At 52.7% G+C, this 230,686-nt stretch carries 214 protein-coding genes and 2 tRNA genes (2 of these 216 running past the window's edge); 90 read left to right on the forward strand and 126 right to left on the reverse strand.

Going from position 1 to position 230,686, the window contains the following annotated elements:
* Positions 1–380, forward strand: the 3' end of a protein-coding gene (locus tag O5O45_RS19320) for a multifunctional CCA addition/repair protein (protein ID WP_305900989.1). 889 nt of this gene lie to the left of the window's left edge; the window shows 380 of its 1,269 coding nt (coding positions 890–1,269); its start codon lies off the left edge, out of view; its stop codon occupies positions 378–380.
* A 156-nt stretch (positions 381–536) separates the two neighbouring features.
* The gene (locus O5O45_RS19325) at positions 537–1,715 is read left to right on the forward strand and encodes an acetyl-CoA C-acetyltransferase (protein ID WP_305900990.1); all 1,179 of its coding nucleotides are present in this window, start codon (positions 537–539) and stop codon (positions 1,713–1,715) included.
* A 245-nt stretch (positions 1,716–1,960) separates the two neighbouring features.
* Here the strand turns inward: O5O45_RS19325 and proX are convergent, their stop codons facing one another.
* From proX to proV, 3 genes are all read right to left on the reverse strand, one after another.
* Positions 1,961–2,965, reverse strand: coding sequence for a glycine betaine/L-proline ABC transporter substrate-binding protein ProX (proX, locus tag O5O45_RS19330; RefSeq protein WP_305900991.1), 1,005 nt, complete (start codon positions 2,963–2,965; stop codon positions 1,961–1,963).
* Positions 2,966–3,067: 102 nt separating this feature from the next.
* On the reverse strand, positions 3,068–4,177 hold the full coding sequence (gene proW / locus O5O45_RS19335; RefSeq protein ID WP_305900992.1) for a glycine betaine/L-proline ABC transporter permease ProW: 1,110 nt from the start codon (positions 4,175–4,177) through the stop codon (positions 3,068–3,070).
* Positions 4,178–4,203: 26 nt separating this feature from the next.
* The gene (proV, locus tag O5O45_RS19340; protein ID WP_305900993.1) at positions 4,204–5,415 is read right to left on the reverse strand and encodes a glycine betaine/L-proline ABC transporter ATP-binding protein ProV; all 1,212 of its coding nucleotides are present in this window, start codon (positions 5,413–5,415) and stop codon (positions 4,204–4,206) included.
* A 543-nt stretch (positions 5,416–5,958) separates the two neighbouring features.
* On the opposite strand from proV, the gene trmL reads away from it, so the two are divergent.
* Positions 5,959–6,423 (forward strand): tRNA (uridine(34)/cytosine(34)/5-carboxymethylaminomethyluridine(34)-2'-O)-methyltransferase TrmL, encoded by a 465-nt coding sequence (gene trmL, locus O5O45_RS19345; RefSeq protein WP_305900994.1) that lies wholly within the window; start codon positions 5,959–5,961, stop codon positions 6,421–6,423.
* Between the two features lie 78 nt (positions 6,424–6,501).
* Here the strand turns inward: trmL and O5O45_RS19350 are convergent, their stop codons facing one another.
* The 4 genes from O5O45_RS19350 to O5O45_RS19365 all read right to left on the reverse strand — a co-directional run bounded on the left by O5O45_RS19350 (position 6,502) and on the right by O5O45_RS19365 (position 8,486).
* Entirely contained in the window at positions 6,502–6,921 is a 420-nt protein-coding gene (locus tag O5O45_RS19350; protein ID WP_127973105.1) for an organic hydroperoxide resistance protein, read from the reverse strand.
* A 201-nt stretch (positions 6,922–7,122) separates the two neighbouring features.
* Positions 7,123–7,602, reverse strand: a complete 480-nt coding sequence (gene secB / locus O5O45_RS19355; RefSeq protein WP_011395294.1) for a protein-export chaperone SecB — start codon at positions 7,600–7,602, stop codon at positions 7,123–7,125.
* A gap of 130 nt (positions 7,603–7,732) precedes the next feature.
* On the reverse strand, positions 7,733–8,026 hold the full coding sequence (gene grxC / locus O5O45_RS19360; RefSeq protein WP_305900995.1) for a glutaredoxin 3: 294 nt from the start codon (positions 8,024–8,026) through the stop codon (positions 7,733–7,735).
* A gap of 43 nt (positions 8,027–8,069) precedes the next feature.
* Positions 8,070–8,486, reverse strand: coding sequence for a rhodanese-like domain-containing protein (locus O5O45_RS19365; protein ID WP_305900996.1), 417 nt, complete (start codon positions 8,484–8,486; stop codon positions 8,070–8,072).
* Between the two features lie 441 nt (positions 8,487–8,927).
* On the opposite strand from O5O45_RS19365, the gene gpmI reads away from it, so the two are divergent.
* From gpmI to O5O45_RS19385, 4 genes are all read left to right on the forward strand, one after another.
* Positions 8,928–10,472 (forward strand): 2,3-bisphosphoglycerate-independent phosphoglycerate mutase, encoded by a 1,545-nt coding sequence (gpmI, locus tag O5O45_RS19370; RefSeq protein WP_305900997.1) that lies wholly within the window; start codon positions 8,928–8,930, stop codon positions 10,470–10,472.
* Positions 10,473–10,712: 240 nt separating this feature from the next.
* Complete coding sequence (locus tag O5O45_RS19375; protein WP_305900998.1) at positions 10,713–11,831, forward strand: murein hydrolase activator EnvC family protein; 1,119 nt, start codon at positions 10,713–10,715, stop codon at positions 11,829–11,831.
* Positions 11,832–11,853: 22 nt separating this feature from the next.
* Positions 11,854–13,206 carry a S41 family peptidase gene (locus O5O45_RS19380; protein WP_305900999.1) on the forward strand — a complete coding sequence of 451 codons (1,353 nt, stop codon included), beginning with the start codon at positions 11,854–11,856 and terminating at the stop codon, positions 13,204–13,206.
* 5 nt (positions 13,207–13,211) lie between these two features.
* Complete coding sequence (locus O5O45_RS19385) at positions 13,212–14,120, forward strand: divergent polysaccharide deacetylase family protein (protein WP_305901000.1); 909 nt, start codon at positions 13,212–13,214, stop codon at positions 14,118–14,120.
* Between the two features lie 47 nt (positions 14,121–14,167).
* Here the strand turns inward: O5O45_RS19385 and O5O45_RS19390 are convergent, their stop codons facing one another.
* The 6 genes from O5O45_RS19390 to O5O45_RS19415 form a co-directional block, all read right to left on the reverse strand.
* Positions 14,168–14,659 carry a DUF2244 domain-containing protein gene (locus tag O5O45_RS19390; protein ID WP_305901001.1) on the reverse strand — a complete coding sequence of 164 codons (492 nt, stop codon included), beginning with the start codon at positions 14,657–14,659 and terminating at the stop codon, positions 14,168–14,170.
* A 155-nt stretch (positions 14,660–14,814) separates the two neighbouring features.
* On the reverse strand, positions 14,815–15,588 hold the full coding sequence (gene hisF / locus O5O45_RS19395; RefSeq protein ID WP_305901002.1) for an imidazole glycerol phosphate synthase subunit HisF: 774 nt from the start codon (positions 15,586–15,588) through the stop codon (positions 14,815–14,817).
* 62 nt (positions 15,589–15,650) lie between these two features.
* Positions 15,651–16,385 carry a 1-(5-phosphoribosyl)-5-[(5-phosphoribosylamino)methylideneamino]imidazole-4-carboxamide isomerase gene (hisA, locus tag O5O45_RS19400; RefSeq protein WP_305901003.1) on the reverse strand — a complete coding sequence of 245 codons (735 nt, stop codon included), beginning with the start codon at positions 16,383–16,385 and terminating at the stop codon, positions 15,651–15,653.
* Between the two features lie 55 nt (positions 16,386–16,440).
* Positions 16,441–17,085 (reverse strand): imidazole glycerol phosphate synthase subunit HisH, encoded by a 645-nt coding sequence (hisH, locus tag O5O45_RS19405; protein ID WP_305901004.1) that lies wholly within the window; start codon positions 17,083–17,085, stop codon positions 16,441–16,443.
* A 76-nt stretch (positions 17,086–17,161) separates the two neighbouring features.
* On the reverse strand, positions 17,162–17,755 hold the full coding sequence (gene hisB / locus O5O45_RS19410; RefSeq protein WP_011395282.1) for an imidazoleglycerol-phosphate dehydratase HisB: 594 nt from the start codon (positions 17,753–17,755) through the stop codon (positions 17,162–17,164).
* Between the two features lie 115 nt (positions 17,756–17,870).
* Positions 17,871–18,335, reverse strand: a complete 465-nt coding sequence (locus tag O5O45_RS19415; protein WP_305901005.1) for an SRPBCC family protein — start codon at positions 18,333–18,335, stop codon at positions 17,871–17,873.
* Positions 18,336–18,624: 289 nt separating this feature from the next.
* Here O5O45_RS19415 and mutY point away from each other — a divergent pair, with 289 nt between their 5' ends.
* The 3 genes from mutY to O5O45_RS19430 all read left to right on the forward strand — a co-directional run bounded on the left by mutY (position 18,625) and on the right by O5O45_RS19430 (position 20,271).
* Positions 18,625–19,794 (forward strand): A/G-specific adenine glycosylase, encoded by a 1,170-nt coding sequence (gene mutY, locus O5O45_RS19420; protein WP_305901006.1) that lies wholly within the window; start codon positions 18,625–18,627, stop codon positions 19,792–19,794.
* A 74-nt stretch (positions 19,795–19,868) separates the two neighbouring features.
* Complete coding sequence (locus tag O5O45_RS19425) at positions 19,869–20,138, forward strand: oxidative damage protection protein (RefSeq protein WP_305901007.1); 270 nt, start codon at positions 19,869–19,871, stop codon at positions 20,136–20,138.
* A 57-nt stretch (positions 20,139–20,195) separates the two neighbouring features.
* Positions 20,196–20,271, forward strand: a tRNA-Phe gene (locus O5O45_RS19430).
* 740 nt (positions 20,272–21,011) lie between these two features.
* Here O5O45_RS19430 and O5O45_RS19435 read toward each other — a convergent pair.
* The 5 genes from O5O45_RS19435 to O5O45_RS19455 all read right to left on the reverse strand — a co-directional run bounded on the left by O5O45_RS19435 (position 21,012) and on the right by O5O45_RS19455 (position 24,792).
* Positions 21,012–21,440, reverse strand: coding sequence for a hypothetical protein (locus O5O45_RS19435; protein WP_305901008.1), 429 nt, complete (start codon positions 21,438–21,440; stop codon positions 21,012–21,014).
* A gap of 91 nt (positions 21,441–21,531) precedes the next feature.
* Positions 21,532–21,987, reverse strand: coding sequence for a hypothetical protein (locus tag O5O45_RS19440; protein ID WP_305901009.1), 456 nt, complete (start codon positions 21,985–21,987; stop codon positions 21,532–21,534).
* A 52-nt stretch (positions 21,988–22,039) separates the two neighbouring features.
* Positions 22,040–22,915 carry a tetratricopeptide repeat protein gene (locus O5O45_RS19445; RefSeq protein ID WP_305901010.1) on the reverse strand — a complete coding sequence of 292 codons (876 nt, stop codon included), beginning with the start codon at positions 22,913–22,915 and terminating at the stop codon, positions 22,040–22,042.
* Positions 22,916–23,004: 89 nt separating this feature from the next.
* A complete protein-coding gene (locus tag O5O45_RS19450; RefSeq protein ID WP_305901011.1) occupies positions 23,005–23,421 on the reverse strand; it encodes a hypothetical protein in 417 nt (138 codons plus the stop codon).
* Positions 23,422–24,360: 939 nt separating this feature from the next.
* A complete protein-coding gene (locus O5O45_RS19455) occupies positions 24,361–24,792 on the reverse strand; it encodes a hypothetical protein (RefSeq protein WP_305901012.1) in 432 nt (143 codons plus the stop codon).
* Between the two features lie 318 nt (positions 24,793–25,110).
* On the opposite strand from O5O45_RS19455, the gene O5O45_RS32015 reads away from it, so the two are divergent.
* The gene (locus O5O45_RS32015; RefSeq protein ID WP_371747855.1) at positions 25,111–25,224 is read left to right on the forward strand and encodes a transposase; all 114 of its coding nucleotides are present in this window, start codon (positions 25,111–25,113) and stop codon (positions 25,222–25,224) included.
* Between the two features lie 246 nt (positions 25,225–25,470).
* On the opposite strand, the gene O5O45_RS19460 is transcribed toward O5O45_RS32015, so the two are convergent.
* The 6 genes from O5O45_RS19460 to tmpT form a co-directional block, all read right to left on the reverse strand.
* A complete protein-coding gene (locus tag O5O45_RS19460; RefSeq protein WP_305901013.1) occupies positions 25,471–25,809 on the reverse strand; it encodes a hypothetical protein in 339 nt (112 codons plus the stop codon).
* A gap of 497 nt (positions 25,810–26,306) precedes the next feature.
* Positions 26,307–26,540 carry a hypothetical protein gene (locus O5O45_RS19465; RefSeq protein WP_305901014.1) on the reverse strand — a complete coding sequence of 78 codons (234 nt, stop codon included), beginning with the start codon at positions 26,538–26,540 and terminating at the stop codon, positions 26,307–26,309.
* Between the two features lie 81 nt (positions 26,541–26,621).
* The gene (locus O5O45_RS19470; protein ID WP_305901015.1) at positions 26,622–27,095 is read right to left on the reverse strand and encodes a hypothetical protein; all 474 of its coding nucleotides are present in this window, start codon (positions 27,093–27,095) and stop codon (positions 26,622–26,624) included.
* Positions 27,096–27,271: 176 nt separating this feature from the next.
* Complete coding sequence (locus O5O45_RS19475) at positions 27,272–27,772, reverse strand: hypothetical protein (RefSeq protein ID WP_305901016.1); 501 nt, start codon at positions 27,770–27,772, stop codon at positions 27,272–27,274.
* 712 nt (positions 27,773–28,484) lie between these two features.
* Positions 28,485–29,012 carry a hypothetical protein gene (locus O5O45_RS19480; protein WP_305901017.1) on the reverse strand — a complete coding sequence of 176 codons (528 nt, stop codon included), beginning with the start codon at positions 29,010–29,012 and terminating at the stop codon, positions 28,485–28,487.
* A 315-nt stretch (positions 29,013–29,327) separates the two neighbouring features.
* Entirely contained in the window at positions 29,328–29,966 is a 639-nt protein-coding gene (tmpT, locus tag O5O45_RS19485; RefSeq protein ID WP_305901018.1) for a thiopurine S-methyltransferase, read from the reverse strand.
* A 121-nt stretch (positions 29,967–30,087) separates the two neighbouring features.
* On the opposite strand from tmpT, the gene O5O45_RS19490 reads away from it, so the two are divergent.
* The 5 genes from O5O45_RS19490 (at position 30,088) to O5O45_RS19510 (ending at position 36,628) form a co-directional block, all read left to right on the forward strand.
* Positions 30,088–30,543, forward strand: coding sequence for a helix-turn-helix domain-containing protein (locus tag O5O45_RS19490; protein WP_371747856.1), 456 nt, complete (start codon positions 30,088–30,090; stop codon positions 30,541–30,543).
* Positions 30,544–31,252: 709 nt separating this feature from the next.
* Complete coding sequence (locus O5O45_RS19495; RefSeq protein ID WP_305901019.1) at positions 31,253–33,541, forward strand: PEP/pyruvate-binding domain-containing protein; 2,289 nt, start codon at positions 31,253–31,255, stop codon at positions 33,539–33,541.
* Positions 33,498–34,901 carry an outer membrane protein assembly factor BamB family protein gene (locus O5O45_RS19500; protein ID WP_305901020.1) on the forward strand — a complete coding sequence of 468 codons (1,404 nt, stop codon included), beginning with the start codon at positions 33,498–33,500 and terminating at the stop codon, positions 34,899–34,901. Before O5O45_RS19495 ends, O5O45_RS19500 begins: the two co-directional genes overlap by 44 nt.
* A 122-nt stretch (positions 34,902–35,023) precedes the next feature.
* Entirely contained in the window at positions 35,024–35,626 is a 603-nt protein-coding gene (locus tag O5O45_RS19505; protein WP_305901021.1) for a hypothetical protein, read from the forward strand.
* 87 nt (positions 35,627–35,713) lie between these two features.
* Positions 35,714–36,628 carry a pirin family protein gene (locus O5O45_RS19510; protein WP_305901022.1) on the forward strand — a complete coding sequence of 305 codons (915 nt, stop codon included), beginning with the start codon at positions 35,714–35,716 and terminating at the stop codon, positions 36,626–36,628.
* Between the two features lie 22 nt (positions 36,629–36,650).
* Here O5O45_RS19510 and O5O45_RS19515 read toward each other — a convergent pair whose 3' ends face one another.
* Together O5O45_RS19515 and O5O45_RS19520 are read right to left on the reverse strand one after the other, a co-directional pair.
* A complete protein-coding gene (locus O5O45_RS19515; protein ID WP_305901023.1) occupies positions 36,651–37,334 on the reverse strand; it encodes a DUF4274 domain-containing protein in 684 nt (227 codons plus the stop codon).
* Between the two features lie 41 nt (positions 37,335–37,375).
* A complete protein-coding gene (locus O5O45_RS19520; RefSeq protein ID WP_305901024.1) occupies positions 37,376–38,110 on the reverse strand; it encodes a 4'-phosphopantetheinyl transferase family protein in 735 nt (244 codons plus the stop codon).
* Between the two features lie 284 nt (positions 38,111–38,394).
* Between O5O45_RS19520 and O5O45_RS19525 the strand changes: the two genes are divergently transcribed.
* The 11 genes from O5O45_RS19525 to O5O45_RS19575 all read left to right on the forward strand — a co-directional run bounded on the left by O5O45_RS19525 (position 38,395) and on the right by O5O45_RS19575 (position 49,498).
* Complete coding sequence (locus O5O45_RS19525; RefSeq protein WP_305901025.1) at positions 38,395–39,573, forward strand: hypothetical protein; 1,179 nt, start codon at positions 38,395–38,397, stop codon at positions 39,571–39,573.
* Complete coding sequence (locus tag O5O45_RS19530; protein WP_305901026.1) at positions 39,567–40,301, forward strand: hypothetical protein; 735 nt, start codon at positions 39,567–39,569, stop codon at positions 40,299–40,301. The genes O5O45_RS19525 and O5O45_RS19530 overlap by 7 nt, the downstream gene beginning before the upstream one ends.
* Before the next feature lie 266 nt (positions 40,302–40,567).
* The gene (locus tag O5O45_RS19535) at positions 40,568–41,056 is read left to right on the forward strand and encodes an acyl-CoA thioesterase (protein WP_305901027.1); all 489 of its coding nucleotides are present in this window, start codon (positions 40,568–40,570) and stop codon (positions 41,054–41,056) included.
* 436 nt (positions 41,057–41,492) lie between these two features.
* Entirely contained in the window at positions 41,493–42,479 is a 987-nt protein-coding gene (locus tag O5O45_RS19540) for a 3-oxoacyl-[acyl-carrier-protein] synthase III C-terminal domain-containing protein (RefSeq protein ID WP_305901028.1), read from the forward strand.
* Positions 42,476–43,456: an NAD-dependent epimerase/dehydratase family protein gene (locus tag O5O45_RS19545; protein ID WP_305901029.1), complete on the forward strand. Its 981-nt coding sequence runs from the start codon at positions 42,476–42,478 to the stop codon at positions 43,454–43,456. The genes O5O45_RS19540 and O5O45_RS19545 overlap by 4 nt, the downstream gene beginning before the upstream one ends.
* Positions 43,425–44,291, forward strand: a complete 867-nt coding sequence (locus O5O45_RS19550) for an MBL fold metallo-hydrolase (RefSeq protein WP_305901030.1) — start codon at positions 43,425–43,427, stop codon at positions 44,289–44,291. The genes O5O45_RS19545 and O5O45_RS19550 overlap by 32 nt, the downstream gene beginning before the upstream one ends.
* Positions 44,292–44,300: 9 nt before the next feature.
* The gene (locus O5O45_RS19555) at positions 44,301–45,551 is read left to right on the forward strand and encodes a F390 synthetase-related protein (protein WP_305901031.1); all 1,251 of its coding nucleotides are present in this window, start codon (positions 44,301–44,303) and stop codon (positions 45,549–45,551) included.
* Positions 45,539–46,693, forward strand: coding sequence for an ATP-grasp domain-containing protein (locus O5O45_RS19560; protein WP_305901032.1), 1,155 nt, complete (start codon positions 45,539–45,541; stop codon positions 46,691–46,693). The genes O5O45_RS19555 and O5O45_RS19560 overlap by 13 nt, the downstream gene beginning before the upstream one ends.
* Complete coding sequence (locus O5O45_RS19565; protein ID WP_305901033.1) at positions 46,687–47,766, forward strand: GNAT family N-acetyltransferase; 1,080 nt, start codon at positions 46,687–46,689, stop codon at positions 47,764–47,766. The genes O5O45_RS19560 and O5O45_RS19565 overlap by 7 nt, the downstream gene beginning before the upstream one ends.
* The gene (locus O5O45_RS19570) at positions 47,763–48,770 is read left to right on the forward strand and encodes a Rieske 2Fe-2S domain-containing protein (protein WP_305901034.1); all 1,008 of its coding nucleotides are present in this window, start codon (positions 47,763–47,765) and stop codon (positions 48,768–48,770) included. Before O5O45_RS19565 ends, O5O45_RS19570 begins: the two co-directional genes overlap by 4 nt.
* Positions 48,771–48,886: 116 nt before the next feature.
* Positions 48,887–49,498 carry a C80 family cysteine peptidase gene (locus tag O5O45_RS19575; protein ID WP_305901035.1) on the forward strand — a complete coding sequence of 204 codons (612 nt, stop codon included), beginning with the start codon at positions 48,887–48,889 and terminating at the stop codon, positions 49,496–49,498.
* 50 nt (positions 49,499–49,548) lie between these two features.
* On the opposite strand, the gene O5O45_RS19580 is transcribed toward O5O45_RS19575, so the two are convergent.
* The 6 genes from O5O45_RS19580 to O5O45_RS19605 all read right to left on the reverse strand — a co-directional run bounded on the left by O5O45_RS19580 (position 49,549) and on the right by O5O45_RS19605 (position 52,959).
* Positions 49,549–50,274: an SOS response-associated peptidase gene (locus O5O45_RS19580; protein ID WP_305901036.1), complete on the reverse strand. Its 726-nt coding sequence runs from the start codon at positions 50,272–50,274 to the stop codon at positions 49,549–49,551.
* Between the two features lie 38 nt (positions 50,275–50,312).
* A complete protein-coding gene (locus O5O45_RS19585; protein ID WP_305901037.1) occupies positions 50,313–50,576 on the reverse strand; it encodes a hypothetical protein in 264 nt (87 codons plus the stop codon).
* A gap of 60 nt (positions 50,577–50,636) precedes the next feature.
* On the reverse strand, positions 50,637–51,035 hold the full coding sequence (locus tag O5O45_RS19590; RefSeq protein WP_305901038.1) for a hypothetical protein: 399 nt from the start codon (positions 51,033–51,035) through the stop codon (positions 50,637–50,639).
* A 257-nt stretch (positions 51,036–51,292) separates the two neighbouring features.
* The gene (locus O5O45_RS19595; RefSeq protein ID WP_305901039.1) at positions 51,293–51,703 is read right to left on the reverse strand and encodes a hypothetical protein; all 411 of its coding nucleotides are present in this window, start codon (positions 51,701–51,703) and stop codon (positions 51,293–51,295) included.
* A 21-nt stretch (positions 51,704–51,724) separates the two neighbouring features.
* Complete coding sequence (locus O5O45_RS19600) at positions 51,725–52,018, reverse strand: hypothetical protein (RefSeq protein ID WP_305901040.1); 294 nt, start codon at positions 52,016–52,018, stop codon at positions 51,725–51,727.
* 44 nt (positions 52,019–52,062) lie between these two features.
* Positions 52,063–52,959, reverse strand: a complete 897-nt coding sequence (locus tag O5O45_RS19605) for a LysR substrate-binding domain-containing protein (RefSeq protein ID WP_305901041.1) — start codon at positions 52,957–52,959, stop codon at positions 52,063–52,065.
* A 161-nt stretch (positions 52,960–53,120) separates the two neighbouring features.
* On the opposite strand from O5O45_RS19605, the gene O5O45_RS19610 reads away from it, so the two are divergent.
* Both O5O45_RS19610 and O5O45_RS19615 read left to right on the forward strand, forming a co-directional pair.
* On the forward strand, positions 53,121–53,978 hold the full coding sequence (locus tag O5O45_RS19610; RefSeq protein ID WP_305901042.1) for a PhzF family phenazine biosynthesis protein: 858 nt from the start codon (positions 53,121–53,123) through the stop codon (positions 53,976–53,978).
* A 3-nt stretch (positions 53,979–53,981) separates the two neighbouring features.
* A complete protein-coding gene (locus O5O45_RS19615) occupies positions 53,982–54,614 on the forward strand; it encodes a LysE family translocator (protein WP_305901043.1) in 633 nt (210 codons plus the stop codon).
* 9 nt (positions 54,615–54,623) lie between these two features.
* On the opposite strand, the gene O5O45_RS19620 is transcribed toward O5O45_RS19615, so the two are convergent.
* Both O5O45_RS19620 and O5O45_RS19625 read right to left on the reverse strand, forming a co-directional pair.
* Positions 54,624–54,971 carry an antibiotic biosynthesis monooxygenase family protein gene (locus tag O5O45_RS19620; protein WP_305901044.1) on the reverse strand — a complete coding sequence of 116 codons (348 nt, stop codon included), beginning with the start codon at positions 54,969–54,971 and terminating at the stop codon, positions 54,624–54,626.
* Positions 54,971–55,321 (reverse strand): NIPSNAP family protein, encoded by a 351-nt coding sequence (locus O5O45_RS19625; protein ID WP_305901045.1) that lies wholly within the window; start codon positions 55,319–55,321, stop codon positions 54,971–54,973. The genes O5O45_RS19620 and O5O45_RS19625 overlap by 1 nt, the downstream gene beginning before the upstream one ends.
* Before the next feature lie 88 nt (positions 55,322–55,409).
* Here O5O45_RS19625 and O5O45_RS19630 point away from each other — a divergent pair, with 88 nt between their 5' ends.
* Positions 55,410–56,141 (forward strand): ArsR/SmtB family transcription factor, encoded by a 732-nt coding sequence (locus tag O5O45_RS19630; protein ID WP_305901046.1) that lies wholly within the window; start codon positions 55,410–55,412, stop codon positions 56,139–56,141.
* A gap of 74 nt (positions 56,142–56,215) precedes the next feature.
* Positions 56,216–56,452 (forward strand): hypothetical protein, encoded by a 237-nt coding sequence (locus O5O45_RS19635; RefSeq protein WP_305901047.1) that lies wholly within the window; start codon positions 56,216–56,218, stop codon positions 56,450–56,452.
* A gap of 126 nt (positions 56,453–56,578) precedes the next feature.
* On the opposite strand, the gene O5O45_RS19640 is transcribed toward O5O45_RS19635, so the two are convergent.
* The 10 genes from O5O45_RS19640 to O5O45_RS19685 all read right to left on the reverse strand — a co-directional run bounded on the left by O5O45_RS19640 (position 56,579) and on the right by O5O45_RS19685 (position 64,317).
* A complete protein-coding gene (locus O5O45_RS19640; protein WP_305901048.1) occupies positions 56,579–57,640 on the reverse strand; it encodes a matrixin family metalloprotease in 1,062 nt (353 codons plus the stop codon).
* 70 nt (positions 57,641–57,710) lie between these two features.
* Positions 57,711–58,580, reverse strand: a complete 870-nt coding sequence (locus O5O45_RS19645; protein WP_305901049.1) for a hypothetical protein — start codon at positions 58,578–58,580, stop codon at positions 57,711–57,713.
* Between the two features lie 147 nt (positions 58,581–58,727).
* Entirely contained in the window at positions 58,728–59,315 is a 588-nt protein-coding gene (locus O5O45_RS19650; protein ID WP_305901050.1) for a response regulator, read from the reverse strand.
* A gap of 678 nt (positions 59,316–59,993) precedes the next feature.
* A complete protein-coding gene (locus O5O45_RS19655; RefSeq protein ID WP_305901051.1) occupies positions 59,994–61,106 on the reverse strand; it encodes a hypothetical protein in 1,113 nt (370 codons plus the stop codon).
* 29 nt (positions 61,107–61,135) lie between these two features.
* A complete protein-coding gene (locus tag O5O45_RS19660; protein WP_305901052.1) occupies positions 61,136–61,441 on the reverse strand; it encodes a transcriptional regulator in 306 nt (101 codons plus the stop codon).
* Between the two features lie 119 nt (positions 61,442–61,560).
* Positions 61,561–62,028: an SPFH domain-containing protein gene (locus O5O45_RS19665; RefSeq protein ID WP_305901053.1), complete on the reverse strand. Its 468-nt coding sequence runs from the start codon at positions 62,026–62,028 to the stop codon at positions 61,561–61,563.
* A gap of 48 nt (positions 62,029–62,076) precedes the next feature.
* Entirely contained in the window at positions 62,077–62,907 is an 831-nt protein-coding gene (locus tag O5O45_RS19670; protein WP_305901054.1) for a hypothetical protein, read from the reverse strand.
* Between the two features lie 215 nt (positions 62,908–63,122).
* Positions 63,123–63,479: a hypothetical protein gene (locus O5O45_RS19675; RefSeq protein WP_305901055.1), complete on the reverse strand. Its 357-nt coding sequence runs from the start codon at positions 63,477–63,479 to the stop codon at positions 63,123–63,125.
* 18 nt (positions 63,480–63,497) lie between these two features.
* Positions 63,498–63,911, reverse strand: coding sequence for a DUF6559 family protein (locus O5O45_RS19680; RefSeq protein ID WP_305901056.1), 414 nt, complete (start codon positions 63,909–63,911; stop codon positions 63,498–63,500).
* Positions 63,892–64,317 (reverse strand): type II toxin-antitoxin system RatA family toxin, encoded by a 426-nt coding sequence (locus O5O45_RS19685; protein WP_305901057.1) that lies wholly within the window; start codon positions 64,315–64,317, stop codon positions 63,892–63,894. Before O5O45_RS19685 ends, O5O45_RS19680 begins: the two co-directional genes overlap by 20 nt.
* A gap of 284 nt (positions 64,318–64,601) precedes the next feature.
* Between O5O45_RS19685 and O5O45_RS19690 the strand changes: the two genes are divergently transcribed.
* Positions 64,602–65,507 carry an alpha/beta fold hydrolase gene (locus O5O45_RS19690; protein WP_305901058.1) on the forward strand — a complete coding sequence of 302 codons (906 nt, stop codon included), beginning with the start codon at positions 64,602–64,604 and terminating at the stop codon, positions 65,505–65,507.
* Positions 65,508–65,554: 47 nt separating this feature from the next.
* Here the strand turns inward: O5O45_RS19690 and pap are convergent, their stop codons facing one another.
* From pap to O5O45_RS19725, 7 genes are all read right to left on the reverse strand, one after another.
* Positions 65,555–67,054, reverse strand: a complete 1,500-nt coding sequence (pap, locus tag O5O45_RS19695) for a polyphosphate:AMP phosphotransferase (RefSeq protein WP_305901059.1) — start codon at positions 67,052–67,054, stop codon at positions 65,555–65,557.
* A gap of 106 nt (positions 67,055–67,160) precedes the next feature.
* Positions 67,161–68,060 (reverse strand): sterol desaturase family protein, encoded by a 900-nt coding sequence (locus tag O5O45_RS19700; protein ID WP_305901060.1) that lies wholly within the window; start codon positions 68,058–68,060, stop codon positions 67,161–67,163.
* A 169-nt stretch (positions 68,061–68,229) separates the two neighbouring features.
* A complete protein-coding gene (locus O5O45_RS19705) occupies positions 68,230–69,381 on the reverse strand; it encodes a VWA domain-containing protein (protein ID WP_305901061.1) in 1,152 nt (383 codons plus the stop codon).
* A complete protein-coding gene (locus O5O45_RS19710) occupies positions 69,378–71,816 on the reverse strand; it encodes a DUF5682 family protein (protein ID WP_305901062.1) in 2,439 nt (812 codons plus the stop codon). The genes O5O45_RS19705 and O5O45_RS19710 overlap by 4 nt, the downstream gene beginning before the upstream one ends.
* A gap of 105 nt (positions 71,817–71,921) precedes the next feature.
* Positions 71,922–73,007, reverse strand: coding sequence for an ATP-binding protein (locus O5O45_RS19715; protein ID WP_305901063.1), 1,086 nt, complete (start codon positions 73,005–73,007; stop codon positions 71,922–71,924).
* A complete protein-coding gene (locus O5O45_RS19720; RefSeq protein WP_305901064.1) occupies positions 73,004–74,509 on the reverse strand; it encodes a DUF5691 domain-containing protein in 1,506 nt (501 codons plus the stop codon). The genes O5O45_RS19715 and O5O45_RS19720 overlap by 4 nt, the downstream gene beginning before the upstream one ends.
* A 56-nt stretch (positions 74,510–74,565) precedes the next feature.
* On the reverse strand, positions 74,566–75,918 hold the full coding sequence (locus O5O45_RS19725) for an SWIM zinc finger family protein (RefSeq protein WP_305901065.1): 1,353 nt from the start codon (positions 75,916–75,918) through the stop codon (positions 74,566–74,568).
* Positions 75,919–76,115: 197 nt separating this feature from the next.
* Here O5O45_RS19725 and O5O45_RS19730 point away from each other — a divergent pair, with 197 nt between their 5' ends.
* Positions 76,116–77,132 carry an AraC family transcriptional regulator gene (locus tag O5O45_RS19730; RefSeq protein WP_305901066.1) on the forward strand — a complete coding sequence of 339 codons (1,017 nt, stop codon included), beginning with the start codon at positions 76,116–76,118 and terminating at the stop codon, positions 77,130–77,132.
* A 14-nt stretch (positions 77,133–77,146) separates the two neighbouring features.
* On the opposite strand, the gene O5O45_RS19735 is transcribed toward O5O45_RS19730, so the two are convergent.
* The gene (locus O5O45_RS19735; RefSeq protein WP_305901067.1) at positions 77,147–77,473 is read right to left on the reverse strand and encodes a DUF3301 domain-containing protein; all 327 of its coding nucleotides are present in this window, start codon (positions 77,471–77,473) and stop codon (positions 77,147–77,149) included.
* A 133-nt stretch (positions 77,474–77,606) separates the two neighbouring features.
* A complete protein-coding gene (locus O5O45_RS19740; RefSeq protein ID WP_305901068.1) occupies positions 77,607–78,050 on the reverse strand; it encodes a GNAT family N-acetyltransferase in 444 nt (147 codons plus the stop codon).
* Positions 78,051–78,434: 384 nt separating this feature from the next.
* Here O5O45_RS19740 and O5O45_RS19745 point away from each other — a divergent pair, with 384 nt between their 5' ends.
* From O5O45_RS19745 to O5O45_RS19790, 10 genes are all read left to right on the forward strand, one after another.
* Entirely contained in the window at positions 78,435–78,644 is a 210-nt protein-coding gene (locus tag O5O45_RS19745) for a cold-shock protein (protein ID WP_127973179.1), read from the forward strand.
* Positions 78,645–78,963: 319 nt separating this feature from the next.
* The gene (gene rnr / locus O5O45_RS19750; protein ID WP_305901069.1) at positions 78,964–81,378 is read left to right on the forward strand and encodes a ribonuclease R; all 2,415 of its coding nucleotides are present in this window, start codon (positions 78,964–78,966) and stop codon (positions 81,376–81,378) included.
* Between the two features lie 71 nt (positions 81,379–81,449).
* Positions 81,450–82,265 (forward strand): arylamine N-acetyltransferase family protein, encoded by an 816-nt coding sequence (locus O5O45_RS19755; RefSeq protein ID WP_305901070.1) that lies wholly within the window; start codon positions 81,450–81,452, stop codon positions 82,263–82,265.
* Between the two features lie 75 nt (positions 82,266–82,340).
* A complete protein-coding gene (locus O5O45_RS19760) occupies positions 82,341–83,258 on the forward strand; it encodes a DMT family transporter (protein WP_305901071.1) in 918 nt (305 codons plus the stop codon).
* A 20-nt stretch (positions 83,259–83,278) separates the two neighbouring features.
* A complete protein-coding gene (locus tag O5O45_RS19765) occupies positions 83,279–83,875 on the forward strand; it encodes a Crp/Fnr family transcriptional regulator (RefSeq protein ID WP_305901072.1) in 597 nt (198 codons plus the stop codon).
* Positions 83,876–84,031: 156 nt separating this feature from the next.
* Entirely contained in the window at positions 84,032–85,099 is a 1,068-nt protein-coding gene (ada, locus tag O5O45_RS19770; RefSeq protein ID WP_305901073.1) for a bifunctional DNA-binding transcriptional regulator/O6-methylguanine-DNA methyltransferase Ada, read from the forward strand.
* Positions 85,096–85,848 carry a 2OG-Fe(II) oxygenase gene (locus O5O45_RS19775; protein WP_305901074.1) on the forward strand — a complete coding sequence of 251 codons (753 nt, stop codon included), beginning with the start codon at positions 85,096–85,098 and terminating at the stop codon, positions 85,846–85,848. Before ada ends, O5O45_RS19775 begins: the two co-directional genes overlap by 4 nt.
* Before the next feature lie 61 nt (positions 85,849–85,909).
* Positions 85,910–86,377, forward strand: coding sequence for a hypothetical protein (locus O5O45_RS19780; RefSeq protein WP_305901075.1), 468 nt, complete (start codon positions 85,910–85,912; stop codon positions 86,375–86,377).
* 387 nt (positions 86,378–86,764) lie between these two features.
* The gene (locus O5O45_RS19785) at positions 86,765–90,202 is read left to right on the forward strand and encodes a hypothetical protein (RefSeq protein WP_305901076.1); all 3,438 of its coding nucleotides are present in this window, start codon (positions 86,765–86,767) and stop codon (positions 90,200–90,202) included.
* A 113-nt stretch (positions 90,203–90,315) separates the two neighbouring features.
* Positions 90,316–90,972 (forward strand): hypothetical protein, encoded by a 657-nt coding sequence (locus O5O45_RS19790; RefSeq protein ID WP_305901077.1) that lies wholly within the window; start codon positions 90,316–90,318, stop codon positions 90,970–90,972.
* A gap of 69 nt (positions 90,973–91,041) precedes the next feature.
* Here O5O45_RS19790 and O5O45_RS19795 read toward each other — a convergent pair whose 3' ends face one another.
* The gene (locus tag O5O45_RS19795) at positions 91,042–93,048 is read right to left on the reverse strand and encodes a calcineurin-like phosphoesterase C-terminal domain-containing protein (protein WP_305901078.1); all 2,007 of its coding nucleotides are present in this window, start codon (positions 93,046–93,048) and stop codon (positions 91,042–91,044) included.
* Between the two features lie 118 nt (positions 93,049–93,166).
* On the opposite strand from O5O45_RS19795, the gene O5O45_RS19800 reads away from it, so the two are divergent.
* Entirely contained in the window at positions 93,167–93,373 is a 207-nt protein-coding gene (locus O5O45_RS19800) for a hypothetical protein (protein WP_305901079.1), read from the forward strand.
* A 15-nt stretch (positions 93,374–93,388) separates the two neighbouring features.
* Here O5O45_RS19800 and O5O45_RS19805 read toward each other — a convergent pair whose 3' ends face one another.
* Complete coding sequence (locus tag O5O45_RS19805; protein ID WP_305901080.1) at positions 93,389–94,027, reverse strand: DUF3885 domain-containing protein; 639 nt, start codon at positions 94,025–94,027, stop codon at positions 93,389–93,391.
* A gap of 245 nt (positions 94,028–94,272) precedes the next feature.
* Here O5O45_RS19805 and O5O45_RS19810 point away from each other — a divergent pair, with 245 nt between their 5' ends.
* Entirely contained in the window at positions 94,273–95,616 is a 1,344-nt protein-coding gene (locus tag O5O45_RS19810; RefSeq protein ID WP_305901081.1) for a diguanylate cyclase, read from the forward strand.
* A 51-nt stretch (positions 95,617–95,667) separates the two neighbouring features.
* Here O5O45_RS19810 and O5O45_RS19815 read toward each other — a convergent pair whose 3' ends face one another.
* From O5O45_RS19815 to O5O45_RS19825, 3 genes are all read right to left on the reverse strand, one after another.
* Positions 95,668–97,545 (reverse strand): hypothetical protein, encoded by a 1,878-nt coding sequence (locus O5O45_RS19815; protein WP_305901082.1) that lies wholly within the window; start codon positions 97,543–97,545, stop codon positions 95,668–95,670.
* A gap of 148 nt (positions 97,546–97,693) precedes the next feature.
* Entirely contained in the window at positions 97,694–98,095 is a 402-nt protein-coding gene (locus O5O45_RS19820; protein WP_305901083.1) for a hypothetical protein, read from the reverse strand.
* A gap of 27 nt (positions 98,096–98,122) precedes the next feature.
* Positions 98,123–98,461 (reverse strand): GFA family protein, encoded by a 339-nt coding sequence (locus tag O5O45_RS19825; RefSeq protein ID WP_305901084.1) that lies wholly within the window; start codon positions 98,459–98,461, stop codon positions 98,123–98,125.
* A 208-nt stretch (positions 98,462–98,669) separates the two neighbouring features.
* Here O5O45_RS19825 and O5O45_RS19830 point away from each other — a divergent pair, with 208 nt between their 5' ends.
* The 3 genes from O5O45_RS19830 to trxA all read left to right on the forward strand — a co-directional run bounded on the left by O5O45_RS19830 (position 98,670) and on the right by trxA (position 101,748).
* Positions 98,670–99,560 carry a DMT family transporter gene (locus O5O45_RS19830; RefSeq protein WP_305901085.1) on the forward strand — a complete coding sequence of 297 codons (891 nt, stop codon included), beginning with the start codon at positions 98,670–98,672 and terminating at the stop codon, positions 99,558–99,560.
* 85 nt (positions 99,561–99,645) lie between these two features.
* The gene (locus O5O45_RS19835) at positions 99,646–101,289 is read left to right on the forward strand and encodes a methyl-accepting chemotaxis protein (RefSeq protein ID WP_305901086.1); all 1,644 of its coding nucleotides are present in this window, start codon (positions 99,646–99,648) and stop codon (positions 101,287–101,289) included.
* A gap of 132 nt (positions 101,290–101,421) precedes the next feature.
* Positions 101,422–101,748, forward strand: coding sequence for a thioredoxin (trxA, locus tag O5O45_RS19840; protein ID WP_216736977.1), 327 nt, complete (start codon positions 101,422–101,424; stop codon positions 101,746–101,748).
* 177 nt (positions 101,749–101,925) lie between these two features.
* Here the strand turns inward: trxA and O5O45_RS19845 are convergent, their stop codons facing one another.
* Together O5O45_RS19845 and O5O45_RS19850 are read right to left on the reverse strand one after the other, a co-directional pair.
* Positions 101,926–102,213, reverse strand: a complete 288-nt coding sequence (locus O5O45_RS19845; RefSeq protein ID WP_305901087.1) for a DUF2218 domain-containing protein — start codon at positions 102,211–102,213, stop codon at positions 101,926–101,928.
* A 126-nt stretch (positions 102,214–102,339) separates the two neighbouring features.
* Positions 102,340–104,385 carry a TonB-dependent receptor domain-containing protein gene (locus tag O5O45_RS19850; protein WP_305901088.1) on the reverse strand — a complete coding sequence of 682 codons (2,046 nt, stop codon included), beginning with the start codon at positions 104,383–104,385 and terminating at the stop codon, positions 102,340–102,342.
* Between the two features lie 196 nt (positions 104,386–104,581).
* On the opposite strand from O5O45_RS19850, the gene O5O45_RS19855 reads away from it, so the two are divergent.
* Together O5O45_RS19855 and O5O45_RS19860 are read left to right on the forward strand one after the other, a co-directional pair.
* On the forward strand, positions 104,582–105,568 hold the full coding sequence (locus tag O5O45_RS19855; protein ID WP_305901089.1) for an AraC family transcriptional regulator: 987 nt from the start codon (positions 104,582–104,584) through the stop codon (positions 105,566–105,568).
* Positions 105,569–105,678: 110 nt separating this feature from the next.
* The gene (locus O5O45_RS19860; RefSeq protein ID WP_305901090.1) at positions 105,679–106,689 is read left to right on the forward strand and encodes a CobW family GTP-binding protein; all 1,011 of its coding nucleotides are present in this window, start codon (positions 105,679–105,681) and stop codon (positions 106,687–106,689) included.
* Between the two features lie 59 nt (positions 106,690–106,748).
* On the opposite strand, the gene O5O45_RS19865 is transcribed toward O5O45_RS19860, so the two are convergent.
* On the reverse strand, positions 106,749–107,687 hold the full coding sequence (locus O5O45_RS19865) for a sialidase family protein (protein WP_305901091.1): 939 nt from the start codon (positions 107,685–107,687) through the stop codon (positions 106,749–106,751).
* A 26-nt stretch (positions 107,688–107,713) separates the two neighbouring features.
* Positions 107,714–108,007, reverse strand: coding sequence for a hypothetical protein (locus O5O45_RS19870; RefSeq protein ID WP_305901092.1), 294 nt, complete (start codon positions 108,005–108,007; stop codon positions 107,714–107,716).
* Positions 108,008–108,172: 165 nt separating this feature from the next.
* Here O5O45_RS19870 and O5O45_RS19875 point away from each other — a divergent pair, with 165 nt between their 5' ends.
* The gene (locus tag O5O45_RS19875) at positions 108,173–108,664 is read left to right on the forward strand and encodes a hypothetical protein (RefSeq protein WP_305901093.1); all 492 of its coding nucleotides are present in this window, start codon (positions 108,173–108,175) and stop codon (positions 108,662–108,664) included.
* Here the strand turns inward: O5O45_RS19875 and O5O45_RS19880 are convergent.
* Entirely contained in the window at positions 108,629–108,832 is a 204-nt protein-coding gene (locus O5O45_RS19880) for an RSP_7527 family protein (RefSeq protein WP_305901094.1), read from the reverse strand. The two genes, O5O45_RS19875 and O5O45_RS19880, sit on opposite strands and share 36 nt — an antisense overlap.
* Before the next feature lie 106 nt (positions 108,833–108,938).
* Between O5O45_RS19880 and O5O45_RS19885 the strand changes: the two genes are divergently transcribed.
* On the forward strand, positions 108,939–109,796 hold the full coding sequence (locus O5O45_RS19885; protein ID WP_305901095.1) for a LysR substrate-binding domain-containing protein: 858 nt from the start codon (positions 108,939–108,941) through the stop codon (positions 109,794–109,796).
* On the opposite strand, the gene O5O45_RS19890 is transcribed toward O5O45_RS19885, so the two are convergent.
* Entirely contained in the window at positions 109,756–110,745 is a 990-nt protein-coding gene (locus O5O45_RS19890) for a LysR family transcriptional regulator (protein WP_305901096.1), read from the reverse strand. The genes O5O45_RS19885 and O5O45_RS19890 overlap by 41 nt on opposite strands.
* Positions 110,746–110,881: 136 nt before the next feature.
* On the opposite strand from O5O45_RS19890, the gene O5O45_RS19895 reads away from it, so the two are divergent.
* The gene (locus O5O45_RS19895) at positions 110,882–111,496 is read left to right on the forward strand and encodes an FMN-dependent NADH-azoreductase (RefSeq protein WP_305901097.1); all 615 of its coding nucleotides are present in this window, start codon (positions 110,882–110,884) and stop codon (positions 111,494–111,496) included.
* A gap of 7 nt (positions 111,497–111,503) precedes the next feature.
* Here O5O45_RS19895 and O5O45_RS19900 read toward each other — a convergent pair whose 3' ends face one another.
* Together O5O45_RS19900 and O5O45_RS19905 are read right to left on the reverse strand one after the other, a co-directional pair.
* Positions 111,504–112,640 carry a glycerate kinase gene (locus O5O45_RS19900; RefSeq protein WP_305901098.1) on the reverse strand — a complete coding sequence of 379 codons (1,137 nt, stop codon included), beginning with the start codon at positions 112,638–112,640 and terminating at the stop codon, positions 111,504–111,506.
* 66 nt (positions 112,641–112,706) lie between these two features.
* Positions 112,707–113,264: a MarR family winged helix-turn-helix transcriptional regulator gene (locus tag O5O45_RS19905; RefSeq protein ID WP_305901099.1), complete on the reverse strand. Its 558-nt coding sequence runs from the start codon at positions 113,262–113,264 to the stop codon at positions 112,707–112,709.
* A gap of 198 nt (positions 113,265–113,462) precedes the next feature.
* Here O5O45_RS19905 and O5O45_RS19910 point away from each other — a divergent pair, with 198 nt between their 5' ends.
* Together O5O45_RS19910 and O5O45_RS19915 are read left to right on the forward strand one after the other, a co-directional pair.
* Positions 113,463–114,206 carry a hypothetical protein gene (locus O5O45_RS19910; RefSeq protein WP_305901100.1) on the forward strand — a complete coding sequence of 248 codons (744 nt, stop codon included), beginning with the start codon at positions 113,463–113,465 and terminating at the stop codon, positions 114,204–114,206.
* Positions 114,207–114,510: 304 nt separating this feature from the next.
* Positions 114,511–114,690 carry a hypothetical protein gene (locus O5O45_RS19915; protein WP_305901101.1) on the forward strand — a complete coding sequence of 60 codons (180 nt, stop codon included), beginning with the start codon at positions 114,511–114,513 and terminating at the stop codon, positions 114,688–114,690.
* A 15-nt stretch (positions 114,691–114,705) separates the two neighbouring features.
* Here the strand turns inward: O5O45_RS19915 and O5O45_RS19920 are convergent, their stop codons facing one another.
* From O5O45_RS19920 to O5O45_RS19950, 6 genes are all read right to left on the reverse strand, one after another.
* Positions 114,706–115,584, reverse strand: a complete 879-nt coding sequence (locus O5O45_RS19920; RefSeq protein WP_011395239.1) for a helix-turn-helix domain-containing protein — start codon at positions 115,582–115,584, stop codon at positions 114,706–114,708.
* 16 nt (positions 115,585–115,600) lie between these two features.
* A complete protein-coding gene (locus O5O45_RS32020; RefSeq protein WP_371747857.1) occupies positions 115,601–117,862 on the reverse strand; it encodes an L-iditol 2-dehydrogenase in 2,262 nt (753 codons plus the stop codon).
* Positions 117,855–118,961 carry an ABC transporter ATP-binding protein gene (locus O5O45_RS19935; protein ID WP_305901102.1) on the reverse strand — a complete coding sequence of 369 codons (1,107 nt, stop codon included), beginning with the start codon at positions 118,959–118,961 and terminating at the stop codon, positions 117,855–117,857. Before O5O45_RS19935 ends, O5O45_RS32020 begins: the two co-directional genes overlap by 8 nt.
* A gap of 18 nt (positions 118,962–118,979) precedes the next feature.
* Complete coding sequence (locus tag O5O45_RS19940; RefSeq protein WP_305901103.1) at positions 118,980–119,810, reverse strand: carbohydrate ABC transporter permease; 831 nt, start codon at positions 119,808–119,810, stop codon at positions 118,980–118,982.
* Positions 119,811–119,817: 7 nt separating this feature from the next.
* Entirely contained in the window at positions 119,818–120,678 is an 861-nt protein-coding gene (locus tag O5O45_RS19945; RefSeq protein WP_305901104.1) for a carbohydrate ABC transporter permease, read from the reverse strand.
* Positions 120,679–120,811: 133 nt separating this feature from the next.
* Positions 120,812–122,128 (reverse strand): ABC transporter substrate-binding protein, encoded by a 1,317-nt coding sequence (locus O5O45_RS19950; protein WP_305901105.1) that lies wholly within the window; start codon positions 122,126–122,128, stop codon positions 120,812–120,814.
* A gap of 362 nt (positions 122,129–122,490) precedes the next feature.
* Here O5O45_RS19950 and O5O45_RS19955 point away from each other — a divergent pair, with 362 nt between their 5' ends.
* The 4 genes from O5O45_RS19955 to pbpG all read left to right on the forward strand — a co-directional run bounded on the left by O5O45_RS19955 (position 122,491) and on the right by pbpG (position 131,275).
* Complete coding sequence (locus O5O45_RS19955; protein WP_305901106.1) at positions 122,491–123,021, forward strand: hypothetical protein; 531 nt, start codon at positions 122,491–122,493, stop codon at positions 123,019–123,021.
* The gene (locus O5O45_RS19960) at positions 123,014–126,412 is read left to right on the forward strand and encodes a hypothetical protein (RefSeq protein ID WP_305901107.1); all 3,399 of its coding nucleotides are present in this window, start codon (positions 123,014–123,016) and stop codon (positions 126,410–126,412) included. The genes O5O45_RS19955 and O5O45_RS19960 overlap by 8 nt, the downstream gene beginning before the upstream one ends.
* A gap of 102 nt (positions 126,413–126,514) precedes the next feature.
* Positions 126,515–129,817 (forward strand): hypothetical protein, encoded by a 3,303-nt coding sequence (locus O5O45_RS19965; RefSeq protein ID WP_305901108.1) that lies wholly within the window; start codon positions 126,515–126,517, stop codon positions 129,815–129,817.
* Positions 129,818–130,333: 516 nt separating this feature from the next.
* Complete coding sequence (gene pbpG / locus O5O45_RS19970) at positions 130,334–131,275, forward strand: D-alanyl-D-alanine endopeptidase (protein ID WP_305901109.1); 942 nt, start codon at positions 130,334–130,336, stop codon at positions 131,273–131,275.
* Between the two features lie 45 nt (positions 131,276–131,320).
* On the opposite strand, the gene O5O45_RS19975 is transcribed toward pbpG, so the two are convergent.
* Together O5O45_RS19975 and O5O45_RS19980 are read right to left on the reverse strand one after the other, a co-directional pair.
* On the reverse strand, positions 131,321–131,824 hold the full coding sequence (locus O5O45_RS19975) for a hypothetical protein (RefSeq protein WP_305901110.1): 504 nt from the start codon (positions 131,822–131,824) through the stop codon (positions 131,321–131,323).
* 103 nt (positions 131,825–131,927) lie between these two features.
* Complete coding sequence (locus O5O45_RS19980) at positions 131,928–132,716, reverse strand: PhzF family phenazine biosynthesis protein (protein WP_371747858.1); 789 nt, start codon at positions 132,714–132,716, stop codon at positions 131,928–131,930.
* Between the two features lie 179 nt (positions 132,717–132,895).
* Here O5O45_RS19980 and O5O45_RS19985 point away from each other — a divergent pair, with 179 nt between their 5' ends.
* A complete protein-coding gene (locus O5O45_RS19985) occupies positions 132,896–133,363 on the forward strand; it encodes a GNAT family N-acetyltransferase (protein WP_305901111.1) in 468 nt (155 codons plus the stop codon).
* Here the strand turns inward: O5O45_RS19985 and O5O45_RS19990 are convergent.
* The 6 genes from O5O45_RS19990 to O5O45_RS20010 all read right to left on the reverse strand — a co-directional run bounded on the left by O5O45_RS19990 (position 133,320) and on the right by O5O45_RS20010 (position 137,631).
* Entirely contained in the window at positions 133,320–134,315 is a 996-nt protein-coding gene (locus O5O45_RS19990; protein WP_305901112.1) for a hypothetical protein, read from the reverse strand. The two genes, O5O45_RS19985 and O5O45_RS19990, sit on opposite strands and share 44 nt — an antisense overlap.
* Before the next feature lie 128 nt (positions 134,316–134,443).
* Positions 134,444–135,139, reverse strand: a complete 696-nt coding sequence (locus tag O5O45_RS19995) for a PEP-CTERM sorting domain-containing protein (RefSeq protein WP_305901113.1) — start codon at positions 135,137–135,139, stop codon at positions 134,444–134,446.
* A gap of 12 nt (positions 135,140–135,151) precedes the next feature.
* A complete protein-coding gene (locus O5O45_RS32025) occupies positions 135,152–135,229 on the reverse strand; it encodes a PEP-CTERM sorting domain-containing protein (RefSeq protein ID WP_371748010.1) in 78 nt (25 codons plus the stop codon).
* A 116-nt stretch (positions 135,230–135,345) separates the two neighbouring features.
* Positions 135,346–136,056: a PEP-CTERM sorting domain-containing protein gene (locus O5O45_RS20000; RefSeq protein WP_305901114.1), complete on the reverse strand. Its 711-nt coding sequence runs from the start codon at positions 136,054–136,056 to the stop codon at positions 135,346–135,348.
* A gap of 93 nt (positions 136,057–136,149) precedes the next feature.
* Entirely contained in the window at positions 136,150–136,839 is a 690-nt protein-coding gene (locus tag O5O45_RS20005) for a hypothetical protein (RefSeq protein ID WP_305901115.1), read from the reverse strand.
* A gap of 318 nt (positions 136,840–137,157) precedes the next feature.
* Positions 137,158–137,631 (reverse strand): hypothetical protein, encoded by a 474-nt coding sequence (locus tag O5O45_RS20010; protein WP_305901116.1) that lies wholly within the window; start codon positions 137,629–137,631, stop codon positions 137,158–137,160.
* Positions 137,632–138,103: 472 nt separating this feature from the next.
* Between O5O45_RS20010 and O5O45_RS20015 the strand changes: the two genes are divergently transcribed.
* The gene (locus O5O45_RS20015) at positions 138,104–139,099 is read left to right on the forward strand and encodes a DUF4124 domain-containing protein (RefSeq protein ID WP_305901117.1); all 996 of its coding nucleotides are present in this window, start codon (positions 138,104–138,106) and stop codon (positions 139,097–139,099) included.
* Here the strand turns inward: O5O45_RS20015 and O5O45_RS20020 are convergent.
* The gene (locus O5O45_RS20020; RefSeq protein ID WP_305901118.1) at positions 139,096–140,013 is read right to left on the reverse strand and encodes a LysR family transcriptional regulator; all 918 of its coding nucleotides are present in this window, start codon (positions 140,011–140,013) and stop codon (positions 139,096–139,098) included. The genes O5O45_RS20015 and O5O45_RS20020 overlap by 4 nt on opposite strands.
* 165 nt (positions 140,014–140,178) lie before the next feature.
* On the opposite strand from O5O45_RS20020, the gene O5O45_RS20025 reads away from it, so the two are divergent.
* The gene (locus tag O5O45_RS20025; RefSeq protein ID WP_305901119.1) at positions 140,179–141,063 is read left to right on the forward strand and encodes an SDR family oxidoreductase; all 885 of its coding nucleotides are present in this window, start codon (positions 140,179–140,181) and stop codon (positions 141,061–141,063) included.
* Between the two features lie 8 nt (positions 141,064–141,071).
* On the opposite strand, the gene O5O45_RS20030 is transcribed toward O5O45_RS20025, so the two are convergent.
* Positions 141,072–141,950 (reverse strand): helix-turn-helix domain-containing protein, encoded by an 879-nt coding sequence (locus O5O45_RS20030; protein WP_305901120.1) that lies wholly within the window; start codon positions 141,948–141,950, stop codon positions 141,072–141,074.
* Between the two features lie 174 nt (positions 141,951–142,124).
* Between O5O45_RS20030 and O5O45_RS20035 the strand changes: the two genes are divergently transcribed.
* Together O5O45_RS20035 and O5O45_RS20040 are read left to right on the forward strand one after the other, a co-directional pair.
* The gene (locus O5O45_RS20035; protein WP_305901121.1) at positions 142,125–143,051 is read left to right on the forward strand and encodes a DMT family transporter; all 927 of its coding nucleotides are present in this window, start codon (positions 142,125–142,127) and stop codon (positions 143,049–143,051) included.
* Positions 143,052–143,193: 142 nt separating this feature from the next.
* Positions 143,194–144,006, forward strand: a complete 813-nt coding sequence (locus O5O45_RS20040) for a hypothetical protein (RefSeq protein WP_305901122.1) — start codon at positions 143,194–143,196, stop codon at positions 144,004–144,006.
* A gap of 127 nt (positions 144,007–144,133) precedes the next feature.
* On the opposite strand, the gene O5O45_RS20045 is transcribed toward O5O45_RS20040, so the two are convergent.
* Positions 144,134–144,484: a hypothetical protein gene (locus tag O5O45_RS20045; protein WP_305901123.1), complete on the reverse strand. Its 351-nt coding sequence runs from the start codon at positions 144,482–144,484 to the stop codon at positions 144,134–144,136.
* A gap of 236 nt (positions 144,485–144,720) precedes the next feature.
* On the opposite strand from O5O45_RS20045, the gene O5O45_RS20050 reads away from it, so the two are divergent.
* Positions 144,721–145,575 carry a hypothetical protein gene (locus O5O45_RS20050; protein ID WP_371747859.1) on the forward strand — a complete coding sequence of 285 codons (855 nt, stop codon included), beginning with the start codon at positions 144,721–144,723 and terminating at the stop codon, positions 145,573–145,575.
* 63 nt (positions 145,576–145,638) lie between these two features.
* On the opposite strand, the gene O5O45_RS20055 is transcribed toward O5O45_RS20050, so the two are convergent.
* The 4 genes from O5O45_RS20055 to pdhR form a co-directional block, all read right to left on the reverse strand.
* Positions 145,639–146,352: a tetratricopeptide repeat protein gene (locus O5O45_RS20055; RefSeq protein WP_305901124.1), complete on the reverse strand. Its 714-nt coding sequence runs from the start codon at positions 146,350–146,352 to the stop codon at positions 145,639–145,641.
* Between the two features lie 320 nt (positions 146,353–146,672).
* Complete coding sequence (gene aceF / locus O5O45_RS20060; protein ID WP_305901125.1) at positions 146,673–148,307, reverse strand: dihydrolipoyllysine-residue acetyltransferase; 1,635 nt, start codon at positions 148,305–148,307, stop codon at positions 146,673–146,675.
* 15 nt (positions 148,308–148,322) lie between these two features.
* Positions 148,323–150,977: a pyruvate dehydrogenase (acetyl-transferring), homodimeric type gene (aceE, locus tag O5O45_RS20065; protein ID WP_305901126.1), complete on the reverse strand. Its 2,655-nt coding sequence runs from the start codon at positions 150,975–150,977 to the stop codon at positions 148,323–148,325.
* A 151-nt stretch (positions 150,978–151,128) separates the two neighbouring features.
* Complete coding sequence (gene pdhR, locus O5O45_RS20070; protein ID WP_011395212.1) at positions 151,129–151,896, reverse strand: pyruvate dehydrogenase complex transcriptional repressor PdhR; 768 nt, start codon at positions 151,894–151,896, stop codon at positions 151,129–151,131.
* Between the two features lie 580 nt (positions 151,897–152,476).
* Between pdhR and O5O45_RS20075 the strand changes: the two genes are divergently transcribed.
* The 4 genes from O5O45_RS20075 to O5O45_RS20090 are packed head-to-tail and all read left to right on the forward strand — an operon-like array spanning position 152,477 to position 158,192.
* Positions 152,477–153,226 carry a (Fe-S)-binding protein gene (locus O5O45_RS20075; RefSeq protein ID WP_305901127.1) on the forward strand — a complete coding sequence of 250 codons (750 nt, stop codon included), beginning with the start codon at positions 152,477–152,479 and terminating at the stop codon, positions 153,224–153,226.
* Positions 153,223–154,692: a LutB/LldF family L-lactate oxidation iron-sulfur protein gene (locus O5O45_RS20080; RefSeq protein ID WP_305901128.1), complete on the forward strand. Its 1,470-nt coding sequence runs from the start codon at positions 153,223–153,225 to the stop codon at positions 154,690–154,692. Before O5O45_RS20075 ends, O5O45_RS20080 begins: the two co-directional genes overlap by 4 nt.
* Positions 154,685–155,359, forward strand: a complete 675-nt coding sequence (locus O5O45_RS20085) for a LutC/YkgG family protein (RefSeq protein WP_305901129.1) — start codon at positions 154,685–154,687, stop codon at positions 155,357–155,359. Before O5O45_RS20080 ends, O5O45_RS20085 begins: the two co-directional genes overlap by 8 nt.
* On the forward strand, positions 155,352–158,192 hold the full coding sequence (locus tag O5O45_RS20090; RefSeq protein WP_305901130.1) for an FAD-binding and (Fe-S)-binding domain-containing protein: 2,841 nt from the start codon (positions 155,352–155,354) through the stop codon (positions 158,190–158,192). The genes O5O45_RS20085 and O5O45_RS20090 overlap by 8 nt, the downstream gene beginning before the upstream one ends.
* A gap of 2 nt (positions 158,193–158,194) precedes the next feature.
* Here the strand turns inward: O5O45_RS20090 and O5O45_RS20095 are convergent, their stop codons facing one another.
* Positions 158,195–158,536: a PilZ domain-containing protein gene (locus O5O45_RS20095; protein ID WP_305901131.1), complete on the reverse strand. Its 342-nt coding sequence runs from the start codon at positions 158,534–158,536 to the stop codon at positions 158,195–158,197.
* 261 nt (positions 158,537–158,797) lie between these two features.
* On the opposite strand from O5O45_RS20095, the gene O5O45_RS20100 reads away from it, so the two are divergent.
* Genes O5O45_RS20100 through O5O45_RS20115 form a run of 4 tightly spaced genes read left to right on the forward strand, consistent with a single transcriptional unit; the run spans position 158,798 to position 163,089 of the window.
* On the forward strand, positions 158,798–159,931 hold the full coding sequence (locus tag O5O45_RS20100) for an efflux RND transporter periplasmic adaptor subunit (protein WP_305901132.1): 1,134 nt from the start codon (positions 158,798–158,800) through the stop codon (positions 159,929–159,931).
* Positions 159,928–160,674: an ABC transporter ATP-binding protein gene (locus O5O45_RS20105; RefSeq protein WP_305901133.1), complete on the forward strand. Its 747-nt coding sequence runs from the start codon at positions 159,928–159,930 to the stop codon at positions 160,672–160,674. The genes O5O45_RS20100 and O5O45_RS20105 overlap by 4 nt, the downstream gene beginning before the upstream one ends.
* Before the next feature lie 2 nt (positions 160,675–160,676).
* Positions 160,677–161,891 carry an ABC transporter permease gene (locus O5O45_RS20110; protein ID WP_305901134.1) on the forward strand — a complete coding sequence of 405 codons (1,215 nt, stop codon included), beginning with the start codon at positions 160,677–160,679 and terminating at the stop codon, positions 161,889–161,891.
* A gap of 1 nt (position 161,892) precedes the next feature.
* Positions 161,893–163,089 carry an ABC transporter permease gene (locus O5O45_RS20115; RefSeq protein ID WP_305901135.1) on the forward strand — a complete coding sequence of 399 codons (1,197 nt, stop codon included), beginning with the start codon at positions 161,893–161,895 and terminating at the stop codon, positions 163,087–163,089.
* Positions 163,090–163,095: 6 nt separating this feature from the next.
* Here the strand turns inward: O5O45_RS20115 and O5O45_RS20120 are convergent, their stop codons facing one another.
* The 3 genes from O5O45_RS20120 to O5O45_RS20130 all read right to left on the reverse strand — a co-directional run bounded on the left by O5O45_RS20120 (position 163,096) and on the right by O5O45_RS20130 (position 165,302).
* Positions 163,096–163,980 (reverse strand): substrate-binding periplasmic protein, encoded by an 885-nt coding sequence (locus O5O45_RS20120; RefSeq protein ID WP_305901136.1) that lies wholly within the window; start codon positions 163,978–163,980, stop codon positions 163,096–163,098.
* A gap of 65 nt (positions 163,981–164,045) precedes the next feature.
* Positions 164,046–164,408 (reverse strand): hypothetical protein, encoded by a 363-nt coding sequence (locus tag O5O45_RS20125; protein ID WP_305901137.1) that lies wholly within the window; start codon positions 164,406–164,408, stop codon positions 164,046–164,048.
* Positions 164,409–164,438: 30 nt separating this feature from the next.
* On the reverse strand, positions 164,439–165,302 hold the full coding sequence (locus O5O45_RS20130) for a thioredoxin family protein (protein ID WP_305901138.1): 864 nt from the start codon (positions 165,300–165,302) through the stop codon (positions 164,439–164,441).
* Between the two features lie 268 nt (positions 165,303–165,570).
* On the opposite strand from O5O45_RS20130, the gene O5O45_RS20135 reads away from it, so the two are divergent.
* The 7 genes from O5O45_RS20135 (at position 165,571) to O5O45_RS20165 (ending at position 173,999) form a co-directional block, all read left to right on the forward strand.
* Positions 165,571–166,035 carry an aminoacyl-tRNA deacylase gene (locus O5O45_RS20135; RefSeq protein WP_305901139.1) on the forward strand — a complete coding sequence of 155 codons (465 nt, stop codon included), beginning with the start codon at positions 165,571–165,573 and terminating at the stop codon, positions 166,033–166,035.
* Positions 166,036–166,200: 165 nt separating this feature from the next.
* Complete coding sequence (lon, locus tag O5O45_RS20140; protein WP_305901140.1) at positions 166,201–168,621, forward strand: endopeptidase La; 2,421 nt, start codon at positions 166,201–166,203, stop codon at positions 168,619–168,621.
* A gap of 463 nt (positions 168,622–169,084) precedes the next feature.
* Positions 169,085–170,206, forward strand: coding sequence for a branched-chain amino acid ABC transporter substrate-binding protein (locus tag O5O45_RS20145; RefSeq protein ID WP_305901141.1), 1,122 nt, complete (start codon positions 169,085–169,087; stop codon positions 170,204–170,206).
* A 110-nt stretch (positions 170,207–170,316) separates the two neighbouring features.
* Positions 170,317–171,243: a high-affinity branched-chain amino acid ABC transporter permease LivH gene (livH, locus tag O5O45_RS20150; protein ID WP_305901142.1), complete on the forward strand. Its 927-nt coding sequence runs from the start codon at positions 170,317–170,319 to the stop codon at positions 171,241–171,243.
* Positions 171,243–172,538, forward strand: coding sequence for a high-affinity branched-chain amino acid ABC transporter permease LivM (locus O5O45_RS20155; protein WP_305901143.1), 1,296 nt, complete (start codon positions 171,243–171,245; stop codon positions 172,536–172,538). The genes livH and O5O45_RS20155 overlap by 1 nt, the downstream gene beginning before the upstream one ends.
* Before the next feature lie 4 nt (positions 172,539–172,542).
* Complete coding sequence (livG, locus tag O5O45_RS20160; RefSeq protein WP_305901144.1) at positions 172,543–173,298, forward strand: high-affinity branched-chain amino acid ABC transporter ATP-binding protein LivG; 756 nt, start codon at positions 172,543–172,545, stop codon at positions 173,296–173,298.
* Complete coding sequence (locus tag O5O45_RS20165; protein ID WP_305901145.1) at positions 173,298–173,999, forward strand: ABC transporter ATP-binding protein; 702 nt, start codon at positions 173,298–173,300, stop codon at positions 173,997–173,999. The genes livG and O5O45_RS20165 overlap by 1 nt, the downstream gene beginning before the upstream one ends.
* 53 nt (positions 174,000–174,052) lie before the next feature.
* Here O5O45_RS20165 and O5O45_RS20170 read toward each other — a convergent pair whose 3' ends face one another.
* Positions 174,053–175,945 (reverse strand): Lnb N-terminal periplasmic domain-containing protein, encoded by a 1,893-nt coding sequence (locus tag O5O45_RS20170; protein WP_459077234.1) that lies wholly within the window; start codon positions 175,943–175,945, stop codon positions 174,053–174,055.
* 84 nt (positions 175,946–176,029) lie between these two features.
* Positions 176,030–176,512 (reverse strand): DUF3015 domain-containing protein, encoded by a 483-nt coding sequence (locus O5O45_RS20175; RefSeq protein WP_305901147.1) that lies wholly within the window; start codon positions 176,510–176,512, stop codon positions 176,030–176,032.
* A 140-nt stretch (positions 176,513–176,652) separates the two neighbouring features.
* Here O5O45_RS20175 and O5O45_RS20180 point away from each other — a divergent pair, with 140 nt between their 5' ends.
* Positions 176,653–177,633: an alpha/beta hydrolase gene (locus O5O45_RS20180; protein ID WP_305901148.1), complete on the forward strand. Its 981-nt coding sequence runs from the start codon at positions 176,653–176,655 to the stop codon at positions 177,631–177,633.
* A gap of 96 nt (positions 177,634–177,729) precedes the next feature.
* Here the strand turns inward: O5O45_RS20180 and pnp are convergent, their stop codons facing one another.
* From pnp to rlmE, 14 genes are all read right to left on the reverse strand, one after another.
* Positions 177,730–179,841 (reverse strand): polyribonucleotide nucleotidyltransferase, encoded by a 2,112-nt coding sequence (gene pnp / locus O5O45_RS20185; RefSeq protein WP_305901149.1) that lies wholly within the window; start codon positions 179,839–179,841, stop codon positions 177,730–177,732.
* Between the two features lie 322 nt (positions 179,842–180,163).
* Positions 180,164–180,433 carry a 30S ribosomal protein S15 gene (gene rpsO, locus O5O45_RS20190; protein ID WP_305901150.1) on the reverse strand — a complete coding sequence of 90 codons (270 nt, stop codon included), beginning with the start codon at positions 180,431–180,433 and terminating at the stop codon, positions 180,164–180,166.
* 61 nt (positions 180,434–180,494) lie between these two features.
* The gene (truB, locus tag O5O45_RS20195) at positions 180,495–181,430 is read right to left on the reverse strand and encodes a tRNA pseudouridine(55) synthase TruB (protein WP_305901151.1); all 936 of its coding nucleotides are present in this window, start codon (positions 181,428–181,430) and stop codon (positions 180,495–180,497) included.
* 14 nt (positions 181,431–181,444) lie between these two features.
* Positions 181,445–181,849 carry a 30S ribosome-binding factor RbfA gene (rbfA, locus tag O5O45_RS20200; RefSeq protein ID WP_305901152.1) on the reverse strand — a complete coding sequence of 135 codons (405 nt, stop codon included), beginning with the start codon at positions 181,847–181,849 and terminating at the stop codon, positions 181,445–181,447.
* Between the two features lie 57 nt (positions 181,850–181,906).
* Positions 181,907–184,489: a translation initiation factor IF-2 gene (infB, locus tag O5O45_RS20205; RefSeq protein ID WP_305901153.1), complete on the reverse strand. Its 2,583-nt coding sequence runs from the start codon at positions 184,487–184,489 to the stop codon at positions 181,907–181,909.
* A gap of 24 nt (positions 184,490–184,513) precedes the next feature.
* Positions 184,514–186,007 carry a transcription termination factor NusA gene (gene nusA / locus O5O45_RS20210; protein WP_305901154.1) on the reverse strand — a complete coding sequence of 498 codons (1,494 nt, stop codon included), beginning with the start codon at positions 186,005–186,007 and terminating at the stop codon, positions 184,514–184,516.
* An 18-nt stretch (positions 186,008–186,025) separates the two neighbouring features.
* Entirely contained in the window at positions 186,026–186,478 is a 453-nt protein-coding gene (gene rimP / locus O5O45_RS20215) for a ribosome maturation factor RimP (protein WP_305901155.1), read from the reverse strand.
* Positions 186,479–186,689: 211 nt separating this feature from the next.
* Positions 186,690–186,775, reverse strand: a tRNA-Leu gene (locus tag O5O45_RS20220).
* A gap of 6 nt (positions 186,776–186,781) precedes the next feature.
* Entirely contained in the window at positions 186,782–187,177 is a 396-nt protein-coding gene (gene secG, locus O5O45_RS20225; RefSeq protein ID WP_305901156.1) for a preprotein translocase subunit SecG, read from the reverse strand.
* Between the two features lie 10 nt (positions 187,178–187,187).
* Positions 187,188–187,934, reverse strand: coding sequence for a triose-phosphate isomerase (gene tpiA, locus O5O45_RS20230; RefSeq protein ID WP_305901157.1), 747 nt, complete (start codon positions 187,932–187,934; stop codon positions 187,188–187,190).
* A gap of 100 nt (positions 187,935–188,034) precedes the next feature.
* Entirely contained in the window at positions 188,035–189,372 is a 1,338-nt protein-coding gene (gene glmM / locus O5O45_RS20235; RefSeq protein ID WP_305901158.1) for a phosphoglucosamine mutase, read from the reverse strand.
* A 6-nt stretch (positions 189,373–189,378) separates the two neighbouring features.
* Positions 189,379–190,206, reverse strand: a complete 828-nt coding sequence (folP, locus tag O5O45_RS20240) for a dihydropteroate synthase (RefSeq protein WP_305901159.1) — start codon at positions 190,204–190,206, stop codon at positions 189,379–189,381.
* 92 nt (positions 190,207–190,298) lie between these two features.
* On the reverse strand, positions 190,299–192,221 hold the full coding sequence (gene ftsH / locus O5O45_RS20245) for an ATP-dependent zinc metalloprotease FtsH (RefSeq protein WP_305906231.1): 1,923 nt from the start codon (positions 192,219–192,221) through the stop codon (positions 190,299–190,301).
* A gap of 157 nt (positions 192,222–192,378) precedes the next feature.
* Complete coding sequence (gene rlmE, locus O5O45_RS20250) at positions 192,379–192,999, reverse strand: 23S rRNA (uridine(2552)-2'-O)-methyltransferase RlmE (protein WP_305901160.1); 621 nt, start codon at positions 192,997–192,999, stop codon at positions 192,379–192,381.
* Positions 193,000–193,127: 128 nt separating this feature from the next.
* On the opposite strand from rlmE, the gene yhbY reads away from it, so the two are divergent.
* Complete coding sequence (gene yhbY / locus O5O45_RS20255; protein WP_305901161.1) at positions 193,128–193,451, forward strand: ribosome assembly RNA-binding protein YhbY; 324 nt, start codon at positions 193,128–193,130, stop codon at positions 193,449–193,451.
* Positions 193,452–193,499: 48 nt separating this feature from the next.
* Here the strand turns inward: yhbY and greA are convergent, their stop codons facing one another.
* From greA to grpE, 7 genes are all read right to left on the reverse strand, one after another.
* Positions 193,500–193,976, reverse strand: a complete 477-nt coding sequence (greA, locus tag O5O45_RS20260) for a transcription elongation factor GreA (RefSeq protein ID WP_127973276.1) — start codon at positions 193,974–193,976, stop codon at positions 193,500–193,502.
* Positions 193,973–197,200, reverse strand: a complete 3,228-nt coding sequence (gene carB, locus O5O45_RS20265) for a carbamoyl-phosphate synthase large subunit (RefSeq protein WP_305901162.1) — start codon at positions 197,198–197,200, stop codon at positions 193,973–193,975. Before carB ends, greA begins: the two co-directional genes overlap by 4 nt.
* A gap of 119 nt (positions 197,201–197,319) precedes the next feature.
* The gene (gene carA / locus O5O45_RS20270; protein ID WP_305906232.1) at positions 197,320–198,459 is read right to left on the reverse strand and encodes a glutamine-hydrolyzing carbamoyl-phosphate synthase small subunit; all 1,140 of its coding nucleotides are present in this window, start codon (positions 198,457–198,459) and stop codon (positions 197,320–197,322) included.
* 282 nt (positions 198,460–198,741) lie between these two features.
* Positions 198,742–199,545 (reverse strand): 4-hydroxy-tetrahydrodipicolinate reductase, encoded by an 804-nt coding sequence (dapB, locus tag O5O45_RS20275; protein WP_305901163.1) that lies wholly within the window; start codon positions 199,543–199,545, stop codon positions 198,742–198,744.
* A 106-nt stretch (positions 199,546–199,651) separates the two neighbouring features.
* Positions 199,652–200,779: a molecular chaperone DnaJ gene (dnaJ, locus tag O5O45_RS20280; RefSeq protein ID WP_305901164.1), complete on the reverse strand. Its 1,128-nt coding sequence runs from the start codon at positions 200,777–200,779 to the stop codon at positions 199,652–199,654.
* Positions 200,780–200,883: 104 nt separating this feature from the next.
* Positions 200,884–202,812: a molecular chaperone DnaK gene (dnaK, locus tag O5O45_RS20285; RefSeq protein WP_305901165.1), complete on the reverse strand. Its 1,929-nt coding sequence runs from the start codon at positions 202,810–202,812 to the stop codon at positions 200,884–200,886.
* Positions 202,813–202,942: 130 nt separating this feature from the next.
* Positions 202,943–203,527 carry a nucleotide exchange factor GrpE gene (gene grpE, locus O5O45_RS20290; protein ID WP_305901166.1) on the reverse strand — a complete coding sequence of 195 codons (585 nt, stop codon included), beginning with the start codon at positions 203,525–203,527 and terminating at the stop codon, positions 202,943–202,945.
* A gap of 262 nt (positions 203,528–203,789) precedes the next feature.
* Between grpE and recN the strand changes: the two genes are divergently transcribed.
* Positions 203,790–205,454, forward strand: coding sequence for a DNA repair protein RecN (gene recN, locus O5O45_RS20295; RefSeq protein WP_305901167.1), 1,665 nt, complete (start codon positions 203,790–203,792; stop codon positions 205,452–205,454).
* Between the two features lie 179 nt (positions 205,455–205,633).
* On the opposite strand, the gene fur is transcribed toward recN, so the two are convergent.
* Positions 205,634–206,044: a ferric iron uptake transcriptional regulator gene (gene fur / locus O5O45_RS20300; RefSeq protein WP_305901168.1), complete on the reverse strand. Its 411-nt coding sequence runs from the start codon at positions 206,042–206,044 to the stop codon at positions 205,634–205,636.
* Between the two features lie 184 nt (positions 206,045–206,228).
* Between fur and O5O45_RS20305 the strand changes: the two genes are divergently transcribed.
* Positions 206,229–206,546, forward strand: a complete 318-nt coding sequence (locus tag O5O45_RS20305; protein WP_164887379.1) for an outer membrane protein assembly factor BamE — start codon at positions 206,229–206,231, stop codon at positions 206,544–206,546.
* 32 nt (positions 206,547–206,578) lie between these two features.
* Here O5O45_RS20305 and O5O45_RS20310 read toward each other — a convergent pair whose 3' ends face one another.
* The 3 genes from O5O45_RS20310 to O5O45_RS20320 all read right to left on the reverse strand — a co-directional run bounded on the left by O5O45_RS20310 (position 206,579) and on the right by O5O45_RS20320 (position 208,931).
* On the reverse strand, positions 206,579–206,869 hold the full coding sequence (locus O5O45_RS20310; protein ID WP_305901169.1) for an RnfH family protein: 291 nt from the start codon (positions 206,867–206,869) through the stop codon (positions 206,579–206,581).
* Positions 206,870–206,947: 78 nt separating this feature from the next.
* Positions 206,948–207,379: a type II toxin-antitoxin system RatA family toxin gene (locus O5O45_RS20315; RefSeq protein WP_305901170.1), complete on the reverse strand. Its 432-nt coding sequence runs from the start codon at positions 207,377–207,379 to the stop codon at positions 206,948–206,950.
* On the reverse strand, positions 207,366–208,931 hold the full coding sequence (locus O5O45_RS20320) for a sodium-dependent transporter (protein ID WP_305901171.1): 1,566 nt from the start codon (positions 208,929–208,931) through the stop codon (positions 207,366–207,368). Before O5O45_RS20320 ends, O5O45_RS20315 begins: the two co-directional genes overlap by 14 nt.
* Before the next feature lie 163 nt (positions 208,932–209,094).
* On the opposite strand from O5O45_RS20320, the gene smpB reads away from it, so the two are divergent.
* Positions 209,095–209,577: an SsrA-binding protein SmpB gene (smpB, locus tag O5O45_RS20325; RefSeq protein ID WP_216736897.1), complete on the forward strand. Its 483-nt coding sequence runs from the start codon at positions 209,095–209,097 to the stop codon at positions 209,575–209,577.
* A gap of 197 nt (positions 209,578–209,774) precedes the next feature.
* The gene (locus tag O5O45_RS20330; RefSeq protein ID WP_305901172.1) at positions 209,775–211,160 is read left to right on the forward strand and encodes a WS/DGAT/MGAT family O-acyltransferase; all 1,386 of its coding nucleotides are present in this window, start codon (positions 209,775–209,777) and stop codon (positions 211,158–211,160) included.
* Here O5O45_RS20330 and O5O45_RS20335 read toward each other — a convergent pair.
* From O5O45_RS20335 to O5O45_RS20350, 4 genes are all read right to left on the reverse strand, one after another.
* A complete protein-coding gene (locus O5O45_RS20335; RefSeq protein WP_305901173.1) occupies positions 211,157–212,557 on the reverse strand; it encodes an efflux transporter outer membrane subunit in 1,401 nt (466 codons plus the stop codon). The two genes, O5O45_RS20330 and O5O45_RS20335, sit on opposite strands and share 4 nt — an antisense overlap.
* A 39-nt stretch (positions 212,558–212,596) precedes the next feature.
* On the reverse strand, positions 212,597–214,561 hold the full coding sequence (locus tag O5O45_RS20340) for a MacB family efflux pump subunit (RefSeq protein WP_305901174.1): 1,965 nt from the start codon (positions 214,559–214,561) through the stop codon (positions 212,597–212,599).
* An 8-nt stretch (positions 214,562–214,569) separates the two neighbouring features.
* Entirely contained in the window at positions 214,570–215,748 is a 1,179-nt protein-coding gene (locus O5O45_RS20345) for an efflux RND transporter periplasmic adaptor subunit (protein ID WP_305901175.1), read from the reverse strand.
* A gap of 315 nt (positions 215,749–216,063) precedes the next feature.
* A complete protein-coding gene (locus O5O45_RS20350) occupies positions 216,064–217,908 on the reverse strand; it encodes a pre-peptidase C-terminal domain-containing protein (protein ID WP_305901176.1) in 1,845 nt (614 codons plus the stop codon).
* Between the two features lie 757 nt (positions 217,909–218,665).
* Here O5O45_RS20350 and O5O45_RS20355 point away from each other — a divergent pair.
* Positions 218,666–219,457, forward strand: coding sequence for a substrate-binding periplasmic protein (locus O5O45_RS20355; protein WP_305901177.1), 792 nt, complete (start codon positions 218,666–218,668; stop codon positions 219,455–219,457).
* A 173-nt stretch (positions 219,458–219,630) separates the two neighbouring features.
* On the opposite strand, the gene O5O45_RS20360 is transcribed toward O5O45_RS20355, so the two are convergent.
* Entirely contained in the window at positions 219,631–220,209 is a 579-nt protein-coding gene (locus O5O45_RS20360; RefSeq protein WP_305901178.1) for a TetR/AcrR family transcriptional regulator, read from the reverse strand.
* A gap of 171 nt (positions 220,210–220,380) precedes the next feature.
* Here O5O45_RS20360 and O5O45_RS20365 point away from each other — a divergent pair, with 171 nt between their 5' ends.
* From O5O45_RS20365 to O5O45_RS20375, 3 genes are all read left to right on the forward strand, one after another.
* Entirely contained in the window at positions 220,381–221,247 is an 867-nt protein-coding gene (locus O5O45_RS20365) for an ABC transporter six-transmembrane domain-containing protein (protein ID WP_305901179.1), read from the forward strand.
* A gap of 153 nt (positions 221,248–221,400) precedes the next feature.
* On the forward strand, positions 221,401–222,699 hold the full coding sequence (locus O5O45_RS20370) for a WD40 repeat domain-containing protein (protein ID WP_305901180.1): 1,299 nt from the start codon (positions 221,401–221,403) through the stop codon (positions 222,697–222,699).
* A gap of 77 nt (positions 222,700–222,776) precedes the next feature.
* Positions 222,777–223,985, forward strand: coding sequence for an IS256 family transposase (locus tag O5O45_RS20375; RefSeq protein WP_305900391.1), 1,209 nt, complete (start codon positions 222,777–222,779; stop codon positions 223,983–223,985).
* Positions 223,986–224,173: 188 nt separating this feature from the next.
* Here the strand turns inward: O5O45_RS20375 and O5O45_RS32030 are convergent, their stop codons facing one another.
* The 3 genes from O5O45_RS32030 to O5O45_RS20385 all read right to left on the reverse strand — a co-directional run.
* On the reverse strand, positions 224,174–224,494 hold the full coding sequence (locus tag O5O45_RS32030) for a pentapeptide repeat-containing protein (protein ID WP_371747860.1): 321 nt from the start codon (positions 224,492–224,494) through the stop codon (positions 224,174–224,176).
* A gap of 355 nt (positions 224,495–224,849) precedes the next feature.
* Positions 224,850–225,254, reverse strand: a complete 405-nt coding sequence (locus tag O5O45_RS20380; RefSeq protein ID WP_305901181.1) for a hypothetical protein — start codon at positions 225,252–225,254, stop codon at positions 224,850–224,852.
* Positions 225,255–225,256: 2 nt separating this feature from the next.
* Positions 225,257–230,686, reverse strand: partial view of a LysM peptidoglycan-binding domain-containing protein gene (locus O5O45_RS20385; RefSeq protein ID WP_305901182.1) — the 3' end only. 10,851 nt of this gene lie beyond the right edge of the window; 5,430 of the gene's 16,281 nt are visible here — the last part of the coding sequence; the start codon falls outside the window, past its right edge — the gene reads right to left on this strand; the stop codon is at positions 225,257–225,259.

Consider the following 230,686-nt stretch of genomic DNA (forward strand, 5'->3'; position numbering starts at 1 on the left):
TGGCCCTGATGACCTGCCAATATCATACCCATTGCCATCGCGCTCTGGAGTTGCGCGCCAATACACTGGTAAAGCTACTGCAATCCTGCGACGCTTGGCGCCGGCCGGACCGTTTCGAACTATTCTTGCTCGCCTGCGAGGCGGACGCCCGCGGTCGGACTGGATGGGAGCAAAAACCGTATCCTCAGACGGATTATTTGCGCGGCGTTCTGGAAGCGTGTCAGCAGATCAAGCCGCAGGAGCTGGTAGCCCAGGGTTACACCGGTGTGAAGCTGGGAGAAGAAATTCAGCGCCGCCGCATTAGTGCGGTTAAACGTTTCAAACGCGACTATGCGCCAGAGACTCATGAAGATGACGACGAAGACGACAGCTTGACCTGACTCAAGCCTGCGGCCGATTGCCTGCATCTTCGACCAAAGCGTTATTATAAAAAACAACACCAATAAGTATGCTCATCCTCCAGGCCCGGAAACGTCAACGCCTTGAGGATGACAAAGCATCAGTTCACACACTGACGGATTGAAAGGAGATTTCATATGAAGAAGGTCGTCATTGTCGCCGCCACCCGCACCCCAGTGGGCGTATTCGGCGGTTCCCTCGCCACACTCAGCGCCGACCAACTGGGGTCGGCGGTGATTAAAAAGTTACTGGAACAAACCGGCGTCGATCCCGCCAAAGTCGATGAAGTGCTGCTCGGCCAGGTGCTTACCGCAGGCTGCGGTCAAAACCCCGCGCGTCAGGCGTCCATCAACGCCGGTCTGCCCAACTCCACTCCCGCCATGACCATCAATAAAGTCTGCGGCTCCGGCTTGAAAGCCATACATTTGGCCGCCCAATCCATCATGCTCGGCGACGCCGATATCGTTATCGCCGGCGGCCAGGAAAATATGAGCCAGGCGCCGCATGTGCTGCCAAAGTCCCGCGACGGCCAGCGCATGGGTAACTGGACGCTGGAAGACTCCATGATCAAAGACGGCCTGTGGGATGCGTTCAACGACTACCACATGGGCGTCACGGCGGAAAATATCGTCGAGAAATACGGCATCAGCCGCGAAGAGCAAGACGCCTTCGCCGCCCAATCCCAGCAAAAAGCGGAAGCCGCGCAGAAAGCGGACAGATTTAAAGAAGAAATCTGCGCCATCAGCGTACCGCAACGCAAGGGCGACCCCACCATCGTGGACAAAGATGAAAACCCAAGACACGGAACCACCGCGGAGTCGCTGGGCAAATTGAGAGCCGCCTTCAAAAAAGACGGAACCGTCACCGCAGGCAACGCCTCTTCATTGAACGACGGCGCCGCAGCCGTCATGCTGTGCAGTGAAGAAAAAGCCAAAGAACTTGGCTTAACGCCCATCGCCACTATCGCTGCTTACGCCAACGCCGGAGTCGACCCCAGCATCATGGGCGTCGGCCCGGTCACCGCCACCCGTCGCTGCTTGAATAAAGCCGGTTGGAGCGTGAACGATCTGGATCTGGTCGAAGCCAACGAAGCCTTCGCCGCCCAGGCGATTGCGGTGAATCGCGATATGGAATGGGACACCGCCAAGGTGAACGTTAATGGCGGCGCCATCGCCCTGGGCCATCCCATTGGCGCATCCGGCTGCCGTATTCTGGTCACCCTGCTGCACGAAATGGTCAAACGCGACGCTAAAAAAGGTCTGGCGACGCTTTGTATCGGCGGCGGCATGGGCGTAGCGCTGGCGGTAGAGAGATAATCACCTCATCTCGCACTCACTATAGACCTCCTCTTTCTTAGGGGAGGTTTTCACCTCAAGCCTTTACGGCAAAGAGATCTGAATTAGATACCGCTAAATAGAGACAAGCCGCAGGCGCGCCCGCCAGCTTAAGTGCGGAATAAGTACAGAATAAAAGGATGATAAAGGAGAGGAAAATAAAGCCTGTGGTCGAGAAGCCCGCATGACTGCGCAGCTCCTCCGTCTGACCACAGACTCTTCAGGTCTTACTTGACCGCAGCGCGAGCTTGCTCCAACCAGCCGTCAAACTTCTTCTGATTGGCTTTGATCCAACCGTCAACATGACGCTCGATTTCGGCGGCGCTGTCTTCGCCATCGCGCATACGCAGATTTTGCGCGCTGATGTCGTTGGCGCTGATTTTCATGATGGAAAACAGCTTGGCCGCCGCCGGATTGTTCTTGGCGAACTCCAGATTGGCCACGATACGTTGATTATTGGCCTGGAAGCCATAGTTACTGCCGTCAGGCAAGCTGGTGTCGATGTCTTTACGCTCGCCCGGCAGAGAAGAAAACGGCACCTGCAACCAGACTACGTCTTTGCCAGGAACCATCACGCCGCTGACCCAGTATGGCGTCCAAGTGTAGTACAACACTGGCTGCCCCTGCTTATAGCGGGCGATGGTGTCCGCGATGATGGCGGAGTAGCTGCCCTGGTTGTGAGCGACAGTTTTACGCAGGCCGTATGCGTCCAAGTGGTGCTCAATGACTTTCTCGCAGCCCCACCCAGGATTACAGCCAGCCAGATCCGCCTTGCCGTCGCCATCTGCGTCAAACAACTTGGCGATCTTTGGATCTTGCAGCTGTTTGATGTTTTTGATGCCGTGCTTGTCCGCCGTGGCCTTGTCGATCAGGTAGCCCTGCAGCGCGCCAGATGAATAGACGCCTTCACGATACAGTTTCTCGTCGCCGCCGGCTTTGGTGAAGAAATCCACGTGCAGCGGATCCCAATGGTCCGCCATGAATGTGCCGTCGCCATTAGCCAGCGCAACGTGGCCCGTTGCGTATTCCACTTCTTTAATGGGCTTGACGTCGTAGCCCAGCTTTTCCAGGGCTTTCATGACCAATAAGGTCTGGAACGTCTCTTCCGCTATGGAGCTTTTCAGAGGCTGCACCTCCACGCCCTTGCCCGGCATACCTTCAGCATGCGCCGTGAAAGACAGCGCGCCCATGACCAGCGCGGCGAAACAGCTCTTTATACTTTTCAAGCTCATCAATTTCTCCTGTTTGTTATCAGTAATTTCGATGACTTTATTTATCGAGGGATGAATCAAGGCGGCGCCTTTAACACGCGTCGCCCGATATAAGTTGCGTCGTCAGGAAGCTTCTGCGGATTTCCCCATCCAGCGACGCACCAGCCCAACCGGGCCAGCGTCATACCAATGACGGGTCGGACGACTGCGTGCGTCCCGACCCAAAGCCTGAGTCATACGGTCCAGCATGATGGCGAGCAAAACAATGCCAACGCCGCCGACCGTCGCCAGCCCCATATCGAGCCGGCCAATTCCACGTAATACCATTTGCCCCAGACCGCCTACGGCGATCATGGACGCAATAACCACCATGGACAGCGCCAGCATCAGCGTCTGATTGACTCCGGCCATGATAGTCGGGGTCGCCAATGGCAGTTGCACTTTAAACAGAAGCTGCCGCGGACTGGCGCCAAAAGAGCGGGCCGCTTCCACCAGATCCTCCGGCACCTGTCGAATGCCCAGACTGGTCAGCCGAATCAACGGCGGCAGGGCGAAAATAATCGTCACCGCCACGCCCGGCACATTACCGATGCCAAAAAGCATGACGATGGGCACCAGATAGACGAATGCGGGAGTGGTCTGCATGGCGTCCAGCAGTGGCCTGACCGCCGAGGCGGCGCGATCACTGCGCGCCAGCCAGATGCCAGTCGGCAAGCCTATAAGCAGACAGAACAGAACGGAAGTGAGTACTAACGCCAGGGTTACCATCGCCTCATTCCAGGCGCCGATCAACCCCACCAGAGTAAGACTGATAAGCGACCCGATCGCTAATTTACGACCGGATAACTGCCACGCCAACAGCGCGAAAAACAGAATCACAAAAGTTGCCGGAATGGCTTGTAGTCCCGCTTCAATGGAACTGAGCGTGATGTCGATCGGCCAGCGAATAGCCTGGAATACGGGGCGAAAATGATTCACCACCCAGTCGAGCCCTTGTTCAACCCAACTGTCGAGGGGAATCACTGCATCCTGAAAAGGATCGAGAATATCGAAAGGAGTATCTTGAAGCGGCTCATCCGCCGGGGCGTCCAACCATCCCGACGCCGTATCTGCAGCCGGTTCGTTCGCCGCCGCGCCATCGCCCGCCGAGGCGCCCCATGGGTTGGCGGAAGGTTCCGGCGCATCTTCAGCCGGCGTGGACCAGGGATTGGAAGCTTGTTTATCGTCAGCCATGAATACCTCTAATAACTATTTCCGGCTTAAGCCCGGCTATGCCCGTTTGCATTGCTGCGATCCAACGCTTCAAGCAGCGTGGCCTTATTTATGACGCCAGCGTAGCGGCCATCGGCGTCCACGACCGGGAGAGCGCAAGGCGCCTGCGCAACGGAGCCGATCAATTCGCCCAGAGAGACATTCGAGGTCACCGGCTCCACCTCAGACAGGTAAGCGCTGGTGATTTTCTGCGCCTCGGCCTGACTGCTGGCGCGCAGCGAGTCCACTGACACCACGCCGTGAAACTTCCGATCCGGGCCGACCACATAGCCAAAATCCCGATCATGCTCTTTCAAGCGCTGCAACGCGGAGCGTACTCCCATCCCTTCTCTTTCGATCAGAGTAACCTGAGTTTTACGGGCGATATCACCGGCGCTCAACACGGAGGTGACATCCACACCGCGGAAAAAGGATTTCACATAGTCATCCGCAGGGTTATTGAGGATTTCCTCCGGCGTACCCACTTGCACCACGCGCCCGCCTTCCATAATGGCGATGCGGTCGCCAATGCGCATGGCCTCATCGAGATCATGGGAGATAAAAATGATGGTGCGCTTGTCACTTTCCTGCAGTTGCAGTAACTGGTCCTGCATTTCCGTGCGAATAAGCGGGTCCAGCGCGGAAAATGCTTCATCCATCAGCAGGATATGAGGGTCATTGGCGAGGGCGCGAGCCAGACCGACCCGCTGCTGCATGCCTCCGGACAGTTCGTCCGGATAGCTATTGGCGTATGCGTTCAAGCCAACCTTTTCCAGCGCCTCCATGGCTCTGGCCTCGCGTTCGGTCACAGGAACGCTGGATAGCTCCAGCCCGAAGGCGGTGTTTTGCACGACATTGAGGTGAGGCATGAGCGCGAAGGATTGAAACACCATGCTCATTTTGGTGCGGCGCACATTGAGAAGCGCTTCGTCATTCATGGCGATGATGTCTTCGTCATCCACCAGAATATTGCCGGAAGAAGGCTCGATCAATCGATTAAGTAAACGCACCAACGTTGATTTACCGGAGCCGGACAACCCCATCACAACAAATATTTCGCCTTCCCTGACTTCGAAGTTGGCGTTGCAGACGCCTACCGTCTGCCCTGTTCGGGAAAATATCTCCGACTTGTCCACGCCCTGGTTAAGGAGTTTCAGCGCAGCGTCCGGTTCTGCGCCGAATATCTTGTACAAATTCTTAACAACTAACTTATTTTTCATCAGTGGCTTCTGTTGCTCGTCTATGCCGCCGCGCCATCCCGGACGCCTTCTGCGACAAGGGCTCGGCGGCATTTTCAGAAACGCCTCCAATGGGGGTGCGGCTAAGCATTATTGTTAGACCCAATTAAAAAACAGCTTTCAATTCTAACTAATATTTAAGCATTTAACCAATCCACACCAATTAGACACGTTTAAACAACAGAAACAAAACCCCTACAAACCGCATAATATACAGACAATTACGAGATAAATTTAGGTATTTTTTACGATAGGATTGATCAGGAATACGTCTACAAGGCAAAGAAATATTACAGAACGCAGAAAAAGTAGTTATACAACTAAAATTATTAATACAAACTACTTAACGCAAAGTGAGAAGCATTGGCAGGAGAATACACAGATTCGATCCTCAAATGATTGCAGAAAGACCCAGTAAGAGAAAAAATAGACGCCCTTCGGCGCGCCCTGCCCGCCAAGATGAGATGAATGCTTTACTCAACGCCCGGACGTCGCCGGAGCGCCCAATCAAAAAAGAGCCTGAACGTGCTGAATATTGTTTTATTCCAACCGGAAATCCCGCCCAACACTGGCAACATCATAAGACTCTGCGCAAATTGCGGATTCGCCCTGCATCTTATCGAACCCCTTGGATTCACCTGGGACGATAAGAGATTGCAACGCGCCGGTCTGGACTACCACGAGTACGCGCCAGTAAAACGACATGGGGATTTTCAACAGTTTCTGGACGACGTGCGTCCCAATAAGGTTTACGCGCTATCCACTCGCGGCAAATCCTACTATCACGAAGCGTCCTTCGCCGCCGGCGACGCCCTGGTGTTCGGACCGGAGACCCGCGGCCTCCCCCAACAGATGCTGGACGATCTGGGGCCGGAGTCCTGCTTGCGCGTCCCCATGCGACAAGGCAGCCGCAGCCTCAACCTGTCCAACACCGTCGCGTTGGTATCCTATGAAGCCTGGCGCCAGCTGGGATTCGAGGGCGGTCTTTAAACACAGCGAAGCCTCCTGTTGGAGGCTTTATCCCGGGCGCCGCATCGAAGCCGAGAGCATAGCGCCGCCCAGTCTGACTCAGTTCGCGACATGCAGACGCACGTCCACATTTCCTCTTGTCGCATTGGAGTATGGGCACACTTGATGAGCCTTGTCGACCAGCGCTTGCGCCGCTTCCAGCTCCAAACCGGGCAGTTCAATGAACAGGTCGATATCCAGACCAAAACCGCCAGGAATCTGCCCTATTCCCACCTCAGCGCGGACATTCACATCAGCAGGAAGCGCGGCTTTTTGCTGGCTCGCCACAAACTTCAACGCGCCGATGAAACATGCGGAATAACCCGCTGCGAATAGTTGCTCAGGGTTCGTCGCCTCTCCGCCGGCGCCGCCCAGTTCTTTGGGCGTCGTCAATCGCACATCCAACACGCCATCGGAGGATTTCGCATGACCATCTCGGCCGCCTGTGGAAGTGACTGCTGCTTTATAAAGTACGTTCATTCGGGTTTCCTTTTTCGTGCTCTGATACTTTTTGGGTTAACCGGGTCATCCGGGAACGAGAAGATATTATCGCAACAATAGTTATCGCGATAAGTTTAATTTCCTATCAAAGCCATAGCCCTTCGCTATCCCTGAAGAAACCCAAATTAAAGACGAAAAAAAAGCCGGATAACCGGCTTTCTTAACAAGGAAACACTCAGCTTAGTGCTTGGCTTCTTCTGCAGGAGCGGCCTGCTGCGCCTGTTGACGCTTCACGGCTTCCGCATAGATAGCGTCGAAATTGACCGGCTGCAGCATCAACGCAGGGAAGCTGCCTTTAACCGCCAACATGTCGATAGTTTCGCGAGCGTACGGGAACAGAATGTTCGGGCAGAAAGCGCCCAGGGTTTGCGCCAGTTGCTGTGGGCTCAAACCGTCGATCATGAATACGCCGGCTTGCTGTACTTCGATAACGAACGCAGTCTTATCAGCCAGTTTGGCGGTGATGGTCAGGGTCAAAACGACTTCCCACTGGTTGTCGCTGACTTTTTTATTCTCAGTGTTCAGGTCCATATTGACCTGGGGCTTCCACTCAGACTGGAATACCGCCGGAGAGTTTGGCGATTCGAAAGAAAGGTCTTTCAGATAAATACGTTGCAGCGCGAAAACTGGCTGCTTGGGAGCTTCTGCATTCTCAGACATGACTCTACCTTGATCTCTTTATATTGGTTTGCGGCTCGCAGCAGCGAACCCCCCTTGGTTAACTGGCGTCGGCGTGCGTCCGCAAACGCAATAGCCATGAAGCCGACACACGTCGTTATTTTTCAATTATTCAGGAAGGGGAGACTGATTCATCCGACGCTCCCGATTGCAGAAGCGCATCCAGCATGCCGGCTCGCTCCAGACCGTAGAGTTCGTCGCAGCCCCCCACATGTTCCTCACCGATCCAAATCTGCGGCACCGTGCGGCGACCGCTTTTCTGCATCATTTCCTGTCTCAGGGCGGCATTGAAATCAACTTTAATTTCTTCGAAAGACGCCCCTTTGGCCTCCAGGAGACGCTTAGCCCGGATACAATACGGGCAGAACTCCGTGGTGTAAATGGTCACGGGATTTAACTGGGCCATAAAGAATACCGCTTAAAACGTCACTTCTAATACATATGGGCTTTTATTTTTTTGACAATGGCAAATTTGCATTACGCCATTCGACAATGCCGCCCGATAGACGCTGAACGCCAGTGACGCCAGCCGCCGCCAAAGCTCTGACCGCCATGCCGGAATGCTGCCCCATCTTGTCGGCGATGACGATAGTCTTGCCTTCGTGCTTCTTCAGTTCGCCGGCGCGTTCCTTCAAGCTGGTGACGGGCATATGAATGGAGCCTTTGATCACGCCTTCCGCCAGATCCTTCTTCTCACGCACATCCACGATAACGGCTTCATCATTGTTCATCAGCCTGACCACTTGCTGCGGAGACAGAGATTTACCGCCGCGCAAACGCTCAGTAAGCAGCAGAGCGACTGCCAGACCGACGAATAATGAGCTTAGAATCCAGTGATCGAGAGCAAATAAAAGATACTTCTCCATAACTCCGCCTTTTCTTTAATAATCTTCTGGGGAAGCGTCGCGGCCCTGCTCCGCTTCGATGTCACAGCCCCCACATCGCGCGCCGGCGATGTCGATGACTTAAATCTGTTCGCAATCGGCGCTGTCTCCGCCTGAAAAGCCCGGGCATTATACACAGCCGCCATAGGTTTCAGAAGACAAAGCCCTGGCCGTCTCACCGATTCCGAATGACGACTCACGAATAAACAATAACTATCAACTGCAAAGCAGTTTTAAATTTAAACTATCCATACAACTCACAGTATGCTGAGCCTAACGAAAATCCCAACTCGGCGAACAAGCTGAAGCCAAGCGCAGTCTGGGCGGACAACGGATTCCGACGTTTCTCCGATTGACGGCTTTCAAGACATAGGCGCTAATTCCAAGTAGAATACTCGTAAAATTACTAATGGCGGACAGAAAATGACTGCAAAACGCAAACCTACAGCTTTACTTATTTTAGACGGTTGGGGATATCGCGAAGGCAAAGATTCGAACGCTATCGCCAACGCCAATACCCCGTTCTGGGACCAGATATCCAGCCAAAACCCACACGTTCTCATACACACCTCCGGTATGGCGGTGGGCCTTCCCGACGGCCAGATGGGCAACTCTGAAGTTGGCCACATGAACCTGGGCGCCGGCCGTATCGTTTATCAGAACTTCACCCGCATCACCAAAGACATTGAAGACGGCGTGTTCGCGCAGAATCCCGCCATCAGCTCCGCTATCGATAAAGCGGTCAGCAACGGCAAAGCGGTCCATCTGCTTGGCCTGCTCTCTCCCGGTGGCGTGCATAGCCATGAAGACCATATTTTAGCGGCCTGCAAAGTCGCCAAAGAGCGCGGCGCGGACAAAGTCTATGTGCATGCGTTTCTGGACGGCCGCGATACGCCGCCCCGCAGCGCGCAGCCTTCGCTGGAGCGCACCGATAAACTGCTGAAAGAACTGGGCTGCGGCCGCGTCGCTTCCATCATCGGACGCTACTACGCCATGGACCGCGACAACCGCTGGGATCGTGTACAGGCCGCCTACGACCTGCTGACCCTGGGCGAAGCGCCTTATCACGCAGAAAGCGCAGTGCAGGCATTGACCGCCGCCTATGAGCGGGGCGAAGACGACGAGTTTGTGAAAGCCACTCTTATAAAAGGAAGCGGCGATAACGACGCGGTTATTAGTGATGGCGACGCCGTCATTTTCATGAACTTCCGCGCCGACCGCGCCCGTGAGCTGACCCGCTGCTTCGTCGAGCAGGATTTCGATGGTTTCCAGCGCAACAAACTACCCAAGCTGGCGGACTTCGTCATGCTGACCGAATACGCCGCCACCATCCACACCGCCTGCGCCTACCCCGCCACGGAGCTGACCAACAGCATCGGCGAGTACATGGCCAATTTGCACAAGACTCAATTGCGCATTGCGGAAACGGAAAAATACGCCCACGTCACCTTCTTCTTCAGTGGCGGTAAAGAAGCCCTGTTCGAAGGCGAAGAGCGCATTCTGGTGCCTTCTCCCGACGTGGCGACTTACGATCTGAAACCGGAAATGAGCGCGCCGGAAGTTACCGATAAACTGGTGGAGGCGATTAAGTCAGGCAAGTTCGATTTGATCGTTTGCAACTACGCTAACGGCGATATGGTCGGCCACTCCGGCGTTTACGACGCGGCGATGAAAGCAGCCGAATGTATCGATCAATGTCTGAAGCGTATCGCCGACGCTTTGCAGGAAGTGGGCGGCCAGTGCCTGATCACCGCCGACCACGGCAACGCGGAGCAAATGGTGGATGAGAACGGCCAGCCCCATACGCAGCACACCACCGGCCCAGTGCCGCTGATCTACATAGGACCGCAGGACATTTCCCTGAAAGAAGACGGCAGACTGTGCGATATCGCGCCTTCCCTGCTTGATCTGATGGAGCTGGACAAGCCACAGGAAATGACAGGGGAATCCTTGATCGTTCCGAACTGATTCTCTATTTAGAGCAAAGAGGGAGAGCAGCAGACCTGTTCTCCCTTTCTTTATTCAGGTCACTAACCTCCCCCAACCTTGCCACCGGGTTTTGCGCCACAGGCCGAAACTCCTCTATACTTGCCGGGGCCAAATCCCGGAGCCTCCCCTTACAGAGGCGTACATAATTATTAATAAAAGAATTTTCATACCGACCGCATGCAGCTTAGCCGTATCGTCCTCTACGTTATCGCAGTTCTGATGCTTGCGCCCGCGGCCGCCGGGAACGTCAGGGCTGACACCGGCTGGCAAGACCAGGGCGACCATGAAAAGAAGCTGAAGGAACTCAAGCGCGATATCAGCAAATTAAAAGACTGGATTCATGACGCCCAGGGTGAGCAAAGCGATCTTGAAAAAGAGCTGCGCGCCACCGAGGAAAAAATCCAGGATAAAGTCAGGGAAATCAACAAAATCCAAACCTCTATCAACGACACTGAAAAGCAGGTCGATGAGCTGGAGGACAAGGAGAAAGAGCATCTGGCCTCTCTTTCGCAACAGAAAGGCTTACTCGCCAGACAGATTCAGGCCGCTTATGGCATGGGCCGCGAGCAAGGCGTCAAATTGCTGCTCAATGCGGAAGATCCCACCACCCTTCAGAGAATATTGGCCTACTACGATTACCTGAATCTGGCCCGTGGCGAGCACATCGAAAAATATCGCCAGACTATCGAGGAACTAAAGCAGACCCGCGCAGAAATTCTCAAGCGCAATCAGGCGTTGCTGGAATCCCGTAACACTCTGGCCCGCAGCAAAGAAACCCTTGAATCCCAACGCAAAGAGCGGGAAGCGACGCTGGCCAAGCTCAACTCCAGCCTCAATTACAAACAAAACGAACTGACCCGCATGCAGAAAAACCAGAAGCAACTGGAGACGCTGGTCAAGGAAGTGGAAAAGGCCATATCTAACTTAGAGTTAACCCAAGACTCTGTGCCTTTCTCTAAACTCCGTGCTAAATTACCCAAACCTACGAAGGGCGCATTGCAGCAGCTTCAAGGACAATCCGGCGGTGGTTTCAGACCGTCCGGGGTATTTTTCCAAACCCCACTGAACACCCCTGTTTCCGCCGTGCATCACGGACGCGTCGTGTTTGCGGATTGGCTGCGGGGCTTCGGCCTGTTGATGATCATTGATCATGGCGATGGCTATATGAGCCTGTATGGCTACAATCAAGCCTTACTCAAGGATACCGGCGATTGGGTTCGCAGCGGCGAGACCGTCGCCAGCGCCGGCAGCAGCGGAGGCCAGTCCGAAACCGGGCTATACTTTGAAATAAGGCATAACGGCAAGCCTGACGACCCTCTTCGATGGTTCAAGAAATAAAGGTGAATGCAGGGAATTTAATATGTTGTCAAAATTTACTCGAAATGCGCTATCCGGAATCATTCTCTCTCTCACCGTTGCCCCATATGGTTGGGCTGACGAGCCCCTGCAGGAACCCGAGACTCCCATCGACGATGTCAGCGTAACGGACGCGGCCACCGCTGAACGCGGCAGCCTGCCTCTGGACGATCTGCGCAAATTCGCGGAAGTGTTTGATCGCATCAAACGCGCCTATGTGGAAGACGTCGACGACACCACCCTGTTGAATAACGCCATTCGCGGCATGCTGTCAGGACTTGATCCCCACTCCGCCTACCTGGAGCCCAGCGCGTTTGAAGACCTGCAGGAGTCCACTTCCGGCGAGTTTGGCGGACTTGGCATTGAGGTGGGCTTGGAAGACGGCTTCATCAAGGTCATCACGCCTATCGACGACACCCCCGCTCAGAAGGCGGGCATCGGCGCCGGCGACCTGATTATCAAACTCGACAACAAAACCGTTAAAGGCATGACGCTGGAAGACGCCGTCAATATGATGCGCGGCAAGCCCGGCACCCCGATCAAACTGACCTTAGTGAAAAAAGGCGAAAACAGCCCTGTGGAGCTGGAAGTGTTGCGCGACGTCATTCGCGTCGCCAGCGTGAAAACCATGAACCTGGACAAGGGATACGGCTATATCCGCATTACTCAGTTCCAGGCGCAAACCGGTTCTGATTTCACTAAAGCGATCAACAAGCTGAAAGAAGCCTCTCCGCAAGGTCTGAAAGGCGTGATTCTGGATCTGCGCAACAATCCCGGCGGCGTTCTGCAGGCGGCGGTGGATGTGGCGGACTCTCTGCTGGATGAAGGTCTGATTGTTTACACTGACGGGCGCATTAAAAGCTCCAAGCTGCGCTTTACCGCCACGCCTGGCGATGAAATCGCCGGCGCTCCGATGGTCGTACTGATCAACGGCGGCTCCGCGTCCGCCTCGGAAATTGTCGCTGGAGCCTTACAGGACCACCACCGCGCCATCATCCTGGGCACCGAAAGTTTTGGTAAGGGCAGCGTTCAGACCGTGTTGCCGCTGGACGAAGAATATGGCCTCAAGTTGACCACTGCGCGTTACTACACCCCCAGCGGACGCTCGATACAGGCCCTTGGCATCGTGCCTGACATTCAGGTGCAACGCGCCCAGATCACCGAAGAGGAGTCACAGCCGTTCTTTAAAGAGGCGGACCTGTCTGGCCACTTGGCCAACGAAAATGGCGAAGGCGACGGCAAATCAGCCAAGCGGGACAGCACCGTACAGGAAATCATCGCCAAGGACTTCCAGTTGCGCGAAGCGCTAAACCTGCTGAAAGGCCTCACCATTATGAAGGCGTCCGCGAAAGGCTGAACTGTTTGAGGTCTTCGTTAACCAACTTACTCCGCGCCGGCGTCAGGGCCGGCCTTCTCTTGCTCTTGGCGCACTCCGCGGCGAAAGCGGAGGAAGCCGCTGACGCGCCGCCACAAGCGGCGATAACGCCGGCGATCATGCATTCCGCCCCACTGGAAGATCAGCCGCCCACCATCGCCATTATTATTGACGATATGGGCAACTATCAGACCATGGGCGAGCGCGCTATACGCATTCCCGCTCCGCTGACGCTGTCATTTCTACCCTTCCGTCCTCATACCATTTCTCAAGCCAGACTGGCTTACGCCGCCGGCAAGGAAATCATGCTGCACATTCCCATGGAGAACGTGAAGCGGATTCCCCTCGGCGCCAGCGGGCTGACCAGCGACATGAGCAATCAGGATATGGTGGTGACGTTCCGGCAGGCGATCAAGGCGATTCCATACGTGAGCGGCGTCAATAACCATATGGGCAGCGCCCTGACGCAAAACCGCGCCGCCATGAATCTGGTGATGGGAGAACTGCAGGGCTATCCTCTGTACTTTGTCGACAGTCGCACCACGGCGTCCTCCATCGCGCACTCCGTTGCCGTCAGTCATTCCATCCCTACTCTGGACCGGGATGTTTTCCTGGACCATGTCATCAGCACCAAGGCCATCGACTTTCAGTTCAAACGCCTGCTGGACATCGCCCGCAAAAAAGGCACGGCCATCGCAATCGGCCATCCTCACAAAGAAACCATCGAATATCTGGAAAAAGTGCTTCCCTCACTGGGAGAGCAAGGCGTCGCCATCGCCACCATTAAAGGTTTATGGGCGATTCGCAATAACGCCCAGGACATGTTCCAGACCACGCCCCCGACGATTCTGGCGGAACGCCATCACGACAGCGAACCCAAGAAAAGCGTCAACTAAATCAGTTTGTTAGTTGATAAGATTCGCTTAGGGTCAGATATCTATTATTAGTGATATAGATGCTGATAATGCGCCACTAGCGAACGCAAGGTAGCGATCAGAACTTTTCTATCGCCGTCCGCCAGCCAGGCGCCCACTTCCACTTCCTCGCCTTTACAGACGAACACCACACAGAGATGCCCATTACGGCCGCCTTCCACCAACACAATGCGCGTGTACCAACGGGGAAAAGTCCAGGTGCGTTCCGGCTGCGCCATGCCTTTTTCAATGCAGACCTCCAGTGGGGTGATAAGGATAACTTCCTGCGAGGCGCAACGTTTGCTGACCGCCCGCAGCATCCCCGCCAAAAGCGCGAGTTCCAGACCGCAGAACGCCAGCACAGGCAGCGCGCCAAAGAAAGAAAAAGCGATGGAGATAGTCAAGGCTACGCCGCCGACAGCAAAGAGGAAGACGCGGTTGCCTTTCCAGCCAGCGGAGTTATTGGGTTGCAGGATCAGCCGGGCGCAAGCGGCATTTTCTCCGGGGACGACGTCGAGCATATACAAACCTGTTCAGGAAATGCCGAAGCAGGGCCTGTTCACACATCAACTTCAACAAGCCAGGAGCTGTTCCTAAAAAAGTATATATCCGCTCTTCAAAGCGCGACACTTTACCTTTGCGGTTCAGTGGTCGCGCAGGAATACGTCAGCGAAAATCAGATGCGCACCTCAACGCCCTGCTTGGCCATAAACGCTTTGGCCTCAGGGATGCTGTATTCGCCGAAGTGGAAAATGCTGGCGGCCAACACGGCGTCAGCGCCGCCTTCTTTAACGCCATCGACCAGATGTTGCAGGTTGCCTACGCCACCGGATGCGATCACCGGCACGGCCACCGCGTCGCTGACCGCACGGGTCAACGCCAGATCAAAACCGTTTTTGGCGCCGTCGCGATCCATGCTGGTCAGCAGGATTTCTCCCGCGCCGAACTCCACCATTTTTCTGGCCCAGACAATGGCGTCCAACCCGGTTGGCTTGCGCCCGCCGTGGGTGAATATCTCCCAGCGCTCGGCTTCGCCGGGTGCGGATACTTTCTTGGCGTCGATCGCCACAACAATGCACTGGCTGCCGAATCTGGCGGCCGCTTCGCCGACAAATTCAGGTGTGAATACAGCAGCGGTATTAATGCTGACTTTATCCGCGCCAGCATTCAGCATGGTGCGAATATCCTCCAGCTTGCGAATGCCGCCGCCGACAGTCAGGGGAATAAACACTTGGCTGGCCATGCGCTCCACCGTATGCACAGTGGTGTCGCGACCTTCATGGCTGGCGGTGATGTCCAGGAAAGTGATTTCATCCGCGCCCTGCTCGTCGTAGCGCTTCGCCACTTCCACTGGGTCGCCAGCGTCGCGGATGTCCACAAACTGAACGCCTTTGACCACTCTTCCTTTATCTACATCCAAGCAAGGAATAATGCGTTTCGCCAAGCCCATGTTGTTACCTATGCGTTTGTCTGATACTGGTGTTCGTGAGTTGTTTGGCCTTTCTATACGGATCAGGCGATGGAGTCGCAGTACGTTTGCGCTTCGCGCAGATCCAGCGCGCCTTCATAAATGGCCCGCCCTGTGATCGCGCCAATAACGCCGCTGTCCGCCACTGTCGCCAGACGACGAATGTCGTCCATGTTGGTGACGCCGCCAGAGGCGATAACCGGTAAGCCGGACTCCCGCGCCAACGCTGCAGTAGCTTCCACGTTCACGCCCTGCATCATGCCGTCGCGGGCGATGTCAGTGTAAACGATGGAGGAAACGCCCGCGTCGCGGAACTGTTTCGCCAGATCCACAGCGCTTACAGAGCTGACTTCGGCCCAGCCTTCCGTCGCGACCATACCGTCTTTGGCGTCAATGCCGACGATGACGGCGCCAGGGAATGCGCGACAGGCCTCTGCTACGAAAGCCGGCTCTTTCACCGCTTTGGTGCCGATGATGACGTACTTCACGCCTGCATCCAGATACTGCTCAATGATGTCCAGTTCGCGAATGCCGCCGCCGATCTGAATGGGAAGATCTGGGTACGCTTTGGCGATGGCGGAGACAATTTCACCGTTCACCGGTTTGCCGGCGAAAGCGCCGTTCAAGTCCACCAGATGCAGTCTGCGAGCGCCTGCGTCGACCCATTGCGCCGCCATGGCCACGGGATCATCGGAGAATACAGTGGAGTCGTCCATGCGGCCCTGCTTCAGGCGCACGCACTTACCATCTTTCAAGTCTATCGCGGGGATTATAAGCATTGTGGTTCTCAGTCGTTCGGATGTCTGGCTGTAGGGAATGTTGCAGCCGCCACGATCAAGGACGGCCGTTCCAACGGGTGAAGTTCTTCAGTAACTGCAGCCCGGCGTGCTGGCTCTTTTCCGGGTGGAATTGCGCAGCGAAGATATTGTCGCGCGCGATGGCGGCGGCGAAGTCCACGCCATAACGGCAGGTTCCCGCCACAACTTCCGGGTGGTCGCCCGCCGCATAATAGGAATGCACAAAATAGAAACGATCATTGTCGGCGATGCCGTCCCACATAGGGTGATCAACGGTTTGTTTGACTTCGTTCCAGCCCATGTGCGGCACTTTCAGGCGCTCCCCATTTTCAGTCAAATCGTAGCCGAAAAATTTCACGTCGCCGGGAAAGACTTTAAGACACTCGACGCCGCTGTTTTCCTCACTACGTTGCAGCAATACCTGCATGCCCACGCATACGCCCAGCATAGGACGGCCGGAGGCGACTGCGTCGAGGATAATCTTGTCGAAGCCAAGGCGCACGATTTCGCCCATGCAGTCGCGCATTGCACCCACGCCGGGCACCAGTACGCGATCCGCCTCAGCGATAATCTTCGGGTCAGCGGTCACCAACACCTTCGCATCCGGCGCCACATGCTGCAACGCCTTCGACACCGAGTGCAGGTTACCCATTCCATAATCAATGACCGCGATCGTATTCATGCTTGGTATGACCGTTCCTGTTGTATTCGCTAAACGTAAAAAAGGCCGCTCTCATAGACGGCCCCTGGTTACGGAGTTACAGCGCGCCCTTGGTGGACGGCATAATGCCGGCCATGCGAGGGTCCAGCTCCAGCGCCATGCGCAATGCGCGACCGAAAGCTTTAAACACTGTTTCAATCTGGTGGTGAGAATTGCGTCCACGCAGGTTATCGATATGCAGGGTTACCTGAGCGTGATTCACAAAGCCCTGGAAGAATTCGTAGAACAGATCGACATCGAACTGGCCAATCATGGAGCGGGTGAACTCGACGTGCATTTCCAGGCCGGGGCGGCCGGAGAAGTCGATCACTACGCGGGATAGGGCTTCGTCCAAAGGCACATAGGAGTGACCATAACGACGGATGCCTTTTTTATCGCCAAGGGCTTTGGCGACGGCTTGCCCTAAAGTGATGCCGATGTCTTCCACGGTGTGGTGGGCGTCGATATGCAGATCGCCTTTGGCGACGATATCCATATCAATCAGGCCATGTCTGGCGACCTGATCCAGCATATGGTCGAGAAACGGCACGCCGGTTTCGAAACGGGCCTGACCGCTGCCGTCGAGGTTAATCTTGCAGGTGATTTGGGTTTCCAGCGTATTGCGGGTGACTTCCGCCTTGCGCTCCGCCATGCGTTACTCCAGCCAATGCAGAAAACGCGCATTATAGCGTGTAATCTCCGCTTAGCCTACAGCGCCGGGGACCGTCGCGGATAATCCGTCCGGTCCCAGCGCATCCGCGCAGGTATCAGGAAGCGAATTCTTTTTGCAGGTTGTCGATATAGACATCGACCAGAGAGTTGAATTCGTGTTTAACCACGGGGCTGATGGCCAGTTTCAGCAGGCTCGGCAGAGGCAAAGTCAGTGAGCCTTTGGTCTGAAAGCGCACTTCGACGCGACCGCCTTTGTCCACTACTGTCCAGGAACCCTGCACTTCGCTGTTCCCTTCTCCTTTTATAGGCGCCCAGGTGATGCTGCCGCGCTCTTTATCTGCGCTGTACTGGCAGGCGTAAATAGTCTGGATAGCATGCTTGTCGACGCCGATCTTCTTCATTTCCCAGCGATAGGCGTTATCGCCCAGGTCCACCAACTGCTCCACTTTCGGAAAGTGGGATACGGAAGCCGGCACGTCGGCCAGTAAATCGAACACCCTGTCGTAACTGGCGGATGTTTCGAAGGTTCGGCTGATTTCAATTGTGATGTTTACAGACACAAGCTATCTCCTTAAGACTGCACACTTTATTATCGGCGGGTTTTCATTGGTGTGGTTTATCAGGCGTAATCCTGTACACTCCGCGAAGTACTGTTCTATATATACGGATACGTCTTTATATACGGACGCGCCTTATTTATACACTGACGCGTCTTTATATACGGACGCGCAATCTAAGCGGCCGCTGCAACAGCGGGCGGGACGTGCTATCCGCCGGAGTACGCCCGACAAATCGATCCTTCAGGGCCCATAGTTTGCTACGCTAATTGCCACAAGTCTATCTACTTACATGAACAATCCGTCGAATCCCCAAAAAAAACAGCCTGTTACTCTATCCCATGATTCCGCCGGCGAGCAGGACGCCGCCACGGTGACAAATAGTTTCGCCGCCCGCCTGCTGACATGGTTCGACCAACATGGCCGCCATGACCTGCCCTGGCAAGACCCACGCACGCCTTATCACGTGTGGATATCGGAGATCATGCTGCAGCAAACCCAGGTCAGCACGGTTATTCCCTACTTCATCAAATTCATGGAGAGCTTTCCCACTGTCGCGGCGTTAGCGGAGGCGGATCAGGATACGGTGCTGTCTCACTGGGCCGGTCTGGGGTATTACGCCCGGGCGCGTAACTTACATAAAGCCGCCAAGACTATAGTGGAGAAATTCAACGGAGAGTTTCCCAACACGCTGGAAACAATTCAGGAACTACCCGGCATCGGGCGCTCCACCGCCGGCGCGATTCTGTCCATGGGCTTTGGCATCCGGGCGCCGATTCTGGACGGCAACGTCAAACGCGTGCTCTGTCGTCATGACGCCGTAGAAGGCTGGCCGGGGAAACGGGAAATTGAAACCCGCCTGTGGGAGTTAGCGGACGCTTACACACCTGTCGAGCGAGTCACCGATTACACTCAGGCGATCATGGATCTCGGCGCCACCCTTTGCACCCGCAGCAAACCTGCCTGTAGTCGATGCCCCATGGAGGACACTTGCCAAGGGTTGGCGCAGGACATGACGGACCAGTTGCCAACGCCCAAAACCAGCAAGAAGATCCCCACTCATGAGCGCTTTGTCCTGGTGCTGCAAAATGAGGACGGACACATTCTATTGGAGCGCAGACCGCCGACAGGCATTTGGGGTGGACTCTGGTCGCTGCCGGAAAGTGATAAGAACATGGACCTGCCGGACGCCCTGCAAAGCTGGAAAGAGCAGAAGCACCTACAGTTAAAGCAATATGAGCTGGCGTCGCCGTTCCGCCATACCTTTTCTCACTATCATCTGATACTGAAGCCCATCATCGCTTCTACAGCCGATCTTGAGCGGCGGGAGGACACTGCGTCCATCGTCGGCGAATCCGACAGCCAGTGGTTCGATCCGGAGCAGGAATTACCCGGCCTGCCCGCTCCTATAGAGAAGTGGCTCAGCCAGAAGTCGCTGGACAGGCAAAAGCGCCTGCTCTGACAGCTTTGTTATAATCGAACCTAATCACACTCAGATAATTGAAACTACACGAAACCCAATAAAGGATAAGCAACATGGCGCGAATGGTATTCTGCAAAAAGTATCAGCAAGAACTCGAAGGCCTCGCCCTGCCCCCCATGCCGGGCGCCCGCGGCAAGGAACTGTTCGAGACTGTTTCCAAGAAAGCGTGGCAGGAGTGGCTGCAACACCAGACCATGCTCATCAACGAAAAGCGTTTAAACCTGATGGACCCGGACGCTCGCACCTACCTCACCGAGCAGATGGACAAGTTCCTCAACAACGAAAATTTCGACGCTGCGGAAGGCTTTGTTCCTAAAGACTAAAAAATTAAAAAAATATGCTTGACCTTTTTTCTCCCAGAGGTTTAAATACGCGCCGTCGCCCAGATAGCTCAGTCGGTAGAGCAGGGGATTGAAAATCCCCGTGTCGGTGGTTCGATTCCGCCTCTGGGCACCACCATTCTAAAAGCCTGCATTTATATGCGGGCTTTTTTCGTTTCTAGCCCAAGAAAATCCACGCAAATAAAGAGCTTAGCAATTCAGCCGCCCGGCAAGCTCAATACACTCCCTTCCCTTTCAAAACACCAATAAAGTAAAAGAAACCAGCCCTTCTTCTTTTATCGTCATGAGTGGATGTGTCAACAAAGTGTCAACGCAAATTCACCGTCGACATTCAAAAGCGCCCAATCGCCGCCATGTCTCATTTTTTACGCACAATTACCTACCCTCCTCTTTTAAGCTGTTTAACAACCCAATAGGCGCACTCATTCAGCCAAAGGATTTCCAGAAACTGGCATGATGTGATCCTGAATGCGCAATTTGTATAGGGGGTTTATCTGCAGTACATGCAGGTAGTCGTCCGCAGGTAAAGGTATTTGGCGATCAACGACTGCGTGTCTATCACCCCCCTCAGAAACGATGATGGTTGAGATCTCAAGGGTAGGCCGCCGCCTTTTATCCTCACGAAACAACGACGTTATCACTGGCACTCCAGAGCATGCTGTCGTTGCAGATCAACGTAGCCACTTTTTCTCGGAGATGGCTGGATAGGGTCGATATAGCTACTATTTGTTGAGTCCACCTACGTGCACTTAACGCCTATGTAGCAGGCATTTTTTGTGTAGTGGAGTTTTGCAGTAAAGTGGCGCAGCCATCGTAAAACAGCGCTAAGCAAAAAGTGTCCTGTTGACAGACTTGTTAGGCTTTTGACTTTATGTACTCATTTACAAAACCTGAAAGCACGATCTTTTTTGCTTCTGAGAGATACTTCGAAGCTAAATCAAATGGGTTAACTTCAAAGCTTGTACAAGAACCAACTTTCTCAATAGAGATTTGTGATGGCGTTGTTTTATACACCCAACCATCTTCGTCCAGCCCGACCATTACTACTGAGTGGTCGTTAGTGTGCTTCCAGTATCCAGAGTAGTTTTGATTAATATATTCGTCCCAAAACACATCCAAATAGAATTTCGTTTTTGAAATATCTTCGCCAACTTGAAGATTACTTAAATACTCTTCAACCGCAGGCATATACGACTGCGTGTCGTAAATCATTGATACAGGATAAGTTCCTCCTAGACCTGATAGGAAATTAACTAAACTCTGCCAAATTCTCTCATTTGTCATGCGATAACTTTTGAAGCCTAGCACCGACAATACGGGTCAGAGTGGAATTCCGGCCCCGAAGGGGCTAACGTGGTTATGATTGTTATAGCCTTTACTCGCATGAAAATACCACACTCAGCTGAACTGAAGTAGGATTTACAACATTTTTCTTTGCTGGATGAACTGTTGATAAATGAATAATAGAACCGTTGATATCAATAAATAGGAATTGCCCAGATTTAGTCAAACCATTCGTATCAGGATGCTTTATGCCATATATACTATTGCTGTCTTGATATGCAATATCATAGGTTGAGTATTGCGTTTCAAATTCAGTATTTCCCCCAGGGCGAGAATATTCCTTCAATTCTATTTTTTCCGTTGAAATGCGAAGATCAAGTAACCAGTCGGAACCACCCTTCTCGGAAACAGCCGATAGTTTTGTAGCCTGACCATTAAAGGTCACAACGTTAGTGCTTCCTCCAAGTGATTCACACTCTTTTAACTCAAGCGCCGATACACATCGAGAGGTCAGCAAAAATAAATATATAAAGTGTAATCTTTTCATCGATTATTTTGGCCATCCCCTGCATTTTCTTGTTAAACGCGAGCACATAACTTTAATTTTTTCCAGGTATAGCCTGTAGCATACCTTCAATAACTTTACTTAAGGGCGCTGTAAAAACTCCAGCCTCACCGGAACTGTATGCATCAAACCACATTCCATAACCTTCACCAAAATGATCATCCTCACGCTCCCAATCTTGTTTCACATCCAATTTCGATGTCACGCAACCCAGTAAAGCATTAGCATCATAAGGAAGATGAGATATAAACATTAAACTACCATCTGGAGCTTGGACTCCTGAAACTGAAATATGCACAATCACTCTTCCATCATCACTAGGCTCAATCAACTTGATCCATATTGTAGAAGAATCATCGCAATCTCGGGCTTTGTATTTCCAAACTTGACCTTCCTCCAGCGGCGATGCCAGATGCTGTTTTCCTTTTGGCTTACCGAGATGACTCCAGTCTATGTATGGAGATTTATCAGGCCAATGATGAAGCAAATACTGAGCACAAGCGGAGGATAAGTTCTTAGCGCCTGTTTCTTCATAACACTTCACCAAGTAAACGAATGCGAGTGGACTATTAGGCTCTGCCACCGCAGATTGTTCAAAGAAAGGAATTGCCTCTGAGAATTTAAGCTCTTCGACAAGGCCTATGGCATAGTTGTCAAGCGCTTCTATATGTGTTGGCAAATATTCAAATGCTTGTTGATAGTGCTTACGAGAAATAGAAATCTCCCCAGCTCTATCCGCGGATATTGCGCGTCGATATGATGCCTGGGCTTTAGAGATTAGCTCACCTAACTCATCCTCTGTCATTGCTTGAAATGGGCTACGATCAAGATTCACTTTATTTGAAAGTTGGTTCCAAAATTCGTTTGGATCACCAGGCTTTGACTTTCTAAACTTATCAAAAAACTTCATATAGCTTTTTCCTAAAAAACCACCTTTCTAGACTACGGCTGTAGATACGTTTAACAGTACCCTTATGATAGCCTGGTTACAAGTGACCATCACATACCAGCGAAATAAGAAAGCGCCTGAGTTAACTGTTCTGCTGACATTAAACTACCCGACTGATCATCGATAGCTACGCCATTATATTTAGTTGTTAGAATTACTGCTGCAGTAAATGCTGATTGAGCCTCAATAGGATTTACACCGAAACGAAGTTGATAAACAGTACCTTCACTAAATTTGAGAGGCTCTACTGTTTTGAATGGTTCGGATAATTTTGAGACAGGAAACGAGTAAACTTCCACGCCAGCCTCCTGGCCATTCAGTTTCGCCGGTAGAAAGCCTGAACGTTCATTTAAAGATGTGTTCTGAGCGTATTCAATATTATACTCATTTTCCTTCGCGAATTGGTTTAACTCATTCGTATTTGGTTCTACTCCAAGAGCTAGAACCATAAGTAAACTCATTGACATGAAAAGCTCCTTTTAGAGAAGACATTTACAATGTATTACAGTGTACTCTAGAACAAGCCTGAACAAAGCGTAGGTTTGTCCCTAGGGCAGTTTTTTATGCATTACTCCAGTATTTCTCCACATTTTCAATAAACCGCTTTGCGTTTTCTTCGTTCCAGTAACGACCTTCCAGTTGCTTTTCTAGTCGCAGCACCATTGAAGGAGAATAAATAAGTTTAACACGCCAGTTGGCTAGGTACTTACTGTCTACGACAGTGCGAATAAACTTTCCTGATCTCTTACAAATACCTAAAACTTCGTACTTTCTCCAGCCTGGATCCCAGGCGCATGGTAATAGGTACACCTTTGTTCCCGGCGAAAATAGTGTTGTGCCTTTTATTACACCCTTTCCTCCAGGTCCGTAAGGAGTTTCTTTCCTTACATTCGCGATGACAGACCACAAAGGAGGATGAATTGGAGTTACATTATCATTTATGCTCTAAACATAAAGCCTTTAGGTGTGGCTGGTACTGCGAGAGTGGGGCTTTGGCTTGAAATTTCGTGGCCATACCAAAACGGAACGCAGCAGTAAAAGTCACTACGGTAAAATTGTTAGATTAATTAAGGTTTGTAATTTGGGTTACTTTTGTATTCACCCGTTAAATCTCCGTGCTCATCAATCTTCCACGCCCCTTTGATCCCTTCTGGCGGCACATCACCATTAGGGTCATATTTCGGATCGATTTCGTATATCCATCCATTAGGATGTTTTTTCGCTTATTCTATCATTGCTTGTGGAAATTTTTGTTTTTCGTTTTTCTTATCCAAAACGCCCCCATTTCTTTTCCCAATAATATATTTATTTAAGTTTTTTTAGGTTTGAATATAACGCCCGTAGTAGGAGTCTATTTTTCGTACAGAGGAAGATGGACGAAAAATGGCTCGACCTGCCTGCACTTGTTAACTTATCAAACTTAGTAATGAAGAAGCAGCCCAGGCTCCCAAAACTACTAATATAAAAAAACTACCCAGCTTAAATATCATTTCACCCCACTTAGAACTTAATTCCTTTTCCTCTATAAATCTTGCGACTACTCTTGTCGTTCCCTCTGGTATATCAAGTGCTTCCGATATAGAGCGAGGCTCGTTTGTGACACTTCTCTTCTTTGCAGAATGTGTTTCTGTAAGGCCTAGAAAGTTATTTTCTGCGTCATAATAAGATAGCTCACAATCAAATAAAGAATCCTTAGACTTTTCATCAATTCTTATTCGAGCTTGAAAGTGGGGTATTGATTGAGGCTCTACATGCGGATTAGAGGCATAAACGATATCACGGATAACATATTCCACTACTTCAAGATTTTGGATATCGCCATCTATTTCTACTTTCACAACACGAACCCATTTAAGTTAACATTTGTATATCGCGCATGCGCGTTTTTCCATTCCAACTCTTTGAAGATAGTTCCTCCTACCCACTGATTCCAGTGTAAAACCCCAGAAAGTCAAACTACCTCACTTACAAGAAACCGTGCGTGCACATATACACTTTCTTGAGGGTTTCGTGATCACAACAGGCTAGCTCGCAAGTTTTTGAATCAAAGCACTTTTCAGGACAACATCATCAGAAAACCGAGCAATTTGTAGTGATCTAATTATCCCGGACACCGAATTAGGTGGTACGATCGCCACTATTTATAGTGGTGTTCAATGACCAGAAAGCGACGCTCCTTTTCACCGGAGTTCAAGCACGAAGCCGCCAAGCTTGTACTTGACCAAGGGCATACCTTTTCCCAAGCCAGCGGCTTTCAGAATGGCTTCTAACGTTTGGATATAGAAGCCTGGCGGAAGCCAGGAGAGATATAGGGGGCTACCTGATAAGTTACTACAACCGGCACAGACCCCATTCATTTAATGATGGAGTTACCCCGGTTATAGTTAAAGAAAAACTTAGAACAATGTCCGGGATTCGTTGACCACCACATCACAGCGGCCAAAAAAAGAAAACCAGTGATTTAGTCCTAAGCTCGGAACGGGCTGGCTTCTGGCGCTCGTTCAATTTCTGTGACCTCATAGAAGCTTTGCAGCGATCGGTATTAAACTAATGAAGCAGAATAGTGCGAATACTATAGTGAAAACGCTTATGATGAATTTTTTCCAACCTGCCATTATATCCCACTTCGCTGATAAGCTTACAAGCCGACCCCCAATAAGCGTTTCAATTAATCCAATTAATGCATAAGCCCATAGTATTATAGCGAGCATTTTTGCAAGGCTATCCGCCACACCAATCACATAGAGAAATGAAACCACTACCGCACTGGGAAAAGCGACTACTAGCTTCTTTCTTCCTGGCGCTTGAGAAAGAGGCGTACATCCTTCCCTCCAATTTGAAATGATTTTGTTCAACTTATTATCCCTTCCCTAAATTTAACGCTCACGAGTGCCCCAGGATCGTAGCATACTGCTTGTGCCTGTTAGTTTTTTCAGGCGCCACGTCAAAATTTACTGCCCCGAGGACGAGGCCAAATATATACCCCATTATTTATATAGTACGAATTTAACACCGGCAGCTTCCTAGTTCTAAATAGATTAGGAACTCCGCCGAACCGACTCTCATATATTTCTACCGCGCGAAGCCGTCTAATACGCCAGAGATAGAATGAGTCACCTCTACGAATCGCTTTGGCTTCACGTGTGGCAAACCTGTGAATTAGTGACTTCAATTGAAGCTGGTGAATCTCTTTAAGTACGAGCACCTTAAATAGCTGACTCTTCTTCCCAAGATTGTAGTCCTTTCTCCGTATCTTCATTTCACTGCCCCTTGAGTAAAACTAACGCCCCAAGAAGCAGCGCGCGTTAGCGCGCCTAGCCCACTGGGCGATGCTGCTTTTTTTGTTATGTATTTATTCATCATATTCAATAAAGTCCCATGGGATTTCTTTCTTGAATACTTCAATACATTCCTGCATAAGCTCAAGAGAGACTGACTCTTTGAATACCGTTATAGTGCGAGTTTTCTCGGTATCATCTCTGAATATTTCTACGACTAGTTCGTCGTCACGATAGATTTCGACACCAACACCATCTCTTGAACTTACATCACTAGCCACTATAACTCTATCTTTAGATTGAGGCATCAATGATCCTTTTACACATAACGCAAAAAACACCCGGCAGATTGAAGCGAAGCGTAAAAATTATCCGATTTATTTTGCTTGTTAGCATTTTCTAGAAAGTTGGGACTCATAATCTTTTCTTTCAAATACATACTCAAGGCTGTAATCCCAATCCCGATGGAATTGTGAAAAATCGTACCATCTTACATATGTTTTTGTTAACTCTATTCTTGCCTGTAAAAACCAACACTCTGGAATACCACAGGTACACTCTAATAATAAAGATTTACCACTCTCAGGGTCATCCTTCTCCAGAACAAACCCTCTATCGGCCAAGCTCAAAGGCTCATCAAGGAGATTCCGGCTAGGCAAATACAAGCTTGAACTATGAGGGTAAATATAATCGCCAGCCAACAAACTAAGCTCGTCTTGGCTCTCTCCTTTACTAACACGCTCTTCAAGCTCCCTATGAGCGAATGGCAATTCAACTTCTTTAATGATTTCTAACAATGGCCTACCATTGATCCAGATCTCATTTTCATTCTTAAGCTCGAACTTATCGTATTTCTTGCTCACTTGTTCGAATGTTCCTTAATGCTAAGCGTTGCCGACAGCGGCCTGAGTGAGTGGAACCTTTTTGGGGATAAGATGCGAAGCACCCCCTATAAGGTGGAACGAATGAAGACCCAGCGGGGTGAGCGAAGGGAGGCTAATAGCGCTGCTCGGCCTTGTTATGAGCTTTACCGGCAGACTTACTTTAACTTTACTGGCTCCTCTAACAATACTTCGAACAGAGCAGTTCTGATGTTTTCGAAAGACGGATCACTCATTCCTTTTTCTCCGAAAATATTTTCCGCTAGAGATCTCAAATTCTGGTAGAAAATAGAAAGTTGCCTCAACTCTTCTGGATTCGCTTCAAAGAAAGCTCCTTTCCATTCTTCCATCCCGTCAACCACGCAGCTTGTTAGACTTTCAAGTGAAAAATCCGAATGCCCTAGCATCAGCCCGAATGTATTGCTGGGTAATAGCCATAGTGTTTTATTTATTTCAAAGATATGTTTGTAGGGATCATCAGATGAGTTCTCTCTTTGCTCAAGGAGGCTTGCCACTATTTTAGACTTCTCTTGGAATTCTTCATTTGAATTACAACTAGCCGCCATAATCATCAAAGCAAGATCAGTAACCACCCGATATTTAGGGTACTGAAAATATTCCTTCAAGTTCATTATATTCGTGACCAGATCAAGATCCATAGCATCTCTCCAACGCAGTGATCATAACGTTTTAGTGGTGTGGCTACGTAGTAAAGCTGAGCCTCCCGCGCGAACGATATCTTATGTATTTTTGCTATCAAAACCAGGTAGTACAACTGGTATAGTAAAACCTATTCTAGACTCAGACTTGTCAGTTTTGTCAGACTGACCAACTACGCCAAGCCCAATGCTTGATTCTACTTTAGTTTGCTCTCCCTGTTCAGTTACTAGCTATGGTAATGGCGTTTTTTAAGGTAACTGGGATTATAAAAGAGGCCATCGCGCAGATGCTATTTCTGACAATGACGGCCGTTACCGGGAAGTTTGGTACGAAGTCGAACAGCCCGGATGTAGGCAACTTTTAGCTTTGGGCAATCACCACTATTTCATAGTGGAGAATCGTTCCCTTTCCGCTAAGTCCTTACAGTACTCCTCCCACTCAGCACCCTGCTCCGATGTTGTCCACTTTATTGGAGCAACCTGACTCAGCTTTAACGCCGGATGACTGCTTTGAATCTCTTCAAAGTCTTGCTTAGCTGAAGGAGAAAGCTCTAGCCGAACGCTCTCAATAATATCTTGGCATAGCTCTTCGAGAGGACGGGGAGGTATCAGGCTATCTTGCTCTACCAACTTACCCGGCGCGTATTGGTGAAAATGGAAATAAATCCAAACACAAACGTCGTGCTCAATGGGCAATGCCAGAATTTTTTCTCTATACCCTCCCCCTAACAGGACCGGAGCGAACTTCAAAAGTAACTGCAGGCACATTGCCACCTACATTCGCCGGAGCCCAGTCAACAGGAGCGTCATAGAGGCTACGACCAAACAACACTTCATCACCATAATCAGCGTCAGTGATAAACTGCTGAAAGTCCTGGGCATTCAATAGAGAGTAATCCTGCCGACCAGGCTTGGCGCGTTTGACCACCAAAGTTGCCCCCAACTCCGCAACATAGCCGGAAAAAATAGGTCCACGAAAACCCCAACATCTTTTTAGCAGCCTAAAAAACCGGAAAAGCCCTGTCTCATCTTCTTCATAGAGAGAATCATCATAAAGGTTGTAGCTATTGTCAGGGGCTATTTCTTCCTCATGTGAGCTAGAAGGCTGGTGGGGATTAAGCTGCAGCTTAATCTTGGCGCCGGAGAGATCCAGCTCAATAGCTTCGGCTTTGCCAAAATCTGGGCCAATCGGGACACACGGTTTTTTCGCTGTTCTCAATTTAAGCGTTAGCAGCCTCATATGTTCTCCTTCTCTAATCGAGACCTTTTGGAGGTTACCATAATTTGCGATCCGTATTTTGAATGGCCGCCTGTAAGTTGGGGTATCTGTCAAATGCTTGGATATTTGTGGCTACAGCAGAAACTACAGGCGCACTGGCGGCAATGGCGCCGCAAACACCATACAAAGGACCGGCCCCAAACGCTTGGTGACAGATTCTGATCAAATCCCGCGTCCGTGCCGATATGGGCGGATTGGTGATTCTCAGTGCTACTTTACAAGCAGGGCTGAGGAACTATGCGAATCAGCCCTGAAACATTTTTTGCGTGTCGAAGCTCACCTTCTCTCCAACAACCAAACCGTCTCCGTCACTTCATTCAGCTCTCTCAAGCCGCCATCAACCTCAACTGTTGCAAGTACCGTCAAGGCATAGTTGTCGGCGTAATGTTGTTTGACTTCTTCAGCGCTGATTGAAAAAGGAGGGCCTCCCATTTTAGTTTGGTCGTACTGATAACAGATCATAAGTTGGGGGGCGTTATTGGTGAGCGTCATAAGGTGTTTGGCGTAACGATCCCGCATGGGTTTCGGTAGCGCCACCAGGGCGGCCCGATCATAAATGGCGTCGATATGGCCCAGTTCCTCTACTGTCAGATCAAAGAAATCACCGACGTATATATCAAGGTTTTCTGTGCTGTAGCGTTTGCCGGAAGTTGATTCCGTTATTTGTGGCGTCACGCCCTGCTCCGCAAAAAACTGCTCGATAGCCATTTCACTCAACTCACATCCAACCACGTGATGACCTCGGGAAATTAGCCAGGAGATATCCAGTGTTTTACCACACAGTGGCACAAAAACCCGGCTGCCATTCGCCAAATTCAGCTCGTTAAAATGAGCCACCAGCATCGGGTTAGCTTCACTTTGATGAAAGGCGATATTATTTTCCGCCCATACTTCACGCCAGAAATTCGCATCCATATTGATTCCTCTTGTAGCCGATAAATAGAACGTCGCGCAGGAACTAATTTAGTCTGCGCGTTGCTCCGCCATATGTGTGGAGATAGCATACAAGCTCAAGTCGACTTGAGGTCAAGCACAAATGCCGGACAAAAAAACCATGGACATCGGAGAAGTCATCAAGCTATCCGGACTGCCCGCTTCCACCTTGCGTTTTTATGAGGAAAAGCAGCTTATCCAGCCGATTGGCAGACATGGCCTGCGCAGGGTTTACGACGCGGGTATTCTGCAAAGACTTGCGCTGATTTCCTTAGGACGCAACGCCGGGTTTTCTCTGGAGGAAATCGCCAGCATGCTCACATCGAAAGGCGTCGATATTGACCGCAAGCAGCTCATTGCGAAAGCAGATGAAATTGACAGGCGGATAAAGCAGCTTTCCGTCATGCGCGACGGCCTGCGTCACGCCGCGGAGTGTCCTGCGCCCAGCCATCTGGAATGCCCCACCTTTCTACGTATTTTGAATATGCTGGATAAGGCGCAGCTTAAGAAAAGAAAAGGGTTGAAAATGAATGACAGCATCCCGACGCCAGGCAAATAAATTTCGAATAATAGTTTAAACATTGCTCGCTATTTTTCCTTGGCTTTCGTACACAGATGATTCAGGTTCCGCCTAAGCAATGTGCATGGTAGTGGAAACATCATAGACCTTTATTCTTCAGACACATCCCCACCTCTGACACAAAGAAAAACTGTTTAAAAACGCTGGCGCCAGGTAGCTGCGAGCCAGCTCAGAGGGCAATTTTTGGCGTTGGATAGAGTGCAGTACGTTGAGGCCCCCTATTTCGAACAAGTATTTGAGTACGTAATGTCTTCAGTGAAACTGGTTCCCCCCCAACGGCGAGGTCTGCCCGCTGACTCCAATAAAGTGGTTCTAACAAAAGGTCATCCCGCACCGCCTCGGCCACTCCAATAAAACTGATCCAAATCACAGCGCTTAAAAGTGGCCAGTGCTACCTTTCCGGTTTATACAAACAAGGAAAACAATAAAAATGAGAAACGTACATACGCCTCCCCACAATAATTAGCCATTGAGTATTATTGGCTAAATCAACTGACAAACCGTTAATAACAAATGCATATTTAATGCAAGAACAATTATTGTTATTACATTAATCACACATTATATTTTTTCTGACCCATAAAGTTAACAATCCGAAATTAATACGGATGAAGTTTAAATCAGTCATGGTATGTTATAACGCGACAAAATTTATATAAAATATATTTTGCAATTAAAGGGAGTTATTGTGATTTATTCTTTTTCGTCACTACCTGAAGAAAAAACAGAGGTAGGCGGCAAGGCTTATATGCTGGCTATGATGACGCAAATGGGAATACGCGTCCCCGAAGGTTTTATCTTGGACGCCAAACCCAGCCAGGAAGAGCTTGCAACCATTTACCAAACATTGGGCGATCAGTTTTGCGTCGCCGTACGCAGTTCCGCAACCGGAGAGGATTCCAAAGAACACAGCTTCGCCGGACAAAATTCCACGTTTCTATTTATCAGAACCCGGGAAGAGCTGCTCAACGCCATTAACAACTGCTTTGACTCCATCCTCAAAGAGTCTTCCACGACTTATCGCAAACACTTCCTCGGCTCCGCCAAAGCCGTCCCCATGAATGTCGTGATCCAGCAAATGATCGACGCTAAATACGCCGGCGTCTTCTTCACCAAAGATCCCAGAAATGAAGACAAAGGATGGCTGCTGGAATATATCAGCGGCGTGGGAGAAGACCTTGTCTCCGGCAAAAAAACACCCAAGCAGATTCATGAAAACAGCGTGAGCGCCGACATCAAACCAGAGCAGGTCGAGGAAATTGTCAACGTCTCCCAGCAACTGGAAGCCAAATATCATCAGGACTTCGATATAGAATGGGCGATTGACGACAGGGGCGTCGTGCACCTATTGCAAGCGCGCCCCATCACCGCCAAGAACTCCATTTCACAGATAAAAAAGTTCGGCCTGGAAGAGCTGGAGCGTCTGAAAACCCAATACAGCAAAGACACCACCTGGGATGGGCAGACCTTCGCGGAGCTTTCGACCAATCCCAGCACTTTCTCCACGGAGCTTTGGACTGACTCGTTCAAGAAAAACGCCGCCTTCGATAAAGCATTGCAAAAAATCGGCTATCTCGGCTACCGCGACATGGAAGAAGGCGAGTCGATTCTGGATAACGTCTTCGGCAAGAATTACGTCAACCTCACGCGACTGGCGCCGCTTTACTTTGGCCCCATGCCCTACTCCATCGAGCCGCTGCCCAGACCTCACCTGAAGTTCCATGTCTCCAAAATCAACCTGAAAACCATCCTCTACACGCCCAAGACGGTCTTTAAAATGATCTCGGCGGGGCTGAGCGTGAACACTCACAGGAAAGAGTTCATCAATCTCGCCAGCAAGGATCTGATAAGTTTTTCCACCATCATGGACAGGCCCAATGATCTGAGTTACTACCGGTCCTGGAGCGACGACGATCTAAAAGGCCGTCTGTTGAAAGAAATGATCGTTTTCACCCGGGATACCCTGGTCTGGCCCTACGTTCTAATCTCCCTGACTGAAACCACGATTCAAACCCTGCACTCTCTGTTGGCGAACATCTTCAACGATCAAAAAGCGGCGGAGTTGATACGTCAGTGGACCGGCAACGGCATTAGAACCGAAACCTTTGAAATGGGCCGCTACTTCAAAAAGGCCTGCGCCAAGCCCGAGTTGCGAGGCATGTTTCTGGAAAAATACGGCCATCGCGGTCCCGGCGAGCTGGACCTGATATCCAAACGCTGGATCGAACTGGGCGAGGACGCCTTTTACGACCTCAGCGTGGAGGACTATGAGAAAGGCAAAAACAATCACACCTTTATTGATGTCGAAGAGGAAATAAACCAGTTTAAAACTTTCAAGAAAACACTGGTTCTTGAAGAATGGCAGCTTCTGAAAGATCTGCTGGAGCTGCGGGAAAAATGGAAAATGGCGATTCTCAAGCCACTCGCCCATTTCCGCTACATCCTGCTGGAGTTCGGCAAGCGCTATGAATTGCCTTCCAATGATATTTTCTGGCTGAACGCAGAAGAAATCATCCACTTCGATAAAGCGGCGTATGCGTCGCGCATTGAAGAACGCAAACTCAAATCCAAACTGTTCAAGCATTTCAATTTTTCCGCCGTCACCTCTATTCAGGAAATCGAGAATGTCCTGAACAACAGGCAGCCACAGAACGACAATCTGAAAGGCGAAGGCATCTCTCCCGGCTTGGTCAAAGGAGAAGTGCTGGTCATCAACGATCCGAACAAATGGAAGAACATCAAGTGGCCGGCGAACCCGATTGTGGTGGCGGAATCCACTGATCCAGGCTGGACGCCAATCTTCACCAAGGCCAAGGGCATTATTGTTTCAAAAGGCGGCGTGCTGTCGCACTGCGCCATTGTTGCGAGAGAAATGGGAATTCCCGCTGTGAGTGGAATTATCAACTGCCATAACAAATTTAAAGGAGGAGAGAATGTTTGGCTTGACGGAAATGATGGAACTATCCGCATCATCTAATACCCTCAACGAAGGTTATCAATACGCTATAGTTCCAACGGTATTATTGCCCCTGGCCTTTTTGGGAACCGCCCTCAGCGTCGTAGCGACCTTCATCGCAGGGATGTTCGGCGTGAAGCTGAATGCAGAAGGCCCCAAAAAGCTGCTGGAGCTGCTGCTCAAGCCGAAAGTGCTATTGGCCGCCGCCGCCCTGAATCTGGCCATATACGCTGGCTATATTGGCGTTGACTATGTGAAGAACGGCCCGGTTCCACTGGCGCTGCAGAAGTTCGCCAACTCAGACACCACTTATCACCAGAAAGCCAAACAGGGTGAACGCGCGCTATGGAAACAATCCCTTGAAGACGAGGGGGTTTTCGCCCGTGGAACCATCGTGAACGGTGAACTTTTCTTCGGCACCAATGAAGGGTATTTATACGTCGCCGACGCCGATACGGGCACAATCAAAAACAAACTGTTCTTCGGCAAGTTTCTCTCACCCAGCCCCACTCTTTATAAGGGCTTTCTGTATTTTGGAGAAGGCTTGCATCAGTCTCACAGTATGGGCGTGTATAAATTCGACCCTGAGAAAAAGCAGATTGTTTCGCACTTCAGGACCAACGGCCACACAGAAATTTTTCCCGTATTCGCCAATAGCGATGGCAAGGATTACCTGCTGCAGACCGCAGGTGAGGATGGCCTTTACGCCATTAATCCAGACACGATGGAGAAGATCTGGCAGTTCAAAGGCGGCCACATGGACGGTTTCGCGCTGGTGCAAGGCGACTACGTTTATATCGGCAGCGGCATCCCCAGAGAGGGCTTCAGCATAAACAGACCGTTCGCCTACAAATTGAGCCTGAAAGACGGCTCTATCGTCTGGAAAAAAGAGCTGCCCCTATCCGCCTGGTATGGCCCCGTTCAAGTACAGGACAATGTCTGCTTTATCCAGGGCGAAATTCATATCGATACCCATGTCGGCGGGCTGTCCTGTTTCACAAAGGCCGGAGAAAGAGCGCACTCTCTCGTTATCAATTACCCCGTCGTTGGCAAACCCATCGTTAAAAACGACACCGTCTACTTCAATGACTACTACGGCAATCTTTACGCCTGGAACGCCATCAACAACAAACTCAAATGGGGAATCGAATCAGAGATCAAAAAAGGCACCTACTCCTCCCCGCAGTTTTATAACGATAAGGAAATCATCTACGCCAAACGCACCGGCGGCGTACTCATCATCAACATGGAAACCGGCGAGGTCCGGGAAAACGTCGACTTCGCCCAGGACGAACTTATCTACGCAGACCCCCTCGTCAAAGAAGACGCCTTCTACCTGTTTGGGATGAAGGGGAGTATTTATAAATCGGCGAAGATCTAACCCCCCATCTGGAGGAGCTTGATCTGCAAGCTCCTCTTGTCTGCCGACTTGACACTAATCCATTGATTTAAAGACTATTAACGCTCCTTTCATATTTTCTCCGAATAAAACAAGGAGCCGTTTTGACCAAACTTCATAAAGGCATATCACAGGAAGAGTTTGAGAACGGGTATTTCTACGCCACGGAATTAAAAGAGTTCGCCCGATCTCTGGGGATCAAAACCGGCTCGTTACGCAAGAACGAAATTGAGCAGCATATTAAAGCTCATCTGTTCGGCGTCGTTCAGGGCGAGTTGCCAAAGAACGTCGCTAATCGGCAGACCGGCGGCGCTCGCGATAAATTGGCGGCGAACTCCTTCGTGGTTAACTACGTCAGCGACAAAGCCACCAAAGCGTTTTTGCGTGAGGAAATCGCCAAGCGCGCCCCGCAACTGAAAGACAAATCCGGTCAGTGGTATTGGCTGAATGACTGGCGCAAGGCGCAAATCGGCGCCAACCAGCGCATCACTTATCAGGATCTTGTGGACAAGCTATTCGAATTAATGACCACGCACGGAAAACTGCCGCGCATTCCCTCCACGCGATTCAACAATTTCATCACAGACTTCCTGACGGACCCGGTGAATGCCGAAGCCACACGCGCGGACGCCATGGTGGCCTGGGAAACGCTCAAAGCCCTGCCCGCCCAGAAAACGTATCAGGCCTATAAGCAGAGCAAAGCTTAAACGCCTAGGCGGCCTAGTGCGAAAGTAACTATCCTGAATAAAGTCCAACCCGCATAGCCAAGGTGAAACAGACGCCCAGGAGACGCGATGAGCAATCTAACCAAACAGAACGAATATGAATGTGACGTCAAAGACGGTTGCGGCGCTATCCAGCTGATTATCGAACCCAGGGAGAAAGATCTTGGCGGCTTTTCGGTGCGCAGGACGTTGCCTACCGCCAAACGCAAAATGGTGGGGCCGTGGATCTTCTTCGATCATATGGGACCAGCCAATTTCCCCGCTGGGGACGGCGTCAGCGTCCGCCCACACCCCCACATTGGCATCGCCACCGTGACCTATCTGTTTGACGGCGAGATACTGCACCGGGATTCCCTGGGAAGCGTTCAGCCTATCCAGCCCAGGGATATCAATCTCATGGTCGCAGGACGAGGCATCGTCCATTCAGAGCGTGAAAGACCGGAAATCCGCAACAAAGACCACAGCGTACATGGACTGCAACTTTGGCTTGCGCTGCCAGAAGACCAAGAGGAAATCGAGCCGGCTTTTTACCATTATCCCGGAGCAAGTATTCCGCAGGTCACCGTTGACGGCGTTGACGTGCGGATAATGATGGGAAGCGCATGCGGCGTGGCCTCTCCGGTAAAAGTATTTGCAGAAACCTTATATCTGGAGGCCCACCTGCGCCTGGGACAAACCTTCAAACTACCACAGACGGAAGAACGCGCCGTTTATGTGGCGCAGGGCGAATTGAACGCCAGGGACAACTTGCTTCCACAATACGCCATGGCGTTTTTCTCCAACGAACCTGACGTCACCTTGGAAGCGACTCAGGACACTCGTCTTGTTCTTATCGGCGGCGAATCTTTCAATAAACGGTTCATCGACTGGAACTTCGTTTCCAGCCGCAAAGAGCGTATTGAACAAGCTAAACAGGACTGGAAAAGCGGACGTTTTCCGAAGGTTCCTGAAGATGAAGAGGAGTTTATTCCCTTACCAGAATAGCAAGAGAATAATCTCAGCAGCGTTATAAATTCGCCGCTTTTAATTCATCAGGAATTCGCCATTTCGGGTTTTCAGATTCATCATATTCCCGTGGCGGTTGATAGGGAATCAAGTTGGTGGCGAAGTCATTATTGAGCAAGCGTTTTTCAATAGATTTCATTAATTTAAACGCTTTCTTTCTATGACTGTCGTCTATGTCTTTTTCAGATGCATACTGGGTGAAATAGTCAGGCGCAAAACCCCAATAGATTTGCAAGGCGCTACCCCGGTCCAGCTTCTCGTCTTTAATCAGTCTGGCGAGTTTCCTGTAACCCAACTCTTCTTCCGTATCCCAGTCAATCTCATCAAGCCGCCCCTGCAAGCCATAACAAGGCTGCGAGTGCAGCTGAACAAGTTCCACGATATCAATCCCGAACTCGTCCCTGAGAATTTCCGCCGCCACAAGTGCGGCTTCCGCCTTGCCGCCAATCTCCTTTCTCACTTTGGGTTTGGCTTCATCCCAAAGATAATCCACGTCGAGCGCTATCGGACCTGGATAACCGTACTTTTTCTGTTTTTCTACAGACCAAATCAAATAGCTTCGCGCATCTGGGTATTTGCTTTTTGCGCTCGGAACCAACTGCTCATAGCTTGAGATTCGGCTTCGTAAAGAGCCCCTGATCTTATCAAACCAAGCATTGGCGCCTGGGGAGTAATCGTTATTCATAAGCATCTCAATCAAGCTATTTTCGGAGGATTAGACTTACACTATCTCAAACGAATGATTGAAGTCAGTACGCCCGTTTGCAGATACTCAAAACGCCCTTCAACGCGCAACCCTTGATGCAAGGCGGGAGTCAGTTCCTGGGCCAGTTCGATTTGGAAACGCCCTTCCCTTTCGTCAATAGACACCATATTGGCCGCGTCAAAACCAAAGTAATATCCCACGTCTGGATACAGCGATTTAAACAGGCTTTCTTTTGCCGAAAAGATCAGTGTGAGCATACGCGGATCAGGATGAGAAGCGCCGCCGACAAACTGGTAATCCGCATCGGTGAGAATAGATCCGACAATATCTCCCGCTACTTTTTCGCTGAGCATATTCTCTACATCAATACCGACGCTGTTTACCCGATCTCTATTAGCTACGGCGCAAATAGCCAAGTCCTGTGCATGACTGATCGATCCAATGAAAAACTCGGGCCAAACAGGCGCACGGTTCTCCCCAATTCCGACAGAAAGATCATTCGCCCCTAACGTCATTAACGCTCGCCGCGCCACGTAGCGCCCCGCAACAAACTCGGCTCTGCGTTTCGCCACCGCCCTGTTCATTGAATCAGGCAATTCCGTCCCGAGAAGATGATTCACCATGTCATCCGAATAGCGATCCACGGAAAACTCACATTGGAAACAGACGCCCGGAAATCCGGGAATCTTTCGCTCAGACAGATGCTTGATGTACAGGTCAGTTGAATCGCTCAACACGCAGTCGTCCACATCCATGCCCCTTGGCCATACAAAAGCGCCATGATACTAGCCGACCTCACTCATAGCGACTTTCGTTCACACGCCCTACAAAAAACAAGTTGCCCAAGAATTAATCCATATAGCCTAACCCCCATGCCCAATTTCAGAAATCGGTAAATCGAATAAAATTTCAACCAATTTTCCTTAGGGATGAGGCGCCGAACCTGCACAGCCAAGAGCTATCACTGCAATCCCCCACGGCTGTCTCATCATCTTGTTAATCTTTTGTTTTTATTGATACTTAACAGGAATGTTTGCAGATGAATAGCTTTGTAGCGCCTCCCAAGTCACACTTACCAGCCCAAACCTATGTAGACAACAAATTCGTAACCTTCATACCATTTTCACCTGAGACAATTGGCAAGTCAGGCCGCAAAGTATTCATTGACGCCAAACTAATGCCTCAATTTCTGGCGCTTGTTGACTCAAGGTCTACTGCCGGAATAAAAATAGTCAAAAAAATCAATGAGCTGAAAAGTCTTGCCGGCGGAATAGTTAGCTGCAGCAATTTAAATAACGCTTTTCAGCATATGGAATTGGTAGAGCACGTCAGAATTTTTTATAAAATATTCCAACCCAGCGACCCAACAGCGAATGAAGCAGGTGTTTACATTAACGATATTAGGGCGGGCTATAAGGGAGACGAGAATAAGGCTGGTTTTTATCGAGTAAAAGGTAGCTCATATATGGCCAGTTCAAAGCCTATGCCTATGCAGGCCGATAAAATTATAGACCATCATGCAGCTATTAGCGACCACGAAAACACTCTTGGTGATGCAGTTAGATCATGCGCAAAACACACAAGCACAGACGGCTTTAGTTCCAATCCAAATAACTTTTCTATGTTTTATTTACATAGTCATATTTATAATGAACTTGGCGTATGGATAACTCCTGAGCAAAAGCAAAACAATCTAGATGATGCTGCACAAAAACTGGCAAAAGTACTCGTAGAAACCCAGGCTCACCGCCAAGCAGTCAATCCAGGCGACGAGCCATTACGCTGGGTTATTATTGGTGACGGTGTAAAGTTATTAGCAAAGGCAATCAGCAAGCTTCCGAGCCCTAAGCCCAACTATAAGGAAAACCTTAGCAAACATAAATTTCAATTTATTGATCCAACCATTGATATAAATCCAATAGCCCGAGACTTACTGAAAACAGGGGCGAGCCTTGATAAAACGCCAGTAATTACTGGTCAACAGCGCAATCGCTCGGCAGTGGTATCAGCCTCTTTTCATCGGGGCCAAAGCGCAAGGGCAATAAATGTTATTGGAAATGTATTAGGCGAAAAAGTAGCCGGGGTTAATAAAGACTGGCTGGCCAATACACAAATTACATCAAACGCTATAACACATGCTAAGAGCCTTATCTCAACACCTCAAAATCGCACATTTATAGAGATGATCAACCAAGTTACAAGGATAGCTCAATGGTGAAGCCTAAACATATAATCCCTCCTAACTATAGCGAGGCAGACTTAATCTGTATTGACCTGTCAGGAACACAACTAGCATTTAGGCTCCCAATGCATGAAGGTTCATTTGAACCCACTGCCTCGGAATCCAATATTGACATATATGATCAATTCAACAAGTTTCCATCTCAAACTGAAAGATATGCGAGATTTATTACATTAATAGAGCAGGCTTGGTATTATAAATCAGCTACAAGCCCTTTTGATGCCGCACAGGTTATTTTTAGCGCCCGAATTTCTGAAGCCTCTGTCGAGCAGTCTGGCTCTCAACTATGTCAAAGTGCTTTTATGAGTTCAATGCTATCTGCATTTGAGTCAATATTTGGACAGTATGACAAAGATATCGAGGAAGAGTTCGAGTTAATAGGTAAGCCTCCTACTCAAGAGGATATGTGGGTATACCCCAAAAGTATTCAAGATTTTCAATCACACCAAGTTAATCAAACAACCTGGAAAATATGTAGAGTAGGTCATCCTGGGACACCTCCTCTCGCCTTTTGGGTAGGCACGCCTTTAACGCCTTCTCACATACTGATATTAAACTTCGACTTCACTGGCTTCCAGGAGAAAGATATCGGTCCAGGTATCTGCCGAGATGAGTTAATGGAGGCATACGTCAAAGACTTCCTCGAACACTTCCATATCCAATATTCCCCAGAAACTCTGGCGGAAATGGAGCAGTACAAGTAACGTCAAACGGCGCATTGCATGATGCGCCGTTTTTCTTTCCTCTCGCTATTCGCTCATTGCTACCTCCGCTATCTCTGACTCTTCCCCTGTCCGGGCTCACTTAACCTTTAGTCCGACAGGGTTAATGCTTAGATCATATGTCTAATTATCCGGACAGTTAGCGGGCTTTATAGTGTTTCGACAGCTATTATTTAATCAGGCGACAACTACGTTGATACTTAGAGCGCATTGCCTGATGTTTTTGAGCAGTTAACAAGGGTAAAGCCATGTCATCGCAATCGACGGATAATCGACAACTGACGCTGCAGTTTCTCGCGGAGCCCACTGACGTCAACTTCGGAGGCAAGGTACACGGCGGTGTGGTGATGAAATGGATCGACCTCGCCGGCTACGCCTGTGCAGCCGGATGGAGCGGGCGCTATTGTGTGACCGCCTATGTGGGCGGCATCCGCTTTATCTGCCCTATCCATATCGGCATGCTGGTGGAAGTGCAGGCCAAGGTGATTTACACCGGCCAGAGCAGCATGCACCTCGCCATCGACGTTTATTGCCGCGATCCCATTGAGCAGGAACGTAAGAAAGCCACGCATTGCATCATGATCTTCGTCGCCATTGACCGCGACGGCAAACCAGTGAGAGTGCCTACTTGGGAGCCTAAAACCAAGAAGGACGTGAAGCTGCGCGACTACGCTCTGAAGCTGATGAGTCTGCGCCAGGAAATCGACGAGGAGATGAAGGATTACTTCAACGAGTAACCGCTCCACCCGCCTCAAGCAGGCCGCCTTCTGATCAGAGCCGGCCTGCTCAATTGACCCAAAGCCAAAGCAGGCTCTACAAACCCTAACACTTTCACCTCAATTTTGCTGTTTCGGTCCCCTCGGTTTTCCACTAATATGCCCGCCCGGGCCACACTCCGTCGCAATATTTGAAACTGGCCAGCCTATGTGGGTTTGAGCCTCATTCCATGTTGCGACGCAGGGCTTTGACAAAACATCTTCAACGTCAATATCGCTTAATTTCTCGACAGTTTCGCAAAAATCAAGTATGGATGAGGACCTATCGGCCAGGCATGGCGGGTGGTCGCCACCGAAACAGGAGTTTAAAGACAAAGGGTACACTGACGCGGAATACCGGATTCGGTAGAAAGGTGTTTGTACGTGGTTTCTCAAAACACTTTGCACGAGATTTAAGATGTCATTTGTTATACGGTCCAGCGCCTGTTATCTCCCACAGAGTAAGGTTTCAGCGGAAGAACTGGATCAACGTTTAAGCCTGGAGCCTGGAACCTGCCGTAGACGCTACGGTGTGGATTACCGCCACTACGCCTCCCCCAGTGAGACCGCGCTGTTTATGGGAGCGGAGGCCGCCAGCGCCGCTCTGGACAGGGCTGAGTTACAGTGGGCGGATATCGATTTGCTGGTGTGCGCCAGCGGCACTTCCCATCAGGCTCTTCCCTACAACGCCGCCGGCGTCCTGGCGGAGCTGCAGATCGCTGAGCCTTTGGCCACAATGGACGTCAACGCCAGTTGCCTGTCGTTCCTGGCGGCGCTGGAGTTCAGTCACTGCGCCATCGCCAGCGGACGCTATCGACGGGTGATGATCGTCTCCAGCGAAGTGGCCAAGATCGGCGTCCAGGACATAAAACCCGAAACGGCCACCTTGTTCGCAGACGGGGCCGCCGCTTTTGTGCTGGAAGCCTCCAAGAACAGCGCGGGGTTGCTGACCAGTCTGTTTCAGACCTACCCGGAGGGATATTCCCTGTGTCAGATTCGCGCGGGCGGCAGCGGCTTGCACCCCACTCGCAATCCCATGGGCGCCGTCGCGGAAGGCAGCTACTTCGAAATGCAGGGTAAAGCCCTTTACCGCATGGTTTCCAAACTGGCGCCGGAGTTCATACGCCAGGGGCTGGGAAAAGCACAACTCACGCTATCCGATATCGCCCATATCGCGCCTCATCAAGCCAGTCACGCGGGTCTCGCGCATCTTATACACCGGCTTGGTCTGGATGAGGACAAAGTGGTCAACCTGTTTGCGACGATGGGCAATCAGGTCGCTGCGTCACTGCCCATTGCTCTCGACCACCTGCTGCGTAACAAACGCGTCGCCCGCGGTGAGCTGGTGATGTTGTTCGGCTCTGCGGCGGGCCTGTCGCTGGGGCTGGGAGTGCTAAGTCTGTGAGGATTCTAGTGACCGGCGGGACCGGCATGTTGGGACAGTCCATCGTACGCAAGTATCATGACCGCTTCGACATCCGTTTTATGGGCCGGAATAAATCTCTGGGCGCGCACATCACCTCGGAAACCGGCGCTGAATTTTTCCCTGCGGCCCTGCAACAGCAGGCGCTTCTGCATGAAGCTTGCAAAGGCGTAGACGCCGTCATCCACTGTGCGGCGCTATCGAGTCCCTGGGGAGCACGCGAGGAGTTCGAAGCTGCGAATGTCGACGGAACCATAAATATTCTGGCGGCGGCTGAGGCCAATGACGTGAAGAAGTTCGTGCACATCTCCACTCCCAGCCTGTATTTTCAATTCCGCGATGCGTTGAACATCCCGGAAACCCAGCCGCTTGGCCCGCGTTTCTGCAATGATTACGCCGCCACCAAAGCCCGTGCGGAGCACCTCGTCACCGCCAGTCCGCTGCATACCGTTATCCTGCGTCCCCGGGGCATTTTCGGACCTCACGACAACGCCATCCTGCCCCGCATCATAGGCGCAGTACGCAACGGCGCACTCTGGCTGCCCTCCGCCCGTAATCCCGAGATTGACCTCACCTATGTCGATAATGTGGCTGATGCGGCGATCCTGGCGCTGCAACAGCCTGTTGAACGCGGCTCTGTCTTCAATATCAGCAATGGCGAGCCCGTGCGGCTGCTGGATGTGCTCACCCAGCTTTTTAATGCGATGGGGCGTCCTACACCGATTAAAACGCTCCCTTACGGCGCGCTGGCGCCGCTAATCGCCGGCGCGGAGTGGTTGCGGACGCGCCTGCCCGGACGGTCCGAGCCCAAGCTGACCCGATACAGTGCGGGACTGTTTCACTATCATCAAACCCTGGATATTTCCAAAGCGCGCGCCCAGCTGGGCTATGCGCCCGCAGTATCCATTGCTGAAGGAATTGAGCGCTATGTCCACTGGCGTCAGAGTCAGGCTGTTTGAGGCCGGCCACTGCGTACACCCCGGATTTATGGTGAAACCGGGCCTGGGCCTGGCGCCGCGCAAGTTCCCCGCCGGCGTCGCCCTGATTGAGCACCCGCAGGAAGGCGTCCTGCTGTTCGACACTGGCTACCATCAACGCTTTTCCCAATGCACGCAGCATTATCCTGAGCGCTTTTATGCGCTGGCGACGCCCTGCTCGCTGCAACAGGGCGAAAGCCTGAAAGAGCAGTTGGCGACACAGAACATCGCCGCCGATCAGGTCAGGCATGTGGTGCTATCCCACTTTCACGCCGACCATATTGCCGGTGTCTGCGACTTTGCACAGGCGACCCTGCACTGCCACCCCGCCGGACATCGTTATCTGACGCAAACCGGACGGCTGAGTCGATTGCGCAAAGGCTATCTGAAGGATTTGCTGCCCGCCCAGGCGGAATCACGTTTGTCATTTACGGACAGCTTCCCGTTGGACCTGGGCGACATTCTGAATATGCCGACTCGCCCTCTCGGATTGAGCGCTCGCGACCTGTTCGGCGATCAGACGCTATATCTGGTCGCCCTGCCTGGCCATGCCGCAGGTCAGATGGGATTACTCGTACGCCTGCAGGACCGATTCCTGTTTCTACTCGCCGACGCCTGCTGGCTGGTGGACAGCCTGCGCGATGGCGTGGATCAACATTGGCTGGCGAACATTATCTGCGACGACCGCAAGGCTTATCGCGACACCCTGGAAAAGCTAAGGCGCTGCTATCGGGCTACAGCCGACAGAGTCATTTTTACGCCGTCCCACTGCGAGGACACCTTGCAGTCCCTGATAAGCCAGGGCTGGCTCAATTAAGGCGCGCCGATGGAAAAACTCATCATACTCCGCCACTTTATCGCCAGCCGCTATCGACGCTTTCAGTCCCGAGAGCAGCTGGAGTCCTGGCAGGCGCGGCGACTGCGTCGTCATTTAGACTGGGTGTGCCGCCATGCGCCGTTCTATCAAGAGTATTTGGGCAAGCCGCTGCAGGATTTTCCCATCATGTCCAAAGCGCTGATGATGGACAACTTTGATCAGCTGAATACACGCGGCTTGCAGCGGGACCATCTGTTCGACATCGCGCTTGAAGCGGAGCAAAGTCGGGACTTCAGCCGGTCGCAACTGGGAGACGTCACTGTAGGACTCTCCTCCGGCACATCCGGCCGGCGCGGACTGTTTCTGGCGTCCCGTGCGGAACGTCTGGAATGGGCTGGCGTCATCTTCGCCAAACTCTTGCCAAGCCTGTTGGGACGCCACCGCATAGCCTTGTTATTACGGGCGGACAGTCCTCTCTATCAGACCGTCAATCGAGGGCGCATTCAGTTTCATTATGCGGATCTGACGCAACCCCAGGAGCAGTGGCTAAGCGCTCTGGAGGCCTTTCAGCCCACCCTGCTGGTCGGCAGCGCCCAGGCGTTGCAGCTGTGCGCGCAGAGTAGCCGCAGGCTGCAACCGCAATTGATCATTTCCGGGGCCGAAGTGCTCACGCCTTCCGACAGAGCGCTTTTGCTACAGCGGTTTGCCTGCCCTATCAAAGAGATTTATCAGTGCACAGAGGGTTTTCTCGCCTGTACGCAATCAGACGGCGTATTGCGTTGGAACGAAGATTTCGTACATATAGAACCCCATTGGCTGAACCCGGAGAAGACCCACTTTTCCCCTATCGTCACCGACTTCCGCCGCCGCACCCAGCCGATCATTCGTTACCTGCTGGACGATGTGATCGAAGCCGGGGATGAGCCCGGCGTGTTTCGCGCCATCCGTAGCATAGGCGGTCGCGCGGGCGATGTGCTGCAACTGCCTGGGGCGTCTTCCACAGTGACGGTTTTGCCCGACTTGCTGTATCGCGCCGCCGCCCTGGCCAGCCCGGAGCCTTTGGACTATCGCATCAGCCAGATTGAGGCGGCGCGCTTGCGCATTGAAAGCGACCGCCGTCACGCTGAAATCGAGCAGGCCATACGCGCCGCACTGACAAAGCTGGGCGTGGTCGAAGCCCTCGGTTTTGAACACAGTCCGCGTCCACATTGGACGCCTTCACAAAAGCAACGCAGAGTCGTCAATTTATGGTCGTCCTGATCACCGGCGCCCGCGCGCCTGTCGCGCTGGATTGGGCCCGAATCGCTATCAAATCCGGTCATCAGGTCTGGCTTGCGGATAATCTGCGCTGGCCCCTGGGACGTTACCTGCAAGGGGTGCAGGGCTACCTGCGCCTGCCCCCGCCCAAAGGCGACCTGAGCGCTTACGCCCACACTCTGGAGCGCCTGCTGCGGGAGCATAAAGTCGATCTGCTGATCCCTACCTGCGAAGAAATCTTTTATCTGGCCCAGGCGCGCCCCCATGTGCAGGCTGACGCCCTTTGGTTCATGCCGGAAACAGAACTGCTCTTTCGCCTGCACAGCAAGCTGGACAGCCTGAAAATCATGCATGGGCTTGGGGAAGTGCAAGCGCCGGAAACCCATCTGCGCTGCGCTCCTGAGGAGATAGAAAATAATCCTGACACGATCCTGAAACCGGTGTATTCACGCTTCGGCCGCCAGGTGATCCGCAATCCGCATCAGGCAGCCCTTAAACCTTCGCAGATCAGCGCCACCCGTCCCTGGGTGCAGCAGCGTAAAATCGTCGGGCAGGCGATCTGCAACTACGCGCTTTTCAATCAGGGTGAGCTGATCGCACATCAGGCTTATCTGCCGGAGTATTGCTTCAATCAGGCCGCCGCCAGTTATTTTGAGCCCTATACAGACCCACGCCTGGAAGAGTTCGTCCGCCAGTTCGGGCAACGCACGGGGTATCACGGTCAGGCCGCGTTTGATTTTATTGAGGAGGCCGGCCAGCTCTTCGTGCTGGAGTGCAACCCGCGCGCCACCAGTGGATTGCATTTATTGCGGCAAACCTTGCGCATCGATGAGCAGGGCCGATTTGCACACACGCCTGGGCCGACCCGCCCCTTCCGCATCGGGGCCACGCTGCCTCTGTTTTTTGGCGCGTCGTCTCTGCTGCAGGGTAAGTTCGGCCGTTTGCTACATGACTATCGCCGCGCTCAGGACGCCCTCGCCGATGAGCAAACGCCACTGTTGCAACGAGCGCAATGGTTGGCGCTGACGGAGATGTTTTATCGCTCCGCCCGCTTTAGGCGTCCATTAACCGACGCCAGCACCTTCGACATTGAATGGGATGGACCCGACTCCGACCCAGCTTGCCAGCGGGATACGCCATGCTAGAAGCCAACGAGCTTCATCGCCGCTTCGTCGTGCTGATGCAGCAGCCCGGCCTGATCCGCAATCTCACTACTGAGATTGTCGCCTACGAACAGGATGGCGTGGCGGCGCCCGCCAGCGTCAATGACTACCACCCGCAAAACTGCTACGTAGTTTCGCCGCTGACGCAAATTATCTATTACGCCCGCGACGAGTTGCCGAAAGTGGAGTCGGCGCTGTTGCGTTATTTCTGCTACGGCCTCACATATCTGCTGGAGTGGCCGTTCAGGCTGGCGCGCCTGGATCGATTGCAGGTGCTCAACAATCAGTGTCTCTCCACCAACTTTTACAGCGCCAACTGGCGCGAGCTGAGTCTACCCGCCCTGCGCGAGCAAGCCCTGCGTCGCTTTCCCAAGCACGCGCTAATGCTGCGTTCGCTGAATGAACGGCAACACCCTGACATCATCGCGCAAGCGCGCCAGGATGGCTGGTTGCCAATCATCAGTCGTCAGGTGTATCTGTTTCTTGATCGTGAGCGCTGGTGGAACAGAAACAACACCCGCGCCGACGACCGGCTCCTGCGTCAACCAGACTGGTCGTTCAGAGAGCTGGATCCGGATGACGAAACGCAGATGGCGCGAGCGGAGCAGCTTTACAATCAGCTCTATCTGGAGAAGTACAGTCTCCATAATGTGCGCTTTAGCGCCGACTATCTCAGCGCCTTCAGTCGCAATGGTTTACTGAAGCTCTTTGGCCTGTTTCATCAGGATGAACTACTGGGTGTAGCGGGCCTGTTCGGCGTCGACCAAACCCTGACCGCGCCCGTAGTCGGTTATGACACCCGCTTGCCCGCCAAAATGGCGCTATACCGGCGCATCATGGCGTTCGTGATTCGCTACGCCATGGACCACCATCTGGAACTCAATCTCAGCTCCGGGGCGCCTGACTTCAAAAAACTGCGAGGGGCGGAAGCGGTGATCGAATACAGTTATGTCTACGTCGCTCACCTGGGGCTTTATCAGCGCGCCATATGGCGCGGCTTGTCTCTGCTGACGGAGAAGCTCTATCGCCCCATTCTTGAGAAGTTCGAGTTATGAGCGCGCCTGATAGCTTTCCTTATCCCGGGGTCACTGGCGGCTGGTTTCCTTTGCTGCCTGTGGCGAAGTTGCGCGATAAGCCGATAGCGGTGAGTCTGTTGGGGGCGCCATTGGTCCTGGCGCGACTGCAAGGCAAAGCCTGTGCGTTTCAGGACCGTTGCCCTCATCGTTTGATCCCGTTGTCGCAAGGAAATATCTGCAACAATCGCCTGGCCTGCCGCTATCACGGCTGGCAATTCGATGCAGCGGGACGCTTGCGACATACTCCCGGATCATCAGAATGCGGTGCGCGCGCAACCTTGCAAAGCTATGCTCTGCAGGAACGGGACGGATTGATATGGGGCAGCTTGAAACCTGCGTCAGCCGAATCTCTGGCCGGCTTTTCCGAGCTGCCCGGCTATGTCTGGACCCAAGCTTATCGCCGCATCCACTGCAGCCTGTTTCACACCATTGAGAATTTTCTCGACCCCTGCCATACCCCTTATATCCATCAAGGCTTGCTGCGCAGTCAGGGGCCTCAGCAGATGCGAATCGAACAGACGGTCAGCGTTGATGGTTTTGAAACCCATTATGCGCTGACGCAGAAGCAGAATGGCTGGATCAACCAGCTGTTCGATCCGGGTGTGGATCAGAACATCGCCCGCTTCAAACTACCCGGTCTGGTGGAATTGGACTATCTCAAGAACGGACGCCTGTTGTTTCGCTCCGCACTTTATTTTGTTCCCCATAGCGCTGAGGTCACAGGGATATTCGTCAGGCTCTACGCACCCCGTTCCTGGATACCCGCTCCCCTGCGCTTTGCGCTGTTCAAGCCCTTCGTTCACACGCTCTATATTCAGGACAAACAAATACTGGAGCAACAACAACGCGCCCAGCAGACCTATGGCGAGCGCTATCTCTTCTCCCACACTGATGTGGCGGCGCGGCCCTTGTGGGCGTTGCTGCATGGTCAGTCGCCCAGCCCCTCCGCAATAAAAGAGTTGAACTTCCAAACGACTCCCTGATCCAAACAAAAGTGGTCATTGAATAAGCTTAACTATCTAATTTTCGCTTGGGATATTAGCCTGAGTAACGCAGTCATCGCGCAAAAAACGGGCGTCAAACAAAGGAGAGGAAAAGGATGAACTACGATAAGCAGCTGATTATTGTGTTGTTAACTGAGCCCAAGGATAACTTGCGATCTTTTGGGAGAAACCTGTACCGGAAACACCCGGATAAATCGGAACTGGTGGAGTACGACGTGGCGACCAAAACCCACGTTGTCATCAATAGCGCCGGCTTAGGCGCGCTGACGGAGAATTCACGTATCCAGCTTGTCGGACATGGCGATTTGAACGGTGTGTCCTGCGCAGGGAAATATGGCAAAGCGCTGGCGACTTTCATCGCCAATAAAGCCGCGCCGGGACTGAAGCAAATCAAGAAAATCAGTCTGACCGTCTGTTACGCCGCCGGCAACGCCACCCAGTCAACCTTCGATCCCGCCAATAGTTTCGCGGCGACGTTTCATAACTCGCTGAAGCAGGATCACGGAGTTATCGCGGATGTCACGGCCCGTCCGGCGACCATGATCGTCAATGCGCAGGGCCAGAAGGAAACCCGCTTTAACTACAGCGGGTTTGGAGAGCGTTACCAACATAAAGGTGATAACACCAAATATCTGTTTTCATGGAACGGCGGCAAACAGGTGATCACCAATGTGAGGGAGCCGGTCGATATGATGGAAATTTGTTGAGTCGCCTACGACTATTTATATCAGGACAGGTCATATCAGGACAGCTCATATCAGAACAGCTCAGTCTGCTCGAACTGAGTTAGCTTTTCGTCCCTGACTGTCGGATTAACGGGCAGAGCGGCGTCGCTGCTTTTGTTGGTTGCGGCGCCGATGGACGGATTAACGGGAATGATTTCCCAGTCGCTCAAATCGCGAGGGACCAGCATCGCGCGGACGTCACTCAATGGCGTCGCAGGGTCGACCCAGGCGTCGAACTGATCCGGCGATAACAACGCCGGCATTCTGTCATGAAGCCAGCGGATGGAGTCGCTGGCTTCGGTAGTGATAATGGCGCAGGTCTCCAGATAGTGCTCTTCCTTCTGCCAGACGTCCCAGAGCGCGGCGAAATAGCAGTGTCCTGAGGGCGGCTTCAGATAATAGGGCTGCTTGACGCCTTTCTCCGTACGCCACTCGATAAATCCCGACGCAGGTATCACGCCGCGCCGATATTTGAACGGTCCGCTGAACGCACGACTTTTCTCCAACGTCTCCGCCCTGGCGTTGAACATGCTGAACTTATTGGAAATTTCCGACGCCCAATGGGGCGTCAACCACCAGCGCATCTCCCGCAAATAGCGCTTGCCGCCTTCCTGAATCGCCACCATCACCGCTTCCGTCGGCGCGATATTAAACATATCGCCAAACCAGCATTTGCGCAGGCCGGTGGCGTCAAAACCAAAACCTTCCATCGCCGCAACAATTTCAGCGGAGGCGGTGGCGTTGAATCTGCCGCACATAATCAGGGAGTCCTTCTTTTACTTTTCCAAAATACTACTCAACTGCGCTTCGTAGTGATAACAGAAACAATATCTCCAGCCCGCTTCAGGCAATACCCAGCGGCCCCTGTTAGCGGTTCAGGAAAGTGCTCAAAGTACCACAACTCATCCCCATGCAAATGCTGAGATTTGAAAGTATTCCAGCGCACTAGCCATTGCGGCGATATTTGAAGAACAAACTCCATCCCTTCACGTTTCATTTCAGCTTCTGCTTTATCAAACGTGGTTTTATACAACAGACTTTCTTCTGGAGGAAACGCCATAAAAGCTACCCATTACTTCAGTTACCAACCCCACACAAAACACTACCTCGCCAGACAAGTTCAGGCGGTAAGGTCTCTTGCTTCGCTATAGCGTTCATACGCCTCGCCAAACTCCATTTCCATGGCGATGCGGATCAGTGCGGGATAGCCAAACCAGTATTGCCGCCTTATTGCATCCAAATAAGCCGCGTCGCCCATATCTTCTCGGTAAATCCGCTGGTGAATTCGATCGAGCGGCTCTTTATCTATGGCTAATAAGCAGTGTCGATATTTCTTCATCAGCAGCCGAAGCTCTTTTTTGCTACGCACGCCAAACTGCAGCAGTTCGTCCAAGACCTCGCTCAGGTCCGCCTGTGACGCACAGTCATTGTTTTTAGGGAATAACGAGCGCATCAGCTTTTGCAGATAGTCCAGATCGATGCCTTGCTGATCCAGCTGCTTACGTTTGTTCAAGTGCATACTTCTCTCTTAACGTCGCTATTTTAATCCGATGAGTTCACCAACAACCCCATCAACCACTCCCGAAACTTCTTCACTTTTGGCCAGTCCGCTCGTTCATAGGGGGTGGCGAAGTAGTAGGTGAAGGGGGCGGGAAATGGGTCTGCGTCCAGGACGATGAAGCTGCCGAATCTAAGTAAAAACCTCTTTTTATATTTTTAGCTCGACTGTCTGGGCACAAGGGACGACTTAATTAGTTTGACTTATCCAAGAGCAAGTTATTTGAACCAAGGTAATAACAGGGGAAACAAAAGGAACAAGATAGCCCCGATAATGGTCACTGCAGCAATCCAGGGCTTTACAATCAGCTCCGCGCTTTTTAAAAGCTTAATCTCCTTCCCTGAGACACTTTTATCCGGCCCCATCCTCCAAAATACAAACAAAACAATTCCGAGAGAGATGACAATCAGGTAGACCTTATTTATTAATTGCTCAGCAACGAGATTGATACAGGGAACAGTCCCCATATGTATAAGCACAATCATTCTGCGCTTATTGTATTGAGACTGATCAACCACCTTGCCTTCAATACGAAGGTGCGCACTACAAGCTGGGCAGTGGAAGGACATAAATCGCCACCACCTTACTTCGATATTCGCGCCACATTCTGGACATGGAAGCATTTCCATCAGCCGCTCCTTCTACCTCGGCTACAAAGAGCCATTAAAATTAGCCGCCGCCGTCATAAACACCCCCAGAAAATACATATTGCCGAGTTTAAACTCCCGATCCAGCCACTTGAGAAACAGCCCGACCAGCACAAGGCAAGCGGGAAGAATAACAACCCCTAGCAGGAATTTAGAAACTGCAACGGTAAGTATATAACCAGCGTCCTCCGCTCCCCAAGCGACCCTGCATGCCCATGCTAAGGGGAGAGTATGTACTGCAAACAATATGATGATCATGAACAGGGGAACATCTGATTCGAATAGTTTTTTGAGCATTCACATCCTCTATTTGTAACGATGTCTCTGATTCTAACTTTGCCTTATTGCACCACTAGTTTCCCCATCAACCACTCCCGAAACTTCTTCACTTTTGGCCAGTCCGCTCGTTCATAGGGGGTGGCGAAGTAGTAGGTGAAGGGGGCGGGAATCGGGTCTGCGTCCAGGGCGATCAGGCTGCCGTTAGCGATAGCGTCCGCGACGATGTAGGTGCGGCCGAGCGCCACGCCCTGGCCGGCCTGGGCGGCTTGCAGCACCAGTTCCGTGCGACTGAAATAGATAATATCTTTGCCGACATCGATGCCTGTGCGTCGCGACCATTGCTCCCAACTCTTCATGCAGTTATCAGAGCCGTCATTGGTTGTGGCCAGCAAGGTGGCCTGCCGCAACACCTCAGAAGCGCCCACATCAGGATACTGTTGTAGCAGCAGAGGGCTGCAAACCGGAAAGATCCGCTCTGTTCCCAACACCTGACTGAAAAAGCCGCTAGGCGGCGCAGAGGCGAAGCGCAGCATGACGTCCGCATCACCTGATCCGGCGGGGCGAATGCTCTCTTCCGTATTCAGATACACACGAATGCCGGGATGCAGTTTGTGAAATTCCGGCAGCCTGGGCAACAACCAGTACATCCCGAAAGTAGCGAAGGTTTCCACTCGCAACACGCCTTCTTCCCGCTCGCTATGAATCTGATCCAGCGCGCCTTTGATCTCGCCAAGCGCCCTGCGAACGCCCAGCAGCAAACGCTCCCCCTGAGGGGTAAACCGCATGCGTCGCGTGGTTCTCTCCAATAGAGGGAAGCCGAGTTGCGCCTCCATGCGCTTGATGCTCTGGCTGATGGCGCTCTGACTGACGCCCATGGCGGAAGCGGCGGCGGTGAAGCTTTGCTGCTCCGCTATCGCCTCCAGATAAAGCAGGTCGGCAAGAAGTTGTTTATCCATCATCAAAGGTCTCAGATTCGATCAGAGCGCCGCCACTATTTATAAGTGTGACTAATAAGTATATCGTTCGATACTGCCAACAGTTCGTCTCATAATCCTCTCAAAACCCCTCAATAAAGCGCAAACGTTTTATTGACCATATTTTGTGTAGCGGAGGCGAGCCGATGAATCATTCAGTCAAACTAATAAGTTCTTTCGTCGATAACGGCGTCGGCGGTAATCCCGCCGGAGTAGTGCTGGAGGCGGACGGAATGGCGGAAGCGGAAATGCAACGCCTCGCCAGCCTAGCCGGATATCCGGAAACCGCATTCGTATCGCACTCTGATATCGCCACAGTGAAATTGGACTTTTTCACCCCCACCAAGCGTATCCCCCACTGCGGACACGCCACGGTTGCGGCTTTTTCCGTCCTCGCACAACAAGGCAAAGTCGACCAGGGGGCGCATAGCAAAGAGACCATAGACGGACCACGCCATATCCGCATCGAAGGTGACAAAGCCTATTTGGAGCAAATCCGTCGGCATGTCACCCCGATTACGGCAGCGCAACAGGAAGCAGCCGCCAACGCTTTGGGACTGGAAGCGAAGAAGGTATGCGCATTGGCGACACCCCATGTGGTCAATGTCGGCGTCTCTTTTCTGGTGATCGCGCTACCCACCATGGATGATCTGCGCCGTATCAAACCTGATATGCAACGCATCGCCGCCCTGAGCGAAGCGCTCGGTCTTATCGGTTTTTATGTTATTAGCCCGGAGACGGAAGTGAGCGGCCGCACCATCAGCGCCCGCATGTTCGCCCCTTATTATGGAATTAATGAGGAATCAGCGACTGGAATGGGCGCCGGCTGCGCTTCGGTATACCTGTATGAAGTTTTGGGCCAAAAGGGTGAGCATTACCTCATTGAACAGGGCCGCTTGATGACGCCCCGCTCTCCCAGCCTGATCGAGGCGGAGCTGGAAATCACTGACGGCTTGCCACATCGCCTGTGGATCGGCGGCGTCGCCAAAATCATGGAGGGCTGAGTCATGATCGATGCCATGCTCTCCGCCGAGCTGGTACAGGTCTGCATGATCGCGGTGTTTATGGCGATCAGTCCCGGCGCAGACTTCGCCATGATCACCCGCAACAGTCTGTTCTACTCGCGTCGCGCGGGGCTGCTCGCGGCGCTCGGCGTCGCCAGCGCCACCTGGGTGCATACCGCCTATACCCTCGCCGGTCTGGTGGTGCTCATGGCGAGCTCGGTCTGGGTGTTTACGGCGGTGAAGTGGGTGGGCGGGCTCTATCTGATTTATATCGGTTGGAAGACCTGGAAAAGTCGTCTGGAGATCCCTCAGCAGCACGCTCTTCCAGACAGTGCAAAATCCGATTGGGCATATTTCCGGCAAGGTTTCATCACTAACGCCACGAATCCCAAAACCACCCTTTTCTACCTGAGCATCTTCACCCAGGTAGCGAACCCGGACACGTCATTGGCGGTGCAGTTGCTTTATGGGCTGATCATCAGTCTGGCGCACGGTCTCTGGTTCTCAGCGTTGGCGATCGGCATTACGCACCAGCGCGTGTTGGAAAAATTGCGGGCGGGCGGACGCCATATCGGTCGCACGCTGGGCGGCGCCCTCATGGCCATGGGCGCGGGTCTGATGGCGTCTCACCGGTAAGTCGTCCTTTCAACCCCGGAGGACAGCGCGGCTGTCCTCCGGGGCCTCCGCCCGATCCGTCATGCCATAGTCTCTAATCACTGCAGCGACCCTCAGCCGATAATCCGAAAACACATCCGTACGGCCGCATTGCTGCGCCATACGGTGCTCCACCTGATTGCGCCAGACTTTCACCGCCTCTTCGTCCCGCCAGAAAGACAGGGACAACAGTTTTTCCGGCTGACTCAGGCTTTGAAAACGTTCGATGGATATAAAGCCGTCGATGGTCTCCAGTAGAGGTTTAAGGTCCGCGGCTAGTTGCAAATACTGAGCTTTTCTGTCCGGATTGGGCTCCAGTTCAAAGATAACGGCGAACATCAGCTCACCTTCCCCAGCGCCTGAGCGCTCAACTTCAACAAGGTATCCGGCGCCGCTGTGAGAAACGTGCGACGCTCCTGCAGAATAAATTTATGCGCCTGGGCGAACTGAAAGTTCTCCCGTCCGGCGGGATCGTTTTTCAGGCGGGTCCGGTAGGCTTCATAGGCGGCCAGACTCTCAAAACCAATCAGTCCGTAGGCGACATAGTTGGTCCCTTCATGGGGAAGGAAATAGCCAATCAGCTCCCCGCCACACTCTGGAATAATCCGCCCCCAGTTTTGCGCATAAGTTCGAAATGCATCCAACTGGAATGGATCTATGTGATATTCAATAAAGCAGATCAGATTCATCGTCGTTGTCTCTGTTTGGGTTTTCCGGCAGTCTAACTGCATCAGGAAGCCATGCTTCGACGCCCATCGAACTGTCAGTGATTGCCTCATGTCGAACGAATCGCATTTCAGTCCAGACCCGGACATAAACCAAGTTCCAGACATAACAAAAGTCGCGGCCCTTATCGGCGACGCCGCCCGCGCCAGCATGCTCATCGCCTTGCTGGGCGGAAAAGCCCTGACCGCAACGGAACTGGCTGCGGAAGCGGACATCACCGCCGCCACCGCCAGCAGTCATCTGAAAAAGCTGACAGACGCGCAACTGGTGATCCCCCAGAAGCAAGGACGTCATAAATACTTCCAGTTACGCAGCCGCGAGATCGCCGAGTTCCTGGAAACGCTGCTGAATGTTTCCGCCACGGTGGAACATAGTCGCGCTTCTACCGGCCCGAAAGATCCAGCGCTGCGGCATGCCCGCGTCTGTTACGACCACTTGGCGGGAGAAGTCGGCGTCAGCCTGCTCGACGGCCTCAAAAGCAGTGGCGTGTTGATCGAGCAGGATCAACAATTACTCCTGACCCCAAGCGGTCGCGATCTGTTTAACTCATTAGGCGCGGATGTCGGCAGCCTGGAGAAACTACGCCGGCCTGTATGCAAAAATTGTTTGGACTGGAGCGAACGCCGACACCACCTGGCGGGCTCACTCGGACAATGGGTTTTACAGGACATTCTCAATCGGGGCTGGGCGCGGAAAGATCTGGATTCCCGAGTGATCCGATTCACGGCTGACGGACTGCAAGCCCTGCGCAACCGCTACGCGTTAACCAATCAAATCGCCTGAATTTTCACTCTGGCATAAAGCTTGTAATGACTTAGGTGATCATCACACTCGTTTAAGCCATAGGGAGAAACGCTATGAGCAAGCAGTCAAAGGATAACGAAACGGAAACAAGGACAAGGAAAGAGCGCAAAGATGAAATCGACGCTGTGGATGAAGTATCCGATCAGTCTTTTCCCGCCAGCGACCCGCCCTCTTTCACGCCAGTGGACCACTCCGGCCCGCCGCAACATGAAAACGAAGAGGAGGAAAAAGATAAGTCCCAAAAACAGAAATCCGCCTCCCAACCCGTAGCGGACACAGCAGATTCCTGAGCCTTCAGCGCACTGTGGATTTGTAATTTTTACAAGCAATGCGCCACAGGGGAAAGCGGAGAAAAACGAGAGACGGACCTTCTAAGGTCCGTCCCAGGAGCCAGGGATACAACGATTTTTCCATAGTTAGTAGATCGTGATGCTTCTGGGCATTTCCATATAGTTATTGCTTTCAACCGATTCGGATATCGCATTGTTGGGGTCGACAATAAACCCAAGCCAGTAGGTTCCCGGCGCCACCGTGGTGGGGATATACAGCGTGCGACTGAATGTGCCGGTGAAGCCCTCTGAGCCCCAGGCGCCGTAGTTGGAGCCTAGATAGGTGTCCCCAGTGCTGATGTAATTATTAGTGGACAGATAGAAGTTGATATCGAAGGTCTTGGTCGCCGTGCTTTGGTTGCTGAACGTGAACTGGATAGTGACGTTCGTGCCGCGATAGGCGTATGTCGGACTGGACACCAGCCCGGATGTGCCTGTGCCAGTGCGCTTAAACACGGAGCCGGCGATATCGGTTTCTGTGGTGCTGTCGGGGTAGATCACCCGCGATCCCAGACGATCATCCGCCAAGGGGTCCCATTCCTTATAGTGGCCGAGAGGACCGCTGTTCGGGTAATAGGAATTCATGGTGGCCATCCAGCGGTTTTCATGCAGCAACCCCAGAGCATGTCCAAGTTCGTGCAGAGCGACGCTTTCAAAGCTGTAAGGCGATCCCAGATTGGTATAGCTCAGGCTGCCCAAATTCCAACTGATGTTGTTATTGAAACCGATATCGGTTTCGTCAATGCCGTACTGATAGCCGAACAGCCAGTAACAGTGGTAACGGGTCAGCGTCACCGCCAGGGTGCTGCCTCCCAGACTGTTATCAAGGTAGACTTCATTACGCCCATTATTATCGTTATGACTGCCATCGGTATCGCGATTGACGTAATACAAAAAGCGCGAGCCTTTAACGTTATTCCAATGCCACATAGCATTCTGCAGCCGCGAATCCCAGGTACTGCCGGCAGGGAATGAGGTGGTGCTGATGTACATTGTGGTCTGGTTGCCGTTCCACTTGATCGCGTTACCGTCGCAAGTGCGGTAGGTGTAGGCTCCGGCGAAAGGCGCCGCAAGGCAGAGAGCCGCCAGCAAAATCAGCCGGACGTCGCTCAGCCCCGATAGTAATTTGTGAATAGCTTGACGATACATAGAAAGTCCTCCTTCTAAACGTACCTGTCTTCGAATAGCCGCTCGTGACTGGTTTGCGCGTTAAACGCGTTCAGTCCCGATCCATGGACGACCTTGCCCCTTGGGGAGTTCTACGGGGCAATGCGGAGGCGGCGGACTCGTCGCTCATATTATTGGCGGAGTTGGCTGAACCGGCGGAGCCTGCATCACGCGCTTTGCGTTCAAGCGCCTGCCCCACTTTCACGGAACGCAATTCCTGAGCGAACGCGCGAGATTGCGCCTGGCTCCGCACCATGCCAAGAAAGCGTTCGGCGCTCATCGGCGCGCCTTTGGCTTCCTGCGGCGCCAGCATCGCTTCGCCGCCGTCAGAACGACCAGCGCTGGCTTTGCCCTGTGCGCTGCTGGCGTTGGCCAGATACTCCGAATTGGCGATTTGAGCACGCTGTGCATGACGGTTCGCCTTCAGAATTTCGCCTTTCTTGCCGACGCCAAATACTTCATTGCCAACCTCATCAGTGACGATGGCGGCTCCGCGTTCATCATTCTGCAGACGGAATACGCCCTGCCCCCAACCAACCAGAGGCACCATGCGCTGACCATTGCCTTCGACAAACAAGACAACCCGTTCGCCAGCGCTGAACTCAGGGCTGCCTTCAACGTGCAGGCCGTTGCGGCCGTCATAACCGCCGCTCATCATCAACGTAAGTTCATTATCGTGATAGACCCCCGCCAGGGTCTCAACGTCCGCCAGGCGGACATAGGTATACAGCTGCCGGTCCTCAGCCCGTTGCGATACCACTTCTTTCACCGTTCCAACTACAATGCCCTGCGCCTCAGCGACCAACGAATTAAAGTCTTTGTAGATTAACGTCGTCGCCTGCGCGGTGGCCGCAAACATCAATGCGGCGAGCAAGGGAAGGAGCAACAGACCCGCACCTGAATTTAGGAGTAATTTCTTCATTTCCAATCTCCTTTTAGAGAAATGAGGTGGGTGTTACTAGCAGAGGGCATAAACGCCCTCAAAGGTGATAATAACTCACGTACAAATCATGAAAAGTGCAAAGATTTTGGCGCCCCTTGGTGATGCAAGCCGTTCACCAAGACCCGATCAAAGCTTTTTCAGGTGGTATTGAACTAACTGGCGGGAAATACCCAAAAGACGCCCTAAACCCTTCTTGGAGCCGGTGATGGCGATCGCCATTTTAAATATCAGCGTCTCAATGTCCGCGGTAAGTTTTTTAAGGTCCAGCTCGTCATCGTCGCTGTATAACAGTGGACTGACGATCCTGTTGATGCTGGAAGCCAATGACATAGGAGAGGAAACTGTCTGCAGCACCGCTTGTTCAAATGTGCCCAGATCAAAAGGTTTATCGATGACGTATGAAAAACCACAGCGCATCGCCAGGACAGTATCCGCACGTGAACCGTTGGAGGTAATGCCAAGGACAAAGGGAGCGACGGGAAATAACCCGATATCATTAAGCAGGGAGGCGATGCCGCCATCTTCCAGCATGAAGTTGATCACCGCCAGTACCGGGCGCCACTCCAGTAATTCCCGGCGGGTTTGCTCTACCGATGCGGAAACGTGAATGTCCGCATGAGGCGCCATTTGCGCCAGAGTATGCCGCAGCCTGGCGCATAAAACCGGACTCTCCTCGGCCAACAATATTCGATTGATTCGCACACTCAGCATCATCCCGGCCGCTCCTGCCAAAAGCATTGGACTCAGCGGGAAAAGAAGCGAGATCAACAATTTCCCTGTTAACGCCGTGCTTCCCTGTTACATTCGGAGAGCGCCGTGTACTTATTTTTTAACATCAAGGATCAGCCTCTCCGTTTCGTTGAAAAATCGAAATCGCTTTCAGGCTTCCCCTGATTCAAAGTCTACACCCCTCCCTCTCCCTTCCGCTATCGCGCGTTATGGGTAAACGATGGTTTAGGCGCAAGAGAAAGCGGCGTGCCACAGATTCAGCTGCCTCTTATAACTGTAGGATTATCAGCCTGGTTGATGTCGATGAGTAACGGCAGCACACTCAGACTCAGGCAGATCAGGACAAGCTTGCTGCGAACGCTCAGGTTCGGTTGGCCAATCAAGGGAGACGCCGCCATCCAGGCGCAACAAGGTTTCGCCCCTCAGAACGGTGTGCCGGGCATAAGCTATGGATAAGAGACGACTTCTCTACGCGAACGCAATGAGCGATATTTCTGAACATATTCAAGCTAATCCGTGTTGGGCTTGCGCGCGGTTCCTGCGCTTTGCGGCGCCACAAAGACCGACCATTCCAATAAGCCGTCGAGTCGTAACGCCTACCGGAATGATCTTGATCGCTTTTTCCCAGCGCCGACAACTTGTCCACGCCTGTGGTTTGACCGGCTACGACAAGTACGCTTTATAGTTTTGCAGGTAGAAAGTTGTGAGACATTGATCAGATAAAGGGAAGCGCGCCTCATTCAGCGCATGCAGGACATCCGCTATCAGAGAAGGCGCGATGGACATGGTCTGGCCAGTACTTCGGTAGGGCTCCGCACAAACTTTGGCGAGCAACTCAAGCAGACGCTTTTCCGTTGTCTGGCAAGGGACAGGGTTAGCGAAAAAGAGGCCACAGATAGCCGACAGGAAGGAGCCCTCTTTTTCAAACAGATTGATAAAATACGGCTCATCCTGATCTTTTCTCTTACGCTGCGCCTCCGCCAGAAGATCGCTGATGACGCTGATCAGGGCATCGTCTACCTGCGGTCGGGCGTCCGCCAGCACACGTTCATATTTACGAACCAGGTCGGCATGCAGGATCGGTCGATCTGAACCGGAATACAGGTAGTAATCAGCGACCTTTTGCAACAATGCATCAACGTCGGACAGATCCTGCTCTTCCACAGTGATAACTTGAGAAGGTTCGAACACCCTGTCAAACACATCATCGGCGATGGTTTGTTTGGCCAAAGCCACACTCTCCGCTTCATCCACGTCCCAACTCGCCGCGACAAACGCCACGAAGTCATCGACGGTGTTCATCGTGCGCAACTCCGCGCTGACTTCTTTCAGAGCGTCGACATGCGCCTCAAGGTAGAGGTCAGGGAGGAGCGTGAGAAGACGCCCGGCGGTTTCCCGCTCATCCGTTTCTGCGTCCGCGTCTTCCGACGCATCAAAATAGTCACGACAGATTTCATTAAACAATACGCTGAACTCTTCCAGCTCATCATTGCCTTCCGCCCGAATGGGAAAGTCGTCTACATTGAATTTGCGTCCGCTAAAACCCAGTAAATCTGCGGCGGAGTGACTCTCACTTCCGGTAAAAGCCTGATAGCCAGCCAGATTATTTACGCCAACCACGCAGTAATAGTGATGTACGCGCACATCGATAATGAACGCGTAGATATCTTCGTTATAAGGCGACGGTTTGATCTTTGCGATCAAGTCCAGCAAATACCGGCGCAGCGCCTGCCGATAGTTTTGTATTGTTTCGCGCAACGCCTGTTCGCTGTGCATAAGTCGCCTCCAGAGGTTTCTTTTATGCCCTATCGGGACTTTGCGGAGAATACCGGTTCGTCAATAAAAGTACTTTTACACTTGGGGCATTTGCCCGGCTTTTTGACTCGGGAGCGGTCTTCAAATACATAGTCGCACTTGCCGCAGCGGGCAGGTTCAATGTTCAGAGAACCGGTCTTCTGCAAATGCTCCAGATGACCGTAAATTTCTTTCTCGGATTTTCCTATCAGCTTTGATAAAGAGCCGACAGTAAAAGCGCCGTCCAGCAATACGGACATCAGTTCCCGCCTGACCGTTTCATTGCGTTCTTGTGGAATGGGGGTCTTTGATTTCATGGGTTCCATGCATTCTATTGGCAAACGCCACAGCGCCTGTCATGAAGCGCAATAAGTCCGTCATTAATTACGCAGGACCTCATCGTGCTCAAGTGAGCAATAATGAATCAACAGCGCCCCTACTTGGCCTTACCGGCCTCCAGTATCGGCAACCCGGCTTCGGTGGGAATATAAATCCGCTCACCATTGCCGTCCTGCAAGCCTTTAATCCAGATGTAGCGTAGATAGGCTTCATTGTCTTTTAGCGACGCGCCGATAATTTTGTTGGCTTCAGCGGCGGCTTTGGCTCTTTCAATATCCGCCTGACCTTCGGCTTTGGCGCGCGCAATCATCGCCTTGCCTTCCGCTTCGGCCAACGTGACTTGAGCTTTCGCCTGCAAAAGCGACGCCTGTTCCTTGGCTTTGGCTTCTTCTATCAGAATCTTCTTGGTCCATTCCGCTTCCCGCAGCGCGGCTACGCCGTCCGCCTCCATTTTGTATATTTTGTACTTTGGCCATCCCCATAACGCCAGAAGAATGAACGCCACAAATGCGACAGCCAAAAATATCAGAGATCCTAACGCCAGTGCTTGTCGGTTTTGATACATCTAAAAACTCAACTCCAAAAAAGAATTGGGCATCATGTTAAACGGAGATCAGTCCCCGGCCAACTCTTTCAGCTCCGCGTATGAGTAGTAAGTCCCACGACCGCCAGTATGGTCGATCCAAACGCCGTCTCCGACTGAATCAAACTCAATGGTGAAGCCTGAGCCTTCCGCGCCGTTAACCTGAAGGAGGCCGGCAGTAGGCGCATGGTCAACAACACCGGACACTTGCTGTCTAGTCATAACGCTAAACCTCTTGTCATCAATCATTGAACCGCTGACATAATAGGACTGGCTGTAATTGTATTCGCCATATTCTATGTTCATCGACATATTGATGTCGCCGATAGTGACGCTCTTGCCAGTATAGTGGTCACGCAAACTTACACTTCCACTCGTGTTGGAGTTACTCCTTGAGCCATGATCATAACTGTTACCAGCAGTCGATAAGGCTCCATTCAAGGTAAAATCGCCGTCGTCACTACAGTTATCAAATGCAAAGGTTCCCGAAAAAGTAGTTGAGACGCCACCGTCATTCGATATTGAGGTCATATCCATAGTGACCGTACCGTTGTGTTCGCAACTAACAGATAAACCGCCTCCCGTTGTGTTGCGCTCAAAACGCCCATCGTCAAGCGCCTCAAAATACTTCTTTTGCACAGGAATGGCCGCAAAATCAGACGCATCATCGATACCGCTTTCTAAACCACCAGTAAAATCAGCGGCAACAACAATGGCGGCAATCTTCGGCGCGTTTTCACTATTAATTACCAACGTGTCAGCAGGCTGACTGTTACTGGAGCCGCTGCCGCCACCTCCGCCACAACCAAATAACGAAACAGAGAGCGTAAAAAGACTGCAAGCAAGAACGTGTTTATTCATAGTTATATCTCTAGAACTCTTGGATTCTTCCACTTTGAATTAAAAGGAGAGTGTGAGGCAAAAAACAGATGGTTAACTCTCACGCCAAGCATTCTAAACAGATATTAATTAGATAGACAAACCTTAAAATTTAATCTTGTTCAGCTTACATTCAGGTTGCTTTATTAATGTATATACAACATCGCCAAATACATTATATTCACCTTATCAAACCTTCATAAATAATAGAAATAAAGGAAAAATCCGCCAAAAAAGGAAAGCAGTTTCATTCCCAAGAAACCCAGATACTGAACAACACCGACGCCGCCCCGGGTTTTCACCAAATAGTATGGAAGAATAAAAGGCCACAGAAAGAATACAAACGCATGAAACTCGAATGGCGCTTTAAAGTATTGTCTCTTTGGGTCCTTGGACACCCATAGAGCAACCAGCGATGCAAACACCAAGCTCCACACAGTGTCTGTTGAATCGGAGACATCAAAGCCTTGCAGATTCAGGTAAGCTTGAAATAGCGCGTATAGAATGGATAAAGAAATCAGCAGCGCCAATATCATATTGTGGATTTTTTTCATCAGACTTTCCGTATGCGATTAATCCGATCCGCCGCAGGTGGGCGCTCCTCCTGGGGCATTCCCAGTTGGAGAGAAACCTCTGATATTCACCTTGAAGTCTAAATCGCCAGCGAAAAACCTGTCCGCCAACTCTTTCCGAACTCGCTCGTATTCCAATTCTGGAAAGTGTTCAGTGAAAGCCGCTTCAATATTATCCTGAACGGCAAACAACGCGACGGCGTAATGGGCATACTTGCCAGGCAAGCCGTATTTGGAAATCGCTGTCGTAATCTGTCCAACTGTATATTGAGGACCGCCGCCATAATCCTTACGCAATACGGACGGGAGCACTCGCAAGTATTTATTCAGCGCACGGCGCTTAAAGAAACTGCCTAACATATTAGTCCTTTGGAAAATCAACCTGTTTGAATTATTACTGGATAGCTTCAGCATAATGTTTAAGCGCAGACAGTCTACGCTCAGCGCTACGACCAAATACAAAATTGATCACTGGCGTCACTATATAACGCAGCCATGACGGGCCCCCAATGATGTTGTATTTGAAGGTCACTTTGCTGCTGTCAGGGGATATTTGCTGAAATGTCCAGGACCCGGCAAATTTTGCAAACATCCAGGAGCCTTTCACCATTTTTATCGCGACAACAGATGGGCGTTTATAAGAGACATACTCCACGGTCATGGAGAAACCGTTTTTCGCCACGATTTCAAGCTGCAATCCCTTTGCAGGCTGTGTCCCATTTAAAAAGCGATAAGATTCTGGAAACGGGTCCCATGCCAAGCGTTTACCGTAATCCTGACTGAGGTCAAACAGCATCTCGGGAGACGCTTTTATTTCCAAACTTTGCTCTATCATATTCACTACAAAAGATCGACGCGCATAAACATCCACTCATCAGCGACACAATCGCCTTCCCGGCAATTTTCCTCTGGTCGCAAGCAGCTGTCTCATTTAAAGTAGAAAGGCTTCCCATCATTCCGACAGGCTTCCCGGCGACAAGGAATTTCCGTGAAGCGCGCAATTGTTCATCTGATGGATAAGCGCCGTACGTATAACTATTAATCCTATAGCTTTCAAGAAGACTACTCCTTTAATCAGGCTAAAATCCGAAAAATGGAGCCGCCATGGACGATCAATGGATAAATAGAGAGGAATACCCTTTCACCTCGCACTATATTGAGCTCGGACCAGGACGCATGCATTACGTCGACGAAGGTCAGGGCAAGCCTATTGTCATGCTGCATGGCAATCCAACATGGTCCTTTCTGTATCGCAACATGATCAAAGGTTTGTCTGGACAATATCGTTGCATTGTCCCGGACCATCTCGGCTTCGGCCTCTCCGACAAGCCACGCGACTGGTCCTATCTGCCGCAAGATCACGCCAGGAACCTGGAAACCCTGATCAAGAAACTGAATCTACAGGACGTCACGCTGATAGTGCAGGACTGGGGTGGCCCTATCGGCCTTTCCTACGCCCTGAACAATCCTCACAACGTGCACCGGCTGGTGATTATGAACACCTGGATGTGGTCCACACACGGCGATGTAAAATATGAGACCTTCAGCGCCTTGATGGGGGGACTGTTCGGACGCTTCATGATCAAGCGCTTCAATGTTTTCGTCAGTGTGTTACTTAAACAGGCGGTGCAGAAAAAACTGAGCGCGGATGTTTATAAGCATTATTCGGAACCTCTAAAAAACCCGGCGGAGCGTAAGGGTTGCTGGGTGTTTCCCAAGCAGATCATCAAAGCGGACGAGTGGCTGGAAGAACTCTGGGAAAAACGCGCCAACATCGCCGATATACCTACGCTGTTATTGTGGGGAATGAAAGACTTCGCCTTTCAGGAAAGGGAGCTGCGCACCTGGATGCAGTTACTCAATCATCATACTGCGGTAACTTTCGATGACGCGGGCCATTTCCTGCCCGAGGACAAGGGTGCGGAAGTTTGTCCTCTCATCGCCGACTTCCTGCGAGACTCGGAGCCTACCTTTCAGCGTGAAGCCAGCGCGTCCGCGCCGGCGATCTAGCCTGGAATGAACCATCACCGAAGGAGTCAGGGCGCAGACCGCCCTGGCTACCCGCGCTTTTCCTGCAACGCTTTCTCCAACCTGTCGCACAGCGTCTCCAGCACCGTCACTCGGGCATGTCGTTTGCTGTTGGCGGGAACCAGCGTCCAAGGCGCATAGTCCGTACTGGTGCGCATGATCATCTCGTGGGCCGCCAGCTCATAAGCCGGCCATTTTTCTCTATTGCGCCAGTCCTCATCCGTGATTTTATAGCGCTTACGAGGCGTCGCCTTACGCTCTTCAAACCGTCTTAGCTGTTCTTCCTGATCAATATGCAGCCAGAACTTCAACAGGACATTGCCGTGGTCGCAAAGTTGTTCTTCAAAATCATTAATCTCTGAATAAGCGCGACGCCATTCATCTACGCTGGCGAATCCTTCCACACGCTCGACCAACACCCGTCCATACCAGCTACGATCATAAATCGTGGCGCGCCCCGCCCGCGGCACATGCCGCCAGAATCGCCAAAGGTAGTGATGGGCTTTTTCCTCATCCGTCGGCGCGGCAATGGAGTTTACTCTGGCGATGCGCGCATCGACCGCTTCCATAATGCGACGAATAGCGCCGCCCTTCCCCGCTGCATCCCAACCTTCAAACAACATCACGGTGGAGACGCCCTGATGGTAGGCGCGCCAGCTCAGACTGTTCAATCGCGTCTGCGCCAGCTCCAGACGTTCCTCATATTCCTCCCCGGAAAGTTCCTTAGTAAGGTCAATCTGGTCCAATACGGTTTCCGTCGGAAAATCGCCGGGAGGCTTTTTGGCGGAGGCGGTTTTGGAGGCTTCGATGTTTTCCTGTTTCTCCGCCAAGCGCTTTTCAAACGCCTGCAGGATCGTTTTCGCCACCATGATATTGCGAAAGTAGTCATCCTCGGATTCCACCACGATCCATGGCGTCTCCGGCTGATCGGTCAACCGCACCGCGCGCTCAGCAGCTTTGATGTAGTCGGAATACCGTTCATGTAACGCCTCATCCAGTTCTGACACCTGCCAGCGGCCGTGTTTGTCCTTTTTCAGTTCTTTAAACTTGCGCTTCTGATACGCCTTGGAGGTATGCAGCCAGAACTTCAGAATCAGCGCGCCGTCTTGCGCCAACATGCTTTCAAGACGATTAATGCGCAACATGTGGCTGTCAAAATCAACCTTGCTTTGCTTATCCAGGGTGCGTTTGATCAACTCCCCGGTATACCAGGAGCCATAAAACAGGCCGATGCGCCCACGGGCGGGAAAAGTACGCCAATAACGCCAGAAACGGGGCCGCTCCGCCTCTTCATCCGTCTTGGGGCCAAAACCGGTGACCTCCAGTCCCCGGGTATCCAGCCACTGATTCAGCAGGTTGACTACTTCGCCTTTGCATGTGTTGTCGACGCCTTCCAGCAAGATGTACACAGGCACGCCCGCATTGACCAGGGCGAACTGCGCGAACAACAGTTTGTCTCTGTAATACGAGGCCTGCTTCTTGTAGTCCTTCTTGTCCAGCTTGCGCCCCAGCTCCACCGCTTCAAACATGCCACAACCCTCTGATTCCCAAACCCTTTACGACGCATGGAGGCCGCCGTTTACTTGTCCTTTAACTATAGTGGATATAGGCGACGGGAGTCGAAAAAGTATGCGTTCAGGTCGAGGCCGCGTTCATCGGCGTCTTAGTCTGATTCTCTGATTGCGCGTCAGATGACGCAGCCTCCGGCGGACCGAACAACGCCCTTAATCTGCCCCCCAGAGAAAGCCCGGGCGCGCAGGCGTCACGCCACATGTCACGCCACTCGTGAAAGGTCAGAAAGAGCGGATTGTGGCTGCGCACCTGTTTCACCACGCCATATTCACAAGGCGCCTCCTCTTTCTCCGCAACAAAGGTGCCGAACACTTTGTCCCAGATAATCAGAATGCCAGCGAAGTTCTTGTCGATGTATTCCGGATTGCGCGCATGGTGTACGCGATGATGAGAGGGGGTGTTGAAAATGGCTTCCAACCAGCCGAGCCGCTTCACCACCTGGGTATGGATAAAGAACTGAAACGCCAGACTCAGCATCACCATAGTTATGGCTTGTTGCGGCGTAAACCCGACCAGAATAACCGGCAGCCAGAACAACCACATGCCGGAAACAGGATAAGTCAGGCTCTGCCGAAACGCAGTGGAGAGATTCAGGGACTCGGAAGAATGGTGCACGACATGGGACGCCCACATCCAACGAATACGATGGCTTCCGCGGTGAAACCAGTAGTAACAAAAATCCTGCAGCAAAAACAGCAGGATGAAACTCCACCAGGCGCTGGGAATATCAAACAGGCGCAATGAAAAAACCGCATCGTAAACATAAATCAGCGCGATGGCGGCAACCGCCTCGGAACCCTCGTGCATTAACGCCAAAGTTGCGTTGCTGAGCGTATCCGGCCAGGTATAACGCGCAGTCGGAAAGCGCGCGCCCCTGCTCCGCAGATACCAAGCTTCCCAAGCGATAAAGCCGAGAAAGACAGGCGTTAACGCAAGTAATAAATATTGAAGTTCAAACTGCATCCGAACACTCCGTTAAGTCCATACATAATCGGCCTGCGCCAGTGTGGACATTTTCCGTTGCGGAGACAGTTTGATTATAGATGTTTCACGCCGGGGTTATTGGCCTGAGACGACAGCAGACTATCGTGATTGAGCAACCCTGGATGAGGGAAGCCCGCGGCAGGGCGCGCTACCCCTGCCGCTCCATCACAATATCCTGACTCGCCGTCCAGTCCGCAACCGAGCCTCCACCCAGGGCCACCGCCATCAGGTCAGGGAACTGGTCTGGCGTACAGGCGAAGGTGGGAACGTCCAGACTGGCGAACTGTTGCGCCAGACGTTTGTCGAAATAAGGCGCGCCGTCATCATTGAGGGCAAGCAAAGTAATAACGTTAACGCCCGCGTGCTTCAGCTCCGCCACACGCTGCACCAGTTGCTTCTGGTCGCCGCCTTCATACAGGTCCGTAATCAGAATGAACGAGGTGTCCTGCGGCTTAGTGATTTGCTGCTGGCAATAGGTGACTGCTTTGTTGATATCCGTGCCGCCGCCCAGCTGCACGCCGAATAAGACATCCACCGGGTCCTGCAGCTTTTCCGTCAGATCCACCACGGCTGTGTCAAACACCACCAACTGGGTTTTCAACGCAGGAATGGACGCCATCACCGCCGCAAAAATACTGGCGTATATGACACTCGACGCCATGGAGCCGGATTGGTCCACACACAGCATTACCTCCTTGAGCGCACTGGGCTGTTTACGGCCATATCCGATCAAGCGTTCCGGCACGATGGTGCGATACTCCGGCTGATAGTGCTTGAGGTTCGCCCGAATGGTGCGCGCCCAATCGATATCAGCGTGACGCGGGCGCTGCTTGCGCATGGCGCGATTGAGACTGCCGCGGATAGCTTGCTCCGTGCTGCTTTGCAACTTGCGCATCAACTCTTCGACAATTTTGCGCACCACTTGCCGTGCGGTTTCTTTGGACCGTTCTGGAATCAGATGCCCTAGCGACATCAGATTGGCCACCAGATGGATATCCGGCTGCACCGCTTCCAGCATCTCCGGCTCCAGCAGCATGCGCTCCAGGTTCAGGCGCTCGAAAGCGTCTTTCTGCATTACCTGTACGACGGAGCTGGGAAAACGCTCGCGAATATCTCCCAGCCAGCGCGCCACTTTCGGCGCAGAAGAGGATAAATCCGCGCCGCGCTCGCCGTCAGAGCCGTACAACGCGTTCAATATCTGATCCAGTTGCATATCCTCAGCGCTCATCGACGAATTGTCCTGATTATCGCCGCCGAGCAACAGCCGCCAGCGTCTTTCACGTTCGGAAAGCAGAGTCATGTGGATGAGGTCTCCGTATCGTTATTGGCGCCGAGGCCAAGCATGGTTTCCAGCATGGGCAGCATGGCGTTCACCCGGCTGTAGTCAAAATCAGGATCTGCAGTCACCCCGGCGACGGTCGCCGTGGTGGAGCGGGACTTGCGTCGCAGGTTGGCCCGCTCGCCGTCGGCGAAGCTGGAGAAAGTCCGGCGCAACAACGGCAGCAACAGCATGAAGCGTTCTTCCGGCAAGGCGCATAAGTACCCATCCAGCACTGTCCACAAGCGGTCATCGTGAATCAGTAATAATCCGGAGCCTTCCAGCAGTCCTTCAATCCAGGCCGCTGCGTGAGCAGGTTCTTCCGCCGCAGACAGCGCGAAGGACAATGCATTCGCGGCGTCTTCGCCGCTGATCTGATCCGCTCCCAGCAGCAAGCGATAACAGCGCCCCAGAATTACGCCGTTCACCTCGGATTGCCGCGCCAGACGGGAAAGTTCCCGCCACCACTCAGCAAGTCGCTCAGCATCCGCATAGAGCTTGAGAGCATCCGTGACGTCCGCGATCAATTTGGCGTGCGCCTTGGCGGCGTCCTCATCCACATTGCGGCACTGATACACCAGTCCGATATTGATGCGGGCGCAAAAGCCTTCGATAACATGATGCAATATAGAGGTATCCGCGCCACGTACATCGCCATAACGCACGATGTTCACCAGTCGTGGCAGCGCCGCCATCAGCTGGTCCACATCATTGACTGTCGCCGCCTGCTGTTGCAGAAAGATAATCGCATCCTGTATGGCGTCTGGCAGATCCGCCAGCAGCAGTCGATCCACCCAGGCGGTGATATCGCTTAGCTTGCTGGCGTTGCGCAGCTGCTCCAGAGCGTATCCCATGGCGGCGGTAGCGATGTTGTTGCCCCACAGACTCTGTTCGATCAGATTGAGTTCAAACTCCGGCTGCCATTGCAGACGCCAGATTTCCTTGAAGGTGCCCTTGCCGCTGCGATCGCTCACCAGACGCGCCCATTTCACACCTAGCAAGTTGAGCCGATGGAATAAAGCGGAGCGCAGCTTGCCGTTGTCTTTACGCAAGTCCAGCTCAAGATCTTCCTCGACTGTCGAAACCTTCAGACGCAAGGATTTCTGCTGCGCCTGCAAGTCCGCCTGCAGCGGCGTCTTAGGCAAATTTTCCGGCACGGTTCCAATGCGGTCGCCGACCAGAAGTTTACGTTGCAGCAAGGCCAAGGGAGCGGCGTCGCCGAAGCAGAACAAGGTCTGGATGGTTTCATTCATCTCATCCAGACTGGGCTGCGGTTTCTCCCGCAACGCCGCCAGCGTATCCGCCATGCGCACCGCTTCAATGACGCTGGAAGGCGCCACATCAAAACCCTGCTCCCGCAACTCCCGCGCTGCTCTCGTCAGCCAAGAAACGGAAATACCGTCGCGGACAGGCGCACTGTTCTCACCCTCACGTACGGCATAGCGCCAGATATGCTCATACCAGCCAGGAGCGTCCACTCCAGCGCCATAACCGCTGCGGTAACTGATGCGATCATAGGTCCAGGGTATCCAGGTAGCGCTCAATTTAATCTTGGGTAAGCCTTTGATCAGCGCATTGTCGTCTTTGATCGCGACTTTTTGCACCAGCGCCGGCACGTGCCAGGCGCCGCATATCACAGCAATGCGTTGATAGCCTTCTTTTTCCGCCTTGCGCACCATAGAACGCATCCAGGCTTCGCGACGCGCTTCCCGGTCACTGAGCTTCTGGGCGGAGGCTTCCGCGCGCAACGCGCCCATAGCGTCCGCAATCGCTGCGAACACCTCTGCGCCCTGGCTGTGTTGCTCAACCACATGCTCCCACCAGCGTTCGCCATCGGAAAAGCCCGCAGCCACAGCCAGCGCGTCGAGAGGATCGCCACAGAGGGTCAATGAGTCAATGCTTGGCTCACTATCTTGTTCAGAGCCGGCGTTCTCGTCTGTCGACTCTTCTGCCGCTGGCGCATCAGTTTCCGCCTCATTCTGGCTCTCAGGACGTTCACCTGGCGCCGCTGCGCTCTGCTCCTGCGCTATCATCTCCTGTTCTGCGACTTCCGTAGCGGCCGCGGCTTCCAGTCGGGCTTGTCGCGCCAACGCCAGACTGTGCGTTTGCGGCAAATCTATGAAACGCAACGGCAGGTTGTTATGACGGGCAAAGTGCATCGCCTGCCATTCCGGTGAAAACTCGGTGAACGGGTAAAATACGCTGTCACGGTAGTCATCGCCGGCGTATATCAATTGCGCCACTGGCGGTTGCAACTGCTCGCTGTGCAGATGCTCCAGCAATGGCTCCGCTTCCTGGGGCCCTTCCACCAATAGAATATCCGGCTGGAAATCCGCCAACGCCTTCAACATGCTGGCGGTGGAGCCAGGTCCATGATGGCGAATGCCGAGGTATAAAATCTTGTCGTTGATAAGCATGCTTCGCTTGTCGCCCTTTGTTGACGCGCGCCGTTAAGCCATCATTGCTGCGCCGCCGCAAATAGCGGCGCCTGCGGCAGACGCGCGTTCGTCAGACCCGATGTTTCAGCTCAGTTCGCGACAGGCGCGATACACGTCTTTCCAACCGTCGCGCTCTTTCACCACCGTCTCCAGGTATTCACGCCAAACCACCGCGTCCTGCACAGGATCTTTCACCACTGCGCCAATCAGACCCGACGCAAGATCCGAAGCCGATAACTTCCCGTCGCCAAAGTGATGAGCCAGACTGAGACCGCTATTCATAACGGAAATGGCTTCAGCGGTGCTGAGCGTAGCGCTGGGGGATTTCAGCTTCTCTTTGCCATCCAGGGTTTTGCCTTCACGCAGTTCGCGGAAAATCGTCACCACACGCTGGATTTCCGCAATAGCGTTAACCTCCACCGGCAACTCCAGGGCGCGCCCCATATCGCTGACGCGCTTGGAGACAATGTTCACTTCTTCTTCAATGGTGGCGGGCGTAGGCAGAATCACCGTATTGAAGCGACGCTTGAGTGCGCTGGACAGCTCGTTGACGCCACGGTCGCGGTTATTGGCGGTGGCGATAACGTTAAAACCGCGTACCGCCTGTACTTCATCATTCAGCTCGGCAATGGGCAGGTGTTTTTCCGACAGCACGGTGATCAGCGTATCCTGAACGTCAGATGGAATCCGCGTCAGTTCTTCGATCCGGCAGATTTTGCCCTGCGACATGGCGCGCATCAGCGGCGACTCCACCAATGCATCCCGACTGGGACCGTGAGCCAGCAGTTGCGCGTAGTTCCAACCGTAGCGCATGGCTTCTTCACTGGTGCCGGCAGTGCCTTGCACCACCATGGTGGAATCTCCCGACACCGCCGCCGCCAAGTGCTCGGACACCCAGGATTTCGCCGTACCGGGCACGCCATACAACAACAGAGCGCGGTCGGTAGTCAGCGTCGCCACGGCGATTTCCATCAGTCTGCGGGAGCCGATGTACTTGGGCGTCACTTCAAAGCCGTTATCCAGCTTGCCCCCCATCAAATAAGTGCAGACCGCCCAAGGGGACAGCGCCCAGTTAGCAGGACGCTGACGCTTGTCCACTTCACGCAATGCCTCCAGTTCCTGCTGGAACAGTTGCTCTGCGTGCTGTCTTAAAATGGCTTGTTCGGTCATGACTGTAGCTCCTTATGGAAATCAACGCGGTTCTTGTACACCGCCAGCAAAGGGTTGGTTCGATCGTCTTGCAATGGCTCCAGCAGGGAGCGAATTTTTTCGTAAGACGTCAACGAAAATTGGTAAGCCAGTTGGTCAATCGTCTGGTGAGCGTCGTAGTACCAGCTTTCACCTTCGAGGATCTTGGCGCGAAGCATCTCCGCAATCGCTTCGGATAATTTTGGCGTAAGACGGGAGAAGGCTTTGAGTTGATACAGCACCGGCAACCAGAACTGGCTGTCTTTCTTCATCGCCGCCTGCAGCGCCGGCAATAGAAGAGGCTCTATCTTTTCAGCAGCGAAACCGGCGGCCAGTCCGCCCAGATATTCCGTACGCTCCACTTCGGACAGCGCAGGAAACAAAACCTCAAAATAGGTTACGTCGCCGTGCAACATAGCGCCTTCGGACAATGCCTGTAGCGCGGCTTCTGCGTAATCGCTGCGGCGATACAAATCAATGGCCTGCTCCAAGGACGTTTGCAGAATCTCGGCGCTGATGCGCGGGGGCAGCAAAGCCAGCACTTGATAAAACCAGCCCGCCCGTTTGCCCACTTTGGTGCGATTAGGCAAATGCGTCAGGTCTTCTTTGACGCCCCATTTCTCCCAGGATTTATCAAAGTCTTTGGGCGGCTCGATGTTCAGCTGGGATTTTTTCAGCAAAGCCTTCTTTAACTGCAAAGAACTGGCGAGCCACTCCCGTAACGGCGTCAACACGGACGCATCGCCCAACTGAGCCAAGTAGCGGGTCGCCTGATATCGCACCGGCAAGCTGCGATCATCGGCGCAGGCGGCCAGAAATTCAGCGTCGTTGGGATTCAGACCGACTTTCATCACTTCCAGTAACGCGGCGCGCTCCTTGGCGGGCTCGTCTTTCCAGATCGCGCTCAATTGATTCAGCGCTGCAGCTGGGTCCGCTTCACGCAGACGACGAAACGCGTCCACTCGGGCCACGCCGCTGAGGTGAGCCAGTTCCTCCGACGCAGGAGCGTCGCTGCGCAGCGCTTCCCACTTGGGGTTGAGTCCGCACAACCAGCGCCCGCGGGCGCCCATGACGTGGCGCAGACTGACCTGCAATCGGGGCTGATTGAGCGCTGCGTCAAACAAATCCGCCAACGCAGCCGGCGGCGACACACGTCCGGCGTCCGCCAGCGCCGTCAAATACTCCGCTAACAAACGCGAGTCTTTCGTGCGCAAAGCGGCGCGCAGTAATTCTTCCGCGCGTTCGCTGCACTGTTCGACGTTTTCATACTCAGCTGGCTTCAGCGCCAGAGCGCGTTGGTGAGACTGTCCCAGCAGACGCGTGAAGTTGAACATAACGGCGGCCTTCAGCAATCGGCGCTCCGCCGGCTCCTCAGCCATTTTATCCAGCGCCGCGCCCAACTCCGCCGATGGCGCAGTCCAGGGCGCGTCCTGGGCGTCGCAGCCCAATATCAGCCGCTTAACGCTATCGTTCCATTCCTGCATGATGATTCTCGACCTGCATGATGATTTCTGAATAGATCCGACGGCTCAGGCGCCGCTTAAGCAGCGAGCGCCTGACGTGAGGTGACATCGAAATACTGATGTTCGGCCCATACGCCGAGAGGATTGAAACGGTCTCCGCACCACTCGCCCACCACACGCACAGGGTGGCCGCCACTGACGGCGAGCAGTTTCCAAAGATCCCCTGCGCGTTCGGCCAGCGGGACGGCTTTACCGTCAGCGTCCACCAGCCAGAATGCGTCATCCTGCCGCCAGGGAACCACCGCGTCGACGATAAAGGGGTAAGGACCAACCCAGGGATTCCGCGCAAGCAATTGTTCATACTGCTTGAACATCGCGTCCAAACTCATCCCAGCGGGCGTCGTATGTGTATCGCCAGCGTGCTCTGGAGACAGCGAAGCGGCGTCCGCGAATATCGCCCGCAATGGCGAGCCGGAGGGATAGAAATGGGCTTTGCCCCGAATCAGCTGGCCGCCGCGCCACCCCATCACGAGACTTGCGCGTTGCGTTTCATGGGCGAAATTAACCACCTTCGCCATGCGTCCGCTCTCCAGTCCCACCAGATGAATCACCTGCATCACCAGTCGCTCCTCCTGAGTCTGACTGTGCGACAGCGCCAACCAGATGTCTTCTACCGGAGGCGTCGCCAGCAGCTCATCCTGGCTCCATGGCCAGCCTATTTGCGTACGAATGTCCGCCTGCAGATCTTCCGCCAACTGATCCATTCTGCCATAGGCGTTTAACAGCAGGTACAAACGGCTCAGCGCCGCCGCCAGCTCTGACATACGGTCGCCGGTAATAGCCAAAGAGGCCATTTGGCGTACGTGATTGGCCAGTCCCGGCGCCTGCGCGTCCACCATGCGCGACTCCAGATTTTTCCAGTACTGGTAGTTCTTGCTCTGCAAGTCCGCTAGCCCGGTGCGGGCCACATCTTCGGCCCAGAGCGTGAGTTCTTCCACGCCACGGCTGACTTTTTGCTCGCGCTGTTCTTTCCGCTTTTCCTGCGCGGCGGCGTCAACCGGCTTCTTGTTCTGGGCCCGCTCGACTTTTTTCTGCTCCCGGTCGGCGCGGCTATCCAGCCATTCGGCGACCCAGTCCGGCGCCTCATTCAGACGAGTGAAGCCATTTTGTTGCTGGGCGTACAGTAGAAACAGCGCGAGTCCGTGCTTACAAGGAAATTTCCGGCTCGGACAAGAGCATTTAAATGCGGGACCGGCCAGGTCGATACGGGACAGATAAGGTTTCGAACCGCTTCCCTGACAGTGCCCCCAGATGGCGTCATCGTTATATTCCAATAACGGCCATTTGCTTGTGCTGGTGAGTTTCTGTGCGGCTTTGACTGAGGCGCTATCCGGCGCCATGGCGATAATTTGTTCTTGATTCCAGGACACGAATTACAACTTTCCAGTATGGGTGGTTGATTAGTGACGAGCGGCGGCTTATTTAAAACAGAATCGGCGGTAATTGTATAGGGCCGTCATTCATAATTCATATTTGCGCTTGGCAGGCAAAGGTTGGTTAGAATAAGTTCGCCTGTGAACGCACAAAAAACATAACTTCGTTCCAACATGCAGCTCCAAGACGCGCCATGATTATTCGAGACAGTCAGATTTCCGCCGCCTATCTCCGCGGCCTGGTGGATTATCTCATTCTAAAACGACAGAATACGTCTTTGTTTCTAAAGCCTTTCCAGATTTCCGAAGCGGCCATTGGCGAGCCGCAGCAACGTGCGCCGACTCGACTATTCGGCGCTATGCTGGAAGCCGCCGGAGCGCTGCTGGATGACGCAAACATCGGACTGCATGTCGGCGAACAGATCAAGCCTGGCCAATATGGCGTGCTCGGACTCAGCGTCATGAACTGCAAAACGCTGCGGGAGGCGATCATAAGGCATGAGCGCTACGAACGTCTGGTGTGCGACATCGGCCACACCACTTACCGCCCCTCGGGCGATGAAGTGATTCTAAGCTGGGACAGTTGTTCGCCGGACTTGTCGCGCCATATCGCGGAAGAAAATATCGCCAGTTGGACCACATTCGCCCGTTGGATAACCGGCGCGGACGTTTCGCCAACGCTCATCCGTTTTCAACATTCGCGTCCTCAGGATATACAGGAGCACGAGCGCATTTTCCGTTGCCCTCTGCAATTTTCCTGCGACAACATTGAAGTCCGCTTTCCCGCCGCCTATTTGGACCTGCCCTTACGTCAACATGACCCCACTATGCTGGCGCTGCTGGATGAATACGCCGACCGCCTGCTGTTGCAACTCAACCCGGAGGCGGATTTCAGCGATAGAGTGAAAGCGGCGCTGACGGATCTGCTGCAGGCCGGCGATATCAGCCTGAAAAAGACGGCGCAGACGTTGAAGCTGTCTGAAAGAGCGCTGCAGCGTCGGCTGCAGGAAGAAGGACGCAGTTATCAGCAGATATTGGACGATACCCGCCGGGAGTTGGCGCTAAGGCAAATCGGCGATAAGCGCCTGGATCTGTCGGAAATCACTTTCTTTCTTGGGTTCGCAGATCAGAGTGCGTTTCAGCGGGCGTTCAAACGCTGGACCGGGCGTACGCCGGGGCAATATCGCCGCGAGCTTGAACCTGCGGGCTAATGATTCGTTAACGGCTAATGATAACTGATGCGGTGCGCATCCAGACGCACGTCCTTGACCCAACGCCCCAGTGTGTCGACTTCACCGTTATAGCGCTCCTCACCAGTAGAAGAGAACTCGAACGTATAGGTTCGCGCCAGGCGCATCGCGCCCCGCGCATCCCGTCGCAGACTCAGCTTTCGCAAGGCCACGCTGCCGTCGAGAAATTGTAAATCCAGTTCCTGACATTGACGCCTCGCGGCGTCAAGAGCGATCTCCCGAACTTTTAGCGCCTCCCACCATCCCCACAGCGCGATGGCGCAAAGCGTCAGCCAGAACAGGTCGATCAATTGCAGATTCATAGGGTGTCCATCTTTACTATGGAGATAGTTTTCATCATAACGATTTTGTCATGGCGGACGCCAACCGCCCGCAGCGCATCTGATAATTTTCACGTAGTTGAAGTAACGGCTCAGATAACTTTTTTGGGGCGAGTCAGGCGTACGTCAAGTGCATCAACAAATATTCGCCTGTCGGCATATCCACGCCGCGTTCAATTTCGCGCCAGCCCCGATGGCGATAAAAGGCCACTGCCAGCTCATTTTTGACGGCGACCTTCAGCCGCAACGGCGACGCATAACGCCGACGGCAGAACTCCAACAGCGCCGTACCGACGCCTCTATTTTTATAGGGCTTGTCGACGTACAGATTGTGAATGAAACTCTCCGGCTTCCAGATAGAGACGAACCCCACCGCCACGCCCTCGTGATCAGCGACATACACCTCTTCGTCCCGAACGCTGCCCAAAAAGTCATGAATCGAAAACATATCAGCTTCAATCCAGTAAAACGTCTCCTTGCGCGACTCAAAAAATATCCTGCTCAAATCAGGCGTATCCGCCGCCGTTGCAGCGCGGATGACCAGCTCATTCAGCTTCATCTGATACCAATCACTCAGTCCTTTTCCAAACCGACAACATGGTTCCAGAGCCAACGATCGAATGCAATGTTGGATTGCTCACGCTCACCCGCGCTCCAGTTTCGCCGCCGGATTACTCGCAACCCGTTCTATTCAAAGCATATCCTTCGACATTTGAGATAACGGCGCTGACATTAATAATATTTTTAATAATTTATTCATTGACAATCAGAATCAAAACTATAGACTCGTGGAAAGGTAGAAAGAAAGCCTCTAGTTTTATTTAACACTCCGCTCGATGTTTTAGTCATAATCTTCGTCCTGTAGTTTTAAATTCCAGTCTTGTTTTTCCACTTTAAATCGCCCGCAAGGCAAATTTTTATTCATTTATTTCAGGAGATTTTTATGTCCGATACAGTTAAAGGCACTGTTAAATGGTTCAACGAAACTAAAGGTTTTGGTTTCATTCAACAAGAATCCGGCCCAGACGTTTTCGCTCATTTCAGCGCAATCACTGGCAACGGATTCAAAACCCTGACGGAAGGTCAGCAGGTTGAGTTCACTGTCGCCAAAGGTCCAAAAGGTCCGCAGGCTGAGAACATTGTTTGCTTATAAGCAGCAATAATCGGAGCTATCAAAAATATTCTTTTTGTTAGCCCTTTTTCTCAATGTGAGACTGGGGCGGATATATCGCCGCCCCGGCCGCATGAGTTTAAACTAAATTTGTTCCGCTTTTATCCGCTAAAAGCCACTCGGCCTTTCGCCATCGCCTTCCACGAACATATCTTTATAAGCGCCCGTCGCTTATTTCTTAATAAATTAAAGCATTACCAGCCAATATATCTTGTCGAGTTTTATCTGAACTACACTGAAGCCTTCCTTCATATATTATCCAGAGCAAGTTATCGGCTGTCTTTTCCAAAGAGGAAACACCATGAGCACAGCCTCAATAACTGCAATTAGCGCGCAAGACGCGCAAAAATACGATAATCCGATCCCCAACCGCGAGTTCATTCTCAATGTACTCAGTCAGCAAGGCGGACGTCTCAACCGTGAACAATTGGCTGAACGCCTCAAGCTGAGCAGCGATCAGGACCTGGAAGCGCTACGACGTCGCCTGCGCGCAATGGAGCGTGACGGTCAAATCATGTTCGATCGCGGGGATTACACGCCGATCAATTCGAGCGAACTGATTTGCGGTCGTGTCATCGGCCGCCGGGAAGGACATGGTTTTCTGGCCCGGGACGAAGGAGGCGATGACCTGGTTCTGGGCAAAAGCCAAATGCGCAAAGCGATGGACGGCGATCGCGTGCAGGTTCGCATCAGCGGCGTCGATCACCGTGGCCGCCAAGAAGCTCAGATCGTGAACGTATTGGAGCGTAACACCACGCAATTGGTGGGCCGCCTGAAAAACGAATCCGGCGTCTACACTCTGGTTCCCGATAACGATCGCATCTGCAACGAAATCATCATCACGCCAGAAAGCATCGGCGACGCGGCTGACGGTCAGTATGTGGTGGTAAATATCGCCAAATACGCCAGAAACCGCTCGCCGATGCTGACGGAAGTAGTTGAGGTGCTTGGCGACGCCATGGCGCCCGGGATGGAAATCGATGTTGCGATCCGTAATCACGACATCCCTTTTATCTGGCCCAATGACGCCGTTCAGGCGGCGAAACAACTGGGGGCAGCGGTCTCTGACGAAGATAAACTGCACCGGTATGACCTGCGCAGCGTTCCTCTGGTCACCATCGATGGCGAAGACTCCATGGACTTCGACGATGCGCTTTTCTGTCAGCCGCGCAGCAATGGCGGATGGCGTTTATTTGTCGCCATCGCGGACGTCTCTCACTATGTGACGCCAGGCAGCCCGTTGGATAGGGAAGCCCAGAAGCGTGGAACATCTGTCTACTTCCCCGGTCGCGTGGAGCCCATGTTGCCGGAGGCGCTGTCCAACGGACTCTGCTCTCTGAACCCGAATGTGGATCGTCTGGCCATGGTCTGCGAAATGTTCATCGACTCTGCTGGCAATCTCGGCAAGTTCCAGTTCTACGAAGGGATCATGCGTTCTCATGCCCGCCTGACCTATACAGAAGTCGGCGCGTTGCTGGAGCAACCGGAATCCAGACTTGGTCAGCAGGTCCAACAGCGCTACCGCGATCTGGTTCCGCACCTGCAGGCGTTGCATCAGTTGTATGGCGCGCTGCGGCAGGCTCGCAGCAAACGCGGCGCTATTGACTTTGAAACTACAGAAAGCAAGTTTCAATTCGACGCCCAGCGTAAGATCCGCCGCATTGACCCCGTCGTGCGCAATGACGCTCACAAGCTGGTGGAAGAGTGCATGCTGTGCGCCAATGTGGCGACGGCGCGCTTCCTGCAGAAGCTCAAGCTTCCCGCACTGTATCGGGTTCACCAGGGACCTCTGCAGAAAAAGCTGGAAAGCCTGCGTGCGTTCCTCGGGGAATTGGGATTGTCTCTGGGTGGCGGCAAGCAGCCGACGGCCACGCACTATCGCCGCCTTTTGAACAGCATCAGCGAGCGTCCTGACGCGGACGTCATACAATCCATTATGCTGAGATCGCTTAGCCAGGCAGCGTACAGTCCGGATAACCAAGGGCATTTCGGACTGGCTTACAGCGCTTACGCCCATTTCACATCGCCGATCCGGCGTTATCCTGATCTTCTGACGCACCGCGCAATTCGTTCGGTGATCAGGGGGGATGAAAGCGGCGGCAAGCTAAAGCGCGCATTAAAGTCGATCACCGGATTGGGCGTGGATCCCGTTCGCCGCGTCGACAGCGCCGCCTCTTTATCGCCGTCGCAAAGTTATCCTTACAACCTGGAGGAGATGCTGAAGCTGGGTGAGCAATGTTCTCTCGCATCCCGCCGGGCGGATATGGCCAGTTGGGATGTGGAAGCCTGGCTGAAGTGCGAATACATGCAGGATCGCATTGGCGACACATTCGCCGGCACAATCTGCGGAGTAACCAACTTCGGCCTGTTCGTGGAGCTGAAAGGCGTCATGGTTGAGGGCTTGATCCACGTCTCTGCGCTAGAGGGCGACTATTATCAATTCGACGCCGCCAAGCAGCGCCTGACTGGCGAACGCAGTAAAAAAAGCTACGGACTTGGAGACGCGATTCAGGTAAGAGTCGTTCGCGTTGATCTGGAACAACGCAAAATCGAACTTGAAATGGATGGCCGCGGGCAAGCGCCTGGTAACGGCAAGAACGCCTCCGGCAGCAGGCGACGCACGAATGACAAGACGCCCGGCCGACGCCCAGGAAAGCCGAAATCCGCCAGTCGCTACGGGAAAAAGAAATCTGCAGTGGGAGAAAGCGTCCACTAAACCCAGGTTAATTACTTACTGCAGCGTTCAGGATAGGCTTAGGGAAAACTAATTGAAGAAGGATAAATTCAATGACTTTGACCGAAATCGCCAACGCCTATTTTACCGACCTGGACGTTAACCCGAGTCGTCCAGCCCTGGAACTGATCCGCGATATGCAGAGCCGGCATATCGCCAAATACAGCTTCAATAATCTGGCGGTGGCGTTGTCCCAGGACATCCAGATAGACAGTGAATCTGTGTTCAACAAAATCGTACGGCAGGGCTTCGGCGGTTATTGCTTCGAGCACAACAAACTGACCTTTGACGCCCTTTCCGCACTGGGTTTGAATGTCCGCATCCTGCTGGCCCGCGTGGTCTATAACTCCGACAACGACGTTCCCCGCACCCACCGCATCACCTTGCTCACGCTGAATGACGATCAGTTCATCGTCGATACCGGCTTTGGACACTTCGGCGCGCGTTTCCCTATCAAGCTTGAAGAAGGCCAGGAACAGGACCTGGGAGACGCCGTCTATCGCATCGTCAAAAATGCGCGGGGAGATTACTGCTACCAGATTCTGAAAGAAGGCGAGTTTTTCACTCTCTACACTTTTGATCTGGGGCGCTATACCGAAGCGGACTGCCTGACAGGACATTTCTACTCCCACAAGCACCCCAACGCCGCTTTCCTGCACAATCTGGTGGTATGCCGGAAGTACTTCAACGACGTGCAGTCTCTGCGAAATGGCGAGCTGCATCGCATGCGCCAGGGTGAAACCACCATTGAACCGGTCGCCGACGTCGAGACGCTGCATCGCCATCTGACGCAGACATTTGAGTTGAGCGTTGACGCCGCCGTTTCGGAATTTCTGTTCAATAAATTTATCGCAGAAAAGTCCGCTTAAACGCGGACGCCCCTCGCGCAGCGCGCGAACCTCTCGTTTTTACCCTGATTTTATTCATTAAAGTGGATTCGACTTATGCACGCGCTCACGAAAGACACGCTGACGCTGTTGCTGTGGGTGGCGCTGATGGCGTCCTCCTTTGTGGTATCAGCCGACTTGCCTCAATACGCCAGCCCCATCGCCGGTACGGAGCTACGCTTTATTCTGGCGACACTGCTGCTGGCGCCGTTGACGCTGACCCGTTACGCCTTGTTCAGCGACCTCGGTCTGCTCATGCGCTATGGCCTGATCAGCCTGTTTCTGGTGCTGTTCTTTATCGGATTGTTTGAAGCGCTGAAGACCACCACTGCGCTGAATACTTCCGTGATCTATACCCTGGTTCCGTTGATGAGCGTGGCGATCAGCCGTTTGCTTCTGGGCGCCGGCGTCAACGGCGTTATGTTATGCGGATTCGTCATCGGCGCCGGCGGCGCGCTCTGGGTTTTGCTCGCCACCCATGGAAACAGTGCGGAAACGCTCGCCTGGAACGATGGCGATGCGCTTTTCCTGCTCGCCTGCGCCAGCCTTGCACTGCACGTCACTCTGGTTAAGAAGTGGGGCTCCAATACCCCCCCCATTCAGGGCGCGTTTTACATCATGCTGATGGGCGCAATCCTGATGGCGCCGGTTATGATTGTCGCAGGCGATATTGAGCAGGTCGCCTGGGGCGAGTTCGATTTCTGGCGCGTGTTGTTGTACCTGACCCTGTTCGCCACGATCGCCACCTTCTACCTGCAGCAGCATCTGGTGCAGAAAGTCGGTCCTAACCGCTTGCTGGCGTTCAGTTATCTGATCCCCACATTCGTCGCCATCGGACAGGGTTTCATGCAAGGGCCAGGGCTGTGGTACAGTCTGCCCGGCGTAGCCCTGACGCTGCTCGCCCTGCTGCTGATCTCCGGCGTCTGGTCGCCAGCGGCGCGTAAGGCATATGTTGGCGACGCACCGGCAAATTGATGTAGAGGCGAGAGGGCACGATGAATCAGCGGGAAATCGAACAGAGTTTCCTGAATTTTCTAAAGCAATCATTTCACTTGATAGACGCCGCCAACCTGGCGGACTTGGATCTACAAGGCGAAGTGCGTTGCTACCGCAAGGGCGACCTGCTGATTCAGCAAGGACGACCCGCGCCCAAACTGTTCTATTTCGCCAAAGGCTTCGCCCGTTACATCTGCATCTCCCCTGAAGGCAAGGAGTTTACTCAGTCTTTCGCCTGCTCGCCCAATATCGCCGGCTCCACTCGCGCCATGGTGCGCAACGCGCCGGCGTTATTCAGCATAGAGGCGCTGGGCGACATACTTTGTCTGGAGTTCGACTGGAGCCATTTCAGCCAAAGCCTGCAACGTCATCCCGGGCTGCTCGCCACCTACACCAAAATGCTGGAAGCCCTGTTCATTGGCAAAGAAGAACGTATCTATGGCTTTGTGCAACTGACGGCGGAGCAACGCTACCTCAACTTCCTGGAACAAAATCCTCAACTGAGCGACAAAATTCCCCTGCAATACATCGCCTCCTACATCGGCATCACCCCCGTGGCGCTTAGCCGCATCCGCAAGAAACTGCGCCTAGACTAAACCCCGACTACCCGCCGGTGAATTGGTAGACAATAGGGATGGCGGAAGGGCGAACAGGTGGACGGCTCGAATTTGAAAGCAATCGTCAGAGTGCGGGCGAAGACGTCCATTGCTAAATTCTCCGCCATCAGGTAGACCTTAACCAGGAGCGCCACCATGAACGCATCAACCAAAGTCATCGCCACAGAGAACGATCCCCGCTGGCGCGCGCTGCTGGAGCGCGACGCCCAGGCGGACGGCAGTTTCTACTATTCGGTGAAAACCACCGGTGTTTACTGTCGTCCCTCCTGCGCCGCCAGGAGGCCGCGCCCGGAGAACGTGCGCTTTTACGACAGCCGTGAAGAAGCGGAGCAAGCGGGATTCCGCCCTTGCCGGCGCTGCCGCCCTGACGCCCCGTCTTTAGCCACACAGCACGCGGAGAAAATCGCCGCGGCCTGCCGTCTTATCGCCGATTCAGAAACCTTTCCCAGCCTGGAACAGCTGGCTCAAAGCGCCGGCATGAGCAAGTACCACTTTCATCGCCTGTTCAAACAAGTCACCGGTCTGACCCCACGTGGTTACGCCGCCGCACAGCGTAAACAACGCCTGGACAACGCGTTACAGAAAGCCGATACGGTGACGGATGCGATCTATGACGCCGGGTACAGCTCCAACGGGCATTTTTATGGAGAATCGGATCAACTCCTTGGTATGACACCAAGCGAGTATCGTCAAGGCGGGAGCAACGCGGCAATCCGCTTCGCGGTAGGCGAATGCGCGTTGGGCTCTATCCTTGTGGCGCAAAGCGCACGCGGCGTGTGCGCCATTTTCCTGGGAGACGACCCGGAAGCCCTTGTCCATGAATTACAGGACCGCTTCCCCAAGGCGCAACTGATCGGCGACGACGCCGACTTCGAGCGAGTGATCGCCAAAGTCGTGGGCTTTGTGGAAGCGCCTCAGATTGGGCTCGACCTGCCCCTGGATATACGCGGCGCCGCCTTTCAGCAGCGCGTGTGGCGCGCGTTACAGGAGATTCCGTCAGGCGCGACGGCGAGTTACGCCGATATCGCCCAGCGCATCGGTTCTCCCAAATCCGCTCGCGCCGTGGCGCGGGCTTGCGCCGCCAATCTGCTGGCCGTCGCCATTCCCTGCCATCGCGTCGTGCGCAGCGACGGCGCGCTCTCGGGCTATCGTTGGGGCGTCGAGCGTAAGCAGGCGCTGCTGGAGCGGGAGGCGCAGGAATGAAAAGCTTTACTGACGCCGCTGCGATAAAACCGTCCGCAACAAGCCTGCCCGCACGCTTGAGACGCTACGACTGGGAGCAAGCCGGCCACGAGTTAAATACCCGTGGAGGGACCATACTTGGCGGATTGCTGAGTGAACAGGAATGCGCGGCATTGATCTCCCTGTACGATACGGCGGAGCTTTATCGCAACAAAGTGATCATGGCGCGTCATGGCTTTGGACAAGGCGAATATCAGTATTTCAGCTACCCCCTGCCCCACATGGTTGCAGAAATACGCGAACTGACATATCCCTATCTTGCGCCCGTGGCGAACCAATGGAACGCCGCCATGAATCTGGGCATCCGCTATCCCGAAACGCACCAGGACTTTATCGCACGCTGCCACGCCGATGGACAAACGCGACCGACGCCGTTGATCCTTAAGTATCAGGAAGATGACTACAACTGCCTGCACCAGGACTTATACGGCGAGCATGTCTTTCCCCTGCAACTGGCGGTGTTGTTGTCCGCGCCGGAGCGCGACTTCAGCGGCGGCGAATTTGTGCTGACCGAACAGCGGCCGCGCATGCAGTCCCGTGCGGAAGTGGTTCCACTGCGGCAGGGCGATGGGGTAATCTTCGCAGTGCATCATCGCCCGGTTCGAGGCGTCCGGGGCATGTATCGCGTCACCATGCGCCATGGCGTCAGCCAGGTGCGCTCAGGCAGGCGCTACGCGCTGGGGGTGATTTTTCATGACGCCAAAGGTTAAATTTCTCAGCAAGTTCCAGGTCTGAGCAATACAGCCGAAATTGACATTGACGGACTTATTCATGACAGCAGAGCACAGCGACAAACAGTTCCATATCCAACCCGGCGTTGGCATCGGCGACTTGATATTCGGCCTTGACAGAGAAGACGTGGAAAAATTGCTGGGCGCGCCGGACAAAGAACATGTCAACGACTACAACGATGTCCTCCTGCATTATCACGAAAAACAACTTGCGCTGAGGTTTGACCATGACAGCGATCTGCGCCTGTCGTGGATTGATTGCCACAACCCCAAGGCGGTTTTATTTGGGCAAACACTAATCGGAGAGCCTCAGGGAGAGGTTCTCAAAGTGGTCCAAAATCATCATGCAGGAAAGCCTGAAATAGATGAGTTTCTGTCGTTCGAAAGTCATACCTACCACGATATCTGGACTGCGTTCCAGTTCAACGAGGGCCGCCTGACTAACATCAACCTCGGCTATGTGTTTGACGAGGACCATGAGCCCGTCTGGCCTGAGCGCAGCAGTTAAGCTGCGCCTCCCACTCAACGTTCGCCTGTTCTTCTCAGCGCTCGCCGAGACCTGATCTGGCGCGTCGAAAAAATTAGCAGTCGCTTTCACACCCGCCAAATGCAGACTTACAGGGGGTTGCGGGCTGCTCTTTCCATGATGGGATCTTTCCCAGCCTCCGATTTTCCAGACAGTCCCGTCAGGTTACTTTACAACCAGCCCTGATCAGCGTCGCCCGAAAGCTGACAATTACTCGATTTATAAAGCCCATAGCCCTGGCTGGCTTGAGACTTGCTGAATATCACAGTTCATCACATTAGCAGTGGAAGTACGTGATTATAAAAATCAGGGCGCCGCTCGCTGTACCCAGGCGCTGCTCCGATAAGTTCTACCAAGGAGAAGGGATATATGGTGGACAAAAAGCGCACGATTTCCTTCCTGTATATTGCAGCTCATTTTTTTGTTTTTCTGATTGGCTGTCTGCTAATTCAGACATCCTTCGCACAAGAAGATGGCGACGTATGGCCCACGCCGAACGGGTTCGCCGCCCCTTCAATGCTATTAACCCGCAGCTCACCGTTCGATCCTCCGGACACTGACAGTTTCGTCGCGGACGACGGCCCCGGTCTGGATACGGGATGTACATTCAATACCAGCCCCGAACATCCACTCATGATCGACGTCATGATTGACGTTTCCGTCGGCCCGGTTGATGGGGACGGTTACTTGCTCGATCCCGCTCCCCTTATCGCCCAGGGAATTATTCCCGCCACCGTGGATATCATTCTGCCCGCCTTCGATGTGGACTATAACGGTTCGCCGCCGCCGGAACGGGACGAGGTCGTCTTCAACGGAACCAGCCTGGGTCTGTTGACTGGCGACAACAATGTCTGGAAGTTGAATACCTTCACGGTGGGTATCGAGAGCATTAAATTTCCCGCGCCGCCGGCGCCCGGGACGCCTCCCGCTCCTCGCGCCAACCGCGTGCAGGTCAACATCGACACCCTCAGCACCGGCCGCTGGTGCACCGCCGTCGATTGGGTTGCGCTGATCCTCCCGGTGGAGCCGAAAGTCGCACTTACGCTGGAGCCCACTATCTCCAACCCCGTACGCGTCAATAACCTCGCCTCTAATGACTTGATCGACGTGATCTACCAGCAAACCAGCGACGCCAACTGCAACCTGACGGAAGTAATCGGCCCCAAAGACGACTATCCCTTCTCCGGACCAGCGGAATCCGGGTGGTTCGGCTCGGGCGAGGTCAAGATACGCACCCGTCTGGACGCCTGTCCGACAGGCAGTCTGCCGTCGGATGCGGAAGTAGAGGCCTCCTGGACTATCGTCGGTACGACGTTGCACGGTACGGAAGTATGGTCCGGCCCGGAAGGCGACATGACGCTCACCATGCCGGATGTCATCGGCAGCTATGACGTCGAGTTCGAATACAAAGTGGATGGAGACACCCTGCCGACGGTCACCCGTAAACTTTACGTCACCAAAACCACGCCGATCACAGCTGGCGCGCCCCGCATTTCCTGGTACGAACACGCCACTGATTGGGCCAGCGGCCTGATTGATGAAAGCGACGTACTGGAGCATCTTCTCAGCGGCGGTTACGCCTATGGCGGCCTCAACTGGCGTTACGGTTACAGCTTCGGCTCCGCGGTCAAATGCAATTGGACGCAGCTCAGCGCCGACCCCATTACCTGTGACTACTCCGACTGCTATGTATTCAGCGATGTCTTTGAAAACATGGCGGCCACATTGGGCATCGGCGGACTCAGCGCGGTTCGCACTGACGGGCGCGGCAATGGCTTTGTCACCACCGGCGCGCCGTCGATTGACCCCGCCTTTACCGGCAGCGCACGCCCCTTCGCCGGCGGCCCCTATGACAAGTATGAATTCTCCAGTCACAGCCTGCGCAGTCGCGGCTTTTTCTTTCCCGACTATTACGACGCCACCTTTAACGGCATTTACGCCGCCGTGGATGAATTCATCCTCTGGAACCATAACGGCTCCGTCAATTACGACGCGGATGGCGGCTATCTGGAAACCTTCGAGGGCGCCAAGGTGTATCCGGTTCCCGGCGCCAACTCTTACGATTCCTGGGGCGACTTCAAGTACAAAACGCCGGCGCCATTCGCTTTGCTCGCTTCAGCCGACGACAGTCATGGAGGGATAATGATGGAACCCGACCTCAGTATTCCCGGCGATGTCGACTACGTCACGCCGGACTCCAACAGCGACAGCGCCTATGAAGCCTTGATCGCCAATGTGCGTGTGGACGTCAACCGCGCAGGCGTTTATCTGGTGATGGCGACCTTGAGTAAAAACGGCGAAGTGGTCGCCAATATCCCTGAGTTTGAGTCGATTAAGTTCACCCAGGATACCGTCGGCGACGCCCCAGGGCAGTATACCGCCAAGCTGAAGTTTTCCGGCGAGCAGATCCTGCGCTCCGGCAAAGACGGCCCTTATGAAGTCAAAGTGATCGCTTTCGCTGAGGGCTCAACGCCAGTGCAAGCTGTGCTGGCGACGCCCGCGTATGCTCACGGCCAGTTCGGCGAGAAAGGCTCGCACCTGACGGATATCGCTGACGCCGCCGTGGATACTGACGGAGACTCGCGCTATGACTATCTGGAAGCCGTGGTGCAGGCGAAAGTCTCCAAGGAAGGCGAGTACATGCTGCAGGGCGTTTTGATGAAGGCAGGCAAAACGGTCGCCAATGCGACGGAGCGCTTCCCTCTCGCCAATGGCCCACACAGTCTGACTCTGCGCTTCCCCGGCTCCACCATTTTCCGCTCTGGCGAGGACGGACCTTATGAGCTGGTGGTCGGTCTGTTCAATGCAGACGGAGAGCGTCAGGCGGATATTGGCGCGATGACTCAGGCGTATCATCATGGCGAGTTCGAAGGACTGCTGGACGTTATCGGCGACTTTTCCGACCAGGGCGTGGACACCAACGGCAATGGACTGTTCGAGCAGCTGAAAATCCAGTTCAGCGCAGACCTTAGAGCAGCAGGAACCTTCATGGCGTCCGCCGCGTTGCGCAATGCGTCCGGTCCTTTGGCGGTATATATGGATGAGGTCAAGACTTTCAGCCACGGCGAGCAAACCGTCACGCTGAACTTCTCCGGTCCTGAAATCAACCAGTTGGAATTGGATGGCCCCTATTTCGTCAGAGTAACGCTGCGTCATCCCGATACGCTGGAAATTATCGACCAGGTCGCCATCAGTGATGCAACCGCACCTTATAGCCACAGCGACTTTGAACCTATATCAACTCCCGGCGCCATCGTGCTGACCGGCGCCTCCAGCGACGCCGGGGTCGATAACAACGGCAACGGACTTTTTGACTTGCTTCGCGTCAAGGTCGGCGTCTCTCTCGCCAAGTCCGACGTTTACACCTGGAGCGCAAGGCTGGTGGACGTTAAGGGCAACGAGATCGGCTTTCACGCCAAAACCGGCGCGCTCAATAAGGGAGATTCAGAGATTGAGTTCAATTTCGCCGGACTTCCCATTGGCCAAAACGGCATTGCCGGCCCTTACTACGTGCGGGGTTTGCTGATGTACGGCTCCAGCGGCGGCAATCTGGTGGCCAGCAGTGTGGCGACGACCAAGAGCTATGCCGCCAGCGAGTTTGAGGGCTACGTTGGTCCAGTCAAAGGAGATATTGATGGCGACGGCGACGTGGACCGGGATGATCTGGACGCAGTGGTGTCCGCCCGCAACACGCCGGCTTCAGGCAGTGATGATCCCAGAGATCTGGATGGCGACGGCATGATCACCAGTCTGGACGCCCGCCAGCTGCGGCTGCTGTGCACCCGGCCGTATTGCGCGACGCATTGAGCGTCGTCGCCACTGTCGTTTTGACGTTTATATTCATTCACAAGCACTAACCGGAAATCGTAGCGGCGGCGCAAGCCGCCCGCTCCGGCCTCAACCCAACAGGGAGAGCTTCTATGTCCACCTCTCGGTTTTTGTCTATCGTATATGTGTTGAAAAGCGTTCTCGCGTCGCTTCTGCTGATCTGCGGCATACAAGCCCAAGCTGCGGTCATTACAATCCATCCTTCCACCACCGCCGTGGCTCCAGGTCAATTGTTTACCGTGGATATCGCTATCAGCGGTCTGGCGCCTGGCGGCGCGCCGTCGTTGTCCACCTTTGATCTTAATCTCAGTTTTGATCCCGGCGCCGTCGCTATTGACGCCGCCGACGCGGACGGCAATGGCGTGATGGACAGCGTTGCGCTGGATCCAGGCGACCAGCTGGATGTTCTGGGGCTTGGGCTGAATCCTATGTCCGCTGAACTTCTCGCGCCCGGGGAACTGAACCTGTTCGATCTATCTCTTGATATTCCTGCGGATCTGGACACCCACCAAGACAACTCCTTTCTGCTCGCGTCCCTCAGTTTCACCGCCTTGTCGCCGGGGTTCAGCTATTTCTCTGTCGTCGTCAACGCATTGGGTAATTCTCTCGGCAATCCTATTGCGGTGACCGTCAATAACGGCGGCGTGACAGTGGTGGCTGAGCCCGCTCTATTGCAGAGTCTGTTTATCGGCGGCCTGATGTGGATTGGTATGGCGAGGCTGCGTAAACGGGGCGCACAAGTCGTATAGAGGATCAGCCTGACGCACGCCACTGCCGCGGGCCAACCCCGGCAGTGGCGTCTCCAGCTTGCTGGAGGACTATTCAAACACTTCCTTGCGGAAATACGGCGCCGGCCGCTCGTCCATCACTTCAAAAGCTTTTACGCTAGTGAAGGCCTGACCGTAGCCGTCACGCACGTTGACCTTCAATATGTGCGCGCCTTGCTCCAGGTCCGCTGGAATAGTGAGCGCCCAGATGTGATTAGAGGATTCCGTCCACATGGACGCGCCGGAGGGTTGCGGATCGGCGACGCCAAAACGGGAGCCGCTAAACAGCTCAAACCCCTGCGCTCGCTCCTCTCCTGACTCACTCCTGGCGGCGTAGCGATACACATACATCTGCTTCTTCAGGGCGAAAGGATCGAGACTGTTGCTCTTGCCTTCACCGGTTCCACTCTGAGTGCGCACCGCTTCGACCGGGGGGCGATCATCGATCTGCGTCCATACCCGCGTATTCTTGGAGCCGTTCCAGACATTGATGATCGCGCTAACCCCGCCAGCGAAATCAGCGTCCGTCAGAATACTGGTGTCCGGTAAATCGTTAAGATTCAACGGCGGCGTCGGCGAGCGGGAACCTTCGGGAGTCAACGCCCACTCTTTCAGAGATTGATACCAGTTCATAAAAGTCGGCGACAGGAAATCCACGGACATTTGCTCCTGTGGACTTTTACCTGCGGCTTTGAAAGTACTGGTAAATTGCGCCCCCATAAATTCGAATAACATATATCCACGCGGCGCTCCCATGCGCTGGATGGACATGGGCAGGTTGTGGTCGTCAAAATCGCCGGACCACCAAGAGCCCGCCGTGGCGCCCGTGATAATGTGGGGTATCGGCGTGGGACCCGCCCCCACCGCTTCATCCCAGCCCTGATAGAACTCGCCGGCGACGATGTTTTCCAGGTTATGCGTATGTCCCGCCAACGCCAGCGCGGGACGCCCTTTAAGCAATTCGTACAACCAAGCGACGTTATCCGTCTGGTGCTTGGTGGACCCCATATCCGAAAACGACACCAACGGAATATGCATATTCAGCACGATCAGCTTATGCTCCGACGTTGCGGCGATATCGTTGGCCAGCCACTCCATCTGCGCTTCATCAATGACGCCGTTATAGGTAGGAGCCGTCGCCGGATTGTTGCAATAGTCGTGTTTGCCGTCAGCATTATCCGACTCGGGCGTACAGGGATAGCGCACATTATCCAGCACGACAAAATGCACGTCGCCGACGTCAAAGGAGTAGTAGGCGGGGCCCCACTCGCGCTTGAACGTATCCAGGCTGTGCTTATCGCTGGTTGCGTCGTTATCGATATCGTGGTTGCCCGGCGTCAGGTAGACCGGCACGCCGGCGACGCTCATCGTCTTCTTCAGACGGGGATACAGACCCAGGTCATCGCCGATGATGTCGCCTTCGATCATCACCAGTTCCAGATCCTCCCTCGCCGCCAGCTCTGTAGCCAAAGAGTCGCGCACGTAACCGACTTCGTTGTTGGAATAAGGCTGCGTGTCGCCGGATACCGCAATTTTGAAGCGTTTTTTATAGGGACCTCGCACCATGGGGAAATTCACCGCCTTCGGCTGCGGCCCGCTGGCAGGCAGCCCGCCGAAGCGCAGTTCTGGAGATCCGTTGGGAATATGGTGATAGGAAAACTGTGGGACGTTGTCTTCATTGACCGGTAATTCGAACCCGGCCGGCTTGGTGACAAACAGGGTAAATTCATTCAGGCCCCGGGACTTCGCAGGTAGCTTGTAATACCCGCGATGATCCGTCAGCGCCACATCATAACCGTTGGACACCCGCACACGCGGCAATCCTCGCTCGCCACGGTCCAGCTTGCCGTTACGGTTACGATCTTCAAAAACCCGACCTTCCGCAAATTCCCGTGTGACCTCACCGTTGTCAGAGGGAATCACTTCCACCCCGCCGCGGTATAGTTCCGGGCGTCCGCCCAACGCGCTGAAAGCGTCCGCCGATCCGGTCGGCGCCGCATCAGCCAGCCCGGCGAACGCCGCGCTCACGCCTATAATGAATGGGGTTATGGTTTTCACAATGCCTCCTTTTGTAGCATGAATTCCTTTGTCTTGAGCCAAGGAGTTTACATCGTAAAAGTACAAAGTGACGTTATAAGGTCATGTTTATAAAAGTTATTTTGCAGGGATCAATTTAATGGAGGATGAGCTGGACGATAACCCGAATGCGTGCTCCAACAAGCAGGTTAAAGCGCTGGTTAGGGGATTCGTCGTGATGCGCGGCGGGGCCAAGTCAGAAAAAATAAGCATCCTGAACCATCAAGCCCCGTTCTTCCAGCTGGCCTGTCAGTGTGAGTTTTCGGATGAAAAACTGCTGACCAAGCAGCTGCTGCAAGCGGACTAGCACTTAAGTGTGTGACTACTCACCTAGAAATAGCGCATCGATTTTCGGCTTATCATGATTCAGAATCCAATCGTTACAGCGAACGTATATTTCCTTCAGAGCGCTTCGGTCTGACGCGATGACATCCAGGCCTCGATCATCGTACAGATGAAGAATCAGGCCTTTAGTTCGGTTTACAAAGTAACAGCGCCCACGCAGCGACGGTTTCCGTTGAGGGAAGTCAGTGTTCACAATGGATAAAAATATGTTTGCGTAATTCACTTCTCTGGAGGTTACTCCAGTCACATAGGCGGTTTTCAGATATAGGCCCCTACTGTCTTCCACCTTTCTCGACGCAAAACTTACGTGCTTACGCGCCGAATCAGTTATCTGGCGCAAAACATAACTCTTCATTTTTATTTTGCGGCGACGATGGCCAATGATCTCGAATACAACGTCTACTTCATCGGATGCCGAAAAAGCCGCGTCACAGATAGAAACCGCTCGCTGTATGGCCTTTTCAAAGTAATGGGCATTCAAAACGCCGTTTTTAAGATCGCTCCAAACATCTACTTCCGGCGCCCCAATCTCAAACCGGATTCCGGTGGGCCACGTGTAAAATAAGGGCGGCGCCAGCTCAAGCCCTTTGAAGTTATTTTGCAGATAGCTGTTCACTGAGTTTTCCCTCTACTCTCTTTTGCCGATCCAGTCTTGCATGACAGATCATCGGCGACATAGAAAAAATTCACCTCATATAGCCCTTGAATTTTTATACGCCGATGGTAAGTCAGCCGGGTCCAGGCTGACCTTATACTGTTTGGCCATACCTAAGCAGCGTTATCACGCTGAACTATAATAAGTAGGAACACCTATTCGAGAAAGGCTACAATAATTCACCACGTCCACTGACTGAGAGCGCCGTGACCTCATTAAAAGCAAAACTCGTTCTGGCTCTTATCTCGACCAGTCTGCTAGTCGTAATGATTATCGCCATTATGACGCCCATCATGGTGGAGCATGAATTCGTCGAGCATGCCAAGGACGCGCATTACGGGCGCTTTCAAGCCGCCATTGAACGCTATATCCGCGAGCATGATTCCTGGGGCACGGAAAAAGACGCTCTGCGTTTCGCCATGGCGGAAGAGGATAATCGAAAACGACACCAAAGACGCCGGTTCCCGCCAATGGCGAGACAGCCGGGACAAGGGCAAGAGCCTTACTTCGAGGGGCTGCCTCCCCCTAGGCGACAATCCGCTTCCAGCATGGGGGAAGATCCGCCCTTCGCATTTGTTCTTACCGATCCAGAAGGCCATATTCTGCACGGAGGCAAGGATTATAAAATTGGTCAGAAGCTCACAGAAGAAGAACTGTCAGACGCTGACTCGCTTTGGGTAAAAGGCCGCCTGGTGGCCTATGCGCTCTCCAGCGGCGAGCCGGACCTGTCGACAGCGGATCTCGCCTATTTACATACGTTGAGAGAAACGCTGTTCTTCTCCGCATTGGGGGCCATCGCGTTCATCATTCCGTTTGGGATTTGGGAAGGAAGCCGTCTCGTGCGCACGCTTAACCATCTGACTTCAGCGGTGAATCGCATGGCGGAGGGAGACTTCAAGCAGCAGGTGCCGGTCAAATCCGAAGACGAAGTCGGCGTTCTGGCGAAAGCGTTCAACCTGATGAACAACCAGTTGCACGAGGCTTACAAGAACCTGGAGGACTCTCGCAACAAAGTCGCCAAGCAGGCGGAGCAACTGAGAGAACTCAGTATTCGCGACGAACTCACCGGGCTTTACAACCGCCGCTTTTTCAATGAAGAGGTGAAAGTGCTGCACGCCAATGCGCTGCGCTACGGCAACGGCTTCTGTCTGGTGCTGGGAGACATCGACTTCTTCAAACGCATCAATGACGGCTACTCTCATGTCATTGGCGACGAAGTGCTGAGACAGGTGTCGAAAATCCTCATGAACAGCATCCGCAACAGCGACATCGTGGCCCGTTACGGCGGCGAGGAAATGGTGCTGGCGCTTCCCAACACCTCCCCCAAAGCCGCGATGGAAATGATGGAGAGAATCCGCAAAACCATTGAGCAGCATCCATGGGATCAGATCGCCGAAGGCTTGACCGTCACCATGAGTTTCGGGATCTGTGATGAAACCAACGGCGAACATTTTGAACAGATGTTAGCCGTCGCTGATGAGCTGCTATACAAAGCCAAGAACAACGGGCGTAACCAGGTTTGCAGCCTGAGCTGCTCACAGGCTCACTGAGGAGTAATCAGCAAGGCCGCCGCAGATGGCGGCCACTGCTTCGCCTGACGGCTAATGCGAATCGTCCCGTTGCGATTCCTGTCTGAGATAACCCGCGGCCGCCTCATCATGAGCCAGTGTCTGCTGGGTGGGAATAGCCCGGGTTTGCTGATTTAGCTGATGTATCTGCGACGCGTTGCCCAGATCTCTCTCGCTGGTGATCGCCGCGATAGACTCTCTGTCCTTCAAAAACGCCACCACGTCGTGCTTGATCTCCTGCAACTGCTCGTCGTCCCTGTGCATTTCCAGAATATGTCTGGGATGCTCCAGGTTCCTCATACCAGTGGCGGCGAAAGTGGTCGAAACTATGCGCGAGACGATCACCCATGGCGTAATGCTGCACCGCACCAGAGTATTTTCCGACCGGGTGCTGTCGTGAATACCTGTTCCTGTGGAGATTTTCGACTCGGTAAAAGTGCCCTCACACTTGAAGTAAACCAGCAGCGATTCAAACTGGATTTCCGCAAAGAACAAGTGCGCCGCGCCGCTGAGCAGTCTGGCGAAAGATTTGAGCAGAAAGCCGATCAGAAACAGATGCGCGCAACTCATCAACAGTCCCGCCCACTCTTCAAAGCGAGGCGTCCCCCATATTTCTTTCAGGGAAGAAACGCCTGTCTGCGCGGTAAAGGCATACAGGTCCACCAGCGCATACGCCAGCATCAGGGTGTAGACAGTCGCAACAACAAACAGAATATTTCCCGCCACCAATGCCGTTACTCGCAGCTTCTTGAAGAGTTCACCCAGCTCCAGGGCTCTAACCTTCGGCTGCACTTCCTGAATCATTTCCCCTCTAAAGCCGCCTTTGCCATCCACCTGCTCGTCCAGTTTCGGATCGAGTTCGCGATATACGCGGTTCGGGACCTCTTTATAACGGCGATTGGCCATGACAAGGTTATCGAGATTGATGAAAATTTCCTTGGGATGCACAGACTCCTGCCAGTTCTCCCGCAGCTCGGATACTTCGGCGACAGGCTCAGCGCTACTCAGGCGCTGCTTCAACATCAGCAATACAATCACACTGCAGACAGCGGCGATCAGCAACGCGCCGACGATATAAAACCCAGCGTGTAAGTCAGGCAGTTGCGCCAGCCAGCCTTCGACGTCCGCCCGCGTGATCTTCCACTGAGACATGGCCCATGACAACGCCAGACCGACGATCAACGGAATAATAAACGAGAGCGCAATCACCTTGGCGAGAGAGCCTCCGCCCAGCGATTCAACCTGTTTCTCCGCTTTTCGGTCCAGAGGTTTTCCTGCCGCTCTCCAGGTAAACAATAAATAGGCCATCAATAACGCCGTATAGACAGGAAAGGCCAGCTCCCCGGCCTCTCCCGCAAAACCGGCAAGCGACACAAATGCGACAAAAGCATAGGCGACCAGCACCACCGCCGTGTTTACCCAGGCGCCAAACAGGCGCTGCGACATATTCCTGACCGGATATGGCATAAATAGCAGTTTGGGAACAAGACTGTGAATCAAACGCGCCAGCAAACCTTTCGGCTCAACAAAGGTGGTGTTCTTGCGCCCCATCAGCATTTCTTCCAGCTGCTGATGGTCATATCCCACGTATGACTTTTCTTCCTCCGCCGTACTGGCCTGGGATTTACTCTGATTTTTCGCCAGCGAAGTGGGGTGATTGCGCCCGACAAAATAACGCAGCATCGCATAGACGCCCGAAGATAAGGCGATGACGCCCATGCTCAGAACGAGCACGCCAAAGCCCATCAGGATCCAGCCTGAAGCGGCGTCGCCTTTGACCACGCTCGCCGCCGTCACAAGAAGATAAAGAGCGATGAAAACCTGAATCGCGCCTCTGCCAGCCGTCACGGCGCCTTCGAGTTTGAAAGGATTTTTCAGCCCCAGGTCGATGGAGCCATAATCAAATGCCATTCGTTAATCCTTAAGTCAGGGATGTAGTAAGAGGTGTAGTTGGTTTTTGTTGTATTAATTCGCCCTATTATATTCCGAGCCCAAGCGCTTTTGATAAACAAAAATCGTCCTCCCGATAACGCGCGCCAGCACAGGGAAGACGACGCCGCTAGGCGACGTCGGGAAAAATGATTGTCGGATAAGCGTGCGACAGAACGCTGATGCAGTCGTTTTCGCCAATGATCAGGTACTCCTGCAGCCCTTCATGATGCTGCGACACAAATCCCGACCGCTGTGACTCCTGCTCCAGCCAGCCGCCAGCGTGAATCCTGAACGCCCATCCCAGCTTCGAAGTGAGATTTCCCCAAAACTCCAGCAGATCTCCCTCATCAAGCACTCTGAATCCCGCAGGCCGCTCAAAATTCATGCTGATCCGGCCATCCAGCGTCGGCGACGCCAGATCAACCCGTAAACACTGCAAATCATAGTGAACGCCAACGATTTCCAGTCCCTCGCTATGCTCGCTTTCGATGACGTCAAAAATGACCTGTTTATCTTTATCTACATCCATACTCACTTCCGTACCCATATATATCTATCAATCGGCGCCATCAATTTCACGCACAGGAATAGCCGCAAGCACATCCAAAGGCGCCATGTTCATATTAATCGCCACTATTTCCCCCGGGCATTTGGGCGTCGTGACATAGTGGGTGACGCATCCGCAGAGGTTGCAGCGATGGAACTCCAATTCCCTGTCGCCCCATATATAAAAAACAGATTTTTCTTTCTCATATCCAATTTCGACTTCTTCAGGGGAATAGTATCCCCATAAAGCCGCATACCTGCGGCAAATCGAGCAATTGCACTTTCCAACCTCAGCCGGCGGATGTTCAATTGATAGCTTGATGTTGCCGCAATGGCAGGTTATTTCCATTTACTAATCCCTTGAAAAATAATAACAATAAAAATTGCTGCAAAACGGGCTGCGCATACTTCCGGTTTCGGCGATTAGCTTCGGTGAAAATCGCTTCTCCCACAAGCTCAAGCTCAAGCTCATAGCCAGATAAAAGCGTCGCAGTATTGTTCCCATCAGCAAGCCTTTTACCAGAGAAGAAGCAGGAAAATAACGATAGGCAAACAGGATGTTATACAGCTTTCTATGCGCTACTTTATGGGCGTCGACAGGGATTTTCGTTAAGTTCATTGATGGTATGAGCGTTTTCCATATCATCTGGGGACGCTTTTTGGTCGCTTTCATTTTCGGCGTAATAGTTCTCAAATCACGGTCTTTCAGGCGCCTCGATCCTTCCACTTATCAGACGCAAGAATTCCCATTGGCGTTGATGATGACGCTTTATTACGTGCTGGCGACGTTCTCTTTCTATTATGCTCCCGTCGCTGTCGCCGCGTTGTTGATCGCCCTCGCGCCGCTGTTTACTTTTCTTCTGCGTTTTATCCTGCAGAAAGAATTCAATCAAAATGAGCTTGTCGGGTTTCTTGTCGCATTTGCCGGCCTGGTGTTCTATTTCTACGGAAAAGACTATGCAGCGGAAGGTTACTCCGTGGCGGATATACTCTTCGGATCCGCCTTCGGCCTAGGCGCCGCGCTGTTGCGAGCGGTGTTTTCATTCACGTTGTGGCGAAGGGTTAATCAGGGCGTGGTCGTCAACGCCACAAGCATTAACAACCTAACCCTCATACTTGGCGTCACGCTTTTGCTGCCATTTCTGTTTCTTCAGCCAGGAGAAGTGAAAGTCACTCAACACAATCTGATATTTATCACCGGTTTGGGCCTGATCGCCACCTTCCTGCCCAACTTATTGAACAACTTGTCTTCCATGAGGTTGAACCCAACCCTGCACAACATCATCGGTATGACCACCCCCATCTCAGCCAGCCTGATGGCTTGGGCGTTTTTAGATGAGTATCAGGATCTGCACGCATTGATAGCCATCATCATCACGGTGTCAGGTATTTTTCTATCCATGCGCCCAACCAAAAAGCCGGTTCAGGTTGGCGGCGCAGAAACCTAACCTGATATCACGTATATGCCGACAACTCCCGCAAATCTTGTCTATTCTTGCTTAGAGGATGGGAATAATCGCTGGGAATTTACGTATGAAGAACACCCTGTGGGAACAGTTCAAGGCGGGCCTGTTTCGTGGCAAAGCTGAACGGGAGACACTGCATAATGTAGTGGAGTACGCCCCTAACGCCATTATACTGATTGACCAGGACGGACTTATTCAAATGGTGAACACGCAAACCGAACTCGGTTTTGAGTATTCCCGCCAGGAACTGATTGGCCATCCTGTTGAGATGCTGCTTCCTCACCGTTTCCGTAACGCTCATCCTGCCCAGCGCAATAGCTTTTTCGCTCACCCTGCGCGTCGCGCAATGGGCTCTGGACGCGACTTGTATGGAATGCGTAAAGATGGCACGGAATTCCCCATTGAAATCGGCCTGACGCCGATTCCCTCTGGAGGCAAAACCCTGGCGATGGCCAGCATCATCGACATCACTGAACGCAAACGCGCCGAGGAACGCTTTCGCCAGGTCATCGAGTCCGCCCCCAACGCCATTGTGGTTGTCAACCGACACGGCGAGGTGACATTGGTGAATGCGCAAATGGAGAAAATATTTGGCTATCCCAGGAACGAAGTGGTCGGCAACCCTGTCGACATTCTCATTCCAGAGCGCTTTCGCAGTCGCCACGCCAGCTTTATCAACGCCTTTTTCGCCTATCCCAGCACCCGCAGCATGGGAGCAGGTAGAGAGCTGTACGGACGCAAACGAGATGGAACAGAGTTTCCCGTCGAGATTGGCTTGAACCCTATGGCGTCAGATGAGGGTCCCATGGTGTTGGCGAGCATTTTTGACATCTCCGAGCGCAAGTTGGCTGACGAAAAGGCCAACCGGCTACGCCAAGAGTTACATGAGGTCATTTCCGTGCTTGCAACCGCAAACGAAGAGATCATGTGCTCCGTCAATCAAGCGGTGACAAGCAGCCAGGATACCGCCACCGCCATTAGCGAAATCGCCGCCACAGTTGAAGAAGTCAAACAGACGGCATTGATGGCGGGCAGTAAAGCCAAGACGGTCGTCGAAAGCGCCGAGCAAACCCGTAAAGTCGCCAAGGAAGGGCATGCCGCGGTGAATGACACACTGCAGGGAATGCAACAAATCCGCACCCAAATGGAAGGTATTGGCGAAAGCATTACGCAACTGTGCGATCAAACCCAGACCATCGGCGATGTAGTCGCCGCTGTAAACGATTTGGCGGAGCAATCGAACTTGTTAGGCGTGAACGCCTCTATTGAAGCGGTTAAAGCCGGGGAAGTCGGGCGCGGATTCTCCGTCGTGGCGCAGGAGGTCAAATCCCTGGCGGAGCAGTCCAAAGTCGCGACCAAACAAGTACGAGCCATTCTTGCGGACATTCAGAAGGCGATGAACAAAACCGTATTGGTCGCAGAGCAGGGCCACAAAGCGGTCGAGATTGGTTCACAGCGGGCGCAATTCAGCGGCGAAGCGATCAAGGCGCTCATGGACAACGTCACAACCTCCAGCCAGATGGCGATTCAGATCGCCGCCACCAGTCAGCAACAAATCAGTGGTATGGATCAAATCGCCCAAGCGATACAAAGCATAAGAGAGGCGAGCCAGGGCAACGTCAGCGGCATTCGGCAAGTGGAGGAAACTATACGCAATCTGCATCAATTGGGCGCAAAACTGCAAGAGCTGGCGGCGCACTTTAAACCTTAAACAAGCGCCCTGCCCCCTCCTCAGGCCCTCATCACCTTTACTAATCAGCGCCATATAAAAGGTCAATTAGTCCTGTTTGCGTTTCATCCCCATTATTGCCTCAGTTACCCAATTTCAGATTCGAGGTGAGCCATGAGCGCATTCGTAAAGCACATTTCAGATGCAGATTTTAAAGACGCCGTCATCAATTCAGACAAACCAGTATTAGTGGATTTTTGGGCTGAGTGGTGCGGTCCATGCCGGGCGATTGCACCGGTGCTGGACGAATTAGCGGAAGAGATGGCGGACGATATTCAGGTCGTCAAAGTCAATGTCGATGACAATCAGGCGATCGCCAGCGCCATGGGCATTCGCAGCATTCCGACTCTGATTGTCTTCAAGGATGGCAAGGCCGTGGCCAATCACAGCGGCGCCGTCGGTATGGCGCAATTGAAGAACTTTGTTGCGCAAGCGATTTAGTACCCCCTCTTGGAGCAACGCCCTGTTGCTCCTTTTTTATTTATTCGCCACGCTTTTCCGCCATCACATCTTGGCGACTTCTTGCGCCTGCGCTAAAAACACGTCGCCACAAACGAAAAAACGCGCCGCCCGGAAGACGTCGGACGAACGCGTAATACAGCTAAGACCGTTGGCGGCTTAATCGATGCGGCGCCAGTTAATCTGAATATCTTCCTTGCGCGCGAAGCGAACCAGGTGATCGTCCAGAATATATTGAACCACGCCAAGCGCTTCCTCGTTCTCCGCCTCGCAAACCATTTCCAGCGTCGCCTGATCGGCTTTCATCACGCAAGTACCGGGCTTGAACTGCACCCGACCTTCATGATCATCCCATTCCGCCGGCACTTTATGGCGAAAGTGTTTGCAAAGCTTGTTGAGGTACAGGCTCGCAGAGTCTGTGGGTACTGTCGCGACAGATTTAAGCATAGATGTTTCCTTTTTCTGTTAAGACCCTCAACGCAGAGAGCCGACGGCCCGGGGCTACCTTTTCGCAGTTCATCGCAAAGCGCCCCGTTGCCGGAATCACTGATAAGCGTCCTTGTTACGCAAGCATTAGAACGAATACGCCAGCGTCAATTTGTAGTTACGTCCAGGTTCATAGTCATTCAACAACAGCTCACCAAATCTAGGGTGATTGCTGATGCCAGTGCGTGAAGCATGAGCGGTGTACAACTCATCAAACAGGTTTTCAATACCGAACGTCACCGCCACACCATCAAGCTGACCTTTCGGCAGCCATTGCATGGACACATTATGCACTTGATAACCTTCTTTATTTTCCGAGCCTTCGGCTACATTGTCTTCCTCTGAGACGAATTGAGCGTTCCAGTCAAACGTCAGATCAGAGCTGGGCACATAGTAAGTTACGATAACGCCTATAGTGTCTCCAATTTCTCGATCCAGCGGCGTAATCGAACCATCATGACGACGCACTTCCGAATCCATGGAGGCATAGGTCAGCATCAATGATAAATCCGTCAACGAGTACTTAAAGCTGGCCTCGTATCCGCTGATGACCGCAGTCCCCACATTCTCATCTATACTCATCGTCTCAGTTTCTTTTGTTTGGATAACGTCATGGATTTTGGTCCGGTACAACGTTGCTCCAGCGGCGATAGACTTGGCTCCCCATATTCCAGGCTTGAAATAGTTAACGCCAAACTCTTCGTTATGGCCGTCTTCAGGTCTGATGTCCGGATTAGGTGTCTTAACCCCTCCTGCGTTATTGAAGATCTCCGACAACTCAGGCCCTTTAAACGTCTGAGTCGTGGAGGCGCGAATACTTAGCGCATCCGTTACAGGCATCTCTACAGCCAGCGCGCCTGACACTTCCGTGTAGGTCTTATCCGCATTCGCGGAGTCGAGGTTATAACGATCAACTCTGACGCCAGGCGTAATAGCGAGACCGCTATCGAAAGTCGCGCGATCTTCTACGAACAAGGCGATGTTCAGCGCCTTCTCTTTAGTCAGCTGCTCCCCATCTTTATAGGAGATACCCTGTTGACGCAGGATATCGGAGCCATAGGTGAACAAGTGCTCCAAACCAAACGCTTCGGTCAACGTCTGCGCTGTAGCGTTCACTCCCGAGTTGATCGCCTCGCCTTCAATGACGCCACCGGAAACGATGGATTCATCGCGCCTCAAGTCCAGCTCATTGTGAGACAGACTCAGGCGCATATTCAGCATATCGCCGCGATCCATGTCGTAATTCAGAGTGTAAGTGTCACGGTTATATTCCGTTGGATACGGCAATGAGCTACCCGGGATGTTCGTATTCGTCGCCGGTCCCATATCCGGTCGGTAGGTGTAATCGCCTTCGTCCCGGTACGCCCCATAGCCAAACTCCAGACGATCATACTCACCGATGTCATAACCCAGCTTGATCAGGTGATCTTTGATTTTGCCGTCATTGCCGACGTTCTCAACACCATCGCCGTCTTCGGGATTCTTTCGGTCATTCACCAACATATAAGCCAGGAAGTCAAAGCTGTCGCCCAGTTTTCCATAACCAGTTAGGGAGCCCTGATTGGCGTCATTGGTGAAGTGAGACAAAGACAATCTACCGCCGAAGTCGCGACCGGGCTTCAACAAATCTTTGGCGTCCTTGGTCTCAAAATTAACACCGCCGCCCAAGCCACCATGCACTATCGAGTTAGCCCCCACCTGAATATCCACCGCTTTCAAAATATCAGCGTTGATCAACAGGTTGCCCATGTGGTGGTACATGAAGTTGTTTTGACTGGCGCCGTCAATGCGAATGTCCAGATCGGTATCGTCCAGACCGCGAATATTGATGCGCTGGTTGACGGAGTGAGTGCCGCCCACTTCCACGCCTGGCTGGTCCCGTAACAGGTCGCTGAGGTGGTCCGCCTGTTTGATGGAGATGTCTTCTTCGCCCAAATATACGGATGAGCTGGATACCTCCGTCCCCCAAACGGTTACCGGCGCCAGATTGGTGCTCTCCTCTGCCTGAGCGACGCCAGCCACTGGGGCCAGGGCGACAGCCAATGACGCACAGCGCAATGCAAGCGGCAGCTTGGCGGGAGGGAAAGGAACTTGGGCGGAACGCGCTAACCTTCGGACAACATGAAAGGACATTTCAATACCTCTAAGTAAGAACCAGCCGGATCGACGCGCAATAACGCCCCGGACGACAAAAAGCCGTCCGGATGCGATCATTAGACGCCGGAATATATTAATGAGAATTATTATCAATTATATTATCGTTAACATGAGCTGCGATTAAGGCTCAATGCTTATGCAAAATCGTCGAAACGTTATGAGGTATCGCCAAATGGTAAACGCGGCTCAGTCGAGCGCGCCCCGCATTGACGCGGACGAGCTGATCAGACTGGCAAACGACGCCGGATACCGGCAACAGGTTGAATATTCGGAGTCCCATCGTAAAGACGCGATCATGGAAGGACGCTTTGCGTTGACCCGTTATCCGTCAGGTCTTTCCGTGCACCTTAGCGACCTCAAAGAGCTACAGACGTTATCCACCAGCATGGAACTACCGCCGAAGCTAACCTTATCGGTCATTCTTAGGGGGAAGCTGGATTTCGATCTGGGGGACAATAGCTTTGAAGCCGGCGGCGCAGGGCCGGAGTGTTTCGCCTTGTGCATTCCCCAACGGCAAATCTTCCACCGCCGGCTGCGCGCCAATCGCTACCTCACTAAGGTGAATATCTCCGTCAGTCGCGAATGGCTGGAATGTCGCAGTCTTGACGAGGGGGGCGCCTCTTTCGATACGAAAGAGCTGTTCAGCGAAGATATCGTGTTCGCCAAATGGCCGGCCTCCGCCCGCTTGATTGGGCTGGCGGAGCAGATCCTCAACCCTCCTCCCCTTAACCGCTTGCTCTTGAGCCTTTATATTGAAAGCCGCGCTATGGAATTACTCAGCGACGGCATGCTGATGCTGCCGAAACATGTCAGCAAACCTCGCACTGGCGCCGCAGGCATCCTGAAGTCTCAGGAAAGTCGCCGCATCGCCACCGCCAGAGAATTTATTGAAGCCCATCTGGACACCATTGACTCACTGGAGGAAACCGCCGCCGCAGTGGGCATGAGCGTCAGCACTTTACAACGTCGCTTCAAACTCGCCTACGGGCGCACTGTCTTCGAATACGTACGGCAGCGGAAACTGGAGGCTGCGCGTGATGCATTGCTGAAAAAAGAGCTAAGCATTGGCGAAGCCGCTTACAGAGCCGGTTATCGCCATCCTTCCAATTTCGTCACCGCCTTTAAACGCGCCTTCGGCGCCACGCCCGGCGAGCTGTAGGGTTTCTTCGAACGGCGCCATTGCAAGTTCATTGCGTCTGGTCCAAGGGAAAGACTTGTTATAACATAACACCCGTTTCCACGGACCGACGACGCAAAGGGACTCGCATAATGCCAACCAAAGAACAGAACGCAGTGCCTAACAGAATCCCCACCAGTATTATCACCGGCTTTCTGGGAGCCGGAAAAACCACCGCCATTCTTCACCTCCTGGACCAAAAACCCGTCAATGAGACCTGGGCGGTATTGGTGAATGAGTTCGGCGAAGTCGGCATCGACGGAGCCATTCTTTCCGGCAAGGGAGCGTTAGTGAAAGAAGTCCCTGGCGGCTGTATGTGTTGCGTAAATGGTCTACCCATGCAAATCGGGTTGAACATGCTGCTGGCGCGCAAACCCGACCGCTTGCTCATTGAGCCGACCGGGCTTGGACATCCCGATGAAATCATCGCGACGCTTAACGGCGAACACTACCGGGATATCGTACGCATTCAGGCGACTCTGACATTATTGGACCCAAGAAAGGTCAATGACCCGCGTTATAGCGAGAATGAGAATTTCAGAAAGCAGGTTCAGGTCGCCGATATCCTGGTCGCCAACAAAACCGACTTATGTTCTGACGAGGATAAGCGAACGTTTTACGAATGGGTAAAGACCGCCAGACCCGACTTGCATGAAGACGCTATTGGCTGGATCAATCACGGACGCGTCGACCCGAGTTGGTTGGAACATACCGCCGCTCCCAGCGACTACAGCGTTCCGCCGTCGCCGGAAAGCAAGCTTCCCTTTATCGACATCGCTCTCACGCCCCAACAGGATATCGTACGCAAAGAAAACCGCGGCGACGGTTATTTCAGTTGCGGCTGGGTCTTCTCCCCGAAATACCTTTTCGACTTGAAGGAAGTGCTGAACCTTGTCTACTCCCTGAATGTAGAGCGTTGCAAAGGCGTGTTTCGCACCTCGGAAGGCGCTGCGGTGATCAACGCGGAAAATGGAGGCGTCACCGTTTATACCGTCACCGAAGCGCCGGACAGCCGCATCGAGGTGATCGACAGTCAGCCTTTGGACGTGGAAAGCCTGGAAAAACTTCTAAACGAGATTCTGGTCAACGATACAACGACTTAATCAATCAAAACCAGGAGGCGGCCCACCGCCTCAATAGAGACAAAATCAAACCGCGCCCATCACATCAGGCTGCGCAGCTCCTCTGCGGCGAAGAATACATGCTTGATCGTCTCGCGCCGCCATGTGTAAGCGATATGGAGATCGCCGCAGCGAGTCATGCAGGCGCACGGGTAAGAGAATTCGCCCTCACCGTTTTCAAGCACATGGAGAGGTCGCCATTGCTCGCCGTCAGTCGAGGCGGACATGGTCAGCACAGAGCGACCTGCCGCGCCTGAGTTATGAAACAAGAGAAACTGACCGTCGTTGGCGCGCACCACATCAATGGCGGCATCCGGCGCAGGTATATGCGTCAGGCGCAAATCAGTCCAGCTTAGGCCTTCATCAAACGACCAACACTCTCCCAGAAAACCTTCCGCCGTGCGGCAAAGGCTCTGAATAGCTTGTCCATGAATCAGCAATACGGGCTGAATCGCCGACAAAGACGAGGCCTTCGGCCCATGCGCGCTCCAGGTTTTACCCCCGTCTTCACTGCGCTCAAAGCAGATTCGCCACCCCTCATTTTCCGTGCTGGTTGGGATAAGCATAACGCCGGAAGACAACACGACCGGACGCCCACGCACCGGCCCGATTCTACCGCTCTCAAGTAATCGCGGTTGCGACCAGGTAGCTCCCGCATCCACAGATTCAATATAAGCGCCCCACCAGCGGGAGGGGCTCGGCCCCACTTGATAGTACAACAGCAAGAGACCATCGCCGGCTCTGAAGAAAACAGGATTCCATAAGGGGTAGCGGCGTCCGCTTGGTTGCAGGGAGTCAACCAGGAGGCGCTGGTTGCGCCAGCGTCCGCCATGATATTCAGCTCCCCATATCCCCGTTTTCTGCGCCCCTTCTCTGGGACCGGCAAAGCAAGCCAGCAATATGCCGCCCTCCACGTCCTGAACGGTCGCAGCATGACATTGCCTGCCATCGTTAAAATCGAAAACAAAGGCTTCCTGCATGATCGGCCATCTCCTCTGCAGCTTTCCTACAAATCGACGCCGACATCCCCATCGCGAAACAGCATGCGGATGAGGCGGAAGGGCAGGATGACCAGTTCATAACCGATGTCGATGATGAACTCCAGCCAGTCCAACGCGTCCAGCCAACCGCTATCAGTATGACGATGCTTTTTACTTGGCCAGACATAGTGAGCGAGGATAAATCCCCCAACGGATGCGGCCAGTATCCAGCCGTTAAATCCATGGGTGAACTGGCTTACAACGCCGATAACCGCGCCGACGAATAACGTCAGCGACAACAATACTCTCAGTAAATCCATAACGCCGGATCAGACCTCTACAAACAATGCGTCAGCAGTACGACATTATACGAACAGCCGCACGGGTAACGGCTCAGGTTCATTACTGAGCCAAAGGTTAACCCAGTTTAATGCGGAGGGGACGCCTCATCCTAATTGTTTCTGCTAACATACGAGCGCTAGTCGGTGAAGGCGCATGATGAAGGCATGGGGATTTCGAACTATTCAAAATTGATTGCTGTGCTGGCGATAATATTGCCGGCGATGGGACTCGCTTTGTATTTTAAAGCTAACAGTCGTGGTAACGCGGCTTCGCAGGAGTGCCTGTTCGGCAATATTTACGAGTTACTGGAAAGCCAGAAAGTCGGCGATAACGTCTACGAATTATATCTTCATGTAAGCGGCTGGCCGGACAGAATAGAAAGCATTTCCCTGTTCAGTCCCCCTGCATCCTTTGACGCCTGCGGGCAACCCTTACAAAAAGCGCTGGCTTCGTCGCCAGTGGAGTACGGTCAGGAAGGACAAATCGTTAAGTGGCCGATCCGCTTTGTCGTGGAAGGCGGCGCTGTCAGAATCCGCTATTCCAGCGACAAAGACGGTAGACTGGCGATGGAAGACGTTCCCGTAGACTGGAAACTCAGCTCAGCCACGCAGCTTCCTCCACAACTTACGCACTAAAGAGTGCGCATACTCGGCTCGCATTTCATGAGCCCGATTGATGTAATAGCGATAGTCGATACTTCCATCCTCTTCTATTTGATAGTCCACTGTACGGGCTTTCTTTGCGGGATCTTCACGAGCGGCTTCAGTCATCAGGAACACTTCCGCCATAGTCAGTGCTTTCATACTCATACCCTCTTGGATCTGTACTGAACTTTTATTTCATCTTAGTTCGTTCTATGATTCATAAAAATCAATATTTCATGATCATATAGTTCAAGATATTTGATATATGAAGCTACCTGATATTTCCACGGAATTACTGCAAACCTTCGTCACCGTCGTGGACAGCGGCGGCGTGCTGCGCGCCAGTGAACGCCTGTTTAAAACCCAGTCCACCGTCAGCATGCAGCTCAGCCGCCTGGAGGAGCGCCTCGGCGTCGCCTTGTTCCGAACGGTGGGACGGCGTAAAGAGCTGACGCCAGAAGGAGAAACCATGCTGATTTACGCCCGCAAGATTCTGGACTTGCAGAACGAAGCTTTGAAAGCCATTCAGGGCGTGCAGTTTGAAGGCGAATTAACCATCGGTATTTCCCGCTCTCTGGTGGACGGAGACCTGACCAATGAGCTGTCCAAGTTCGCCATGCAGTATCCGCTGATAAAACTTAACGTGCGCTCCGCCTCCAGCATGCATTTGCATAACGCGTTCGAACAGGAAGAGTTTGACTGTATTATCCGCCTGACTCAGGACCCTTCTGCAGACGAGTTAGTGCTCAGCAAAGCGAAGATGGTCTGGGTGGCGTCGGATAAATTTCAATTCGATCCCGGCGTCCCTTTGCGCATGGCTAACTTCACCACGCCCTGCCAATTCCGCTCAATCAGTGAAAAAGCGCTCAAGGCCGCCGGCATTGTCTGGCAGGAAGCTTACACCACCAACAACCTCAACGCGCTGATGTCCGCGGTGCGCGGTAATCTGGCGGTCAGCGCCCGCACTCAGCATGCGCTGCAGCCAGGAACCCGGGTGGTGGGACCGGAAGAAGGTCTCCCCGAACTGCCGGAAATTTTTGTCGTGGCGCAAACCCGCGGCAGCTCAAGACTGGCCGAATTCTTTATTTCATGGTTGGCGCCCCGTCCTCCGGTAGCGGCTTGAAGTCGGAGGGCGACGGGCAGCCCGCGCTTTCGCAGTACTCATTCAGAGGAAGATCCCAGTAGGGCGTCCCCTTGAAGCGCTCCAGAACATAATCCACAAAAGTACGCACCCGATGAGAAAGGTGGCGGGTATGGGGGTAAATCAGGTACGCGTTAGACTCCACCAGTTGGTATTCCGTCAGTATGGGCTTCAGAGCTCCGCTGGCGATTTCCTTGTACAAAATGAAATTAGGCTGCGTCACGATCCCATAGCCATTGATCGCCGCTTGCCGCAGATAATCGCCAGCGTTCGCCTGCAGCCAGGGATTAACACTCACCTCAATGCATTCGCCCTTGCTGTTCCAAAAGCGCCAGATACTGTTTGGCAGATTGGAGTAATGAATTACTCGATGTTGCGTTAATTCTTCCGGGGTTTTGGGTTCGCCGAACTTCTCCAGATAGGCGGGACTGGCGCAGATCACCGTGTGGATTTTGCAGATTGGGCGAGCGATCAAAGTGGAGTCCACCAGGCGTCCAATACGAATCGCCAGGTCATACCCTTCCTGCACGATGTCAACTTGACGATCATTAAAATTGATATCGAAGTTAAGATTCGGGTGCATTTGCATAAAGTCATTGAAAACACAGCCCAAGTGCATCATTCCGAACGTGAACGGAGCCGCGATCTTCAGCTTACCGCTCAGGGACTTGTGCTCGCTGGTCACCGACTCTTCCAGTTCCGCCAGATCCTCCAACAGTCGCAAACAGCGCTCGTAAAAACTGCGCCCTGTTTCGGTCAGCGTTAATTTGCGGGTCGTTCGCACCAGCAACTGCACGCCCAGACGGGATTCCAATTCCGCCAAACGCCGGCTCACCGCTGACTTGGCGATATCCAACACCTGCGCCGCGCGGGTGATGCTGCCAGTCTCCACCACTTTGGCGAAAATCTGCATTTCCTCAAAACGGCTCATGCGCTCCTCCGAATGTGTTTCGCTTAATTGTTCTCATTTTAGCAACAGAATTTTCCCTGCAGCCATGTTTATCCCTTTTAACTCAACAAATATAGTGAGCCCATCTAAACGACAGCCAAACTTTCAGGAGATATCCATGAACCAGTCAATTACTCGCATTCTGAAAATCGACAGCAGCGCCCGTGCGGAAAGCTCAATGAGCCGCAAGCTGGCGCAACAGCTTACCGAGAAGCTGGTCGCGGCTAGCCCTGGTGCGGAAGTGGTTTCCCGTGATGTGTCCGGCGGACTGCCTTTCGTCACGGAAGAATGGATCGGCGCCAGTTACACCCCGGCGGATCAGCGCACTGAAGCGCAAAACCAGGCTCTGGCGCTGTCAGACAGTCTGATCAAGGAAGTACAGGAAGCTGACACGCTGGTTATCGCCGTGCCCATGTATAACTTCAGCGTCCCCGCCACCTTGAAAGCGTATATCGACCAGATCTGCCGCGCGCAAGTGACTTTCCGCTATACCGAGCAGGGCCCTGTTGGACTGCTGGAAAACAAAAAGGCGTATGTGGTGACTGTCACCGGCGGCACGCCAGTGAACAGCGCAGCCGACTTTGTTTCCGCCTATATGCGTCAGGTTCTGGGCTTCATCGGAATCAAGGATGTGACCTTTATCAACGCAGACCGCATCATGGTTGATCCAGAGTCCATTCTGGCCGATGCGCAACAGCAAATCGCCGCGGCCACGGAAGTCGCCGCCGCTTAAGAGTTCGTCAGCCTCGTCCAGCAAGGAAGCAGGCTGTCGCATTTTCCGCGCTGCGACGCAGGTTGACGGCGGCATCCGCCAAGGCCTGGTCCAGAGTGACTGCCCCTGGCGCAATGGGAAAGACAGCGGTCAATCCCATTGCTCGCGCCGCCGTCGCATCGCCTAAAAGCGCGCCAACCAGCGCAATGGTGGGCGCGCCGGCGCTTTGGGCTCTTTGCGCCACGCCCAGTGGCGCTTTGCCTCGCAGACTTTGACTATCCATACAGCCTTCTCCGGTAAACACCAGATCCGCCCCCTTTAATTTTTCGTCAAATCCACTGAGCTCCAACACCAATTCAATGCCCTTGCGTCCTTGCGCGCCAAGCACGCCGACAAACGCCATCCCCAGCCCGCCTGCAGCGCCGCCACCAGGAATTCCACCCAACTCTCGTCCCAATACTTGCTCATTTAACCTCAGCCAGTGGAACAGCAAGCCGTCAAGTTCAGCCACATCAGCGGGCGCAGCGCCTTTTTGCGGACCGAACACCGCCGAGGCGCCCTGCTCCCCGCACAGAGGATTGTCCACATCCAGCGCGATGGTGATGTCGCACTCGCGCAGGCGCGGGTCCAGTCCGCTGTAGTCCAGCGTGGTCAGCTCTCTTAATCCCTGCGCGCAGGGAGCGATCGATTCACCTTGTGCATTGAGCGCGCGCAGCCCCAACGCCATGAGCATCCCTACCCCGCCGTCATTGCTGGCGCTGCCGCCAAGTCCGATCATGAAGCGCCTGGCCCCGGCGTTTAATGCATCGCGAATGACTTCACCACTACCCCAACTGCCTGCCAGAAAAGGATTACGCTGCCCCCGCGTCAATAAATGCAGACCTGTCGCCGCGGCGACTTCTATCACCGCCGTGGCGCCATCCTGCAACAGTCCCCACATTGCCGCTACCGGTTCACTCAGTGGATTGCGCACCATCACGTAGCGTTCATGACCGCCCTTGTTGGCGAGAATCGCCGCAACAAAGCCTTCGCCGCCATCGGAGATCTGGATGGCTTCGCAATGAGCATGAGGCGCAGCGCGCAATACGCCCGCCATGATAGCGGCGCCGACTTCCTGGGAGGACAGGCATTCTTTGAACGAATCTGGAGCAATCAGAACTTTCATTACTTGTTTCCGCATAAGAAAAGGTGACCGACTAAGCCTAGCCATTCCCATGCCAGGGCTAAAGGGTCAGGTGAACTCGCGGCAGATTTTTTGCGAGTCTTCCGCAGACAGCCCCTCTCCGGTCAGCCCGCATTGGCCTGTGCCGGCGCCGCCGGGTTGATAGTATCGACAAGTGTGACAAACGCCAAAGCGCTGCCGTTTACGCGCTATCTGCCATTGCGCCAGGATATCGCGCAGGTTCCCGAGCAAGGCGGCTTCCTCTTGTCCGGAAAAGTTACGCATGGCGGCGTCGAACCCAGGCGGGGGCGTGAGTTTATCCAGCAGCGCTTGCGCTTTTTCCGTCAGATGAAGATGCACCATGCGCCGATCCGAGGCATCCGCCTGCTTTTCCACAAAGCCTTTGGATTCAAGCTGCTTGATGCTCTGGGATATTGTGCCTTTGGTAATTTCCAGATATTCCGCGACGCCTTGCGGCGTATCCGAATAGCGGTTGCAGGCCGCCAAATAACGCAGCACATCCAGATGCACCGGCTGCAGATCGTATTCCAGCAACGCCTTGCGCCACTCTGTGCGGATGACGTAGCCGATACGTTCAATAAATTCAAAAATAAGGTTGTCAGACATCAGTAAATACTATCGACACAATACTGTAATCACAACCTCAGCGTTGGCGTATCGCTCCTATTCGGGCGACCTGATAAGCAATTCCTATCAGCCTGATAAAAACAAATAGAGGGCCAAACACACACATAGTATTGACTCGAAACTTTAAACAGAAGCAAACTACATACTGTTTCGACTCAATACCAAAAGAGGTTTTCTATGTTTACATCCCGATTACTCGCATGCAGCGCTTTGGTGCTTTCCGTTGGCGCCTGCGCCCATACGCCTTCCGCCACGCACATTGAGTCCGCTGTTAATAAGGCGGTTCAGGCTGAGTTCGACTTGATTCAAACCCGTGTTTATCGCGAGGGACCTTACGCTGTTTTTGAACACAGCGTTCGCAATGGCGCAGGCGCGCTGAAGCCCAACGCCATCGGGCAGTTGGCGGGCAGCGAAGTATTCAGCTACGTGTGGCCGACCTCGCTGAATAGCAGCGCAGTGGGGTTTGCATCGAACCAAGGCATTCTCGCCTTCGTACTAACCGCGCACCCAGACTTTGACGACACGCCAAAGTTCGACGAAAACGCCGACGGCAAATTCGATAATGACGGCGATCTCTGGCATAGCCACTGGGTGGTGCTGACGCCCGATGAACAGTGCGGCCCGGGCGCATTGAAAGTGAAGGACATTCCCCCAGACACTCACCCCGAACTGCCGGCGACCTGGCCTGGACTGCCGTTGTTTATCGATAGCCCGGGTTATGAGCCTGAGCTGAAGGGAGAGCAGGTTCGCGCACGGGTTCCACTCAAAGACATGGGGTTCCCGGAAGCGTTCCAGTATGACGGCGTCACCGCCGCCCTGCGCGTCAACGCCAATGTGCACAGTCCGTTATTGTGCGTGACCAATGTATGGGATGTGGCCTCCGGCGATTTAAGCCTGCCGGCGACTTACGCTCCGCAATAACAGAGACAGATTAATAGTGGGGACATGTAAATAGTGCAGGCATGTGAAGAGTAAAAGTAAGTTAATCCGGCGGACAGATAGAGCCCTTCTATGCGTCGGCAACCGACAGGGCCTGGGTATGCCAGGCCCTGTCTCCCGCGGCATTTCGCCGTACAAACGCCGAGCCATTAGCATTTCGACGTATTCCCTGCGTGACGACGCACAGTGGCGCCGGGCTGGCGAAAGCTGTGTTCTGCTTCTATAAAATTAGTATTGGGTACAAAAACTTTATCAGGTGTCTATTCAGAATGTAGGAGGACACGCCATGGCTGAGGAGTTCGAAAAGCTGCATCCGATTCTCAATGAAATCACCCGCACCGTCACTCAACTGTACGAACGGCAAAAAGACGTCGACACGCTGGAAAAGCTCATCAAGCTGGAGGCTATACTGAAAGTCAAACTGGAGGAAATCCAAGCGGTCAAGGCGAAAGTGGAGAACGAGTAACGCATCCCAGCCTGGCTAAAAACGCTGGGTCGCCTGCTGCCGGTACTCTCTGGGCGTAAGCCCCTTCAACTCCTGAAAACGCCGGTTGAAGTTGGCGACATTATTGAAGCCCACCTGAAAACAGATGCTGGCCACCTGTTCATCGGTTTCCGCCAGCAGACAGCATGCTCGGCTGACGCGGATACGATTGAGAAACTCGACAAAACGATTGCCGGTAGCCTTGCGGAAGAAGCGCGAGAAATGACTGTCCGTCATCCCCACCAACTCCGCCACCTCCTGCAGACTGATCGGCGATTCAATGTTATTGATCACATACTCCACCACCGTATTGATCTTGCGTTGCATGGTCTCATTGGCTTTCGAGTTGATCTGCATGGTGGAAAGCATGCGGTAATTCGGCCAGGCCGCCAGCTCATTCATGAAATCAAAAAACAGCACAATGCGGGCCAGCCCGGTGGCGTCGCGGATCTCTGCGAAGCGGCTGCGCACCTCATCAAGATCGACGCCGATAAATTCGATGCCGGAGCGCGCACGCTCCAGCATCGGCAGCAGCTGGCTCAGTTCGGGAATGACTTTGATGCCCTGCTCAATGGTGTCGTGATTGAAGTGGAGCAACATGTCCCGTAGCTCCACTTCGGACTCCGGGTCATTCTTACTGATCCAGTTATGCGGCAGCCTGGGGCCAGTCAGAATCAACTGTCCCGGCCCAAACAGCCCTACATAATCGCCGATAAAGACTTTGCCGGTGGTGGCGACGATGAAATGCAGCTCGTACTCCTCGTGCACGTGCCAACGAATCAAATCGCTGGGGAATCCATGCTCGATATAACGCACGGTGCCCGCGCTGCGATCCGTCAACTCGATTTCCGGCACGCCTTTATTCATCTTCCGCATCGACTTAACCTACTGCTCAGCTCATGACGTTGCCGCCATCCACATTGAATGTCTGCGCCGTAATGTAGTTTGAGGCCGGCGACGCCAGAAACAGCGCCATGCCGCAGATATCCTCCGGCGCGCCCATGCGTCCAAGCGGCACATCCAGTCCCACCCGCCGTTTCTTCTCGCCCAAAGGCAGGTTTTCATATTTGGCGAACAACGCGTCCACCTGCTCCCACATAGGAGTATCCACCACCCCTGGAGAGATCCCGTTAACAGTGATATTGTGCTTGGCCAGCGCCAGCGCCGCCGACTGCGTATAGCTGATGATCGCCGCTTTGCTCGCGCAATAGTGCGATACTAACGCCTCACCTCTACGCCCAGCCTGGGACGCCAGATTGATGATTCTGCCCTGTCTCTGCGAGTCTACCATGTGTTGCGCCACTTTCTGCATCGTGAAAAAGGCCCCTTTCACATTTACGGAAAATATCCGTTCATACATGGCTTCGTTGGATTCCAGCAGCGGCGCCAGGTCAAATACCGCTGCGTTGTTGAACAGAATATCCACGCCGCCAAAGCGTTCAACCGACTGCGCCAATAGACGGTCCACCGACGCCATATCCGTCACGTCCGCCTGCACATAACAGGCGCGTTCAGGGTACTGTTCCAACACTGCAGCGGCCTCTTTCGACGGCGTTGCGGGCAAGTCGCAGAGCACGCAAGAAGCGCCGGCGGCCAGATACGCCTCCGCCACAGCCGCGCCAATACCGCCGCCAGCGCCAGTCACCAAGGCAGTTTTACCCTGCAGGTTAGTCAGGTTTTCGATGGGATAACTCACAGTGTCTTTCCTTTTAAAAGAGGGAATGTCGTTAAAAGCGCGAGACGCCGACTCAATATGACGTCGCAGCAAGTCGCCGAATTCAGGATAGCGCTGCGGCAGATCTCCCCAGAGCTTGGCGTCGGCGACAAAACGCGCCAATGCATCCGGGGCGGATAACAGTTTTTCCAGCCGCGGCCATTCCGGCTCGTAATAGGCAATCGGAGCCTGACCGGCGCGCACTTGCTGCATAAAGACATACCAATACGCGATGGCTTGCAGCGTTCGCTCCGGCGTGCGGCCGGCGGCGAAGCCGCCTTGCAAAGTCGGTAGAATAAATATTGGGAACTTGCTGCCGCCGTCCGCACAGATGCGCTCAATACGATCGCCGATATTGCGGTTGCCGAAGCGGGCCAGCACCTTGCGCCAGTAGGCGTGTAAATCCAGGGGCGAATCGCCTAACGCCGGAATCGCCTCCTGCTCTTCAAATTCCTCTACAAATACTCTCAGCTCAGGATCATGCACCGCGGCGTCGTAGGTGGGAAATCCGCGCAAAGCGGCCAAATAGGACAGTGCGGTATGGCCGCCGTTGAGAATGCGGATTTTCGCTTCCTCATAGGGCTGCACCTGATCCACCAGCGTCACGCCGACGCGCTCCAGCGGCGGACGCCGTCCGGCGAAATCATCTTCAATCACCCACTGCACAAAGTCTTCCGCCATCACCGTCAACGCGTCGGCGACACCGAATCGCGTCCTTACGTCACGGGAATGTTCAGGAGAAAGGCGCGGCGTAATGCGGTCCACCATAGCGTTGGGGAAGCTCGCGTTGTCACGTAGCCAGGTCAACAGCTCGGCGTCCCCGACCAGTTGCAAATACTGGGTAAAACCAGTCTTCAGGGTATCGCCGTTATGGCGCAGGTTGTCGCAGCTCAGCAGGGTGACAGGCCCCTGCATGGACTGCATTCTCGCTCTCAGGCCTGCATGCAGGAACGCATATAACGTATTGCGCCCACTGCCCTGCAGATCCGCGGCGATTTCAGGATGGGCGACATCCAGCAGGCCATCTTCCTTCAGATAGTATCCGCCCTCCGTCACCGTGATGGTGACCAATTGCGTTTGTCCGTCCGCCAGGCATTGATCCACGCTTTGCGGAGACACCGCGCCATCCAGCAAACGAATCAGCGCACCAATTTCTTCATAGCGCGCCTCACCTTCGGGCGAGACGGTTTTCAGCACATAGCTTCCAGACTGCGCCTGCAACGCAGCAAACGCGGGGCTATCGGCGGGCCGAAGATTCACCCCTGTAATGCCCCAATCCAGGCAGTCTTCATGGGCCAGCAGCGCATTGAAATAATAGGCCTGATGCGCCCGATGAAAAGCGCCTACGCCAAGATGGACGACCGACGATCTTACTTGCGAACGATCATAGGACAGCTTGAGCAAAGTCGCGTCGTTCGCCCCAGAACGCTTATCAGACATGAGCCGTCTCCCCGCCATTCACATACACCGCCTGATTTTGCGGATTGAATAAACGCATCTCTTCCGCATCAAAATTCAGGCTCACTTGCTGACCTTCCAGCAAACCGCTGCGCGCGGCGGATTTCACCACCAGATTGCCGCAACCGTTCACCTGTACATGGCAATAGGCTTCCGAGCCCAGGTTTTCAATCAGTTCAATACGCCCCTGCACCGGTCCATCGCCTATCGGTGCGATATGGATATGCTCAGGCCGCACTCCCAGACTCCACCCCGCGCTGACATTGTCCGCCAACACCCGCGCCGGAAGACGCAAATGGGCGTCAGCCGCACGCACTTCGACGCTTTCGCCGCCGTGAATCACTTGATCGATCGCCAACATATTCATCTTCGGCGTGCCGATAAATTCCGCGACAAAGCGATTCGCCGGCTGCTGGTATAGGTCAATGGGAGATCCGCATTGTTCGATCTGGCCCTGATTGAGAATGACCACCCGGTCAGCCAGCGTCATCGCCTCTACCTGATCGTGAGTCACGTAAATCATGGTGGTCCCCAATTGCTTGTGCAGACGCGCCAGTTCAAGACGCATCTGCACCCGCAGAGCGGCGTCCAGATTCGACAACGGTTCGTCAAACAAAAAGACTTTGGGCTGCCGCACGATGGCGCGGCCTATGGCGACCCGCTGCCGCTGCCCGCCGGACAACTCGCGTGGCTTGCGCGCCAGCAGTTTATCCAGTTGCAGGGATGCGGCGACGGAACGCACTTTCTGGTCAATTTCCGCCTGCGGTCGTTTCGCCAGACGCAAGGCGAAGGAAAGGTTCTCCGCCACGGTCATATGCGGATACAGCGCATAAGACTGGAACACCATGGCCAGATCCCGTTTGGAAGACGGCGCTTCGGTGATATCCCGTCCGTCCAGATGGATAGAGCCTTCGGAGACCAGTTCAAGCCCCGCAATCAAACGCAACAGCGTGGATTTACCGCACCCGGACGGGCCAACGAAAACGATAAACTCCCCTTCCTGGATCTCCAGATTGACGCCGCGAATAGCATGGTACTGATCGTAATGTTTATGCAGATCTTTAATATTCAGATAACTCATTGGATAAATCCTCGAAAACTATTTCACGGCGCCGAACGTCAGGCCCTGCACCAACTGCTTCTGACACAACCAGCCGAACGCGACGATGGGCGCGCAGGCCAGCGTGGAAGCCGCCGAAAGCTTGGCCCAGAACAGACCCTCAGGGCTGGAGTAAGAGGCGATCATGGCGGTCAGCGTGCCCGCGTCCGCCGCGGTCAGGTTGAGAGACCAGAACGACTCGTTCCAGCACAGCACGATAGATAACAGGCCGGTGGAGGCGATACCGCCCCAGGCCAGCGGCATGACGATTTTCACCACCTCGCCCATGGGGCTGGCCCCGTCCATCCTGCAGGCTTCCAGTATTTCCCTGGGGATGTCTTTAAAGTAAGAAAACAGCATCCACACCACGATGGGCAGATTCATCATGGTGAAAATGATGATCAGACCAATACGCGTATCGAGCAGCCCGTAATCACGGAACAGAATATAAATCGGCACCAGTACGCCCACCGCCGGTAGCATTTTGGTGGACAACATCCATAGCAATAGATCCTTGGTGCGCTTACCGGGATAAAACGCCATGGCGTATGCGCCGGGTATGGCGATCAGCAACGCCAGAATGGTCGCGCCGAAGGACGTCACAATGGAGTTAATGGCGTGCTTCAAGTAATCGCTGCGCTCCTGCACCAGAGAGAAGTTCTCCAATGTCGGTTCAAACACTAGTGTGGGCGGCGTGGAAATCGCCTGCAGCTCGGTTTTAAACGAGGTCAGAAACATCCACAGGATCGGAAAAAACAGCAGCAACGCGATCCCCCATGCGGAGACGCCCACCAGCCAGGTGCGTAGTTGGTTTTTTTGCTTCAGATTCATAAGCGCCTCACACCGTTAAGTTCTTGCCGATGGCGCGAATCAGGAAAAACGCCACGATATTGGCCAACACCACCGCAAACAGGCCGCCTGCGGACGCGATGCCCACGTCGAATTGCAGTAGCGCCTGGGAGTAAATCAGATACGCCAGATTGGTGCTGTCATAACCGGGACCGCCGCCGGTGGAAACATAAATTTCGGCGAACACCACCAGCAGGAATATAGTTTCGATCATGATCACCACGGCGACGGGACGCGCCAGATGGGGAATAGTGAGATAGCGGAAAATATGCCAGCTGGTGGCGCCGTCCATACGCGCCGCTTCTTTTTGCTCGGTATCCTGAGACTGCAACGCGGTGACAAATACCAGAATTGCAAACGGCAGCCACTGCCAACTCACCATGATAATGATGGAAAACAGGGGGACATCCGCCAGCCAGTCCATCGGCTCCATTCCCAACATTTGGGAAATCCAGGCGAATACGCCATAAACCGGGTTCATCATCATGTTTTTCCAGATCAACGCGCTGACCGTAGGCATGACGAAAAATGGAGAAATCAGCAATACGCGCACGGCGCCGCGACCAAAGAAAGGCTGGTCGATCAAGGCGGACAACGCCACGCCAAGCACCACCGTAATGGCCAGCACCGATCCCAGCAGGATCAGCGTATTGTTCACCGCCGGCCAGAAACCGGGATCGGTGACGAAAAATTCGTAGTTCAGCAAGCCAGTGAAGTTATGCTCGCCAGGGTACAGCAGGTTATAACGGATGGTGGAGAAATATATCGTCATCGCCAGGGGCACGATCATCCACAACAACAGTGAGATGACGGACGGAGCGAGTAACGTTCGCGTTACAGCACGTTGCATCGAAATACTCTCTGGTAACTGGGTTCTTAAGATCCGCAGACGGCTTCGCGCTTTGAGTCGCCGCCTGCAGCCCGCCGTGAATGCCCATAAACACGACGGCGCAGGCGGCCTGTCTCATGTCGCGAAGTGCGGATCAGTAATAGCCGGACTGACGCATCTGACGATCCGCCGATACATTGGCGGACTGCAGCGCTTTTTCAACGGACACGCTGCCCGTCAAGGCGCCGGTCAACATCTGCCCGGTCGCCATGCCGATCGCCTGAAACTCAGGAATAGCGGCGAACTGCACGCCGATATAAGGCGACGGCTCCAGTGTGTTGTCTTCCGGATTGGCGGAGTTGATGGCCTTGAGCTCCGCCGCTGCGAATACCGCCGCTTTCAGGAACTCAGGGTTTTCGTAGGTGCTGGTGCGCGTGCCGGTGGGAACCGAGCCCCATCCCTGCGTCTCGGCCACCAGTTGAATATAGTCCTTGGAAGTGGCCCAGGTGACGAACTTCTGCGCCGCTTCAGCATGCTTGGTCGCGGCGGGAATAGCGAGCGACCACGCCCACAGCCAGTTGGCGCCTTTATCGGTCACAGCGACGGGCGATTGAGCAAAGGCGACCTTGTCTGCAACCTTGCTCTGTTTGGGATCGCTGACGAATGACGCAGCAATAGTGGCGTCGATCCAGATGCCGCACTTGCCTTCGTTGAACAGCGCCAGAATCTCATTGAAGCTGTTGGAGCTGGAGCCAGGCGGGCCGTAGTTCTTCAACAGATCAACATAGAAGCTGACGGCGTGCGTCCAGGCCGGCGTAGTCAGCTGCGGCTTCCATTTCTCATCGAACCAGCGTGCGCCAAATGAGTTGGCCATGGTGGAGATAAACGCCATGTTATCGCCCCATCCGGATTTGCCGCGCAGACAGATTCCGTAAACGCCGTCCTTAGGCTTATGCAGCGCCGCCGCAACGTCTCTGATATGTCCCCAGGTGGGTCGGTCTTCGATAGTCATGCCCGCTTTTTCCACCAGGTCCTTGCGGTACATGATCATGGAGCTTTCGCCGTAAAAAGGCGCCGCATAGAGTTTGCCGTCGACGGATAGTCCTTTACGAACCGCCGGTAGAATATCGTCCACATCATAGGACGCGTCGGTTTTGATCTCCTTCAACCAGCCGCGTTTGCCCCAGATCGGCGTTTCGTACATGCCGATGGTCATCACATCGTACAAGCCGCTTTTATTGGCGATGTCCTGCGTGACGTTCTGGCGCAACACGCCTTCCTCAAGCGTCACCCATTTCAATTTGATGTCTGGATTGGCCTTTTCGAAATGGCTGCTCAACTTCTGCATTTCGATCATGTGGCCGTTGTTGACGGTAGCGATTGTGATTTCCTCAACCGCTGACGCGAGAGACGAGATCCCCAGGGAAATGGTCGCTGCCGAAACCAGCGCAGCGCGGGATAGAAACTTCATAGGTTACCTCCGAAGAAGTGTTATTTTTATATTCAAAGGGGGCCTTAATGACTTAAAGCAGAATTACTATGCGCCAATCCAGTTTCCAACTCTAATACCTACCATCGAAAAAATTATACTTTTTTGACAAAATTTCCATGAAATCGGGATAATTTTGTAAATTCAGTACATATATAACGTAGATCTTCAGGGAATCGGCAAAGTCAGCCAGTGTTGCAAAGCGTTTATTCACCGTCGCCTAGGGTACACCCCAGGTGGCGTGCGGTTATGGGCGTCTATTATGTTTCTGCATCCGGCGCCGACCGGATGCGATAGCGACACTCAACGCTGACCAGGCCGATTGAGGGAGTTGGAAGAAGACAATGACAAAAGTGGCGGGAAAAATCTGTGGCGTTGGTTGGGAGCTCACTCTTTATTCAGTGACCGAGCTTGAGGAACGCGCCACCTACCAGGATATCGCACGGCTCACCCGCTTCAAGCTAGTGTACGCCAACGATAATATCGAAGAAGAAGTCTGCGACATTGCGGACCTGAACAATCTGCTGATCCAAAACGGCGTATTCGTCAGCCATTTTGCGCCTTCGCAATCCAAAGGCATGGCGGAGATACTCTGCAAACTCAATCATATGGGAGAACTGGTGTGCGCCGACTCGCCTTACTGGGCCGGAATCGAAGCCTACACTGGCCATGGCGCTGACGACATCACCCCACAAGTCACCTCGGAATCGATCAATTTCGTCGTATTCCGCTCCTACCTGATGTTCAAGCGCCATGGATTTTTCCTGGCCCGGGTGTCGGTTCGGGATATGTCGAAATATGAGTTATGCTGTTTGTCAGAACAAACACGCCATTCATTTATGAGACCTGCATTTCCTGGAAGTAAAAATGAATAATCCCATACTGACGCGAGACGACCTGCTGGGCGGCAAGCTGGCGGAAATCATGAGCTACTACATGCTGCAGCAGGACGCGGACAGAAAGGACTTCTTAAACATCGCCCGCAAGCAAAAAGGTAAATTCGAGGACAAAGCCAAACGCGTGGAGGCGCTTTTCGGCTACCCCGTCCCCGCTGAAGTTATCGAAGCCGAAGAGTGTATGACCGCCTATAACAGATACAGTGGCGTCGCCCAAGATGTCTGGATGCTTGCTGGCGAAATGATGAGCCTGCCTAACAAAGTCAGCGCCAAAGACATCACCACTTCTCTCCGTGACTTCGAACTGATTATGCGCCTGCTCACCGGGCTCGAAATTATCGGCAGAGATCCCAGCGGCGATACCTGCTTTCTCAACATGCTCCCCTCTCCTCTCGGTACGGCCCGAGTGATCGTTTATGATCACGAAACCGGGGAGCCGTCCTCCGAAGAATACTTCTCCATTGCAGACTTCGTCGCCGACCGTTGGGAGGAGGACTGCCAGAGAGAGCCGGACGACGAAGACATGGATGATGAGGACGAAGATGATGAAGAGGATGAGGATGAGGAGGAGTACGAGGAAGACTTCCAGGAAGAAGAGTGGTTCAGCAAACACTCCGACGCCGCCAAACAAGCCATAGAAGACTTCAACTCCTTCTCCGAAGCGGAAATAAAACAACGCCCCTACTACCACGACCCCAAACAGTTATTCAGCCGCTCAGACTGGCTGCATGGTCATCCCTCCGGACGTCCCACTTACGCCTTCGCCTCAAAAATGGATCAAGCCCCAACGTTTGAAGTGTACGAGCGGGAAAAACCACTTCTCGATAAAGAGCCAGTGCTGGCGAACTATTGGATGCTCGCGCATTTCTTTCTGGGTAATCATGCAGCCTGTCGCGATACGATTAACCTGGTCAAACAGGCCAATGCCCCGGGAAGCATTACGCAAGCGCTTGCAGAGGCGCTGGATGAGACACTGACCGCCTTGGAGACCAAGCCGGACTCAGCAAAATTCGGACGTCTTGACCATCAAAAAATAACTGACCTGATAAGCCAGACTCAAGCCAATTGCTCCCCGGAGCACCTGGAGCCAAAGCATCGCACAGCATTGCTGGAAGCCAGAGGCGAAACTCAGATAAAGCGATTAAAGCCCGAAGAATGCCAACAGCGTCTCGCCAACGGCGTCGACCCGCTTACTCTGATAGAAGAATACCCCGATGACGTCGCAACACACGACTTAGCGCTGGCCGCCCTGGCGGAACAAGACAGTGAATTCAATAAAATAGTCACCGCCTATTTCAAAGAGCGCACTAGAGACGCGTTTAATGAGTGGCCCTACGAGCGGCAGCCAGAGCTTATAGACAAGCGCTTGTCACTGCCTTTGGCTGCTGCGTTTAAATCCGGGTTGAAGTACGACGCAGATCATAAAAAAGCTTACTCGGGCATCACCCAGACTCTTGGTAAGTATGACGACGACAACGCAATGGCTGCGTTGGAAGCAGCGGTATCGCAACTGCCTCCGGACGATGATCGCCTGAAGTATGTCATTCAATGCTTGCAGGGCAGCAAGCATCCCCGTCGCAACGAAATGATGGGCAAAGCCGCCTGGCGACTGTTCGATATTCTGGAAGCCGCGTTGAAAAATCAGCAGGAGCAAGCCCAGCAGCGCCGAGAGGAAGGCCCGACGCTGGATAATATGATCGATGTGAAGAACCATTATCTAACGGCGACGCATATATTTTTGCAGGAAGGCTCCAGCGAAGCCTTACAGGTCGCCGACAAGCTTCTCGGTAACCGTGAGCATTTCAGGTTGTTCAAGCACATATTGGGAGACGCCTTCAGGCTCGCCGGTAACCACGACCTGAAAGAACATGCGGAGTTCGCTAAATATTACGTAACGCGTGTCGCAGCGATTGAAGTTGACGATACTGAAATGACCATCGAAGACCTCACACTGCTGAACTATATTGAGGCCGCCATCGCCTGGTGCAAGTTAGATCCTAAGGCGGCCAAAGCCACCGCTAAAAAACTATTTAAGCGCAAAACTGAGAGTGCGTATTTCGACCTGGAAATCAAATCCGGGCAGCTCTACGCCTTGTTGGAGGATGATAAGGATAATGCCGAACTATTGGGCTGGGCGCGCCGACTGTTGGGTAATCGCAGTAACGCCACGCGCATTTGCGGCCCCCTGCGCGCAGCGGGGGAACTTAAGCTGACGTCGCTGATGGAGGACGTCCGTTATCATCTTTACTCCGGCTATAACGACTTATTTCCCGAACAAGTTCTGCTCAAAGAAATCGCTTGGGACAGTTATCGCGCACTCAATGAAGATTGCGCCGAAGCCCCGACTCAAAGGAAGAAAGACCAGTTCGCCAGTTATGTCGATGTGGACAAGCTCGCTGACGCCCTGGGTCATCCGGAAAGACACGATCTGGACCATGTATGCAAGCGCATCTACAAGGAAAACCACGTCTCTCCGGAAGCCATACCGGCTTTATCCCAATATTTAACAGACCTGTTGCAATACAGCGGAGACGACACTGATAGAGTCGAAGCAAGGGAGGGACTGCGCGCCTTGCGTATTCAGGGAGTAAACGCTCAGCCTGTATTGGCCAGCCTACTGCAACTGGAGCATATGGCGACGGACCATTTCAACTCGATTCTCTATACCATGCGTTTCGTGGAGCCTGAAGCCAGCTTACGCGAGTGGTTATACGGCGCAGACTTAACTGAGCTATTGGCGCAACTCGCCAATCCGGCTCCCCGTTTTCTACCCTGGCTGGATTTAATCGCCGCACACGCCGTCGCCCTCACTAAAGATCAGGATTCGGAGCCGTTGCTCAATGCGCTCTCTCAAGCGATGGATCACCGCTTGTCATTTCCACTGGGGGACTGGAGCGATGAAGAACCGACGCTGATCAGACTGCCGCAGATCCTGTCGCGGTTCAAAGGCGATAAACGCATAGATAGCAGTTTAAAGAAATTCAAGCGCTGTATAGACAAGGCGGATCTGTACCCTCTCAATGCCAGCAGCCTATCCCGCCGCCGCGCCATGCCCGATGCAAATGCGTTCCAAGTCAGCAAAGGCGAAACCATCCGTTTCAAGCAGCCTATTAAAGGCCCCGACGATGACGAAGCCATCTACACGCTGACGATTACCCCCACCAGCGACAGCGTCATGTTTGAGTGCGGCGTGCACAATCTCTACTTCCGCACCTGTATGGAGGACGAGGAGCTGAAGAGCGCGGGACAGATCCCCCTCCAGAATGAAAACGCCGCGCTATCACTGGCGCGATCCATGGCGTTTGAGGCCATGATTCTTGGCTACAATCAAGATAAACCTGTCCCTAAAAAAACAAAGAAACGCGGTTAATAAAGCGTTTCGTCAACAAGGCGCGCACCATCGCGCCTTTCAACGCGATTCCTGCGCACAGGAATAATTGTCTCACTGAAAAAACAGCAACCCGGATAAAACATGAATAATCCCATACTGACGCGCAATGACCTGCTGGGCGGCAGGCTCGCAGAAATCATGAGTTACTACATGCTGCATCAGGACACGGATAGAAAGGACTTCTTAGACATCGCCCAGAGACAAAAAGGCCACTTCCACGACAGTGCGAAGGAAACGGAAACCTTGTTTGGTCACCCCGTCCCCGACGAAGTTATTGAGTTGGCGGAGTGCCTGGAAGCCTACCATCGCCATAGCGACGCCATTCTTGATACCTGGGTGCTGGAGGGGGAGCCGTTAAGTCGCCCCCAAAGTACCAGCCCTGAGGTTATCGCAGCCTCGCTGTCCGATTTTGAGATGATTTTGCGCCTGCTGACAGGTATGGCGATGTTGGGTGAAGACCCCAGCGGAGACGCCTGCTTCGTCAATATGCTGCCGTCTCCCTTGGGAACAGCCCGCGTGATTATCTTTGACCACGAGTGTGGCGAGCCCTCCACGGAGGAGTATTACTCAATCGCAGACTTCATCGTCAACCGCTGGCCGGAAGGCCCGCACATTTCAGAATCCGGTGAGGAGGAGGAATGGGTCTGTAAACATTCCGACGCCGCCTTGCATGCGATTGAGGACTTTAACGCCTTCGCCGAAGCGGAGATCAAGCAGCGCCCCTTTTACCACGATCCCAAGCAACTATTCGCCCGCACGGAGTGGATGCATGGCCACCCTTCCGGCGAACCAATCCACGCCTTCGCCGCCAAAATGGACAAGGCGCCGGCCTTTGATGTTTACGAACAAGAGAAGCCATTGCTTACTCAAGAGCCCGCGCTGGCGACCTACTGGATGCTCGCGCATTTCTTTCTTGGCAATCACAACGCTTGCCGCGAAACCATCAATCTGGTCAAGCATGCCAGCGCCTTGGGCGCCATCACCCAGGCTCTTGCAGAGGCGTTGAGCAAGACGCTCGCGGCCTTGGAGCAAAAAACCGGCTCGGTGAGATTCGGAAGCTTGAATCGTAAAAAAATAAGCAACCTGATAACCCAGACTCAGGCTAATTGCGCGCCGGAGCAGCTTGAACCCAGCTTGCGCGCCGCGCTGCTCAAGGCCAGGGGCGAAACCCAGACCAAACGGTTAACTCCGAAGGCTTTCCAAGAGCAAATAGAAAAAGGCGCGGATCCGTTGGCGTTAATAGCGGAGTACCCCGACGATGTCGCCATGCATGACCTGGCGTTGAAAGCGATCGCCGCCAAAGACGAAAGTTTCGCCAGCATTGTCAAAGCCTACTTCAGCGAAAGAACTGATTACGCCCATAACGAATGGCCATACAGTTGGCGTCCAGATATGCTGGATTCACGCCTGTCGCTGCCCATCGCCGCCGCCTTCCGCTCAGGGCTGAAGTTCGATGTTGAGAACAAGAAAGCCTATCCCGGCATAACCCTGACGCTCGGCAAATACGACGATGACAACGCCCTTTCCGCATTGGAGGCCGCCGTACTGCAACTGCGTCCAGAAGATGATCGTCTGGAGTATGTCATTCAATGTCTGCACAGCAGCAAGCATCCCCGCCGTAATGAGGTTCTGCAAAAAGCCGCCTGGCGGCTATTCGATATACTGGAAGTCGCCCGCCGGAATGAGGAAGCCCTTTCACAGAAACGCAAAAAGGAAGGGCTGACCTTGAGCAACATGTCAGACATACAGAACCACTATCTGGCGGCAGTGCATTGGGTATTGAAAGAACGTATGCCGGCGGCCGAGCAGATTGCAGAAAAAATCCTCAGCTTCCGCGACCTCCCGACATTATTCAAGCGCGCCTTTGGTGACGCTCTGCAAGTGGTTGGCGATCTAGGGTTGCAGCAGCACACTGGGTTTATCGCCGACTACGTAACTCGCATTACCCACCTTGACGTTAATGACGCAAACAGCTTCTTAAGAGAGTTCACGCTGGTGAGGTACACCGAAGCCGTCATCGCCTGGACCAAACTGGACCCGAATGCGGCGATTCAAGCAGCGAAGTCACTGTTTGAGAGAAAAACCATCGCCCCCTACTACGACCTGGATATCAAATCCGGGCTGCTCTACCCCTTGCTGAAAGATGATCCGCAAAATGCACATTGGCGGGAATGGACACGCCGATTGCTGGGAAATCGTAACAATAACCCCAGAACCTACGGCCCTCTACGAGCTACCGCCGAACTCAAGCTGACGGATTTTGAAGCAGACATCCGCTATAACATATATTCAGAAGCCAGTATTTTCGACATTGCACACGCTATCATCAAAGAAGCCGCCAGAGACGCACTATACGCTCTCGGCGTCGCTCCTGAAGCGTTGCCTAAATTTGATGATGAAGACGAGTATGCGACGGATGTGGAACCAGAAGATCTCCCTGATGCTTTCAAGCACCCTGAAAAATACCTTGCTGAAAGTGTATGTGAGCGGATTATAAAGGAAGAGTATCGTCACCCTGAGGCCATTGCAGCACTATCCGCTTATCTCAAAGAGATGCTGCAGTATAGCATTGATGAGAAAGGCTCCCTCAAAGTGTGGAATGGACTATTAGCGTTGCGAATTCAGGGAGTTGGGGCTTTACCTGCATTTGCAGAGCTGCTTGAGTTACCCCATATAAAACCTTCGCAGATGACTAAAACTCTTTACCTTATGCGCACCATAGAGCCTGAAGCCGATATCAGGCATTGGCTATATCAAGCAACGGAAGCGGAGATTCTCACCCAGCTACATAACGTAGAGCCGCGCTTTATGCACTGGTTAGATCTGCTAGCGGCGCGGGCCTGGACGCTTGGCGGCGACAAGCCCGCCACCATCTCCGCACTATGCGCCGCAACGGAGTTCCGGACCCGGGGTTTACCGGGGGGAAAACAGTGTAACGAGGAGCCTACTTTGCGACGCTTACCGCGCATTCTCGCTATTGCAAACACGTCTCAAAGCCTGGATTGCCTACAGCGTCTGGACCAGATTGCGCGCTCAGGCCACGAATACAGCGACTACAAGCCCTTGGATCTGGAGGCATTAGCCATAAGCAGAGAGCAGCTACCGCCTTTGCACGCCATTTCAGTATCCCTAGAGGAAACCATATGTTTGCAGCAGAGCATGCGTGACGAGGTCAATGGGCCTTTCCATCACCTTAACCTCAAGGTAAGCCATACCAGCGTCTTATTCGAATGCTCTCTCACAGGCCTCCACTTACATGGCGCTCCTCAAGAAAGTGAAAGCCGGGCTCAAATTGACTGCGCCTCCGAAGCTGAAGCTATCCATCTGGCGAAGTCCATCATTCTGGAGTCGTTGATCCTTGGCTATCACATCAAAGCCAAGTAACACCAAAGCCACGCCAATGGTGACTTTCAAATAAAGGAAAGGCGCGCTCTAGTGCGCCTATTCTTTAGACTCCTCCTAAATCTCCAACTATTCATATAGCGGAGATTATATTTTGGGGACATCCTCGCGTTCCATTAGGCGCGAAACGATGCGAAGCGCTTCTGGAGCCTTGCGAGCGGACTTCGTCATTCGTTGCAGTCAGGTTTTCAGCTGGGAAAACTTAACCCTGCCTGTGTCCAGGCAGCCTATTAAACAACCCTGCCCGGCGTGACCTAATCCACGCTAAACCTTTGCTTTATACCGGATTTCCCATTGACCTAAACCACATTAAAAGAACACCATAATCTTTTGATTAAAAAGGTATAGAATTGTGTAGTTTTGTCGCTCCATGGGTGCAAAATCACACAATTGGTCTATGCTAGAGCAATAGACCCTGTTTAACGCCTTACACCCGTTTACGGTCGGGGTTCGTGCGGCAAGATACTTTTCAGACCTGACTACAACGTTGCGCCATTTATGAAAAACATCCTGATCGCTCTGTCTCTTTTATTCTGCTCCTCGGTTGTACTCGCTGATTCTGAAACCACTCTCCCTGAAAACCTGCAAAGCCTGGATACGGCAAACATCAGTTTGGGTTCTGTGAACGCCAAGGTGGTGGATGTGGAGAGCGGCGTCACGTTGTTCGCCAAAAACCCGGAAACAGTGGCGCCTATCGCATCCATCAGCAAGCTGATGACCGCCATGGTGGTGCTGGATGCGGAATTGCCGCTGGACGAAATGCTGACGATTACGGAAGAGGACGTCGATACCTGGAAAAACACTTATTCCAGGATACGCATTGGCGCAGTTTTGCCTCGTAGTGAACTGTTACTGTTGGCCCTGATGTCTTCAGAAAACCGCGCCGCGCTGGCGCTGGGTCGTACCTACCCTGGCGGCATGACGGCCTTTGTCAGCGCCATGAACGATAAAGCGAGAGCCCTGGGTATGCGCGACACGCGCTTTGTCGAGCCCAGCGGACTGTCCATGGAAAACGTCTCCACCGCATCGGATCTGGTCAAGATGGTCTCCGCCGCGTCACGTTATAAACTCATCCGCGACTACACCACTACTCCCAGCCACATGATCAAGCTGGGCGAAACTGAAAACGAAATGGAATTCCGCAACACGAATCTCTTGGTGCGCCAAGGTGATTGGGGCGTCAATCTGAGCAAAACCGGGTTTATCAACGAAGCTGGCCGCTGTCTGGTAATGCTCGCCAATGTCGGCGAGCGCCCCGTCGCTATGGTGCTGCTGGACTCTTACGGCCGACGTACGCCCGTAGGTGACGCCAACCGCATAAAACAGTGGATCGTCACCGGCAAAAGCGCGCCAGTCGCTGGCGCTGCGCTCAAGTATGAACAGGAGAAAAACTCAGGAGTGTTCCAGACCGCCGCGATGGACGACGACACTCAGAGTTAAGGTTAGTTGACGGCGGCGCCCCCAACAGCGCCGCCGTCGCTTCCGTCAGGGAAACAACTGCACGATGCCGCTTTCCGCCTTCATATCCGCCACCATCCATATCTGCTCGAATGGATGGCTGTCAGGCACCTGAATGCAGTGCTGCAATTCCCGAATTTCATCGGCTCGCCATGCGGGATGGGCATTGCGAATGACCAGCCATACCCGCTCGCTTTTGTAGGTCTTCAGCGCTTTATTGGCAAGTATCCGATTCAGCGCCCGGAGCAGGCGCCCATCGGCGCCGGACTCTTCCAACGCCTGTAACTCATGCAATGTATGGCTATCCAAATCTCGCCCCAGCAACTGCATGGCTTCTTTTTCCGAACCATATAAGTGAGCGATTTCCAGATCCAGGCGTTCGCCATTCAAAAAGCAGGAAACATCCGGTTTGATTGGTTGGTTATGCCAGATATGCCGAATAGGCGTTCCCGTTAGACGCTCATAGTGGCGCATAAACAAACGGGCTGCGTCATGTTCCAGTACAAGTTTTTCTGATTCGCCGGGGGTCATCCGCAGTCGCCGTGATCTCAACAAAATTCAAAGTATAAGCTGGATAATGGCATAACCGGCGCAAAAGAAAAACGCTCCTTAGGGCCAACGCCAACGCCGTTGCTCAGATCGAAATAACGCCGCGCAAATAAGTCACTGCAGATCCGGATATCAGCACCCTGTCGCCGGACACTTCACAGTCCATGCGGCCTCCACGTTGCGACAACTGCGCTGCGGTCAGCGAGGTCTTGCCAAGCCTAGCAGCCCAGTATGGGGCCAGGGAGCAATGCGCGGACCCAGTGACAGGATCTTCAAATATATGCGCCTGCGGCGTAAAAAAACGGGATACAAAATCAACCTCTTTCCCCGGCGCCGTCACTACTACACCACCAGGATCCAGGTTAATGCGATCCATCAGCATTCTATCTGGCTGTAGCGCCCGGATCGCCTCTTCGTCAGCGTAAACCAACACGATGTCGCGCGCGCGCAAGATTTCCAACGGCAGGATATTAAGCGACTCCAGCACCTCCATCGGCGCCTGCGCCGCACTCGGCGGCCGGGCGGGAAAGTCCAGGGTCAACCGCCCTTCCCGCCTGGTCACTCGCAACTCTCCACTAAGAGAAGTGAATACAATGGAGTCACTCTCATATCCAAGGTGCGTCGTCAAAACATGCGCTGCCGCGAGGGTCGCATGGCCGCATAAATCCATCTCTATTTCCGGTGTAAACCAACGCAGATGAAACGCATCCCCTTCGCGCACAAAGAAGGCCGTTTCCGCCAAGGCGTTTTCCTGTGCGATCTTCAACAACACAGAGTCAGGCAACCAGGCCTCCAATGGACACACCGCCGCAGAATTACCTCCAAAGATTTCATCGGTAAAGGCGTCAACCTGAAAAAGCTTTATATCCATCATTCTCCTCGCTTAGGGACTTCTTTCGAAAACGGACAACAAGATCCCTAACGTCATTTTCGACCGACGTGGAATCAAATCCGACGGATTCCAATAATCATTTGCAGAACAGCAACTTGCAACTTAATCTTGCGATCTGTATGGCCAACAGGCAGGACGTGGCAAAATCAGGAGCACGCACCATGGAAATCAAACTTTATTCCGCTATCCATAAACAGGATTGCCTCCGTGTTTTCGACAGCAATCTCGACAAATATTTCGCGCCTCATGAAAGAGAACAATTCAGTGAGTTCCTCGATAGCGTAACCCAGGCTGACGATAACCGGTATTACGTCGCCCTGCTGGATAGTCAGCTCGTAGGCTGCGGCGGACTACGCCTCTATCAGGACACAGTCTATTTATCCTGGGGCATGCTCGCCAGAACAAGACATAAAACGGGTTTGGGCGAACAGCTGCTAAGGCATCGGCTGGAGCAAGCAAAACGCCTCCATGCAGGAAAAGACATCATGATTGAAACCTCACAACACACCCAAGGTTTCTTCGCCCGCTATGGCTTTGCGATAGAAAAGTCCGAAATTGACGGATTTGGCGAGGGTATCGACAAAGTCACGATGCGTCTGGATGATCAGATGCATTCGCTCTGGAAGTAGAGCCTCCCGGGTCGGACATTTCTTCCAGTTTTGCTCGAAGCTCCTCCGGCCCATACTTCCTGACCTGCTCTTGCAAGTTGCCAGATTGCGTCTGTCCTATCACCAGCCCACATGACAAACATGCATATATTCGAGTATCCAGCAACGGAAGCGAGTTAGTTAGCCTTTGGCGTATACCCTCCGCTTTCGCGTCGTCGAGCTCAAGCGGAACAGCATGCACATTACGTAGCTCACCGCTTAATATTGATGCGCTCGCACACCGGGGACAAACTGAAATAGAAAGTTTTGGCAGCGTCTTGAAACGTCGAAGCTCGTATACATTTCCACCGAGAACAAAAGGCTCGCTTTCTTCACTTTCCGTAAAGTACTCCCGCTGGCGCTCAAGCGCCTCCGCTTCCGTTTTTTCGTTAATGACCTCTCCCACCAACTCAGCCTGCGCTCCCGCCGGCAAGGCCTGAAAAATGTCATACAAGCGAGATTTATCGAGGCTCTGATAGTGCGTTTTATTCAGCAGGAAAATATTTTGTAAGTCGCTTAGAAACTCATTCACGGCGGCGGAAACGCCCAGCTCAATACGCCCCTCAGAAGTCACTAGCGCGAGATTAAAACCTCGCTTACCAATGTAAAAAATATCTTTGGCCTCTAGCGCTCTTTCAGTAATGGGCTCATCCGAAAAGTAACCGCTATAAGTCAGCCGAACCGCATTATCCTGCAACGCAATGGTGGAAATAGCGCCTCGGCGTATAAAACGAAGCAACTGCACCGACCAGACAAATAGGAAAACGACGAAAAGCTCCGTCCCATGCTTTTCCAGATAGGGAAGCCACTCAAAAACCCTGTTTCGCCATGGCCCAAATAACGCCATCCACACCGCAACTAAAACAAAGGCGTGAAGAAGACAGCGCTTTAATAACTGATTGACTTGGTTGGACAGGCGGTACTCTTTGGGCATTGCAACAGCTCATTGGCGCGTGATTTCAAGATATTTTAGCCACTATAGAGAATTTAAGCCTTGCAAATAGCCGAGGTGGAAACAAATAAAGAGGCCTTTGGCCTCTTTATTGATAAGAAAGGATAAAATCAGGCTCGTTTCAGGCGTCTGGCGACCAGTCCAATACCGCCCAACAACAACATCGCGTATGTTGCTGGCTCAGGAGCCTCTCGAAAAACAAAGTAATCACTGTTATAGGTTGATCCATACCGGTAAGTCATCTCGCCAAACTCATTATACCCTTCAAGATACATATAATTACCTGAATTAGGGCCATCTCCATCAACTGGAAGAGAAAACAATGGGCCGGTAATAGTATCTCTTATTCCATCATATGCTTGATAGCCAATTTTTACTTTATCGCCGCTATCTGTTTCTAACCATGCAGAAAATGACATGTCATAATACTCGGAGTGAAGCTCAGTCCCATCTTCTTCCGCATACTGAACATAGCCACTTATAGTTATGTTATTAGAGCCACTATCACTCAGGTGATAACGATCCCCTCCCAATATAAAGGAAAACTCAGTAAAAGCATTATCATAGCTACCAGAATAATGCATAAAGTTATATTTTTCGTCCTTGTAACTATACTCAGAAACTGATGCGTTTGAGTTGAACTGAAAAAATCCAGAGAACATATCATCACCAGTCTGATATGGGCCACTTCCAATCTCTAATGTATCGAAGACACCATTTAAGTCCGTTTCAATAAGAGCAGAATGTGCTGAAAAAGAAGCGCCAAAAGCACAGATAGATGTCAAAAAAACTGTAGTTAATTTCATCGGTTACTCCATTTAAATTTTATACTTTCTAACTACCAAGCCAATCAGGCCAAGGAAAATTGACAAGATAGACGCTGGCTCAGAAACCACTTTAAAGCCATCACCTTCATTGCCAATCCTATTGAGCGTCCATATGAATAATAAGACTCTGATTTCTCAGAAATAAGCCACCCCAGCGGATGCCAGGGCAGCAAATCATTAGGTTATTACGCCTTTATAAATCGTCTTGCGGTTAATCCCGCAATCCCTATTAGCAACATTGAAGCGGTATAAGGCTCAGGGACCTTTTTAAACTCGTAGCTAGCGCTATCTGAGGATATTGACTTAATCTTATAAGTCATGTTTCCACTTGCATCGTACCCTTCAAGATCAATTCCAGTCATACTGGATGGGCCATACCCCTCGGTAGGCAAAGCATAGAGAACATCGCTACCTGGGCCCTTTTCTCTATATGCATCTGATCCCAGATAGCTTATTTTCACTTTTTTACCATCAACCGACTCCAGCCATGCCGAAAAGGAAAATGTATAATAGTTGTATCCAGACATATTTCCTTCTTCATCATAAGTTACATATCCAGCAACCGTCACATCATTGGAAGCAGCCCCATCAAGATGATAATTATCTCCACCAATCAGAAAGCTAAAGTCTGTAATTGCATTATTGTACTTCCCTGAATAATCCACCCATACATCGCCAGAGTGATTAGTAGACTCAGTACTGTATTCAGAAACAGGCGTACGCGAATCAAGCTGAATGGTTCCATAAAAAATATCGCCCCAAATCTCATAAGGGGAGTCGCCAGATTCCACTTCGCTAAAAACACCTTCGAAGTCCATTTCAACCAGGGCCGCATTGGCTTGGAAGGCAATACCGGAAAATATAGATACGGATAAAAGAGTAGTAGTAAGCTTCATTATCATTCCTATTGATCTTACGAGAGGACAAACAAAATTATATTTTTGAGGGAAACCACTTTGCTGAATGCAAAACGGCATATACATCATCGTTTAGACTTTCTTCAGGCGTCGAGCCACCAGTCCAGCAACGCCCATCAGCAAGATGGTCGCCGTATAAGGCTCAGGAACCTTTTTGAACTCAGAAGCATTCATATCGCCGAAGCCTGGAGTAAACAATGTGTATAGCAGTTCATCTTCATCATCGTAGGCTTCAGCGGTAAACCATACACCAGATCCGCCATAACCACTTTCAGGCAAGGCGTCCGGTATATAGTCTGGGTATTCCGGGTAATCGATCATTCCTCTAACTGCATCCGGCGCTTTAAAGGAGACCTTCAGGCTCATGCCACTTTCTGAAGTTAACCAAGCTGTAACGTCGAAGTTAAAGTTAAGCGCAGCGCTAGTGTCACTTGTCACTTCGATTTGATTTTCTTTCGAAGCATCAAACGCAAAGTTATCGCCGTTGATATTCAACTTCATATCCGTCAACGCATTCAGATATAAGCCATGTGTGATTACCACAGGACCTTCCACTACATCAACGGGGTCTAAATCCGGAGACTTTGAGTCGAACTGAATTTTTCCAGTCACCCAGTCCGCATAAGAATATGGCGCGCTACCAGCGCCATTCGTCACAGTGTCGACTACGCCTTCAAAGCCGAGTTCAATCAGGGCCGCATTAGCTTGCCCAGCCAATCCCGCAGCCATCGCTGCGCACAGTAAAGTTCTGGAGAGTTTCATTATCAATCCTATTGATCTTCCATATGATCGTGATACATGCCGACACTCCGTCAATGGACGTTCCGTAAGGTGTCAAAAGCAAACTCACGAGGGTTAATATCGCCAACGCCAATACAACCCATATTTGGCGCGAGACGGTTTCTTGCATCGCAATGACGCAGGATTTATTTATTGGCGTGAAGAGAAGTCGAATTGGCTTGTAGAGGGCTCTACAGCCGATAAGTTATTATGTTATTTCAAGCACTATAATGTATCGCCGCGGGACATTCAACGCATTGTTTTCATGTGATATTTTGTCACTTTACTACCACAAGACCGTCATCCCAAAGGCCGGTTATTGCAACAAAAAGCAGTGAATAGAGCGACCTGCTTCTCATTGATAATGGACCTGCGCGCCCTCACTCCCAACATAACAAGCAGCGCAGTATGCAGAAGCGTATTAGTGGCTGGCTCTGGAATCACTATCAACTTTTCATACCAACCCGCATCGCTGTTAACGCCAGACGCATAATACAACTTCCGCGTAGTCGCACGGTTGGAGTATGAGAAGTTCGAACTTGTGAGTCCCGCTATAGATGAAGCAGGAGTCGTCATGGCCCGAATCAGGTTGCGTGGCGCTATATCTCCGGCAAAAGGCGCATATTGCCACTCATCCGTTGACGACGAATGATCGCCAGCTAATCCATCGTGATGGATCCCCATAAAAGCAGGCGTGATATCAAAAGTGGGCAAAGCATAGACGGGCGTCAGTGCGGGTAATAGCGCCAAAGCGATTGTCGCAATGTATCTCATGTCCTTCTCCGTGTTTCCCTTGATTCCTGATTTGCGTCATCGCTCTTCCCGCAACGTACTTTGTTATCAAAGAGCCATCGCAATACCAGGCTCTTTATAGCGCAAGCGGGCGTCTGCTTTCATGATGGACATCAAACCGACGCGTTAGGTCCGTTGACGCAAACCTCTTCTCAACGCTGACAATCGTGTCCAGCTTGAGACTTCTCAGGCGGTGAAGAAAAGTCCGACGACCCCGTGATTTGATCGGGGCCTGTTTATTAATGATTCAACCTCCAATTTAGAGAATATACTGGTTACCTTCAAGCACGGGTTAGACCATGTTTTCACAGCACAGAGCCCGTATATAGCGGATATTTATGACCAAATAAAACGTGACAACAACTATTATTTATTCATCGAAGAACGCTTATAATTCCGTAACTTAATAGTCAGCTAGTAGCCAGCTGAGTATGTGTCGCACTGGACTGTATATATGCGCCGTTCACCACAAACTGCGATGAAGCTCCCCAATAGCCAGCAAGCCCCTCTCCGATCAATGATGCATTTATTGATGGGGTTCATGTCCGTCGTCTTGCTCACGTTTTCTACAGGCAGCAGGGGGGAAATCTATAAATGGACCGACGCCAAAGGAACTGTCCACTATTCCGACGCAGCCCCCGCTGACAGCGACGCGCAAGTTATTACCCCCACATCCGCCATAGACGGCGTCAGATTGCTGTCCGATGAGGCCAAAGCGCGTTTTAAAAATATCCCTTCAGAGCCCAATGCGCCCGGCTCCCATTCCAGTTCAAACTCTGTCATTAGCGTTTCTGAGTCCGCAAAAACTGAAGACGTCCTTTGCGACGACGTTAATGACGACTGTTTTTCTGAAGAAGACACCCGCGTCTGCAAGCTCCGATTCGGCAAATCTTGCGAAGAAGTTTATCTCTGGAAAGTCTGCGCCTTACAAAAGCTTTGTACGACCGACCGTTGCGACACCGCGCGCTTTGTTATCGATTGGCGTCCCCCTGCCGTAGGCGTGCGGGACCTCGGACGCTCGCTCCCCCTGCACGCCAATGTTTCTGACAAAGACTGGAGCTGCCTGCAACACAGCGGGTTCTATTGCGATGAACTGGCCTTGGAGACGCAGTGCCAGAAGGATTATCGTGAAAGCTGCAGCGCCGTTCGTGACTGGCTGCTCAACGCGCCGGAAAAATGCGAGGCGGATAAAAATGTGGATTGCGACGAGCTGGATACTCTGATCAAGTATCGCCCGGTTTCTGAAGAAGAGCGCCTGAAGCTAGGCGCCACCAATGCCAGTGGCGGCCATTTCGCTCGCGACCTGCTTATGGAGACAGTCGAACAGAAAAAGAATGAACTCTCTGACGAAGCCTTACAGGCCGTGCTGGACAAACTTCCGGGCATAGACCGCCATAGCTTTCGCAGAGATATCAGTTGCTCACTGAAGTCCTGGCGGCGCTTCCGCTAGCCTAAGATGTCGTCATCCCAGGGCGGCGTATCGCCGAAACGCTCCACTAAAAAATCCAGCAGCGTGCGCAAGGTAGCGGGCATGTGCTTGCGGGACTGATAGACGCCAAACATACCCAATCGCAGCGCCTCCCAATCGGTCAATAATGCGGTCAGCTCTCCGCGCTTTACATAATCCGTCACCATGTAGGTCGGCAACATGGCGATCCCTGCGCCTGCAGTACAGGCGTTGGTCAACGCCAGCACTTCATTGGCGCTAAGGTTGCCCGTCACTTCAGCGGCGTCGACGGCGCCGGTCTTCTTATGCGTAAAGCGCCACTGGCTTTTGCCAAAGTGCGAATAAGTCAGACAGTTGTGCTCCGTTAACTCTCTTGGCGTTCTGGGCGCGCCCCGCTCTTTTAGATATTGCGGGGAAGCGCAGATTACGGAGCGACAATCCGTCAACTTACGGGCGATCAGGTTGGGATCAAGATCATTGGTGGTGCGTATGGCCAGATCGATACGTTCTTCAATCAGATTGACGCTACGATCAAGCAGCTGCATGTCCACGCGGGTTTTCGGGTAACGCTTGAGATATTCCGCCACGACCGGCGCTAAATGTACTTGCCCGAAGGCCACGCTAGTGGTGATTCGGATCAACCCATAGGGCTCAGTCTCCCGTTTGCCAGCGACGGCCTCTACGTCATCGGTTATGTCGAGAATCTGTCGACAGCGCAATAGACAAGCCTCACCCGCCTCAGTCAAAGAGATTCGCCGGGTCGAGCGGTTTAGCAGGCGCGCGCCCAGCCAGCTTTCCAGTTCATTGACATAACGGGTGGTCATCGCCCGCGACATATCGAGATTGTCCGCCGCCGCCGTAAAACTTTTGCGGGCGGCGACCTCAGCGAACACTTTCATAGCCGTCAGTCTATCCATCGTCAGCGCCTCCCCGATATGCGGATGGGATGTTTATTTGTTCAGATTACGCAACAAAGAAGGTCATTCTACTGCATTTATTGGACGCATAAAGAAAATTATAGTGTGTCCATCTTTTAGCCAAACAGGCTTTCGCTTAGCAACAGACATTATGAGGAGCAGACTATGAACGCATCGATTCCTTCCACTCGCAAAATCGTTATCACCGGCGCCAGCGGCCGCCTGGGCTCGCTGGTCGCAAAAGCGCTGATAGCGCGCGCAGGCGACGCTGATCAGTTGACCTTCTCCGCACGCACGCCAGAGAAAATTGCAGCGCTGGCGGCGCCCGGCAATGAAATTGTCAAAGCGGACTTCGATCAACCGGAGACCTTGCTCACCGCCTTCAACGGCGCCGATACCGTGCTGATCATTTCTGGCGACGCCCCGGTGGATGTGCGCATTCGTCAACACCGCAACGCCATTGACGCCGCCAGGAAAGCGGGAGTCACACGCGTGGTTTACACCAGCTTCGTCAACCCAACCGCAGCAAGTCCGTTCACTTTCGCTCGCATTCATGAGGACACAGAACAGTACCTGAAGGAGTCTGGGTTGCAATACAGCATCCTGCGCAACAACCAATATGTCGCCAACCTGAGTTCAGGCCTGACGCACTCGAAAGAAACCAATCAATTGGCGCAACCTGGCGCCGCCGGCAAAGTAGCGTTTATTACTCATGAAGATATCGCTGACGCCATCGCCGCCGTGCTGCTGGAGTCAGGACACGAAGGCCGCACTTACGAGTTAACCGGTCCAGAGGCGTTAAGTCTGTACGATGTCGCAGACATCCTGGGCGAAGCTCGGGGCGCGCAAGTAACGGTTATTGAAGCGGAGCCGGCGGCATTTGGCGAAATCCTGCAGTCAGTCGGCTTGCCGCCATTCATGGTGGAGGCGTTGCTGGGCATTTTCGCCGCCACCAAGCAGAACGAATATGCGGCGGTATCCGGCGATATTGAACGTATCCTCGGGCGCAAGCCACAGTCTGTGCGCGACTATATCAAGTCCTTCGCATAAACCGTGACTCATGGGAGCTTCGTCTGGCGACGATAGCTCCCTGGCGTTACACCCGCCACTTGTTTGAACGCACGCGTAAAGTGACTTTGATTGGCGAATCCGCATATCAAAGCCGCTTCCGCCAGATCCACCCCTTGCGCCAGAAGCTCTCTCGCCGCGTTAATGCGCAGCCGACGCAAGTACTGATGCGGCGCCTCCGCCATGGTGATTTTAAACATCCGGGCGAAGTGGAAGGGACTGAGTCCCGCCACCAACGCCAAGCGCTCCAGCGACAGATCTTCGCCAAAATGCGCCTTCATATATTCCAGTACTTTTCTTTTCGTCGCTGGCGCCAACCCGCCTTTGTATGCGGCTTCCGGCCTGCGAAAAACCGCATAACGACGCAGCACATGCGCCATCATCTCATAACTGATTTGCTGCAACGCCAGATTATCAGCGCCTATCAGCCCATCCGGCTGAAGCGCGGCGATATGTCCCAGCCTCGTCAGTTCTGGATCGTCCGCATAGGCCAGATCCGGCAGCTCTACGCGACGCGGGTCCATATCCCATAAGCTCAACGCCATTTGCTTGAAACTGGCCTCGGAAAAATAGAGATGCGCGAACTCCAGAGGCCCGCTGACCTGCCAGGTGGAGTCATGCTCAGCCGGCATCAGGCAGATTTTACCCGGCCCGCCGTAACGTTCAGGCGCGTCGATACGACAGGTTTCCGTTCCCCCGCGCAGATAGATGCTCAACGTGTGATGTCCCACCATTTGATAGCGCACCCGATCCTGCCGGTTCGCCCATCGCGCCAGCGCCAGATCTTCATTCAGGCGCAGGTAGTCCAGCCGTATTGCGGAAGAACGACTCAAGGTGAGATCAACGCTGTTGGTGAAAGATTTACGCATATCATGACAATAAGTGGGGTTAACCCAGAAATTAACCGGTCGGAGATTGGCTGACAAGCCGGCGACAGGCAGAAATGCGCAAGATTGTGCAAAAAGAGCAATTTCAGCAAAGACATATGCCCTCATGCCTTTTTAAGCTCTGTGCATCAATGCCATGCACGATGGAAAGCCTCTATGAACGCCCTGCTCTATCTGACCACTGTCCTCATCTGGGGGACCACCTGGATCGCCATCCATTTCCAATTGGGCTCAACGCCCGTACTGACATCAGTGTTCTTTCGCTTTGCGTTGGCGGGAAGCTTGTTATTGCCAATTCTGCTGCTGTGTCGACGTTTACAGCCCACTCGGGCGGTAGACCACCTGTTTTTTCTACTTCAGGGCGCTTGCTTGTTCTCCCTGAATTTCATCTGCTTTTACAACGCCGCACAGTATGTGGCGAGCGGCGTCATTTCCGTCGTCTTTTCAGCGGCGACTCTCTACAACGCATTCAATAGCTGGCTGATATGGAAGGAAAAACCCGCTGGGCGCGTGTATGTGGCCGGCGCCGTCGGCGTAGTGGGACTGACTTTGCTGTTCTGGCGCGAACTGGGCGTCAATACACTGTCTACTGAGGCGCTGACAGGCCTCGGACTGGCTGCAGTTGGCGCTTATTTCTTCTCTCTGGGCAATATGATCAGCGTACGACATAGCCGTCAGGGACTGACGCCTTTGACCAGCAACGCTTTCGCCATGCTATATGGCGCAGCGATTCTATTAACGCTTATCTGCGTCTCCAACACTCCCATCGTGTGGGATGAGCGGCCGGAATATCTTTACAGTCTGCTCTATCTGGCCATTCCAGGAACGATCGTGGGGTTCACCGCTTACCTGATGCTGGTGTCGCGCATCGGCGCCAACAACGCCGCCTATGCGACCGTGTTATTTCCAGTGGTCGCACTGAGTCTGTCGTCCATTTACGAGGGGTACGAGTGGGATGGATTGAATATCGCGGGGCTGGTTCTGGTGTTGTCGGGCAATCTCATTTTGCAGGGCTCTGTCGATAAAATCCGCAAGTTTTTACGCGCCCGCGGTGAAGTCGCCGCCAACCCGCACAGCCCCTGATGGCGAGGGTTGGCGGCGTTCACAGAATTGAGCGCAGCTCGTTAAAAATGATTCGAATTTACATAAGTTCATTGTATGATTTGCGGTCCAACATTTACTGACAAAATAATAACAATTCGGAACAATTCGCAGGATCGCCGCAATGAATACAACCCGTACGCCGTCATCGGCGGTGGACCCTTTTCGGGTCGAAGAAAAGCTGACGCTGTCAGTCGTCATCGATAACCCTGACGCTGATTGGCGCAAAGGACAGGCCGTCATATTTAAACGCGCGCTGGAAGCCAGCGCAGGTTCTGATGTGCTGGAAGCGCGCCTGGATACCGGGATGCGTCTGGGGCAGATCTGCAATACGCTGATCGCCAGATATCTGCAGGCCGGCGGAAAAGCCCGCGCCAAGATAATCAACCGCCCCGGTTTATCCTTTCTGCCCGCCAAGAAAGGACAGTTGAAAACCGCCCTGATAGAGGTGCGCCCGGATGGACTGGACTGGAGTCTGATTGACCCGATCATCCAGCGAGATAATGAGATCGCTTATAAGATCACCGAGGCGGCTCATTTCAGCAAACGCCAGCCCAGCATCGCGCTGGCTTTTTATCAGGACGCCATCAACGACATTATCGATCTTCATTTTGAAAACCCGTTGGCGGATCATTGGCGCCGCGTGATTTTTCCGGTCAACGAGCTCTCCGCGCTCCTGGAGAGCCAGAAAGAATATAAGCGCGCCTATGAGACCATTCGGGCCTATGAAGCGTTTGACGATAAGTTGGGGTTGCCGCCGGAAGAAATGGCGCAACTGCAAAAACGCAAACATCGCCTGAAACGTGAGTTACGTTTGAATGAAGGGGAAATCAAACAAGGCTCCCCTCTTTACTCCAAACAGATGGAGGAAGTTCGACGCCTGGCGGTGGACAGCACCGTGACCAACCTGCATTACTTCTCCAAGAACGAGGGATAGCGTTTTCGCTTCCCTCTATTTTGATTGAGCCGCTCTCCATATCTTGTTGGCGCTACCGCCGCACTTCCATCTCATTCAGGTTCCGCCCCCTATTCGGGAATAGCGCGCAAACACTTATCACCAAAAACTATCGCGATAGCTCGGACGTGATATGAACTCTGACGTGTTCACGATCAGCGTAACTGTATCGCAGCACATACTCGCGCCAGTAAGTGGGTTCTTCCGACGAAAGCTCAATGAGTTCGCGCCCTGCGTTGTCGATGATATGCAGCCCAATCAAATACTCCGAGACGCGTTTATCCGCTCTCAACGTATCGATAATATAAGCGACCTCAAACTCCATACCTTCGTAGCGAAGGGTTTCGCCGTAGCGCAAAGACAGCTCCATCGCACCCTGTCCCCATGCCCTGTGCATAGCGAGAAAAAGCATCATCGCAACGATTAATGGCTTCACGATTTGCGTTCGCACCTTGAACATCGTTCCAGGCCTTGGCTAGCAAAGCCATATGACCCGCCCTATTACGCTCTGTTACGCCTCTGCCGGGGCGCTCCTGCGTCATTGTCCGCAGCGACCAATGTTGAGAAGTGTAATACGCCAGATGGAAACAGGAAATGTCATCGACTCTGCAGCACGCCACGAAATAACGACAAAGACTCAGCATTAACTACACTTTTTGTGTAGGCGTGGGGGTTTTCCATAGCGAGGTTTGCGGCGTGATGGTACAGAGGGTTGTCTTGTTCGGCGTTCTACTTTGGATGCTGGCGCCGAACTGGTCGTCGGCGCAGGAAGTCGCTATTTACGCCCGTTCCCATACACAGTTCGATGAACGCAATGAATATCCTGTCCAACTTCTGGAGAGGGCGCTTAAAACCAGCGGCGTAGACATCAAACTGGAATCCAGCCAGGAGATTATTCTGCAGGGCCGCGCCATCAACCTGATTCGCAACAATCAGGGCGTTCACGTTCTCTGGGCCATGACCAGCAAAGAGCGGGAAACAGAACTCTCTCCCATACGCATCCCGATTTATAAAGGCCTGATCGGTTGGCGACTTTGTATTGTTCATCCTAACAATATGAAGAAGTTTTCTCGTATCCATTCACTGGAGGGCTTGCGCGCAATCACCTTCGTGCAAGGTCATGATTGGCCGGATCTGAACATCTTTCAGCACAACGGTTTGCAGGTCGAAAGCAACGCCAACTACCACTCCATGTTTAAAATGATTGAAATGGAGCGGGTCGACGCCTTTCCCCGAGCCTTGATCGAGATCTGGCCGGAATTGGAAACATATTCCGGCTTGCGCGCGGAACCGCACTTATTGATTCGTTATCCCGCGGCGGTGTATTACTTTGTCAGCCGCAAAAATCCAAGTTTGTATTGGGCGATCAAAGACGGGCTGGAAAAAATGATGGCGAACGGTGAGTTCACCCGCCTGTTCAACGAATTTTATTTGCAGGCAATCGAGCGCGCCCGCTTGCAGGAACGAACAATCATCGACTTGGAGAACCCGTTGCTGCCCGCCGATACGCCCTTGAACAATCCAAGCCTGTGGTACGCCAATCCCTTGTAGCGCGGCGGCCCGAACAATGCCGCAAGCGCCAACGAGGCAGGCGCTTACGATGGAAGCTGACGTTTACTGAGCGCTAACCCCTTTGTCTTTCCGCCATTCGTTGGCGAGTTTTTCCGCTTTGGATATCTCTTCCTGTGACATTTTTGAGCCCAGGAAAGAGACGAACTGAATGGCGCGAGGAAACTTTTTCTCGGCGCTCAACATGGCCCAGCGCAAGGCCTCCACCATGTTTTTATCGGTGCCTTCGCCGGTAGCGTAGGAATACGCCAGATTAAACTGGCCGAACACGTTGTTTTGTTCGGCGGAGCTGCGGTAAAGCTCAAACGCCTTCCCCAAATTCTTCTCCACACCCTCGCCTTTGGCGTAACGCAGAGCGAGATTGTATTGCGCAGTGGCGTTACCGGCGTCAGCGGCTTTGGAGAACCACTTTACCGCCTCTTTATGATCCTGAGGCACGCCGCGCCCCTGATTATAGAGCTGCGCCAGATTATTCTGCGCGGAAGGGTGTCCCTGTTCCGCAGCGGCTTTATACCATTCCGCCGCCTTCTCCTGATTCGCTTCCGTGCCGCGACCTTTCTCGTACATCATCGCCAGCAGGAATTGAGCGTCAGGATGCTTTTGATTCGCCAACACCTGCAGGCCATCGAACGCTTTATCCATGTCGTTCTTTTTAATGGCCTCCGCCACTTCCGTCATAGTGACGGCGAACGCCGCTTGCGCGGAAAGCAGCACAACGGCAAGTGCGGTAGTGATGAGCTTGAAAATTCGTCTGACCATGTCTTGTCCCCGAGAAACGACCTTGTCACCCTTGCCTCGTTGACAACTACGCAAGGTGACGCAATTTTATACTTCTTGTTCGATAACGCCTAAGGTTGCGCCCGTGCGTCTCCGCCCTGATATCAACGTGCGCAGCCGACGATCAGAAAAAACTAGCAAAGCCGTTTGGCCAGAACAAGCGAAATTCCGTGCAGACCTTAAAGCTGTGATGGATTGCTCAATGAGGAGTATAGAGAACAGGCCCGCAATAGAAGGGCGGCGCCAGAACGCAAAAAGGCCGGGAAATCCCGGCCTTTTTCACGTCGTTGACGTTGTAGCGACTACAGCAGCAACTTACGGATATCGCCCAGCAATTCACCCAGCAAAGAGGTGAAACGCGCAGCGTCGGCGCCGTTGATGGCGCGGTGGTCATAGGACAAGCTCAGCGGCAGCATCAAACGGGGCACGAAACCGCCGTTCTCATACACAGGCTTCATCTGCGCCTTGGACACGCCAAGAATCGCCACTTCGGGCGTATTCACGATAGGCGTAAACGCAGTGCCGCCCAAGCTACCCAGGCTGGAGATAGTGAAGCAGCCGCCCTGCATTTCGTTCGGCTTGAGCTTACGATCTTTGGCCTTGGCCGCCATTTCCGCGCACTCTTGCGCCAGTTCCCACAGACTCTTCTTGTTGACGTCGCGGATAACCGGCACCACCAGACCTGCGGGGGTGTCCACCGCCACGCCGATGTTGATGTAATGCTTCTGAATGACTTCTTTCTTATCCATATCCAACGAAACGTTGAACTGCGGATAAGTCTCCAGCGCATAGGCGCACGCCTTCAACAGGAAGGGCAGCGGAGTCAGCTTGACGCCTTTCTTCTCCCCCGCCGTCTTCTGCGCTTTGCGGAAGTCTTCCAAATCGGTGATGTCCGCATCGTCAAACTGGGTGACATGAGGAACTACCAACCAATTGCGCGCCATATTATCAGCGGTCACCTGGTGGATCTTGCTCATCGGCAGACGATCAATCTTTCCGAATTGCGAGAAGTCAGGCAGTTTCACCGTCGGCAAGCCAGCGCCAGAGCTGATTGCGCCGCCAGCAGCGCCAGCCTTAAGCTGCTGCATTCCGTTCTTGACGAAGGTTTGCAGATCCTGCTTCAGGATACGACCTTTCGGACCAGTGCCTTTGACCAAGGCCAGATCAACGCCGAACTCACGCGCCAAACGACGCACAGCAGGGCCAGCATGTACTTTGCCGGACGTCGCTGGAACGGACTCTTGCTGCGCCGGCGCGCTAACAGGCGCTGAAGCTGGAGCCGCTTTAGCAGGCTCCGCAGACGCTTTGGACGGTGCAGGGGCTTGTTCAGCAGGAGCCGCCGCAGGCGCGGCGCCCTCTACTTCGATTTCAGCAATGGCGTCGCCTTCGTTAACGGAATCGTTGGCTTTGATTAGCAGTTTCTTGATAACGCCAGCGACAGGCGATGGCACTTCCATCGTCGCCTTATCTGATTCCAGCACCAGAATAGGATCATCAACCTTAACGGTATCGCCTTCCTTTACGGAGATCTCGATAACCGTTACACCTTCAGCGCCGCCGATATCCGGTACAGGAATCGTCTGTACGCCGCCTGATGCGGCAGGAGCCGCCGCAGGCGCAGCAGGCTCAGGTTGTTGCGCTGGGGCCGGGGCTGATTTCTCTTCTTGCGCCGGCGCAGGTTCAGGCGCTTCCGCAGCGCCTTCGCCCGCCATCAATAGAATCAGGTCGCCTTCGGATACTTTATCCCCCACCTTGATCTTCAACTCGGCGATTTTACCCGCCTGAGGAGAAGGGATATCCATAGTGGCCTTATCAGACTCCAGGACAATCAGAGAGTCTTCCGCGTTCACCTCATCGCCAGGCTTCACGCAGACTTCAATAACCTCAACATCGGACGCTCCGCCGATGTCAGGAACTTTGACTTCGATATTACTCACGTCAGTCTCCTTCTATCAGGCGTAGATTGGGTTCGGTTTGTTAGGATCGATGCCGTACTTACGGATCGCTTCAGTCACCACTGAACGTTCGATCTTGTCTTCCCGAGCCAAGCAATCCAGCGCTGCGACAGCTACGTAGTAACGGTCGACTTCGAAGTGCTGTCTCAGCTTCTCGCGGGTGTCACTGCGACCAAACCCGTCCGTACCCAGTACATGGACGGTCTGCTGAGGAATGAACTGACGCACCTGATCAGCGAACAGACGCATGTAGTCAGTAGAAGCGATAACCGGACCTTCGCGATCTTTCAGACACTGTTTCACGTAGCTCTCGCGACGTGGCTCTTCCGGATGCAGCATGTTCCAGCGACGTACGTGATGGCCTTCGCGAGCCAGCTCGGTGAAACTGGTGACGGACCAGATATCGCTGTCGATGCTGAAGTCGTCTTTCAGCAGTTTCGCCGCTGCGCGCACTTCGTTGAAGATCGCGCCGCAACCCAGCAGCTGAACACGCGCCTTGCCGTCTTTCGCGCCTTCTTCGAACAGGTACATCCCTTTCAGGATGCCTTCTTCGGCGCCGTCCGGCATCGCAGGATGCTCGTAGTTCTCGTTCATCAGCGTCAGGTAGTAGTAGACGTTTTCGTTTTCGCCATACATACGACGCAGACCGTCGCGAACGATTACCGCTACTTCGTAACCGTAAGTCGGATCATAGGAAACACAGTTCGGGATGGTCGCCGAAATAATGTGGCTGTGGCCGTCCTGATGCTGCAAACCTTCTCCGTTCAGCGTAGTGCGGCCCGCGGTGCCGCCCAGCAGGAAGCCGCGCGCACGCATGTCGCCAGCCGCCCAGGCCAGATCGCCAACGCGCTGGAAGCCGAACATGGAGTAGTAAATATAGAACGGGATCAACGGGTAATCGTTGGTGCTGTAGGACGTCGCCGCAGCAATCCACGCGGACATGGCGCCCGCCTCGTTGATGCCTTCCTCAAGGATCTGACCTTGCTTGTCTTCCTTGTAGTACATGATCTGGTTGCGGTCGTTCGGCACATACTTCTGACCTTCGGAAGTATAAATACCCAACTGACGGAACATGCCTTCCATACCGAAGGTACGGGCTTCGTCAGGAACGATCGGAACAACGCGACCGCCGATCTGTTTGTCTTTAACCAACGCGTTGAGCACCCGCACGAACGCCATGGTGGAGGAGATTTCGCGACCGTCGCTGCCTTTTAGTACAGCGTCGAATGCATCCAGACCTGGGATCTGCAGCGGCTGGCAGTCTTTGCGGCGCTTGGGCAGGAAGCCGCCCAGGCTTTCACGCATTTTCTTCATGTACAGCGCTTCAGGAGAGTCCGGCGCCGGACGGTAGTACGGCAGATTCTCGATCTCGTCGTCGGAGATCGGCACGCCAAAGCGATCGCGGAATTTCTTGACCGTCTCCATATCCAGTTTCTTCAACTGGTGCGTGGTGTTCTGGGCTTCGCCCTGCTCGCCGAAACCATACCCCTTAACGGTATGCGCCAGAATCACAGTCGGCTGACCTTTGTGATTTACCGCATTGTGATAGGCCGCGTACACTTTGTAGGGGTCGTGACCGCCGCGGTTGAGCTTGTAAATGTCCTCGTCGGACATGTTCTCAACCATTTTCTGCAGTTCTGGGTACTTACCAAAGAAGTGCTTACGGGTGTAAGCGCCGCCGTTGGATTTGAAGTTCTGCATTTCGCCGTCGACCGCTTCGTCCATACGCTTCTGCATAAGACCGTGGTCGTCTTTTTCGAACAGCGGATCCCACAGACGTCCCCAAACGACTTTCAATACGTTCCAACCCGCGCCGCGGAAGATGCCTTCCAGTTCCTGGATGATTTTGCCGTTGCCGCGCACCGGTCCATCCAGACGCTGCAGGTTACAGTTGATGACGAAGATCAGGTTGTCCAGCTTTTCACGGCCGGCCAAACCGATGGCGCCCAGAGTTTCAGGCTCGTCGCACTCGCCGTCGCCAACGAAACACCACACTTTGCGGCCTTCCATATTAGTCAGTTCACGGCTATGCAGGTACTTCATCACGTGCGCCTGATAGATCGCCTGAATCGGGCCCAGCCCCATGGATACAGTTGGGAACTGCCAGTAATCAGGCATCAGCCAAGGGTGTGGATAAGAGGACAGACCGTTACCGTCAACTTCGCTGCGGTAGTTGTCCATCTGCTCTTCAGAGAAGCGGCCTTCCAGGAAAGAGCGGGCGTATACGCCAGGGGAAGTATGGCCCTGGAAGTAAATCAGATCGCCTTCGCGCTTGTCGTCGCCAGCGTGGAAGAAATAGTTGAAGCCCACATCATATAGAGTGGCGATAGAAGAGAACGAGGACAAATGTCCGCCCAACTCGCCAGGCTTTTTGTTTGCACGCAACACCATCGCCAGAGCATTCCAGCGCACCAATGAACGAATGCGGCGCTCCATGAACAGGTCGCCAGGCATACGCGCTTCTTTAGTATGCGGAATTGTGTTGCGATAGGGAGTCGTAATGGAATAAGGCAGTTGCGTCCCGTCGCGCGTCGCCCGCTCCGCCAACCGTGTCAGCAGGTAGGTTGCACGCTCGACGCCTTCGGTCTCCAGGACGGATTCCATCGAATCCAACCATTCCTGGGTTTCAATAGGATCGGCATCATCATGCATAGAGGTTACTCCTGTAGAGCTAGATTGATTGTAATTGTGTTACCGGACGCGCCGACGCCTTGTGAGCGCCCACGCACCATAAAAAATGTTCCGGAGTCCCCATCGACCCACATCTGGATCTTTTAAAAAGTAGTCGCGCGGCAGGATTTTTTTATTCATCCAGATTTTGCAGGCGCCGCAGTGAGCGCATGTTTCTGGAATCGGCCTTGCCTTTTTCCAATACGATTTCTTCCACATAAGCGAGATGCTCGTGAGCCGCGGCTCGGGCGGCGTTCGGATCTCTCGCCAGTACGGCTTCTTTCAGGCGAAAATGTTGCTCTTTTATTTTCAGCCGCATCGCCTCTTCTTCGTAGAGGTAATGTAGGTTGCTAACAATATTCTGTTTCAACAAGGTGAACAATGCGCGCATAGTATGAAGCAGCACCACGTTATGGGCGGCTTCCGCGATGGACAGATGAAACTCCGCATCCGCTTTCGCCTCCAGATCAGAGACGCGTTGTTCGTGATAGTTCAGCCAGTCATTGTAGCGTTTTTCAATAATTTTGCGATCCGCCCCCGTCCCGCGAATCGCGGCGTAGTAGGCGGCCACGCCTTCCAGCGCGTGACGGAACTCCAACAGGTCATACTGCGCTTCCGGATGCTGCCCGATCAGGGCGAACAACGGTTCGGTGTAACTGGCGCCCAGTTCCTGGGACACAAAATTGCCCCCGCCCTGACGCCTCACCACCAGCCCTTTGGCCTCCAGTTTCTGGATAGCCTCTCGCACAGAGGGCCTGGATACTTCAAACTGCACCGCCAACGCCCGCTCGGGAGGCAACCGCTGCCCTGGTTTCAGGCTGCCTTCCAATATCATTTGCTCCAGGCTATCGACGATCACATCCGACAACTTGGGTTGTTTGAGGGGCTTCATTACAGGCATTAAAATGTCACCGAGACGGTGTTATGGCTCCAGACAGACGCTAAACGTTTCACTTTCCGACGCTCCCTACCCCGCAGTCTGTGGAATCAAGTTCCTCGCGGGCGGATGTCAGGACATTTAGCCGCAGGCGCTTGAAAGGCCGAGCATGCGCGCAGCGATGTACGCAAGTAAGCTTAGCACGGGAGGCGTATGCGGCCACTTTCCAATAGCCCCGGCGCCCCGCGCGCCGCCTATAATCCTGGTGTTTCTATGGAAACTGCGGCGGATTCGCCGCTGATGGTATGACCAACAAACTGGTATGACCAATCCAAACGACGCGCAGGCTAACACAACTGTCCTGCAAACGCATTATTGCTTAGACCAAAGTATTAACAGCCTACCATCCAGTACATTTTTTAGACGCACACAAGGTTGATCGGCGCTGATTGACACCGGCGGGAACCCCGCGTTATTTTAGCCTCAGCACTTTTGGTAAATTGGTATTACCAATTACTTAAACCATAATTTCTCGCGCAAAATCCACGGCAGCCCAGCTAAGCCGTTAGATTCAGCTCACGGGAAGTAAACACAGAGATCAGACATGCAACGAGCTTATCCGGAAAAACCCGAGCAGGTGTATTTTTTCGGCACCTGCCTCATTGATCTGTTCTACCCCGAAGCGGGTATGGCGGGCATTCAATTGCTTGAACGCGAAGGCGTCAAGGTGATCTATCCACAGCAGCAGTCCTGCTGCGGCCAGCCCGCCTATAACTCAGGCTACGATAATGAGGCGCGCAAGGTAGCGGCGGCGCAAATCGCCTGTCTGAACGAAGACTTGCCGGTAGTGGTTCCATCCGCCTCCTGCGCGGATATGTTGCGCCATCACTACCCGGATCTGTTCGCCGCTACGCCCCTTCACAAGCAAGCGCTGAATTTGGCGGCGCGCACCTATGAGCTCACTGAGTTTCTGGTGCATGTCTGCAAAGTGCAGCTTGTGGATCATGGGCCTGCCGCCACTGTGGCCATCCACAACTCCTGTAGCGCTCAGCGTGGTATGAAAACAGCGCAAGACGCCATCTCCCTGCTGCGTCAAATGCGCAACGTGGCGATCGTTCAACAGGAGCGCGCCTCGGAATGTTGCGGGTTTGGCGGCACGTTCGCCGTGAAAGCGCCGGACATTTCCAATGCGATGGTGCAGGATAAATGCGACAACCTGCTCGCCACCGGCGCCAATGATCTGGTTTCTGGCGACTGTGGCTGTCTGATGAATATCAGCGGCGCTCTGGAAAAACGCAAAGATAAAATCCCGGCGCAACATATCGCTTCCTTTATATGGGAGCGTACGCAATGAGCCGCTTCGAGCCCGCCACGGTCAATCTGGAATTCGACAAGCGCGTCAGCGACGCCCTGCAAGACCAGGAGTTACGCGCCAATTTCCGCGGCGCCATGGACTTCCTGGTGGGCAAACGCGCCGCCATGTTTCCCGATAAGGAGGATCTGGAAGCCTTGCGCGCCCAAGGCGAGGCTATCCGCAATCGCTGTCTGAGCCAGCTTCCTGAGCTACTGGAGCAATTCGAGCAACGCTGCACGGAGAACGGCATACAGGTGCACTGGGCGGAGACGGCGCAGGAGGCCAACGCCATCATTCTGGAAATCATGCACAAGCATGACGCCACCAGGATGGTGAAAGGAAAATCCATGGCGTCGGAGGAGATTGGGCTCAATCATTTCCTGGCTGATCATGGCGTCGAGTGCCTGGAAACGGACATGGGCGAATACATCGTCCAGCTGGCGGACGAAACGCCCTCACACATCATCATGCCCGCGATTCACAAGAACAAGCAGCAAATCGCCCGCCTGTTCAACCAGAAAATAGAGGGGGTGGAGTACAGCGAAGACGTCGACCGCTTGATCGGCATCGGCCGCGATGTGTTGAGGCAGAAATTTTTTGAGGCGGATGTTGGTTTGTCTGGCGTGAATTTCGCCGTGGCGGAGACCGGCACGCTCTGTCTGGTGGAAAATGAAGGCAATGGTCGCATGACCACCACCATACCGCCCGTGCATATCGCGCTTTGCGGCATTGAAAAAGTGGTCGAGTCGCTACAGGACATCCCTCCCCTGCTGCGCCTGCTTACCCGCTCGGCTACCGGACAGGCCATCACCACCTATTTCAATATGATCAGCAGCCCGCGCAAACCCGATGAAAAAGACGGTCCACGGGAAGTACATGTCGTGCTGCTGGATAACGGACGTTCACGCATTTATGCGGATAAGCAACTGCAAGAGACTCTGCGTTGCATTCGTTGCGGCGCCTGTATGAATCACTGCCCGGTATACACCCGTATTGGCGGCCACGCGTATGGAACCACTTATCCCGGCCCTATCGGCCAAGTGGTCTCGCCGCAGATTTGGGGTTTGCACACAGCGGGCGCCATCACTAAGGCCTGCTCTCTCAATGGCGCCTGCGGAGAAGCCTGTCCGGTCAAGATTCCACTAGCCGACCTGATTCGTCGTCTGCGTTATGAATCCAACAACAGCGAGCCAACACCCGTTCCCGGCCCTAGAGGCCAAGGTTCATTACGCAAGCGCCCGGAAGCGATTACCTGGAAGTTATGGGCGCTGTTGTCGCGCAAACCTGGACTGTACAAACTCGTACTATTCCTCGCTACCCGGCTGCGCGCGCTGGCGCCCAAACACATCGGTCCCTGGACCCGCTATCGCAGCGCACCCAGACCCGCCGCACGCTCGCTACATGAGCTGGCGGCGCAGCGCTCTCAATCAAACGCCTCATCACAGGAGCACGGTCGGCATGAGTAGTCGCGAAGCCATCCTCAACCGTTTACGCACTTATCGCCAGCCCAAACCATCTCAACCCGCGCAGGCTCCCGCCGCCGCGTCGGCGACACTCAGTATCGCGGAGAAAGTGCGTCTGTTTACCGAAAACCTGCATGCGGCGCACGCTGAAGTGATCACGGCGACGCAAGAGGACTGGACGCAACGTCTTTTATCTTTCTGGAGGGAGACAGGCGTTCATAGCGTGATTTACGCACCGAACACAGCTCACGGACAGGCCATAGAATCCGCCGCGCATGCCTATCCCGAACTACAGCTACAGGCCTATGAAGAAGATATAGAAACCTGTAAAGACAGACTGTTCAATCATATTCAGTGCGGCTTTGGCGCCGCCATGGCGGGCATCGCTGAGACGGGAACCTTGATGGTGAAAACCGGCGCTGACGAGCCACGGGCGCTGTCATTGGTTCCTCCCACACACAGCCTTCTTATCCACGCCAAAGACTTGTATACGGATTTACCGGAAGCGCTTCATCAAACCCGGATCGAAACCGCGTTGCCCACAAACCTGCTGCTCATCTCCGGTCCGTCCAAAACCGCCGATATTCAGCAGACGCTGGCCTACGGCGCCCATGGCCCCAAGCGTTTAGTCGTGGTTCTGATTGTTGCGGAGGAAAGCGATCATGTCTGAATCCTTCACCCGTTTCTCTCAGGCGGTGCGCCAGTTCATTCCCGCCGCCAGAGTGATTGACGATCCCCTGCGTCGTCTCGCCTATGGAACGGACGCAAGCTTTTATCGGTTGATTCCGCAACTGGTGTTGCGGGTGGAAAACGAAGACGAAGTCATCCGCTTGTTACAACAGGCTGACGCTCACCACATCGCGTTGACCTTCAGGGCGGCGGGCACCAGTCTGTCCGGTCAGGCAGTAACAGACTCGGTGCTGGTACAGTTACAGGGATGGCGAGAGCATCAGATTGAGGAGAATGGCGCCCGTATTCGCCTGCAACCGGGGGTGATCGGCGCTCACGCTAATCGCTACCTTGCTCCCTTTCAGCGCAAGATCGGTCCAGACCCAGCGTCCATCAATGCGGCGAAAATCGGCGGCATCGCAGCCAACAACGCCAGCGGTATGTGCTGCGGAACGCAACAGAATAGTTACCATACGCTGGCGCACATTCGCGCGGTGACGGCGGACGGAACTGTCCTGGATACTGCCGACGAGGGCTCCCGAAAGACGTTTGCGCAGACGCATGGCGCGCTGTTGCAAGGCATCTCGAATCTGCGCGCTGAAATCCTCGCCAATCCTGAGCTCGCGGCGAAAATTCGACACAAGTATCGCCTGAAAAATACAACCGGCTACGGCATCAATGCGCTTCTGGACTTTACCGACCCTGTGGATATTCTGGCGCGCTTGCTGATCGGCTCCGAAGGGACATTGGGATTCATCTCCGCCATTACTTACAACACTGTGGCGGATCATCCCGACAAAGCCACCTCCCTGGTGTTTTTTCCAGATATCCATGTCGCCTGTCAGGCCGTATCCAAACTGAAGGCCTCTCCTGTAGCAGCCGTGGAGCTGATTGATCGGCGTGGTTTGGCCTCAGTGCAGAACAAACCCGGCACGCCGGAGTTTGTACGCGACCTGCCTCACGGCGCGGCCGCTTTGTTGATCGAGTCACGCGCTCCTGACGCCAACATGTTGGACACACAGATCGAACAGATCCAGCAACTGCTCAATGAGTTTCCACTGCTCAACCAAGTTCCTTTCAGCAAAGACCCTCATCATTGCGCGCAGTTATGGAACCTGCGCAAAGGCCTGTTTCCCGCACTGGGCGCCGCCAGAGATGTTGGCACGACGGTTATCATCGAAGACATTGCTTTTCCGATTGAACACCTGGCGGAGGGGGTTCTGGAGCTGCAACGCCTGTTCTCCGAATACGACTACCCGGACGCGCTCATTTTCGGCCACGCTCTGGAGGGCAACCTACACTTTGTGTTTTCCCAGGAGTTTTCCTCTGATTTAGCCATTGAACGCTATCGCGGACTGATGGACGCTGTGGCGCAATTGGTGGCGGTGCGCTTTGGCGGCTCCCTGAAGGCCGAGCATGGCACAGGCCGTAACATGGCGCCGTTTGTTGAGTTGGAATGGGGGGCGGAAGCCTATGCTGTCATGCGTCGCATCAAAGACCTGTTCGACCCCAAAGGCATTCTGAATCCCGGCGTGATCATCAACGATGACCCGGAGGCTCATCTACGTCACCTGAAGCCGCTACCCGCGGCAGATCCGCTGATAGACAGGTGTATCGAGTGTGGATTCTGCGAGCCTTCCTGCCCTTCTCGCGAACTGACCTTAACGCCTCGTCAGCGTATCGTCGCCTCCCGGGAAATAGCCCGTCTACAGGCCAGCGGAGAAGACGCAGAACAATTACGGACACTAATGGACGCCTATGATTACGCCGGCGACGACACTTGCGCCGCGTGCGGATTATGCGCGCTAAGTTGTCCCGTGAGCATTAACACCGGCGACCTCACCCGTCTGCATCGCCAACAGAAAAACGCGGCGCAAGCGGGTAAAGCCCAATGGGTCGCCGAACACTTTTCACTGCTGACCAAAGCCACGCGTTTAGGGCTAGGCGGCGCCGACGCCATGCACCGGGTTTTAGGCGCCGGAGCGATGTCCTCGCTAAGCCAGGGCGCACGCAAACTAAGCGGGGAACGGATGCCGCTCTGGCACCCCTTTCTTCCCACCGCCGCCAGTTCGTGTCGGACTAGTGAAAAGGCGGCGGACGTGGTGTATTTCAGCAGTTGCGCTTCCCGCACCATGGGCCCCGCCCGGGGCGATGTGGAAACCCGCTCTCTCACGGAAGCCTGCCTGCACTTGTTGGAAAAGGCCGGCTTGAATGTTCGCTTCCCGTCCAATATCGGCCAACTTTGTTGTGGCCTGCCCTTCGCCAGCAAAGGGTTCCCCGACAGCGCCCGGCAAAAGGCCGAAGAGCTGGCGCAAGCGCTGCTGGCGTCCAGCGAAGGCGGACGACTCCCCGTCTTTTGCGACGCCAGCCCATGCACGCAGAAATTAAAGGAAGCGATTGAGCAAACCGAGGCAGGGAAGAAATTAAAGATTTACGACTCCGTTGAGTTTATCCACGACTTCGTGCTCGATCGCCTCAGAATTCAAAAAGAGGATGCGCCTATCGCCATCCATGTCACCTGCAGCGCGCAAAAAATGGGGATTGGCGACAAGCTTCTGGCGATCGCCAAACGCTGTTGTCATCAAGTGGTGATGCCGGAACATATCACCTGCTGCGGTTTCGCCGGCGACAGAGGCTTTAGTCACCCCGAATTGAATGCGTCAGCCTTGGCGCCGCTGAAAGCGCAAGTACAGGAAAAAGGATGCGGTGAAGGCTTCTCCAATAGCCGCAGCTGTGAAATCGGTTTATCACTGCATGCGGGCGTGCATTATCACAGCATTGTTTATCTGGTGGACAGAGTCAGCGAAAAACTGGCGGAGCCGGCAAGTGTATGAAACTACACATGCCCGTTGGCGTAATCGTTAAGGAAGTGAGCGGTTTCATCATCGATATCGGTGATCTCCACGCCAACCAGATAGGACGATGTGCGCACGACGACGTGTCGCACGATGACTGACGCAATGCTCTCCCAACGCTTGGCGTGATGTACGATCTCGACTTTCATAATCAGCGTTGCGCCGACCGGCAACGGAATTGGGAACTCAAACAGGTAGCCGTGGGCGGAGACGTTATCGATTTTGCCCATGTACATCTTTTTGTCGGGGGTTTTGACTATCGTTCGCCATGACGCGTTCCGCCTGGGACTGCGTCGACCATCCTGCTCATGAGCATCGCTCATTGCACCCTCCGGTTTCGCCAGCTTTATGGGATGTCCGCAACGCCGGCGCATGAACTCCGTTCTCAGGTCTGTCGCTCCAGCCCTCGAATCGCGCCTTGGCCTTTTCTTATCGAGCCTGCATATACTAAAGATTAGCAGACCCTACGCCAACGCCAATTCAGTGCTAACTTGATTTGTATCGGGTTAAGCGCGCAGGCGATCGGACACAATGGCCTCTACGTCATTGACCGGCGAATCCGCGCCAGCGACACAGGGGGAGTAGTGAAAAAGGCTTTGATAACGCTGATTGCCGCGGCGTTGATACTCGGGTTAGGCTATTGGAAATGGCGTCCGAAACCATTACAGGCGCCCCTGCACACGCTCAGCAAAGGCGCAGTGGAAAGCACCGTAGCGAACACCCGCGCCGGCGCCGTGCGCGCCTGTCAGCGCTCCAAACTGTCCATGCCTACCGGCGGCGCAGTATCCGCCCTCCACGTCAAGGCGGGAGACAGAGTCGAATCCGGACAACTGCTTTTGGAGCTATGGAACAAGGACCTGCGCGCGCTCTATGATCAGGCTCGCGCTGGATTGTCCATCGCCGAACAAAAAAAGGCGGAGGTCTGTTTTGGCGCTGAGCGGGACCAAAGAGAACTGCAACGCCAACAAACCCTGGCCAGCAAGAAATTATCCTCCGAAGATATTCTGGACGCCGCCCGCACCCAGGCGGGAATGTCCGCCCTCGCCTGCAAGGCCGCCGCGGCGCAGATTGAAGAAAGTCAGGCTGTCGTCGCACTGCAGGCCGCACATTTGGAGCGCAGCGCGTTACGGGCGCCGTTCAGCGGCGTCATTGCGGAAATCAACGGAGAGATCGGCGAATATGTAACGCCTTCCCCACCCGGCGTACCCACTCCTCCCGCCGTCGATCTGATTGACGATAGCTGCCTGTACGTGCGCGCTCCCATAGATGAAGTCGACACTGCGCGCATTAAAGTGGGCATGCCCGCACGCGTGACGCTGGACGCCTTTCGTGGCCGCGCGCTGCTGGCGGTGGTGACGCGGGTCGCGCCTTATGTGCAGGAGTACGAAAAGCAGGCCCGCACCGTCGATGTGGAAGTGGAAATCAGTGAATTCCCCGAAGACATGAACTTACTGGTCGGCTACAGCGCGGACATCGAGATCATTATCGATAGCCGGGACAATGTGTTGCGCATCCCCACCGAGATGATTCTGGAAGGTGACGCCGTCCTGAAATTCGACCCGAATGACCACAGTCTGCATAAAGTCACCTTCCAAGGCGGCATCGGCAATTGGGTGTACACGGAGGTGGTAAGCGGCTTGAACGAGGGCGACCGCGTCCTCTCCGCGCTGGACCAGGAAGGGGCGGAAGATGGCGTGCAGGTGCGTCCGCAACCATGAGCGTCGCTAACCGTTCGGCAACGTCCTCATCACCCTCAAAACCGGCGGAGCCTGTCGTCGCGTTGCATGAGATCAATCGGCATTTCCAACTTGGCGAGCAGACCGTCAAGGCTCTGGATGCAGTCAGCCTTGAGCTGCTGGCCGGCGATTACGTTTCCGTGATGGGGCCTTCTGGTTCTGGTAAATCCACTCTGCTGAATATTCTCGGATTACTGGATCGACCGGACGCCGGCGCCTATCTGTTGAACGGAGAACCCACTCAGTACCTCAACGAGGAAAAACGGGCGCGTTTACGTCAGCAGAATATCGGATTCGTATTTCAGTCCTACCATCTTATCCCCCGCATGAGCGCACGGGAGAATATTGAGTTGCCGCTGATTCTCGCCGGCGCGGCGCCGAAAGAACGCGCACGCATGGTGTCTGAAATGCTGGAGCGACTGGGCCTGACCGCCCGCGCCAGTCACCTGCCCAATCAGCTGTCCGGTGGGCAACGACAACGAGTCGCCATCGGCAGAGCCATCATCATGAAGCCCAAGCTGCTCCTCGCAGATGAGCCAACAGGAAACCTGGACACCCAGTCCGGCGCTGACGTCGTCACTTTACTGGAAGAGTTGAACGCTCAGGACATTACTCTGGTGGTGGTCACTCATGATGTCGAGCTGGGCAAACGCGCCAAGCGTCAGCTGCGAATGGTGGATGGCCGCATTCAGAGCGACCTGCGCCAAAACGGTGTGAGCGATTAGCCATGCGCGCCGTGGACTTAGCCCGCTTCAATATCCAGGTCATGATCGGGCATCGTTTTCGCACTCTCATGTTAATGATCGCGCTCATTATTGGCGTGGCGGCGGTCAATCTGCTGACCGGGCTGGGAGAAGGCGCACGTTTGTTTGTTTTGGGCGAGTTCAGCTTTCTCGGCAAAAACACGCTGATCATCATGCCGGGAAAAAAAGAAACCACTGGCGGCATGCCGCCGATAACCGGCGAAGCGCCACGCGATCTGACCTTGGAGGACATGCAGGCCCTGAAGCGACTTTCCGCGATCAACCGCACCGCGCCGCTTATCGCTGGCATGGCGGAGCTGTCTTATCAAAGCCGACTGCGGGAAAGTTTTGTGGTGGGAACTACCCATGACTTTTTTGCGATCCGCAAACTAAGCCTGTTGCAAGGACGGGCGCTGCCGACGGGGGACCCGACATTCGCCGATGCGGTCTGCGTGCTGGGACAAACGCTTAAACGAGAGCTCTTCGGCCCTGAGCCCGCTCTGGGTCAATGGGTGCGCGCCGGCGACCGCCGCTTTCGAGTGATCGGCATCCTGGAGAGCAAAGGCGTTGCTATGGGCCTGAACTTTGATGAAGCGATGCTGATCCCCGTCGCCAGCGCCCAGATGCTATTCAATCAGGAAGGGTTGTTCCGACTGTTTGCGGAAGTCCGCTCCGAGCGGGAACTCACGCCCACCCGCAACGCCATCCTCAGCATCATCAAGGAAAGACACGACGGCGAGGAAGATGTCACGTTGATCACGCAAGACGCTTTGCTCTCTTCATTCGACGAAATTCTGCGCACACTGACGCTGGCGGTAGGCGGTATCGCCGGCATCAGTCTGGCCGTGGCGGGAGTGCTGATTATGAACGTCATGCTGATCAGCGTCAGTCAACGCACGGCGGAAATTGGGCTGCTGAAAGCGCTTGGCGCCAGCGCCGCCACTGTGCGCCGGCTATTTCTGAGCGAAGCGTTATTGCTGGCGATAATTGGCAGTTTGATCGGGCTCTTGATAAGCGAGTCCTTATTGGCGGCGGGCCGCCTGCTCTACGACCAGATTCCGTTGGGCTCGCCGCTATGGGTGAAGCTTGCGGCGGTGGGCGTTGCGATTGTCACCGCCCTGCTATTCGCCTATCTGCCCGCCCGCAAGGCCGCCGCCCTGGCGCCCGTCGAAGCGCTGACGCACAAGCAAGGCCCCTGAAATGAAAGCGCCGGATTTACTGAAAATGGTGACCCGCACCATCAGCTTTGGCCGCACCCGCGCGGTGCTCACGTCACTCGGCATCACCATCGGCATCGCCGCAGTTGCCTTGCTCACCTCCATCGGAGAAGGCGTGCGCAGCTATGTGATGGATGAGTTCTCCCAGTTTGGCGCTCGTATCATCGCGATTAACCCGGGTAAAAACGTAACTGGCGGTATGGGAGGCATTCTCAGCACGGTGCGTCCTCTCTCATTACAAGACGCGGAGGCCCTGCGCCAAGCGCCTTATGTGGAATATGTGGTGCCGGTGGTGCAAGGGGCCGGCGCTATTGAGTACAAACAGCGCACCCGCAATGTGGATATCTTCGGAGTCAGCGCGGATATGCCCGCAGCCTGGCGCTTCGCCGTGGCGCAGGGCCGCTTTTTGCCCCGCAACAACGATGCGCGCTCCAGCCCTTATGCAGTCATCGGCCACAAGGTTAAACAGGAGCTGTTTCAAGGTGAAAGCCCATTGGGTCAGCTTATCCGCATCGGCGGCATGCGCTTTCGCGTAATTGGAGTGATTGAACCCAAGGGGGATATGCTGGGATTCGACCTTGACGACACCGCTTACATCCCCGCCGACTTGGCGCTGGACCTCTTCAACCGCGAGGGCCTGATGGAAATTGACGTCATTTTCTCCCCCGCCACAGATTCCACTTACATGTCCGCCCTTATTAAAAAGATGTTGATTCAACGCCACGGTCGCGAGGATTTTACGTTGATCACACAGGATCAAATGCTCACCAGTCTAAACAGCATTTTATCGGTATTGACGCTTGCCGTCGGTCTGCTGGGCTCTATTTCCCTGTTGGTCGGCGGCGTCGGCATTCTCACCACCATGACCACCAGCGTGCGGGAACGCACCAGCGAAATCGGTCTGTTGCGGGCTCTGGGCGCCACCCGCGCGCAAGTGCTGAGTCTGTTCCTGGCGGAGGCTGTCACGCTTTCGACAATAGGCGGGATATGCGGACTGCTGCTCATGGGCGGGGTCACGGCGCTGACTTTTCTGTTCGCTCCCGAGTTCCCTATCCGCCCCCATGCGCCGTTTCTGTTGATCGCGTTATTACTGTCTTCGCTGATTGGGCTTATCGCGGGCGTCGTCCCGGCGCTACAGGCTTCGCGTCTGAATCCTATCGACGCCCTCAGAACAGAGTAAACGCCACTAAATCTGCGACATCAGATCTAGCGGGTCGTACCAGAGTTCTTTGCGACGCACTGGCGTCTCCTTCGGCAAAAACGGGTTTTTGATGACAAAAGCGCGACGCTCGGACAAATGTGCTTTATTAATTGAATCGCCATGATGCTTGAGGAATATCTGATCAAACGTCTTATCGGCGATCATGATATTCAAACCCCGCTCAATGCGTTCAGCGAGTTTGGCGTTCTGCCTGGAGACAAAGAAATAGTAAGGCCAGGGATAGTAAATCAGCGTGCGCTGCTCAATCTGTATCTGCGACAAATAATCCCGCCGGGCCTGGTATTCAGCGAAAATCTCGTTCACGCCCCGGGGAAAATGATCAAACCGGCGTTGCGCCAGCATCTTGAACAAGCCTTCGTAGCTACTGGCCGTCACTACCTGAAAGCCGTTCTTCTCATAAACCTGGATATCTCCCCACCCCAAGCCCTGTCCAATGCTTAATAAACGCAGATCGGAGAGATTTTCGAGGGCGTCGAATTTGGCCTGAGTTTCCTCTGTGATCAAGCTGATGCGATAACCGAGTAGCCCTTTGCGCAAGGGAATGCGGATGGGGCGCATCAAACGCTCTTTCTCATCCGAGGTGGAACTCCAGGCCACATTAAGAACGGATGAGCCTCTATCCAACTCCGCAAGATAGCGGGCTTCACTCATCGCCAGCGGCGTCTCCTCCAACGAATAAGGTCCGTATTGATCCACCGTTTTATCCAGGGAGACTTTCAACATCTCCACCAAGTCGATAAACCGGGTGTCCTGCAGGGATTCAGAGGCGGGGAAAATGACTTTCAACGGCCCGGCGGCCCAGGCGACCTGACAGGCGAAAAAGGCGATTCCAACGATGATTAACTTCATAACGGAGCCCCATCATGAAATGCAGATGGCGTTTATCCTTAAGCTTAGCAAAGCCTGGCGAGCAGTCACGCCTCCCAGGCTCCCCCCCCTTTCTTACGCAACTTTTTCTTTGGCGAGAAGCCGGCTGGCTTGGAGCCAAGCCACTGCGTAAATTCCTGCACTTCAGGCAGCGCCCGCAGGCTTTCAAGACTGTTGTAGTGGACCGCCAGCTCAGATTCAGACTTCAATCCATGAATGAAGCTATGACAAGGGCGACAGACCCAGACAATGGCCTTATTGAGATAATCCCGATCATAATGACGGCGAATATTTTTTTTGCCGTGCAGCGTCTTCGGAATCAAATGATGGCGAGTCAGAGACGGGACTTCGCGACGACACAGCTGGCAGCCGTCAATGTCACGGGGATAATTCCGTTCTGAATCCAACATTTTCAGATCCATTCTCAGCGTCACACATCCTTAGTGGAGTAAAGCATATAATTTGCGACGGTATGTCCGCACCAGAGGATGCGCGGCGCCCAGCATGTCGAAAAGCTCTATCAACGTTTTTCTGGCGGCGTCATCGCCATAACTCCGATCAGTCTGCATCAGGTTCAACAGGGCCTCTACCGCATCCTCGAACTTGTTGTTCATGATGGCGTGCAAAGCGAGCTGAAAGCGTGCTTCAGCGTCGGCCGCATTCGCCTGCAAACGTTGCTGAATATCCGCCAGTGGCGCGATAGCGCCAGCCTTTTCAACAAAGCGTATGCGCGCCAGCAACTGTTTGACGTCCGGGCGCCCCTGAATATCCGCCGGTAAGCTGGACAGGATCGTCGACGCTTCGTCCTTCTCTCCCAATGCGACTTTCACTGCGGCGATATCCACCAGAATCTCCATGTTGTTGGGATCCGCCTGATTCGCCTGAGTCAACATCGCCAGCGCCTGCTCGGCCTGACCTTGCTCAACCAGCGCGCGGGCTTGCTCACGCAATTCCGCGCCCGGGCTTTGAATGTAGCGCCCCAGTAATTCGCGCACTTTGGATTCCGGCTGCGCCCCGCTGAACTCCCCCGCCAACTTGCCTTGATGGACCAGCTTGACCGTAGGCAGACTGCGCACGCCCAAGTGAGACGCAAGCTCCTGCTGTTGGTCCGCATTCACCTTGGCCAGAATAAAAGCGCCCTGATACTCCGTCGCCAGCTTTTCCAGAATAGGCATCAGTTGCTTACACGGGGCGCACCAGTCCGCCCAGAAATCCACCAGCACAGGAACCTGCATGGATTTTTCCAGCACTTCCGTCTGAAAGTTTTCTAGGGTCGCTTCGATGATATAGGGAGATTCGGCCATGTCAGATATGACTCCGGTTTATAAAAAAGCCAGGCGCAACGAAAGACTCCGCCCGCCTGAATTGTCGGGAAGATGCAATGCAAAAGAATGTGAGGGCGAACGAGCGCAAAAACAAGGCGTCATGGTCCCATCGCCTCCGAAAGGCTATAATTTAACCAGCTCCGTCAGATGTACAACAGGGCGACACCGGAATCCGACGGCCAAACCGCCACATGTGCAACAAAGCCGCCACCAGCGGCTGTCACGCTGAGGAGGATACAGTATGTCAATGTCCAATACGCTCCAACGATTTCTGACCAGTCATAACGTGAATTATGAGGTCATTACCCATCCGTACAGTGAAACATCCATGGCAAGCGCGCAAACGGCGCATGTTCCCGTGGAAAGAATGGTGAAAGCAGTCGTCCTCAAAGATGAAAAAGGCTACGTCATCGCCGCCATTCCATCCACCAATCATCTCAACCTGCGCGAGATCAATCAGGCGCTGAAGCGTCAATTATCTCTGGCCAGCGAGGAAGAATTATGCGAACTGTTCGGTGATTGTTCCGCCGGGGCCATTCCCGCTGTCGGAGAAGCTTTTGGTATGCCGACTATCTGGGATGAGCAACTGGCTTATGAACCGGATTTCTATTTGGAAGGCGGCGACCATCAGGAACTGGTGCACATCTCCCACTATGATTTCATGGAGATGATGAAAAGCTGCCCCCACGGCACATTCAGCGCGCATAACTAACGTCGCCGGAGCGCCCGTTCTATGAGCGCTCCGCTAATTCCTCCCACCAGCATTACAACTTACTCACTTATTTTATTGCCGCGTCTCACTTTAACTCGCGTTATTCGTCCCCCATCTAATTCGCCATGAGCAAATGGTTATTCATTACTGACAAGATCACCGCACATGACAGAAAGTAATTTTGACTCCGATTCAAAGCATTCCGAATACATAGGCAAGGACGAAGCTGAAGACAGTCGCGCTGGCGGCGCGCTGGTGCTTCCCGGTCAGGTAATGCCCAAGCGCATTTATTTGCTTCCCATCAGCAACCGACCTTACTTTCCTGCTCAGGTTCAACCGTTGGTCATTAACGCCAGCCTGTGGGAAGAAACCCTGAAACGCGTTGGCAAGACCGAACACCAGATTCTGGGACTGACTTACGTAGAGAAAACCTCCTCCCCGGATGAGCCGCCCGACACCAATGACTTCGCCCATGTCGGCTGTGTAGTGAAAGCGCATAATGTCGTTAACGAACGCGGCAAATTGCAGTTTATCGCCCAAGGTTTGCAACGTTTCCGCATCACGCAGTGGCTGCGTCGTACGCCGCCTTATCTGGTTGAAGTCGAATACCCTGAACCGGCGAAAGAATCGGAGAAGGAACTCAAGGCTTATGCGATCGCCCTGATAAACACCATCAAAGAGTTGCTGCCGCTCAACCCACTGTACAGCGAAGAACTGAAACAGTATCTGAGCCGCTTCAGCCCGGACGAGCCCTCCGCATTAACCGACTTCGCCGCCGCCATCACCACGGCGGAAGGTCCAGCGCTGCAAGAAATACTCGATACTGTGCCACTGCTCAGGCGGATGGAAAAAGTATTGATTCTGCTGAAGCAGGAACTGGAAGTCGCCAAGCTGCAAACCCAGATCAGCGCAGAGGTGAATCAGAAAATCAACGAGCGCCAACGTGAATTCTTTTTGCGCGAGCAGCTTAAGGTTATCCAGAAGGAGCTCGGGCTGGCTAAAGACGATCGTACAGCTGATGTCGAGGAATTCCAGCAGCGTATGAGCGAACGTCATCCGCCGGACGCCGTACTTAAGCGCTTTGATGAAGAAATCAAAAAGCTGTCCATGCTGGAGACCGGTTCGCCAGAGTATGGCGTCACCCGTAACTACCTTGACTGGCTCACACAGGTTCCCTGGGGCGTTCATACCGAAGACAAACTCGATATCGCCCACGCCCGGGAGATTCTCGACAAAGAGCATGATGGTCTGGATGACGTTAAAGACAGAATTATCGAGTTCCTGGCGGAAGGCTCTTTTAAAGGAGAGGTATCCGGCTCGATTCTATTGCTGATCGGCCCTCCCGGCGTCGGCAAAACCTCCATCGGTAAATCCGTCGCAGCGGCGTTGGGCAGAAAATTCTATCGTTTCAGTCTGGGCGGCATGCGCGATGAAGCGGAAATAAAAGGCCACCGACGCACTTATATCGGCGCGATGCCAGGAAAAATGGTGCAGGCGTTAAAAGATGTCGGCTCCGCCAACCCCGTCATCATGCTCGACGAAATCGACAAAATTGGCGCCTCTTACCAGGGCGATCCGGCCAGCGCCTTGCTGGAAACGCTGGACCCGGAACAGAACAACGAGTTCCTGGATCACTACCTGGATGTCAGGCTGGACCTGTCGAAAGTGCTATTCGTTTGCACCGCCAACCAGTTAGACACTATTCCGGGACCTTTGCTGGACCGAATGGATGTATTGCGTCTTTCCGGTTACATCACAGAAGAAAAAATGGCCATCGCGAAAAACCATCTTTGGCCAAAACTTCTTAAGCGCATGAACCTGAAAAAGAAACAGGTTTCCATCACTGACGCCGCACTGCGCCAACTGATCGACGGCTACGCCAGGGAAGCCGGCGTGCGTAATTTAGAAAAAAGGCTGCATCGATTGATCCGCAAATCTATCGTCCGCTTAATGGAAAACCCAGACCAACCGATAAAGATCGGCGTTAACAACCTGGTTGAATTCCTTGGCCAGCCTCTGTTCCGTAAAGAGAAAAATCTGCGCGGCGTTGGCGTGGTCACGGGACTGGCCTGGACCGCCATGGGCGGAGCCACGCTTCCGGTTGAAGCCCAATTAATTCACTCCAGTAACCGGGGCTTTAAACTGACCGGGAAACTTGGCGATGTAATGCGCGAGTCTGCAGAAATCGCTTACAGCTATGTCTCCGCTCACCTGAAAGAATTCAAAGGCGATCCCGAGTTCTTTGAGCGCGCCTTCGTTCATCTGCACGTACCGGAGGGCGCCACGCCCAAAGACGGCCCCAGCGCCGGCGTTACGATGGCGACTGCGTTACTGTCCCTGGCGCGCAATCAAACGCCGAAAAGCAATGTTGCGATGACAGGAGAGTTAACCCTGACCGGCCAGGTGTTTCCGGTAGGAGGCATACGTGAAAAAGTAATTGCGGCGAAACGCGGCGGAGTGAATGAAATCATTCTGCCCGAAGCCAATCGACGTGATTATGATGAACTGCCGGAACACATTCGCTCTGGTTTGACGATGCATTTCGCCAGTACATTCCAGGACGTCTACAAAGTCATGTTTGGATAACAGTCATATCACTCCATCCTCTTGGAAATGGATGCTAAATAATGCTCTGGAGAGCCACTTTTTCCTAGGCCGCATACCGTATCGGAAATCACGTATTATGCGACTTTTGGTGGAGTTTTATACTGACATTTACCAGTTGTGATGATGTTTTGTCCTGTCTTTCTAGTATAGAAAAGCGTTTGAGGTGCTCTCCAAGCACCTTTTTTTTTGCCTTAAATTTTTGCCTCCGAAAAAACTGCGCGAAATCCTTATATCCAAGACAAATGCGCATCTTTTCACCGCGACGCTTTGAGGTTAGTATTCCAACTGGTCAATAGGCCAATGGCCTTAAAATAAAAGTCTATTAACGATTAGACCATAATATGCCAGTATGAAGCCCCGTCCGAAAAAGAGCCTCAGAGCTCACTCTACTCGGCGGCGTCTGAACCTGGGATAACTAATAACTTAAATCGGGAAGACAATAATGAAGAAACAGATCGCTCGGAAAGTATTAGGTGTTGGCGCTTCAATTTTATTAATGGGCGGCTTGAACCTGGCTAACGCAGAGACTATCAAAATCGCCATCGCCGGCCCGCAGTCCGGTGACGTTGCTCAGTATGGCGACATGCAGGTAATCGGCGCGGAAATGGCCGTTGAGCAGATCAACGCTGCTGGCGGCGTAAACGGCGACAAATTTGAGGCAGTTAGATACGACGACGCCTGTGAACCGAAACAAGCCGTTGCCGTAGCCAACAAAATCGTTAATGACGGCATTAAATTCGTAGTGGGCCATCTTTGCTCCAGTTCCACTCAGCCAGCGTCTGACGTTTATGAGGACGAGGGCATTATCACAATCACTCCAGCATCCACCAACCCTGACATCACTGAGCGCGGCTATCAAATGATCTTCCGCACCATCGGTCTTGACAGCCATCAGGGTCCAACCGCCGGCAAGTTTATCGCCAGCGTGGTTAAGCCTAAGCGCGTTGCGGTTATTCACGACAAGCAACAGTACGGTGAAGGCATCGCAACTGCGGTTAAGAAAACTCTGGAAGAGAAAAACGTCAACGTCGTTCTGTTCGAAGGCGTAAACAAAGGCGATAAAGACTTCTCTCCTCTGATCGCCAAGCTACAGAAAGAGAACGTAGATTTTGTTTACTACGGCGGCTACCACCCTGAGCTGGGCCAGATTCTGCGTCAAGCGTCAGAGAAAGGGCTGGGCATCAAATTCATGGGCCCTGAAGGCGTGGGCAACAAAGACATCAGCCAGATCGCAGGTAAAGCTTCCGAAGGTCTGTACGTAACCCTGCCTCCTGCTTTCGATCAAAGACCGGAAAACAAAGCTTTGGTTGACGCGTTCAAAGCGAAAAGCCAAGACGCCAGCGGCGCATTCGTAATGACTTCCTACGCAGCAGTTCAGGTTATCGCTGACTCGATCAAAGGCGTAGGTTCCACCGATACTGATGCGATCCAAGCCTACCTTCGCAGCCACTCCTTCAAAACCCCCATGGGTGAAATTGCGTTTGACGAAAAAGGCGATTTGAAAGGTTTCGACTTCGAAATCTATACCTGGCACGCTGACGGCTCCAAAACCGTAGTAAAATAAACCGTATCGCTTCATAACAACACCTTCTTTCCGGTTCGCCGGGAGAGGGTGTTTTTATTAGCAAAGCCTGTCAGTTTCTAGGCCGGTTCACATCTTCCGGAGTAACACCCATGCTAGAAGTGATTCTTTACTTCATTCAGCAATTAATTAACGGAATTACCATTGGGAGCACTTATGCTCTCATCGCCATAGGCTACACCATGGTCTACGGCATCATTGGAATGATTAACTTCGCCCACGGCGAGGTCTATATGATAGGAACCTACGTCGCATTCATGGCTATTTCTGGAATGGCTATGCTGGGTGTGGAGTTCCTACCATTAATATTCCTGGTCGCCCTGCTTTCAAGCATGTTGGTGTCCAGTAGCTTCGGTTGGGCCATAGAGCGCATCGCCTACCGCCCTCTACGCGGCGGCAACCGTCTGATTCCTCTTATTTCAGCCATAGGGATGTCCATCTTCCTGCAGAACTATGTTCGTTTAGGACAAGGTTCACGGGACATCGCCATGTCCTCCCAGATTAGCGGCGGCTGGAGCTTCGGTCCTGAAGACGGCTTCCAGGCGTCCCTGTCCTATATCCAGATTCTGATCTTCGTTGTCACCATTATCTCCATGACAGTGCTGACGTTGTTTATCTCCAGATCCAGAATGGGCAGAGCCTGCCGCGCCGTTGCACAGGATTTGAAAATGGCGAACCTGCTGGGCATAGACACCAACCGCGTCATCGCCTCCACCTTCGTTATTGGTGCTGCGCTGGCGGCGGTTGCAGGGACGCTGCTCGGCATGTACTACGGAGTCGTGAATGCATTCGTCGGATTTATTGCCGGCCTAAAAGCCTTTACCGCAGCCGTTCTTGGCGGCATCGGCAGTATTCCTGGCGCAATGTTGGGTGGCATTATTCTCGGCGTCACTGAGAGTATGACTGCCGCTTATTTCAGCACCGAGTACAAAGACGTCGTCTCTTTTGCGTTATTAGTGCTGATCTTGTTGTTTAAGCCGACAGGCATTCTCGGCAAGCCGGAAGTGGAGAAAATCTAATGCGCAAGAATCTGCCGTTCGCTTTATTCACGGCCGTCATTACTCTGGTTCTGTCTTTGCCGATTTTGGGCCTGAAACTGACTCATGAAGGCACCAAACTGGTACTGGAAGGCGCTACGCAAAGCACCTATGTGTATATTTTGCTTGCTGCTGCAGCGGTTTTCTTGAGCCAGCTGTTTAGAGAGCAACTGAACACCGCTAAAGCAGCGATCAAGCCTAAAGGAAATATTCTGGCCAAGCTTATGCCGCCAGAAGAAAAGCGCGACATGGCAGGCAAAATATTTTTTGTCGCCCTGCTTATCGCCGCAGTTCTAATTCCTTTCAATACTGGACGCATCTGGTCTGATATCGCCACCTTAGCGCTCATCTACGTTATTCTTGGACTTGGTCTGAATATCGTAGTAGGCCTCGCAGGCTTGCTTGACCTGGGATATGTCGCTTTCTACGCAGTCGGCGCTTATAGCTACGCCTTACTGTCGCAATACTTTGGTATGTCATTCTGGGTGTGCCTCCCGATTGGTGCATTGCTTGCTGCGACATTCGGCTTCTTGCTCGGCTTCCCGGTATTGAGATTACGCGGCGACTACCTTGCCATCGTGACTTTAGGTTTCGGGGAAATCATCCGTATTCTCTTGAACAACCTGACCAGTCTGACAGGTGGACCTAACGGTATTGGCGGCATCCCTAAGCCAACCATTCCAATGCTGCAGTTCGATCCTGAATTCTCCATTGTTAGCCTGGAGTTCAGCCGCAGAGCCTCCGAAGGCAATGTTGCTTTCCACGAGTTCTTTGGCGTTCCTTACGACTCTTCCTTGAAGGTTATCGTACTTTATCTCATCGCGCTGGTGCTGGCTCTGGCGACAATCTTTATCGTTCGCCGCTTGATTCGCATGCCTGTAGGACGCGCATGGGAAGCACTGCGCGAAGATGAAATAGCATGCCGCTCGCTGGGTTTGAATCGCACAGCTATCAAGCTGTCCGCCTTCACCATCGGAGCAGCGTTCGCAGGTTTTGCAGGTTCCCTGTATGGCGCTCGCCAAGGGCATATCAGCCCCGAGTCGTTCATCTTCTTCGAGTCAGTCATCATTCTCGCCATCGTTGTTCTTGGCGGCATGGGCTCGCAAATCGGCGTCATGGTCGCAGCGGTTCTGGTGGTGCTGCTTCAGGAGTTGTCGCGGGAGTTCGACGAGTATCGCCTACTCGCCTTCGGCATGGTCATGGTGTTAATGATGATCTGGTGCCCACAAGGCCTGATCCCAATGAAACGCCCACATCTGCAGTTGAAACAGGAGTAGGACAATGCTGTCTGTTCGCGATTTATCCATGAGGTTCGGCGGCCTGCTCGCAGTAAACGGCGTGTCGCTGGACGTCAACGAACGGGAAATCATTTCCATTATCGGCCCCAACGGCGCAGGTAAAACGACTGTCTTTAACTGCATCTCCGGTTTCTATAAGCCGACTTCGGGGCAAATCACCTTCAAAGGCAAACCGGTTCAAGGGCTGCCTGACTTTAAGATTTCTCGTCTTGGAATGGTTCGCACGTTTCAACACGTGCGCCTGTTCAACCGCATGACGGTGATTGAAAATCTGTTGGTGGCGCAGCATCGTCACGTCAACACCAACCTGCTCTCCGGCTTATTGAAAACGCCTTCTTATCGCAAGAAAGAAAGCGAGGCCATGGAGAAAGCCGCCTATTGGCTCAAAAAAGTCGACCTACTGCCACTCGCCAACCGCGAAGCGGGTAACCTCGCTTACGGTCAGCAACGCCGTCTGGAAATTGCTCGCTGTATGGTGACAGGACCAGATCTGTTGATGCTGGACGAACCCGCAGCCGGCCTGAACCCGAAAGAGACCCGGGATCTCGACGAGCTGATAGTCAGCCTGAAGCATGACTACAATGTATCCATCCTGTTGATAGAACACGATATGGGACTGGTCATGGGCATTTCTGATCGCATCTATGTCGTCAGCCAGGGCACGCCTTTGGCCAATGGCACGCCTGATGAAATTAAAACGAACGACGATGTCATCAAGGCGTACTTGGGAGAAGACTAATGCTTACACTCGAGAATGTTTACACCCACTACGGCAAGATCGAAGCTCTGCACGGCATCAGTCTGGAAGTCAATCAAGGTGAGATCGTCTCATTGATTGGCGCCAACGGCGCAGGTAAGACCACGCTGTTGATGACGGTCTGCGGCGACCCGAGAGCCAGCGATGGCCGCATCACCTTCATGGGCAAAGACATCACCGAAACACCCACATCCGAAATCATGCGTAGCGGTATCGCTATCGTGCCGGAAGGGCGTCGTGTTTTCTCTGGGCTCACAGTGGTCGAAAACCTGCAGATGGGCGCCTTCTTTTCTGACAAGAGCGACTTTGTGCGCACGCTGGAATATGTCTACGACCTGTTCCCACGCTTACGCGAACGTCACAGCCAACGTGCAGGCACAATGTCTGGCGGTGAACAGCAAATGCTGGCGATCGGGCGCGCCCTCATGAGCCATCCTAAAATGCTGTTCCTGGACGAGCCATCGCTGGGTCTGGCCCCGATTATCATCAACCAGATATTTGAGATCATCGGCAAGCTCAGAGAAGAAGGCATGACCATCTTTCTGGTGGAGCAGAACGCTAATCAGGCGCTGCGTCTGGCGGATCGGGGTTATGTACTGGAAAACGGCAAAGTCGTCCTTCAGGATACTGGCGCCAATCTGTTGGTGAACGAGGACGTCCGCAAAGCTTATCTCGGCGGCTAAACATTACCGCCCTTCTATACGGCGGCGCAGGCTACCCTGAGCGCCGCCTTTCCTTAAAAGTAATACCTGTAGACTATTCCAGCCTCCCATCTACCGTCACTGCGATTCCATTCCTGGGACAGGTGGGCCCTGAAAGCATGGTTTTGCGCCAAGTCGAAGTTTTGCTCCACCACTCCGCGATAGCGTATTTCATCACTGCTAAAGTACTCGCCTTCCACTTTGATGGACTGAAAGCCCCAAGGCAAATTTAATAGATAGCCCGCGCTTAATCCTGCCGCCGGGGTGATCCAGGTTTTAAAATCCGGGTCATGCTCCAGACGCGCCGTCAAAAAACCAAACAAACCCAGCCCTTCTGTTACGTCATAACTGCGTCCAGCGCCACCATTTAGTTGATAAGCCTTGTCACTGCCAACATCGCTCCATACACGCTCAAAGCCCGCCTGCACCTTCCATGACAATGGACGCAGAAACTTATTCACCGGGGACTGAGAGATAATATTAATGATGTCGAAGCGATGCAGCTCCCAGCCGTCATTCTCGAAATAACGTAACTGGGCGTCGCCCGCGATTATTTGAGCGCCTCGGGGATAACCTTCCTGGCGATCCTGCAGATCATGATAACTGTATCGAAATTGAAGCTGAGTAAAGCTATCGCCATCACGACTGCCCCCTCCAATGGCCACCATAGTGCTGCCATGTCCAGTCTCGGGAGGCTCTGGTGCTTCTGGCGCAACGCTATCCGCAGGTAGTTGGCTTATCTGCTGTAGCAGTTTAAAGCTACGGCGCGCCAGATCGGGACTCCTTTGCGTCTTTCTCTGTTCATAGCGAGTATAGCTATACGCCGTCTGCGCAACAGCTCCTTGCCGGGAAGGCGGTAAAGCACTGAAGTCCATGGACGCCATCATCTCAGGATTCGCCGCCACTTGGTAGGCAAGTTCTCTTTCAGGATCAGCCAGTCGGCGTATTCTCTCCTGCAGCAGCACAGCCTCTGAGGGACGGTAGCGCCGTTCCGCAACATAACGCCCTTCAATGACCGCACGCACAGTGTCCGCTGGTATTGCAGTAAAAGGAAACTTCGACGTCAGAGGCGCAGATGGCCGCGCGATCTCCAACAACTCAAGAAGACGGAAAGCGCAGTTTTCATCTAAAAAGTAGTACTTGAACCGCACGTCTTTCAGCTCCCACAAGTGCATCAGCATACGCTCTACTTCCTGGGGAGTCAGATTCAGGCGATACTCCCACATATCCCGGTTTTCCATGTAGCTGTACTCTTTGATCTTTTCAAAATATCTCATCATGCTGAACTGACCAGGGTAGCCGCCGGCAAGGCCTCGATACGCAAAGAAAATGGAATTGTCATCCCCATTAATAGTCGCCCCAAAGTTTAGCGCCCACGACAACCATTCTGAGTCGTCTTCAACGTCAGCGGGGTCAAACCTCAGAAATGTATGTCCGAACATTGACGACGGACTATTTAAATAAGCCGCTGGGAAAATCAGAGAGACTTTGGCCGCGTTTACCTCCTCTCGCCACTGGCGATACTCAGGGCATGATGAAGGCGCCTGCAAGACGGAATTATTCGGAAGCTGCGCCTCAAGCCACTTCTTACGCAAAGGAAAGCGACAGGAAATATTTTCTCTGACATCTCTATCCGCGCTCGTCATTGAGCGCAGGGTCGCTTCAAGCTCGACCTCTGCATCAACCTTTCCTGTTTCCGCCAGGAAAAAATCGGGATCATCAATGAAACTTGAATAGCCTGTTGGGCTTAAAGAATCAGAGCGAAAATGCAGCAATCCTAGCCATTCCGAGGATGAAGCCAAGGTTTTTAGCAATGGCTGCTGGTCGTTTAAGTCATTAGCAGCAGCCCCAGGAAGAGCAGCGAGTACGGGATTGATAAAAAGAAATGCAACAGGAAGAAAAACGGATAGGAAATGCTTCAACCGCATAGGGCGTCATGCGCTCTCGATTAGGACGGGGTAAGAGAAAAGAATCAACGCCCGGACTACCGGGCGTCGCTTCATGTTCTGACTTCAAGCGGCGTACTTGGAAAGCCTCACGTCGGTCTTCATCACATCCATGACGGACTGCATGACTTGCTCCGCCGTTACATTTTCACTTGGGAACAGCTGATTAAAGTTATCATGCATGACCTGGTTAAAACGTGCGCGGTCTTCCTGCTTCACCTCCAGAGCGACAGCAACAGTGGTTAAGGCGTCTCCATGGCCTCGCGCCACATCCTCAGAAAACTCATCCATAATTGGCGTGAGGTTGACCAAGGGGGATCCGCCGTAGGTCAACACGCCGTTAGCCGAACATCCGTTGGTTCCTGAGGTCATGCCGAATGTGTTATTACCTGAGGTACCATTAGTAATAGTGGCCAAAAGATGGATAGGTAATCCGCTCTCCCCTGCGAACAGCATATTGCCCCACCCACAATCCGGCCCCCCTGGGGCTTCGGCAAAAGCGCCGGAAGTCATCGACAAAAACCCAACAGCGAGCATCATTTTTCTCATAACGATTCCTCTTTCAACGTTAGCTTATTCTCGTCGCGTACCATTTGTGCAAGTATCAGCGCCCATCCCGGCAACAAACGCCAACCAACTCATTTAAACGAGTTGCGACAAACTCTTTCTGAAATAGGCATCAAACAGCTATGCTGAAACAGAAACGCTTGGTCATTTCTCACCAGGGCGTACAGACTTTGCGCCATTACATGGCCCGAGGTAAGCCTAGTTCAGGTATACAGGCAGATCAAATTGTGAACGTCACATCAGATAAATTTAATACTCTTACGAACGCCGTTCTCAAACTTGGATTGTTAGGGGCGCTACTATTTCTCAGCGCTTGTAGCGGGTTGCTTTTCTATCCGGACAAGCAGATCTATCGCACACCCGATCAAGCTCAAGTTCATTATGAGAACGTATTTCTCAACACACCGGATGGCGAGCGGCTTCATGGATGGTTGCTTCGCGCCTCAACCCCGCTGCGAGGAGTTATCTATTTCCTGCATGGGAATGCAGAAAATATCAGTACCCATTGCGGCAACGTGCTATGGCTTCCTCAGCAGGGCTATGACGTATTCTGTCTGGATTACCGGGGGTTTGGCCTATCTTCCGGCAAACCAGATATGGCAGGAGCGCTTAGCGATGTAGGCGCCGGTTACGAATGGTTGAGAGCGTATTATTCCGATGTAAACACGCCTTTTTTTGTACTTGGACAAAGCATCGGCGCAGTGCTCAGCATCAATTTTGTGGGCCAGATTCCTCCCGATACAGCTAAGCCCAGCGCCGTCATCGCTGACGCACCCTTTAGCGATCTGAGAGATATAGCTCGGGAAAAACTTGCTGCAGGATGGTTGACCTGGGCTTTTCAATATCCCTTTTCCTATATGCTTCCAGCGGAGTACGACCCAGTAGACTACGTCAGAAATATCTCCCCCATCCCTTTGCTGTTAATTCATAGCGCCTCTGATCAAGTCATTCCTTATCACCATGGGAAGAGAGTATTTCAGCACGCGGGCGACCCCAAGTACTTCTTAAGCACCGATACGCCTCATACAGCTACCTTTAGCGTTCCAGAATATCGCCAAGTATTGCTGAACTTTCTCGATAATCCCGAGCAATCTCCACTTTAAAATGTGTCTCGCCCTGAAATAGGTTGACACCTATTTCAGGACGGGTCATTGGCATAAAAAAAGCCGCATGAAGCGGCTTTTTTCTTGAGCGTGGAATTAACCAGCCATCCCCGCTTTTTCGTCTTCAGTCACTTCCTTCATAGAAAGTTTGATACGACCGCGAGCGTCAATATCCAGCACCTTAACGACGACTTCCTGACCTTCTTTCAGATAGTCAGTGACGTTCTCTACACGCTCTTGCGCGATCTGAGAAATATGCACCAGACCGTCTTTACCAGGCAGGATATTCACAAAGGCGCCAAACTCAACAATGCGCTCAACCTTACCACGGTACAGCTTACCAACTTCCGCTTCAGCCGTGATCTCGGTGATACGATAAATTGCCTCGTCCGCAGCCAATTTGCTCTCAGCGTAGATACGCACAGTGCCATTGTCGTCGATATCGATAGAAGCGCCGGTGTCTTCACAGATAGAACGAATGGTTGCGCCGCCCTTACCGATGACATCACGGATTTTATCCGGATCAATCTTGATGGTTTCCATCTTAGGCGCGTTATCCGCAACAGAGTCGCGTGGAGCGGAAATCACTTTATTCATCTCACCGAGAATATGGAGTCGCGCGTGCAGAGCCTGCTCCAACGCAATTTCCATGATTTCGTCGGTAATACCGTTGATCTTGATATCCATCTGCAGCGCTGTGACGCCCTTTTCGGTACCAGCCACTTTAAAGTCCATATCACCCAAGTGATCTTCATCGCCCAGGATATCGGTCAATACAGCAAAGCTTTCGCCTTCTTTAACCAAGCCCATTGCAATACCTGCAACTGGCGCTTTCACAGGAATACCTGCATCCATCAGAGCCAAGCTGCTGCCACATACGCTGGCCATTGAGCTAGAGCCATTCGACTCCGTAATCTCAGAGACACAGCGCACTGCATAGGGGAATTCCTCAAGATTCGGCATCAACGCTTGTACGCCACGACGCGCCAAACGACCATGACCGATCTCGCGACGACCAACGCCGCCAACTCGGGAGGCTTCGCCCACAGAGTATGGAGGGAAGTTATAGTGGAACAGGAACGAGTCTTTCTTCTCGCCTTCCAGCGCATCCACCATCAATACATCACGCATAGTGCCCAGAGTCGCCGTTACCAGTGCCTGAGTCTCCCCACGAGTAAACAGAGCGGAGCCGTGGGTATTCGGCAATACGCCGACTTCAATTTTCAGATCACGAACAGTTTTGGTGTCACGGCCGTCAATACGTGGCTCACCCTTCAAAATGTTCTGACGGACACAAGCCTTTTCAAGCTTGCTGAAGTACTTTTTGACCAATTCAGCTTCGAACTTGCCTTCTTCTTCACCAGCCAGTTCTTCTTCCGCCTGTTGGCGAAGCTCGCCCAATTTGGCGTAACGATCCGCTTTAACACGGATGCCATATGCTTCGCTGATAGAGCCAGCGAATTTGGCCTTCAGCGCTTCTAAAAGTTCAGCATTAACTTCTGGAGCCTGCCAATCCCACTTGGGCTTACCAGCTTCCTGAGCGAACTCTTTAATCGCCTGTACAGCCACCTGCATTTCCTGATGAGCGAACAATACTGCGCCAAGCATCTGGTCTTCAGTCAACTCTTTTGCTTCTGACTCAACCATCAGTACCGCATCTTCGGTGCCTGCGACAACCATGTCCAACTTGGAGTTTTCAATTGCCTTAAAGCCTGGGTTCAAAAGGTAACCGTCTTCGTCAGTGTAGCCAACGCGGGCAGCCGCCAATGGGCCCTGGAAGGGAACGCCAGAAATTTCCAATGCCGCAGCAGCGCCAATAATGGAGGCGATATCTGGATCAACATCCTTGTTTGCTGACATAACAGTACAGATGATTTGCACTTCATTCATGAAGCCATCTGGAAACAGTGGGCGAATGGGGCGGTCGATTAGTCGGGATGTCAGAGTTTCTTTCTCTGATGGACGCCCCTCACGCTTAAAGTAACCGCCAGGAATGCGCCCAGCGGCATAGGTTTTCTCTTGATAGTGAACAGAAAGAGGGAAGAAATCACGACCTGGAACGGCTTCTTTCTCTGCAACAGCGGTGACCAAAACAACAGTATCGTCCATTGTCACCAACACGGCTCCAGTGGCCTGGCGAGCTATTCGGCCAGTTTCCAGAGTGACTGTTGAGTTGCCGTATTGAAATGTTTTACGAACTGGGTTCACTTTGACTCCTTACGAGTGTTTTTAATTTTTAAGCTTAAATTTTAATCCGGAATCAGCTGCTACTTAGCGATTCGAGCCTTAGATACCCAACAAAGGAACCTTTGATTTATTCGATCTCTCAACAAGATCGCAGACTTCTCCAACACTTAAGGAGCAGGTGTGTACAGAAAATTTCCGTCAGCGCCCGACCCTCTTGCTTCAATTCATCTGGCGTAGCGCCTTCTGAAAATCATCAAGTATCGAATAAATCGGAGGTTCCTCAAAAAGTAACGGGGTATCAAATATTTGATACCCCGGATACTAAAGCAATACCTTTGTCTTCTTAGCGACGCAGACCCAGTTTCTGGATCAGGCCAACATAACGTTGGGTATCTTTGCCTTTCAGGTAATCAAGCAATTTACGACGCTGGTTAACCATACGGATTAACCCGCGACGAGAATGGTGGTCATGCTTATTCGCCTGGAAGTGCTCTTGCAGCTTGTTGATATTTGCAGTCAACAGAGCAACTTGAACTTCAGGAGAGCCAGTATCACCTTCCTTTACTTGATATTCCTTAACAATAGCCGATTTTTCGGTAGCAGATAATGCCATGATTTTTCTCCAAATATGCGATTAATGCGGAAACGACCGCGCATATTAACAGCCGCCCCATTCATTCAGCGCTTAGTGCGCTCACATTCAGTAACCGAACAGGCTTTACCGTTCCGTCACTCATCACTTCTCCCAAGCCAATAAATCTACGTCCGCCAGAATACAAACGCACCTTACCCTCGCTTGAGAGAGGCGATATTTTAACCGTTTGCCCTTGGATAATCGAGCCTGTATTAGCTTCATCCAACAATATTTCAGGGAAATACCGAACCGATGAATCAACAGGCAGCAAACGTCGTTGATATTCCTCTGCAGCAGCCTGGCGTCCACTTTCATCCTCAAATGGCGCAAAGGTGACGCTATCCTCTAGCACAAATGGTCCGCACCGAGTGCGTCGCAATTCGGCCACATGCGCACCACATCCTATAACTTGACCAATATCCTCCACAAGGTTTCGAATATACGTCCCTTTACTGCAAAGAACCCGCAAACGTAAATACGGTGGCGTATACTCCAGAAGCTCAAGCTCATGAATTACGATGTCCCTCGCTTCACGCTCGACCTCAATGCCTTGCCTGGCAAGCTTATAAAGCGGAGTTCCTTTGTGCTTAAGCGCAGAGTACATGGAGGGAACCTGTTTTAGAATCCCCCGAAATTGCTCAAGGATGTTTTCCAATTCGGAAATAGACAGATCAGGAATAGACGACTCACTAATGATATCGCCCTCGGCGTCAGACGTGGTGGTAGTGCGACCAAGGTAAGCGCACGTCACGTATTCTTTATCGGAATCTAACAGCAGCTGGCTAAACTTGGTCGCTTCACCGAAACACAAAGGAAGCACTCCGGTCGCAAGAGGATCCAAGGCTCCTGTATGGCCCGCCTTCTGCGCATTCAGCGCATACTTAACCTTTTGCAAAACCGCATTGGAAGTCCAGTCTTGCGGTTTATCAACAACCAATACGCCATCTAAAGGCACGCCTTTCTTACGCCTTGCCACCGCCGACTCTACCCTCAGTTGAGACTATCATCTTTAGTGTCAGTAGCGCCGTTATCTTTCGCACGTGCTTTCTGAATCAAAGCTCCCAAACGTTGCGCATTACTAACGGAAGCATCGTAATGAAAACGCAGTTGAGGCATGACCCTAAGCTTAATTGCACGCCCCAACTCGGAACGCAAGAATCCAGCCGCGCTCTCCAGAACTTTCAGAGAAGCTTTAGAGGCGTCGCCATCTTCCACATCTTTCAAATTCAGAACGGTTACGTATATATCAGCGTACGAGAGGTCTTTACTCACTTTAACGCTATTTACAGTAACCATTCCCAAGCGGGGATCCTTCAACTCCCTTTGAATCAGCTGCGCAAGCTCTTTTTGGATTTGTTCCGCAACTCTGTCTAATCGACTGAACTCTCGAGCCATTTATATCTTTACTCTTAATTGCATGCACGCAGCGACTACACAAGAATCGGATGAGCGTTACAGAGAACGCTCAACCCTTATCTTGTCGAATACTTCGATGATATCGCCGACTTTAACTTCATAGTTGCGAACGCCAATACCACACTCGGTACCTGCACGCACTTCCGCTACGTCATCCTTGAAGCGACGAAGAGACTCAAGCTCACCTTCAAAAATAACCACATTGTCGCGCAGAACTCGAATAGGCTTGTTACGGTATACAGCGCCTTCCAGAACCATACAACCCGCAACTTGTCCAAATTTCGGGCTCTTGAACGTATCGCGCACTTCCGCAGTGCCGACAATATCTTCCCGGAACTCCGGCGCCAACATACCGGTCAGAGCCTTCTTCACATCGTCAATAATGTTATAAATGACGCTGTAGTAACGAAGCTCAATACCTTCTTTCTCAACGATTTTACGAGCGCTTGCGTCTGCACGCACGTTGAAGCCCACAATGATCGCCTGAGTGGAAAGCGCTAAGTTAGCATCAGTTTCAGTAATACCGCCAACACCGCTCGCAATGATCTTAACCTGAACTTCTTCATTGCCAATTTCTGTTAAAGCGCCAATCAACGCTTCCAGAGAGCCGCGCACATCAGTCTTTAATACAATGTTTAGCTCCTTAACGCCGCCTTTACCCATATTTTCAAACAGGTTCTCCAGGCTCGCAGCCTGTTGACGCTGAAGGCGGGTTTGACGCTCTTTGTTGTGACGAAACTCAGCCACTTCACGCGCTTTTTTCTCGTCAGGCACAACAATAAACTCGTCGCCCGCATCCGGAGTGCCGTTCAGCCCCAGGATTTCCACAGGAATTGAGGGGCCTGCGTCCTGAACATTCTGACCATTTTCGTTTACCATGGCTCTTACGCGACCATAGTACTCACCAGCCAAAACGATATCGCCATGACGCAATGTTCCGTTTTGAACAAGAACAGTCGCAACAGAGCCGCGGCCACGATCCAGACTAGATTCAATTACCACACCTTTACCTGGCGCATCAGGCACTGCCGTTAGCTCCAACATTTCTGACTGTAGCAGTACCGCTTCCAACAGGTCATCAATACCATCGCCAGTGTGAGCGGATACAGGAACAAACTGAACGTCCCCCCCCCACTCTTCAGGAATAACGTCGAGAGCAGACAACTCATTCTTAACACGATCAGGATCCGCTTGCTCCTTGTCCATCTTGTTGACCGCCACTACCAGTGGCACACCAGCTGCTTTCGCGTGCTGAACCGCCTCTTGCGTTTGTGGCATTACGCCATCATCCGCAGCGACAACAAGTATGACAATATCAGTACATTGCGCTCCTCGAGCACGCATGGCTGTAAAAGCGGCATGCCCTGGCGTATCCAGAAACGAAATCATCCCTCGGGGTGTTTCTACATGATATGCGCCAATATGCTGAGTAATTCCACCCGACTCTTGAGCGGCGACCTTCGCGCGACGAATGTAGTCGAGCAAAGAGGTCTTACCATGGTCAACATGTCCCATGACGCTGACGACTGGCGCACGCGATTTTGATTCGCCTTCAAAAGAAATGGACTCAAGCACTTCCGTCTCTACCGCATCTTCCTGAAGCAGTTTGACTTTATGCCCCATTTCCTCAGCAACCAGCTGAGCGACATCCTGATCGATTGACTGATTTAAAGTCGCCATGATCCCCATACCCATCAGGCGTTTGATAACTTCTACGCCTTTCACGGACATTTTCTGGGCTAGTTCTGCGACTGTAATAGTATCCGGAATCACAACCTCCCGAACAATTGGCTGGACAGAACGGTCCTGAACCACCTTGCTCTTCTTTTTACGTTGACGAGCCCGCCTTGGGGCATCTTCACTTGAGTCATCTTCTTCAATTGCGATGACTTTTGAAGACTTGAGTTGAGGCGCAGGCTTAGGCTTGTGCTTCTCGCGACGCTTAAGGTCTTCCGCGTCGACAGGCTCGCGACGCACCTCTGAGTCTTCTTTGTTGCGTCTATGTTTAGACGTTTTTCTTGCTTCTGACTTTTGAGCGTCTTCAGCCGCCTGATCAGCTGCTCCGCCAGTCTTATCCTGACCGCTTTCTGCACTTGCAGCGCTAACCGGCTCATCGTCAGTTGCTTCAGGCGTAATCTCGGCTTCTTGAGTATCCGGGGTCACCACTTCCTGCTGTACGCTTTCAACGACTTCAGCAGTAGCCTCCATGACCGGCTCATTTTGAAGCGCTACTTCAACATCAGTTTCCCGTTCTTTCGCTGCTTCTTCAGCAGCTTTCTGTATATCCTGCTGCTTCTGCGCGTCTACATCGTTGACAGCCTCACTACGCTTGATGTAAGTACGCTTCTTGCGCACTTCAACGTTAATAGACCGACTGGCCCCTGTTCCTGAGGCTTTCAGCGTAGTGGTGGTCTTACGCTTTAGAGTAATTTTCTTTGGCTCAGAAAATGATTCTCCGTGGCTTTGCTTCAAAAATGCTAATAGTTTCTGTTTCTCTGTGTCAGTAACAATATCGCCTTCACCGCGCTTTTCCAGACCCGCGTCAACCATCTGCTTTAACAGACGCTCAACGGGAGCCCCGACGTCTTCGGCAAGCTGCTTAATAGTAACTTCTGCCATGCTTGTCTCCTGTTTGCCCCCGAATTACTGTTGTTCCTCAAACCATGGTTTACGCGCCGTCATTATTAGCTGCGCAGCTCGTTCTTCATCAACTTCATCTATATCGAGGAGGTCATCAACAGATTGTTCGGCCAAGTCTTCCATCGTGACAATACCTTTGCTTGCGAGCACAAACGCCAAGTGCCGGTCCATCCCCTCCATGTTTAACAGGTCTTCCGCAGGCTCCGCTTTTTCCAGCTGCTCTTCGCTTGCGAGAGCTTGATTGATCAGAACATTTTTTGCGCGTTTGCGCAGTTCGGTCACCAGATCCTCGTCAAAATCTTCGATGGCGAGCATCTCTTCCATCGGTACGTAAGCTACCTCTTCCAACGACGTGAAGCCTTCAGAAGCCAATACTTCAGCCAAATCTTCCTCTACGCCAAGTTGGTCAATAAAGCAGTCGACATAGCGCCTAAACTCTTCTTCCTGTTGCTGCCCTGCTTGCTCCTCGGTCAGAACATTAATTTCCCAACCAGTCATCTCTGAGGCCAACTTGACATTCTGCCCGCTACGCCCTATCGCCATAGCCAAATTATCTTCTGAAACAGCCACCTGCATAGTGTGACTATCTTCATCAATGATTATGGAGGCTACTTCGGCCGGCGCCATGGCGTTAATAACCAGCTGAGCAGGGTTATCATCCCACAGAACAATATCAATACGTTCGTTGCCAAGCTCACTGGATACGGCTTGCACTCTCGAGCCACGCATACCTACACAGGCGCCAACTGGGTCTATACGTCCATCATTGGTCTTAACCGCTATCTTGGCCCGTGACCCTGGATCACGCGCAGCAGCCTTGATCTCAATAACTTCTTCTGCTATTTCAGGAACTTCAATTCGGAAAAGCTCAATCAGCATCTGAGAGCAAGCACGACTCAAAATCAACTGAGGCCCTCGGTTGTCCATTCGGATGTCTAGCAGTAACGCACGAACGCGATCACCTACACGGTAAGTCTCTCTGCTGATCAATTGATCCTTCGGCAGCAACGCTTCTGCGTTCGCCCCCAAGTCGACAATAATGTTATCTCGGGTTACTTTCTTAACGACACCGCTTACCAAATCGCCGACTTTTTCTCGGTAGCTGTCGACAATCTTAGTCCGTTCAGCTTCGCGCACCTTTTGAACAATGATCTGCTTGGCTGCTTGTGCGCCAATTCGCCCGAAAGCGACAGCTTCGACTTCCTCTTCGTGGATCTCGCCAGGCTTCAGGTCAAGGCCACTCTCATGCACCTCTTCCAAAGTAAGTTCAGTCCCTAAAGCAGGAACGGCATCATTATCTACCACTAACCAACGACGAAACGCTTGGTATTCACCAGTCTTTCTATCGATATCCACACGAATATCGGCCTCTTCGTCTTCGTAGCGCTTTTTAGTAGCGGTAGCCAAAGCCAATTCAATAGCTTCGAAAATGACGTCTTTATCTACCCCTTTTTCGTTGGAGACCGCTTCCACAACCAACAAGATTTCTTTGTTCATCTTTACCCCGTAATCCCATCAATACTGCGGCACAACATTCACTTTATCTATCGTTTCCACAGGAAATATAAATTCTTCCGCGTCCACTTGGAGCACTATTTCATCATTTTCAACAGCCGCCAAAAGGCCCTTGAACTTACGCCGTCCATTAAAAGGCGCTTGCAACCTGATCTCAATAATCGAGCCTATGTATGCCTTATACTGCTCAATGTTAAAGAGCGGCCGATCCCACCCAGGAGAAGAAACTTCCAGGGTATACTCCCCCTTTATCGGATCTTCAACATCCAAAATAGCGCTAATTTGTCGACTCACTTTTTCACAGTCATCAACTAGCACCCCAGACTCTTTGTCGATATAGATTCGCAACAAACTCCTCTTACCTTGAGCGATGAAATCCATCCCCCAAAAGTCACAGCCCATTCCTTCCACCACGGGCTTGAAAAGTTGGTATAAATCGTCTTTACGAGCCAATAGATTATCTCCGATAGGGAGCACACCCAGCGTGACTTACGCTAAGTCGCCAAACAAAAAATGGGCATTACGCCCATCCTCCGACCACACCATAGTGCAGTTAATAAAAAACCCCTGAAAAGGGGTTTTACAACACGTATCCCAGAAAATACGGCAGCAAAATTATAGTTGCTGCAAAGAAGGCGAGCAACGAGCCCGCCAGTCTTTAATATGGTGCCGAAGGCCGGACTTGAACCGGCACAGCCATAGGCTACTACCCCCTCAAGATAGCGTGTCTACCAATTTCACCACTTCGGCTAAACCTTACTCTAACTCAGGCTTACTATCGGAAGGAGCTTCCGAAGCACCCTGAGGCTCACCAGCGTTAGCGGGGTCCCCATCAATTGAAGGCTCAGACTCCGAGGAAGAGCCAGAGACCGTTTCAACAACAGGAACTCCGTTTGCAGTGACCTGACCAGCTTTTTGTTTAGCAACATAAGCTAAAGCAAAACTGCTCAGAAAGAAAACAATGGCCAGTGTAGTTGTCATTTTCGTCAAAAAAGACCCGCTACCACCGGAACCAAAAACTGTTTGAGAAGCGCCGCCGCCAAAGGAGGCGCCCATATCAGCACCTTTACCCTGTTGAATCAACACCAAGCCAATTACACCAGCTGCAACGATCACATGAACTATAACAATCAGGGTTTCAAACAGTTCCATTTAATCTACCTTACTCTACCGCAGCCTCGATAATAGAGACAAATTCTTCCGAGACTAACGAGGCTCCGCCAACTAGCGCCCCATCTACATCCGGCATTGAGAACAGTTCTTTCGCGTTTGACGACTTAACGCTGCCGCCATACAAAATTCTAATTTTATCCGCAATCTGCGGAAAATGCTTGCGTATATTATTCCGCAAGGCTTTATGCATACTCTGCGCATCATCTGGAGAGGCAGTTTTACCTGTGCCTATAGCCCAAACCGGCTCGTACGCCACAACCCACGATTCATGAGGCTGAACAGACAAAAACACAGCATCAAGTTGCTTGAGTGTAACTTCTTCAGCCTGGCCTGACTCACGCTCTTCCAACGTTTCACCAACACACAGTATTGGAGTCAAACCAGAATCAACGACACGCTTAACCTTGCGAGCGATAATTTCGTCATTTTCAGCGTATAACGCCCTGCGCTCCGAATGCCCTACTATTACCCATGAGCACTTTATATCGGCGCACATCCTCGCACTAACCTCACCGGTATAGGCGCCCTCTTCTGTGGCGGAGCAATTTTGAGCTCCTAATTCAACCATTGAGCCGGAAATCACATTTCCAACACTTTGGAGATACGGAAAGGGAGGACAAACCACAACATCAACTGAGCCTAACGCCTTAGCGCCAACTATGCCTTCTAACAGGGCCTTATTAAGCTCAAGACTTCCGTTAGATTTCCAGTTTCCGGCGATCAGTTTTTTTCGCATTCAACCCTCCAGTTCGCGCGAGGCGCACATACTAACCAAAGTCCCTATAAGTTACAAGTGCGCACAGCTATTATCTATCTATTCAATGTACAGAAGGTCTTTATATAGATCCTTCAACTATTTTGGCCAACTCCGCAACTATAGACCGGACCTTAGCCTCATCCTCACCTTCAGCCATCACTCTGATCACCGGCTCTGTCCCTGATGGCCTCAGCAATACCCGCCCCTTGCCTGCAAATTGTCTTTCAGCACTGGCAATTGCCGATTGAATTGCCGCATGCTCCTTTACGTCCACTTTCTGACTCACCCTCACATTAATCATATGCTGAGGCAGCTTGCTCATACCCTTTTTGGCCTCATGGAGCGTAATTCCCAGATCTGAAAGCGCAGCTAAAACCTGTAAGGAGGAAATAATACCATCTCCCGTTGTAGTCCGATCCAAACAAACAATATGCCCAGAACCTTCCCCCCCCAAACACCAGTCGTTACGCAGCAATGCCTCCATGACATATCTATCCCCAACGTTAGCGCGCTCGAAGGGAATACCCAGTTCGCCGAAGGCAAGCTCTGCACCGAAGTTCGTCATCAGTGTTCCAACCACGCCGCCTTTTAAACGCCCCTTACGCATTTTGTCGCGCGCAATGATATACAGGATCTCATCACCATCAACAATCTCGCCTTTGTGGTCGATCATGACAACACGATCCCCGTCGCCATCGAAGGCTATACCCAAGTCCGCGCCAGTCTCAACAACTTTAGCGGCCAATTGATCTGGGTGAGTTGAGCCTATTTCGTGATTAATATTCAAGCCATCTGGCGTCACGCCGATAGTCTCTACTTTGGCGCCCAGCTCTTTAAACACACTGGGAGCCACCTGGTAGGTGGCGCCTTGCGCACAGTCCAGAACAACTCGCATGCCAGCAAAAGACATATGAAAAGGGACTGTACTTTTACAAAACTCAATATAGCGACCTTTTGCATCCTCAAACCGAGCCGCCTTACCCAACTGGCTTGACGGCACAATTTCCATTGGCTGCCGAATAAAGTGCTCAATTTGCTCTTCCGTCGAATCGGGAAGTTTGGTTCCTTCAGCCGAGAAGAATTTAACGCCATTGTCATTAAAAGGGTTGTGTGAAGCGCTAATGACAATCCCTGCGCAGGCGCGAAATGTACGGGTAAGATACGCAATAGCCGGCGTTGGCATTGGCCCCAGCATCGCCACATCCACCCCGGATGCCGCCAACCCTGACTCCAGTGCAGACTCAAAAATGTATCCAGATATACGAGTATCCTTACCAATGAGAACTCGGTTACGACGCCCTTCCTGACGAAAAACACGTCCAGCCGCCCAGCCCAACTTCAACATAAATTCAGGAGTAATAGGACCTTCACCTACTCGTCCACGTATCCCATCGGTACCAAAATACTCTTTACTCATATCTGTTTAGACTCCTCTAATCGCTGCAGCCACTTTAATTGCATCAACAGTAGCTCCGACGTCATGCGCTCTAATTATACGAGCGCCGTTATATATGGCGACTGCCGCAGCTGAAACGCTTGCAAACAAGCGCTCTTCTACCGCTTTACCTGTTATCATTCCCAGCATGCTTTTGCGTGACACCCCCACCAGTACCGGGGATCCCATATCCACAAACGCCTGCAAATGTTTCATTAAGACGAGGTTGTGCTCCAAGGTTTTGCCGAAACCAAACCCCGGATCCAACATTATTCTCTCTATTTCGATTCCAGCTTCGAGAGCGGCCGAACGTCTCTCGCCCAAGTATGACGAGACTTCTTTAACAATATCAGTATAGGTTGGATTATCCTGCATGGCCCCGGGCTCGCCTTTCATATGCATCAGACAAATAGCCGCTTTTGACGATGCTGCCGCTTCCAACGCGCCACCCCGGGTCAATGCCCGCACATCATTAATTAAATCCGCCCCGAGCGCCACGGATTCGCGCATCACCTCAGGGGTGCTGGTGTCCACGGAAATATTTACATCAAAGCGCGCCCGCACAGCCTCAACTAATGGACAAACTCTATCCAACTCTTGATCAACCGCCACCGGAGCCGCTCCCGGCCTGGTGGACTCGCCACCGATATCTATAAAGACAGCACCTTCAGAAACCATCTTTTCAACTTGGCTTAAAGCGTCATCCGGGGACAAAAACCGTCCCCCGTCAGAAAAAGAATCAGGAGTGACATTCAATACCCCCATAACCACGGGAGTGCTCAAGTCCAATATAGAGTTTGGAAGTGTCAGCTTCATTCGTTATCTCATTTGGAATCTGGTGAGGGTTATACAAAATAAAAAGACCCGGAAAAACCGGGTCATTTAGCTAGACTGAAATGCTTATTGAATTAATGAGATCCGGCTGCTCCACCAATCTCTCCTCCTTTAGGAGGATTCGCATTCGCCTCGACATCTTTTACAGGCTGAGCGCCACTGGGCGGATTAGAGTCACCCCATCCTTTCGGAGGCGGGGGCTCCTGACCAGCCATAATAGCGTCGATTTGCTCTGAGTCTATCGTTTCGTATTTCATCAGAGCATCCGCCATCATGTGGAGCTTACTCATGTTTTCAACAAGCAATTTACGCGCATGCTCATAGCAGTCGTCAATGATGGTTCTGACTTCATCATCAATACGCTGAGCTGTTTCAGGAGAATACACCTTAGGCGCATGACCGGCTGACCGCCCCAAAAACACCTCTTCGTTGTCATCATCATAAAGCAAAGGCCCCAATTTATCCGACAACCCCCACTTCGTAACCATATTGCGAGCAAGGCCGGTTGCGCGCTTTATGTCATTGGAAGCACCAGTTGTAACTCCCTCCACCCCCAATGTCAGCTCTTCAGCGATACGACCGCCAAACAAACTACATATATTACTGATGAGAAACTGCCGACTGTGACTGTAACGATCTTCTTCCGGCAAAAACATAGTCACACCCAAAGCGCGACCACGCGGAATGATGCTCACCTTGTAAACAGGATCATGCTCAGGCACCAGCCTACCAACAATGGCGTGCCCCGCCTCATGATAAGCTGTGTTACGCTTCTCTTTCTCTGACATAACCATAGACTTGCGCTCTGCGCCCATCATGATTTTGTCTTTCGCCAGCTCCATTTCATGCATGCCGACAGTGCGCTTGTTCGCGCGAGCTGAGAACAACGCCGCCTCATTTACCAAGTTCGCAAGGTCAGCGCCCGAGAATCCTGGCGTTCCTCGCGCAATAACGGAAGCATTCACATCATCTTCTAACGGCACCTTACGGAGGTGTACTTTTAAGATCTGCTCACGCCCAACGATATCAGGAAGCCCAACAACCACTTGTCGGTCAAAACGGCCAGGACGCAACAGCGCAGGATCAAGAACATCAGGACGGTTAGTCGCAGCGATCACAATAACGCCTTCATTACCTTCAAACCCGTCCATTTCAACCAATAACTGGTTCAATGTCTGTTCACGCTCATCGTGACCGCCACCCAGGCCTGCTCCACGATGACGACCAACCGCATCAATCTCGTCAATGAAGATGATGCAGGGAGCCTGCTTCTTGGCTTGATCGAACATATCTCTAACACGTGAGGCGCCAACCCCAACGAACATCTCAACGAAGTCCGAACCAGAAATAGAGAAGAAAGGAACCTTGGCTTCGCCTGCGATTGCCTTGGCCAGCAGAGTTTTACCGGTACCAGGGTTACCCACCATCAACACACCGCGCGGGATTCTCCCACCGAGACGCTGAAACTTGCTGGGGTCACGCAAAAAGTCCACGATTTCCTTTACTTCTTCTTTCGCTTCGTCAACACCAGCCACATCAGCAAAGGTCGTCTTAATCTGATCCTCGCCCATAAGTCGGGCCTTACTCTTGCCAAATGACATCGGCCCCTTGCCGCCAGCCCCTCCCTGCATTTGCCGCATGAAGAACATAAAGACCGCAATAATGACCAATATCGGGAACGAGGCGACTAATAGCTGCGTCCAGATACTTTGAGTTTCTGGCTCGCGCCCTTCGACAACCACCTCGTTTTTCATGAGGTCGCCGATTAATCCCAGGTCAGGAATTTCGGGACGGATGGTTGAGAACCTGGACCCATCTTGTCTTTCCCCATCAATCGCCACACCGTCTATGACTACCTTTTTCACCTGGCCACTGTTGACCATCTGTAGAAATTCAGAGTAATTGAGCTTTTGGGCGGACGAGGGGACATTGAAGTTGTTAAATACCGTCAGCAGCACTGCTGCGATAATCAACCAAAGTAATAAATTTTTAGCCATATCGTTCAAGGGCCATCCCTCTTTTCTTACAGACTCGAATAGTAATTTGTCGCTCGGTTCTATGCATTCGCAGGGTTTAGATAACACCAAACCATACTATATGTCCATTATCGCCGCTATTTACATTAATTTTACTAAATAGGACGATTACGAAAGTTTATCCTCGAAACCCTTTGGCAACTAGGTAAATCTCACGTGACCGAGCACGGGACGCGTCAGGTTTGCGTATATTCACGCTACTAAACCTGCCCCTGGACTCCTGCAAAATCTGATCGAAGCCTTCCCCCTGGAAGACCTTGGCGACAAAGCAGCCATTCTTCTTAAGGACGCGACACGCCAAATCAAGCGCTAACTCAACCAGATACATCGCTTTGGGTATATCGACCGATTTCATCCCACTCATATTGGGGGCCATATCGGAAATTACAAGGTCAACAGGCCGACCGTTTACTTCGTTAAGGATCGCATCCAACATTTCACCCTCGGTGAAGTCACCTTGGAAAAACGTCACGCCAGCAATGCTGTCCATTGACAACAGATCGCATGCGATTACTTTCCCCTGATCCCCCACTACGTCAGCGACAACTTGAGACCAACCACCTGGCGCCGCACCAAGATCTATCACCGTCATTCCCGACCTCAATAACTTGTCCTGCCGGTCGAGCTCAATCAATTTGTAGCTGGCTCTAGAACGAAACCCGTCCTCTTTGGATTTTTTTACATAGACATCGCTATGATGCTCATTCAGCCACCGAGAGCTGGATTTAGAACGTCCCACTTTATTGCCTCTGACACGATTATTTTAGTATAGGCACATTTGCTGATACTGTGTTTTTTTGTTCAGAAAGTGCGCCATAGTGCGTTACTATACACGCTTTTCATACGCAAGAAGGTTTCCACACAGACATGACTCTACCCATAGAGCAACGCAAACAGTACCGCGCTATCGCACACCACTTGAAGCCAATTGTCACCATCGCCGGCGCGGGCATTACCGAAGGCGTTATCAATGAGCTTGAACGCGCATTGAACGACCACGAACTGATCAAGGTTAAAATTGCTGTCGGCGAAAAGGAAGAAAGAGCCGAGGTTATCAAAGAGCTTTGCGAGATGTCCCGCTCAGAATTAGTTCAAGTGATTGGGCGCACCGCGATATTGCTTCGCAAAAATCCCAGGCCGAATCCCAAGCTTTCGAACCTTTTACGCCACCAATCTGGCGCGGGCAAGTAAATTAAAAAAGCCGGCTGACGCCGGCTTTTTATTTACGCGTCGCCCTGGTTACAGGTGCTGTACGCCATCTATTTCATACTCAACCATGCCACTTGGCACCTGCACAACGACAACGTCGCCTACAGTTTTTCCAATCAATGCCCGCGCAATCGGCGAAGACACTGAGATTTTACCTTTCTTAATATCCGCTTCGTCATCACCCACGATCTGATAAGAGCTGACATCGTCTGTATCCAGATTGATGATATTCACGGTTACGCCAAAAATGACCTTACCTGTATTCTCAATAGAGGTCACGTCAATAACCTGGGACATGGACAACTTACTTTCAATTTCCGCAATGCGGCCCTCGATAAAGCTCTGTTGTTCACGCGCAGCATGATATTCGGCGTTCTCTTTTAAGTCTCCGTGCTCTCTGGCTTCCGCGATGGCCGTGATTACTCGCGGCCGATCCACAGTCTTCAGACGATTCAACTCTTCACGCAGGGCTTGCTCCCCTGCTTTTGTCATAGGTATTTTGCTCATTTGTCGCCTTGAATGGTTGCATGAATATCCTGAAGACGATTCACAGCGTGATCCTGCCCAACCTTGATTGCGCGGCAGAATGCCTCACCTCCCGTCAGGGTGGTGGTATAGGTCACCTTGTATTGTAGGGCCGACTTACGGATTTCCGCAGAATCCGCAATCGCCTTCCGGCCTTCCGTAGTATTGATAATCAAATCTACTTCTTCATTTTTTATGGCGTCTACGATGTGAGGTCTGCCTTCTCGCACTTTATTGATCCGTTTTACGGGAATGCCCGCTTCTTCGATCGCTTTTGCAGTCCCCGCAGTCGCCATAATCTCGAAGCCTACAGCATTTAACTCCTTAGCTAAAGACACCGCACCCGCTTTATCCGCATCCCTGACACTCAGGAACACAGTTCCGCCTGTCGGTAAAAAGTCTCCACCCGCCGCAGCCGCCTTCGCAAAGGCCTCATCGAAGCTTTTGCCAACGCCCATAACTTCGCCTGTGGACTTCATTTCCGGGCCAAGTATCGGGTCTACGCCAGGGAACTTATTAAACGGGAACACAGACTCTTTGACATTGTAGAAGCTGGGAATAATCTCCTTGGTAAAGCCCTGCGCTTCAAGAGACTTGCCCGCCATGCACAATGCAGCGACCTTTGCCAGCGACACGCCTATCGCTTTGGAAACGAACGGCACTGTACGAGAGGCTCTGGGGTTCACCTCTATCACATAAATTTCGCCATCCTGGTAAGCCAACTGCACGTTCATCAAGCCAACAACCTGCAGCTCAAGGGCCATTTTGATGACCGTTTCACGCATTTTGTCCTGAACATCCGCAGGCAAACTGTACGGAGGCAGCGAACAAGCAGAATCACCAGAGTGAACTCCCGCCTGCTCGATATGCTGCATAATTGCGCCGATCACTACTTTTTCGCCGTCAGAAACCGCGTCGATATCGACTTCAATCGCAGCGTTCAGGAAGTGATCCAGCAACACAGGACTATCGTTGGAAACTCGCACCGCGTCACGCATGTAGCGTTGCAGCTCGACTTCGTCGTAGACGATTTCCATGGCTCGACCGCCCAGGACATAAGACGGACGAACAACCAAGGGATAACCAATTTCCTTCGCTTTACTCAGCGCTTCTTCCTGGCTGCGAGCCGTCGCATTTGGCGGCTGTCGCAACCCCAACCGAACAACCATCTGCTGGAAACGCTCACGGTCTTCAGCACGATCAATGGCGTCAGGAGTTGTTCCGATAATCGGTACGCCTGCTGCTTCCAGCCCTCTCGCCAACTTAAGCGGAGTCTGACCACCGTAGTGAACGATTACGCCACGCGGTTTTTCCAAGTGAACAATAGCAAGAACGTCTTCCAAGGTAATAGGCTCGAAGTACAACCTGTCAGAAGTATCATAATCTGTGGAAACCGTCTCAGGGTTACAGTTGATCATGATGGTTTCATAGCCGTCATCCCGCAAAGCAAAGGCAGCGTGAACGCAGCAATAATCAAACTCAATCCCCTGACCAATTCTGTTAGGACCGCCACCGATAACGATAATTTTTTCACGATCGCTCGGTTGCGCTTCGCACTCTTCGTCGTAGGTGGAATACATGTAAGCCGTCGAGGAAGCAAACTCCGCAGCACAGGTATCCACTCGCTTGAATACCGGCTTGATGCCGTACTCCAGACGCTGCTTGCGCAATGCCTTTTCGTTGATGCCCAATAACTCGGCAAGACGCTGGTCAGAGAACCCCTTACGCTTCAGACGACGCAAGCGGTCAGCTGTCAAGTCTGATAGCGCCATATTGCTCAGCGCCATTTCATCTTTGATCAGATCTTCGATCTGCACCAGATACCAGGGGTCGACCTTGGTATATTCATAAACTTCCTTAACGCTCATTCCCGCACGGAACGCATCGCCAATAAACCAAATCCGCTCGGCGCCAGGCACTTTCAGACCACGGGTCAGAACGTCACTCGCATCTTCAGACCCCAGATCGACTTTAGGTTCAAAGCCAGCCGAGCCAACTTCCAGTCCGCGCAATGCTTTATGGAGAGACTCCTGGAAGTTACGCCCAATCGCCATCACCTCACCCACTGACTTCATTTGCGTCGTCAGTGTCGCATTGGCTTGCGGAAACTTTTCGAAAGTGAAGCGCGGCACTTTAGTGACCACATAGTCGATGCTCGGCTCAAAAGAAGCAGGGGTGACGCCACCCGTGATGTCGTTACTTAGCTCATCCAGGGTATATCCAACCGCCAGCTTTGCTGCAACCTTTGCTATGGGAAAGCCCGTTGCCTTGGACGCTAGCGCAGAAGAACGGGACACACGGGGGTTCATCTCAATCACCACCATGCGGCCAGTTTCAGGGTCCATACCGAACTGTACGTTGGAGCCACCGGTCTCCACGCCAATTTCACGCAACACCGCCACCGACGCGTTACGCATGATCTGGTACTCCTTGTCCGTCAGCGTCTGCGCTGGCGCAACTGTAATGGAGTCGCCAGTGTGCACACCCATGGCGTCAAAATTTTCTATAGAGCAGATGATAATGCAGTTGTCCTTCTTATCTCGAACAACCTCCATCTCGTACTCTTTCCAACCGATCAGCGATTCATCGATCAGCAACTCACGAGTCGGCGACAGCTCCAGGCCCCGTTCGCAAATCTCAATAAACTCTTCTTTGTTATAAGCGATACCGCCGCCGGAGCCACCCATTGTAAAGGAAGGGCGAATAATGGCGGGGAAGCCGATCTGATCCAGCACTTGCAGAGCTTCTTCCATGCTATGCGCAATAGCGGAACGAGGAGTTTCCAGACCGATGGCTTTCATCGCCTTGTCGAACCGCTCACGGTCTTCAGCTTTATCAATGGCGTCCTGTGTAGCGCCAATCATCTCTACGCCATACTGTTCAAGGACGCCTTCACGAGCCAAGTCAAGCGCACAGTTCAATGCCGTTTGCCCACCCATGGTTGGCAGCAGCGCGTCTGGGCGTTCTTTTTCAATGATTTTCGCAACTGTGCGCCAGTTAATCGGCTCGATGTAAGTGGCATCGGCCATGGCTGGATCAGTCATGATGGTGGCGGGGTTGGAGTTCACCAGGATAACGCGATATCCCTCTTCTCTCAGTGCTTTACACGCCTGCGCCCCGGAATAGTCAAATTCACAGGCTTGTCCGATAACGATAGGACCGGCCCCAATAATCAGGATACTATTGATGTCTGTACGTTTTGGCATGTGTGCTCTTCTACTCGCTCGAATCTTGCGACGCCCCGCAGGCCGCCGACATCACCCAGAATTACGCCTGTTTCGGTTCAGACGCGGCGCCGTCGGGCGCCGACGCTGAAATCCGAGTATTAGACTGATCGGTATTTGACTTCCCGCATGGAGTCAATGAACTGGTCAAATAAGGGAGCCACATCGTGCGGGCCCGGACTCGCCTCAGGGTGCCCCTGAAAACTGAAAGCGGCGACGTCAGTGCGTCGAATCCCTTGCAATGAGCCGTCAAACAGAGACTTATGCGTAGCCTCCAGATTGGCGGGCAGCGAAGACTCATCCACTGCAAAACCATGGTTTTGACTAGTGATCATCACTTGCCCTGTGCGCAGATCCTGCACAGGATGGTTAGCGCCATGATGTCCGAATTTCATCTTCTCAGTGCGCGCGCCACTGGCCAGCGCCAGCAACTGATGCCCCAAGCAAATGCCGAACACAGGAGTCTGGGATTGCAAAACTTCAGCAATAGCCTCTATGGCGTAATCGCAGGGCTCAGGGTCGCCAGGGCCATTAGAAAGGAACACACCATCGGGAGACATCGCCAGCACATCCTGCGCAGGAGTTTTCGCCGGCACCACTGTCACGCGACAGCCACGCTCAGCGAGCATACGCAAAATATTCTTTTTCACGCCAAAGTCGTAGGCGACAACATGAAATTCCGCGTCCCCGAGAGTCTGATATCCCTCTCCAAGAACCCAAGTCGACTCTGTCCAATTCAGAACATCAGTACGAGTCACCTCTTTGGCGAGATCCATCCCTTTAAGGCCAGGAAATGCTTTAGCCGCGGCCAGAGCTGCTTCCGGGGTAGCTCCTTCGCCCGCCATAATGCATCCGTTCTGCGCGCCTTTTTCCCGTAAAATACGCGTCAGGCGGCGGGTATCAATGTCAGCGATAGCGACAATGCCGTTTTCCCGGAGATATTCCGATAAACTTTTTTGGCTGCGCCAGTTGCTAACTGTCATGGAAAGATCGCGAATCACCAGACCTGCCGCCCAGACTTGGTCTGACTCGACATCTTCTTCGTTGGTTCCAGTGTTGCCTATGTGGGGGTATGTGAGAGTGACAATTTGTTTTGCGTAGGAAGGATCGGTAAGTATTTCCTGGTATCCGGTCATCGCAGTGTTGAAAACCACTTCGCCGGTGGTTTCGCCGGCTGCGCCGATAGATATCCCATGAAATAAGCTTCCGTCTTCAAGTGCTAGTATTGCGGGTGTAGTCAATTCCATAGCTCGCCAGTTGAAAACGTCTAATCAAACACTTATGAAGGTGGACTCAACTTGCAAAAAAGCGAGAGGGAGATTTAAACTCCGTCCCGCTTTTTAGTGATGTCCGATGTGTATGGGCAACTTGCGCACAAACCCCAATATTCTAGTGGATTTGGCCTGGACTGTCTATTTGTTTTCCACTCTATTTTTGTTGGCGCTTTATTCTTTTCTGGTTTTTTAACACCCGAAACCGTTCAAGCTCAACATGCGCATACCGCCCTCAGAAAACAAATCAGCCTATTTTAAGCCCAGTACATCCTGCATGTCATACAGCCCTGGAGCGACGCCATGCAGCCATAAGGCGGCTTTAACCGCGCCTTTTGCAAACGTCATTCGACTGCTCGCCTTATGCGTTATCTCTATACGCTCTCCCATAGTCGCAAACATCACCGTATGCTCGCCAACAATGTCGCCTGCGCGAATCGTCTCAAATCCAATGGTCTTTTTATCCCGCTCTCCGGTAATGCCTTCACGACCATAGACCGCGCACTCATTCAAGTCGCGCCCTAGCGCTTCAGCCACAACCTCACCCAATCTCAAAGCAGTACCTGACGGCGCATCCTTTTTAAAACGATGATGCGCCTCAATTACTTCCACATCGTAATCGTCGCCAAGCGTTTTGGCTGTCAGCGCAAGTATATTCAACAGCAAGTTCACACCCACGCTCATATTAGGGGCAAATACAACCGGGCAGTCCTTCGCCGCCTCAGACAGTTGCGTCTTTTGCTGCTCACTGAATCCCGTCGTGCCAATCACTATCGCTTTGCCTTCCTTACGGCAAAGCGCCAGCAACTCAAGCGTGGTCTCTGGCGAAGTAAAATCGATAATCACATCAAAGTCATCCAGCACTTGCGCCAAATCATCGACACAGGCAACGCCTCTATTACCCATGCCTGCGATTTCTCCAGCGTCGGCGCCAACTAAAGAGCTGCCAACTCGCACAGAAGCCGCCCCCAAAGTGGCATCCGGGTTATCGCAGACCGCTTCAACCAACACTTTGCCCATGCGCCCGGAAGCGCCCACTATCGCTACTCTGGTCATGCTTATTCCTTAGTTTTCTCTGGAATATTACTGTTACAGGTCTTCCACCACAGCTCCAATACAAAAAAACCGGCGTTCGCCGGTTTTTCGTTGCACATGCAGACTGCTAGAACTTCATATCGTCAAAAAAGCTTTTAACGCCTTCAAACCAGCTATGCTTTTTTGGCGCTTGTTGCCCGCCACTTTCCTCCATTGAGGATTGAAACTCGCGCAGCAAATCTTTCTGTTTTTTGGTCAGGTTTACAGGCGTTTCCACCACCACCCGACACAGCAAATCCCCCGGCGCGCCGCCGCGAACTGGAGTTACCCCCTTTCCTCGCAGACGAAACAGTCTGCCGGTCTGCGTCTCCTCTGGAATCTTGAGCTTCACCCGCCCGTCAAGCGTGGGCACTTCAAGCTCTCCGCCCAATGCCGCATCAACAAAGGAGATTGGCACTTCACAATACAGATTTCTGCCATCACGCGTAAAAATCTTGTGTTCGCGCACAGCGACCTGAACATACAAATCTCCGGGCGGTCCTCCGTTTACTCCCGGCTCGCCTTCACCGGATAAGCGAATGCGATCGCCAGTGTCCACACCGGCCGGCACTTTAACCGAAAGCGTCTTCTGCTCTTCCACATAGCCGCTGCCGTGGCAGGAGCGACAGGGGTTGCGAACAATCTTTCCAGCACCGCGACAGCGAGGACAAGTCTGCTGGATAGAGAAGAAGCCCTGCTGCATACGAACCTGGCCAGCGCCGTTACAAGTGCCGCAAGTTTCTGGCTGCGTACCTTTTTCCGCACCGCTTCCGCCACAACCTTTACACTCCACCTGAGAAGGAACGCGAATCTTCACGGTCGTACCGCGTACCGCTTCTTCCAAGTCAAGATCCAGGGTATATCTTAAATCTGAGCCGCGATTCGCCCGAGTGCGACCTCCGCCACCCCCGCCGAAAATATCGCCGAATACGTCGCCGAATATATCACTGAAACTGGCTCCACCACCAAAGCCGCCGGCTCCAGCATTGCCATCCACTCCGGCGTGACCGAACTGGTCATAAGCCGCTCTTTTCTGATCGTCCGAGAGAACGTCGTAAGCTTCAGTGGCCTCTTTGAACATCTCTTCAGCCGAAGCGTCTCCGGGGTTTCTATCCGGGTGATATTTCATCGCCAAACGCCGGTAAGCCTTCTTGACATCCTTACCGTCTACGTCCCGCGAAACGCCCAACACTTCGTAATAATCGCGTTTTGCCATAACTTAATCTTATGCGCCAACTGCAAAAAAACCGGATTATAACCTAAACACAATAAGGCAGTGCGGTTAAATTCCGCACTGCTTCAGGCATGCCAGGAGCCGGACTATTTCTTATCGCCGTCCTTAACTTCTTCAAACTCGGCGTCGACCGCATCATCTGCTGGCTTGCCAGCTGCGTCTTCAGCTTGAGCGCCAGCGTCTCCGCCTTGCTGGGCGGCCTGCTCAGCGTACATCTTCTGCGCCATGGAAGACGACGCTTCGCTCAGTTTCTGCATTCTGCTTTCAATGGCTTCTTTATCGTCGCCTTTGATCGCCTCTTCCAGCTCTTTGATGGCTGCTTCAATGGCTGCTTTTTCTTCTGCAGTCACTTTATCGCCAGCATCTTTAAGCGTTTTCTGAGTAGCGTGAACCAAAGCGTCAGCCTGATTGCGCGAAGACGCCAACTCTTCAAACTTCTTATCTTCCGCCGCATGCGCTTCCGCATCCTGCACCATCTTATCGATTTCGTCCTCGCTCAAGCCGGAAGAAGCTTTGATAACGATAGACTGCTCTTTACCAGTCGCCTTATCCTTCGCAGATACGTGCATGATACCGTTGGCGTCAATATCGAACGTCACCTCAACCTGAGGCACGCCACGGGGCGCAGGGGGCAGACCAGTCAAATCAAAACGACCTAATGACTTGTTCATCTGCGCTTGCTTACGCTCGCCCTGCAGAACATGGATAGTCACGGCAGTCTGATTGTCTTCCGCAGTAGAGAACACTTGCGATTTCTTGGTCGGGATAGTCGTGTTCTTCTCAATGATCGGCGTGGAAACGCCGCCCATGGTCTCAATGCTCAAAGACAGCGGGGTCACGTCCAGCAGCAGCACGTCTTTCACGTCGCCAGACAATACCGCGCCCTGGATAGCTGCGCCGATAGCGACCGCTTCATCAGGGTTAACGTCTTTGCGCGCTTCTTTACCAAAGAAGTCCGCTACTTTGCTCTGCACCAGAGGCATACGAGTTTGACCACCAACCAGAATCACCTCGTCGATTTCTGAAGAGCTGCAACCAGAATCTTTCAATGCAATACGGCATGGCTCAAGGCTACGCTCAACCAGTTCCTCCACCAGACTTTCCAGTTTGGCGCGAGTCACTTTAACGTTAAGGTGCTTGGGACCACTCGCATCAGCAGTAATATACGGCAGGTTCACATCAGTCTGTTGGCTGCTGGAAAGCTCAATCTTGGCTTTCTCAGCAGCTTCTTTCAGACGCTGCATCGCCAGCGGATCGCCTTTCAGGTCGATACCGGAGTCTTTCTTGAATTCCTGCGCCAGATAGTCGATCAAGCGCAAGTCGAAGTCTTCACCGCCCAGGAAGGTGTCGCCGTTGGTGGCCAGCACTTCAAACTGCATTTCACCGTCTACATCAGCAATTTCGATAATGGAGATATCGAAAGTTCCGCCACCCAGGTCATAAACGGCCACTTTACGGTCGCCGCCCTTCTTATCCATGCCGTATGCCAGCGCCGCCGCAGTCGGTTCGTTGATAATACGCTTAACTTCCAGACCGGCGATTCTGCCTGCGTCCTTGGTGGCTTGACGCTGGGCGTCGTTGAAGTAGGCAGGCACGGTGATAACCGCTTCAGTCACCTTCTCACCCAAAAAGTCTTCCGCCGTTTTCTTCATCTTTTTCAGAACTTCGGCAGAGATCTGGGGAGGCGCCATCTTTTTGCCTTTCACGTCAACCCAGGCGTCGCCGTTGTCAGCCTTGGCGATAGTGTAAGGCACCATTTTGATGTCTTTTTGAACTACATCGTCTTCAAAACGTCTACCAATCAGACGCTTGATGGCGAAAAGAGTATTCGTGGGGTTGGTTACCGCCTGACGCTTGGCGGATTGACCTACCAGCGTCTCATCGTCAGTGTAAGCAACGATGGAAGGCGTAGTGCGTCCGCCTTCGGAGTTTTCAATAACGCGCGGCTTGTCGCCTTCAAGAATCGCTACACAGGAGTTTGTAGTCCCCAGGTCGATCCCGATAATTTTACCCATAATTTGCTACTCCTGAAAAAATCTCGCTAATTGATTACCAGCTAATATTGGAGTTGATCTCAATTTTTCAACCCGCAGCCGGCGGGTTTTTGTACGTTTTCAACCGGCTCTGAACACGCGTAAAACGCGATCAGACGCCTTTTGACACCATAACCATGGCAGGCCGGATCAGACGACCGCTCAATAGATACCCTTTCTGTAATACTGCAATAACAGTATTTGGCTCTACGTCGGCCTGCGGCACCATGGACATGGCCTCATGAAATTCCGGGTTGAAGGGTTGTCCCATGGGATCAACCACTTCCACTTCGAATTTTTTCAGGCCAGAGTTGAACAGCGACAGCGTCATTTCCACGCCGTCTTTCAAAGTAGTGACCTGGGGTTCGGCGGACTCGGTAGCGCCACAGGCTTCCACCGCCTTTTCCAGGCTATCCACCACAGGCAAAAGCTCTTTCACAAAGCGTTCCAGAGCAAATTTACGCGCCTTCTCAACATCGTTTTCAGCACGGCGGCGCACATTCTGCATCTCAGCATGCACTCGCAACATTTGCTCTTTTTGCTCGCCGAGCTCCTGCTGCAACCTCTCAATCAACTCGTCACGGTCAACTGATTCGCCACTCGCCTGAGCCGTTTCAGCTTGTTCCGCCATTGCGGCTTGCACTTGATCGTCAGCGACGACTTGTTCTTCTACTTGACTCTTAGAATCTTCAGACATTAGATCGAATCTCCCAAAATCCATCCGATACTTTTGAATTGCCCTCAATATGGGGTCGATCAAACCGGTTTCAACCAGCCAAATATCGACAATCGCCAGGAAATGACGCAAGTCATCCAATATTGACTCCAGCCAGCATCGCAAATGGCCGTAAATCACACAAAAAATACCCTGCGCGCCCTCTTGTTGCGCTATGCATTTCGCTGTATAAATACGCAGATAACTGTATATATAGACAGTCAACCTTATAGGATAACGCCCTATGCTCACTCATTTGTCGATACGCAACCTCGCCATCGCCAGCCACCTGGAACTGGACTTCGCTGAAGGCATGACGGCTATCAGCGGGGAAACCGGCGCAGGAAAATCCATTGTTCTGGACGCCCTCGGCCTGACCCTAGGGGATCGTAGTTCTGCAGACATAGTGAGGCACGGTTGTGAGCGGGCTGAGGTAAGCGCAGTCTTTGATTTGAGACGTCTGCCGGAGGCGTTGGCCTGGCTGAAATCCAGAGAGCTGGATAATGGCGCGGAATGCATCTTACGCCGCACCGTCACCAACGAAGGTCGATCCCGCGGCTATCTGAACGGCCAGCCCGTCACCATGCAAGACCTTCGTGAGCTTGGCGAAACCCTCATGGATATCCATAGTCAGCATGAGCACCAGTCTCTACTGAAAAAGGAAACCCATCTGAAAATGGTGGATGACTTTGGCGGACACACCAACCAACTACAACAAGTACGGGAACACTTTCAATCCTGGCGCAGGGTCGCAGCCAAATTGAAGGAAAAGCTCAGTCACAGTGAAGAGCTGGAAGCGCGGGTGCAACTACTCACTTACCAAGTCGAGGAGTTGGACGCCCTGGCTTTACAGGAAGGCGAAATTGAGCAATTGGAGCAGGAGCAGGAGCAACTCGCCAACGCAGAAAGCATCATTATGAAAGTGCAGCAGGTTGGCGAAGGCTGCCTGGAGGCGGATGGCGGCTGTATCGATCAGCTGCGACGGGCCATTCACCTGCTGGAAGAAGTCAACCTCAACAACGCATCCTTACAAACCGCCCGCCAGATGCTGAACGAAGCAATGATTCAGCTCGACGAAGCCAATGGGGAACTACGACATGTGCTGGACAGCGTGGAGATCAATCCCGAACGCTTGCAAGAGGTAGAAGCGCGACTTACCGCCATCTATGATCTTGCGCGCAAACACCGCGTAGGTCCTGAAGAGTTGATGACGCGCCACGTCGAACTGGCGAGTGAACTCAACAGTCTGACTGATGGCGAAGAGAATCTGGAAAAGCTTGAAGCCCAGTCCAAAGAGTTGGAGCAGAAATACAGCCAGGCAGCGCAAAAGCTTACAACCATGAGAGCCAAAGCCGGAGAAAAGCTACAAGGCGCGGTGAAAAAGCAATTAGTGAAACTAGGACTGAATCCTGAGTTCATCATCCAGTTCTCGCCTCTGAAATCCCCCTCTGCGCTGGGAGACGAAGAAGCGGAAATGTTGATCAGCATGAACCCAGGACAACCGCCCAAACCTTTGCAAAAGATCGCATCCGGTGGCGAACTATCGCGAATCAGTTTGGCGATACAGGTGGTCGCCGCAGCATCATCCGACACCCCTACATTGGTATTTGATGAAGTGGATGTCGGCATCGGCGGCGGCACGGCGGAAATTGTTGGGCGCATGCTGAGAGAGCTTGGGACGAAAGCGCAAATTCTCTGCGTCACACACTTAGCTCAGGTGGCTTCCCAAGCTCACAACCACCTTTTTGTCACCAAACATATAAGTAATGGTCAAACGCAATCAGCCATACTCAAACTGGAAGGCAGCGACCGCATACATGAAATCGCCAGAATGCTGGGCGGCGTGGATATTACTGAGCACAGCCTGGCGCACGCACATGAAATGCTGACTTCCAGCCAGCTTCAGTAAGAGTCTCTACTGCAAACTGACTTGCTTGCAGCTTTAATTCCCCCGTATAGCAGCCTGAAGGCTATCTACATTAAAGGAAGGCGCGATAAGTTTAGGGAGGTATGCGGGAATAGGATGGAGTAATGGGAGGACAGGATAGCGCTCGGGGTTTACTCAGCGCTATCCCAACAAACCAGAAGCTACTTTTTCTTTGGCTTCACGTACAGCGTGAGGCTATGGTCAACAATTTCATAGCCGTGTTCTTCCGCGATTTCCTTTTGGCGCTTTTCAATAATCGGATCGAAGAACTCGATAACATCGCCGGTTTCCGCACACACCATATGGTCGTGATGCTCATCATGATTGAGCTCGAACACCGCATGAGCGCCTTCGAAGTTGTGGCGAAGAATCAGTCCTGCGGATTCAAACTGCGTCAGAACCCGATAGACTGTGGCCAAACCTACGTCGTCTCCCGCCTCCAGCAGCGCCTTATAAACATCTTCCGCACTCATGTGCCGGTTATCAGCGTTTTCCAGAATACTGAGAATCTTTACCCGCGGAAGGGTTACTTTCAGGCCTGCTTTCTTCAGTTCTACGTTTTCGTTCGTCATTTTACCGGGAAACCCAATACCAGTATCGTTGGCAATCAGTTATCATTCCACGTCACGCCAAGATAGTTTAAAAATATCCATGATGCAAAAGTTACGATCCCTTGTAATCCTCCTTATTATACACACTCTCACAGCCTGCACCTTCCCAGGCGTCTACAAAATAGATGTCCAGCAGGGAAACATCGTGGAGAAAGAAGCTGTGGACCAACTCAAGGTCGGCATGAACCGTCGTCAGGTTCAATATCTATTAGGCTCCCCAGTGCTGGAAAGCACACTAGACCCCAGCTACGACACCTATTTCTACTCCATCCAGCTGTCAGGCGGTAAGATTTATCGTCAGAACATTACTCTGGAATATGAGAATGACATTCTGGTGAATATTGCCAAAGCAAAACTACTGCCTGCTGATCTGGCGAACCCAGGCAAAGCTTACAAACTCCGCGGCCAAGCTGAGCCCTCTGAGACAGTTGAAGAGACGGACGTTTATAAAACGACCAACTAAGCGTTCAGCACAACAGCTTAGATTAAGTTTAGCTAACTCTTTTTGGCCCGATTCAGTCGGGCCTGCTTCGGGTCTATTTTGAGCGGCCGGTATATCTCCACTCGGTCGCCCTCTCTCAGGGCGTGGGATTTGGGGTCTGGGACAGCCTTACCAAATATTCCCATCTTTGCCGATTCCAGCTCTATTTGTGGAAAGAAGTGACCAATGCCAGACATTTGGACTGCTTCATAGGCAGTTGTTCCCTCAACCACGGCCAGAGGAATAATCTTCTGCTGCTCAGGTAAAGCGTAGGCCACCTCCACCTGAATCTTTAATTTATCCATGCTCACGCTCACTTCTACACATCAGCATTTCCTGTCATTCGTCAGACAGCTCGATTAATAACGAAAATAAGACGCGGCCTAGCGATATATGGCCTGCGCGCGCTTGCAGAAAGCATCCACCATGGTTCCGGCGGCCTGAGAAAACACAGGGCCTAGCGCCATCCCGGTTAACGCGCCAGTCAGCTCATACTCCAGCGCCAGCGCCACTTTACAAGCAGCTTCGTCCAAAGCCAGAAAGCTCCAACGACCCTGAAGCCTGCGAAAAGGTCCATCCACCAATGTAAGGATGATTTCCGAAGGACGCACCAAACTATTGCGGGTAGTAAAAGCATGTCTTACTGAGCCCTTACTGACCTGGATGCGCGCAAGCATTTCATCAGAACTCTCTTGAATTACTTCCGTCATTCCGCACCAGGGCAGGAACTCGGGATAGGCGCGCACGTCATTCACCAGATCATACATGCGCTCAGCAGAGTAAGTGACCAGCGCACTACGACTAATCTGGGGCAACCTCGTTCTCCTCTTCTACGTTTTCAACATTCACTTCCGGGTTCACCGGGGCGGACTTTACCAAGTCCACCTCTTCCGGCTTGACCTCTTCCAGTACTTCCTTACTGCTACTCACAACTTCTTCCGAGCATAGTCCGCCGTTTTTCGGGGCCGTGAATTCACAGCTGTGCAACAGCAAGTCAAAGACCATCGAGATTTGTATAACAATCAACACTGGAACACAAAAGTATCTAAGCAGCGGATAGCCCCAACGAAATAGTCTCTGTTCAGGGCTGAGACGTAAGGCCTGCGCAAGCCGCTCATAGGGCAGCACATAGCCGCATAGAACAGTCAGCAAACACCCTGCCACCGGTAGCAATATCGTGGACACCACAAACTGCAGCAGACTAAATAGAGGAATGCCCGCCAACTGCCAATGTCGATGTCCCGCCATGGACATAACCAGCAATGCGCCCAGCCCCCATAACGCGACATGGGTGATAGACGCGGCGCTCACCCGGGATAAAGAATACCGTTCCTGTAACCAGGCGACGCCGGGCTCAATCAGGAAAACGGCGGAACTCCAGGCGGTCAACGTGAAAAAAATAAAGAATAAAACGCCGAACACAGATCCCATCGGCAATTGCCCCAGCGCCAGCGGAAGCGATTGAAAGATCAAGGAGAATCCCTGATCTGGAGGCAGTTCCGCTTTTAACAGCCAGGACAACACCACCAATCCCGCGACAGCGCCAACCAATAGATCAGCAAAAGAGATGATCAATACTGAGCGCCCGACTTTGCCATGATTAGGCATATAAGCGCCCAACACCATCATGACGCCTGCGCCAATGGACAAAGAGAAAAAAGCGTACTTGTAGGCGGCCAGTACGCCCGCCCAGGAGAGAGAAACCGACTCGAATGAAAACAAATAACTGAGAGCCCCGCCCAAGTCGCCGTGACGCGCGCTATAAACCAGCATCAACACAAGCATCACGAACATCAAAGGAACGATATACAACATCGCTTTTTCCAGACCGTGATAAACGCCTTTCACTGATATGAGAAACACCAGGCCAATAAACACGCTCAGCCAGATAATCATAACGGTGGTGTTTTGTTGCAGCGCGCGTAACACGGCCGGCATAGCGCCGGGTTCTATACCCTGAAACTCACTGAAGGCGGACTTTAGCGCATATGAAAGCCCCATTCCCGCCACCAACGAATAGATCACCACCGTCAACAATGCAGCGATAACCATGAGCGCGCCGGTCCAACGCCACAGAGAGAAGCCTGAACTTTGACCGCCCACACTCTGTAGAACGTCAACAGGGTTACGGCGCACATAACGCCCCAGGCCTATCTCCAATACCGCCAACGGCAAGGTCAGGGTCAGCAGCGCCAACGCGTAGGCGATAAGAAAAGCCAGACCGCCGTATTCCGCCATCAGGGAGGGAAATGTCCAGATGTTGGCGAACCCCACGACGGCGCCCACGCCCGCCATGACGAACGTGCGCTGCCTGACCCAACGGTCACGGCCCTGCAACAACATTCCAACTTTTGAATTCAAAGGCACTCAGACATCCGTTAATTCACAACAATTGAGAGATTCGACGGAATTCTACGTCGACGACGATGGCGCATTGTAGCGGATTATGCGGACCCAAGTCAGGAGACCTTAGCCATATGGGTCAGGTTAATTTACAATAGGCGACTTTGTCCGAGAATCTTAAGGAAATATGAGTCAAGCCAAAAACAAAAATACCGGGTCCACCATCGCCCTGAATAAGAAGGCCCGCTTCGACTATCACATCGTTGAAAAGTTCGAAGCCGGCCTCGCGCTAACCGGTTGGGAAGTCAAAAGCCTGCGCGCCGGAAAATGTCAGCTGGTGGATTCCTATGTATTACTGAAAGACAGTGAAGCCTGGTTGTTAGGCGCCCATATCACACCGTTGAAGGAAGCCTCCACTCACGTCATTGCAGATCCCACTCGCACTCGTAAACTGCTGCTGAATCGCCGTGAGCTCAACAAGCTGATCGGCGCAGTGTCGCAGACGGGCCACACTTGCGTGCCTTTAGCCCTTTACTGGAAAGGCAATAAAGTGAAATGCGAAATCGCCCTGGTAAAAGGCAAGAAGGATTTCGACAAGCGCGAAACCGAAAAAGAGCGCGACTGGAATCGTCAAAAACAACGCGTTATCCGCGATCATGTTAAACAGTGACACAGTCAGGATAGGAAAGACGTTCTTATCCTGATTCTCTTCTTTCTCACACTTCATTGCCGTATCGGGTTGAGCTAACGCCACTCCCCAACCATACTTATCCGTCAAAGCAAGCGACTGCGCGCCTTTAATAATTCGACGACGCATAACGCTAATACTAACCTCACTCAACTACTGACAGCTTTGGCGAGGCGGCTATGAAACCACATGGAGAGCCGATGTCGGCGGTCGACACTGCCTGGTTGCGCATGGAACGTCCCGCCAACCTGATGATGATCTGCATCGTGCTGGTTATGGAGACGCCGATCCACGCCCGCGAACTCAAGCAATTATTCACCCAACGCTTACTGCCGCTGCCCCGCTTCAGACAGACTGTGTACAAAACCGAGCATGGCTGCTTCTGGCGTGATGACGCCAGCTTTAATATCGACAATCACGTGCATCTAGTTGGACTGCCCGGTGCAGGAAGTCAGCAGGACCTGCAAGATCTGGCCAGTGATATCAGCAGCACGCCGCTGGATTTCAGTAAGCCTCTCTGGCAAGTGCACTTAGTCGACCGTTACCAAAGCGGCTCCGCGATGATTATTCGGGTTCACCACTGTATTGCAGACGGCATTGCGTTGACCCGTGTCCTGCTGTCCCTGGCAGACCAAAATGATGAACGCCCAGTATCTCAGCATGTCAGCCCGACTTCAAAACCTGCCTCTTGGGGTGGCATCGCCGCCAAAGCCCTGCATAACGCCATGCATATCGGGCAGGAAATAATAGAAGAAGGCAAGTCTCTGGCGCGTCACCCAGAGCAACTTTTGGCCATAGCGCGCCAAGGCGTCGCAATGGGATCGGAGGTCGCCCGCGTCGCCGCGCTGCCGGCGGATCCCGCCACCTGTTTTAAAGGCGATCTTAGTGGGAGAAAGCGCCTTGCATGGGCGCAGCCATTGGCCTTCCCGCAAGTAAAGCAGACCGCACAGACTCTGAAAGCGACCATCAACGATGTGTTGCTGTGCGCGGCTACCGGCGCTTTGCGGCGTTATCTTGTGGAGCGTTGCATTGAACTGGACGTAGAAACCATTCATGCCGCCGTGCCTTTCAATTTGCGTCCTTTGGACGAACCAGCCGAGGCTCTGGGCAATCAGTTCGGCCTGGTGATTGCGCCATTACCGATCGGAATTCATGACGTGGCGGAACGCTTCGAGGCGGTGCGTCGCGATATGCTGGCGCTTAAGCATTCTCAACAGGCGAAGGCGTTTTATGGATTACTGGGGTTGCTCGGCAAAGGTCCCGATTTCCTGGAGCAGACCGCACTGGAGACGCTAAGCAGAAAAGCATCCGTGGTGATCACTAATGTGCCCGGCCCCAAACAAGCGCTGTATCTGGCTGGGAGCAAATTGCTGACGCCCATGATTTGGGCGCCGCAATCTGGAGAGGTCGGCATCAGCCTCAGCATTATCAGCTATGATGGAGCAATTCAGTTCGGCGTCGCGGTAGACCAGGGGCTGATACCTGACCCGGACAAACTGGCCAACTTCTTTGTCGACGCATTTGCAGAACTACAAGCACTGGCGAAGGCTCGGCCCGCCAGTTAATCCAGGCCCTCTGCGAAACCTCCGCCCAGCGCCTGATACAGCTCCATCATATTCTGCAGCTGCGCCAGGCGATTTGCAGTGAGCTGCAGTTGCGCAGAGCGTCGCGTTTCCTGTTGGTCCAGCCAGGCTTGCACGCCGGTGGCGCCGGAACGATAACGCACCTCCGCCAGGCGCTCAGCCTCAGAGGCCAGCGAGAACGAAGTGCGCAATGCGTCTTCCTGGGCCATCAACTGCGTTCGAGCGGAAAGCTTGTTTTCCACCTCCGCCAACGCCGCATACAGCTTCTGCCTGAACTCAATCACCGTCTGTTCATAAGCCGCCTCTGAGACTTGAATATTCAATTGCGTCTGCCGCCACTGGATAAAGGGCAGACTCAACCCTGCTCCCAGGGACGCAACGGGGTTGCGCAATATATCCGTCAGCTCTGAACCGCCCGTCGCCAGTGAACCAGTCAAACTGAAACTGGGATAATAACTGGCGCGGCTGTGGTCCGTATCCGCCAGAGCGCTGCGCAAACGCATCTCCGCCGCCTGCATGTCCGGCCTTCGCGCCAGTAACGCCGCGGGGGTAGCCAAAGGTAAGACGGGCATCGCCATTGCAGGCAGGGTTTGCGGGTCAGGCACGGCGTTCTCCGGCGCCTGATCGAACAAAATCGCCAGCGCGTTTTGCGCTTCCACTTTGTCCTGCAGCAATGACGTCAACGAGGCGCGCTGGCTCGCCAGATTTTGCTCGGCCTGGATCAAGTCCAGATTAGAGACCGCGCCGCTACGATGCTTGACTTGGGCCAGCTCCAACGCTTTGGCCGTGTACTCCAAGGACGCCTCGCTCGCAGCGATTGACTCATTCAGGTAAGCCAGACGCCAATACAGATTCGCGGTGGTCCCGATTAACGCCAGCGCGGCGTCCGCCCTGTCCTGCTCGGTCGCCAACGCTTCCCAGTGAGCGGTATCGCGGGCGCTGGACAACTTCCCCCACAAATCAATTTCATAGCTCAGTCCAAGAGAGGCGCCAAAAGACTTGCTGCTGGTATGAGCGTCGATATTACGCTCCCGGGAAGCGCTGAGCTGTGCGCTGATATCCGGCGTCAGGTTGCCGTCGGCGATGCCCGCGTGCAACCGGGCTTGTCGTACTTTCAACGCCGCCAGCGCCATATCGCTATTACTTTGCAGCGCGCGCTCGATCAGGCTGTTCAACTCCTCATCCTGAAACGCGCGCCACCATTGCTCGGACGCCAACGCCTGCTCTCCATTCACTGGCGCATAGCTCCAGGAGGCGGGCATCTCCAGTTGAGGCCGAGTATATTGCGAGCGCGCCAACCCTTCACACCCCGTCAACAGCATGGAAGACAACAACAAAAGAGCTATGTGTTTTTTTCCGCTCGCGCTTAAGGAACTCACTCGCTTTACTCCAAACTTCGTGCGATTACCGTACATCATTCACTCCCGCGCCAATGCTTCAATCGGGTCAAGTCGCGCCGCATTTCGCGCAGGCAAAAAGCCGAACAGCACGCCAATCAGGGAGGAGCAAACCACCGCCGACACAATCGCGGTGACGGAAAAGGACATTTGCATATCCTGCACCAACAACGAGAACAAAGCGCCCACGCCGAAAGACAACAAAATGCCGATGCCGCCGCCAATCAGGCACACCATCACCGCCTCGATCAGGAACTGTTGCAATATGTCGCTCTGCCGGGCGCCAACCGCCATACGAATACCAATTTCACGAGTACGTTCGGTGACTGACACCAGCATGATATTCATGACGCCGATACCGCCGACGATCAACGAAATGACCGCGATGGAGGACACCAATAGGGTCAAAGTGGTGGTGGTCTTTTCGACCGCCTGCAAAATACTGTCGGTGCTGAACGTGAAGAAATCTTTCACTCCGTGGCGCACGGTCAGCAAGCGAATGATGCCCTGCTCCGCCACCGCGCTGGAAAGCCCGTCTGGCGTACGAACAATAATGGAGCTGAAGTTCTGCCTGCCAATCAGGCGGGTCGTCGCAGAGCTGTAGGGCATCCATACAGCCAGATTGCCGCCGCCTCCGAACATATCGCTTTTATCCTCCGCCACGCCGATCACGGTCCAAGGCGAAGCGCCAATCAAAATGACTTTACCAATGGGGTCGTCACCGCCAGCGAACAGTTTCTTGCGAGTATTGCTGTCGATCACTACTACCTGCGCCTGGGTGCGAACATCTTCTCGCAGCAGCGGCCGGCCTTCCGCGACGGTCAGCCCTTTCACCCGGAAATACTGCTCGCCCACCGCGTTGACGTTCACATTGACAGCGACATTGCGGTAACGCAGTTGCTGACTGTTAGCAATACTCGGCGTCACGCTGTCGACAAAAGGCTGCGCCTGCAACGCCTCCACATCGGCGGCCACCAACGTATCAATGGCGGCGGATCGCTCATCCCCCCAATCCTTACCGGGAAAGATCTCTATCGTGTTGACGCCAATGGAATTGATGTCGCTAATAACTTTCTGCTTGGCCCCTTCGCCGATGGCGACAATACTCACCACAGCGGTGATGCCGATAATGATGCCAAGCATGGTCAGCAGCGTCCGCAACCGATGAGAAGTCATGGCGATCCAGGCCATTTTAAAAGCCTCGGTGAAACGCCCCAGCCAGGCGCCTCTCGCCTCATTACGGCCTGTCATCGAAGTGGCGTTCGTCGCAGAGGACGCGGACATCTCCGATTCCGAAGCAGGGTTCACGCGGTCGGCGATAATTTCGCCGTCCTGAATCTCAATGATTCGCTCCGCTTTCGCCGCCACTTGCGGGTCATGCGTAACGATAATGACGGTGTGCCCCTGCTGATGCAGCTCCCGCAATACCGTCATGACTTCCTGACCACTGCGTGTATCCAGCGCGCCAGTGGGCTCGTCCGCCAGAATGACTTCGCCGCCGTTCATCAGGGCTCTGGCGATGCTCACCCGCTGCTGCTGGCCACCGGAAAGCTGACTGGGTTTGTGCTCGCAACGCTCCTCCAGTCCCAGACGCGACAACAGCATATGCGCCCGCTCCCGGCGCGAGCTTTTGGAGACGCCAGCGTACACCGCCGCCAACTCTGCATTACCTAATGCATCCAGATGCGACAACAGATGATAGCGCTGAAAGATAAAGCCGAAGTGGTTGCGGCGCAGGGCGGCGAGTTCATCGTCATCCAGCTCTCTGGTTTCCCGTCCGCTGATTTTATAGCTGCCGCCGCTCGGGCGATCCAGGCACCCCAGGATATTCATCAAGGTCGACTTTCCCGACCCCGATGTTCCCATTATGGCGACCATTTCACCTGGATAGATCTTCAGGTCCACATCCTTCAAAACCGCGACCTGCTGCTCCCCTGCCTGGAAAATCCGGTTCAGGGCGCTTATTTCAATCAAAGGCTCCTTCATACAGTGAACTAGCCCCCGATAACAACAGAGGCTTCACCGTCTGTCGGGACCGACAGGCTGTCGCCGAGGATCACGTTGTCCCCATCATTCAAGCCAGACAGCACCTGCACGTACACGTTGTCGCGGATGCCGGTTTCAATGGTTCTGTCTTCCGGCTGGCCGTTCACCAGCACACGTACTTTATGCTGTGCGCCGCCGATCTCCTGGTCGGGATCTAACGCCGAAATAGGAATACTCAGCGTTTGCGGCTGCCTATTGATAATGATGGACACTTGCGCCGTCATCGCCACCCGCAGGGAATGGTCGGGGTTCGCCGCTTCCAACACGCCACTGTAATAAACAGCGGAGGTGGAATTGCTGACGGAGCCGTTATCGGAAATATTGTCCGGGGCCAGTTTGATGGTGCGCAGAACGCCATTGTATTGACGGTCTGGGTCGCCCAGAACCGTGAAGTTCGCCTCCTGCCCGGACTTCACCTTGGTGACGTCCGCCTCTGATATTTGCGCCTTCACCGTCATCGTATCCAGGTTTGCGAGAATCAGCAGCGTCGGCGCTTCCTGCGTCGACACCAGGGTCTGCCCTTGCTCAAATTTGGTAGCGATCACCACGCCATCCATGGGCGCGACGATTTTGGTGAACCCAAGGTTAGCCTTGGCGGTTTCGACCTGTATTTCCGCCTGACTGATTTGAGCCTCCAGCGCTTCAATTTCGGCCTTCGCGCTTTCCAACTGAGCCCGCGCGTTTTCCAGCTCAGACACGGACGCCGCCGCTTGCGCGTTCATTTCACGCTGGCGTTTGAACTCCAGTTCGTAGAAGCGCAGCATGGCCTCACGGCCCCGCCGCGACGCCTTGGCGTTTTTCAGTTCCGCCATGGCGCGGTTCAATTCGTTACGCTGTAAAACCGGATCTATTTCCGCCAACAGCTGGCCTTTGACCACTCTATCGCCGACGGAAACGTTCATGGACTTCAGCTGCCCGGTAACCTGAGCGCCTACCGCCACCTGCTTGGAACCTTCCAATACGCCGGTGGCCAACACCGTTTGTTCTATATCCCGCTTTTCCACAGGGGCGGTGACGTATTCAACGGGTTCGGGCTCGAACCAACTCAGGGCGTTCCAGCCGACAGCGGCCAAAACAACAAAAATGACCACTCCCACCACAGCAGGACGACGCGTTTTTTTTGCCATGCGAATTACACAAGAAGTTAATTAATGAATACAGGTATGTTGAAATCGCCGCGAGCCCAGTATCCGCCGGGGGCGACGTTAATCAGAGAGGTTGCTCCAAAGTAGAGCACTCTAGCGAATTTCGCCTAGGACTTCTAACAAAAACACAAAACATGGACAAGCTTTATGGAAACCGCAATGCGCCGGTTATCAATACCCAGAACCGCTTTGAAAAAAAACAAAAAAAGGGGCGCAAAATTGCGCCCCGGAAAATAGCCCGGACTTAAATACCGGACCCTCTCATGCATTCATGAATAACGTAACGAATACGTCGAATTACTCCGCAGACCAGTTGAACAGTTGCTCAACGATGGTGGTCAGAGGCTGGCTGTAACCTGCCGCATTTTTCGCATTGGATTTCCAGCTGGAAGGAATAGGTTGTCCTTTCGTCCAGCCAGAGCCGCCCTGGGTGTATTGAATGTTCAGGCTGTAGTTGGAGCTGTTGTTGTAGCCTTTAACGCCAACGTAGTAAGTTCCCGCTTCGTTTGCAGAGCACTCCTCATTAGAGCCTTCCAGGTAAGGACGGCACTGATAGGTAGTGTCGCCAGGCTGAGCGCCTTTGTTCACGTACAGATCCGCATCGCTGTCGCCAGTCATGGTGACTTTGAAAGAGCCAGTGGTGGTGAACGGACCGTAGAACGCCCACTTGTTCTGCTCGATGACGCCCGCTTTTTTCTCAGTCTTGGTCTCGCTGGTGGAGCCAGTTGGGTTGTAGTAAGAGACAGCGTGCGCGCCAGGAGCCGGAGTCCACAGGAAGTCCGGATGACGGTTGTTGTACCACTCACCGCCGATGATGTCGCCGTTGGAGTCCAGCTCCAGGTCATACACATAACGAACGGTGTAGGCGCGGTCATAGGACGGATAATCTTTGTCTCTATGAGTCGGGCTGGTTTCCACAATGTAAGTCAGCTTCATCTGAACGCCGACAACTTGCTTCGCTTCCTGCGCACGATACTTGGAGAACTTGTCCTGGGTGTAGTCGCTCATAGCGATGATCGCTTCTTGCGCCGTATTGTAGGAAGCGCCAGTCTGCGGGTTGAAGTAAGTGTATTCGTACTTCAATACCGGCTGGTTCCATACTTCATAGTCAAACGTTGCGTCGATAACGAAGCTGCGTTTGCTGACGCCGATCTGGTTCACCACCGCTTTGTGCCAGCTGCCAGGGTTGCTGTCGAAGCACGCCTGATCCAGGATACGGCCGTTTTCATCCTTGCCGGGATCTTTGGAGTTACAACGTCCGCCGATGAAGCGTACGCCCGGGGAGGCTTCCGCCCACAACAGCGTGCCCAATGCCTTGATGTCGGATGGGAAGAACTTGATGTCCTTACCTTCAGGCGATTTGACAGTAATGGAGTTAGACGGACGCGGCAGCATGTAAGCGGCAGGCGCCCAACCGTGGCACAGACCCATCCAGGCTTCAACGGAACCATAACGATCCCAGTAGCCTTTACCGGATTCCCACATCTTCTGAGTCAGAGTGAAATTGGAATCGCCCACCAGCAAGTCGTACTTTTCAGACGGGGACAGATTATCGATCTCGCCTGCATCGATGTATTCCTGCGGCTTGTGCGTGCTGGTGGCGAAAATCCAATGGTCGTACCAGTTGGACGGCCAGGAATCATTCAGCTTGGGATCAGCGTAACGGATGCCCAGAGCGCCTTTGTAGAGCGCCCAGTAATCGTCTGACCAGGGCTGGATGTCCAGGGATGCGTTGGTCAGATTCGAGTTGTCCATTGCGTGAACGTTGCCGATCAGTTGATCGCCATTATCCACCAGGCGAGCAGCGTTGTCGTTGCTGAGCTCCATAGAGCGCATCATCATGAAGCCGTTGCCGCCAGTGCTGTTCAGCAGATCTCTGCGCAGCTCATCCTTATCTTCCACGAAGTCGCCGGAGAGAATCGCTTCATCGCTGAATAAAGGCATAGCCAGATCGCCGTTGACGGCTTCTTTGACAGGCACTTCGTCCATGACTGCGGCGGGGTCGGCGTGGAAACGCTCCAGGTAGTCCCGAACGTACTGCGCGTCCTGACCGGAAACTTCAGCCAAAGTGACAGCGGAGACGCTCAGCGCCAGAGTGGAGACAGAAAATGTAATAGCCCGTTTAAGCGTGTTTTTGTTCACGGTTATAACTCCTTTTAACCTAAATAAATCAGTATTTATATCTTTCCGTTTAACTGTTCAGATATTATGCGTAGCCATTGTTTTATATGTATAAAAGGCGGGGATCAGGCATATACATCAACTTATAAATATAAGCCTATGCCAGACCAAACAACGTATCTCCTTATATGCGGATCGTTCCATATCCTTTTACCGGCTAGGTTAGCCGGGCGGCAATCTATCAGGATTAGGCCATTTGGTCAAGCGTTTGAAACACTGCATCTCACCCCAACGAGAATTCACGTAATTAATTGAAATAAATCAATAAAAATAAAAGCCACCTATTTTCTTCGTGCAAAAAAGAGCTGCAACCTCATTGTTTTGAGTTAAGTCAATACAACCGCCTTAATACTCTATTCCAAAAATCACAGTCATTTTCTATGAATACCTTTTCATGGCTACAATCCCCTAAAAGGCGACGCCATTTTAATGCCGGCGCATTATATTAATATCGGTATGGAATACTGTTGACGCAGATTTAAATTGATTAGAGTCAATAAGATGAGAAACTTCAGCATTCACTCTCTGTGTTAAGAAGAGATCTCTGAATGCTGACCGAAGGGAACGCAGAAGTTTCCACTGCTTCCTGTTTCTTTCAAACTTCCCCACCCCGTTTGACGCTTCCGTATATCGATACAATACTTTAAACAACTACTGCCGACGCCTTAGGTATCCTGGCTTTGCGTCGGCGTTCGCCTTCTAAGCAGGTGGCGTTCTGATGTTCAGACCAAAGAAGTTGAAGTGGCGGAGCCTGCTCCTGACATTCGTATTCTTGCTGCCGTCCATCCAGACCATTGCTGCAGATCCCGCCGGCGGGCTCCGATTTATCACGGAAGAATCGCCTCCCTATAACTACACCGAGAATGGCGAGCTCAAAGGAAGCTCCGTGGACTTGCTGGAAGCGGTGCTGCAAATTATCGGCTCAAAACAGACACGCAAAGACATTCAGGTGCATCCCTGGGCGCGGGGATATCGCATGGTCTTAAACGAGCCGAACACCGTATTGTTCAGCACCCGTCGCAATCCGGATCGCGAAGACTTGTTCCGCTGGGTCGGTCCCGTCGCCTCTTCGCCGGTGGTGCTTATGGCGAGAAAGCGCCGTGATTTTGAAGTAAAACAGTTATCAGATCTGGACGACCTCTCAGTCGTCGCGGTCGCCAGCGATATGGGGGAACAGGTGCTGGACGCCTACCATATCCCGAAGGATATCCGCCAGACCGTCTCGCATCCGGATATCGCCGCCCGCATGCTGATTTTCCGCCGCATCCACCTGTGGTCCTATGGACAAAGAACCGCACTATGGCTCCTCAAACAACAAGGGGCCAAGCTGGAGGATTATGAGCCGGTCTGGAGTTTCGGCTCAGCAGGAGATCTCTATTTCGCCTTCCACAAAGACACGCCCGATGAGACGATCCAACTCTTTCAACATGTCTTGAACCAATTGAAAAATGATCAGGGCGACGATGGACTTTCAACCTATGAAAGAGTGTTGAAATCCTACATCGAGTAACTTTTTCCATCACTGTCATCACCGCGTAAAAAACACCCTGATCATAAAATACCAAAAATCCTGCAAGCCCTACGGAATAAAGGGATTCCAGTGTTTTCCAAAGAGATATCCACAGGTTGTGTGGATATCTGCAGGGGAAAATCTGCGCAACTCTGGGAAGGGTGGCGCAAAAATCACTCTAACGTCGCCACCAGACGACGTGCGGCGTCAAGCGCAGAGGCGCGGTAGCAGTCCGCCATCTGTAAGGGTTGCATGGTGTCTATATTGAAATACAAAGAGGCGATACCAAAAGCGACCGACTGCAGAGCATCGTCGTCAGTATCGGGATAGTCCCGTCTGAGAACCTCCGCAATATCGCCATAAAACTTCTCTGTCCATGAGCGCATGGCGTCGCTGATCGCCGCATCCCGGCTTGCGGCGAATATTAGGGCTGACTCCAATTGCATACGCTCTCTGTCATCATCTTCATACTCAAACAACATGCGCAGAAACGCTGGCGCAACCTCAGTCGCCGGCAGGTCACTCAGCATCTCTCTCCACTCACGATCATACTGCGCCGCCATTTGCTCGATCAGTTGTAGAGTCAAATCCTCGCGATTGCCGACATAATGGCGCACCAGACTGCGTTGCAGACCCGACTCTTCCGCAATACGTTCCAACGTGCTCCCTTCCAGACCATATCGGGCCACGCAACGCCGAAAGGCCTGCATGATTTCTTCCGTTCTTTCCGACTTTTTGCTTGGTCGCGCCATAAAGCCCCTCATATAAATTATCAATATTGACAATTTATTCTCACGAACATAAATTGTCAATCATGACAAATTACCTGTTTAACCAACCTGACATGATGAAACCGATAAAAAATCTGCACGCTGGACTCGCCTGCGTGATGAGCAACAAGATGAACAACAAAGGGCGGCGCGATGAACGCCGCACCTGAAATAGGCTTACGCCGAATATTAAAAGAATTCCGCTGGCGCGTAGGACTCACCTGGCTATTGGTGTTTCTCGAATATGCCCTGGACGCGGCCATCCCTCTACTGATCGGACTGGCGATAGACGATATGCTGTCCGGCGGTTCGACTCAACTGGCCTGGTTGGTTTGCGCCTTCGTTTTGATCACAGCCATCGCGGTCCTGCGTCGTTTCTATGACACCCGCGCCTATAGCAAAATACGCGTCAAACTGGGCTCAGAATTGGATCTACGACAACAGGCGTTGTCCGTCTCCATTCGCAATGCGCGCTTGCATATGGCGACGGAGCTGGTCGACTTTATTGAAAAGGACACGCCGGAACTATTCGCGGCGGTCATCACACTGATTGCTTCCGCCATGATTCTGTCGTCTTTCTCAATGGATCTGGCGATGAGCGCCCTCGGACTACTGGTCGCCATGCTGACGGTGTATCTGTGTTTCCATCATCGATTTTTCCGCCTCAACGGCGGCCTTAACTCACAGATGGAGCGCCAAGTCAGCATATTAAGCGCCCGCCAGCCGGGACAGTTGCTGAAGCATCTGCACGCCATACGACATTGGCAGGTGCGCCTGTCCGATGCGGAGTCCATTGTCTATGGTCTGATTTTTTTGCTGATCACCGCCTTCGTCGTACTCAACCTTTGGCTCTGTAGTAGCTATGTCGGCATAACAACAGGCTCCCTGTTCTCCATTGTCACCTATTCCTGGCAGTTTGGAGACGCGGCAGTCTCACTGCCGACGACATTACAGAGCTGGTCGCGCCTGCATGAGATAACGATACGTCTGAATAACCCGGAAGCTCATGGCGCCGCCTGATGTAAACTCAATCGCCCTTCTCACAAGGGCGATTGACTCCAGCTGGCCAAGCCGCTAGTTTAGCCAAACTAACGCTATTCGCCCCGGGCGCTCGCCAAGAGCCTGATAGCGCAATCGACTCCAGCCTCAATGCAGTCTGCTCAAAGGATGACAATGACAACTCAACACTGTTCCCACGCCAACCCGCACATTTGCGTCTGCCCGCATATTTTCGACATGTCAGTTAAAAACGGCGTTAAACGCTTTATCGGAGTTGGAGAGCAAGCGGAATATCTTTGTGCGGAATGCGCCGATGCGGAAAACTTTAAACATTGCTATTGGTGCGATGACTGTTTTGTGGCGGCGGACGCCAATTGTTATTGGTCGATAGCGGGCATGCTGGAAATCAAAAGGGAACCGAAAGCATTCCATTTTACCCGGCGGGAAATTCATCTCGACTTACTAAACGGACGCGCCCTTCTTGACCTTGAGCCGCTAAAGAACCATCCCACGGACGCCATGCTTTTCACCGATGATGGCGGATTGTGGCGTGTGAATCTCCAGAATGGCGAATCCGTCCAGGTCGCAACCTTGCCTGTTGAGCAGATCCATCCCGCTGGGGCAATTACCCTGAAGATCAGTCCTGACAATCAGTTTCTGGCCATCACCTCTTTGCTATACCGGCATGCAGACGAAGGCTCTTCCAATAAAGGCTTGGTGCTGGACCTCAGCTCTGGCGAGCTCCTCATGCAGCTTGACGCTGGCGACTACCATATGGAAGAAGCGGACTTCCCCGTTGCTTTTTCCGAACATGATGGGAAAACCTTATTAGTCTGCGCTACCGACTGGAATCAACTGGATATCTTCGACCCGAGAACAGGAGAATGTCTAACCCAACGCCATTCCGACACGCCCCCAGAACATGATGAAGACGCTACTTTTATGAGTGAATGGAGCGGCGCCCTCGTTATCTCGCCTGACAACCAACGCATCGCCACTATCGGCTGGGTATGGCACCCTGTTGGCGTCGCCTACAGCTGGGACTTGCAGCACTGGCTTAACCACAACCCCTGGGAACCGGACATCGGCGAATCCAAAGTCATGTACGCAAGCTGGGATTACTTCTGGTCATCGCCCTTTTTCTGGATCGACGAAGACCGCATCTGTATTTGGGGATGCCAGGACCTGCATACCGACTACGACGTCCCCCTCGCCAGCGCCGCCATCTTCGACGTCAAAAGCGGCGACCAAATCAAATGGTTCGCCGGCCCCACCATGAACGCCTTCTACTACGACCAATACCTGTTCTCAACCACGGAAAAAGGCGACGCCATCACCATCTGGGACCTGGAAAGCGGCGCACTGCTTTACGAATACCCGTGCGACCTTCCTGTTAACTATCTGCCTGGGAGTAGGGAATTTGTTTGTGATGAGGGTAATGGGGTGTTGGCGCTGTATGGGTGGAGTTTGTAGGTTTGCCGAGACTGTAATTTAATTTGTGTATCTGCCTATCACTAGTACCCTATAGCGGGGTTAAGGATAGGTAGACAATGAACCAGAAAGAATTAGAAGCATTTGCCCGTGAGGCAGCCAAATCTCTGAAAACAGAAAAGGATCTCAACGAGTTCCGTCAGATGCTCACCAAGGCGACCGTGGAAGCCGCGCTCAATGCAGAGCTGGATGTGCATCTGGGATACGAGAAACATCAATCTTCAAATTCAGACAATAGCCGTAACGGCTATTCCAGCAAGACCCTCCGTACCGAGGACGGTCAGTTTGAAGTTAATACTCCCAGAGATCGTCAGGGCAGCTTTGAGCCTCTACTGGTCAAGAAGCAGCAGACCCGCTTCACCACCATGGACGACAAGATTCTCAGCCTCTACGCCAAAGGCATGAGCACCCGAGAGATCGTGGCCACCTTTAAGGAAATGTATGGCGCGGATGTCTCTCCCACCTTAATCTCCAAAGTCACGGATGCCGTGATTGAGCGGGTGGTGGAATGGCAGTCTCGTCCTCTGGATGCGGTTTATCCCATCGTATACCTGGACTGTATTGTGGTGAAGATCCGCCAGGATAAGCAGGTGATCAACAAGGCGATCTATCTTGCCTTGGGAGTGAATCTGGAAGGTCACAAAGAACTGTTAGGGATGTGGATCTCTGAAACCGAAGGGGCGAAGTTCTGGCTTAATGTGCTGACCGAGTTACAGAACCGGGGCGTGAAGGACATTCTGATCGCCTGTGTGGATGGTCTGAAGGGTTTCCCCGAAGCGATCAATACCGTGTATCCCCAAACCCGGATACAGCTCTGTATCGTGCACATGGTGCGCAATGCGGTGAAGTATGTGCCATGGAAAGACTATAAGCCGGTCACAACAGATCTGAAGCGGATCTACCAATCGGCCACCGAAGAGGAAGCCCTCTCAGAGCTGGACAAATTTGCCGAACGATGGGATGAGAAATATCCCCAGATCAGCCGATCCTGGCGGCTTCACTGGGAGAATCTCAACACTCTGTTCCGCTACCCGGAAGACATTCGCAGGGCCATCTACACGACCAATGCCATTGAGTCCCTTAACAGCGTCATTAGGAAAGTGATCAAGAAACGGAAGCTGTTCCCCACGGATGATTCCGCGAGAAAGGTGGTGTATCTGGCGATCATGGATGCGTCGAAGAAATGGACGATGCCGATCAGGAATTGGAAGTCAGCGCTGAACCGATTTATGATCGAGTTCGAAGATCGCTTAACGGAGTATCTTTAATAACCAGGCAGATACACAGAATTATTTACAGGGTCGGTTTGCCTATTTCACTCAAAGTGAAAATACTTTATTCCAAGGGGCTTTTAGGGGCTAATCCAGATTTAATGATGGCTTCTAGCGGACTAGTCAATACAACACCAAAGCTGTCCTCTAGAATGTCTTATAATTCTAAACCCATTCGATCTTTTTTATAGCACCTTGCCTTCATCCCTAGAAATTTTTGAGACGGCAAGATTAACCCTACTTAAAGATATACTTTCAAGCATAGCTCCACTAAGGTTACAGACGCTCACATCTACGTTTGAGAGTCTAGCCCCACAGAATGATGCCTTTTTCAAGTTGCTACCATTGAAGCATGTATCAGTTATTATGCTATTCGAGAAGTTAATTGCTTCACCTCTAACATTAACAAATGTAGAACCAAACAGCTCTACCCCACTAAAATTAGAGTCTCGAAAAATTCGAACATGCAAAGACGGAGTCGAATATTTTTGCCGACTCAAAGTCACTAAAAGATAGATTACAATAGATAAGCTTGCAAACCCTTAGAGGAGTTGCACCATGAAAAGATATACCTCTCAAATCATCCAGAATCCCAAAATAATTCTCCGCCAAGGGAAAAAGCCTTCATATCCAATAAAAAAGCCAACTTTCTTATTATAGAAATGCTTTTCCATCTCCGTATACCACCTATCAACCCTTTATCCTTGCAAGCTCCGGCATTCCTTAATTTCATAACAAGCCCCAAACAACACTCTCAAGAAAAAATGCCATGTATAAATCATAGAGCATACCAAAATAAATCGAGCCAAAGCGCTCCAAAGTTATCGCGTATAATTTTCTTTAATTTACGACAAAAATAGCCTACTTAGTCACACTTACCGTTACCTTTCGACCTAATTCTATGAATTTTGCTTCAACCAGACCTGCGTCATTATAGGCCATCACAGTAACAGAAGCTTTTATTACATATTCACCTTCAAGAACTTCATCCTCTTCGTCTAAGTTTCCCTCGTCCATAAGATCTATAATTTTCCTGTATGGCTTACGAGGAGATAACTCTATGGCATTTGTTTTTTTACTTGTAATCATCCGATTGATACCAAAGCTAAGAAACTCTACATTCAAGCTGCAAAGCTCCAGTCTATTCACACTTACATTCTCATCAATCAGCATCACATCATCAGAGCTTATAATTATTTCAAGTGGAAATTTACTCCCACTTGCCGAGTAAGAAAAGCCATCAATCAACTTAACACTTAACTCCATATCTACAAGCCTCTCCAATAGTTAAAGTAGTCAACAAATATTTTTTTATCGGCCTCGTTCAGCCCAAGCTTATTTGCTTGCCAAATATTTGTGGATGTAGCAAAAACTTCTTTTTCTTGCAAAGTAAAAGTTCTTTCCCATGCACTCCGAGCCCTATAATGATTAAAAACTTTTTCATATGTACTTGTAGGAACAGGGAGATTCAAACTTTTCAGCACTTTGTTAAACTGTCTCAAATGTCTAACTTCATGAAGAATTGTTAGAGCCATAATATCGCTATTTCCGAATTGTTTATTCAAAGAAATACTAGGACTCTTTCCTGTCAACGAAAAATATCCCATATCACCAGGGCTATTAAAGTTTTTGTGCCTTACCGAGTCAAACAACTCTCTTGTTTTCAATGCATACTCACTCCCAAAAGCCTCTTCAATTCTTGAAAAAGAAGCCTCGACCTGCTTGTCATAGGGTATTGCAATAAATGACTTATCAATCGTACCAACATGCTTTCCTCGCATAAAAGTACTATCTGCGCCCCCCCCTATTCCCTCCAGCTTCCTTGCAAGCACAGAATTTACTCTTGCAGAAACTCTCGCTCCTACTTTCTCCAGACTGAATAGCCCACCGATAGTACTAATCCCCTCATAACTTGCAGCCCCCAAGAGTTCTTGATCGTTGATATAAAGCTCATCTACTTGGAAGGGGGCCTCATAGCCCAAAGCTTTAGCTCCTATATTATAAAACTCCAATGGCGAGCTCTTAACCAACATATTGAACATCGACGCCATATTGTTGTAGTGGGTTTTTCCTACGCCGATGGCGCCATCCCAATAACTCCCTTCAACACCTCTTTCTCCCAGTGCCGTAATATTTGGAAAGATTGCTTCTTTCACGCTATCAAGCGTGATGCCACTAAAGAGTTCAGATATTCTAGACATCATCGAGCTTTCTTCTGGGAATAATGTCTGACTGAAGTCCAGTTTCAGTAAAGCGTCGCTTATCAACAGCTCAACTCCAGAGTCTACATCCTTTTGAAATTCACCGAGCAAACTGTCAGTCTCGTCCCTCTCCTGAAGATAATTAAGCTCATACGCCGGGCCGACCGGCCCCTCACCATCCAGGCTCGCTATCCCATACTTATACAGATAATCGTCCGAATAAGACTTTTCAGTCGCGCTCACTGTAGCAGCCGAGCTTTGTTGACTCTCCTTAGCAACTCCCGACAACGCCAAACCTCCCAACGTACTACCAACAACCCCCGCGATCATTCCCACATAGTCAGGGCGATAGTCTTCGCTGTCATAGACCGCTACGCGAACGGCTTCAGATACTGCGCCGGCGGTGAGGCCTTGGACAACGTCTCTGGCGATACTGGAATTTTTAATGCTGCTAGGAAGCAGACCGTCGACATAGCCCTGTAGGCCTTTGTTGTAAAATGCATTTTCATCGCCGACGCCAATGCCGCTCATTACTGAGGCGGCGGCGAAGCTGGTGGCGACGTCTCTCCAGCGGAAGGTGGTGGGGAGATTGGTGGCTTTGCCAGCCAAGTAGTTGGAGCCAACTGCGGCACCAGCTGTAGCAGCGTTTTGCGCCCATTGGTCCCATCCGTTTACTTTGACATAGCTATTGGCGCCCGCGGTCGCCGCGCCAGTCAGTCCCGAGCGTACGGCGCCTCGAAGAGAAAAGTGTTCTTGCAGTCCAAACTCTTTCGCCGCCAACTGAGAAGCGGCGCTACTCAAGAAACCTCCAGCAAATCCTCCTGCCGCCACAGCCGTGTAGCCCAATCCATTGGCGACAAAACCACCGGCCACCGCTGCTGCGCCCGATTCTGCTACGGTTGCGCCAATTAAGCTTCCGATTCCTTGAATTGCGGCGGGCGTCACCAAAACAGCTATTGCAACAGCAATCACAATAACCAGAAAGGCCTTGAAACCGCATTTCTTCTTGGGTGGTGGGGGCGGTGGCGGATCTGGCAATGTCGGGCTGGTATCGCCCAACGCCAGCCCCGGATCATAAGGTCTGAATGTCTCCGAGTTGTTATGGATGTTGGTGACGACATTCGGCACTTTCAGGTTGAAGCCGGCGACCAACTTCTCCGAGCCGTTCAACCCATTGACGTCCGCCAGAATGTACCAAAGAGAGCTATCTCCCCATACCGATAGCGCGACGCTTTGCAGAGTATCACCTTCACTGACAACATAATAACTCGGAGACCTGCCAGGGTAGTTCGGGTTGATCGGCTGATAGTTTTGATCAAAGTCAGCAGAAGTCGTGGGCGTAACCCTTTCACGTATATCGTTGTGCTTATTGGCGTCCTGCTGCGCCAACGCCTGTGCATAGTCAAACCGGGAGGGAACCGGATCATTACCTACATCGCCAATGACTTTGTTGTTGGCGAAGTAGAACCTGCGTACATATGGAGACTTGTTCTCAGATACACGCTCATCACGATTCAACTCTTGCCGTCTAAGAACTCGTCCCTGATAGTTGGTGACATAGTCAATGGAGCGACCGGTGTGGCCATCCAACAAGTAAGTGTTATATCCATTAGCGTCATAGGTATAAACTGAACGCCCTTCTTTCCAGCCAACTTTTAAGTAATCTTTACTTCCTGTGCCGCCAATTCTCACTTCCGTCGCTTTAAAACTGTCCCACTTATCGTAATCATCATAGATATACGACGTCGTTATCTGAGTCTCCATCGACGTACCATCTGACTCATAGTTCGTCTGGATCACATTCTTAATGGTCTTGCCGTCCATCAGATAGTTATAGTCCAGCTCCGATTTCTTTTTCGTCAGATCTGTGGCGTCTTTATAGGTCGTGTCTTTATCCACAACGCCATCTTTGTCATAGGTGTAGCCGTGGTGCGAGGTCACGTTAAAGGAAGCGTCATATTCCGTATAGGTCTGCATATGGCCGACGTTGTTATGCACACGTTTGGCGCGCAAGGATTCCACTCCGCCAGGAGCGGTTTTCAGGAAAACCCTGTCTACGGTACCCAAGTCGCCGTAATCATAGCGCTCGTAGCTATACGCAGCCACGCCATTGTTATCCAGCAGATTGCTTTCCGCACTCTTACGATTGCCATCAGCATAATATTGGATGGCGTAGCCGGTGTTGCCTTGATCAATCACATAGCCGCCATTGCTTCCCCTACGGCGACCCATGGTGATATTGAAACGGTCTTCCTTGTCATACAGATAGAAAAACGTTTGCGGATCTTTCGCCGGTCTGGCGCCGCTTGCATCGGTATATTCCAGGTACTTGGTATCGGTAAAACGACGGTTGCCGTTGGCGTCGTAGCCGTATTTGATATCAAAGCTGGGGTCCACAACCTGTTTGACCCGGTTCAGCTCATCATAATAAATACGGGCCACCTGGTAGGGCAGATAGTCTGAGTAACCGTCTGTTGAGGCGCTGTCCGCATCGTGGGCCAGATCGTAATAGGCCTCCAGGGTGCGATTGCCGTTTTTATCATACTGGTAACTCGCCTTGGTTCCCGCTCCGCGGTCAATAACCTCTTTGAGATAACCGTTAGCATAGTAACGATACTCAATATCCTGGTTATTGCGGGCAGCGCTATGTCTAGATTGGGACTCGCTTAAGGCAGTGTTCCCCGTTTGCCGCATCAGCCAGCCCGCCTGGTTGTAGTCGTAAGAGAAAACATGGCCGCCCAAATCGTTATGCAGTCGGGCGCGACCGAAATAATCAGACTGATCTGTGATGCGATTTAACTCGCCACTGCCGCCGTACATGCCGGTTTGTGTGATTTTCTCGTAGCCCCCCAAACCTCCGCCAATGGACTCAATATAACGATATGCGTACCGAGTCTTGCGACCAGCAAAACTGGCATGCTCGCGGACTCGACCCACGCCGTCATAGAGATAGGTTTCTGTATTCCCAGCCGCATCAGTATGGGTAATGCGGTTACCCAGAGAGTCATAACCATAACTATCCTGCGCATAAAACTGACCCGCGGCGTTGAAGCGTTTTTGGGAGGTGAGATTGCCTACGGCATCGTAACCATACTGGATACGCTGTCCCAGCTCCGTGACTTCCGTACGTTTAGCGCCGTAGATGTCGTACGCAAAGGATTTCGTCGCTCCCGTGCGATCATAGGACTTAACGACCTGCCCGTTTTCCACCACCTGCTTCTTGTAATAAACATCGCCGGTATAGTGGCTGCGCGCGTCCCTGACGGCGACCTGCTCGCCCAGTTCATTGTAGTAATACGAGGTGATGGGTCTGGCGCGCACCGCATCGGACTTCTCAGGATTGATATCGGTCTCTGGCTTCACCTCTCGGACCAGCTTCCCTAACTGGTTATATTCATAACGGGTGACGTTGCCTGAAACGGCGACCTGGACGGGTTGACCATGCTCGTCATACACCAGATCGCCCTTGCTGTCGTACTTCTCCTTCGTACGCCGACCATCCACTTCCGCAACCACGTCGCCAAACGCGTTATAGCGATTCTGACGACGAATAATATTGCCTTCGACGGAACCATAAGTGGCGTTGAAGCCTTCGTCTTGCGTGGTTGCTCCCGCAGATTTGACATAGTGATATGCAAGGCTGCGTAGATAGCTGTTTTGTAGTGTGTTGCCTGACCAGGGAGCAGTGGTTTGTGTGCCTTGGGCTGATTCGGAATGGCCTTTCCAGGTTTCTTCCCATAAGCTGCCGCCTCCGTGGATGTAGTCAAACTCTCTCAAAACGACCAAATTACTGGCAATAGAGTCCCTGCTTAACTTTAATTGAGAGAGATGTTCTCCTGACGCATTCGTAACCCAAGCATCCACATGGAGGGGGCGGTCATATATCTCCTCCAAATTCCATACGATTTTGTTAGAGTTAAATGTAGACAGCCTTGGATGAAATTGTTGCCCGGCAACAAAAAACTCTCCATTTAGAGATCGCGCATCGGCGCCAAAGTTTGAGAACGAAATTAGAGGAGGAACATTTAGAATAGAGTTAAGTTCAAACCCTCCATTAACTTGAAACTCCACTTCCCTGTTTATAATTAGTTCATTGCCTCGATATAGACTCATATATTTAGGCGGCAGCATAGGTAAGTCACGTATTCTGGTTGTCCTTCCAGGGGTAACTTCAAGGTCTACAGCGCCATTATAACCATTCGCAATTCGTAGAACTAAAATCTCTCCTTGGAGTGCTCTAATCTCTGGGACAGTTATTTCATATTCAGATTCGCTCCACATTCCATTTCCAGTCTGCTTAATCTTTATACTAGATGAAGGACTGTATAGAACCTCTCCTACCGGCAACTGACTCTCATTAGTTCTTCTGGATGCATATATACTCGACGACTCGCTATGTAGTCGACGCGTTTGCTCCAAATCCACTTTTTCCTGAAACTTATGCGATTCGATTGAGCGCGCAGAGGTCACCCACTTTTCAGTTGCAACAGCGCCATT

The organism is Hahella sp. HNIBRBA332, assembly GCF_030719035.1.
In the GTDB taxonomy this organism is placed as follows: domain Bacteria; phylum Pseudomonadota; class Gammaproteobacteria; order Pseudomonadales; family Oleiphilaceae; genus Hahella.

Excerpts from the sequence above, each read along its gene's own strand:
- O5O45_RS19325 (WP_305900990.1), top strand. The coding sequence starts at position 537 with ATGAAGAAGGTCGTCATTGTCGCCGCCACCCGCACCCCAGTGGGCGTA.
- proX (WP_305900991.1), bottom strand. The coding sequence starts at position 2,965 with ATGAGCTTGAAAAGTATAAAGAGCTGTTTCGCCGCGCTGGTCATGGGC.
- proW (WP_305900992.1), bottom strand. The coding sequence starts at position 4,177 with ATGGCTGACGATAAACAAGCTTCCAATCCCTGGTCCACGCCGGCTGAA.
- proV (WP_305900993.1), bottom strand. The coding sequence starts at position 5,415 with ATGAAAAATAAGTTAGTTGTTAAGAATTTGTACAAGATATTCGGCGCA.
- O5O45_RS19350 (WP_127973105.1), bottom strand. The coding sequence starts at position 6,921 with ATGAACGTACTTTATAAAGCAGCAGTCACTTCCACAGGCGGCCGAGAT.
- secB (WP_011395294.1), bottom strand. The coding sequence starts at position 7,602 with ATGTCTGAGAATGCAGAAGCTCCCAAGCAGCCAGTTTTCGCGCTGCAA.
- grxC (WP_305900995.1), bottom strand. The coding sequence starts at position 8,026 with ATGGCCCAGTTAAATCCCGTGACCATTTACACCACGGAGTTCTGCCCG.
- O5O45_RS19365 (WP_305900996.1), bottom strand. The coding sequence starts at position 8,486 with ATGGAGAAGTATCTTTTATTTGCTCTCGATCACTGGATTCTAAGCTCA.
- gpmI (WP_305900997.1), top strand. The coding sequence starts at position 8,928 with ATGACTGCAAAACGCAAACCTACAGCTTTACTTATTTTAGACGGTTGG.
- O5O45_RS19375 (WP_305900998.1), top strand. The coding sequence starts at position 10,713 with ATGCTTGCGCCCGCGGCCGCCGGGAACGTCAGGGCTGACACCGGCTGG.
- O5O45_RS19380 (WP_305900999.1), top strand. The coding sequence starts at position 11,854 with ATGTTGTCAAAATTTACTCGAAATGCGCTATCCGGAATCATTCTCTCT.
- O5O45_RS19390 (WP_305901001.1), bottom strand. The coding sequence starts at position 14,659 with ATGCTCGACGTCGTCCCCGGAGAAAATGCCGCTTGCGCCCGGCTGATC.
- hisF (WP_305901002.1), bottom strand. The coding sequence starts at position 15,588 with ATGGGCTTGGCGAAACGCATTATTCCTTGCTTGGATGTAGATAAAGGA.
- hisA (WP_305901003.1), bottom strand. The coding sequence starts at position 16,385 with ATGCTTATAATCCCCGCGATAGACTTGAAAGATGGTAAGTGCGTGCGC.
- hisH (WP_305901004.1), bottom strand. The coding sequence starts at position 17,085 with ATGAATACGATCGCGGTCATTGATTATGGAATGGGTAACCTGCACTCG.
- hisB (WP_011395282.1), bottom strand. The coding sequence starts at position 17,755 with ATGGCGGAGCGCAAGGCGGAAGTCACCCGCAATACGCTGGAAACCCAA.
- mutY (WP_305901006.1), top strand. The coding sequence starts at position 18,625 with ATGAACAATCCGTCGAATCCCCAAAAAAAACAGCCTGTTACTCTATCC.
- O5O45_RS19425 (WP_305901007.1), top strand. The coding sequence starts at position 19,869 with ATGGCGCGAATGGTATTCTGCAAAAAGTATCAGCAAGAACTCGAAGGC.
- O5O45_RS19435 (WP_305901008.1), bottom strand. The coding sequence starts at position 21,440 with ATGACAAATGAGAGAATTTGGCAGAGTTTAGTTAATTTCCTATCAGGT.
- O5O45_RS19440 (WP_305901009.1), bottom strand. The coding sequence starts at position 21,987 with ATGAAAAGATTACACTTTATATATTTATTTTTGCTGACCTCTCGATGT.
- O5O45_RS19445 (WP_305901010.1), bottom strand. The coding sequence starts at position 22,915 with ATGAAGTTTTTTGATAAGTTTAGAAAGTCAAAGCCTGGTGATCCAAAC.
- O5O45_RS19450 (WP_305901011.1), bottom strand. The coding sequence starts at position 23,421 with ATGTCAATGAGTTTACTTATGGTTCTAGCTCTTGGAGTAGAACCAAAT.
- O5O45_RS32015 (WP_371747855.1), top strand. The coding sequence starts at position 25,111 with ATGACCAGAAAGCGACGCTCCTTTTCACCGGAGTTCAAGCACGAAGCC.
- O5O45_RS19465 (WP_305901014.1), bottom strand. The coding sequence starts at position 26,540 with ATGCCTCAATCTAAAGATAGAGTTATAGTGGCTAGTGATGTAAGTTCA.
- O5O45_RS19475 (WP_305901016.1), bottom strand. The coding sequence starts at position 27,772 with ATGGATCTTGATCTGGTCACGAATATAATGAACTTGAAGGAATATTTT.
- O5O45_RS19480 (WP_305901017.1), bottom strand. The coding sequence starts at position 29,012 with ATGAGGCTGCTAACGCTTAAATTGAGAACAGCGAAAAAACCGTGTGTC.
- tmpT (WP_305901018.1), bottom strand. The coding sequence starts at position 29,966 with ATGGATGCGAATTTCTGGCGTGAAGTATGGGCGGAAAATAATATCGCC.
- O5O45_RS19490 (WP_371747856.1), top strand. The coding sequence starts at position 30,088 with ATGCCGGACAAAAAAACCATGGACATCGGAGAAGTCATCAAGCTATCC.
- O5O45_RS19500 (WP_305901020.1), top strand. The coding sequence starts at position 33,498 with ATGTTTGGCTTGACGGAAATGATGGAACTATCCGCATCATCTAATACC.
- O5O45_RS19510 (WP_305901022.1), top strand. The coding sequence starts at position 35,714 with ATGAGCAATCTAACCAAACAGAACGAATATGAATGTGACGTCAAAGAC.
- O5O45_RS19515 (WP_305901023.1), bottom strand. The coding sequence starts at position 37,334 with ATGAATAACGATTACTCCCCAGGCGCCAATGCTTGGTTTGATAAGATC.
- O5O45_RS19520 (WP_305901024.1), bottom strand. The coding sequence starts at position 38,110 with ATGGATGTGGACGACTGCGTGTTGAGCGATTCAACTGACCTGTACATC.
- O5O45_RS19525 (WP_305901025.1), top strand. The coding sequence starts at position 38,395 with ATGAATAGCTTTGTAGCGCCTCCCAAGTCACACTTACCAGCCCAAACC.
- O5O45_RS19530 (WP_305901026.1), top strand. The coding sequence starts at position 39,567 with ATGGTGAAGCCTAAACATATAATCCCTCCTAACTATAGCGAGGCAGAC.
- O5O45_RS19535 (WP_305901027.1), top strand. The coding sequence starts at position 40,568 with ATGTCATCGCAATCGACGGATAATCGACAACTGACGCTGCAGTTTCTC.
- O5O45_RS19540 (WP_305901028.1), top strand. The coding sequence starts at position 41,493 with ATGTCATTTGTTATACGGTCCAGCGCCTGTTATCTCCCACAGAGTAAG.
- O5O45_RS19550 (WP_305901030.1), top strand. The coding sequence starts at position 43,425 with ATGTCCACTGGCGTCAGAGTCAGGCTGTTTGAGGCCGGCCACTGCGTA.
- O5O45_RS19555 (WP_305901031.1), top strand. The coding sequence starts at position 44,301 with ATGGAAAAACTCATCATACTCCGCCACTTTATCGCCAGCCGCTATCGA.
- O5O45_RS19560 (WP_305901032.1), top strand. The coding sequence starts at position 45,539 with ATGGTCGTCCTGATCACCGGCGCCCGCGCGCCTGTCGCGCTGGATTGG.
- O5O45_RS19565 (WP_305901033.1), top strand. The coding sequence starts at position 46,687 with ATGCTAGAAGCCAACGAGCTTCATCGCCGCTTCGTCGTGCTGATGCAG.
- O5O45_RS19570 (WP_305901034.1), top strand. The coding sequence starts at position 47,763 with ATGAGCGCGCCTGATAGCTTTCCTTATCCCGGGGTCACTGGCGGCTGG.
- O5O45_RS19575 (WP_305901035.1), top strand. The coding sequence starts at position 48,887 with ATGAACTACGATAAGCAGCTGATTATTGTGTTGTTAACTGAGCCCAAG.
- O5O45_RS19580 (WP_305901036.1), bottom strand. The coding sequence starts at position 50,274 with ATGTGCGGCAGATTCAACGCCACCGCCTCCGCTGAAATTGTTGCGGCG.
- O5O45_RS19585 (WP_305901037.1), bottom strand. The coding sequence starts at position 50,576 with ATGGCGTTTCCTCCAGAAGAAAGTCTGTTGTATAAAACCACGTTTGAT.
- O5O45_RS19590 (WP_305901038.1), bottom strand. The coding sequence starts at position 51,035 with ATGCACTTGAACAAACGTAAGCAGCTGGATCAGCAAGGCATCGATCTG.
- O5O45_RS19595 (WP_305901039.1), bottom strand. The coding sequence starts at position 51,703 with ATGGAAATGCTTCCATGTCCAGAATGTGGCGCGAATATCGAAGTAAGG.
- O5O45_RS19600 (WP_305901040.1), bottom strand. The coding sequence starts at position 52,018 with ATGCTCAAAAAACTATTCGAATCAGATGTTCCCCTGTTCATGATCATC.
- O5O45_RS19605 (WP_305901041.1), bottom strand. The coding sequence starts at position 52,959 with ATGATGGATAAACAACTTCTTGCCGACCTGCTTTATCTGGAGGCGATA.
- O5O45_RS19610 (WP_305901042.1), top strand. The coding sequence starts at position 53,121 with ATGAATCATTCAGTCAAACTAATAAGTTCTTTCGTCGATAACGGCGTC.
- O5O45_RS19615 (WP_305901043.1), top strand. The coding sequence starts at position 53,982 with ATGATCGATGCCATGCTCTCCGCCGAGCTGGTACAGGTCTGCATGATC.
- O5O45_RS19620 (WP_305901044.1), bottom strand. The coding sequence starts at position 54,971 with ATGTTCGCCGTTATCTTTGAACTGGAGCCCAATCCGGACAGAAAAGCT.
- O5O45_RS19625 (WP_305901045.1), bottom strand. The coding sequence starts at position 55,321 with ATGAATCTGATCTGCTTTATTGAATATCACATAGATCCATTCCAGTTG.
- O5O45_RS19630 (WP_305901046.1), top strand. The coding sequence starts at position 55,410 with ATGTCGAACGAATCGCATTTCAGTCCAGACCCGGACATAAACCAAGTT.
- O5O45_RS19635 (WP_305901047.1), top strand. The coding sequence starts at position 56,216 with ATGAGCAAGCAGTCAAAGGATAACGAAACGGAAACAAGGACAAGGAAA.
- O5O45_RS19640 (WP_305901048.1), bottom strand. The coding sequence starts at position 57,640 with ATGTATCGTCAAGCTATTCACAAATTACTATCGGGGCTGAGCGACGTC.
- O5O45_RS19645 (WP_305901049.1), bottom strand. The coding sequence starts at position 58,580 with ATGAAGAAATTACTCCTAAATTCAGGTGCGGGTCTGTTGCTCCTTCCC.
- O5O45_RS19650 (WP_305901050.1), bottom strand. The coding sequence starts at position 59,315 with ATGATGCTGAGTGTGCGAATCAATCGAATATTGTTGGCCGAGGAGAGT.
- O5O45_RS19655 (WP_305901051.1), bottom strand. The coding sequence starts at position 61,106 with ATGCACAGCGAACAGGCGTTGCGCGAAACAATACAAAACTATCGGCAG.
- O5O45_RS19660 (WP_305901052.1), bottom strand. The coding sequence starts at position 61,441 with ATGAAATCAAAGACCCCCATTCCACAAGAACGCAATGAAACGGTCAGG.
- O5O45_RS19665 (WP_305901053.1), bottom strand. The coding sequence starts at position 62,028 with ATGTATCAAAACCGACAAGCACTGGCGTTAGGATCTCTGATATTTTTG.
- O5O45_RS19670 (WP_305901054.1), bottom strand. The coding sequence starts at position 62,907 with ATGAATAAACACGTTCTTGCTTGCAGTCTTTTTACGCTCTCTGTTTCG.
- O5O45_RS19675 (WP_305901055.1), bottom strand. The coding sequence starts at position 63,479 with ATGAAAAAAATCCACAATATGATATTGGCGCTGCTGATTTCTTTATCC.
- O5O45_RS19680 (WP_305901056.1), bottom strand. The coding sequence starts at position 63,911 with ATGCTGAAGCTATCCAGTAATAATTCAAACAGGTTGATTTTCCAAAGG.
- O5O45_RS19690 (WP_305901058.1), top strand. The coding sequence starts at position 64,602 with ATGGACGATCAATGGATAAATAGAGAGGAATACCCTTTCACCTCGCAC.
- pap (WP_305901059.1), bottom strand. The coding sequence starts at position 67,054 with ATGTTTGAAGCGGTGGAGCTGGGGCGCAAGCTGGACAAGAAGGACTAC.
- O5O45_RS19700 (WP_305901060.1), bottom strand. The coding sequence starts at position 68,060 with ATGCAGTTTGAACTTCAATATTTATTACTTGCGTTAACGCCTGTCTTT.
- O5O45_RS19705 (WP_305901061.1), bottom strand. The coding sequence starts at position 69,381 with ATGACTCTGCTTTCCGAACGTGAAAGACGCTGGCGGCTGTTGCTCGGC.
- O5O45_RS19710 (WP_305901062.1), bottom strand. The coding sequence starts at position 71,816 with ATGCTTATCAACGACAAGATTTTATACCTCGGCATTCGCCATCATGGA.
- O5O45_RS19715 (WP_305901063.1), bottom strand. The coding sequence starts at position 73,007 with ATGACCGAACAAGCCATTTTAAGACAGCACGCAGAGCAACTGTTCCAG.
- O5O45_RS19720 (WP_305901064.1), bottom strand. The coding sequence starts at position 74,509 with ATGCAGGAATGGAACGATAGCGTTAAGCGGCTGATATTGGGCTGCGAC.
- O5O45_RS19730 (WP_305901066.1), top strand. The coding sequence starts at position 76,116 with ATGATTATTCGAGACAGTCAGATTTCCGCCGCCTATCTCCGCGGCCTG.
- O5O45_RS19735 (WP_305901067.1), bottom strand. The coding sequence starts at position 77,473 with ATGAATCTGCAATTGATCGACCTGTTCTGGCTGACGCTTTGCGCCATC.
- O5O45_RS19740 (WP_305901068.1), bottom strand. The coding sequence starts at position 78,050 with ATGAAGCTGAATGAGCTGGTCATCCGCGCTGCAACGGCGGCGGATACG.
- O5O45_RS19745 (WP_127973179.1), top strand. The coding sequence starts at position 78,435 with ATGTCCGATACAGTTAAAGGCACTGTTAAATGGTTCAACGAAACTAAA.
- rnr (WP_305901069.1), top strand. The coding sequence starts at position 78,964 with ATGAGCACAGCCTCAATAACTGCAATTAGCGCGCAAGACGCGCAAAAA.
- O5O45_RS19755 (WP_305901070.1), top strand. The coding sequence starts at position 81,450 with ATGACTTTGACCGAAATCGCCAACGCCTATTTTACCGACCTGGACGTT.
- O5O45_RS19760 (WP_305901071.1), top strand. The coding sequence starts at position 82,341 with ATGCACGCGCTCACGAAAGACACGCTGACGCTGTTGCTGTGGGTGGCG.
- O5O45_RS19765 (WP_305901072.1), top strand. The coding sequence starts at position 83,279 with ATGAATCAGCGGGAAATCGAACAGAGTTTCCTGAATTTTCTAAAGCAA.
- ada (WP_305901073.1), top strand. The coding sequence starts at position 84,032 with ATGAACGCATCAACCAAAGTCATCGCCACAGAGAACGATCCCCGCTGG.
- O5O45_RS19775 (WP_305901074.1), top strand. The coding sequence starts at position 85,096 with ATGAAAAGCTTTACTGACGCCGCTGCGATAAAACCGTCCGCAACAAGC.
- O5O45_RS19780 (WP_305901075.1), top strand. The coding sequence starts at position 85,910 with ATGACAGCAGAGCACAGCGACAAACAGTTCCATATCCAACCCGGCGTT.
- O5O45_RS19785 (WP_305901076.1), top strand. The coding sequence starts at position 86,765 with ATGGTGGACAAAAAGCGCACGATTTCCTTCCTGTATATTGCAGCTCAT.
- O5O45_RS19790 (WP_305901077.1), top strand. The coding sequence starts at position 90,316 with ATGTCCACCTCTCGGTTTTTGTCTATCGTATATGTGTTGAAAAGCGTT.
- O5O45_RS19800 (WP_305901079.1), top strand. The coding sequence starts at position 93,167 with ATGGAGGATGAGCTGGACGATAACCCGAATGCGTGCTCCAACAAGCAG.
- O5O45_RS19815 (WP_305901082.1), bottom strand. The coding sequence starts at position 97,545 with ATGGCATTTGATTATGGCTCCATCGACCTGGGGCTGAAAAATCCTTTC.
- O5O45_RS19820 (WP_305901083.1), bottom strand. The coding sequence starts at position 98,095 with ATGGATGTAGATAAAGATAAACAGGTCATTTTTGACGTCATCGAAAGC.
- O5O45_RS19825 (WP_305901084.1), bottom strand. The coding sequence starts at position 98,461 with ATGGAAATAACCTGCCATTGCGGCAACATCAAGCTATCAATTGAACAT.
- O5O45_RS19830 (WP_305901085.1), top strand. The coding sequence starts at position 98,670 with ATGTTATACAGCTTTCTATGCGCTACTTTATGGGCGTCGACAGGGATT.
- O5O45_RS19835 (WP_305901086.1), top strand. The coding sequence starts at position 99,646 with ATGAAGAACACCCTGTGGGAACAGTTCAAGGCGGGCCTGTTTCGTGGC.
- trxA (WP_216736977.1), top strand. The coding sequence starts at position 101,422 with ATGAGCGCATTCGTAAAGCACATTTCAGATGCAGATTTTAAAGACGCC.
- O5O45_RS19845 (WP_305901087.1), bottom strand. The coding sequence starts at position 102,213 with ATGCTTAAATCTGTCGCGACAGTACCCACAGACTCTGCGAGCCTGTAC.
- O5O45_RS19850 (WP_305901088.1), bottom strand. The coding sequence starts at position 104,385 with ATGTCCTTTCATGTTGTCCGAAGGTTAGCGCGTTCCGCCCAAGTTCCT.
- O5O45_RS19855 (WP_305901089.1), top strand. The coding sequence starts at position 104,582 with ATGGTAAACGCGGCTCAGTCGAGCGCGCCCCGCATTGACGCGGACGAG.
- O5O45_RS19860 (WP_305901090.1), top strand. The coding sequence starts at position 105,679 with ATGCCAACCAAAGAACAGAACGCAGTGCCTAACAGAATCCCCACCAGT.
- O5O45_RS19865 (WP_305901091.1), bottom strand. The coding sequence starts at position 107,687 with ATGCAGGAAGCCTTTGTTTTCGATTTTAACGATGGCAGGCAATGTCAT.
- O5O45_RS19870 (WP_305901092.1), bottom strand. The coding sequence starts at position 108,007 with ATGGATTTACTGAGAGTATTGTTGTCGCTGACGTTATTCGTCGGCGCG.
- O5O45_RS19880 (WP_305901094.1), bottom strand. The coding sequence starts at position 108,832 with ATGAAAGCACTGACTATGGCGGAAGTGTTCCTGATGACTGAAGCCGCT.
- O5O45_RS19885 (WP_305901095.1), top strand. The coding sequence starts at position 108,939 with ATGAAGCTACCTGATATTTCCACGGAATTACTGCAAACCTTCGTCACC.
- O5O45_RS19890 (WP_305901096.1), bottom strand. The coding sequence starts at position 110,745 with ATGAGCCGTTTTGAGGAAATGCAGATTTTCGCCAAAGTGGTGGAGACT.
- O5O45_RS19895 (WP_305901097.1), top strand. The coding sequence starts at position 110,882 with ATGAACCAGTCAATTACTCGCATTCTGAAAATCGACAGCAGCGCCCGT.
- O5O45_RS19900 (WP_305901098.1), bottom strand. The coding sequence starts at position 112,640 with ATGAAAGTTCTGATTGCTCCAGATTCGTTCAAAGAATGCCTGTCCTCC.
- O5O45_RS19905 (WP_305901099.1), bottom strand. The coding sequence starts at position 113,264 with ATGTCTGACAACCTTATTTTTGAATTTATTGAACGTATCGGCTACGTC.
- O5O45_RS19910 (WP_305901100.1), top strand. The coding sequence starts at position 113,463 with ATGTTTACATCCCGATTACTCGCATGCAGCGCTTTGGTGCTTTCCGTT.
- O5O45_RS19915 (WP_305901101.1), top strand. The coding sequence starts at position 114,511 with ATGGCTGAGGAGTTCGAAAAGCTGCATCCGATTCTCAATGAAATCACC.
- O5O45_RS19920 (WP_011395239.1), bottom strand. The coding sequence starts at position 115,584 with ATGCGGAAGATGAATAAAGGCGTGCCGGAAATCGAGTTGACGGATCGC.
- O5O45_RS32020 (WP_371747857.1), bottom strand. The coding sequence starts at position 117,862 with ATGTCTGATAAGCGTTCTGGGGCGAACGACGCGACTTTGCTCAAGCTG.
- O5O45_RS19935 (WP_305901102.1), bottom strand. The coding sequence starts at position 118,961 with ATGAGTTATCTGAATATTAAAGATCTGCATAAACATTACGATCAGTAC.
- O5O45_RS19940 (WP_305901103.1), bottom strand. The coding sequence starts at position 119,810 with ATGAATCTGAAGCAAAAAAACCAACTACGCACCTGGCTGGTGGGCGTC.
- O5O45_RS19945 (WP_305901104.1), bottom strand. The coding sequence starts at position 120,678 with ATGCAACGTGCTGTAACGCGAACGTTACTCGCTCCGTCCGTCATCTCA.
- O5O45_RS19950 (WP_305901105.1), bottom strand. The coding sequence starts at position 122,128 with ATGAAGTTTCTATCCCGCGCTGCGCTGGTTTCGGCAGCGACCATTTCC.
- O5O45_RS19955 (WP_305901106.1), top strand. The coding sequence starts at position 122,491 with ATGACAAAAGTGGCGGGAAAAATCTGTGGCGTTGGTTGGGAGCTCACT.
- O5O45_RS19960 (WP_305901107.1), top strand. The coding sequence starts at position 123,014 with ATGAATAATCCCATACTGACGCGAGACGACCTGCTGGGCGGCAAGCTG.
- O5O45_RS19965 (WP_305901108.1), top strand. The coding sequence starts at position 126,515 with ATGAATAATCCCATACTGACGCGCAATGACCTGCTGGGCGGCAGGCTC.
- pbpG (WP_305901109.1), top strand. The coding sequence starts at position 130,334 with ATGAAAAACATCCTGATCGCTCTGTCTCTTTTATTCTGCTCCTCGGTT.
- O5O45_RS19975 (WP_305901110.1), bottom strand. The coding sequence starts at position 131,824 with ATGACCCCCGGCGAATCAGAAAAACTTGTACTGGAACATGACGCAGCC.
- O5O45_RS19980 (WP_371747858.1), bottom strand. The coding sequence starts at position 132,716 with ATGATGGATATAAAGCTTTTTCAGGTTGACGCCTTTACCGATGAAATC.
- O5O45_RS19985 (WP_305901111.1), top strand. The coding sequence starts at position 132,896 with ATGGAAATCAAACTTTATTCCGCTATCCATAAACAGGATTGCCTCCGT.
- O5O45_RS19990 (WP_305901112.1), bottom strand. The coding sequence starts at position 134,315 with ATGCCCAAAGAGTACCGCCTGTCCAACCAAGTCAATCAGTTATTAAAG.
- O5O45_RS19995 (WP_305901113.1), bottom strand. The coding sequence starts at position 135,139 with ATGAAATTAACTACAGTTTTTTTGACATCTATCTGTGCTTTTGGCGCT.
- O5O45_RS20000 (WP_305901114.1), bottom strand. The coding sequence starts at position 136,056 with ATGAAGCTTACTACTACTCTTTTATCCGTATCTATATTTTCCGGTATT.
- O5O45_RS20005 (WP_305901115.1), bottom strand. The coding sequence starts at position 136,839 with ATGAAACTCTCCAGAACTTTACTGTGCGCAGCGATGGCTGCGGGATTG.
- O5O45_RS20010 (WP_305901116.1), bottom strand. The coding sequence starts at position 137,631 with ATGAGATACATTGCGACAATCGCTTTGGCGCTATTACCCGCACTGACG.
- O5O45_RS20015 (WP_305901117.1), top strand. The coding sequence starts at position 138,104 with ATGCGCCGTTCACCACAAACTGCGATGAAGCTCCCCAATAGCCAGCAA.
- O5O45_RS20020 (WP_305901118.1), bottom strand. The coding sequence starts at position 140,013 with ATGGATAGACTGACGGCTATGAAAGTGTTCGCTGAGGTCGCCGCCCGC.
- O5O45_RS20025 (WP_305901119.1), top strand. The coding sequence starts at position 140,179 with ATGAACGCATCGATTCCTTCCACTCGCAAAATCGTTATCACCGGCGCC.
- O5O45_RS20030 (WP_305901120.1), bottom strand. The coding sequence starts at position 141,950 with ATGCGTAAATCTTTCACCAACAGCGTTGATCTCACCTTGAGTCGTTCT.
- O5O45_RS20035 (WP_305901121.1), top strand. The coding sequence starts at position 142,125 with ATGAACGCCCTGCTCTATCTGACCACTGTCCTCATCTGGGGGACCACC.
- O5O45_RS20040 (WP_305901122.1), top strand. The coding sequence starts at position 143,194 with ATGAATACAACCCGTACGCCGTCATCGGCGGTGGACCCTTTTCGGGTC.
- O5O45_RS20045 (WP_305901123.1), bottom strand. The coding sequence starts at position 144,484 with ATGTTCAAGGTGCGAACGCAAATCGTGAAGCCATTAATCGTTGCGATG.
- O5O45_RS20055 (WP_305901124.1), bottom strand. The coding sequence starts at position 146,352 with ATGGTCAGACGAATTTTCAAGCTCATCACTACCGCACTTGCCGTTGTG.
- aceE (WP_305901126.1), bottom strand. The coding sequence starts at position 150,977 with ATGCATGATGATGCCGATCCTATTGAAACCCAGGAATGGTTGGATTCG.
- pdhR (WP_011395212.1), bottom strand. The coding sequence starts at position 151,896 with ATGCCTGTAATGAAGCCCCTCAAACAACCCAAGTTGTCGGATGTGATC.
- O5O45_RS20075 (WP_305901127.1), top strand. The coding sequence starts at position 152,477 with ATGCAACGAGCTTATCCGGAAAAACCCGAGCAGGTGTATTTTTTCGGC.
- O5O45_RS20080 (WP_305901128.1), top strand. The coding sequence starts at position 153,223 with ATGAGCCGCTTCGAGCCCGCCACGGTCAATCTGGAATTCGACAAGCGC.
- O5O45_RS20085 (WP_305901129.1), top strand. The coding sequence starts at position 154,685 with ATGAGTAGTCGCGAAGCCATCCTCAACCGTTTACGCACTTATCGCCAG.
- O5O45_RS20090 (WP_305901130.1), top strand. The coding sequence starts at position 155,352 with ATGTCTGAATCCTTCACCCGTTTCTCTCAGGCGGTGCGCCAGTTCATT.
- O5O45_RS20095 (WP_305901131.1), bottom strand. The coding sequence starts at position 158,536 with ATGAGCGATGCTCATGAGCAGGATGGTCGACGCAGTCCCAGGCGGAAC.
- O5O45_RS20105 (WP_305901133.1), top strand. The coding sequence starts at position 159,928 with ATGAGCGTCGCTAACCGTTCGGCAACGTCCTCATCACCCTCAAAACCG.
- O5O45_RS20110 (WP_305901134.1), top strand. The coding sequence starts at position 160,677 with ATGCGCGCCGTGGACTTAGCCCGCTTCAATATCCAGGTCATGATCGGG.
- O5O45_RS20115 (WP_305901135.1), top strand. The coding sequence starts at position 161,893 with ATGAAAGCGCCGGATTTACTGAAAATGGTGACCCGCACCATCAGCTTT.
- O5O45_RS20120 (WP_305901136.1), bottom strand. The coding sequence starts at position 163,980 with ATGAAGTTAATCATCGTTGGAATCGCCTTTTTCGCCTGTCAGGTCGCC.
- O5O45_RS20125 (WP_305901137.1), bottom strand. The coding sequence starts at position 164,408 with ATGTTGGATTCAGAACGGAATTATCCCCGTGACATTGACGGCTGCCAG.
- O5O45_RS20130 (WP_305901138.1), bottom strand. The coding sequence starts at position 165,302 with ATGGCCGAATCTCCCTATATCATCGAAGCGACCCTAGAAAACTTTCAG.
- O5O45_RS20135 (WP_305901139.1), top strand. The coding sequence starts at position 165,571 with ATGTCCAATACGCTCCAACGATTTCTGACCAGTCATAACGTGAATTAT.
- lon (WP_305901140.1), top strand. The coding sequence starts at position 166,201 with ATGACAGAAAGTAATTTTGACTCCGATTCAAAGCATTCCGAATACATA.
- O5O45_RS20145 (WP_305901141.1), top strand. The coding sequence starts at position 169,085 with ATGAAGAAACAGATCGCTCGGAAAGTATTAGGTGTTGGCGCTTCAATT.
- livH (WP_305901142.1), top strand. The coding sequence starts at position 170,317 with ATGCTAGAAGTGATTCTTTACTTCATTCAGCAATTAATTAACGGAATT.
- O5O45_RS20155 (WP_305901143.1), top strand. The coding sequence starts at position 171,243 with ATGCGCAAGAATCTGCCGTTCGCTTTATTCACGGCCGTCATTACTCTG.
- livG (WP_305901144.1), top strand. The coding sequence starts at position 172,543 with ATGCTGTCTGTTCGCGATTTATCCATGAGGTTCGGCGGCCTGCTCGCA.
- O5O45_RS20165 (WP_305901145.1), top strand. The coding sequence starts at position 173,298 with ATGCTTACACTCGAGAATGTTTACACCCACTACGGCAAGATCGAAGCT.
- O5O45_RS20170 (WP_459077234.1), bottom strand. The coding sequence starts at position 175,945 with ATGCGGTTGAAGCATTTCCTATCCGTTTTTCTTCCTGTTGCATTTCTT.
- O5O45_RS20175 (WP_305901147.1), bottom strand. The coding sequence starts at position 176,512 with ATGAGAAAAATGATGCTCGCTGTTGGGTTTTTGTCGATGACTTCCGGC.
- O5O45_RS20180 (WP_305901148.1), top strand. The coding sequence starts at position 176,653 with ATGCTGAAACAGAAACGCTTGGTCATTTCTCACCAGGGCGTACAGACT.
- rpsO (WP_305901150.1), bottom strand. The coding sequence starts at position 180,433 with ATGGCATTATCTGCTACCGAAAAATCGGCTATTGTTAAGGAATATCAA.
- rbfA (WP_305901152.1), bottom strand. The coding sequence starts at position 181,849 with ATGGCTCGAGAGTTCAGTCGATTAGACAGAGTTGCGGAACAAATCCAA.
- infB (WP_305901153.1), bottom strand. The coding sequence starts at position 184,489 with ATGGCAGAAGTTACTATTAAGCAGCTTGCCGAAGACGTCGGGGCTCCC.
- nusA (WP_305901154.1), bottom strand. The coding sequence starts at position 186,007 with ATGAACAAAGAAATCTTGTTGGTTGTGGAAGCGGTCTCCAACGAAAAA.
- secG (WP_305901156.1), bottom strand. The coding sequence starts at position 187,177 with ATGGAACTGTTTGAAACCCTGATTGTTATAGTTCATGTGATCGTTGCA.
- tpiA (WP_305901157.1), bottom strand. The coding sequence starts at position 187,934 with ATGCGAAAAAAACTGATCGCCGGAAACTGGAAATCTAACGGAAGTCTT.
- glmM (WP_305901158.1), bottom strand. The coding sequence starts at position 189,372 with ATGAGTAAAGAGTATTTTGGTACCGATGGGATACGTGGACGAGTAGGT.
- folP (WP_305901159.1), bottom strand. The coding sequence starts at position 190,206 with ATGAAGCTGACACTTCCAAACTCTATATTGGACTTGAGCACTCCCGTG.
- ftsH (WP_305906231.1), bottom strand. The coding sequence starts at position 192,221 with ATGGCTAAAAATTTATTACTTTGGTTGATTATCGCAGCAGTGCTGCTG.
- yhbY (WP_305901161.1), top strand. The coding sequence starts at position 193,128 with ATGACTCTACCCATAGAGCAACGCAAACAGTACCGCGCTATCGCACAC.
- greA (WP_127973276.1), bottom strand. The coding sequence starts at position 193,976 with ATGAGCAAAATACCTATGACAAAAGCAGGGGAGCAAGCCCTGCGTGAA.
- carB (WP_305901162.1), bottom strand. The coding sequence starts at position 197,200 with ATGCCAAAACGTACAGACATCAATAGTATCCTGATTATTGGGGCCGGT.
- dapB (WP_305901163.1), bottom strand. The coding sequence starts at position 199,545 with ATGACCAGAGTAGCGATAGTGGGCGCTTCCGGGCGCATGGGCAAAGTG.
- dnaJ (WP_305901164.1), bottom strand. The coding sequence starts at position 200,779 with ATGGCAAAACGCGATTATTACGAAGTGTTGGGCGTTTCGCGGGACGTA.
- dnaK (WP_305901165.1), bottom strand. The coding sequence starts at position 202,812 with ATGGGTAAAATTATCGGGATCGACCTGGGGACTACAAACTCCTGTGTA.
- grpE (WP_305901166.1), bottom strand. The coding sequence starts at position 203,527 with ATGTCTGAAGATTCTAAGAGTCAAGTAGAAGAACAAGTCGTCGCTGAC.
- recN (WP_305901167.1), top strand. The coding sequence starts at position 203,790 with ATGCTCACTCATTTGTCGATACGCAACCTCGCCATCGCCAGCCACCTG.
- fur (WP_305901168.1), bottom strand. The coding sequence starts at position 206,044 with ATGACGAACGAAAACGTAGAACTGAAGAAAGCAGGCCTGAAAGTAACC.
- O5O45_RS20310 (WP_305901169.1), bottom strand. The coding sequence starts at position 206,869 with ATGGATAAATTAAAGATTCAGGTGGAGGTGGCCTACGCTTTACCTGAG.
- smpB (WP_216736897.1), top strand. The coding sequence starts at position 209,095 with ATGAGTCAAGCCAAAAACAAAAATACCGGGTCCACCATCGCCCTGAAT.
- O5O45_RS20330 (WP_305901172.1), top strand. The coding sequence starts at position 209,775 with ATGAAACCACATGGAGAGCCGATGTCGGCGGTCGACACTGCCTGGTTG.
- O5O45_RS20340 (WP_305901174.1), bottom strand. The coding sequence starts at position 214,561 with ATGAAGGAGCCTTTGATTGAAATAAGCGCCCTGAACCGGATTTTCCAG.
- O5O45_RS20345 (WP_305901175.1), bottom strand. The coding sequence starts at position 215,748 with ATGGCAAAAAAAACGCGTCGTCCTGCTGTGGTGGGAGTGGTCATTTTT.
- O5O45_RS20355 (WP_305901177.1), top strand. The coding sequence starts at position 218,666 with ATGTTCAGACCAAAGAAGTTGAAGTGGCGGAGCCTGCTCCTGACATTC.
- O5O45_RS20360 (WP_305901178.1), bottom strand. The coding sequence starts at position 220,209 with ATGGCGCGACCAAGCAAAAAGTCGGAAAGAACGGAAGAAATCATGCAG.
- O5O45_RS20365 (WP_305901179.1), top strand. The coding sequence starts at position 220,381 with ATGAACGCCGCACCTGAAATAGGCTTACGCCGAATATTAAAAGAATTC.
- O5O45_RS20370 (WP_305901180.1), top strand. The coding sequence starts at position 221,401 with ATGACAACTCAACACTGTTCCCACGCCAACCCGCACATTTGCGTCTGC.
- O5O45_RS20375 (WP_305900391.1), top strand. The coding sequence starts at position 222,777 with ATGAACCAGAAAGAATTAGAAGCATTTGCCCGTGAGGCAGCCAAATCT.
- O5O45_RS20380 (WP_305901181.1), bottom strand. The coding sequence starts at position 225,254 with ATGGAGTTAAGTGTTAAGTTGATTGATGGCTTTTCTTACTCGGCAAGT.